Source organism: Vreelandella janggokensis, assembly GCF_031451615.1.
GTDB classification, from domain to species: Bacteria; Pseudomonadota; Gammaproteobacteria; order Pseudomonadales; family Halomonadaceae; genus Vreelandella; species Vreelandella janggokensis.
In genome coordinates this window covers 1-227,664 of sequence record NZ_JARWAJ010000003.1, presented here as the reverse complement: position 1 = coordinate 227,664, position 227,664 = coordinate 1, and the positions used below count along the sequence as shown (strand labels likewise).

At 57.4% G+C, this 227,664-nt stretch carries 214 protein-coding genes, 3 tRNA genes, 4 pseudogenes and 2 riboswitches (1 of these 223 only partly in view); of the genes and pseudogenes, 132 read left to right on the top strand and 89 right to left on the bottom strand.

All coding sequences use genetic code 11. The annotated features are described in order from the left end of the window. On the top strand, positions 1-207 hold the final stretch of the coding sequence (locus QC816_RS10660; RefSeq protein ID WP_085920217.1) for an alpha/beta hydrolase. It extends 462 nt beyond the left edge of the window; 207 of the gene's 669 nt are visible here — the last part of the coding sequence; its start codon lies off the left edge, out of view; it ends in the stop codon at positions 205-207. Positions 208-255: 48 nt separating this feature from the next. Then, complete coding sequence (locus tag QC816_RS10655) at positions 256-1,260, top strand: YihY/virulence factor BrkB family protein (protein WP_085920218.1); 1,005 nt, start codon at positions 256-258, stop codon at positions 1,258-1,260. Positions 1,261-1,315: 55 nt separating this feature from the next. Here the strand turns inward: QC816_RS10655 and QC816_RS10650 are convergent, their stop codons facing one another. Next, complete coding sequence (locus QC816_RS10650) at positions 1,316-2,725, bottom strand: PhoH family protein (RefSeq protein ID WP_085920219.1); 1,410 nt, start codon at positions 2,723-2,725, stop codon at positions 1,316-1,318. Positions 2,726-3,041: 316 nt separating this feature from the next. Between QC816_RS10650 and ybaK the strand changes: the two genes are divergently transcribed. After that, a complete protein-coding gene (ybaK, locus tag QC816_RS10645; protein WP_309782403.1) occupies positions 3,042-3,512 on the top strand; it encodes a Cys-tRNA(Pro) deacylase in 471 nt (156 codons plus the stop codon). Between the two features lie 127 nt (positions 3,513-3,639). On the opposite strand, the gene QC816_RS10640 is transcribed toward ybaK, so the two are convergent. Further along, positions 3,640-3,843 carry a hypothetical protein gene (locus tag QC816_RS10640; RefSeq protein WP_309782076.1) on the bottom strand — a complete coding sequence of 68 codons (204 nt, stop codon included), beginning with the start codon at positions 3,841-3,843 and terminating at the stop codon, positions 3,640-3,642. A 594-nt stretch (positions 3,844-4,437) separates the two neighbouring features. Between QC816_RS10640 and QC816_RS10635 the strand changes: the two genes are divergently transcribed. From QC816_RS10635 to QC816_RS10595, 9 genes are all read left to right on the top strand, one after another. After that, positions 4,438-5,676, top strand: coding sequence for an urea ABC transporter substrate-binding protein (locus tag QC816_RS10635; protein WP_309782075.1), 1,239 nt, complete (start codon positions 4,438-4,440; stop codon positions 5,674-5,676). An 11-nt stretch (positions 5,677-5,687) separates the two neighbouring features. Beyond that, positions 5,688-6,557, top strand: a complete 870-nt coding sequence (locus QC816_RS10630; RefSeq protein WP_309782074.1) for an ABC transporter permease subunit — start codon at positions 5,688-5,690, stop codon at positions 6,555-6,557. Next, a complete protein-coding gene (locus QC816_RS10625; RefSeq protein ID WP_309782073.1) occupies positions 6,554-7,579 on the top strand; it encodes an ABC transporter permease subunit in 1,026 nt (341 codons plus the stop codon). The genes QC816_RS10630 and QC816_RS10625 overlap by 4 nt, the downstream gene beginning before the upstream one ends. Beyond that, positions 7,576-8,301, top strand: a complete 726-nt coding sequence (locus QC816_RS10620) for an ATP-binding cassette domain-containing protein (RefSeq protein ID WP_309782070.1) — start codon at positions 7,576-7,578, stop codon at positions 8,299-8,301. Before QC816_RS10625 ends, QC816_RS10620 begins: the two co-directional genes overlap by 4 nt. Next, a complete protein-coding gene (locus tag QC816_RS10615; protein WP_309782068.1) occupies positions 8,294-8,992 on the top strand; it encodes an ABC transporter ATP-binding protein in 699 nt (232 codons plus the stop codon). The genes QC816_RS10620 and QC816_RS10615 overlap by 8 nt, the downstream gene beginning before the upstream one ends. A gap of 10 nt (positions 8,993-9,002) precedes the next feature. After that, positions 9,003-10,529, top strand: coding sequence for an amidase (locus QC816_RS10610; RefSeq protein WP_309782066.1), 1,527 nt, complete (start codon positions 9,003-9,005; stop codon positions 10,527-10,529). Next, the gene (locus tag QC816_RS10605; protein ID WP_309782065.1) at positions 10,519-11,640 is read left to right on the top strand and encodes a transporter substrate-binding domain-containing protein; all 1,122 of its coding nucleotides are present in this window, start codon (positions 10,519-10,521) and stop codon (positions 11,638-11,640) included. The genes QC816_RS10610 and QC816_RS10605 overlap by 11 nt, the downstream gene beginning before the upstream one ends. A gap of 15 nt (positions 11,641-11,655) precedes the next feature. Continuing rightward, the gene (locus QC816_RS10600) at positions 11,656-12,237 is read left to right on the top strand and encodes an ANTAR domain-containing response regulator (protein WP_309782064.1); all 582 of its coding nucleotides are present in this window, start codon (positions 11,656-11,658) and stop codon (positions 12,235-12,237) included. Between the two features lie 261 nt (positions 12,238-12,498). Then, entirely contained in the window at positions 12,499-14,097 is a 1,599-nt protein-coding gene (locus QC816_RS10595; protein WP_309782063.1) for a sigma 54-interacting transcriptional regulator, read from the top strand. Between the two features lie 197 nt (positions 14,098-14,294). On the opposite strand, the gene QC816_RS10590 is transcribed toward QC816_RS10595, so the two are convergent. Further along, positions 14,295-15,416: an iron-containing alcohol dehydrogenase gene (locus QC816_RS10590; protein WP_309782062.1), complete on the bottom strand. Its 1,122-nt coding sequence runs from the start codon at positions 15,414-15,416 to the stop codon at positions 14,295-14,297. A 381-nt stretch (positions 15,417-15,797) separates the two neighbouring features. Here QC816_RS10590 and QC816_RS10585 point away from each other — a divergent pair. From QC816_RS10585 to QC816_RS10575, 3 genes and pseudogenes are all read left to right on the top strand, one after another. Further along, a pseudogene (locus tag QC816_RS10585) lies at positions 15,798-15,938 on the top strand (IS1380 family transposase); the annotation flags it as partial. Positions 15,939-16,077: 139 nt separating this feature from the next. Continuing rightward, a complete protein-coding gene (gene dbpA, locus QC816_RS10580; protein WP_309782061.1) occupies positions 16,078-17,475 on the top strand; it encodes an ATP-dependent RNA helicase DbpA in 1,398 nt (465 codons plus the stop codon). Between the two features lie 45 nt (positions 17,476-17,520). Continuing rightward, complete coding sequence (locus QC816_RS10575; protein ID WP_264824416.1) at positions 17,521-18,399, top strand: PA4780 family RIO1-like protein kinase; 879 nt, start codon at positions 17,521-17,523, stop codon at positions 18,397-18,399. Positions 18,400-18,465: 66 nt separating this feature from the next. On the opposite strand, the pseudogene QC816_RS10570 reads toward QC816_RS10575, so the two are convergent. Both QC816_RS10570 and QC816_RS10565 read right to left on the bottom strand, forming a co-directional pair. Further along, positions 18,466-18,927 (bottom strand): annotated as a pseudogene (locus QC816_RS10570) (transketolase-like TK C-terminal-containing protein); the annotation flags it as partial. Between the two features lie 92 nt (positions 18,928-19,019). Beyond that, on the bottom strand, positions 19,020-19,496 hold the full coding sequence (locus tag QC816_RS10565) for a 6,7-dimethyl-8-ribityllumazine synthase (RefSeq protein ID WP_268901038.1): 477 nt from the start codon (positions 19,494-19,496) through the stop codon (positions 19,020-19,022). Between the two features lie 97 nt (positions 19,497-19,593). Next, positions 19,594-19,764, bottom strand: a riboswitch (FMN riboswitch). 400 nt (positions 19,765-20,164) lie between these two features. Between QC816_RS10565 and QC816_RS10560 the strand changes: the two genes are divergently transcribed. Continuing rightward, entirely contained in the window at positions 20,165-22,054 is a 1,890-nt protein-coding gene (locus QC816_RS10560) for an ABC transporter ATP-binding protein (RefSeq protein WP_309782060.1), read from the top strand. Positions 22,055-22,085: 31 nt separating this feature from the next. Then, the gene (locus tag QC816_RS10555) at positions 22,086-23,093 is read left to right on the top strand and encodes a zinc-dependent alcohol dehydrogenase family protein (RefSeq protein WP_085917873.1); all 1,008 of its coding nucleotides are present in this window, start codon (positions 22,086-22,088) and stop codon (positions 23,091-23,093) included. Between the two features lie 98 nt (positions 23,094-23,191). Here the strand turns inward: QC816_RS10555 and QC816_RS10550 are convergent, their stop codons facing one another. Continuing rightward, positions 23,192-23,923, bottom strand: coding sequence for a YebC/PmpR family DNA-binding transcriptional regulator (locus QC816_RS10550; RefSeq protein WP_085917872.1), 732 nt, complete (start codon positions 23,921-23,923; stop codon positions 23,192-23,194). A gap of 196 nt (positions 23,924-24,119) precedes the next feature. Between QC816_RS10550 and QC816_RS10545 the strand changes: the two genes are divergently transcribed. Both QC816_RS10545 and QC816_RS10540 read left to right on the top strand, forming a co-directional pair. Further along, positions 24,120-24,737: a LysE family translocator gene (locus tag QC816_RS10545; RefSeq protein WP_085917871.1), complete on the top strand. Its 618-nt coding sequence runs from the start codon at positions 24,120-24,122 to the stop codon at positions 24,735-24,737. A gap of 87 nt (positions 24,738-24,824) precedes the next feature. Then, entirely contained in the window at positions 24,825-25,310 is a 486-nt protein-coding gene (locus QC816_RS10540; protein WP_085917870.1) for a glutathione peroxidase, read from the top strand. Here QC816_RS10540 and QC816_RS10535 read toward each other — a convergent pair. Further along, entirely contained in the window at positions 25,307-25,690 is a 384-nt protein-coding gene (locus QC816_RS10535; RefSeq protein ID WP_085917906.1) for a DUF7079 family protein, read from the bottom strand. The genes QC816_RS10540 and QC816_RS10535 overlap by 4 nt on opposite strands. A gap of 144 nt (positions 25,691-25,834) precedes the next feature. Between QC816_RS10535 and fabV the strand changes: the two genes are divergently transcribed. Both fabV and QC816_RS10525 read left to right on the top strand, forming a co-directional pair. Then, positions 25,835-27,040, top strand: coding sequence for an enoyl-ACP reductase FabV (fabV, locus tag QC816_RS10530; protein WP_085917869.1), 1,206 nt, complete (start codon positions 25,835-25,837; stop codon positions 27,038-27,040). A 171-nt stretch (positions 27,041-27,211) separates the two neighbouring features. Further along, complete coding sequence (locus QC816_RS10525) at positions 27,212-28,189, top strand: GlxA family transcriptional regulator (RefSeq protein ID WP_176243635.1); 978 nt, start codon at positions 27,212-27,214, stop codon at positions 28,187-28,189. A gap of 19 nt (positions 28,190-28,208) precedes the next feature. Here QC816_RS10525 and QC816_RS10520 read toward each other — a convergent pair whose 3' ends face one another. From QC816_RS10520 to QC816_RS10510, 3 genes are all read right to left on the bottom strand, one after another. Next, positions 28,209-29,003 (bottom strand): SDR family NAD(P)-dependent oxidoreductase, encoded by a 795-nt coding sequence (locus QC816_RS10520; protein ID WP_085917868.1) that lies wholly within the window; start codon positions 29,001-29,003, stop codon positions 28,209-28,211. A 176-nt stretch (positions 29,004-29,179) separates the two neighbouring features. Further along, positions 29,180-29,500 carry an antibiotic biosynthesis monooxygenase family protein gene (locus QC816_RS10515; RefSeq protein ID WP_309782059.1) on the bottom strand — a complete coding sequence of 107 codons (321 nt, stop codon included), beginning with the start codon at positions 29,498-29,500 and terminating at the stop codon, positions 29,180-29,182. Positions 29,501-29,591: 91 nt separating this feature from the next. Then, positions 29,592-30,716, bottom strand: coding sequence for a C45 family autoproteolytic acyltransferase/hydrolase (locus tag QC816_RS10510; RefSeq protein WP_309782058.1), 1,125 nt, complete (start codon positions 30,714-30,716; stop codon positions 29,592-29,594). A gap of 291 nt (positions 30,717-31,007) precedes the next feature. Between QC816_RS10510 and QC816_RS10505 the strand changes: the two genes are divergently transcribed. The 6 genes from QC816_RS10505 (at position 31,008) to QC816_RS10480 (ending at position 37,756) form a co-directional block, all read left to right on the top strand. Next, positions 31,008-32,222, top strand: a complete 1,215-nt coding sequence (locus tag QC816_RS10505; RefSeq protein WP_085917865.1) for an aspartate aminotransferase family protein — start codon at positions 31,008-31,010, stop codon at positions 32,220-32,222. Between the two features lie 47 nt (positions 32,223-32,269). Beyond that, entirely contained in the window at positions 32,270-33,334 is a 1,065-nt protein-coding gene (locus QC816_RS10500) for an arginine N-succinyltransferase (RefSeq protein WP_199284808.1), read from the top strand. Then, on the top strand, positions 33,334-34,365 hold the full coding sequence (gene astA, locus QC816_RS10495) for an arginine N-succinyltransferase (protein WP_085917863.1): 1,032 nt from the start codon (positions 33,334-33,336) through the stop codon (positions 34,363-34,365). The genes QC816_RS10500 and astA overlap by 1 nt, the downstream gene beginning before the upstream one ends. Positions 34,366-34,389: 24 nt before the next feature. Beyond that, positions 34,390-35,862, top strand: coding sequence for a succinylglutamate-semialdehyde dehydrogenase (gene astD, locus QC816_RS10490; RefSeq protein ID WP_199284809.1), 1,473 nt, complete (start codon positions 34,390-34,392; stop codon positions 35,860-35,862). Next, a complete protein-coding gene (gene astB, locus QC816_RS10485; protein WP_309782057.1) occupies positions 35,859-37,226 on the top strand; it encodes an N-succinylarginine dihydrolase in 1,368 nt (455 codons plus the stop codon). The genes astD and astB overlap by 4 nt, the downstream gene beginning before the upstream one ends. Before the next feature lie 104 nt (positions 37,227-37,330). Then, positions 37,331-37,756, top strand: a complete 426-nt coding sequence (locus tag QC816_RS10480; protein ID WP_085917860.1) for a GNAT family N-acetyltransferase — start codon at positions 37,331-37,333, stop codon at positions 37,754-37,756. 99 nt (positions 37,757-37,855) lie between these two features. Here QC816_RS10480 and QC816_RS10475 read toward each other — a convergent pair whose 3' ends face one another. Then, complete coding sequence (locus tag QC816_RS10475) at positions 37,856-38,785, bottom strand: DMT family transporter (RefSeq protein ID WP_085917859.1); 930 nt, start codon at positions 38,783-38,785, stop codon at positions 37,856-37,858. Between the two features lie 98 nt (positions 38,786-38,883). On the opposite strand from QC816_RS10475, the gene QC816_RS10470 reads away from it, so the two are divergent. Beyond that, entirely contained in the window at positions 38,884-39,369 is a 486-nt protein-coding gene (locus QC816_RS10470) for a MarR family winged helix-turn-helix transcriptional regulator (protein ID WP_309782056.1), read from the top strand. A gap of 106 nt (positions 39,370-39,475) precedes the next feature. Next, a complete protein-coding gene (gene bluB, locus QC816_RS10465; protein ID WP_085917857.1) occupies positions 39,476-40,150 on the top strand; it encodes a 5,6-dimethylbenzimidazole synthase in 675 nt (224 codons plus the stop codon). An 11-nt stretch (positions 40,151-40,161) separates the two neighbouring features. On the opposite strand, the gene QC816_RS10460 is transcribed toward bluB, so the two are convergent. Continuing rightward, complete coding sequence (locus QC816_RS10460; protein WP_268901026.1) at positions 40,162-41,682, bottom strand: sensor domain-containing diguanylate cyclase; 1,521 nt, start codon at positions 41,680-41,682, stop codon at positions 40,162-40,164. Between the two features lie 282 nt (positions 41,683-41,964). Here QC816_RS10460 and QC816_RS10455 point away from each other — a divergent pair, with 282 nt between their 5' ends. Beyond that, positions 41,965-42,438, top strand: a complete 474-nt coding sequence (locus tag QC816_RS10455; protein WP_309782055.1) for a GNAT family N-acetyltransferase — start codon at positions 41,965-41,967, stop codon at positions 42,436-42,438. Between the two features lie 32 nt (positions 42,439-42,470). Here QC816_RS10455 and QC816_RS10450 read toward each other — a convergent pair whose 3' ends face one another. The 11 genes from QC816_RS10450 to tmpA all read right to left on the bottom strand — a co-directional run bounded on the left by QC816_RS10450 (position 42,471) and on the right by tmpA (position 53,355). Continuing rightward, the gene (locus tag QC816_RS10450) at positions 42,471-43,940 is read right to left on the bottom strand and encodes an aldehyde dehydrogenase family protein (protein WP_309782054.1); all 1,470 of its coding nucleotides are present in this window, start codon (positions 43,938-43,940) and stop codon (positions 42,471-42,473) included. A gap of 14 nt (positions 43,941-43,954) precedes the next feature. Further along, positions 43,955-44,680 (bottom strand): ABC transporter permease, encoded by a 726-nt coding sequence (locus QC816_RS10445; RefSeq protein WP_309782053.1) that lies wholly within the window; start codon positions 44,678-44,680, stop codon positions 43,955-43,957. Between the two features lies 1 nt (position 44,681). Then, a complete protein-coding gene (locus QC816_RS10440) occupies positions 44,682-45,389 on the bottom strand; it encodes an ABC transporter permease (RefSeq protein WP_309782052.1) in 708 nt (235 codons plus the stop codon). Between the two features lie 79 nt (positions 45,390-45,468). After that, entirely contained in the window at positions 45,469-46,242 is a 774-nt protein-coding gene (locus QC816_RS10435) for a transporter substrate-binding domain-containing protein (RefSeq protein ID WP_309782051.1), read from the bottom strand. A gap of 61 nt (positions 46,243-46,303) precedes the next feature. Continuing rightward, on the bottom strand, positions 46,304-47,095 hold the full coding sequence (locus QC816_RS10430) for an ABC transporter ATP-binding protein (RefSeq protein WP_309782050.1): 792 nt from the start codon (positions 47,093-47,095) through the stop codon (positions 46,304-46,306). After that, positions 47,092-48,303 carry a pyridoxal phosphate-dependent aminotransferase gene (locus QC816_RS10425; protein ID WP_309782049.1) on the bottom strand — a complete coding sequence of 404 codons (1,212 nt, stop codon included), beginning with the start codon at positions 48,301-48,303 and terminating at the stop codon, positions 47,092-47,094. The genes QC816_RS10430 and QC816_RS10425 overlap by 4 nt, the downstream gene beginning before the upstream one ends. Positions 48,304-48,325: 22 nt before the next feature. Next, entirely contained in the window at positions 48,326-49,060 is a 735-nt protein-coding gene (locus tag QC816_RS10420; protein ID WP_309782048.1) for a class II aldolase/adducin family protein, read from the bottom strand. Beyond that, positions 49,057-49,998: an ABC transporter substrate-binding protein gene (locus QC816_RS10415; RefSeq protein WP_309782047.1), complete on the bottom strand. Its 942-nt coding sequence runs from the start codon at positions 49,996-49,998 to the stop codon at positions 49,057-49,059. The genes QC816_RS10420 and QC816_RS10415 overlap by 4 nt, the downstream gene beginning before the upstream one ends. Positions 49,999-50,051: 53 nt before the next feature. Further along, the gene (locus QC816_RS10410; RefSeq protein WP_309782046.1) at positions 50,052-51,647 is read right to left on the bottom strand and encodes a 5-guanidino-2-oxopentanoate decarboxylase; all 1,596 of its coding nucleotides are present in this window, start codon (positions 51,645-51,647) and stop codon (positions 50,052-50,054) included. After that, positions 51,644-52,231 (bottom strand): HD domain-containing protein, encoded by a 588-nt coding sequence (locus QC816_RS10405; protein ID WP_309782045.1) that lies wholly within the window; start codon positions 52,229-52,231, stop codon positions 51,644-51,646. The genes QC816_RS10410 and QC816_RS10405 overlap by 4 nt, the downstream gene beginning before the upstream one ends. Beyond that, the gene (gene tmpA / locus QC816_RS10400; protein ID WP_309782044.1) at positions 52,228-53,355 is read right to left on the bottom strand and encodes a 2-trimethylaminoethylphosphonate dioxygenase; all 1,128 of its coding nucleotides are present in this window, start codon (positions 53,353-53,355) and stop codon (positions 52,228-52,230) included. The genes QC816_RS10405 and tmpA overlap by 4 nt, the downstream gene beginning before the upstream one ends. Before the next feature lie 137 nt (positions 53,356-53,492). Between tmpA and QC816_RS10395 the strand changes: the two genes are divergently transcribed. Next, positions 53,493-54,515 carry a GlxA family transcriptional regulator gene (locus QC816_RS10395; protein WP_309782040.1) on the top strand — a complete coding sequence of 341 codons (1,023 nt, stop codon included), beginning with the start codon at positions 53,493-53,495 and terminating at the stop codon, positions 54,513-54,515. Here QC816_RS10395 and QC816_RS10390 read toward each other — a convergent pair. Continuing rightward, positions 54,512-55,747 carry a TauD/TfdA family dioxygenase gene (locus tag QC816_RS10390; protein WP_309782401.1) on the bottom strand — a complete coding sequence of 412 codons (1,236 nt, stop codon included), beginning with the start codon at positions 55,745-55,747 and terminating at the stop codon, positions 54,512-54,514. The two genes, QC816_RS10395 and QC816_RS10390, sit on opposite strands and share 4 nt — an antisense overlap. Positions 55,748-55,868: 121 nt before the next feature. Further along, entirely contained in the window at positions 55,869-56,861 is a 993-nt protein-coding gene (locus tag QC816_RS10385; protein ID WP_309782039.1) for a GlxA family transcriptional regulator, read from the bottom strand. A gap of 335 nt (positions 56,862-57,196) precedes the next feature. On the opposite strand from QC816_RS10385, the gene QC816_RS10380 reads away from it, so the two are divergent. Further along, positions 57,197-58,519 carry a DUF2252 domain-containing protein gene (locus QC816_RS10380; protein WP_309782035.1) on the top strand — a complete coding sequence of 441 codons (1,323 nt, stop codon included), beginning with the start codon at positions 57,197-57,199 and terminating at the stop codon, positions 58,517-58,519. A 33-nt stretch (positions 58,520-58,552) separates the two neighbouring features. Here the strand turns inward: QC816_RS10380 and QC816_RS10375 are convergent, their stop codons facing one another. Then, positions 58,553-60,352, bottom strand: a complete 1,800-nt coding sequence (locus QC816_RS10375) for a GGDEF domain-containing protein (protein ID WP_309782033.1) — start codon at positions 60,350-60,352, stop codon at positions 58,553-58,555. 340 nt (positions 60,353-60,692) lie between these two features. On the opposite strand from QC816_RS10375, the gene QC816_RS10370 reads away from it, so the two are divergent. Next, positions 60,693-61,409 (top strand): trimeric intracellular cation channel family protein, encoded by a 717-nt coding sequence (locus tag QC816_RS10370; RefSeq protein ID WP_309782031.1) that lies wholly within the window; start codon positions 60,693-60,695, stop codon positions 61,407-61,409. Here QC816_RS10370 and QC816_RS10365 read toward each other — a convergent pair. Beyond that, positions 61,406-64,372, bottom strand: coding sequence for a translocation/assembly module TamB domain-containing protein (locus tag QC816_RS10365; RefSeq protein ID WP_309782030.1), 2,967 nt, complete (start codon positions 64,370-64,372; stop codon positions 61,406-61,408). The two genes, QC816_RS10370 and QC816_RS10365, sit on opposite strands and share 4 nt — an antisense overlap. 107 nt (positions 64,373-64,479) lie before the next feature. On the opposite strand from QC816_RS10365, the gene QC816_RS10360 reads away from it, so the two are divergent. The 5 genes from QC816_RS10360 to QC816_RS10340 all read left to right on the top strand — a co-directional run bounded on the left by QC816_RS10360 (position 64,480) and on the right by QC816_RS10340 (position 69,922). Further along, positions 64,480-65,193, top strand: coding sequence for a DUF3581 family protein (locus QC816_RS10360; protein WP_085917904.1), 714 nt, complete (start codon positions 64,480-64,482; stop codon positions 65,191-65,193). Between the two features lie 167 nt (positions 65,194-65,360). Then, a complete protein-coding gene (locus tag QC816_RS10355) occupies positions 65,361-66,344 on the top strand; it encodes a TRAP transporter substrate-binding protein (protein ID WP_085917850.1) in 984 nt (327 codons plus the stop codon). Positions 66,345-66,393: 49 nt separating this feature from the next. Beyond that, positions 66,394-66,957 carry a TRAP transporter small permease gene (locus QC816_RS10350; protein WP_309782025.1) on the top strand — a complete coding sequence of 188 codons (564 nt, stop codon included), beginning with the start codon at positions 66,394-66,396 and terminating at the stop codon, positions 66,955-66,957. Positions 66,958-66,973: 16 nt separating this feature from the next. Then, on the top strand, positions 66,974-68,239 hold the full coding sequence (locus tag QC816_RS10345; RefSeq protein ID WP_309782023.1) for a TRAP transporter large permease: 1,266 nt from the start codon (positions 66,974-66,976) through the stop codon (positions 68,237-68,239). Positions 68,240-68,422: 183 nt separating this feature from the next. Beyond that, on the top strand, positions 68,423-69,922 hold the full coding sequence (locus QC816_RS10340) for a CoA-acylating methylmalonate-semialdehyde dehydrogenase (RefSeq protein WP_199284819.1): 1,500 nt from the start codon (positions 68,423-68,425) through the stop codon (positions 69,920-69,922). Between the two features lie 62 nt (positions 69,923-69,984). Here the strand turns inward: QC816_RS10340 and QC816_RS10335 are convergent, their stop codons facing one another. Next, complete coding sequence (locus tag QC816_RS10335; protein ID WP_085917846.1) at positions 69,985-70,677, bottom strand: hypothetical protein; 693 nt, start codon at positions 70,675-70,677, stop codon at positions 69,985-69,987. A 213-nt stretch (positions 70,678-70,890) separates the two neighbouring features. After that, a riboswitch (TPP riboswitch) is annotated at positions 70,891-70,993 on the top strand. Between QC816_RS10335 and QC816_RS10330 the strand changes: the two genes are divergently transcribed. The 5 genes from QC816_RS10330 (at position 70,983) to QC816_RS10310 (ending at position 77,211) form a co-directional block, all read left to right on the top strand. Continuing rightward, positions 70,983-72,377 carry a sodium:solute symporter family transporter gene (locus QC816_RS10330; RefSeq protein WP_264827158.1) on the top strand — a complete coding sequence of 465 codons (1,395 nt, stop codon included), beginning with the start codon at positions 70,983-70,985 and terminating at the stop codon, positions 72,375-72,377. It overlaps the preceding riboswitch by 11 nt. A 47-nt stretch (positions 72,378-72,424) precedes the next feature. Then, the gene (locus QC816_RS10325; protein WP_199284821.1) at positions 72,425-73,840 is read left to right on the top strand and encodes a diguanylate cyclase domain-containing protein; all 1,416 of its coding nucleotides are present in this window, start codon (positions 72,425-72,427) and stop codon (positions 73,838-73,840) included. A gap of 43 nt (positions 73,841-73,883) precedes the next feature. Next, entirely contained in the window at positions 73,884-74,852 is a 969-nt protein-coding gene (locus QC816_RS10320) for a magnesium transporter CorA family protein (protein ID WP_085917843.1), read from the top strand. A gap of 94 nt (positions 74,853-74,946) precedes the next feature. After that, on the top strand, positions 74,947-76,119 hold the full coding sequence (locus QC816_RS10315) for an alcohol dehydrogenase catalytic domain-containing protein (protein WP_233337366.1): 1,173 nt from the start codon (positions 74,947-74,949) through the stop codon (positions 76,117-76,119). An 18-nt stretch (positions 76,120-76,137) separates the two neighbouring features. Next, the gene (locus QC816_RS10310) at positions 76,138-77,211 is read left to right on the top strand and encodes a proline racemase family protein (protein WP_309782015.1); all 1,074 of its coding nucleotides are present in this window, start codon (positions 76,138-76,140) and stop codon (positions 77,209-77,211) included. Here the strand turns inward: QC816_RS10310 and QC816_RS10305 are convergent. Next, positions 77,172-77,384, bottom strand: a complete 213-nt coding sequence (locus QC816_RS10305; protein WP_199284823.1) for a DUF1289 domain-containing protein — start codon at positions 77,382-77,384, stop codon at positions 77,172-77,174. The two genes, QC816_RS10310 and QC816_RS10305, sit on opposite strands and share 40 nt — an antisense overlap. 128 nt (positions 77,385-77,512) lie before the next feature. On the opposite strand from QC816_RS10305, the gene QC816_RS10300 reads away from it, so the two are divergent. From QC816_RS10300 to QC816_RS10280, 5 genes are all read left to right on the top strand, one after another. Beyond that, the gene (locus tag QC816_RS10300; RefSeq protein ID WP_309782014.1) at positions 77,513-78,124 is read left to right on the top strand and encodes a flavin reductase family protein; all 612 of its coding nucleotides are present in this window, start codon (positions 77,513-77,515) and stop codon (positions 78,122-78,124) included. Between the two features lie 300 nt (positions 78,125-78,424). Beyond that, positions 78,425-79,579, top strand: coding sequence for an ABC transporter substrate-binding protein (locus tag QC816_RS10295; RefSeq protein ID WP_085917839.1), 1,155 nt, complete (start codon positions 78,425-78,427; stop codon positions 79,577-79,579). A gap of 55 nt (positions 79,580-79,634) precedes the next feature. Continuing rightward, positions 79,635-81,749, top strand: coding sequence for a methyl-accepting chemotaxis protein (locus QC816_RS10290; RefSeq protein ID WP_264827153.1), 2,115 nt, complete (start codon positions 79,635-79,637; stop codon positions 81,747-81,749). Between the two features lie 192 nt (positions 81,750-81,941). Then, positions 81,942-82,511 (top strand): DJ-1/PfpI family protein, encoded by a 570-nt coding sequence (locus QC816_RS10285; protein ID WP_085917837.1) that lies wholly within the window; start codon positions 81,942-81,944, stop codon positions 82,509-82,511. A gap of 101 nt (positions 82,512-82,612) precedes the next feature. Continuing rightward, entirely contained in the window at positions 82,613-82,975 is a 363-nt protein-coding gene (locus QC816_RS10280; RefSeq protein ID WP_309782005.1) for a ribbon-helix-helix domain-containing protein, read from the top strand. Between the two features lie 4 nt (positions 82,976-82,979). On the opposite strand, the gene QC816_RS10275 is transcribed toward QC816_RS10280, so the two are convergent. Then, the gene (locus tag QC816_RS10275) at positions 82,980-83,747 is read right to left on the bottom strand and encodes a DUF1499 domain-containing protein (RefSeq protein WP_199284825.1); all 768 of its coding nucleotides are present in this window, start codon (positions 83,745-83,747) and stop codon (positions 82,980-82,982) included. A 105-nt stretch (positions 83,748-83,852) separates the two neighbouring features. On the opposite strand from QC816_RS10275, the gene QC816_RS10270 reads away from it, so the two are divergent. After that, complete coding sequence (locus QC816_RS10270) at positions 83,853-84,209, top strand: hypothetical protein (RefSeq protein ID WP_233337367.1); 357 nt, start codon at positions 83,853-83,855, stop codon at positions 84,207-84,209. 27 nt (positions 84,210-84,236) lie between these two features. Here the strand turns inward: QC816_RS10270 and QC816_RS10265 are convergent, their stop codons facing one another. Then, a complete protein-coding gene (locus QC816_RS10265) occupies positions 84,237-84,449 on the bottom strand; it encodes a DUF3820 family protein (RefSeq protein WP_085917834.1) in 213 nt (70 codons plus the stop codon). 182 nt (positions 84,450-84,631) lie between these two features. Between QC816_RS10265 and QC816_RS10260 the strand changes: the two genes are divergently transcribed. After that, positions 84,632-85,057, top strand: coding sequence for a VOC family protein (locus QC816_RS10260; protein WP_066321605.1), 426 nt, complete (start codon positions 84,632-84,634; stop codon positions 85,055-85,057). Between the two features lie 24 nt (positions 85,058-85,081). Here QC816_RS10260 and QC816_RS10255 read toward each other — a convergent pair whose 3' ends face one another. After that, positions 85,082-86,002, bottom strand: a complete 921-nt coding sequence (locus tag QC816_RS10255; RefSeq protein ID WP_199284826.1) for an AraC family transcriptional regulator — start codon at positions 86,000-86,002, stop codon at positions 85,082-85,084. 197 nt (positions 86,003-86,199) lie between these two features. Between QC816_RS10255 and QC816_RS10250 the strand changes: the two genes are divergently transcribed. Further along, positions 86,200-87,246, top strand: coding sequence for an NAD(P)-dependent alcohol dehydrogenase (locus QC816_RS10250; RefSeq protein WP_085917832.1), 1,047 nt, complete (start codon positions 86,200-86,202; stop codon positions 87,244-87,246). Positions 87,247-87,422: 176 nt separating this feature from the next. After that, on the top strand, positions 87,423-89,111 hold the full coding sequence (locus tag QC816_RS10245) for a methyl-accepting chemotaxis protein (protein WP_309781996.1): 1,689 nt from the start codon (positions 87,423-87,425) through the stop codon (positions 89,109-89,111). Positions 89,112-89,159: 48 nt separating this feature from the next. Here QC816_RS10245 and QC816_RS10240 read toward each other — a convergent pair whose 3' ends face one another. Beyond that, the gene (locus QC816_RS10240) at positions 89,160-89,927 is read right to left on the bottom strand and encodes a class I SAM-dependent methyltransferase (protein ID WP_085917830.1); all 768 of its coding nucleotides are present in this window, start codon (positions 89,925-89,927) and stop codon (positions 89,160-89,162) included. A 241-nt stretch (positions 89,928-90,168) separates the two neighbouring features. Here QC816_RS10240 and QC816_RS10235 point away from each other — a divergent pair, with 241 nt between their 5' ends. Both QC816_RS10235 and QC816_RS10230 read left to right on the top strand, forming a co-directional pair. Next, entirely contained in the window at positions 90,169-91,119 is a 951-nt protein-coding gene (locus QC816_RS10235; RefSeq protein ID WP_085917829.1) for a formate/nitrite transporter family protein, read from the top strand. A gap of 138 nt (positions 91,120-91,257) precedes the next feature. Then, positions 91,258-91,887: a hypothetical protein gene (locus QC816_RS10230; RefSeq protein ID WP_085917828.1), complete on the top strand. Its 630-nt coding sequence runs from the start codon at positions 91,258-91,260 to the stop codon at positions 91,885-91,887. On the opposite strand, the gene QC816_RS10225 is transcribed toward QC816_RS10230, so the two are convergent. After that, on the bottom strand, positions 91,880-92,422 hold the full coding sequence (locus tag QC816_RS10225) for a PadR family transcriptional regulator (protein ID WP_309781989.1): 543 nt from the start codon (positions 92,420-92,422) through the stop codon (positions 91,880-91,882). The genes QC816_RS10230 and QC816_RS10225 overlap by 8 nt on opposite strands. A 121-nt stretch (positions 92,423-92,543) precedes the next feature. On the opposite strand from QC816_RS10225, the gene QC816_RS10220 reads away from it, so the two are divergent. Continuing rightward, complete coding sequence (locus tag QC816_RS10220; RefSeq protein ID WP_309781987.1) at positions 92,544-92,915, top strand: DUF2306 domain-containing protein; 372 nt, start codon at positions 92,544-92,546, stop codon at positions 92,913-92,915. 135 nt (positions 92,916-93,050) lie between these two features. Here the strand turns inward: QC816_RS10220 and QC816_RS10215 are convergent, their stop codons facing one another. The 3 genes from QC816_RS10215 to QC816_RS10205 form a co-directional block, all read right to left on the bottom strand. Continuing rightward, positions 93,051-93,986: a glycerophosphodiester phosphodiesterase gene (locus QC816_RS10215; protein ID WP_309781985.1), complete on the bottom strand. Its 936-nt coding sequence runs from the start codon at positions 93,984-93,986 to the stop codon at positions 93,051-93,053. A 131-nt stretch (positions 93,987-94,117) separates the two neighbouring features. Continuing rightward, positions 94,118-95,977 (bottom strand): Lnb N-terminal periplasmic domain-containing protein, encoded by a 1,860-nt coding sequence (locus QC816_RS10210; protein ID WP_309781983.1) that lies wholly within the window; start codon positions 95,975-95,977, stop codon positions 94,118-94,120. A 60-nt stretch (positions 95,978-96,037) separates the two neighbouring features. Beyond that, a complete protein-coding gene (locus QC816_RS10205; protein WP_309781981.1) occupies positions 96,038-96,541 on the bottom strand; it encodes a DUF3015 family protein in 504 nt (167 codons plus the stop codon). A gap of 315 nt (positions 96,542-96,856) precedes the next feature. On the opposite strand from QC816_RS10205, the gene QC816_RS10200 reads away from it, so the two are divergent. Next, positions 96,857-98,461: a PQQ-dependent sugar dehydrogenase gene (locus QC816_RS10200; protein WP_309781979.1), complete on the top strand. Its 1,605-nt coding sequence runs from the start codon at positions 96,857-96,859 to the stop codon at positions 98,459-98,461. A gap of 99 nt (positions 98,462-98,560) precedes the next feature. Here the strand turns inward: QC816_RS10200 and QC816_RS10195 are convergent, their stop codons facing one another. The 7 genes from QC816_RS10195 to QC816_RS10165 all read right to left on the bottom strand — a co-directional run bounded on the left by QC816_RS10195 (position 98,561) and on the right by QC816_RS10165 (position 105,173). Further along, entirely contained in the window at positions 98,561-99,367 is an 807-nt protein-coding gene (locus tag QC816_RS10195; RefSeq protein WP_309781976.1) for a phosphoenolpyruvate hydrolase family protein, read from the bottom strand. Positions 99,368-99,399: 32 nt separating this feature from the next. Further along, positions 99,400-100,611 (bottom strand): Tm-1-like ATP-binding domain-containing protein, encoded by a 1,212-nt coding sequence (locus tag QC816_RS10190; RefSeq protein ID WP_309781975.1) that lies wholly within the window; start codon positions 100,609-100,611, stop codon positions 99,400-99,402. Between the two features lie 10 nt (positions 100,612-100,621). Further along, positions 100,622-101,056, bottom strand: a complete 435-nt coding sequence (locus QC816_RS10185; protein ID WP_309781974.1) for an SRPBCC family protein — start codon at positions 101,054-101,056, stop codon at positions 100,622-100,624. A gap of 67 nt (positions 101,057-101,123) precedes the next feature. Beyond that, positions 101,124-101,951 carry a phosphoenolpyruvate hydrolase family protein gene (locus tag QC816_RS10180; protein WP_309781973.1) on the bottom strand — a complete coding sequence of 276 codons (828 nt, stop codon included), beginning with the start codon at positions 101,949-101,951 and terminating at the stop codon, positions 101,124-101,126. Positions 101,952-101,961: 10 nt separating this feature from the next. After that, entirely contained in the window at positions 101,962-102,969 is a 1,008-nt protein-coding gene (locus QC816_RS10175; protein ID WP_309781972.1) for a branched-chain amino acid ABC transporter permease, read from the bottom strand. A gap of 2 nt (positions 102,970-102,971) precedes the next feature. Continuing rightward, positions 102,972-103,859 carry a branched-chain amino acid ABC transporter permease gene (locus QC816_RS10170; protein ID WP_422823739.1) on the bottom strand — a complete coding sequence of 296 codons (888 nt, stop codon included), beginning with the start codon at positions 103,857-103,859 and terminating at the stop codon, positions 102,972-102,974. Between the two features lie 81 nt (positions 103,860-103,940). Further along, a complete protein-coding gene (locus QC816_RS10165) occupies positions 103,941-105,173 on the bottom strand; it encodes an ABC transporter substrate-binding protein (RefSeq protein WP_309781971.1) in 1,233 nt (410 codons plus the stop codon). A 107-nt stretch (positions 105,174-105,280) separates the two neighbouring features. Between QC816_RS10165 and QC816_RS10160 the strand changes: the two genes are divergently transcribed. Further along, positions 105,281-106,126, top strand: coding sequence for a helix-turn-helix transcriptional regulator (locus QC816_RS10160; protein WP_309781969.1), 846 nt, complete (start codon positions 105,281-105,283; stop codon positions 106,124-106,126). A gap of 3 nt (positions 106,127-106,129) precedes the next feature. On the opposite strand, the gene QC816_RS10155 is transcribed toward QC816_RS10160, so the two are convergent. Both QC816_RS10155 and QC816_RS10150 read right to left on the bottom strand, forming a co-directional pair. Further along, the gene (locus QC816_RS10155) at positions 106,130-106,858 is read right to left on the bottom strand and encodes an ABC transporter ATP-binding protein (protein ID WP_309781966.1); all 729 of its coding nucleotides are present in this window, start codon (positions 106,856-106,858) and stop codon (positions 106,130-106,132) included. After that, positions 106,851-107,606, bottom strand: a complete 756-nt coding sequence (locus QC816_RS10150) for an ABC transporter ATP-binding protein (protein ID WP_309781964.1) — start codon at positions 107,604-107,606, stop codon at positions 106,851-106,853. Before QC816_RS10150 ends, QC816_RS10155 begins: the two co-directional genes overlap by 8 nt. Before the next feature lie 325 nt (positions 107,607-107,931). Between QC816_RS10150 and QC816_RS10145 the strand changes: the two genes are divergently transcribed. After that, positions 107,932-108,558: an SDR family oxidoreductase gene (locus tag QC816_RS10145; RefSeq protein ID WP_309781963.1), complete on the top strand. Its 627-nt coding sequence runs from the start codon at positions 107,932-107,934 to the stop codon at positions 108,556-108,558. 25 nt (positions 108,559-108,583) lie between these two features. Here QC816_RS10145 and QC816_RS10140 read toward each other — a convergent pair whose 3' ends face one another. Further along, on the bottom strand, positions 108,584-109,567 hold the full coding sequence (locus QC816_RS10140; RefSeq protein WP_264827817.1) for an aldo/keto reductase: 984 nt from the start codon (positions 109,565-109,567) through the stop codon (positions 108,584-108,586). A gap of 62 nt (positions 109,568-109,629) precedes the next feature. On the opposite strand from QC816_RS10140, the gene QC816_RS10135 reads away from it, so the two are divergent. The 4 genes from QC816_RS10135 to brnA all read left to right on the top strand — a co-directional run bounded on the left by QC816_RS10135 (position 109,630) and on the right by brnA (position 111,191). Further along, positions 109,630-110,571 carry a LysR family transcriptional regulator gene (locus QC816_RS10135; RefSeq protein WP_309781960.1) on the top strand — a complete coding sequence of 314 codons (942 nt, stop codon included), beginning with the start codon at positions 109,630-109,632 and terminating at the stop codon, positions 110,569-110,571. 105 nt (positions 110,572-110,676) lie between these two features. Beyond that, positions 110,677-110,802: a BrnT family toxin gene (locus QC816_RS10130; RefSeq protein WP_254902988.1), complete on the top strand. Its 126-nt coding sequence runs from the start codon at positions 110,677-110,679 to the stop codon at positions 110,800-110,802. Continuing rightward, positions 110,747-110,941 (top strand): BrnT family toxin, encoded by a 195-nt coding sequence (locus tag QC816_RS18305; protein WP_309781959.1) that lies wholly within the window; start codon positions 110,747-110,749, stop codon positions 110,939-110,941. Before QC816_RS10130 ends, QC816_RS18305 begins: the two co-directional genes overlap by 56 nt. After that, the gene (gene brnA / locus QC816_RS10120; protein ID WP_085920353.1) at positions 110,931-111,191 is read left to right on the top strand and encodes a type II toxin-antitoxin system BrnA family antitoxin; all 261 of its coding nucleotides are present in this window, start codon (positions 110,931-110,933) and stop codon (positions 111,189-111,191) included. The genes QC816_RS18305 and brnA overlap by 11 nt, the downstream gene beginning before the upstream one ends. Positions 111,192-111,202: 11 nt before the next feature. Here brnA and QC816_RS10115 read toward each other — a convergent pair whose 3' ends face one another. Beyond that, complete coding sequence (locus QC816_RS10115) at positions 111,203-112,108, bottom strand: LysR family transcriptional regulator (protein ID WP_309781958.1); 906 nt, start codon at positions 112,106-112,108, stop codon at positions 111,203-111,205. 106 nt (positions 112,109-112,214) lie between these two features. Here QC816_RS10115 and trpB point away from each other — a divergent pair, with 106 nt between their 5' ends. Then, complete coding sequence (gene trpB, locus QC816_RS10110; RefSeq protein ID WP_309781956.1) at positions 112,215-113,444, top strand: tryptophan synthase subunit beta; 1,230 nt, start codon at positions 112,215-112,217, stop codon at positions 113,442-113,444. A gap of 44 nt (positions 113,445-113,488) precedes the next feature. Then, a complete protein-coding gene (gene trpA / locus QC816_RS10105) occupies positions 113,489-114,307 on the top strand; it encodes a tryptophan synthase subunit alpha (RefSeq protein ID WP_309782397.1) in 819 nt (272 codons plus the stop codon). A gap of 118 nt (positions 114,308-114,425) precedes the next feature. Here the strand turns inward: trpA and QC816_RS10100 are convergent, their stop codons facing one another. Together QC816_RS10100 and QC816_RS10095 are read right to left on the bottom strand one after the other, a co-directional pair. Beyond that, the gene (locus QC816_RS10100; RefSeq protein WP_085920356.1) at positions 114,426-115,031 is read right to left on the bottom strand and encodes a LysE family translocator; all 606 of its coding nucleotides are present in this window, start codon (positions 115,029-115,031) and stop codon (positions 114,426-114,428) included. 25 nt (positions 115,032-115,056) lie between these two features. Further along, a complete protein-coding gene (locus QC816_RS10095) occupies positions 115,057-115,887 on the bottom strand; it encodes an AraC family transcriptional regulator (protein ID WP_268901000.1) in 831 nt (276 codons plus the stop codon). 139 nt (positions 115,888-116,026) lie between these two features. Between QC816_RS10095 and QC816_RS10090 the strand changes: the two genes are divergently transcribed. The 8 genes from QC816_RS10090 (at position 116,027) to QC816_RS10055 (ending at position 121,302) form a co-directional block, all read left to right on the top strand. Next, a complete protein-coding gene (locus QC816_RS10090) occupies positions 116,027-117,073 on the top strand; it encodes a DUF3541 domain-containing protein (protein ID WP_309781953.1) in 1,047 nt (348 codons plus the stop codon). Between the two features lie 51 nt (positions 117,074-117,124). After that, positions 117,125-117,445: a hypothetical protein gene (locus QC816_RS10085; RefSeq protein WP_309781951.1), complete on the top strand. Its 321-nt coding sequence runs from the start codon at positions 117,125-117,127 to the stop codon at positions 117,443-117,445. Between the two features lie 13 nt (positions 117,446-117,458). Then, entirely contained in the window at positions 117,459-118,352 is an 894-nt protein-coding gene (locus tag QC816_RS10080; RefSeq protein ID WP_199284860.1) for a dihydrodipicolinate synthase family protein, read from the top strand. A 74-nt stretch (positions 118,353-118,426) separates the two neighbouring features. Next, positions 118,427-118,897, top strand: coding sequence for a nucleotidyltransferase (locus tag QC816_RS10075; protein WP_309781948.1), 471 nt, complete (start codon positions 118,427-118,429; stop codon positions 118,895-118,897). Between the two features lie 37 nt (positions 118,898-118,934). Next, positions 118,935-119,366 (top strand): GNAT family N-acetyltransferase, encoded by a 432-nt coding sequence (locus QC816_RS10070; protein WP_264827801.1) that lies wholly within the window; start codon positions 118,935-118,937, stop codon positions 119,364-119,366. A gap of 352 nt (positions 119,367-119,718) precedes the next feature. Next, positions 119,719-120,135 (top strand): GFA family protein, encoded by a 417-nt coding sequence (locus tag QC816_RS10065; RefSeq protein ID WP_309781944.1) that lies wholly within the window; start codon positions 119,719-119,721, stop codon positions 120,133-120,135. 109 nt (positions 120,136-120,244) lie between these two features. Next, the gene (locus QC816_RS10060) at positions 120,245-120,523 is read left to right on the top strand and encodes a type II toxin-antitoxin system RelE/ParE family toxin (protein WP_309782396.1); all 279 of its coding nucleotides are present in this window, start codon (positions 120,245-120,247) and stop codon (positions 120,521-120,523) included. Positions 120,524-120,750: 227 nt separating this feature from the next. After that, positions 120,751-121,302: a GNAT family N-acetyltransferase gene (locus tag QC816_RS10055; RefSeq protein WP_309781943.1), complete on the top strand. Its 552-nt coding sequence runs from the start codon at positions 120,751-120,753 to the stop codon at positions 121,300-121,302. Positions 121,303-121,648: 346 nt separating this feature from the next. Here the strand turns inward: QC816_RS10055 and QC816_RS10050 are convergent, their stop codons facing one another. The 6 genes from QC816_RS10050 to QC816_RS10025 form a co-directional block, all read right to left on the bottom strand. Next, the gene (locus QC816_RS10050) at positions 121,649-122,710 is read right to left on the bottom strand and encodes a tartrate dehydrogenase (RefSeq protein ID WP_309781941.1); all 1,062 of its coding nucleotides are present in this window, start codon (positions 122,708-122,710) and stop codon (positions 121,649-121,651) included. A gap of 77 nt (positions 122,711-122,787) precedes the next feature. Beyond that, positions 122,788-123,954 (bottom strand): mandelate racemase/muconate lactonizing enzyme family protein, encoded by a 1,167-nt coding sequence (locus QC816_RS10045; RefSeq protein ID WP_309781939.1) that lies wholly within the window; start codon positions 123,952-123,954, stop codon positions 122,788-122,790. 12 nt (positions 123,955-123,966) lie between these two features. After that, complete coding sequence (locus QC816_RS10040) at positions 123,967-124,422, bottom strand: tripartite tricarboxylate transporter TctB family protein (protein WP_066321644.1); 456 nt, start codon at positions 124,420-124,422, stop codon at positions 123,967-123,969. Next, complete coding sequence (locus QC816_RS10035) at positions 124,419-125,957, bottom strand: tripartite tricarboxylate transporter permease (protein WP_085920365.1); 1,539 nt, start codon at positions 125,955-125,957, stop codon at positions 124,419-124,421. The genes QC816_RS10040 and QC816_RS10035 overlap by 4 nt, the downstream gene beginning before the upstream one ends. An 85-nt stretch (positions 125,958-126,042) precedes the next feature. Beyond that, positions 126,043-126,993, bottom strand: a complete 951-nt coding sequence (locus QC816_RS10030) for a Bug family tripartite tricarboxylate transporter substrate binding protein (protein WP_066321646.1) — start codon at positions 126,991-126,993, stop codon at positions 126,043-126,045. Positions 126,994-127,188: 195 nt separating this feature from the next. Then, positions 127,189-127,926: a FadR/GntR family transcriptional regulator gene (locus QC816_RS10025; protein ID WP_085920367.1), complete on the bottom strand. Its 738-nt coding sequence runs from the start codon at positions 127,924-127,926 to the stop codon at positions 127,189-127,191. Between the two features lie 406 nt (positions 127,927-128,332). Here QC816_RS10025 and QC816_RS10020 point away from each other — a divergent pair, with 406 nt between their 5' ends. From QC816_RS10020 to QC816_RS09995, 6 genes are all read left to right on the top strand, one after another. Next, complete coding sequence (locus QC816_RS10020) at positions 128,333-129,406, top strand: DUF2235 domain-containing protein (RefSeq protein ID WP_309781933.1); 1,074 nt, start codon at positions 128,333-128,335, stop codon at positions 129,404-129,406. Between the two features lie 96 nt (positions 129,407-129,502). Next, a complete protein-coding gene (locus QC816_RS10015) occupies positions 129,503-129,838 on the top strand; it encodes a zinc ribbon domain-containing protein YjdM (protein WP_264827788.1) in 336 nt (111 codons plus the stop codon). Positions 129,839-129,955: 117 nt separating this feature from the next. Beyond that, positions 129,956-130,279 carry a DUF427 domain-containing protein gene (locus tag QC816_RS10010; RefSeq protein ID WP_309781929.1) on the top strand — a complete coding sequence of 108 codons (324 nt, stop codon included), beginning with the start codon at positions 129,956-129,958 and terminating at the stop codon, positions 130,277-130,279. A 307-nt stretch (positions 130,280-130,586) separates the two neighbouring features. Next, on the top strand, positions 130,587-132,374 hold the full coding sequence (locus tag QC816_RS10005; protein WP_309781928.1) for a DEAD/DEAH box helicase: 1,788 nt from the start codon (positions 130,587-130,589) through the stop codon (positions 132,372-132,374). Between the two features lie 373 nt (positions 132,375-132,747). After that, on the top strand, positions 132,748-133,320 hold the full coding sequence (locus QC816_RS10000) for a hypothetical protein (RefSeq protein WP_309781927.1): 573 nt from the start codon (positions 132,748-132,750) through the stop codon (positions 133,318-133,320). A gap of 78 nt (positions 133,321-133,398) precedes the next feature. Then, positions 133,399-133,875 carry a DUF6650 family protein gene (locus QC816_RS09995; RefSeq protein ID WP_309781926.1) on the top strand — a complete coding sequence of 159 codons (477 nt, stop codon included), beginning with the start codon at positions 133,399-133,401 and terminating at the stop codon, positions 133,873-133,875. Between the two features lie 147 nt (positions 133,876-134,022). Here QC816_RS09995 and QC816_RS09990 read toward each other — a convergent pair. Then, positions 134,023-134,442 (bottom strand): annotated as a pseudogene (locus QC816_RS09990) (ATP-binding domain-containing protein); the annotation flags it as partial. Positions 134,443-134,529: 87 nt separating this feature from the next. Continuing rightward, positions 134,530-135,420, bottom strand: coding sequence for a LysR family transcriptional regulator (locus QC816_RS09985; protein WP_309781924.1), 891 nt, complete (start codon positions 135,418-135,420; stop codon positions 134,530-134,532). A gap of 142 nt (positions 135,421-135,562) precedes the next feature. Between QC816_RS09985 and QC816_RS09980 the strand changes: the two are divergent. Together QC816_RS09980 and QC816_RS09975 are read left to right on the top strand one after the other, a co-directional pair. Then, positions 135,563-136,429, top strand: a pseudogene (locus QC816_RS09980) (SDR family NAD(P)-dependent oxidoreductase). Further along, a complete protein-coding gene (locus QC816_RS09975) occupies positions 136,426-137,340 on the top strand; it encodes an SMP-30/gluconolactonase/LRE family protein (protein ID WP_309781922.1) in 915 nt (304 codons plus the stop codon). The pseudogene QC816_RS09980 and the gene QC816_RS09975 overlap by 4 nt, the downstream one beginning before the upstream one ends. Here the strand turns inward: QC816_RS09975 and QC816_RS09970 are convergent. Next, entirely contained in the window at positions 137,337-138,260 is a 924-nt protein-coding gene (locus QC816_RS09970; protein WP_309781920.1) for a LysR family transcriptional regulator, read from the bottom strand. The two genes, QC816_RS09975 and QC816_RS09970, sit on opposite strands and share 4 nt — an antisense overlap. A 134-nt stretch (positions 138,261-138,394) precedes the next feature. Here QC816_RS09970 and QC816_RS09965 point away from each other — a divergent pair, with 134 nt between their 5' ends. The 5 genes from QC816_RS09965 to QC816_RS09945 all read left to right on the top strand — a co-directional run bounded on the left by QC816_RS09965 (position 138,395) and on the right by QC816_RS09945 (position 144,539). Further along, positions 138,395-139,282: a DMT family transporter gene (locus QC816_RS09965; RefSeq protein WP_309781918.1), complete on the top strand. Its 888-nt coding sequence runs from the start codon at positions 138,395-138,397 to the stop codon at positions 139,280-139,282. Between the two features lie 204 nt (positions 139,283-139,486). Then, positions 139,487-139,822 (top strand): DUF427 domain-containing protein, encoded by a 336-nt coding sequence (locus QC816_RS09960; protein WP_309781917.1) that lies wholly within the window; start codon positions 139,487-139,489, stop codon positions 139,820-139,822. Between the two features lie 189 nt (positions 139,823-140,011). Further along, a complete protein-coding gene (locus tag QC816_RS09955) occupies positions 140,012-141,445 on the top strand; it encodes an ABC-three component system protein (protein ID WP_309781915.1) in 1,434 nt (477 codons plus the stop codon). Further along, entirely contained in the window at positions 141,445-142,158 is a 714-nt protein-coding gene (locus tag QC816_RS09950) for an ABC-three component system middle component 1 (protein ID WP_309781912.1), read from the top strand. The genes QC816_RS09955 and QC816_RS09950 overlap by 1 nt, the downstream gene beginning before the upstream one ends. Next, positions 142,155-144,539 (top strand): ATP-binding protein, encoded by a 2,385-nt coding sequence (locus tag QC816_RS09945; protein WP_309781910.1) that lies wholly within the window; start codon positions 142,155-142,157, stop codon positions 144,537-144,539. Before QC816_RS09950 ends, QC816_RS09945 begins: the two co-directional genes overlap by 4 nt. Before the next feature lie 302 nt (positions 144,540-144,841). Here QC816_RS09945 and recD read toward each other — a convergent pair whose 3' ends face one another. The 4 genes from recD to recC are packed head-to-tail and all read right to left on the bottom strand — an operon-like array spanning position 144,842 to position 154,837. Next, a complete protein-coding gene (gene recD, locus QC816_RS09940; protein ID WP_309781907.1) occupies positions 144,842-147,184 on the bottom strand; it encodes an exodeoxyribonuclease V subunit alpha in 2,343 nt (780 codons plus the stop codon). Continuing rightward, a complete protein-coding gene (recB, locus tag QC816_RS09935) occupies positions 147,181-150,849 on the bottom strand; it encodes an exodeoxyribonuclease V subunit beta (protein WP_309781904.1) in 3,669 nt (1,222 codons plus the stop codon). The genes recD and recB overlap by 4 nt, the downstream gene beginning before the upstream one ends. 37 nt (positions 150,850-150,886) lie before the next feature. Next, a complete protein-coding gene (locus QC816_RS09930) occupies positions 150,887-151,195 on the bottom strand; it encodes a nucleotidyltransferase domain-containing protein (protein ID WP_309781903.1) in 309 nt (102 codons plus the stop codon). Positions 151,196-151,249: 54 nt separating this feature from the next. Then, on the bottom strand, positions 151,250-154,837 hold the full coding sequence (gene recC / locus QC816_RS09925) for an exodeoxyribonuclease V subunit gamma (RefSeq protein WP_309781902.1): 3,588 nt from the start codon (positions 154,835-154,837) through the stop codon (positions 151,250-151,252). A 151-nt stretch (positions 154,838-154,988) separates the two neighbouring features. Between recC and QC816_RS09920 the strand changes: the two genes are divergently transcribed. From QC816_RS09920 to chrA, 3 genes are all read left to right on the top strand, one after another. After that, positions 154,989-155,417, top strand: coding sequence for a hypothetical protein (locus QC816_RS09920; protein ID WP_027338149.1), 429 nt, complete (start codon positions 154,989-154,991; stop codon positions 155,415-155,417). A gap of 206 nt (positions 155,418-155,623) precedes the next feature. Next, positions 155,624-157,309, top strand: coding sequence for a dihydroxy-acid dehydratase (gene ilvD / locus QC816_RS09915; protein WP_309781901.1), 1,686 nt, complete (start codon positions 155,624-155,626; stop codon positions 157,307-157,309). A gap of 74 nt (positions 157,310-157,383) precedes the next feature. Further along, on the top strand, positions 157,384-158,580 hold the full coding sequence (gene chrA / locus QC816_RS09910; protein ID WP_309781899.1) for a chromate efflux transporter: 1,197 nt from the start codon (positions 157,384-157,386) through the stop codon (positions 158,578-158,580). A 96-nt stretch (positions 158,581-158,676) separates the two neighbouring features. On the opposite strand, the gene QC816_RS09905 is transcribed toward chrA, so the two are convergent. Beyond that, entirely contained in the window at positions 158,677-158,949 is a 273-nt protein-coding gene (locus QC816_RS09905; RefSeq protein ID WP_085919848.1) for an XRE family transcriptional regulator, read from the bottom strand. 210 nt (positions 158,950-159,159) lie between these two features. Between QC816_RS09905 and purE the strand changes: the two genes are divergently transcribed. The 4 genes from purE to QC816_RS09885 all read left to right on the top strand — a co-directional run bounded on the left by purE (position 159,160) and on the right by QC816_RS09885 (position 163,986). Next, complete coding sequence (purE, locus tag QC816_RS09900; protein ID WP_085919847.1) at positions 159,160-159,675, top strand: 5-(carboxyamino)imidazole ribonucleotide mutase; 516 nt, start codon at positions 159,160-159,162, stop codon at positions 159,673-159,675. An 11-nt stretch (positions 159,676-159,686) separates the two neighbouring features. Further along, positions 159,687-160,826: a 5-(carboxyamino)imidazole ribonucleotide synthase gene (locus tag QC816_RS09895; RefSeq protein ID WP_309781897.1), complete on the top strand. Its 1,140-nt coding sequence runs from the start codon at positions 159,687-159,689 to the stop codon at positions 160,824-160,826. 157 nt (positions 160,827-160,983) lie between these two features. Then, the gene (locus QC816_RS09890) at positions 160,984-162,594 is read left to right on the top strand and encodes a diguanylate cyclase domain-containing protein (RefSeq protein ID WP_309781895.1); all 1,611 of its coding nucleotides are present in this window, start codon (positions 160,984-160,986) and stop codon (positions 162,592-162,594) included. A gap of 150 nt (positions 162,595-162,744) precedes the next feature. Then, a complete protein-coding gene (locus tag QC816_RS09885) occupies positions 162,745-163,986 on the top strand; it encodes a diguanylate cyclase domain-containing protein (protein ID WP_309781892.1) in 1,242 nt (413 codons plus the stop codon). Here the strand turns inward: QC816_RS09885 and QC816_RS09880 are convergent. The 7 genes from QC816_RS09880 to QC816_RS09850 all read right to left on the bottom strand — a co-directional run bounded on the left by QC816_RS09880 (position 163,979) and on the right by QC816_RS09850 (position 169,945). After that, complete coding sequence (locus QC816_RS09880) at positions 163,979-164,758, bottom strand: TraX family protein (protein WP_268900965.1); 780 nt, start codon at positions 164,756-164,758, stop codon at positions 163,979-163,981. The two genes, QC816_RS09885 and QC816_RS09880, sit on opposite strands and share 8 nt — an antisense overlap. 225 nt (positions 164,759-164,983) lie before the next feature. After that, on the bottom strand, positions 164,984-165,751 hold the full coding sequence (locus QC816_RS09875) for a transporter substrate-binding domain-containing protein (RefSeq protein ID WP_085919842.1): 768 nt from the start codon (positions 165,749-165,751) through the stop codon (positions 164,984-164,986). A 110-nt stretch (positions 165,752-165,861) separates the two neighbouring features. Beyond that, positions 165,862-166,593 carry an ABC transporter permease gene (locus tag QC816_RS09870; protein ID WP_085919841.1) on the bottom strand — a complete coding sequence of 244 codons (732 nt, stop codon included), beginning with the start codon at positions 166,591-166,593 and terminating at the stop codon, positions 165,862-165,864. Next, positions 166,593-167,297 carry an ABC transporter permease gene (locus tag QC816_RS09865; RefSeq protein WP_085919840.1) on the bottom strand — a complete coding sequence of 235 codons (705 nt, stop codon included), beginning with the start codon at positions 167,295-167,297 and terminating at the stop codon, positions 166,593-166,595. The genes QC816_RS09870 and QC816_RS09865 overlap by 1 nt, the downstream gene beginning before the upstream one ends. Before the next feature lie 15 nt (positions 167,298-167,312). Beyond that, positions 167,313-168,083 carry an ABC transporter ATP-binding protein gene (locus tag QC816_RS09860; RefSeq protein ID WP_085919839.1) on the bottom strand — a complete coding sequence of 257 codons (771 nt, stop codon included), beginning with the start codon at positions 168,081-168,083 and terminating at the stop codon, positions 167,313-167,315. A 187-nt stretch (positions 168,084-168,270) separates the two neighbouring features. Beyond that, on the bottom strand, positions 168,271-169,263 hold the full coding sequence (locus tag QC816_RS09855; RefSeq protein WP_309781888.1) for a succinylglutamate desuccinylase: 993 nt from the start codon (positions 169,261-169,263) through the stop codon (positions 168,271-168,273). 241 nt (positions 169,264-169,504) lie between these two features. Beyond that, the gene (locus QC816_RS09850; protein ID WP_309781886.1) at positions 169,505-169,945 is read right to left on the bottom strand and encodes a hemerythrin domain-containing protein; all 441 of its coding nucleotides are present in this window, start codon (positions 169,943-169,945) and stop codon (positions 169,505-169,507) included. Between the two features lie 183 nt (positions 169,946-170,128). On the opposite strand from QC816_RS09850, the gene wrbA reads away from it, so the two are divergent. After that, on the top strand, positions 170,129-170,728 hold the full coding sequence (gene wrbA, locus QC816_RS09845; protein ID WP_309781884.1) for an NAD(P)H:quinone oxidoreductase: 600 nt from the start codon (positions 170,129-170,131) through the stop codon (positions 170,726-170,728). 73 nt (positions 170,729-170,801) lie between these two features. On the opposite strand, the gene QC816_RS09840 is transcribed toward wrbA, so the two are convergent. Together QC816_RS09840 and QC816_RS09835 are read right to left on the bottom strand one after the other, a co-directional pair. Then, positions 170,802-171,830: an SMP-30/gluconolactonase/LRE family protein gene (locus QC816_RS09840; protein WP_309781883.1), complete on the bottom strand. Its 1,029-nt coding sequence runs from the start codon at positions 171,828-171,830 to the stop codon at positions 170,802-170,804. Positions 171,831-172,012: 182 nt separating this feature from the next. After that, positions 172,013-173,089 (bottom strand): tartrate dehydrogenase, encoded by a 1,077-nt coding sequence (locus QC816_RS09835; RefSeq protein WP_309781882.1) that lies wholly within the window; start codon positions 173,087-173,089, stop codon positions 172,013-172,015. Positions 173,090-173,260: 171 nt separating this feature from the next. On the opposite strand from QC816_RS09835, the gene QC816_RS09830 reads away from it, so the two are divergent. Beyond that, positions 173,261-174,181, top strand: coding sequence for a LysR family transcriptional regulator (locus QC816_RS09830; protein WP_264827241.1), 921 nt, complete (start codon positions 173,261-173,263; stop codon positions 174,179-174,181). Here QC816_RS09830 and QC816_RS09825 read toward each other — a convergent pair. Next, positions 174,178-174,729, bottom strand: a complete 552-nt coding sequence (locus QC816_RS09825) for a lipocalin family protein (RefSeq protein ID WP_199284893.1) — start codon at positions 174,727-174,729, stop codon at positions 174,178-174,180. The genes QC816_RS09830 and QC816_RS09825 overlap by 4 nt on opposite strands. Before the next feature lie 92 nt (positions 174,730-174,821). Between QC816_RS09825 and QC816_RS09820 the strand changes: the two genes are divergently transcribed. Continuing rightward, positions 174,822-175,250: a secondary thiamine-phosphate synthase enzyme YjbQ gene (locus QC816_RS09820; protein ID WP_085919831.1), complete on the top strand. Its 429-nt coding sequence runs from the start codon at positions 174,822-174,824 to the stop codon at positions 175,248-175,250. A 172-nt stretch (positions 175,251-175,422) separates the two neighbouring features. Here QC816_RS09820 and QC816_RS09815 read toward each other — a convergent pair whose 3' ends face one another. After that, positions 175,423-176,361, bottom strand: a complete 939-nt coding sequence (locus QC816_RS09815; protein ID WP_309781875.1) for an ABC transporter substrate-binding protein — start codon at positions 176,359-176,361, stop codon at positions 175,423-175,425. A 97-nt stretch (positions 176,362-176,458) separates the two neighbouring features. After that, the gene (locus tag QC816_RS09810) at positions 176,459-177,631 is read right to left on the bottom strand and encodes a TauD/TfdA family dioxygenase (RefSeq protein WP_309781872.1); all 1,173 of its coding nucleotides are present in this window, start codon (positions 177,629-177,631) and stop codon (positions 176,459-176,461) included. A gap of 115 nt (positions 177,632-177,746) precedes the next feature. Here QC816_RS09810 and QC816_RS09805 point away from each other — a divergent pair, with 115 nt between their 5' ends. Next, positions 177,747-178,610, top strand: coding sequence for a LysR substrate-binding domain-containing protein (locus tag QC816_RS09805; RefSeq protein WP_085919829.1), 864 nt, complete (start codon positions 177,747-177,749; stop codon positions 178,608-178,610). Positions 178,611-178,625: 15 nt separating this feature from the next. Beyond that, a complete protein-coding gene (locus tag QC816_RS09800) occupies positions 178,626-178,925 on the top strand; it encodes an MGMT family protein (RefSeq protein ID WP_085919828.1) in 300 nt (99 codons plus the stop codon). Positions 178,926-178,929: 4 nt separating this feature from the next. Here QC816_RS09800 and QC816_RS09795 read toward each other — a convergent pair whose 3' ends face one another. Both QC816_RS09795 and QC816_RS09790 read right to left on the bottom strand, forming a co-directional pair. Then, complete coding sequence (locus QC816_RS09795) at positions 178,930-180,498, bottom strand: bifunctional GNAT family N-acetyltransferase/carbon-nitrogen hydrolase family protein (protein ID WP_085919827.1); 1,569 nt, start codon at positions 180,496-180,498, stop codon at positions 178,930-178,932. Positions 180,499-180,540: 42 nt separating this feature from the next. After that, positions 180,541-181,476 (bottom strand): DMT family transporter, encoded by a 936-nt coding sequence (locus QC816_RS09790; RefSeq protein WP_309781869.1) that lies wholly within the window; start codon positions 181,474-181,476, stop codon positions 180,541-180,543. Between the two features lie 238 nt (positions 181,477-181,714). On the opposite strand from QC816_RS09790, the gene QC816_RS09785 reads away from it, so the two are divergent. The 5 genes from QC816_RS09785 (at position 181,715) to QC816_RS09765 (ending at position 189,980) form a co-directional block, all read left to right on the top strand. Continuing rightward, positions 181,715-183,736 (top strand): FAD-dependent oxidoreductase, encoded by a 2,022-nt coding sequence (locus QC816_RS09785; RefSeq protein WP_309781868.1) that lies wholly within the window; start codon positions 181,715-181,717, stop codon positions 183,734-183,736. Positions 183,737-183,875: 139 nt separating this feature from the next. Next, complete coding sequence (locus QC816_RS09780) at positions 183,876-184,919, top strand: threonine aldolase family protein (protein WP_085919823.1); 1,044 nt, start codon at positions 183,876-183,878, stop codon at positions 184,917-184,919. Positions 184,920-185,155: 236 nt separating this feature from the next. Continuing rightward, positions 185,156-187,078 (top strand): PrkA family serine protein kinase, encoded by a 1,923-nt coding sequence (locus tag QC816_RS09775; protein WP_085919822.1) that lies wholly within the window; start codon positions 185,156-185,158, stop codon positions 187,076-187,078. Positions 187,079-187,103: 25 nt separating this feature from the next. Further along, positions 187,104-188,393, top strand: coding sequence for a YeaH/YhbH family protein (locus QC816_RS09770; RefSeq protein WP_309781865.1), 1,290 nt, complete (start codon positions 187,104-187,106; stop codon positions 188,391-188,393). Between the two features lie 21 nt (positions 188,394-188,414). Beyond that, positions 188,415-189,980 (top strand): SpoVR family protein, encoded by a 1,566-nt coding sequence (locus QC816_RS09765; protein ID WP_309781863.1) that lies wholly within the window; start codon positions 188,415-188,417, stop codon positions 189,978-189,980. Between the two features lie 57 nt (positions 189,981-190,037). Here the strand turns inward: QC816_RS09765 and QC816_RS09760 are convergent, their stop codons facing one another. Further along, a complete protein-coding gene (locus tag QC816_RS09760; protein WP_264827253.1) occupies positions 190,038-190,352 on the bottom strand; it encodes a high-potential iron-sulfur protein in 315 nt (104 codons plus the stop codon). A gap of 264 nt (positions 190,353-190,616) precedes the next feature. Between QC816_RS09760 and QC816_RS09755 the strand changes: the two genes are divergently transcribed. Together QC816_RS09755 and QC816_RS09750 are read left to right on the top strand one after the other, a co-directional pair. Further along, on the top strand, positions 190,617-190,892 hold the full coding sequence (locus QC816_RS09755; protein ID WP_027338179.1) for an Lrp/AsnC family transcriptional regulator: 276 nt from the start codon (positions 190,617-190,619) through the stop codon (positions 190,890-190,892). 67 nt (positions 190,893-190,959) lie between these two features. Further along, positions 190,960-191,805 (top strand): DNA/RNA non-specific endonuclease, encoded by an 846-nt coding sequence (locus QC816_RS09750; RefSeq protein WP_085919857.1) that lies wholly within the window; start codon positions 190,960-190,962, stop codon positions 191,803-191,805. A 40-nt stretch (positions 191,806-191,845) separates the two neighbouring features. Here QC816_RS09750 and QC816_RS09745 read toward each other — a convergent pair. From QC816_RS09745 to QC816_RS09735, 3 genes are all read right to left on the bottom strand, one after another. Continuing rightward, positions 191,846-191,932: transfer RNA gene (locus QC816_RS09745), tRNA-Leu, on the bottom strand. A 33-nt stretch (positions 191,933-191,965) separates the two neighbouring features. After that, a tRNA-Leu gene (locus QC816_RS09740) sits at positions 191,966-192,052 on the bottom strand. 57 nt (positions 192,053-192,109) lie between these two features. Beyond that, positions 192,110-192,196, bottom strand: a tRNA-Leu gene (locus QC816_RS09735). A gap of 245 nt (positions 192,197-192,441) precedes the next feature. On the opposite strand from QC816_RS09735, the gene rnr reads away from it, so the two are divergent. From rnr to QC816_RS09690, 9 genes are all read left to right on the top strand, one after another. After that, positions 192,442-194,859, top strand: a complete 2,418-nt coding sequence (gene rnr, locus QC816_RS09730; RefSeq protein ID WP_264827256.1) for a ribonuclease R — start codon at positions 192,442-192,444, stop codon at positions 194,857-194,859. A 2-nt stretch (positions 194,860-194,861) separates the two neighbouring features. Next, a complete protein-coding gene (gene rlmB / locus QC816_RS09725) occupies positions 194,862-195,647 on the top strand; it encodes a 23S rRNA (guanosine(2251)-2'-O)-methyltransferase RlmB (protein ID WP_085919817.1) in 786 nt (261 codons plus the stop codon). Positions 195,648-195,861: 214 nt separating this feature from the next. Next, positions 195,862-196,251 carry a 30S ribosomal protein S6 gene (gene rpsF / locus QC816_RS09720; protein ID WP_066321716.1) on the top strand — a complete coding sequence of 130 codons (390 nt, stop codon included), beginning with the start codon at positions 195,862-195,864 and terminating at the stop codon, positions 196,249-196,251. A 36-nt stretch (positions 196,252-196,287) separates the two neighbouring features. Then, positions 196,288-196,515 (top strand): 30S ribosomal protein S18, encoded by a 228-nt coding sequence (rpsR, locus tag QC816_RS09715; RefSeq protein ID WP_085919816.1) that lies wholly within the window; start codon positions 196,288-196,290, stop codon positions 196,513-196,515. Positions 196,516-196,527: 12 nt separating this feature from the next. Next, positions 196,528-197,379 carry a hypothetical protein gene (locus tag QC816_RS09710; RefSeq protein ID WP_085919815.1) on the top strand — a complete coding sequence of 284 codons (852 nt, stop codon included), beginning with the start codon at positions 196,528-196,530 and terminating at the stop codon, positions 197,377-197,379. 15 nt (positions 197,380-197,394) lie between these two features. Then, positions 197,395-197,841, top strand: coding sequence for a 50S ribosomal protein L9 (gene rplI, locus QC816_RS09705; RefSeq protein ID WP_085919814.1), 447 nt, complete (start codon positions 197,395-197,397; stop codon positions 197,839-197,841). A gap of 177 nt (positions 197,842-198,018) precedes the next feature. Beyond that, entirely contained in the window at positions 198,019-200,658 is a 2,640-nt protein-coding gene (locus QC816_RS09700; protein WP_264827257.1) for a replicative DNA helicase, read from the top strand. A 64-nt stretch (positions 200,659-200,722) separates the two neighbouring features. After that, positions 200,723-201,016, top strand: a complete 294-nt coding sequence (locus QC816_RS09695; protein WP_066321721.1) for a hypothetical protein — start codon at positions 200,723-200,725, stop codon at positions 201,014-201,016. A 127-nt stretch (positions 201,017-201,143) separates the two neighbouring features. Then, on the top strand, positions 201,144-201,446 hold the full coding sequence (locus tag QC816_RS09690) for a DUF6482 family protein (RefSeq protein ID WP_085919812.1): 303 nt from the start codon (positions 201,144-201,146) through the stop codon (positions 201,444-201,446). Between the two features lie 16 nt (positions 201,447-201,462). Here QC816_RS09690 and QC816_RS09685 read toward each other — a convergent pair whose 3' ends face one another. Next, positions 201,463-201,864, bottom strand: coding sequence for a thiol-disulfide oxidoreductase DCC family protein (locus tag QC816_RS09685; RefSeq protein ID WP_309781854.1), 402 nt, complete (start codon positions 201,862-201,864; stop codon positions 201,463-201,465). After that, on the bottom strand, positions 201,861-203,441 hold the full coding sequence (locus QC816_RS09680; protein WP_309781853.1) for a cryptochrome/photolyase family protein: 1,581 nt from the start codon (positions 203,439-203,441) through the stop codon (positions 201,861-201,863). The genes QC816_RS09685 and QC816_RS09680 overlap by 4 nt, the downstream gene beginning before the upstream one ends. A gap of 111 nt (positions 203,442-203,552) precedes the next feature. Here QC816_RS09680 and hemH point away from each other — a divergent pair, with 111 nt between their 5' ends. From hemH to rloA3, 6 genes are all read left to right on the top strand, one after another. Next, positions 203,553-204,623 (top strand): ferrochelatase, encoded by a 1,071-nt coding sequence (hemH, locus tag QC816_RS09675; RefSeq protein WP_264827260.1) that lies wholly within the window; start codon positions 203,553-203,555, stop codon positions 204,621-204,623. A gap of 180 nt (positions 204,624-204,803) precedes the next feature. Beyond that, complete coding sequence (locus QC816_RS18300; RefSeq protein WP_085919801.1) at positions 204,804-204,962, top strand: DUF2256 domain-containing protein; 159 nt, start codon at positions 204,804-204,806, stop codon at positions 204,960-204,962. Positions 204,963-204,964: 2 nt separating this feature from the next. Next, complete coding sequence (locus QC816_RS09670; RefSeq protein ID WP_309781850.1) at positions 204,965-206,383, top strand: DASH family cryptochrome; 1,419 nt, start codon at positions 204,965-204,967, stop codon at positions 206,381-206,383. 30 nt (positions 206,384-206,413) lie between these two features. Further along, positions 206,414-206,845: a DUF3429 domain-containing protein gene (locus QC816_RS09665; protein WP_199284906.1), complete on the top strand. Its 432-nt coding sequence runs from the start codon at positions 206,414-206,416 to the stop codon at positions 206,843-206,845. Positions 206,846-206,914: 69 nt separating this feature from the next. Continuing rightward, complete coding sequence (locus tag QC816_RS09660; protein ID WP_233337376.1) at positions 206,915-208,186, top strand: lytic murein transglycosylase; 1,272 nt, start codon at positions 206,915-206,917, stop codon at positions 208,184-208,186. 36 nt (positions 208,187-208,222) lie between these two features. After that, positions 208,223-208,789 carry a retropepsin-like aspartic peptidase RloA3 gene (gene rloA3 / locus QC816_RS09655; protein ID WP_085919797.1) on the top strand — a complete coding sequence of 189 codons (567 nt, stop codon included), beginning with the start codon at positions 208,223-208,225 and terminating at the stop codon, positions 208,787-208,789. 3 nt (positions 208,790-208,792) lie between these two features. Here the strand turns inward: rloA3 and QC816_RS09650 are convergent, their stop codons facing one another. Continuing rightward, complete coding sequence (locus tag QC816_RS09650) at positions 208,793-209,506, bottom strand: 16S rRNA (uracil(1498)-N(3))-methyltransferase (RefSeq protein ID WP_085919796.1); 714 nt, start codon at positions 209,504-209,506, stop codon at positions 208,793-208,795. Positions 209,507-209,675: 169 nt separating this feature from the next. Between QC816_RS09650 and phaR the strand changes: the two genes are divergently transcribed. The 6 genes from phaR (at position 209,676) to coq7 (ending at position 214,030) form a co-directional block, all read left to right on the top strand. After that, positions 209,676-210,200 (top strand): polyhydroxyalkanoate synthesis repressor PhaR, encoded by a 525-nt coding sequence (phaR, locus tag QC816_RS09645; protein ID WP_085919795.1) that lies wholly within the window; start codon positions 209,676-209,678, stop codon positions 210,198-210,200. Between the two features lie 72 nt (positions 210,201-210,272). Beyond that, on the top strand, positions 210,273-211,559 hold the full coding sequence (purD, locus tag QC816_RS09640) for a phosphoribosylamine--glycine ligase (protein ID WP_309781845.1): 1,287 nt from the start codon (positions 210,273-210,275) through the stop codon (positions 211,557-211,559). 78 nt (positions 211,560-211,637) lie between these two features. Continuing rightward, on the top strand, positions 211,638-212,078 hold the full coding sequence (locus QC816_RS09635) for an acyl-CoA thioesterase (protein ID WP_085919793.1): 441 nt from the start codon (positions 211,638-211,640) through the stop codon (positions 212,076-212,078). 3 nt (positions 212,079-212,081) lie between these two features. Beyond that, on the top strand, positions 212,082-212,954 hold the full coding sequence (locus tag QC816_RS09630) for a phosphoribulokinase (RefSeq protein ID WP_085919792.1): 873 nt from the start codon (positions 212,082-212,084) through the stop codon (positions 212,952-212,954). A gap of 56 nt (positions 212,955-213,010) precedes the next feature. Further along, positions 213,011-213,352 (top strand): histidine triad nucleotide-binding protein, encoded by a 342-nt coding sequence (locus QC816_RS09625; protein WP_085919791.1) that lies wholly within the window; start codon positions 213,011-213,013, stop codon positions 213,350-213,352. Between the two features lie 39 nt (positions 213,353-213,391). Next, a complete protein-coding gene (gene coq7, locus QC816_RS09620; protein ID WP_309781841.1) occupies positions 213,392-214,030 on the top strand; it encodes a 2-polyprenyl-3-methyl-6-methoxy-1,4-benzoquinone monooxygenase in 639 nt (212 codons plus the stop codon). Positions 214,031-214,228: 198 nt separating this feature from the next. Here coq7 and ettA read toward each other — a convergent pair whose 3' ends face one another. The 4 genes from ettA to QC816_RS09600 all read right to left on the bottom strand — a co-directional run bounded on the left by ettA (position 214,229) and on the right by QC816_RS09600 (position 218,319). Then, on the bottom strand, positions 214,229-215,890 hold the full coding sequence (gene ettA, locus QC816_RS09615; RefSeq protein WP_199284911.1) for an energy-dependent translational throttle protein EttA: 1,662 nt from the start codon (positions 215,888-215,890) through the stop codon (positions 214,229-214,231). A gap of 178 nt (positions 215,891-216,068) precedes the next feature. Further along, entirely contained in the window at positions 216,069-216,284 is a 216-nt protein-coding gene (locus QC816_RS09610; protein ID WP_085919788.1) for a PA3496 family putative envelope integrity protein, read from the bottom strand. A gap of 140 nt (positions 216,285-216,424) precedes the next feature. Beyond that, complete coding sequence (locus tag QC816_RS09605) at positions 216,425-216,871, bottom strand: PAS domain S-box protein (protein ID WP_085919787.1); 447 nt, start codon at positions 216,869-216,871, stop codon at positions 216,425-216,427. 134 nt (positions 216,872-217,005) lie between these two features. After that, positions 217,006-218,319 (bottom strand): MFS transporter, encoded by a 1,314-nt coding sequence (locus QC816_RS09600; RefSeq protein WP_309781837.1) that lies wholly within the window; start codon positions 218,317-218,319, stop codon positions 217,006-217,008. 221 nt (positions 218,320-218,540) lie between these two features. On the opposite strand from QC816_RS09600, the gene QC816_RS09595 reads away from it, so the two are divergent. The 7 genes from QC816_RS09595 to QC816_RS09565 form a co-directional block, all read left to right on the top strand. Further along, positions 218,541-218,810, top strand: coding sequence for an Rdx family protein (locus QC816_RS09595; protein ID WP_085919785.1), 270 nt, complete (start codon positions 218,541-218,543; stop codon positions 218,808-218,810). Beyond that, entirely contained in the window at positions 218,807-219,676 is an 870-nt protein-coding gene (locus QC816_RS09590) for a DMT family transporter (RefSeq protein WP_309781836.1), read from the top strand. The genes QC816_RS09595 and QC816_RS09590 overlap by 4 nt, the downstream gene beginning before the upstream one ends. Positions 219,677-220,074: 398 nt before the next feature. Beyond that, entirely contained in the window at positions 220,075-221,916 is a 1,842-nt protein-coding gene (locus tag QC816_RS09585) for a TolC family outer membrane protein (RefSeq protein WP_309781835.1), read from the top strand. A gap of 119 nt (positions 221,917-222,035) precedes the next feature. Further along, positions 222,036-224,204 (top strand): type I secretion system permease/ATPase, encoded by a 2,169-nt coding sequence (locus tag QC816_RS09580; protein ID WP_309781834.1) that lies wholly within the window; start codon positions 222,036-222,038, stop codon positions 224,202-224,204. Further along, on the top strand, positions 224,204-225,631 hold the full coding sequence (locus QC816_RS09575) for an HlyD family type I secretion periplasmic adaptor subunit (RefSeq protein WP_199284917.1): 1,428 nt from the start codon (positions 224,204-224,206) through the stop codon (positions 225,629-225,631). Before QC816_RS09580 ends, QC816_RS09575 begins: the two co-directional genes overlap by 1 nt. Further along, entirely contained in the window at positions 225,631-226,278 is a 648-nt protein-coding gene (locus QC816_RS09570; RefSeq protein WP_309781833.1) for a response regulator transcription factor, read from the top strand. The genes QC816_RS09575 and QC816_RS09570 overlap by 1 nt, the downstream gene beginning before the upstream one ends. 236 nt (positions 226,279-226,514) lie before the next feature. Continuing rightward, positions 226,515-227,664: retention module-containing protein (locus QC816_RS09565; RefSeq protein ID WP_309781832.1), on the top strand; the 1,150-nt coding region annotated here is incomplete at its 3' end.

Genomic DNA, 227,664 nt, shown 5'->3' with positions numbered 1-227,664 from the left:
GCCGAAGCCAATCGACAGATTCCCATTGAGGTTCAGCATGGCAGCTTTGACCCCATCGTGCCGGAAAGCTTGGGCAAAAGCGGCGCTGACCGCTTAACGAGTCTGGGCTATGCCGTCAATTACCGGCAGTACTCCATGGCCCACTCGCTTTGCCCTCAGCAGGTAAGCGATATTGGGCGCTGGCTTTTACAGCGCCTGAGCAGCTAATTAAAACATTGACGCTGTGCTGGTAAGCGTTATTTCAGGAGTAGGCGCATGTTTCGACCCTCGCGTGGCCGCCAAGCCGAACTCCCCAACGAAATTCCCAAGCCAGGCTGGCACGACATCGTCTGGCGTGTTTTGCGCTCGGCACGTCGTGACCGCATCATGCTGCTGGCAGCGGGTGTTGCCTTCTACGCGCTGCTTGCGTTGTTTCCGACCATTGCGGCGGTTATCTCTCTATGGGGGCTGTTTTCCGATCCGAATGAAGCAAGCCAGCAACTCTACAACCTCATCCGTTTGATGCCCCCCGAGGCGGCACAACTGATCGACAACCAGGCTCAGGAGGTGGTGGATAGCGTTGGGTCGAGTAATGAAATGGCGGCGCTGGTGAGCCTGTTGATTGCCATGTATATCGCCTCCAAGGGGGTCAGTGGCCTGATCGTGGGGCTGAACGTGGTGTATGGCGAACAGGAGCAACGCAGCGTTTGGCGTTTGGCTTTGCTGGTTACCACCATGACGCTCGGCATGATTGGCATGACGCTTCTGACGCTGGGATTCATAGGCCTGGTGCCGATGCTGGTCGATGCATTGGCGGTTGTTACCCCTCTGGACCGGATTATTGATTTTATGCGCTGGCCAGCCTTGCTGGTGATGATGAGTGCTGTCATCGCGCTGCTTTATCGCTTTGCGCCCTACCGGCGTGCCGCAAAATGGGAGTGGCTGAGTGTCGGCACCATGGTGGCAACGCTGCTTTGGCTGTTGGGGTCGGGCGGACTGTCGCTTTACGTGCGCTACTTTTCCAACTTCAGCGAGCTATACGGCTCCCTGGGGGCTGTAGTGGTACTGATGCTGTGGTTTTTACTCTCGGCGTTTGTGGTATTGCTGGGTGCCGAAATCAACTGCGAGCTGGAGCGTCAGACCCGCCAGGACACGACCATTGGTCAGGAACGCCCGCTGGGACAGCGCGAGGCCTACGCCGCCGACACCCTGGGGCGTCAGCATCCGTGGCACGAAAAGGACGACACCAAGATGCCGGGGGATAATAACCGCCACGACTAATCTGATGCGCTCCGCCTCCTGCCTTAGGGCAGGAGGCGGGCTTGGTTTTAAAGCGTTACAGGAGTTCTTCGGCGGCCAGGGCCAGGCGGGAACGCTCGACGCTTTTCAGCGTGATATGCCCGGCATGGGGCCAGTCGCGGAATCGCTCTACCACGGCGGCCATGCCGCAGGTATTGGCGGTCAGGTAAGGGGTGTCGATCTGTCCTACATTGCCCAAGCAGACTATTTTGGTATTGCGCCCGGCCCGGGTGACCAGCGATTTTAGCTGCTTGGGCGTGAAGTTCTGCGCCTCGTCGATGATCAGAAAGGTGTCGTTGAGGGTACGCCCGCGCATGAAGCTGGGCGCGCGTATTTGTACCCGAGAGCCGATCAGCTGCCGTGTGGCGCCGTTGTCCCAGGTGGACTCGCCTTCATCGTTACGTAACAGGTTATCCATGTTGTCGTGGAAGGCGCCCATCCACGGCGACATTTTCTCCTCCTCGGTGCCGGGTAGAAAGCCGATATCCTCGCCCATGGGAATCGGCGCGCGGGTAAACACAATGCGTTCGAACTGCTTTTGATCCAGGGTCTGCTGGAAGGCGGCGGCTAGTGTCATGTAGGTTTTGCCGGTACCCGCGTTACCGGCGATGGTGACCAGGTCGATCTCCGGATCCATCAGCAGGTTGAGGGTGAAGTTTTGCCGACTGTCGTGGGCGTGAACTCCCCAAACGCCCGCATGGTGACGGTAGTTGGTGAGCAGTTGCAGCCGTGCCGAGGTAGGCCCCAGCTCGCGGATGATCGCCTCGAACTCAGCACCGTTTTCGCTATCCGACACCAGCATACCCACGTGCCAGTGACGCGGCATGTCGCCACTTAGTTGGTAGAAGGTGTGATGGTCGATGCGTTCGACGGTCACCTCCACGTTAAGCGCTTCCCAAAGCGAGGCGCCGTGCGGGCCTGCAGAGGTGTATACCTGGGCGCCTTCGATCATCGCGTCGCTGTCGTCGAACGCACGATCATTCAGGTAATCCTCGACGGGCACTTTCAACGCTGCTGCCTTGACGCGCAGGTTGATATCTTTGGTGATCAGGATCACCGAGGCATCGGGGCGTTCTTCGCGCAGCCGACAGGTTTCGGCGAGGATACGGTTATCGGGGCTGTCGTCCAGGGAGTCAAAGGGTTTGAGGTCGCGGTAGCAAAGAAAATGCAGCTTGCCGGACTCCCCGGTGATACGTGGAATCGGGATGCCGCTTTGAATTTCGTCGAAGGTGACCTGGCTGGTGAGGTCTGAAAGCGTACGGCTGATCTGGCGTGCTGTACGGGCGATTTCGCGGATACCGTTTTTGTGCTTGTCCAACTCCTCCAGGACGGTCATGGGGATAACGACATCGTGCTCGTCAAAGTGGTAGAGCGCGGCGGGGTCATGAATCAGGACATTGGTGTCCAACACGTAAAGCCTGGTTGCTTTCTTATCGAGTCGTACCATCGTGGCATTCACTCCGTGGTTGACGGCAACGTCGACACTGGCAGGTGCGTCTTACGTCCTAATGACACTTGCCTGTGTCGTTAAGATGGCGTGTCCTGGTACCTCCTTATTTAGCGCTTTTTAATAGCTTGGAAGGCATTGGTGTTTTTTGCCAATAAATCTCTTTCAACGAACGATGTCAACGCGAAGCGAGCGCTCTGAGGCTGGCATCTATTATGCTATCGTCTATGACGGCGCTTGGAGCGCAAACTCGCCCGTTGCCGCGTATCAATCCGACGACTTAAACGAAGAACACTGTGTTGGCGATGAGGTTTCCATGACACCCGCGATTAATAGCGCAAAACGCGCAGGCATTGCCTTTCAAGTTCACGAATACACTCACGAGCCGACGGCCGAATCCTACGGTATGGAAGCAGCGGAGAAGCTCGGCATTGCGGCTGAGCAGGTATTTAAAACGCTGGTCGTGAAATTGGACAGCAAGCAGCTGGCGGTGGGGATTGTGCCCGTCACAGGGCAACTGAACCTGAAGCAGGTTGCCAAAGCCGCCGGGGCCAAAAAAGCCGCCATGGCGCAACCCAATGAAGTGGAACGCACAACGGGTTATGTGCTGGGGGGTGTCAGCCCGCTGGGGCAGAAAAAGCGTCTGGCTACCTTTATCGACTGCTCTGCCGACGCGTTCGCCACGATTTATGTCAGCGCTGGAAGGCGCGGGCTTGAAATCGAGCTGGCGCCTGGAGATTTAGCGTCATTGGCTGGTGCTAAATATTTTTCAATTGCAGTCGCTTAACGAGCTTGAGATATCTCTTTGCAAGCATTAAATAAATTGAGGTGTCGGTCTCAGTCACGCCGCTGTAAATTGACAGCCACTGTCTTACGGTTGACCGGCATCTCGTTAGCTCGCCGCAGGTCTAGGGCTAGTATCTGGTTGCCTGAGCGTCCTTTACGTCGGTGATAAGCCTTACCACGAGAGCTGAACGAGAATGGCTTGCGTCAATTCCCAGTTCACGAGGCGCTGCTGCAACGCCAACGCCAACGGCGATTGCTATCGCTTCTTGCAGGTAGGTATCTGAGTAACGGGTATAGAATTTTTCTTCATTGATGTCATCGATCATTGCCATGATGTACCTGATTGTTGCGTATTACATTCTTGGGGTGTCTGCTGCCAATGGTCAGGATCAATCATGCCGGGATAGACTACGCAGGCAAAGAGAAAGCCCCTTATCTGACTCACACCTACCTTTTTGCATCATTATGATTCAAAAAGGTAGGTGTGAGTCACATTTAAGGCACCTCTGAAGGGGGTTAATAATAATTACGCTCAGTTTTTAAACATAAGTTATTGTTAATAAAAAAACAAAATAATGTTGGCATCATTGTTCCATGACATTAATGGGCCGCTCTGTTGATGCAATATGCTCCTTTAGCATAATTGCCTAAAGCTGAGCAGTGCTTGATAATTAAACAGCCTCTACACGCATTAAGCGGCTGACAGCTTCGCAAGGGCGCGAACTGTTGACTCCGAGGCTCCTCCAGTTTTTCACCGGTCGACAGCGTTGTCGGCATGGATGCGGCTTCCTCTTGCTCCGCCATCCACTCTGCATTTTCCCCTATCGTGGCATTCAACCCGTGCTTTTGAGCGCGCCGAATTCGGCGTGCTCGGCTGTGTGTGCATTGTGCTTGGGGGGACGCTTTCATTAATCGAGGACATTCCCATGACCATTAACCGTCGCACTTTCCTGCGCAATAGCGCGCTCTCAGTAGCCGCTCTCTCGTCCGCGCAAATACCGTTCCGTTCGGCCCTGGCGGATACTCAGGCGATCAATATTGCTGCGCTTTACGACCTTTCCGGAGGGCTTGATATATATGGCAAGCCAGTGGTGGACGCGATCACCTTAGCGACTGAGGAGATCAATGCGTCTGGCGGGTTGCTGGGGCGGCCGCTCGACTTAACTACCTACGATACCCAGTCGAACATGCAGCTTTACGCACAGTACGCACAGCAGGCAGCACTGCGCGACCGCGCTTCGGTTGTGCATGCAGGTATCACGTCAGCCTCGCGCGAAGTAGTGCGCCCAGTGCTTAGCCGTTATCAAACTCTGTATTTCTACAACAATCAGTACGAAGGGGGCGTCTGTGATCGTAATGTCTTTTGTCCGGGAGTAACGCCAAGCCAGACGGTGGAAAAACTGGTACCCCACGCCATGCAGCAGTGGGGAAAGCGCGTCTACATACTCGCGGCCGACTACAATTACGGTCGTATCGTTTCGGACTGGGTGCGCAAGTATGTGACCGCTCAAGACGGCGAAACGCTCGAAGTTGAGTTCTTCCCACTGGACACCACGAACTTTGGCGCCGCTATCGCTCGTATCCAAACCGCCCAGCCTGACTTTGTCTGGTCGGCATTAGTGGGCGGAGCACACATGTCGTTTTATCGCCAGTGGCACGCCGCGGGCCTCAGTGGCGAGATCCCTATTGCATCGACTACCTTCGCTGGCGGCAATGAGCACATTGTTTTGAGCCCAGAAGAGGCGAACGGTATTCGTATTTGCCAGAACTACGTTCAAGAGCTTCCCAACCCAATCAATAAAGCGTTCGTCGAGCGCTTTCACGCCCGCTTTGGCGAAGACTACCCCTACATCACCGAGCTTGCGATGGGAGCCTGGCAGGGCATGCACTTATGGGCGGAGGGGGTTCGCCGAGCCAACAGCACCGAACGTTTGGACGTCATTGAAGCACTCGAGTCGGGGATAGAGCTCGATATGCCGAGCGGCCCTATATCCATCGATCCAGCTACCCACCATGCCATTCTGGATGTACATATCGCGGAGGTCCGCGACGGCCGGCTAGAACTGGTCGAAAGCTTTCCTCAACAGGCCCCTGTTGACACTGCTGAGGTATGCGATTTGATCACAAATCCAAATGATAACCAGCAATACACCATCGATATTTAAGGAGCTGGCTTATGGATTGGTTCATCCTGTTTGTACTTGAAGTACTGACTGCCATCGCCACGTTAGCGCTGATCAGTGTGGGGCTGGCGGTGGTCTTCGGCATGATGAAGATTATCAACTTGGCCCATGGCGAGTTCATGATGCTGGGCGGCTACGTGACCATTTTGGCCACCAATCAACTAGGTGTTTCTGTATGGTTCGCCATGCTGGTGCTGGCACCACTAATGGTGGGAGCGTTTGGGATTCTCGTTGAGCGGCTAGTGGTTCGCCATCTCTATGGGCGGATGATCGATACCATGCTAGCCACTTGGGGACTGAGTCTTGCCCTGGTAGGCATAGTGACGATGCTATTCGGTAACACAACAGTGGGCATCTCCTCACCACTGGGGAGCGTGGCTATCGGGGATTACCGTATCAGCGCTTACAATCTCTTTTTAATCGGGTTTGCCACGATGGTGCTGGGTGGATTGTGGCTGCTAATGCGCCTTACCCACTTCGGTCTTTGCGCTCGAGCTACCATGCAAAATGCCAACATGGCCGCGTCGCTGGGGGCTAATCCGTCGCGAATCTACAGCCTGACCTTTGGTTTGGGCGCGGCGCTAGCGGGGCTCGGCGGAGCCGTACTGGCACCGCTAAGCGGCGTGATTCCTACCCTTGGGGCAAGCTATATAGCCGAGGCTTTCATAACCGTTATTAGCGGTGGCACCGCCGTCATCGCCGGCACGCTATCCGCATCGGTACTGCTTGGCAGTATTAGTCAAACAGTGGCGTTTATCGCTACCCCTATCTTTGGAAAAGTGGCGCTTTTATTGGCTGCCATCGTATTAATTCGTCTACTGCCACAAGGTATTACCGGGCGCTTTTTTAGGAGATCATCATGATCGCACTCTCCAAAACCGACTACGGTGCTCTGGCAGCTTGCGCCGTGGCAGCTGTCGTTATTGCTCTGCTACCGCAGTGGATCAACCTCTTTTCGCTGCTCTCCTTGACCGTTTATCTCGTCATGGCATTGCTAGCTCTAAGCTTGGCTTTCATCTGGGGATTTGGCGGAATCCTTTGTTTCGGACAAGCAGCCTTTTTCGGCTTGGGTGCCTATGCCTACGCAGTGGGGGCAATCAACCTCGCCGATAGCAGTTGGGCGGTGCTTTTAGCGGTTGCCGTACCGGCATTATTTGCTGCTTTACTCGGTTACTTCATGTTTTACGGAGGCATTAGCGATGTCTATGTCGGGGTAATCACACTTGCCGTTACGCTGATTCTTTTTAACTTGCTCAATGCAAGCTCCGGCAGCGAGTACCGTATCGGAGAAGCCGCGCTGGGTGGTTTTAACGGTATTCCCGCCATTCCAACCCTTAATGTACCGCTTTTGCCTGACATGATACTCAGTCCCGAAGCTCTTTTTATCGTTGCCGGACTATGCTTGGTGGCCGTTTACGCGGGTCTAAGGCTAACTTTAGGCAGCCGCTTCGGTAAAACCGTTATAGCTATTCGCGAAAACGAGCAGCGTGCCGCACTACTAGGCTATGACGTGCGCTTGCATAAGCTACTGGTCTTCAGCATTGGGGGTGCCATAGCGGGTCTTGCTGGCTGTCTCTACGCCAATTGGGGGGCTTTTATTAGCCCTGGGGTGTTTGGGCTTGCACAGTCTGCGCAAATCATCATCTGGGTAATCGTCGGTGGTCGGGGTACGTTGTTGGGGCCGATTCTTGGCTGTATAGCTTTGCAGTGGCTGGTCAATCATCTTGGAACACAAGGGTTCATTGATAGTGGTTTGGTAATGGGACTGGTGTTGATGGCGTTTGTCATGCTGCTGCCCAAAGGGTTTCTACCCGCGTTGCAAGCGCTCACGAGGCGAATGACTAAGCGTAGTAAAGCCGAACTCCAAAAGGAGGGGACACCATGAGCAGTGCGCTTTTACAGACCCACGCGCTGGGCGTCAGCTTCGGCGGCGTGCAGGCGGTACGTAGTGTCGACTTTAACCTCGAAGAGGGGGAACTTAGGTGTCTGATAGGTCCAAACGGAGCCGGTAAAAGCACCTTTTTCAAACTAATCAGCGGCCAGCTTCGCCCTACCCGGGGCGATGTATATTTCCGTGGCCAGCCAATTGCAGGCCTTACGACTCACCACATTGCTCGGCTTGGTATTGGCATTAAGCCGCAGACGCCAAGCGTATTCGACGGGCTCGACGTGCTGGAAAATTTACGTTTGGCGGCGACATGCCGCGAAGGTCGTCACTCGGCACGCCAGCTTGCTATTGAGGTATTGGGCCGCATTGATTTAGAAAATCATGCTCATCGTCTGGTGGGGGATTTGTCTCATGGCCAGCGCCAGTGGGTTGAACTGGGCATGATACTCGCCTCGCGTCCAAGGCTTGTATTGCTCGACGAACCCGCCGCAGGCATGACTCAGGCCGAAACCAACATAACTGCTGCGTTGATTCGCGATATCAATGCTGAGGCAAGTGTCATCGTGGTTGAGCATGACATGGACTTTATTCGACGTATCGCCAATACCATCACGGTTTTCCATCAAGGTGGCATTCTTGCAGAAGGAAGCTTCGAACAAGTGACCCAAGATGCCCAAGTCCGTGATGCTTATCTGGGACGGGAGGTCGTCAATGCTTGAACTTAGCCATTTAAGCGCCGGCTACGGCCGGCTGAAAGTGCTTAACGATCTAAATTTTACTGTCGAAGAGAATAGCTGCGTCGGGATTCTGGGCCGTAATGGTACCGGCAAAACGACTCTTCTACGGGCGCTGGCGGGTGAGATTTCGCTTCAGAGCGGACATATCCTTCTCGACGGCAAGGAACCGGGACCCCGTGCGCATCAGCGCGCCCGAGCCGGTATCGGTTACGTCCCCCAGGGGCGGCAAATATTCCCCCAGCTTACCGTAGCGGAAAATTTACGTATGGGGTGTGTCAAGCAGTTTGCCGAGGCTAGCACAACAGTTGATGAAATGCTGGAGTTGTTCCCTCGCCTGAAAAGGCTGCTTGATCAGCCCGGCGGCGCCCTCTCCGGCGGCGAGCAACAACTGTTGTCACTGGCCCGCTGTCTCTGTGGACGTCCAAGTCTGATTCTACTGGATGAGCCCACTGAAGGGATCCAGCCCTCAATCTGCGACGAGATTATCGACACTCTCAAACTGTTACGCGAGCGAAAAGGGTTGACGGTCGTACTGGTTGAGCAAGATATCGAGTTTTTGACCGCACTATCGGATCGTATTTTAGTGCTGGACAAGGGCACATTGATTGAGGAAATCGACCCACGTCAGAGCACGTCACAGGACATCGCCGAGCGACTGGTCGGCTTTCACTAAGGAGATTTAAATGCCCATTCCACGCCCCACGTCGCAAGCTCTGACACAGAGCAGCCGCCGGCTTGGCATGACGCTGGACGACACGACCTTGAGTGAGTACGACACGCTGCTTCAAGCGGTCTGGGACGAGTACGATCGGCTCGACGAACTTACCGAACCACTGCCCGAAGTGGTCTATCCACGCACCTCAGGCGTTTTTCTTACTGCCGACGAAAACCCTTACAACGCTTGGTATGTTAAAACGCACATCGAAGGTAAACCGAGCGGGCCGCTGGCGAATCGTCGCGTAGTGCTAAAGGATAACGTATGCCTGGCGGGTGTGCCGATGATGAACGGTGCGGACAGCTTGCAGGGTTATGTTCCAGAACTAGACGCTACTGTCGCGACTCGCATTCTCGACGCTGGCGGCCGAATTCTTGGCAAGGCGCACTGTGAATATTTCTGTGTCTCGGGTGGCAGCCACACCAACGCTACCGGTCCAGTGCGTAACCCACGCATGCCAACGCACTCTGCTGGAGGCTCCTCTTCCGGATGCGCAGCACTTTTGGCTTCCGGAGAAGTGGATATGGCCATTGGTACCGACCAGGGAGGCTCCGTCCGTATTCCAGCGGCCTATTCCGGCATATACGGCATGAAGGCCACGTGGGGGCTCGTTCCTTACACCGGCATCATGCCGATCGAGATGACGCTGGATCATGCAGGAATAATGAGCGCTACACTTAGTGACAATGCGATATTGCTCGAAGCGGTAGCCGGCCCAGACGGTCTCGATCCGCGCCAGCAGGCCACTCCCCGTTTCGGGGGTTACGTCGAGGCGCTGGGCCAAAGCTGTGTCGGGCTGCGTATCGGTGTTGTGGCTGAGGGGTTCGAACATACCAATTCGCACCCGGGAGTGGACGCTACGGTTCGTCATGCAGCCGACCTGATGGCCAATTTGGGGGCAGTAGTAGAGACAGTTTCGATTCCTCTGCATAGTTATGGTCATGCCATCTGGACACCGATTGCGGTAGAAGGTACGACGGCACTGCTAGAAGGATACAACTACGGAACCAATTGGAAAGGCCTCTATGTCCCCAGCCTGATGCGCGCTCAGCGGGGCTGGCGCGAGCAGTCTCAGTATTTCCCCCACGATGTCAAAACCTGCCTGCTGGCCGGCGATTACGCCCGCCAAACCGGTAGCGGACGCTACTATGCCCGTGCACGTAATCTCGCTCGCAGCCTGCGGGGTGCCTACGATGACATGCTTGAGCGCTTTGATCTCTTGTTGATGCCCACCGTTCCACTGGTCGCGCCGCGGCTACCGTCGCACGATGCCGAACCCGAAACTTGGGTCGGCAGAGCATTGGAAATGAACGCCAACACTGCACCTTTTGATGTGACTGGCCATCCGGCTCTTTCCCTACCCTGCGGAGTGGTCGATGGGTTGCCCGTGGGCATGATGCTTATTGGCCGCGATTACGATGAGGCGACGCTGTATCGTGCAGGGTACGCTTTTGAGCAAAGCCATGACTGGCAGAGCCTTCATTATGGCTGCTGATGGATACCGGATCGGGCTGCTTTTCTCCCAGCTCAGCCTGACCGCCGATGTTGAGACAAGCCAAGCTAACGCTACTCAGTTAGCAATCGAAGAGGTCAATGCTGCGGGAGGCATAAACGGCGTGCCTCTGGAGCCGGTGACCTTAGAGATAGGTTTTAAACCAGATGATTACCGCCGCGCTGCAGAAAGCCTGTGCGATGTCGAGCGAGTCAGGGCCTTGTTTGGCACCCACATGTCGAGTACCCGAAAAGCAGTCCTGCCGGTATTGGAAAGTCGGCGTAAACCGCTTTTTTATCCAACTCTCTACGAAGGCTTTGAGTTTTCCCCGTGGTGTTTCTACACTGGCGCAGCACCCAACCAAAACTCCCTGCAGCTTGCTCGCCACGTACTGGCTCATTACGGCAAGCGTGTATTGTTTGTTGGTGGTCGCTACGTCTATCCCTACGAGTCTAATCGGATCATGCGTGATCTTTTCGAACAGGCCGGTGGCGAAGTGGTCGCGGAGTTCCATTTACCTTTTCTGGCCAGTGATGACGCATTTGATCAAGTGATGCACCGGGTGCGCGAGAGCGCCCCGGACGCTATCTACTCCACCATGGTCGGTTGCGATACGCCACAGCTTTACCGCGCCTACCGGAAGGCTGGCTTCGACCCTGCCCGCACCCCAATCGTTAGCTTGGCCACTAATGAGGCTGACGTGGCCCACCTGACGCCAGAGCAGGCTGAAGGACATCTCTGCGCCGCCCCATGGTTCGATACGCTCGACACTGCCAATAGCCGACAATTCGTCACTCGCTATCGGGCACGGTTTGGCGAGCAGGCGGCAATTACCGCTGGCGCCGAAGCCGCCTATTTTCAACTGCATCTGTACGCCAATGCGGTTCGCCATGGCCCGGACGACTCACTAGAAGCGCTGCGTCAGATGCTGTTTAGCATTTCCTTCGAAGCGCCTCAAGGCAAGGTTGCCATCGATACCGAGACCCAGCACACTTGGCTTTGGCCACGCGTTGCACGCTTAAACGCCCAAGCGCACTTCGAGATTATCCAACAAAGCACCGAGGCGGTTCGGCCCGACCCATGGATGGTCGAACATCAGCTTGGCTGTTTTTGAGCAGGAGGTGCTTGCATGACAACTGCGCCCTCGCTACTGCAGGAGCTCAAAGGGCTGCGCGTAATGGTCGTTCACCCTCGTGATGGCGAAGCAAAATTAGTAATTGGCCATTTGCGTCGTATTGGCTGCCAAGTGGAGATTTGCTGGCCTGTGCCGCCGGAGCTTGAAAGAGCGCCGGACGTCTTACTGCTATCCATTGAGGCAGACCAGCGCGACGCCATTCAAAAACTAACGAATAGCCTTGGCGAACAGGCGCCGCCCATTATCGCTATTGTCGGCTACGAAAATCCCTCCATGCTACAGCTGGTGCTCGAAACTCGTCCGGCAGCGGTCATCGAGCGGCCGCTACACCCTTTTGGGCTGCTCACTCAGTTAATGATGGCACGCGCCGCTTATCGACAACGTCGTGAAGAACGTATTGCAATGCAACAGCAGGAGGCGCGGCGCGCCACTATCGCGCTGGCTAAAGCTCTGTTGATGGTACGAGAAAATCTGGACGAAAAAGCAGCGCATCGGCGTTTGCAGCGCGAGGCGATGTCGCGTCGAGACACCATGGAAGCGGTCGCTGAGCGACTGATTCGTACCTTGCATCACTGAGGAAAACGGTCAGCCAATACAAGGTTGCAGGACTATAGCTATTGGAAGTTACTAAGTAAATCGTGAATAGGTTCTCATGCGAAGTGGGTAACACCTTCGTGAGTAGGTTGGACGAGGGATTGTTATTGGAAGCTGATCCCGAGCCAATAGTGTCTTTGCGCAAATAACGGACTCAGCCTCTATAGTGGCTAAAGCTCTATTCGGTTGAGAGTCAGAGTCCTCCGTGAAGGCGGTGGGCGTGGTCTATCAAGGGGAGCTGTTATGCAACGTATTGAAGAGTGCCTTTCGATGGAAGCCGCGCTGCCGTTATTTGATTTGCACGGCGCGGATGCGGTGGAGGTATTTGATACCCAGGGCCAGGTGATTGGGGTTTTAACCCGAACCGATATTGAAAAGGCACAGCAAAATGTGGCGTTAGACCAATTGGTGGGCGAGTGTATGCGCTATCGCATTACGGGTATTACCCCCCGAGAGGAAGCTCAAAGCGTTGATGCTTGTGGTTTTGATCAGGAACCGTTGCGTTCGCTGCTGGATGCTTTGCACGACGGGGTCTATATAACCGATGCCAACGGCGTTACGGTCACGATCAATAAGGCCTATGAGCGTATCACCGGTATTTCACGGGCGGAGGTGGTGGGCTTTCATATGGCCGACCTGGTGAAAGCGGGTTTTATCTCTAAATCGGCCTCGTTGGAGGTTATCCACACGCACCGTCCGATCACGCTTGTTCAGACTATTCACGATAGCCGCAAAATCGTGGTCACCGGTACACCCATGTTCACAGCCGATGGCTCGATAGCATATGTGGTTACCAATGTGCGTGATATTACCGAACTGCTTCTGGCGAAACGTGCCCAAGAGCAGTTAGAGCAGATCCAGCACATGCGTGAAGCTTACAAAGTACCAGAGGTAATGGCACTGAGTTCTCCTGGGGTTATCACCAGTCAACAAACAGAGACTTGTTTTAAAATGGCTAGGCGAGTGGCTAAATCGTCGGCGAAGATACTTATTCAAGGCGAGACCGGTACTGGTAAAACGTTGCTGGCACGCTATATCCATCGAGAGAGTGACCGTGCGGATGGGCCATTTATGGAGCTTAACTGTACAGCGTTTCCCGAAGGGCTGCTGGAGGCGGAGCTGTTTGGTTATACAGCTGGCGCTTTTACCGGTGCCGCCCCTAAAGGCAAACAAGGATTACTAGATGTGGCTCATGGCGGCACGCTTTTTTTGGATGAAATCGGTGATCTGCCGCTGGCTTTACAGGTAAAACTCCTCAAGGTGGTGGAAGAAAATCGTTATTTACCAGTGGGGGGGACGTCGTTTCGTCAAACCAATGTGCGTTTGATTACCGCGACCCACCAGGATTTACATGAGAGGGTCCAAAAGGGCACATTTCGCGAGGATCTGTTTTATCGTATCAGCGTCGTGCCGCTCTGGCTGCCGCCGTTGCGCCAGCGGCGAGATGAGGTGATTCCATTACTTAATTATTACCTTGATTACTTTAACCAGTTACACGGGCTGCAGCGGCGCTGGAATTTGGAGGCACTGGAATTGCTTTCTAGCTACTCGTGGCCTGGCAATATTCGTGAGCTGATCAATTTAACCGAGCGTTTGGCGGTCACGGTTGCAGAGAATGAGATCACCGTCACATCGTTACCGAGCGAGCTGTTCCCAAGTAGCTTGTTTAGCGTAGAGCCCTTCAGTGGCGATCTACGCCAGCAAGTTATGCAGTTTGAGCAGCAATTAATCCGACAAGCCCTTACTCACCATGGAACCACTCGAGCCGCTGCCGCTGCATTGGGTGTAGACCAGTCGACGCTGGTCAAAAAACAGCGCCGCTGGCGTAGTTCAGCAAACTAATGGTTGATTGCTCAAGTAGGGAGCAAGCTTATAACTCCCCGCATTTTTAAACAAAACGCGTATATCAACGGCAAGCGGCAACCGTTCATATCGATGAGGCCGCCACTCAGGTCGGCGGCAAGCGTTACTGGCTGCACTGTCTAAGTTTATGCGACAGGATGAGACGTATCATGAGCCGTGTCTCAAACAGCTATAAATTAATAAGCGGCACGATAAATCGCCTCAATATCCGACTGGGTTAAAACGCGCGGGTTATTGCGCAGCAAGCGTTCGACGTTAATCGCCTCTGCGGCCAACTCTGGGATGGCAGACTCGGGAATATCAAACGAACGCAAACCGGAAGGAATCGCCATATCGGTGCATAGTTTATGCATACGCTTAATCACGGCATCAGCCACTGCATCATCGGAAAGCCCTGCAACAGGTTCCTCAAATGCTACCGCAATGCCACGAAAGCGCTTCAGGCACGCCAGTTTGTTCCACTCCATCACGAAGGGTAGCAACAGTGCATTGGTCACCCCATGGGCCAAGTAGTAGCGTCCACCTAACGGGTATGCTAGAGCATGGACGGCCCCTACGCCAGCATTACCAAATGCCAACCCTGCCAGTAGGCTGCCGGTCGCCATATCCTCACGGGCTTGCAGATGGTTTGGGTTGGCAAATGCCTTGGGAAGCGCATAAATAATCATGTTCATTGCCTTCACCGCCAATGCATCGGTAATTGGCGTGGCAAAGTTTGAAAGGTAGGCTTCCACCGCATGCACCAGTGCATCCACTCCACTGGCAGCCGTTACGGAGCGCGGGCAGCTGAGTGTTAACTCTGGCGCTACAATGGCGACATCCGAGAGTAGGCAGTCGCTTACAATACCCTTCTTCATCTGCTGGGATTTATCAGACAGAATAGCGATATTGGTAACTTCAGAGCCCGTCCCTGCGGTGGTGGGCATAGCGATTAAAGGCACCTCGCGTTGGTCAACTTTATTCTCACCAAACAACTCTTCAAGAGGGCCATCGTAGTGCGCATATACCGCAACACACTTAGCGATATCCATCGCACTGCCGCCACCTAAGGCGATAACGCCATCGTAATGGCCAGCATTAAAGGCGTGTGTACAGATTTCAACTATCTCAACTTCAGGCTCAGGCGTTACTTGATCAAATACCTCATAGGTTACATTGAGCGATACGAGCTGCTCAGTGATGAGCTCCAGGATGCCTGAAGCTACAACACCGCTGTCGGTAACGATTAATGGGCGCTGGATACCTAGCGATTGAACGGATGTTTGCAACTGCTGCGCAGCACCATGGCCGGTAATCAACTTGCCGGCACTTTTAAAGCTGCTTACTTGCTTAAGACTGCTTAAGGGCATTTGGTATTTCCTATTGGCGTGTTTTTGGTTGTATTGCCAGTGCCACTAATGCGATAGCGATTTCACTAGCCATCAGATATCTAGCAAAGGTCGTGCCAAGTAAAGGAAATGCAAGTGGTTGTTTTTTAAAAATAAAAAAATGATTAAAAAAAGAGATGCAATCGATGGGAGAAAAAAGTCATCAAAAATTATAGATTGATGATTATTGGCATCAGCTGGCTGGCAGAGCTTTTTCCGTTTTCCAAAAAGCAATTTATAAAATATGCAACTCTAAAAGAGTAGCTAAAGAGATTGCTCAATAAAGTCTCAGATTTGTTTGCGCAAAGCCCGCCCCTCGTTCAGGCTCAGCCATTTCAAGCCATACTTTCGCGGCTACTGGAGTGCCTCGGACGCAGCGACAAAGTTACGGCGGTACACGAAGGCTTGTTACGGCTAGCGGTATGGCGTATCACGTCGCTAGAAAATGGCAAATGACCTGATGAGTTGACACCGGACACCGGTGGCCTACCGTTGAGATTCATGACCCTTAAGTGGCGCTTTCTGGTATGGTGCGAGGCATTAAGGCCGCTCATGCTTAGCGGGGTATTTTCGCCCCTTCAGGAATTTTTCTGTGTCCGACACTTCTTTTGCTTCTCTGGCGCTGCCCAGCGCACTCGCCAGTAATCTCGACTCGCTGGGCTATCACCACATGACGCCGGTTCAGGCACAAAGCCTGCCGCCCATGCTGGCCGGCCGCGATGTCATGGCCCAGGCCAAAACCGGCTCGGGTAAAACCGCCGCCTTTGGACTGGCATTGCTGGCCGAGCTGCGCGTCGAGGCGTTCGCCGTTCAGGGGCTGGTGCTGTGCCCCACCCGGGAGCTTGCTGATCAGGTGGCGGAGGAACTACGCCGACTGGCCCGGGCAATGCCAAACGTGAAAATCCTCACACTTTGCGGGGGCGCGCCGCTGGGGCCACAGCTTTCGTCGTTGGACCACGGTGCGCATATCGTGGTCGGCACACCGGGGCGCATTGACGAGCACTTGCGTAAAGGCTCTCTGACGCTTGGCTCGCTAACGACTCTGGTGCTGGATGAAGCTGACCGCATGCTGGATATGGGCTTTCAGGAAACGATCGACGCCATCATTGCCGACACCCCGGCCGACCGCCAGACGCTGCTGTTTAGCGCCACCTTCCCCGATGAGCAGACATCCGGCGGACTGGCGGCGATGACACGCGGCGTGATGCAGGACCCGATGACGGTCAAGGTGGCCGAGGTTCATGACGCCGCCACCATCGACCAGCATTTCTATCAAGTCGCAAGTGAAGACGCCCGCTTTGCCGCACTCAAACAGCTGCTGTTGGTTAACCGGCCGACCACCAGCGTGGTGTTCTGCAATACCAAGCGCGAGACTCAGGCGGTGGCCGACCAACTGGTAGATGCCGGTTTTAGTGCGGTCGCGCTGCACGGTGATCTGGAGCAGAAAGACCGCGACCGACTGCTTGTCTTGTTTGCCAATCAAAGCGCGTCTATTTTGGTAGCCACCGACGTGGCAGCCCGTGGATTGGATATTGCCCAATTGGATGCGGTGTTCAACTACCAGATCGCCCGTGAGCTGGATGTCCACGTCCACCGCGTGGGTCGCACCGGGCGGGCTGGGGCGAGCGGCATTGCCTGTACCCTGGTAACCCCCAAGGAAACCTACCGGCTGGAAAAGCTGGCCGACGTGTTGGGTGAAACCCTGACCACCGAGCCGCTGCCCAAGGTGACCAATGCTATGCCGTTCGAGCCACCCATGGCCACCCTGCAACTGGCTGGCGGCAAGAAAGACAAGTTGCGTCCCGGCGATATTTTGGGTGCACTGACCAGTGAAGGCGGCTTGCGCGGTGACCAGGTAGGCAAGATAAAAGTGCTTGCTCGCAGCGCCTACGTGGCGGTTGTACGGGACCGGGTTCAGCAGGCCCAGGCAAAGCTTGAGCGTGATAAGTTGAAAGGGCGAGCCTTTCGCGTCCGTCGCATTCGCCATTAAGTGTCTATTTGAGCGTGAACTAAAAAGGAGCCAACGCAGCGACCCATGAAAATTCCTAAACGATTACAGCCCTTGGTCGATGACGGCATGATCGACGAAGTACTGATGCAATTGATGAGCGGTAAGGAAGCCCAGGTTTATGTGGTGCGCTGCGGCGAAGAAGAGCGCTGTGCCAAGGTCTTCAAGGAAGCCAAGCAGCGTAGCTTCAAGCAGGCGGCCCAGTACCAGGAAGGACGTAAAGAGCGTAATACCCGCCGCGCCAGAGCGATGTCCAAGAAAACCCGTTACGGACAGAAAGAGCAGGAGCAGGCCTGGCTTAATGCAGAAGTCGATGCGCTTTACCGGCTTGCCGGTGCAGGTGTGCGGGTGCCCGAGCCCCATGGCTTTGTGGATGGCGTCCTGCTGATGGAAATGATCACCGACGCCGACGGCAACGTGGCCCCACGCCTCGATGAAGTCACCTTGACGCCTGAGCAGGCAGAGGCCTACTACGCGAAGGTGATTCAGGACGTGGTACGCATGCTGTGCGCCGGTTTGATTCACGGCGATCTGTCGGAGTTCAACGTGCTGGTAGATGCCCATGGTCCGGTGATTATCGACCTTCCCCAGGCCGTGGATGCCGCCGGTAATAATAGCGCCGCGGCGATGCTATATCGCGATGTGGATAACATGCGCAACTATTTCGGCCAGTACGCCCCCGCGCTTCTCGATACCCATTATGGTAAAGAAATGTGGGCGCTGTACGAATCCGGCGAGCTGCACCCCGACAGCAAGCTAACCGGTCATTTCGACTTTGATACCCATATCGCCGACGTGGATGAACTGATGGAAGTCATCGACGACGCCAAAGAGGAAGAAGCCGAGCGACAGGCGCGCATGCGCGACGATGGCGATGATGATGGCGAGATTCCACAGCCTTACTGATCCCGCAATGAATAGGCTCCTCTGGCCTTGTGCCAGCGCGAGGCGCTTTTGCAATGCGATCAAGGCCTAGCCGAGTAGCTCATTGGCCTGTTTGACGACGTTTTCGACGGTAAAACCGAAATGCTTGAACAGGTCGCCCGCCGGGGCCGATTCGCCGTAGGTGGTCATGCCGATCACCCGGCCATCCAGGCCCACGTACTTGTACCAGTAGTCCGCATGCCCGGCTTCGATGGCGATACGCTTGGTGACCGCCTTGGGCAGTACGCTTTCACGGTATTCGGCATCCTGGCCGTTAAAACGGTAGGCCGAGGGCATGGACACCACACGGACGGCCTTGCCCTGCTGCTCGAGCTCGGCGGCGGCGTCCATCGCCAACGACACTTCTGAACCGGTGGCAATCAGAATCAGCTCGGGCGTTACGGGCGTGCCTTCACTGTCCTTGAGAACAGGGTCTTTAAGCACGTACGCCCCGTTTTGAATCGACGCCAGCTGTGCCTTGGTGCGCGGCTGATGGGTCAGGTTCAGGCGCAATCCGAGTAAGTAAACGCAATATGCATCGTCGGCATTGAATATCGAGCGATCATGAGACCGCTCGACATCTCAACCGTGCCCCATTGAAGCTAGCTTAGCTCATGAATTCTGCGGTGATTGCTCAGAGTCATCGCTAAAGCTTCTGCCGCTTCCTTGCCTTTGGCTCGGAAATGGCCATGGAAAAAATCATGGTGTGTGCTGTGCTCATGGAAATGGTGGGGTGTCAGGACAACGGAAAGGATCGGAATTTCGGTTTCCAGTTGCGCTTGCATCATGCCTTCGATGACCGCTTGAGCAACGAATTCGTGTCGATAGATGCCGCCATCAATGACAAAGCCTGCCCCCACAATGGCGCTATAACGGCCAGTTTTGGCGAGTAGTTTAGCCTGAAGCGGGATTTCGTAAGCCCCTGCAACTTGGAATATCTCTACTTGGTCAGCGGAAAAGCCATGCTCGCTGGCAAGTTGAGCAATGAATGCCTCTCTGGCTTGAGTGACTATATCGTGATGCCAAGACGCTTCGATAAAGGCAACGCGAACTGATGAGGAGTGTTGGGTCTGATTCATGGTCATCCTATGGGGATTGTTTACCAGAACCAGGGCATGAGGCATCCAATAGCACAGTACCCGTATGCGTTGAAACGCATCGGGTAATATCACTAGGAAACCTTCTCTTTTATCCGGACTATGACCGTCGGCTCCGGAGTCTCACCGAATCTGCTGTCCTCAGCCGTTAGGTTACCCCCTTTGGCGGAGCGCTCGTGGGCTTGTCCGCATCAAGATATGATACGGCATCACCACCGGTGGGGACTTGCACCCCGCCCTGAGAAAGTTCGCCATTAACGGCGGAAAGCATTATACGCTGACTGCCTGGAGTGTGTAGAGGCAGCCTTAAAAATTAATTTAAGGCTGAGGGCAGACCCATTGGACGTTTATAGAGATCGACAGGCCCTGGACGCTTCCCGACATCCCAAGCCGATGCCATCAGTGGTAAGCTGGCGGACGCTTAGCAGGTTAATGATTGAGACGGTGGCAACTTTTTTTGAGCTAAGCGGCTTAAAACGTGCCAGAAGGCTTGGCTCCATGATGGCCAATCTGCTGGCCTCCTCCAGAGGGACTCATGTGGCAGTACCTGACGCTATGCGTAATTTTTTAAGCGGTTCTTTTGGTGCTGGCCGTTCTGGCAATGTTTGCCGAACTAATTCATCGACTGACAAGTAACATAAGGACTCGCCATGCTCTCGCGTATGCTCGCGCCATTGTTTCGTTACTTTGAAACGCGCGTTGATCCCTATCCCGAAGGCAACGTGACGACGCCTCCCAAGGGACTGGCGGCGTTCATATGGCATTTTTCCCGCCCGGTTTGGCCGCTGTTGCTACTGATGTCGCTGTTCACCGGCCTGGTCTCTGCCGCCGAGGTGGTGTTTTTTAGCTACATGGGCGAGCTGGTGGATTGGCTCGGCAACGTGGAGCGGGAGAACTTCTGGGCCGAGCATGGTCTGTGGCTTTCCGGAGTAGGGATTCTTGTGCTGATTGGCCTGCCGCTGTTGGTCTTGGCGCAGTCATTGGTGACGCACCAGAGTATCTTCGGCAACTACCCGATGATTGGCCGCTGGCTATCGCATCGGCACATGCTCAGCCAGAGCCTGGCGTTTTATCAGGACGAGTTTGCCGGGCGGGTTTCGCAGAAAGTCATGCAGACGGCGCTGGCGATTCGCGAAACCGTCACCAAGGTAATGGACCTGCTGGTCTATGCCATTGTGTACTTCACCGGTGCGGCGATTTTACTGGGCCGTGCTGATCCTTGGCTGCTGCTGCCGCTGGGGCTCTGGCTGGCAGGCTATCTGGCAATCATGTGGTTTTTCGTGCCGCGCCTGAGGGATGTTTCCATGGCCCAGGCGGATGCCCGAGCCCAGATGACCGGGCGCGTGGTGGATAGCTATAGCAATATTCAGACCATCAAGCTGTTTGCCGACACCCAGCGTGAACAGGACTACGCCAAGGATGCCATGGAAGGTTTCATGGGCACCGTGCACCGTCAAATGCGCCTGGTCACCATCATGAGCGTGTGCCTGACACTGCTGAATACGGCACTGCTGGTGGGCACAGCGGGGATGGCGATCAGTGCCTGGTACCTGGACGCGATCTCATTGGGCGTGCTCGCCATTGCCATCGCGCTGGTCATGCGGATTCGTTTCATGTCGGACTGGATTTTATGGGAGGTCGCCGGTCTATTTGAAAATATCGGTACGGTGCAGGACGGCATGAACACCATCGCCCAGGAGCCTACCGTTCGTGATACACCCAATGCCCAGGCGCTAAGCGTTCCTCATGGAGCGATTGCTTTCGAGGCGCTGCGCTTCGGCTATGAACAAGCCAAGGGCGAGAACAGAACCGTGTTCGACGGCTTGAGTCTGAATATTGCCCCGGGTGAGAAGATTGGCCTGATCGGCCGCTCCGGGGCGGGTAAGTCGACCCTCGCCAACCTGCTGCTGCGTTTTTACGACCTTCAGGGCGGGCGCATTGTTATTGATGGGCAAGACATCGCCGGGGTTACGCAAACCTCGCTGCGCCACCAGATCGGCATGGTGACCCAGGACACGTCGTTACTGCACCGTTCGCTGCGCGATAACATCCGCTACGGCAGCCCCCATGCCAATGATGACGACGTCTGGGAGGCGGTATGCCGTGCCCATGCGGATACCTTTATCAATGATCTGGTCGACCCGAAAGGGCGGCGTGGGCTGGACGCCCATGTAGGCGAGCGGGGCGTCAAGCTGTCCGGCGGCCAGCGACAGCGCATTGCGATTGCCCGGGTGCTGCTCAAGAATGCCCCGATTCTGGTGCTCGATGAGGCCACCTCGGCGCTGGACTCCGAGGTGGAAGCCGCCATTCAGGAGCAGCTTGATACCCTCATGGAAGGTAAAACGGTGATTGCGATTGCTCATCGGCTGTCCACCATTGCGATGCTCGACCGACTTATCGTGGTCGATGAGGGGCGGATTGTCGAAAGTGGCACTCATGCCCAGTTATTGGAAAAGAATGGCATTTATGCGCGTCTCTGGCGTCGGCAATCGGGTGGGTTCATCGGCCTTGATGTCGATGCTGTTAGCCCCAATGGTTAATGTACCGACCATTCTGTCCAAAGAGGTGTTCATGCAAGCGATTCAACTCAATCAGCCCGGCGGTCTCGACAAGCTAACGGTAGTGGATCAAGCCGAGCCCGGCGAGCCGGGGAAAGGTGAAATTCGTGTGCGCTTGCACGCCAGTTCGCTGAACTTTCACGACTACGCCGTGGTAGCCGGGATGATCCCCACCGAGGAGGGGCGTATCCCCATGTCGGATGGCGCCGGGGTTGTCGACGCCGTCGGTGAAGGCGTGAGCGAGTTTTCCGTGGGCGACCCGGTGGTGTCGACGTTCTTCCCCGGCTGGTTGGAGGGCCCGGCGCGGGTCGGCGACTTCCGTACCACTCCCGGCGATGGCATCGATGGCTATGCGCGCGAGCAGGTTATCGCGCCTGCCACCTCGTTCACCTATCAGCCGGCTGAATACAGTCACGCCGAATCAGCTACCCTGACCACCGCTGGCCTCACCGCCTGGCGCGCATTAGTCGTCGACGGTGGCCTGAAAGCTGGCGATACGGTGCTGGTGCTGGGTACCGGTGGCGTTTCCATCTTTGCGCTGCAATTTGCCAAGATGATGGGCGCACGGGTCATCGCCACATCGTCCTCCAACGAAAAGCTCGCGCGCCTGCGTGAGATGGGGGCGGAGCACACCATCAACTACAAAGAGACGCCCGAGTGGGGGAAAGCCGTCAAGGCGCTGACCGAAGGCGAAGGCGTTGATCATGTGGTGGAAGTAGGTGGCTCAGGCACGTTGCCGCAGTCGATCGATGCGGTCAAGATCGGCGGTCATATCGCACTGATCGGCATATTGACCGGCCGTGAAGGGGAAATTCCCACCGCCAAGTTGATGGCCAAGCAGGCCACCCTGAAAGGGTTGATCGTGGGCAGCCGCCGCGACCAGATAGAAATGATTCGTGCCATCGAAGCCAATGGCATGCGGCCGATTATCGACCGTGAATTCCCGTTGACCAAAATCGCCGATGCCTTCCGTCATCAAGAATCCGGCGAACACTTCGGCAAAATCTGCCTGACATTCTAGTCGAGCGATAACCCCCAAGACCTTGCGATCAGGCCTTAGTGCCTGGTCTTGCCTTGCACCAGCGCCGCCCTCACGGGCGGCGCTGGTGCGTTAAGCGTTTACTCGTCGTCTGAGGGCAGCTCAGCGCTATGGTAGACGTTTTGTACGTCGTCCAGATCGTTCAGCATGCCGAGCAGTTTTTCGAACATGGCCACATCGTCGCCTTCGACCGGCGTGGTGGTTTGCGGCAGAAACTGAATTTCATCGGCCTCAAACTCGATGTCGCCGAAGGTGTCCAGCAGCGCCTGCTTGGCCTTGGCGTAGTCGGTATGCGGTGCAAACACGGTGATGCGGCCGTCTTCATGTTCGATGTCGGTGACGTCGACATCTGCCTCCATCAGTGTTTCCAGCACGGCTTCCTCGTCGCTACCGGCAAACGCGAAAATCGCGCAGTGGTCGAACATATGGCTGACGCTGCCGGGGGTGCCGATTTTGCTCTTGGTCTTGGTAAAGCAACCGCGAACGTCGCCGAAGGTGCGGTTGGGGTTGTCGGTCAAGCACTCGACAATCACCATGGCATTTCCTGGGCCGAAGCCCTCGTAGCGCGCCGCTGAAAAGTCTTCGCCGCCCGCCCCGCTGGCTTTATCCAGCGCCTTGTCAATCACGTGAGAAGGTACCTGGTCCTTCTTGGCACGCTCCATCAGCCCGCGTAGCGCCAGGTTGCTATGGGGATCGGTGCCGCCCGACTTGGCGCAAACGTAAATCTCGCGACCGTACTTACTGTAGACCTTCGTCTTGGCATCGGCCGTTTTGGCCATGGATTCTTTACGGTTCTGAAAAGCCCTACCCATGTTGACGTCCTGTAATTAGTGATTCTCCCTGCTGATCAGGGGTGTCATCAAAAAAGCCAAAGTTTACCCAACAGAATATCATGCTAACAGCCTTATTTGCTCAAGCGCAGACGTCGTCTGGATGGTTTTGACGTACACTGTGCGGGTCGCCATTGGCTGGCGGCAAAAGGAATAATCAACGATCAAGGAGAATCACATGCCATTCTCGCTATGGTTGTCGCTGGCGGCGGTATGCGCCATGGGCGCCATGTCACCGGGACCCAGTCTGGCGCTGGTGCTGCGCCATACCTTGGGTGGGGGAAGACTGGTGGGTGTGACAGCGGCGTTATGCCATGCCGGTGGCGTTGGGCTTTATGCACTGCTTACCGTGCTGGGTCTGGGCGCGCTGATTGTGCAGTGGCCGGCCCTCTTCCAGTTGATTACCTGGGTAGGGGCTGCATATCTTGCCTGGCTGGGCATTAAAGCGCTGCGTGCCGGTAGCGCCGGGGCGATGCAGCAACAGGCAATGGTCACGTCCGGCGCTAGGGCCGCCAGAGAGGGCGTCTTGGTGGCGCTTGGCAATCCCAAGCTGATTCTTTTCTTCGTTGCGCTGCTCAGCCAGTTTGTCACGCCCGATATGAGCCTGGTCGCTAAAGCGCTCATCGTGGTGACGGCCATGGTCATTGACGGGGGGTGGTACGTGCTGGTGGCCGTTGCCCTGTCGCATTCAAGCGTGCTGCCCTGGCTTCAGCACCGTGCCCATTGGATCAACCGGGTGACCGGGGTATTGCTGCTGGCATTGGCGCTTCGCGTGGTGGCCGGTCCGCTGGTCTAGATCGGCATTGGCTGGCTCGAGGAACTGGTGCGTTGGGCATAGAAATGGCATGGTAAGTGGCGAGGCGTTCCAGGGGGAAAGCGGCAGATGACACTTTACGATCAGGATTGTTATAACCACATGGGGCAGCCGTTTAATCTGCGGGCGTTGCAGGGGCAGGTGTTGCTGATCGTCAACGTCGCCAGCCGCTGTGGCTATACCCCGCAACTCAAAGAGTTGGAAACGCTTTACCAACGCTATCGAGATCGCGGCTTCACGGTACTGGGGTTTCCCTGCGACCAGTTTGGCAAACAGTCCCCGGAAAGCGCTGAGGCCTTTTGTACTTTTGGCGAGCAGCAATACGGCGTCACATTTCCGCTTATGGAAAAAGTGCGGGTTAACGGCGGGGACGCTCACCCGCTGTTCGTCCTGTTAAAGCGTGAGGCGCCCGGCATGTTGGGCACAACAATGATCAAATGGAATTTTACAAAATTCCTGGTCGGGCGTGATGGCAAGGTCATTGCGCGCTTTGGTCCCCGGGATCATGGCCGCTCGTTACGGCTACGCCTGGAACGCGCGCTCGACGAGATTTAAGTCTCGCCGCGGGCGACCATCACCCGGTTCATCAGCTCGTTCCAACGGTGGCGAACCATCATGGTCGTCAGGCCTGAAAAAAGCGCCCAACTCTTGCGTCGCCAGCCTGTTAAACGCAGGTTGTGGCTGACCAGTTGCTGCATCAGCTTGCGATCATTGAACTCACGCCATTCGCTGGCAATGGACAGTTGGTGGCGGGCCATCACCGGCGCCATCTCCAAGCGGAACATCCATTCAAGCTCTTTGAAGGTCATCTCAAAGCGCTGAACGACCTCAACCATCTGGGCGTAATCGCGTTCACTTGGCTCGCGGTCCAGCCATAACGGGGCCAGTGCCAACCACAAATCGCCACGTTCATCGACTAGCTGCTGTGCGTTCATTAACAAAGCCTCACGGGCGGTCAGGGATAAAACAATATCCTGACGTGAAAGGTCCATAAGCTCAATAGCGGACAGCGCCGCCTGAGACCGCTAGAATAGTGCCACTGATGAGCTAAACACGTTATTTTGAAAGCGAGGTTCCCTTTGATTATTAAACCCAAAGTACGCGGCTTTATTTGCACGACCACCCACCCGGTTGGCTGCGAGCAAAACGTTCGCGAGCAGATTGAAGCTACCCGCGCACGCGGTTTGGACAAGAGCGCCGGCCCTAAAAAAGTGCTGGTGATCGGGGCTTCCAGCGGCTACGGCCTGGCGGCGCGCATTACCGCGGCGTTTGGCTACGGGGCGGATACCCTGGGCGTGTTCTTTGAAAAGCCGGCGACAGAGAAAAAGCCTGGCACAGCGGGTTGGTACAACAGCGCAGCGTTTGACAAATTTGCCAAGCAGGAAGGCCTTTACAGCAAGTCGATCAACGGCGATGCGTTCTCCCACGAAGCGCGCCAGAAAGCCATTGAACTGATCAAGCAGGACATGGGCGAAGTCGATCTGGTGGTCTATTCGCTGGCATCGCCGGTGCGCAAACTGCCGGATAGCGGTGAACTCAAGCGCTCAAGCCTCAAGCCGATTGGCGAAACCTACCGCGCCACCGCGATCGACACCAACAAGGACGCCATCATCGAAGCCGAGGTGGAGCCCGCGACCCAGCAGGAGATCGACGATACCATCACCGTGATGGGTGGCGAAGATTGGGAACTGTGGATGGATGCGCTGGACCAGGCCGGTGTGCTCGCCAAGGGCGCGCGCAGTGTGGCGTTCAGCTATATCGGCACTGAGATCACCTGGCCGATCTACTGGCACGGCGCGCTGGGCAAGGCCAAGGAAGACCTGGACCGTGCCGCCGCGGCAATCGATACCCGGCTGAAAGAGACCGGTGGGGGTGCCAATGTGGCGGTACTCAAGTCGGTGGTCACCCAGGCCAGCGCGGCGATCCCGGTGATGCCGCTGTATATCGCCATGGTGTATCGCATCATGAAAGAGCAGGGCGTCCACGAGGGCACGATCGATCAGCTTAACCGCTTGTTCGGCGAGCGGCTCTACGCCCCGCAAGACGGTGAGATGGCCACTGATGACGTCGGCCGTCTGCGCCTGGATGACTGGGAGTTGCGTGACGATATCCAGAAGGCCTGCCAGGACCTGTGGTCGGAGGTCACCACCGAGAACCTGTTCGAGATCACCGACTACGCGGGCTACAAGCACGACTTCCTGAAACTGTTTGGCTTCGAGCGTGATGATGTAGATTACGACGCCGATGTTGACCCGATGGTCGACTTTGATGTTGTCAATCTATAAACCGGTCAGCGCTAATTGGTGTTGCGACCGCTAAGTGTTACAGAAACGTCGGGCCTGGGAGCTCGGCGTTTTTGCATTTATACGTCATGTTTTGTTTACCACGACGTAGCCACTGCCTTTACCCAGGCAATTGGTTAAGATGTCGGTTTGTTTTCGTCACGGCGGTTTTCCATGCAGCATAACCCAGTCAACTCCCCCAATGCCGCGTCACGACGGCGGGTAGCGTTTGTGCTGCTGCCGGGGTTTTCGATGCTGGCGCATGCTGCCGCGCTGGAACCTTTGCAAATGGCCAACCAGCTCAGCGGGCAGATGCTTTATCAAACCGTCACGCTGAGTATGGATGACGAATCCGTCCGCAGCGGTGCGCAGCTTTCCGTGCTGGCGCAGCATACCTTGGCAAGCACGCCTGGGCCGCTTGATTTATTGCTGGTCTGCGCCCCTACGCCGCTGCCTTATGCACTGCCCGCCAAGCTCAATGAATGGCTGCGGGGATACGTGGGGCGCGGCGTGATGTTGGGAGGGCTGGCCGGTGGCACCGAGGTGCTGGCGCGCTGCGGGCTGCTGGAAGGTTACCGCGCCACGCTGCCCTGGCAGCGGTTCGACGCCTTTTCCCAGGCCTATCCGCAAGTCACGCTTTCCCAGCAGCTGTTTGAGATTGACCGCGACCGGCTTTCCTGTGCAGGTGGCACCGCGGCGATGGACATGATGCTGACGCTTATCGGTCAGCATCACGGCGCTCGCCTGGCCGAGCAGGTTTCGGAACAGTTCGTTTGCGACCGGATTCGCCTGGCGGACGAGCGCCAGCATGTGCCGCTGCGTAGCCGTCTGGGTCACGCGCCGCAAAGCCTGGTGGATGCCGTGACGCTGATGGAAGCCAATATCGAGGAACCGCTCTCTACCCTGGAACTTGCCGAGCATCTGGGAATATCCCGGCGCCAGTTGGAGCGGTTGTTCAAAAAATACCTGCAGGCGGTGCCCAGCCGCTACTACCTGGACCTGCGTCTTCAGGAAGCCCGCAAACAGCTACGGGAAAGCGACCTGGCGGTAGGCGATATTGCCTTTGCCACCGGCTTTTCTTCCGGGGCACATTTTTCTACCGCCTACCGACACCATTTCGGCATGACGCCGAGGGAAGAGCGCCTGAATTAAAGGGATTAGGTTAGATGGATCAGGTTAATGTATCCACGATGCCACCTTCCACGCGCAGGGCGGCGCCGGTGGTGGCGCTGGCTTGGGTGGAGGCTGCATAAACACTCATGCTGGCGACCTCTTCGGGTGTCGCCAGGCGCTGAATGATGGAAGAGGGACGATTCTCCTGCACAAAGCGCGCTTCCACCTCCTGCTGAGAAATGCCTTCTTTTTCTGCCATTTCACGAATCATATTGAGCACCCCTTCAGAGCGGGTTGGCCCCGGCAGAATGGCATTGACGGTCACCTGTGTGCCGCTCAATACCTTGGCAAGCCCCCGCGATACCGACAGCAATGCTGATTTGGTCATGCCGTAATGGACCATTTCGCTGGGGATGTTGATGCCCGATTCACTGGACAGGAACTGGATGCGGCCCCAGTTGCGCTCACGCATTCCCTGGGCGTAATGGCGTGAAAGGCGCACGGCGCTCATGATATTAACGTCGAAGAACTGCTGCCAAGTGGCGTCGTCGACCTCAAAAAAGTCCTGTGGGCCGAAGATGCCGACGTTGTTGATCAGGATGTCGGTGCTGGGCTGTTGTTCGATCAGCGTCTGGCAGCCTTCAGCGGTGCCCAGGTCGGCGGCCACGCCCGTCGCCTTGGCGTTGGGAACGTCTTTCTTGATGGCCGCGATGGCCTCGTCAATACGTGCCTGGGTGCGCCCGGTGATGACGACATCGGCACCTGCATTGGCCAAACCCTGGGCAATCGCAAAGCCGATACCTGCGGTCGAGCCGGTAATAATGGCGTGCTTGCCGTTAAGATCAATCTGCATGGGGTGTGCTCCTCTCTTACTGAGTATCAGTACCTCGCTACACAACGGGTAACTTTATAGCTTGCTAATGAGTGTGGTGCTCTTTTAGGTTTCTTCAAGGGGGAGGTATTCAATTGATCAGGCTTTCAGTCGCTTGCTGAGCACTGAGCCAGTAAAAGGGGCCTTGCGACCCTCCTTTATGACTCGGCATCCGGCGGCATCACCACCCACTCCGGTTCCTCGAATTCGCCGATCAGGCGGATCTCGCAGCAGGGGGCCGCACGGCGGATGATCTCCTTGATCTCCGGGTTGGGCTGGGCTTCCATGGCGTCGCGGCTGGACTTGCTGTCCCAGTGGGCAATGGCGATGAGGGTGCTGGGGTCGCCAATCTTGCGATGCAGCTCGGTGCCGCGTGCCCCTGTCGCCTGCTGGATGAGCTGGCTGGCGCGGACCCAGGCGTCGGCGTAGTCCTCGGCGCGGTAGCCGTCGCGGATATGCACTTCAAAGATATATTTCATGGCGCTTCTCCCTGTTGCTGCTGCTGAAACTTTCGATCCTGGGCCAGTGTATCCCGCCCACCCGTCCCCAACTGCTTCTTTTCCTGCGCCGCTAGTCGAGCGCAATGCTCAGCGTCTGCCGGGCCTTGCAGGGGTAGCCGTGGCGCAGGTGCAGGGTGCGCTCGTCGAGGTTCATCACCACCGCGAACAGAGTCTCCATGCGCTCGGCCTCGGGCAGGTCGATGTCAGTGTGCTTGCAGATCGACATGGGCGCATTGTGGTGGTCGCTCAGTACGTCGAACAGCGTGCTGACGCTGGCCTCGGGCGGTGGGTCGAGCAACTCATCGAGGCGGCGCAGGCGCACATGGGAGTCGGGCTTGGGGAAGTCGGCGACACAGGCGGTGGTGGCCGCGGCGTAGAGGTGGTTGGTATGGGTCACCCGCCCGTCGCGGGCCTCGAGTACCCCCGGTGGCCCGGGCTGTACCTCGAAACCGGCGGCCTGGCCTGCAGCGCTGGCGACCAGAAAGTGTGCCGGTGAGGCGACGCGGTCTTCCGCGACGATGCGCTGGGCGCTGGCGAAACCGTCGCTTTCGAGAAGCTTGCGCAGGGCGACGTGGATCGGCAGGCCGTCGCCGCAGGTCTGCGAGCGGATGGCGTTGAGACACACGCCGAGGCCGTGGGCGTTGAGGCCTATCTTGGCCAGCATCCCCGCCTCGCCGACGCTGACCAGCGGCGGAGCGTCGTCGCCCTCTATGTGCAGTACCACCACGTTATCGAGCTGGTCGAGGCGCCAGTCCCAGTTCTGGGCCAGCCACTGCCGACCCTGCTGGTAGAGCGAGAAGGCGGAACAGCCGCCGCTGGCTTGGGTTAGCGAGATCTCACTGCGGCAGTTGAGGGTGAGGATGTCGTCGCGCTGCAGGTCGGCGCCCTCGGCAATGCCCTCGAGCTCATCCAGGATCGCCGGAAAGCCGCGTTCGATAGCCGGTATAAAGCGTCGCGCCGCCTGTCGGGCTGCAGCCCAGTCGAGGCCTGCAAAGTCTTGAAACAGCCGGTCATAGACCTCAATGCTGCGCTGAATCTGTGCGGCGTGGCGCTGGCCATGGGCCACGCCAATGGCATGGCGGCTACCACGCAGTTGGGTTACGTTGAGCATGCGGAGTGCTCCTCGGGCGGATTTACTCAAGCCTACCGCGAACAGCGTTGAAGTGCAGGTGGGTGCTTGGATACGCAGGCTCACGGATTTGCTCGCCCTTGATGGCCGACACTGCGCGCCGATGCCTGGATTCCGCGCCTTATTCAATGTTTGAGGAAAGGGCGCGGCTGACAGCTACCGAAGGGCATCAGGCGTTCCCAAACGACTAAATACGTCACTGATACCGTGAGGTGAGAAGGATGGATATAGAGTGTTAAAAAAGGGGGCGCGTTAAATGCTGCTTTTCATAATTTGCCGTCCCATTGCTGAAAGCAGTTACCCTATTCGGCCCCTTATACTGTTTTCATTCCCTTACCCCACTGGAGGTAGCGTCCCATGAGCCACACCCCAAACCGTCAGGATTTCGATCACTATATGGCGCCCAATTACGCTCCGCAGCAGGTCATCCCGGTGCGAGGAGAAGGCAGCCGCTTGTGGGACCAGCAGGGGCGTGAATATATCGATTTTGCCGGGGGCATCGCGGTCAATTCCCTGGGGCACTGCCATCCGGTACTGGTCGATGCGCTAAAGGATCAGGGTGAAAAGCTGTGGCACCTTTCCAATGTGTTTACCAACGAGCCAGCGCTGAACCTGGCCAAGGCGCTGGTCGATCGGACCTTCGCCGATAAGGTCTTCCTGTGCTCCTCCGGCGGTGAAGCCAATGAGGCCGCGTTGAAGCTGGCTCGCCGCTGGGCTGTGGATAACCACGGTGAGCATAAAGATAAAATCATCTCGTTTTATCAGTCGTTCCATGGGCGCACTTTTTTCACCGTGAGCGTGGGGGGGCAGCCCAAGTATTCACAGGGGTTTGGTCCGGTGCCCGGTGGTATCCTGCATGCCGACTACAATGATCTGGAAAGTGTGCGCAAGCTGGTAGGCGACGACACCTGCGCGATCATGGTCGAGCCCATGCAGGGCGAGGGCGGCATCGTGCCCGGCACGCAGGACTTCCTCCAGGGGCTGCGCGATCTGTGCGATGAGCACAATGCGCTGTTGATCTTTGATGAAGTGCAAACCGGCGTGGGCCGCAGCGGCGAACTCTACGCGTATAAAAATTACGGTATTACCCCGGATATTCTCACCAGCGCCAAATCCCTGGGCGGTGGTTTCCCTGTGGGGGCAATGCTGGCGACTGATGCGGTGGCAAAATCATTGGTCATCGGTACCCACGGCTCCACCTACGGCGGCAACGCGCTGGCATCTGCCGTTGCCCTGGCGGCGGTCGAGTTTATCGATACTCCCGAGGTACTTGAAGGTGTCAAAAAGCGTCATGACCTGTTTCGCGAGCACCTTGAAACCATCAATCGCAAGTACGGCGTGTTTAAAGAGATTCGCGGTATGGGCCTGCTGATGGGCGCCCAAATGTCCGATGCCTATGAAGGACGTGCCAAAGATATCCTTCCACTGGCGATTGAAGAGGGCTTGATGGCGCTGATTGCCGGGCCCAATGTGCTGCGCATGGCGCCTTCCCTGGTCATTCCGGAAGCGGACATCGCCGAGGGCATGGCCCGCCTGGAACGTGCGATTGAACGGTTAGTTGCCGCCACATGAGTGAAGCCGTAGCAACCCCCGTCTCAAATGCTGAGGGAGCGTTGAGGATGCTGGTAATTCGACCGGTGAAAATGGACGACCTGGCGGCGCTGGAACAGCTAGCCGAGCACGCAGTACCCAGGCTCACCAATCTACCCGCCAACCGCGAGCGTCTTGAAGAGCGGATTGTGCGCTCCGAGGCGGCCTTCAGCGGCGAGGTGGAGTTCCCCGGCAACGAGCACTATACGTTCGTGCTGGCGGACGACGCCAGTGGCGAAGTGCTGGGCACGGCGACCATTCGCGCTCAGGCAGGCGCTAATGAGGCCTATTACACCTATCGCCAGGAAACGCTGATTCACGCCTCCCAGCAGCTCAACGTTCGCCGGGAAGTGCAAACCCTGGCGCTTTCCCATGAAGTTTCGGATGCCACCCTGCTGTGTGCCTTTTCGCTTAATCCGCGCTACAAGGGCACCAGTGCCGAAAGCTTGCTTCGCCGTGCACGGCTGATGTTTATCGCCCAGTACCCTGAGCGCTTTTCGCGCATTCTGGCGGTGGCATTCCCAGGCTATCTGGATACGCGCAGCGAGTCGCCATTCTGGGAGAGCGTGGGGCGGCACTTTTTCGCCCGCAGCTTCCAGGAGATGAATCATATTGCCGGGGTGCGCTCGAAAAGCTTTATCGCCGAAGTTATGCCCCAGTTTCCCCTCTACCTGCCCCTGCTAACGCCCCAGGCGCGGGCAGCGATTGGCCGTGAACACCCGGCCCATGAAGAGGCCCTGGAAGAAATGCTGGCGGAGGGCTTTGTGCGCTCGCGCCATGTGGATATTTTCGACGCCGGGCCGATTGTCAAAACCGAACGTGAGCGCCTGGAAACCTTCCGCTCGGCAGCGTGGCACCCGGTCCGGGTTCGTCCTGAACACGCGCTTCCTGACGCGGAACCGGCGATGATTGCCAACCAGAAACTGGGGGGCTTCCGCTGCATTGTGGCACGCTATGCGCTGTCGCCTACCGGTCAGTTGATGCTGTCGCCCGAGCATGCCGAACGCTTGGGCGTGGAAGAGGGCCGCGCGGTGCTCGCCGCGCCGTTAACCTTGCCCAGCGCGGTAGATGCGCTTGATGAAGGAGAAATGTAATGCGCATTCGACCCATTGCCCGGGATGATCTTGATGGGCTCCAGGCGCTTGCGCAGCAGGCCGGTGTGGGGTTTACCTCGTTGCCGGATAATCGCGAGTTCCTGGCTGGCAAGATTGAAGCTGCTGCCCGCGCTTTTGAAGAGCGCACCCCAGTGGATGACCGGCTTTATTTCTTCGTTCTGGAAGACGAAGACAACGGCGAACTCGCGGGTTGTTGCGCGATTGAGGGCCAGGTCGGTCGCGAAGTGCCGTTCTACAATTACCGGCTGGGCACGCTGGCGCATTCCTCTGTACAGCTGGACTTGCACCGCACCATCGACACGCTGTTTTTAAGCTCCGACCATACCGGCGATGCCGAAGTGTGCTCGCTGTTTCTGCGCCCGGAATACCGCGGCGAAGCCAACAAGCATTTGCGCAACGGCGCGTTGCTCTCCAAGGCGCGCTGGCTGTTTATCGCCCAGTTCCGCGACCGTTTCCCCGATAAAGTGTTGGCGGAAATGCGTGGCGTTTTTGATGAGCACAACACCAGCCCCTTCTGGGAAAGTCTGGGCAAACACTTTTTTCCCATGGATTTCAATGAGGCCGATCGCCTGACCGGTCTTGGGCAAAAGAGTTTTATCGGCGAGCTGATGCCCAAGTTCCCGATCTATACCACCTTTATGTCAGAAGACGCGCGTGCCTGCATTGGGCAGGTGCATCGGCATACCCGCCCGGCCATGGAAATGCTTAGAAAAGAGGGGCTTCGTTGGGAGGGGTATATCGATATTTTCGACGGTGGCCCCACGGTGGAAGCCTACATTGACGATGTACGCGCCATCCGCAACTCACGGCTCTGCCAAGTGGAGGTGGCCAACAGCGCGCCGCAGGAGAGCCTCAGCCGCTGGCTTGCCGCGACCACCGATATGCTCAGCTTTACCGCGAGCTGGATAGGCCGTGCCCCCACTGAAGACAATACTATCGTGCTGAGTGAAGCCGAAGCACAGCGTTTGAGTGTCACTACCGGTGATCATTTACGGCTACTCGAGACCTAGGCGACGTTTACAGGAGAGTTTTATATGCACGCCCAACAGCAGCAACTGATCAACGGCGCCTGGGTAGCTGGCGAAGCAGCCACTTTGACGAAGGTTGACCCGGTTTCCGGGGCACTGCTTTGGCAAGGGGCGGAAGCCTCCGGTGAGCAGGTCGCCTCAGCCGTCAGCGCCGCACGTAGCGCCTTTCCCGACTGGGCGCGCACGCCGTTTGCCGACCGCCAGGCGCTGGTCGAGCGTTTTGTCGAGGTGCTGACCGCCCGCCGCGAAGCGCTGGCTGTCGCCATTGCCTCCGAGACCGGCAAGCCGCTCTGGGAAGCGCGCACCGAAGCGGGCGCGATGATCGGTAAAGTGGCGCTTTCACTCAAGGCTTACCATGAGCGCACCGGCGAACGGGAAAAAGACGTCGGTAGCGCCAAAGCCGTGCTGCGCCATCGCCCCCACGGCGTGATGGCGGTGTTCGGTCCCTACAATTTCCCGGGTCATCTGCCCAACGGCCATATGGTGCCCGCTCTGTTGGCGGGAAACTGTGTCGTCTTCAAGCCCAGCGACCAGACGCCGCTGACCGCTGATTTGACCCTGCAGTGCTGGCTGGAAGCCGGTCTGCCCGCAGGCGTCATCAACCTGGTGCAGGGCGGTGTGCCGGTTGGTCAGGCGTTGGCAGCTAACCCTGATATTGATGGCCTGCTGTTTACCGGTAGCGCCAAGGTGGGCGGCATGCTCCACCAGCAGTTTGCCGGTCAACTGGATAAAATCCTCGCGCTGGAGCTTGGCGGTAACAATCCGCTGGTGGTGAAAGACGTGGAAGATGAGCGCGCCGCGGTGCTGAGCATTCTGCAGTCGGCGTTTCTCTCCGGCGGCCAGCGCTGTACCTGCGCGCGGCGCTTGATGGTGCCTAAGGGCGAGGTCGGTGACAGGCTGATCGACGCGCTGTCAGACGCTATCGCCAAGCTGCACGTGGCGGGCCAGTTCGAAGAAGAACCTGCGCCGTTTTTCGGGGGCTTGGTCAGCGTGGCGGCCGCGGATGGCCTGCTCAAGGCCCAGGATGAGCTGGAGTCCATGGGTGGCACGGTGATCAATCGTATGCAGCGTCTACAGGACAACACCAGCCTGCTCAGCCCCGCGCTGATCGACGTGACCGGCTTGGACGTGCCCGACGAGGAGCACTTCGGCCCGCTGCTGAAAATCCACCGCTATGGCGACTGGGATGAAGCGGTACAACTTGCCAACAATACCCGTTACGGGCTTTCCGCCGGGTTAATTGGCGGCGATCAAGCCGACTGGGACGACTTCCTGCTGCGCATTCGCGCCGGGATCGTCAACTGGAACCGCCAGACCACCGGTGCGTCCGGTGACGCGCCCTTCGGTGGCGTAGGGGATAGTGGCAACCACCGCCCCAGCGCCTACTATGCGGCGGATTACTGCGCCTACCCGGTGGCTTCCATGGAAGCCGACAGCCTGGAAATGCCCGACACCTTGCCGCCGGGGGTCAGCTTATGAACACGGCGACCATCAGCAACGTCCAGGAAGTCAATTTCGATGGCCTGGTTGGCCCGACCCATAACTATTCGGGCCTGGCCGTGGGTAACGTGGCCTCGATGAGCCACGGCGGCCTGGTGTCCAGCCCCAAAGAGGGCGCGCTGCAGGGGCTCTTGAAGATGAAGTCGCTGATGGACGCGGGCTATGCCCAGGGCGTTCTGCCACCCCAGCAGCGGCCGGATATCGGTGCGCTGCGCGATCTGGGCTTTAGCGGCAGCAACCGTGAGGTATTGGCCTGTGCTGCCAAAGAGGCGCCGCAGCTGCTCCGCGCGGTCTGCTCCGCGTCCAGTATGTGGACCGCCAACGCGGGTACCATCACGCCCAGCATGGATGCACCGGACAGTCGGGTACATTTTACGCCGGCCAACCTGCAGTCTAGCTTCCACCGCTACCTGGAGCCGCAAACGACGGGGCGTGTGCTGCAAGCGATCTTCCGCGACGAACGGCATTTCGCGCACCACCCGGTGCTGCCCGCCACCCCGGCCTTTTCCGATGAGGGTGCGGCCAATCACACCCGCCTATGCGGTGAGTACGGCGAACCCGGCGTGCACCTGTTTGTGTATGGCCGCCAGGCGTTTGGTGACGTGCGAAGCGGCGAGCGCGAACCCAAGCGTTATCCTGCCCGGCAAACCCTGGAAGCCAGCCAGGCGGTGGCCCGTCAGCACGGATTGACGGCGTCGCAAACCGTATTTGCCCAACAGCATCCGGACGCCATCGACGCAGGTGTGTTCCATAACGATGTCATCGCCGTGGGCAACGGCCCCGTGCTGCTCTATCACGAAATGGCCTTCCTGGATGAAGAGGGCACACTCGATGAACTTCGCTCCAAAATGGCCACGCCATTAATTCCCGTGCGGGTACCCGTAGAGGCGGTGAGTATGGAAGATGCGGTCGCGTCTTATCTGTTCAACTCACAACTGCTCTCCAATCCGGATGGCACCATGACCCTGGTGGTGCCCGGCGAATGCCAGGAGCGCGAGGCGGTATGGCGTACCATCCAGGACTACCTGTTGGCGGGGAATAATCCGATCAGTGAGGTGATGGTCAAGGACGTCAAGCAGAGCATGCGCAACGGCGGCGGCCCTGCCTGCCTGCGCCTGCGTGTGGCTCTTTCCGAGGCAGAACGAACTGCGCTTACCGGCCGCGTACTGCTCACCGATGCGCTTTACGATGATCTGACCGCTTGGGTAAATCGCCACTACCGCGACCGCCTCGCCCCGGATGATTTGGCCGACCCGCAGCTCGCGGAAGAATCTCTGGTCGCGCTGGATGAGCTTACCCAATTGCTCAAGATCGGGCCTGTTTACCCGTTTCAGTTGGGGTAAGGGCTTAAGCTAAGCTAGCAACCAAAACGCCAAGGCCATGCCTTGGCGTTTTGCATACGATAAGTCCAAGATATCTCAGGTAACTGACGCCTAGAGATTCGCATATGGAAGCCATTATTCGTCGAACCGACGACAAAGCGTTCGCGGAAAACATCATTCGTCAGAACATGTCTGCCTACTATAAGCACCTGGATATGCACTGGGATCCTGACTTGTTCGATAAAAACTGGGACGAGTTTGATAGCTATGCGTTAGTCGTAAACGCTTGCCCAGTTGGTTTGTTATGCTTAAATCGTGAGGCAGGTGCTTACTATATTCGAGAACTGCAAATTGATCAGAAATGGCAGCGACAGGGCCTGGGTACCGCAGCAATCCGATACGCAATGGCAATCGCCCAACAAGCGAACGTTGACTTACTTAGACTACGCGTATTTTCTATCAACCCGGCAACTGCTTTATACGAGCGTATGGGGTTTCGCATTCTCAAAACCGAAGGCGGAACTCACTATATGGAGCGGAGCATTTTCTAATTTGTTCAAGTGGCTCGGATTTGACGATTAAAGGCGCGTGCCGGCATCGCCAGCAGCGCTCAATATTGCAACCTTCATGATATGTCTCTCTTGGGTAACTTAGTTAAGTTGCTTGGCTTTGCCAATGTTGAGCAGGGCAATTCCCCCACCAATCAGCAGGGCGCCTGGTAGCAGGCCTTCGGGGGTGGTTTCTCCCTGCAGCAGAATGGCGACGGGTACACCCACCACGGCGCCGACGGAACCCAGTAGGCTTAGAAACACTGGCCCGCCACTTTTCTGTAGCAGGAAAAGCAGCAAGAACTGGCCTGCGAAGACGACCGCTTGAACGGCAATCAGTATGATCGGCAGGGAGCGGCCTGTCGGAACTTGCAGCGAGAAGTCCGGCAGAAAACCCACGCTGAGTAGAATGATGGCGGCGGCGATGAGCATCCCCGGCGCCAGCGCATCGCTGGATACACCTTCTGGCCAGCGCAAGGTTCTGTAAAGATTACCGATGGCTAGCAGCACCGGGCCGATTAAAGCGAGGAGAATCCAGAGGTAATCGGCATCAGGCGCAGAAAGCTTATGAAAGGCCAGGGTGATGGCCCCTGCCAGAGCTGATACGACCCCGGCCGCACGCAGCACCTGGAACCGCTCCATGTTTAACGCTAGTGCGCCGAGGTAGGTGAGTAGCGGTGGCAAGGTGATGATCAATGCCACGAAACCAGCACCCACATGGGGGATGGCAGTGAAGAAGAGTAGGTTGGCACCCGCTACGCCGAGCAGTCCTGACATGGCGTAATACTTGACGGTGCGACGGTTAACGGGCGGTAGATTACGGCGGAAGGCGGCAAGAACCAACAAAATGAGTGCCGCCCCTGAAATCGACCAGAACAGAAACGCGAGCGCTGATAGCTGAATATCACCGGCTAGTTTCGCCAAATTGGTCGACAGACCCAGCAAAGCGCCACCGGCTAACAGGTATACCAGTGGGGCAAGCCAAGCGCTTTTGCATGGGGGGGTTGTGCGGGCAGTGCTTGATAGCGTCATTGGCGAAGCTCTCATTCGTACCGTTTTTGAAAGTATCTTGATATCAAGATATGTGCGATTAATCTTGACGTCAAGCTAGTCAGGCGCAAAATACGCTTATGGATCATGTAGACAACATTCTCAAACAGTGGCGGCAGGAGAGGCCCGACCTCGACGTTGTGCCGATGGGTACCATCGGGCGGGTCAAGCGGCTGAACCACACTTTCATGCGTGCAATGGAGAAGACCTGGGCGGAATACGGCCTGACGGATGCCAGTTTTGACGTTCTGGCGACCCTTCGCAGAGAGGGGGAACCCTACGCGCTATCGCCGGGTGATTTGATGGCATCCACGATGGTGACGTCGGGCACCATGACCCACCGTATCAACCTGCTGGAAAAGGCGGGTTTGATTGAGCGGGTTAAAAACCCCGACGATGGCCGTGGTTTTCTCATTTCTCTTTCCCAGCGTGGGTTTGATTTGATCGACGAAGCCGTGGCCGCCCATGTGGAAACCCAAACGCAGCTGGTGAGTGGCCTGAGTAAAGAGCAACGAGAGCAACTGGATGACCTGCTCAGGCAGTTCCTGGCGGTGTTTGAGTCATAGAGAGGCGTTTTACGTCAAACAAACCCGCTGCGATGGCGGTTGGCTTGACCTCGTGTAGACTCTTAACTGTCTTTAAAACCGACCAGCCAAAGACCCGAGCAGCTTAATGACCACCTCGAATAACGCTTTTTCCGATGCTGAGCGGCGCGGGCTCTACCGCGCCATCTTTGAACGGCGCGATGTGCGCTCTCAGTTTCTGCCTGACCGGATCCCCCCTGACGTGCTGACCCGCCTGTTGGAGGCCGCGCACCATGCGCCTTCCGTTGGCTTTATGCAGCCATGGGATTTCATCGTGATAGAAAGTCGCGACGTCAGGGAAACGGTGCTGGCAATGTTTGAGCAGGAGAACCAGAAGGCCGCCGAGCGCTTTGAAGGCGAGCGTAAAGCGCATTATCGAAGCCTTAAGCTGCAAGGGATTATGGAAAGTCCAATTAATCTCTGTATCACCTGTGACCGAAGCCGGGGCGGCCCCCATGTGCTAGGGCGCAATAGCATTGTGGAAACCGACCTGTTTAGCACTTGTTTGGCGGTGCAAAACCTCTGGCTGGCAGCGCGGGCGGAAGGGATTGGCGTTGGTTGGGTGAGTATTCTCGACCAGGAACAGCTGAGCACGGCGTTAAGCCTGCCTGAGCATGTTTACCCGCTGGCGTATCTCTGTCTTGGCTACGTGAGCGAGTTTTTAGACCAGCCTGAGCTTGAAGCCAAAGGCTGGCGCTCTCGCCTGCCATTAAGTGAACTTGTGCATGGAGATAAGTGGGGGCAGCCGCTGAACAGTGGTTAATGAGAAAACCTCTATATGGAGGGCCTCCTTGTTGCTCCAGGCCCACCTGTATTGGGTTTGCGGCGCAGGCTTTTGTCTTCGTACATGCGCTCATCTGCCAGAGCAAATACCTGCTGGGCAGGCGCTTCGCTGGAGCTTGCGCATCCCAAGCTTACATGAAGCGCCAGTTCTTCGCGTTCGCCGTTGGCAGTGTCGATGGTACAGCGCTGGTCGGGAAGGTGTTCCCGGATCAGACTGGCCATACGCTTGGCTGCTGCCAGGTCGGCAGAGGGAAACAGAATGACGAACTCATCGCCACCGTAGCGTGCCAGTACGTCACTGTCCCGGCAGTGACGTTGCAGATACCTGGCAACGCTGGCAATCAGTTGGTCGCCTGCGACATGCCCATGATGGTCGTTCACTTCCTTGAGTCTATCGACATCCAACATCAGCACAGCAAAATCCAGGTTTGGCGTCTGGGCCTTGCTCTGGATACTCATCTGCAGCGCCGATTCCAGAAATCCTCGGTTATAAAGGCCGGTGAGCCCGTCACGCTCAGCGGTTTTCTTCAGTTCCAAATGCAGCAATTTATTTTCGGTAGCGGCCGCCAACTGGTCGGCAAAGAGGGAGAGTATTTGCTCCAAGCCATCGTCCCGGTTGGGAGCTTTCACGAACAGCCAACCTTCGTACATGCTTAAACGGGCTCCCATGGGCATTATATAGAGGTTCTCACCTTCTTCTGTTTGTGGCAGTTTGACCGGATGTTCTCTTTGCTCATGAACGCTGGCCAATAAGCGCTTCAGGCGTTGTTCATCTTTTGGGCTTAGCCCCGCAACAGCCGCGTAGCGTGTTATTTCAGAGCGTTGCGGTTCCTGGAGAAAAACGGCAAAGCCGTAGCCGGGAAAGTGAGTATGTAGGTGGTTTAAAGAGTCATTCAGCAGGGAGTGGATATTGATCGCGCGATTGGCGACTGCTCCGAGATCCAACAGGGCGTGAAAAACCCGGTTCTGAAACTTAATCTCGCCAATGCTACGGCCAATCTGACGATTCTGACTGTACGTGACGCGACCAATGGTTAGAAAATAGACCACTGCTCCCGCCCACTGGTAGATGTCTAAGTTGTTACTCACATAGGGTCGAAAAGTAAACCCTGTCAAGGCACTTCCAATCAGGGCCGCGACGATAAAAAGTAGGGCTGAAACCATCATCTTCCTAAGTCCGCCGACCACTAAATTGTTCATCAGGCAGGCAAGCCCGATGGTAATGGTGGCTAACGCATAAAAATCCAGCACGCTGCACCAAAAACCAAACAGCAGGCTGTCGAAGAGGAGATTCCTGAACTCGGCACGCTTCGAATTCTGAGCGTTTGCCGCAAGCGCGTAGGCGACGCCGGGCCACAGCAGCAGCAACATCCCTGGCAGAATAAGCGTCCAGCCGCTGCCTTCTACGACAGCGATCCATACGGTTAGCCCGAAGGTATGGCAAAAGGCAAAAACTCGTGGGGCAATTGTTGCCAATGCAAGACGATGTGTACGTCTTAATAAAGGTTGCATTCGTGAGCTGTATCCAACGTCATTTGATTAACAGACTAGCACCTAAGAGGTTGATCAGCCTTAATCTAGCGTTAGGCCAATAGCATGGTGAGCCTACCTTTTGATCCTGGGTTTTAGGCCGTGTCAGAGCGTATCAATTGGATGTGATGAAGCCTGACTTCATCTGATGATCTTGCCGTCAAAATCTCTGACCAGCGGCGGGTTGAGAAGTGTCGGCGCTGGTCAGCCTTCCCATAAATCGCTAATGTATTCGTTTGTGCTAAACAAGGTAGAGCGCCATTTATGCAAAGCGATATCGCCCTTCAGCGACTGAGTGCTGACGATCCAAATGCTGAAATCGTCGCGGGCTGGACATTTGCAACCTGGGGGCATTTACACCCTGGCCTCACCCCAGAACAGGCTATTGAACGTTTAAAAGCCGAATGTGGTCAGGCTGGGGTGCCTTCCATCTTTGTCGCCATGCAAGGCGAAACCCCGGTAGGAACCGCCAGCCTGATTGCCGATGACATGAGCATCCGCCGTGAACTTGCCCCCTGGCTGGCCTCAGTATTTGTCGTGCCCGAGTGGCGGGGGCGGGGTATTGCGTCTGCATTGGTGCGCCGGGTAGAAGCAGAGGCCGTTGAGAACGGCATCGAGCACTTCTATCTCTACACCCCTGATCAGCAGTCGCTCTATCGGCATTTGGGGTGGCAAGATGTAGAAAGCCTTGAGTACCGGGGCGAAACCGTCACGGTGATGTCACGGCAGTTGACCTAACCATGGTCAGGGAAAACCGCTGTGTTGATATCTCAATGCTTTATGGGACGCGTGATGCGCTTGAGCTCAAGGTAAGCGTTCAAACCCGAATCGCCCAGTTCGCGGCCTATTCCACTGCGCTTCATACCCCCCCAGCTTCCCTGAGGCGGCGCTACCTGATCGCTATTGCACCAGACGTTGCCCGCTTCTAAGCGCCGGGCGATAGACGCCGCATGGTCGGGTTCATCGGCCACCACCGTAGCGGCCAAACCGAAGTCGCTGTCGTTGGCCAGCGCAATGGCCTCGTCGTCGTTAGCCACGCGACGTGCGCAGAGCAGCGGGCCAAAGATTTCCTCCCGCCACAGGCGACTGGTGGTGGGCACCTCACGGTAGAGGCGCGGCGCCACGAAGAATCCTCGCTCCGGCAGGGCGAGAGCGGGCGTCTCGCTAATCAACCCTTCCTCATTGGCTATGGCCATATAGCCTTGTACCCGTTCTCGTTGGCTGGCGTTGACCAGCGGTCCCATATCGGTTCCCTGCGTCATGGGGGCGCCCAAATGTAGCTCTGCCATGGCGGCGTCAATGGCTGAATAGAGGTCGTCCGCCAGGCGCTCATGAACCAGTAGCCGACTGGTAGCCGAGCACATCTGGCCAGCGTTGTAGCAAATACCGGCCATCACCAGATCCCGAGCAAGTCCGAGATCGGCATCCTCGGTGACCAGAATCGGTGACTTGCCGCCCAGTTCCAGCGAGACCGGCCTGACACCCTGAGCAGCGGCGCTCATCACTGCTTCGCCCACCGCGTTGCTGCCGGTGAAGGATAACTTGTCGATGCCGGGATGGCGGCTCAACGGAGCGCCGATTCCCTCGCCGTCGCCCAGCAGTAGATTAAGGACGCCCGGTGGCAGGCCTGCCTCCATAACGATCTCCGCCAGTACTCGTTCGGGCAGGGGTGTAATCTCGGAGGGTTTGAACACTACCGTGCAGCCAGCGGCTAGCGCTGGCGCCAGTTTCCAGGCACTACTGACCAACGGAAAGTTCCATGGGGTGATCAGTCCCACGATACCGATGGCATCCCAGTAGTGGCGCGCTTCCAGGTCGCGCTGACCCGCCTCTTCAACGGTTCCCTGGCGTTGTCCCAGAGCCACGGTGACCTTGGCGTAGTACCGGTAACAGGCAATAGCGTCGTCCAGGTCTTGGTAGGCCTCCGCCAGAGGTTTGCCGTTGTTGCGGGTGGAGAGTTCGGCGAGGGGGTGGCGACGGGTTTCTAGCCCCGACGCAATGGCCTCCAGATACTCGCCGCGAGTTGCCTCCGGTGTGGCTCGCCAGCCGGGCAGGGCGCGCTGGGCGGCTATCACGGCGAGATCGACGTCAGCGGGATCACCGCAGGTTACCTCGGCCAGGAGGGATTCGTGATAGGGGTCGAGCACCGGGCGGTACTTATTGCCTCGGCTAGGCACCCAGACATTGTCGATAAACTGTTCGCTCAGGGTGACGTTGGAAGCGTTCATGGAGGCAGGCATTGCGTGTTTCCTGTTCAGCGAATGGGCAGCCAGCGGTGTCGCGTTGGCCGCATCCCGGGAAAGTTGAGCTCTACAAGACGTAACGCCAGGGTCAGCACAACGGTGGTGGCCAGATAAATACCGGCGATCAGCAGCAGAGGTTCGTAGACCAGGAAGGTCTCGTCGCGGATGATATTAGCCGCTTGTAAAAGATCCATCAGGGCGATAGTGGAAACCAACGGAACCGACTTGAGCAGCAGGATCATCTCGCCGGTAAGCGTGGGTAGACAGAGCTGAATGGCGCGTGGCAGCCACAGCCGGGTAAGCACCTGAAAACCGCTGAGGCCGAAGGCTCGGCCAGCCTCTAGTTCGCCCTGCGGGACGCTCTGCATCGCGCCGCGGATGACTTCGCCGGAGTAGGCGCCCACGCTGAGAATGAAGGTCACTGCAGCAAAGAAGAAGGGGTCGCGAAGCAGCGGCCAGAAGAAGCTGTCGCGAATGCCTGGAACGCCCTCCAGCAGGCGCCCTACGCCATAGTAGAAGAAGAACAGCTGTACCAGCAGCGGGGTACCGCGCATGACAGTGGTAAAAGCCCAGGTCAGCCACGCCAGGGGACGAGGCCCGCGGATGCGCGCCAGCGCCACCCCTACCGCTAACAACAGGCCGCCCACCGCGGAGACCAGCAGTAGCCACAGGGTATTGATAAACCCCTCCCACAGGTAGCCCTGATAGAAAGGATCGCTCAGCCAGGAAAAATCCATATCAGGCCTCCGTGGGTTGGCCGCGCCGAACATAACGCTCAAGGCGCGCGAACAGTGCTGTGGAGCTAAGCGTCATTAGCAGGTAAATAACCCCGGCGGCAGCATAGAAAAGGAAGTAGGCGCGGCTACTGGCGGCGGCTTGCTGGATAGTGAAAAACAGTTCGTTGAAGCCGATCACACTGATCAGTGCGGTGTCCTTGATCAAGATCAGCCACAGATTCGACATGCCTGGCAGGGCGTTGGGCAGCATGCCGGGGAGCACAATGCGATGGAAGCGGGCCCAGCGTGAGAAACCAAAGGCGCTAGCGGCCTCCAACTGACCACGGGGAATGGCCAGGATGGCGCCGCGGAATACCTCGGTCATATAGGCGCCCTGGACGAAGGCCAGTACGCCCACAGCGGTGGCGAAGCCGGTGATCTGCATAGCACCCGCCATGCCGATATACGCCAGCAGGGCATCCAGCGCCTGGGCACCCGCATAGTAGAGCAGGAGGATCAACAGCAGTTCGGGCACCGCCCGGATCAAGGTGGAATAGGCGGTGGCCAGACCACGTAAGGGCGCCCAAGGGCTGAGCTTTGCACCGGCGCCCAGCAGCCCCAACAGTAGTCCGATGGCGTAGGCCAGCACGGCGATCTGAACCGTGGTCAGCGCGCCGCTAAGAATGGGGCCGGCCCAGTCGGCGAGCCCCTCCGGTGTCATGGCAGTCATGGTCGACTATTTCCTCGGTGACATAAGGAATCCCCGATACCTATGGCATCGGGGGGAGGCAATAACGGTCAGTTGTCGCTCAATCGTAGACGCAGACATCGGTGCCCAGGTACTGCTCGGAAAGACTGGCGCAGGTGCCTTCTTCAATCACCGTCGCGATGGCAGTATTAAGGCTCTCGCGCAGCTCGTCATCCGCTTGACGCAGGCCGATGCCGATGCCTTCACCATACGCTTCATGGCGGGGAGCGGTGGCCTTGATCTCGAAGCCTTCCGCCTCGTCACGATCAAGGAACTGCAGCATGGCAATCTCATCCGCCAGAATGACATCCAGGCGTCCTGAAAGAAGGTCGTTATTGACCTGCTCAGCCTGATCGTAGAGGCGGACATCAACGCCGCTGTCGCGCAGTTCACGGCGGGCGTAAGTGGCGTTGGTGGTGGCGCCCTGCACCCCCATTACCAAACCGTCCAGACCCTCGGGAATAGCGAGCGTGGTATCGCTTGATGCCACATAAGCGCCTGGTGTGAAGTAGTAGGGGCGAGTGAAGTCGATGACTTGCTGACGCTTCTCGGTGATCGACATTGAGTTCATGATCATGTCGATGCGCCCGGCATTGAGCGAGGGAATAATGCCGCTCCAGCCAGTCGGCTTGATTTCACAGTCGCGCCCCATGGCGTCACAAAAGGCGTGGGCCAACTCCACCTCAAAGCCCGTCCAGTCACCACTGGCGGCCTTGTAGGTGAAAGGTGGATAGGGTTCACCGGAGATACCCACTTTCAGGGGCTCGGCGGCCTGGGCAGTGTGGCCAAAGGAAAGCGCAGTCACGGCGGTAATCATCATCATGGGGAATTTCATGGTCTTCTCCTGTTAGGTCAGTTCTTCTGATGGTGGTTATTGTTATGGCGATATGGCGTGGTCAAGCCGCAGGTGCCATGAACTGGCGGCAGCGGGGATCATCAAAGACCTCTTCCGGCGTGCCTTCGGCGGCGATATGCCCCTGGTCGAGGTAGACCAACTGGTCGGAGACCTCTCGGGCAAAGTGCATCTCGTGAGTAACCATCAGCATGGTGCGACCCTCGTCGGCAAGGCCGCGAATAACACCCAGTACCTCGTTGACGCGCTCAGGATCCAGCGCTGAGGTAGGTTCATCGAATAGCAACAGCCGGGGTTCCATGGCCAGTGCCCGAGCAATAGCCACCCGCTGCTGCTGCCCGCCGGAAAGAAAGGCGGGGTAAGCGTCACGCCGATCGGCCATGCCGACTCGCTCTAAATAGTGTTCTCCCAAAGCGGTGGCCCGCTTGCGCGAGAGCCCCTTGACCCGCATGGGAGCTTCAATGACGTTGCCCAAAACGGTTAAGTGGGGCCAAAGATTGAATTGCTGGAAAACCATCGCCACCTTGGCGCGCAACCGTTGCAGTTGGCGCCGATCTAGACCGGTAATGCCGCCCTGGGGATTGCGGGTGAAACGAATCGCCTCATCCGCAATCGCCAGTTCGCCCTGGTCGGGTCTTTCCAACAGGTTCATGCAACGCAGTAAAGTGCTCTTGCCGGAGCCGCTGGCGCCGATAATAGACGTGACGCTCCCCTCAGGCACTTCAAGAGAAATACCCTTGAGCACCTCAAGGTCGCCAAAATGCTTGTGGAGTTGGTTAGCCACCACCGCCGGTGCGGCGTGGGGACGAGATGCAGGCTGAAATGATGATGTCATAGGCAATCGGCCTCCTTAGCCGGAGTAGGTGATAGCTCAGCCCGGGCGCGCTCGGCACAAGCCGCCAAGCGTAGGCTGGCGGCGGTGAGGTGCTCGGCATCAACGGTCAGGCTGAGCCTCACAAAGCCCGCTGCTGAAGGCCCAAACGCTTCGCCGGAGAGTACCGAAATGCCCTCTTCGTCGAGCAGGCGATCAGCAAAACTTTGCGATGAGAGGCCTGTGGCACGAATATCCACCATCAGAAACATTCCCGCTGGTGGACGGATCGCGGTCACCGCAGTGCTTTCGGCGAGCGCCCCGCAAACAGCGTCGCGGCGCGCCCGGTAGGCCTCACGCATGGCGAGCAACTCGGCGGGCGGTGTCTGAAGGGCATCGCAGGCAGCGTCCTGAATAAAGTCCGGGCAGCCATAGAGCATGCATAGCGCCAAGTGGGTGAGGTGCTCGATCAGCGCTTCGGGGCCCAGTACCCAACCCAAGCGCCAGCCGGTCATGGCGTGGGACTTGGAGAGGCTGCTGACGATCACGCTGCGCTTGGTCATGCCCTCTAGCGTGGCAGGGCAGAAATGTTGGCCCTCAAAAATCAACTCGGCGTAGACCTCGTCGGTGATCAACCATAGATCGTGGCGTCGACATAGTGCCGCGATGACTTCCCAGGTATCGGCGTCGATCAACTGGCCAGTGGGGTTGTGGGGGCTGTTGAGCAGGATCGCCCGGGTTTGAGGTGTGATGGCAGCCTCCAGAGCGACCGGGTCGAGGCTGAAGTCTGCCTCGCTGGAAAGCGGAACCTGGACCAGTTCTGCGCCGGTGGCACGTAGCACGGCTTCGTAGGTGACATAGCTGGGTTCGGGCACCAGTACTTCGTCGCCGGGATCCAGCAAGCACTGGGCGGCGGCATACAGGCCGCACTGTGCACCGGCCATGACAATCACGTTGTCCGGGCCTACATCAAGGCCCTGTTGGCGATAGCCGTCGGCGATCGCTTGGCGCAGCGCCAACTTGCCCTGGACATCGGAATAGTGGGTAGCACCACCACGTAAGCTAGCCACCGCGCGCTCAACAATCGGTGTCGGGGTGGCAAAATCCGGGTCGCCTACCGAGAGCAAGGTGATGTCGTCCCCGGCGGCCTGGCGGGCCAGGGCGCGGTAGTGGATGTCCCAGGCCGCAGCACCCTCGCCGGCGATACGGTCGGTCAGTCGTGAATAGTGCATAGGGCTCTCGTTCTGATGTTGGTTAGCAGGAATCGCCAGCGTCATCCAGCCGACGTCGTTCAGCTTGCCAAGCCCGGTCGCTTCCCGCGTGGCTTGTTGCCCAGGCTTCGTACTGCTTTGCTACGTGTTCAGCCATGGTCGGCGACACCAGACGCAACGGCTGGCCGGTGGCCTGAGCCGCCAGCTGTGCCTGGCAACTACGCTCCAGGTTGCGCATGCGCAGGAAGGCGTCACCTACGCTTGCGCCACAGGTCAGTAAACCGTGCTGACGCAGGATCATGGCCGAATGTTTCCCGAGGTCGTCAGCCAGACGTTGGCGTTCATCGAGTGCCAGCGCAATGCCTTCGAAGTCGTGGTAGGCCAACCGATCGTAGAATTCCAGCGACCACTGGTTGAGCGGCAGGAGGCCCTCCTCAAGACAGGAGAGCGCAACGCCAGCCACGGTATGTGTGTGCAGTACACAGTTAACGTCGGGTCGGGCGGCATGGAGAGTGCTGTGTATGGTAAAGCCTGCCGGGTTGATGCCCAGCCCCGTAGGATCGTCGAGCACCTTGCCGTCCGCGTCTACCGTCACCAGGCTGTCGGCGCGCACCTCTGAGAAACGCAGGCCGTAAGCGTTGAGCAAAAAACGCTCGCCGGTAAGGCGCGCTGAGATATGCGTATCGATGCCGTCGTCCATGTCGTCCAGGGCGATCAGTCGATAAGCAGCGGCCAGGTCCCGGCGAATTTCACACTCCTGTAACGTATTATCACTCATAGCGTGGCTTCCACGGCGGCTTGGGCATCCTTGCTACCGTCGTAGGTGGTTACGCCCTCGAGGAAATGGGCGACATGCTCAGGGTGTTGCTCAATCCACGCTTTGGCAACGGTATCGAGATCACGCTCCTCCAGGCTGAAGGCGCTGATGAATTCGCTTTGCTCGTCGGCGGTGAAGGTGAACTGATCGAGCAATCGAGTCAGGTTGGGGTTGGCCTCGGCGTAACGTTTAGCGACGATGGTTTTAACGTCACTGCGGCCGTTATCATCGCCATACACACCCGCTGGATCGTCCAGGATGTGCACGCCGTACTCGGGTATCATCCAATGGGGCGTCCAGCCGTAAAACAGAATCCAGCGGTCCTCGTCTACGGCGGCTGCGACCTCGCTGAGCATGCCCGGCGTGGAAGATGGCATCCCTTCCCAGTCGCCAAGGCCATAGGTGTCAGCATCGATGGCGCTCTCGAGCATATCGGTAACCGTTGAGCCGCTCTCGATGCTGTAGATGCGGTGCCCGAAACGCTCGGCTATCTCAGGATCAGCCAGCTCTTCAGCGCTGGTCACGCCGGCCTCATGGACATAGCCGGGTACCGCGAAACCCATGCGAGCGCCGGTAACGTTGTTGCCCAGGTCGACGATGCTGCCCGCTTCATTGGCCGCGTCATAGCTTTCCTGCTGAGCCGGTAGCCATCCGGCCAGGAAAGCATCAGCCTCGTCGCTCTGCAGGCTCTGATAGCCCACTGTGGAGCTGACTTCCAGTGCCTCAACTTGATACCCCAGCGGCCCAGCTAACTGGGAGAGGATTTCTGATTTGACAGTGACGCCCGGCCATGGAGGAACGACTAGGCGCAGCTCATTGCTGGCATCCTGTGCCGCCTGAGCACTTAGCGGCAGTATGCCGATCAGTGTCATGGTGGTTAAAAGGGCTGTTTTGCGCATGTCAGGATCCTTGTGTGTCGATTAATCGATCTATTATTCATTGCTTTTGCTATTTACAAAGTGTTCATCCAGGCCGTGGCATCCACCTCAATGAGTAGCGGTGAGTTGTCATCTCTCAACTTTTCGAGTGCCTTACCCAGGGCTGCGGGGTCGCCCACTGCGCGATAGCGGCAGCTGAACGCACTAGCCAGGTCGGCAAAGTCCGGCGCCGTCAAGTCGACGCCCAACTGCGGTACCGCGTGCATGGCCATGTAGCGGCGAATTTCGTCATAGCCCTGGTTGTTCCAGATCAGCACCGCTACCGGGTAGGGCAGGTCACGGGCAGTGCCCAGTTCACCGAGAACAAACTGCACACCGCCGTCGCCCACTAGTGCGACCACGGGTTGATCTGGGCAGGCAAGGGCGGCACCGAGGGCAGCAGGAAGGCCATAGCCCAAGGTGCCGTAGCCAGTTGCCGAGTTGAACCAGCAGCGGGGCGCGGGCAAGGAAGCCAGAAAGTTGCCGGCATACACCGGGCCGGTGGAATCGCCAACCAGAATGGCATCGGAAAGAGTAGCCTGCAGAGTGGCGTAGAGCGGCACATAGGGGACCAGTTCGGGGTCTTCGTGCAGGGCTAGCGCCTGACGAGTCGTGGTGGCGCGCCCATCGGTCTTGCGGCGATGGGGCAGCGCCTGCAGTAGCGCGGCCATTGTCTCGCCAGCATCGGCGACCATGGCCAGGTCTGCTCGCTGGTTGCGGCCCAGTTGCTGAGGGTCGATGTCTACTCGAATGAGCCGTCCATTAAGGTGGAAGCCGTCATCAAATACCAGGTCGTAGTCGGTTTCGCCCAGCTCAGTACCCAGCGCCAGAATGACGTCGGCATCGGCCGCCAGGGCACGTGCGGCGGGTAGGCTCATGGTGGCCCCTAGATCAAGCGGGTGATCCAGCCCCAGCACGCCCTTGGCGTTGATCGTCGTTAGCGCCGGGGCCTGCAGCCGATCAACTAAGGCGCGGGCGGCCTCGGGGGCCGCCACGCAGCCGCCACCCAGCAGCAACAGTGGGCGCTCGGCCTGGCTTAACCACTCGGCGGCGCGAGCAATGGCGGCGGGCGCCGGGGCTGGGGGGAACACCTCGATCGGACGCGGCAGGTTATCGGCAACCGGTGCGTCAAACAGGTCGATAGGAATCTCGATGTGCACCGGCCCTGGTCGTGCACCGCGAAAGATGGCAAAAGCTCGGGCCATGATCTCCGGCAGGGCGGCCGGGTCGTGCAAGGTGTGGCTAAAGACACTGACGCCTGCCAGGGTTTGTTGCTGGTTAGGCAGCTCATGGAGCCGCCCCTGACCACGCCCAAGCGTGTTGCGGCTGTTAACGCTGGAGATCACCAGCATGGGCACCGAGTCAGCCAGTGCCTGGCCCATGGCCGTGGCGATGTTGGTCATGCCGGGGCCAGTGATGATAAAGCAAGCGGCGGGACGACCACTGGCGCGAGCGTAGCCGTCGGCCATAAAGCCCGCGCCCTGCTCATGACGTGGTGTGACATGACGGATTGAGCTCGCACCCAAGGCACGGTAGAGCTCGATCGTGTGTACCCCGGGGATACCAAAGACAGTATCCACGTCATAGGCCTCCAGAGTCCGCAGCAGCAACTGCGCGCAGGTCTGGCTCATGGCATCGCCCCATCTGGAAGCGGCTCGGGGAGTCCACCGTGGGGCACTCGTCCCAGTATTCTCTCTACCATGGGGACGAAGTGTTCCAGGGGCAGGGTGTCATATTCGGGGTCAAAGCTGGCCTGATCCCAGTGGTCGCAGAAGCGGACGGTACGCTCATAGGCCGGGTGGTCGCGATATTGCTCTCGGGCGTGGGGATCCTGGCCGAAGAAGTGCCGGTAGTGATACCCCTGAAAGAGTTCGTGATGGCGAATCATCCAGGCGTTGAGTGGATCGACGAAGGGCTCAAGGATGGCCGCGGCAACCTCGGCGTGGTTCGCGGGGGTCAGGTCATCACCGATATCGTGAAGCAGTGCGCAGACGACCATTTCCTCGTCGGCACCATCGCGCAATGCCCGGGTGGCGGTCTGCAGGCAGTGCTCGTAGCGATCCACCGGATAGCCGTGGTGATCGCCAGCCAAATTGTGCAGGTGGGCGAGTACCCGGCGCGGGGTATCGGAGAGATAGTCACGGAAGCGGGCATCAATCAGCGCCCAATCATCGCGCTGAGCTTCGCCGAAGTAGCGAAATCGAGCTTGTTTCATGCGGGTTCTCCTTGGACCTTTGGAGTGGCAAGCCGCTGATGGAGTACGCGGCGACGGCTGGCGGTGCTATCGCGATCGACATAACCTTGGCGCATATGGCGCACCCCGCCAGCGAGCTGAAAGGCGCTGCGGCCATGCAGTAGACGGTAGTTATCGATAATCAGCATCTGGCCCGGGTCGAGCTTAAGGTGCAGGGTCAGTTCGTCGCCGGTGATTAATTGATAGAAGGCTTTGCGGGCGGCGTAGTATGCCTCCAACTCTTCTGCAGGCAGCGCTGGGATGTTTTCGGTACGGTTGGAGTAGCGCACCCGGGCGGGCTCGCCTCGGCTGTCCAGTTCGATCAGCGGGCCCTCGCTCTCCAGATAGGTATCGGCATCGCAATAGCGAAAGCTGGGCGTTACCCGAGTGAGGCAGGCGTAGGCGTTTGGATCCCGCTGGCGCAGCAGGTGCGCCGCCATAAAGCCATCGGCCAGGGTGCTGTCGCCACCCTCGGCGGCATTGGCCAGGCAGTGCAGCCAAATATAGCCGGGAATGGGGTCCCGGTAAGGATTGTCGGTGTGGGGCTCCAGGCCACGCTGAGTCATGGTCAGGTCGTAGGCGTTGGCCACCGATTTGACGTCAGCGATGCCACCCCAGTTAGTGCGTCTTAGCGGGCCAATGCGATCAATGAGCGGCTGCATGCCGTCATTGTCAGTGGGAACCCCCGAGACGACGACAAAGCCGTTGCGATGTAGTGCATCAAGCATATCCAGCAGCGCCGAATCGTCTTCAAGGGCGGTAGCAAAGTCTGCTTTTGGTTGTGGCGCCTCGGCGGCATCCCAGAGTTGCCGGGGTGAATCACTGGCCTGCTCGCTGAGTAGTTCGGTCAGTGTGAAAGAGGTGAGGTGCCCGTCGCTGAACGTCAGCGTCAGTAGGCCGTCAGCCACATCGACCGTCTCAATCGTCAGGTCCAGCGGTAGCTCGGCTGCTTCGACCAAGCGTTGTCCGGTATAGGGATCTCGGGTGGCATCATCGGGACTGCGTTCGCGTAACCAGAGGGGGACATAGTCACGATGATGGCCGTCAGCCTCAATCCGTAGGCGACGGCCCTGTGCTTGAAGGTTGACGGTGACGGATTGGGACATGGGGACTACTCTCCGCAAATGATCGGTTACTGACGACTGTGTTGGCTAGGCGCATCATTGCTTTGCCGATAGCCACCCTACCGCTGTTTTGGGTAATCAACTTGATAAAATTAGCCTTTTGTTGAATAATTTTAGCCATGAAAGACAGCATCCCTGAGGGCTGGCCCTATCCACGCCCGGATTCGCCGCCGCTACTAGACTCTGTCCAGGCCGAGCAAACGCTCAATGTGTGGTTGTTACCCAAGTTTTCCATGCTGACCCTTTTCTGCCTCTTGGAACCGCTACGGGTCGCCAATCGATTTGGGCGTAATCTCTTTGCCTGGCGTTTACTGTCCTCGGATGGGGAAGCCGTGGTCGCAAGTAATGGGGTTCGCATTGATGTTGATGGGCGGCTTGATGAGGTTGATCAAAACGCCCACCTAATGGTGGTCTCCTCCTACGAGCCAGAGGTCACGACCACGTCGCACGAGCGGTCGATATTAAGGCAAGTAGCAGCACATGGCGGCTGGCTCGGCGGGCTGGATACTGCCCCGTTCATTCTGGCGCGGGCGGGGGTGCTGGAAGGACACCGGATCGCAATGCACTGGGAGTGTATCCCGGCTTTTCGACAGGAATTTCCTGACCTCACCATTAGTGATGCGCGCTATGAATTTGGTCACGGGCGTTTGACCGGTTCAGGAGGTGTGGCCAGCATCGATATGATGCTGACCTGGGTGGAGAGCTCCTATGGGCCCGCACTAGCCGATGCCGTGGGACGGCAAATCGTGCATCAGCGAGGTAATACTGATAGCGCATCTATGGCACATAGCCGTCAATTGGCACATCTACCACGGACAGTGGTTCGAGCACTGGCGGTTATGGAAGCTCATTTATCACAAGTCATACCCATTCCCGATATTTGTCGCATGATCGGGCAGTCACAACGGCAATTGACACGACTCTTCATGGCCCATTTTGGCGAAACCCCGAAGCAGTGTTACCTGGGTATGCGGCTCGACGAAGCACAACGTATTTTGGCCGATAGCCGTTGCCGTGTGACCGAGGCGTCACTGGCGACCGGGTTCACTCAGCCAGCCCATTTCGCGCGTGCTTATCGCCAGCGTTTCGGGGAGTCGCCCAGCACCACGGCTGAACGTGGCAGCCTGTCGGCCGGTAACTAGTCAGCTGCTGCGATACGCTTTTGTCGCTTGGTGCGTTGCACGATGCGATAACGCGAGCGGACTTCGTCGCGTTCCAGATAGCAACCTTGCAGCCAGCGTTGGCCACTGCTGCCTTCAAAGGCATCACGCGCATGCAATAACCTGCGGTTATCGAAGATGACCAAGTCACCGGGATGGTAGGTGAATCGCATCGCGAAGCTGGGGTCACGCAAGCGACGCTGTAGTGCCATTAACGCCTCATAGGCTGGTTCGACTTGGTTGAAATCTGTCTGCAGAGGTCCCCTAAGGAAGTCGGCGATGCGGACTTCGAGCAGCTCACCATGCGCATCGCAGCGAATCACTGGCTCATGCCATACATAATCGGTGGTCTGGGCCGTATTGGCGAAGCACCATCGAACTTGGCGCAAGGTGTCGAAGACCTGAGGATCTTCATCGCGTAATGCCTCAGCAATGGCAAAGCCATCCATCATCACTGCCTGGCCATCCGTAACGCTGTTTTCCAGGCAGTGCAGCAGTTGGAGTCCCGGCTGGTATTCGCGTGTCGGTAGATCTACATGCGGTGGTAGCGCAATTGATGTATAGGCGTTTGAATCCGGGTTGGGTTTGGCCTTTACATCGAAGAGTTCACCGAAATTCGTCGGCCGGATAGGACCAATTCGCCGGGCGATGCTGGACAGCGTGCCGGGTTCAGTGGGCAGATTTTGTAGCCTGACGAGACCTTGACCCAAAAGGCTGTCCAGTGCCGGTTCCAACAGGGCAGTGTCGACGGGGCTGCCTGATGGGTGATCAAGCCAGCCGGTGGCATCGAACGTATCAGGTGCCTGCTTATCGCTACCACGCCATGTTTTTACGGTCACCAGCGGTGCATCCTGGGTATGGCCGTTGGAATAGTCGTGGGCTCGCAACCAACCGGGATGAAAGCGCAGTTGCCGCTGTTCCGGTGCAAAGATCAGGCAGACGGCGCCACTCTCCTCAAGCACAGCGCTGGCGAGCGTTGGCCAAGCGTTCAGGCTTGAAAGATCAAGTATGCGCTCACGGGTGGCGGGATTAATCGTTGAATCATCGGCAGCATTTTCGCGCAGCCAGACGCTGTGATAGCGGCTGAATCGTCCGTCCTGCCAGTAGACATGCAATTCTCTTGGTTGATGTTCAATTGATTCAATCGAGACATCGACAGGCCAGGCATCATAATCCGGCGTTAATGGCAATGAATCGTGGGTGTCGATGGGCATGGCTGGCTCTCCGTAATGAGGGTTGGCATTCGCTTTTGATGCCTGCCACATTGCCAGCAGGATGACGGCACTGGTGCGCACAATACGTCACGGGCTGTGCTTTATACGCCTTTTTAAGGCCTCAGCGTTCTACCGGAGCAACGTTCGGGCTGTCGGGGTGACGAACGTCACTGGGTGTGTAACCGTAATGTTGTCGGAAAGTGCGAGAAAAGCTCGATGCGGAATTGAAGCCGCAGGCGAGCGCGATTTCGATGATGTCACGCTGAGTTTCGCGCAGCAGTTGATGGGATCGCTCGAGCCGCAAAGCAAGATAGTAACGGCGAGGGCTACTACCCAACTCTTGCTCGAATAACCTTTGAAGCTGGCGCAGTGAGATATTTACCTGTTCGGAGATATCGGCAATTGTTATGGGGTGTTCGAGATTTGCCTCCATCAAGGCGACGGCTCGTAATAGCGCGGGTTTACGCGAGCCAAGTCGGCCGGATAGCTCGAAACGCTGGCGGTCCTCAGGGTGACGGATATGCGCATGAATGAGCTGTTCCGACACCTGCTGAGCAAGCGTATCGCCATGACGCCTTGCGATCAGGTCCAGCGACATATCCATGGCGGCCGTGCCTCCCGCACAGGAAAAACCGGACTTGCTGACTTCAAAGAGTGATTCGACGGCATGAAGGTGCGGATACGACTCGCGGAACACCGGTAGGCTCTCCCAGTGCAAGGTGATCGTCTGGTCGTCCAGCAGTCCGGCGTGTGCCAGTACAATCGCACCGGTGTCCATGCTTCCAAGCACGCAGCCTCGCAGTGCCTGGCGGTGCAGCCACTGCGTTAACTGACGAGAAATCGATTTCTCGGGCTCGAAGCTGGCACAGACAGCCAGGCTGGAAATGTCGGGATAGGGGGTGAGGCCTTCATCGGCCATCAGGGTCATGCTATTGCTGGCTGTCACAGGAGCCCCCGATTCACTAATCACGCGCCACTGGAACAGTTCGTGCCCGGCAATGCGATTGGCAATGCGGAGCGGTTCTACGGCTGAGAAAAAAGCCACCATGGCAAAACGGGGGAGCAGCAGAAAACCGATACGCTCAGGGGATTGTCCTTGGTACTGCAGTCGCATGCGGTGAAGTTCCTTGCTGCTGATCAGTGGTGAGCGTTGGTCTTACAAGCTAGATGTTCTTGCCTTGGCCTTTACGATGCCGATGAGGGCATTGCAGACAGTAGCTTGGATAGATGTGGGATAGCATATACCTGCTTGTAGACAGTCAACAATGGCTTGCTGAACAGGCGTTTGGTTGATGAGCAGGGCGTTTTTCGCGATCAAGCGTTGCGTATTGCCGCCCGTGGCTGCACCCACCTGAATAGGCAAGGTATTAAGGACGGTGACTTAATCTCTTAACGTTTGTCGCCTATGCTTAGGGTGAATAGCATTTACGCACCGACAAAGGCATCGCGATGAGTCATGCACTAACGGGACACAATCGCCCTCAGCAAGTGATTGAAGCCATCCAGCAGGTCAACGCACCGCTGGCCGCGGCGACCCGCCAAGCCAAATACGCCAAGATGGCGGCGTCGCCGTATCGTTTCTTTCGGGGTACCAATCATTTGTATTGGCAAGACGTATGGCACGACTGGCGCTTTGCGTTATTTGGGGGTTGGCCCAATACCCAGACCTGGCTGCAAGGTGACGCCCATGTCTACAACTTTGGTGCCTACGGTCATCATGATGACCAAGTGCGCTACGGTATGGACGATTTTGACGATGCGCTGATCGGCGACTACCAGTATGACTTGTGGCGGCTGGCCATCAGCGTGGTATTGGATGGCCGTGAAAATGTTGAACTTAGCCCCAAGGCCATTGATAAAGCGCTAAACAAGCTATTGGAAAGTTACTATCACACCTTGGCAGATCACACCGATGATGTGCGCATAGAGGCGGTGACGCTGGATAGCGCAAAAGGGCAGTTGAAACCTTTCATGAGCAAGGTGGCGGATAAGCAAAGCCGTGCGCGGATGCTGGAAAAGTGGACCACCCTCGACGACCAGCATGGCCGTCGGTTTGCGGAACGCCCCGGAAAACTAGCCAACTTGCCAGCAGACCTGGCCAGCCAGTTGCGTCGGCTGATCGAGCAGGAATACCAGCAAACGCTTCAGGATCCGGTAAAAGAGAGCGATCCCCGTCATTTCCGCGTAAAAGACACGGCTCGCCGGTTAGATGCGGGCACCGGTTCGCTGGGGGTGGAGCGCTACTATGTGTTGATTGAAGGGGGCGCTGATCATGAACACGACGACATCATTCTGGATGTTAAAGAGCAGGTGACCCCGGAAGCGTATCGCTTTATGGACAAGCCCCAAAAGCAAGTATGGCGGAGGCTATTCCCCAATGAAGGTATTCGCCATGCGGCAGCATTTCATGCCATTGCGGAACACCCGGATGCCTATCTGGGTTGGCTCACCATGAATGAAAAGGTATTTTCGGTCCGTGAGCGCTCTCCCTTCAAGAAGGACTTCCCCACCCACAAGCTGTCCGGTGGCAAGCCATATCGCAAGCTCGCGCAGCAGTGGGGGCAGATCCTCGCCCGGGAACACCTGCGCGGTGCGCAAGCGCTGAATAACGGGGATCACCGGCCGTTTGCCATGGCGGTTTGTCAGCGGCTTAAAGGGCGTGAAGAAAAGTTTGTGGATGTCGTGTCGACCCTGGCGATGGCTTACGCTGACTGCGTCGAGCAGGACTACAGCGTGTTTATTGATCACTTCCTGGCGACCGATTCCCCTTAGATTGGGCAGCCGCCTGGATGGCGGTGACGATGATTACTGTGTTTGCCGCCTGCCGATTATAAAGCCATGTTCCTCGAATGACTCGGACCATACCACGCAGCGGTTACGGCCGCTGCGTTTGGCATGATAAAGCGCTTCATCAGCGAGTCGAAGAAGCTTATGCGGGTCATGAGTGTGGTCGGGGTAGGTGGCGATGCCGCAAGACAGTGTGATCCGTCTGAGTGTGGTTCCCTGGTGGTCGCAAGCGCATTGGGCAATTGAGGCTAACAGCGTATTGGCGCTGGACTCGGCTGTTTTGGCAGAGGTATCCGGGAGGAGCGCGACAAATTCTTCGCCCCCAATTCGGCAGACTATGCCCAGATCCACGAAGTGTTGAGTGAGTAAAGAGGCCATTTTGACCAGAACCGCATCGCCTGCATCGTGGCCAAAGTAATCGTTGATGTCCTTGAAATGATCAATATCCAGCATTAAAAGCGAGACTTTTGTGCCATGTTGTTGAGCACGGCGGCATTCGTGATCGAATACCGTATTGAAATGGCGCCGGTTGTGAAGGCCGGTCAGGGGGTCTTCAAACGAGAGTCCTTCTAACTCGCGAACCAACTGCCCAAGTTCTTCTGTCCGTGCAGCCACCTGCTGCTCAAGGGTTTCGTTGGCCATTGCCAGTTGTTGCTGGGTGCGTCGGTAGTGCCACAAAAAAATGGCCGCAATAGCCAAGGAGAAAACCAGACTGCCATAGCTCAATGGCACTGTTCGCCAGGCCACAAAGCCATGAGCGACGGCCATGTCGGCGAGTAGCAATGGAGCAAAAAAGGTGAAGCTCAGTACCAGCAAGCGCTGTTCAAGATTGAGTCGGCGAAAGCGAAAGAGGGCGAGCAACAGCATAATAGGCAAGGTGATGGCCAGCAGAACATCAAACACCGGGAAGGTGATCGAGAGGCTGATAATGCCTAACTGCACCAGGCCCATGGCCATCACCAGGTAAACCAGGTGTAAGGCCCAGAGTCGTTTGATCCAGCGTTTGGCCGTTCCCTCAAGCCAATGGCTGAGTAGCATCCCCAGTGCGATCGGGAGGGTGTAGTAGCTGCCTGCTCTAAGCATATCCCAAGCCAAGGGACCATCGGCGATCAACTGGCGGGCGGGTGCCTCGGCAAGCAGCATCAGCCCAGAGGCGTAGGCGAACAGTGCGGTGGCCAGGAAACCACGTCTTTCAGGCCCAATAAGGGCGAAAATAGTGGCCAGAATGGCAAGTACCAATACCAGCGCACTGACACCAAGGTCCTGGGCCGACTCATGGATGACGTGTTTGAGCACATCAATACGCTCCATTACCTGTACTTCGCCCCAAAGACCAATACTGGTGTAGTAGGAATATAGGCGGAAGGCCAGTGGCTCGCCTGCAGTGTCTTCAGGCAGGTCGATCATGTGCCAAGGCCAGCCGGCAAAATCCCCTCGCCCCTGGTCGTCAAATTCCCCGTACTGATAAATCAGCTCATCACCGAGGTAGGCTTGGCCAATGAGATTGATACTGGTGATATAAAGGACGGGGTCGTTCCAATCGCCCTCAGGCAATGTCGTGCGTAACCAAAGGTGCTGATGGCCCTCGCGACCCGGTGGGTTAGAGGGAGACACCGTTGATAGCCAGTCGGCGGATTCATCATCTAGCCACTCGGGCTCGCCGTTAGCATCCCGGGGGGAGTCGCCCCAGCGGTATTCCCAGTCCATTAGCGGCTGAGGTGGAGCTGCCGCTTTGACGCCATTAGAGAGTGTCGCCAGCACAATGAGTGAGACGATCAGCAGAATAAAATGGCGTATGGCGAACCCACGGGGCAGCATGGCGAACGTCCTCGTTTTTTATAGCGGTCATTCTGCTGATTCAAGGCAACAACAATACTCACGACCTATGGTTGATGCAGCGTGATACGAGAGCTTAAGCGCTTTAGCCCATTTTAACCAAAAAGGACGCCAAGGCGATGCTGTTTCTTCAACGATCCCTCGGTGGGGTGATGTCAAAAAATACAAACGCAGATGCCAGTCAAGGTTCTTTCTTAAAGTGGTTGCGAAAACTCTTTAATTTACAGGATGTTGCCCCGCCGGGATTTTATGCCCGTGTTCGAGTCAGCAAGGTAAGTGCTATTCTGCCTGCTTTAAAGTGGCGGAAATAAAGGAGAGCCACGTGTCGGGTATTGTTGTCTGGCTGGATATGGTGGGGGTGATCGTTTTTGCCTTGTCTGGCGTCGTCCTGGCATGTCGTTCGCGCATGGACCCGTTTGGCATGCTGGTGCTGGCCGCCGTCACGGGGATTGGCGGCGGCACGCTGCGCGACCTGGTGCTGGGCGTCAGGCCGGTTTTTTGGGTGGCCGATCCAACGTACCTGTGGGTCATTTTTGCCACCGTGGGCGTCTCGCTGGTGGGGTTTCACTATATCCACCGCCTTTCACGCGGCTTTTTACCGATTGCGGACGCCTTTGGTCTGGCCTTGTTTACGGTGATTGGCGCCCACAAAGCGCTGTTGCTGGGGACATCCGGTGTTGTCGCCGTGTTGATGGGAATGATGACGGGGGTGGCCGGCGGCATGATCCGCGATGTGCTGGCCCAGCGGGTGCCGATGGTGCTACGCGAAGAAATCTACGCCACGGCGGCGATGGCGGGAGGCACGGTTTACGTACTACTGGACGCCCTTCAAGCGCCGCTTATCCTGACCATCGCCGCCTCGCTAAGCGTGACCCTTGGGTTGCGAATCGCGGCGATTCACTGGCATCTGGCGCTGCCGGTATTTGCCTGGGTAAGCGTAGCGCCCAAAACCGACGATGACGCGACGGTACCACTTTCCACGTCGCAAAAAGCCAAAGAGCGGGTCAGGATGATTCGCCGTGAGCGCAACCGTCGTTAAGGTTTGGGAAAACGCGTTGCCTCCCGCCAGCGCTCAAACCAGCGCCTGGGTTGAAATACTTTCAGGTCAGGCTCGCTGTCGATCAACTCTACGCCTGTTCCCAGGGCACCAATGCGGGCATATAGTGCGCCATTGGCCTGTTTCTCAGCCAGGGTGACGTCGGCCAGCAGTAGAAGAGGCCCGCCGGTAAGCGTCAGGTCGTAAAGGCGAATATGCTCGCCGTCGATGTGCAGCTTCGCATCACCGTTGATATCACGCACGTTCAAGAGTCGGCCCAGCCAACCGCTTTCACGGGCGCGCGCCAAGAAGAGTCGGGCGAGTAAGCCGGTATCACGCATGCCAAGGCGGAGGTCACTGGTGAGATTGATTGGGTCGCGCCACTCGAGCAGTGCGTTATCCAGGCTCAGTTGCACCCACCACCCGGCATCCTGAGTTCCATCTGCGCTGTGACGAAACACGTTTTCCAGACGCAGAAACGAGTCATCTGCGTTAAAACGCCGTGCGTCCAGGTCACCTTCGTCAAGTTGCAGATGCAGCTCAACATCGCCCTTGAGACGCTGGTCAAGCAGCGCCAGGTCGGCACCAAAGGCGCGCAGGTTGATCTCGCCCTCGGCGGTCAGTCCTTCCAGCAGCCATTCGCTGGTCAGGCTCGCCTGACCGCCTAATAGACGGATACCCGCCTCTTCGGGTAGATAGCGGTTATAGCGGGTGAAGTCGGGTACCTGAGTAATGGGCAGCGCGATACGCGTGGTGAAGTAGGCAGGCTCTGGCGATGCCAGCACCTCACTAAAACGGTCGGTCTGCGTCGTGAGAGCGAAGTGGCGCCCTTCAAGGTGAGGTTGGTCGTCATCCTGGCGCGTGAGTGTAAAGTGCGGTATGCCCAGCGAAAGCTGGGCGTGCTCGGCGCTATCCAACTGAGCCGTCAACTCGCCGCGCCCGGTGGCGAGATAGTCTAAAAAGCCCACCTCAAGCTGGTTGGCGTTGACCCTGAGGCGAGTTGGGGCCAGCAGGCGGTCATCACGGAAAGCGCCCTCAGCGAATAGCTGGCCGTTGCCCGCAAGCCTTAACCCGTGAGCACTGGGCAGGAAGGCATTCAAAAAACCTAGCCGCTGCACACTGCCCTCCAGAGCAAATTCCCCGCTGACCCGATTTGCGTCATTAGTTTCGGCGCGCTGGAAGCGGCCTTCTCTGAGTAACAGGGTGCTCTGTAGCTGCTCTGTGGAAGCGTCCGTATCCGCGACTTGCCAACGCAAACGTGATCCGCTGATATCCAGTGCGGTGCCGTCGAGCGCTGCCTGACGAATCACCAGGGTGAGCTGGGCATTGCTTTCCAGCGTGCCTTTCTGTTCGCCGTGCTGCCATCGGGTGGTGAGTTGCTCACCGGCTAAATGGATATCGCCATGCATCTGCTGGGTGGTGATATCAAGCTGGCCTCGGCTGGTGGCCTGGCCATTGAGCAGCTGTAGCGGGGCAGGATCGGGCAAGACCGCGCTCAGGTAGGGTTGCAGTACGCTGATGTCCGGCAGGCGTGCGGATTGCCAGGTAAGCCGGGCGGTAGCGTCTTCTCGCGCTTGCACAGGATCAATCGGGCTGCGCGTGTTCAGGGTGATGGTGGCGTCCGTCAGCAGCGTTCGCTCATGGTGGCGCAGGGTTGCGCCGATGAACGTAAGCGTCGCCTCGATAGCCTCTTCGGGGGTTAGCTGGGCCGTCAGCGAGCCGCTTCCTTGAGCATTGATATCCAGCAGTTGAGCCGACAGTTCTGGTGCCTGAATCGACAACGAGGCACGGTAAGGTCGGGCGTCACGAAGCGTTACACTGGCTTCGATTTGCCCGTTTCCGTCAAGGCGAATACCCTGGCCGTCAAAGGTGCCTGCCAGGTACCGGTCAAGCATGTCCAGCCGGTTGACCTGGCCTTGTAGTTCAAGCGTGGCGCCCGTCGGCAGATCCAGCCGGTCCAGGCGCTGGTTGGGAATGCGGGCAGCAAGGCGGAGCTGGGTATCGTCGGCATAGGGCTGGCTGTCAGCCAGGACCACATCGTTTAACTGAGTGGAAAAGGTGAGCGCATCGCCTTCTACTGCCAGGCGCACGTGCCCTTCGCCGACAGCGGTATGCAGCGACGGTGATGAATCAGGGGTTATCCAGCGCGGTGAGTCGCTTGAATGGGGCGTCAGGCGTTGCTCATCCATTGACAGACGCAGGACAGAGGCTGTCAATGTGAGCAGGCTGCCGGGCTGTAACGTGCCAGCGTCAAGCGCAAGCTCGCCTTTCAACGCACCGTTACCGTCAAGCGTCAGCCAGGGCAGCGCTTGCAGGTAAGGCATGAAAACGTCCCAGGCATCGGCTTGAGCATCGATTGTCAACTGCGCTGAAAGGGCGCCAAGCAAACTGGCAATAAGCTCATGGCGTGGGATGTTTGCGGTGGATACGCTTTTCAGAGTGGCATTGGCGTCTAACTGGATATCTCGGGCCAGGGTGGCCTGGTCGCTTGGCCGCATCAAGCGCCCATGGTGGATATCCAACGACAGATGGGGCACGGCCAAGGCGTCACGACTGAACTGAGTGTCCTTGATCTTGAGCTGGCCCTCGGCTTCCAGCGCCATATCGCCAACGGTCAGGCGGCGAAGCCCGCTTGCCTCCAGCGCTTTGATATGCAGCTCGCCGCGCAGCAAACCGAGCAAGGACAACGAAAGGGTGGCTTGCCGGGCGTCAACGGTGACGGGCATTCGATCATCTTCAAGCGCGAGGTAGAGATTCTCGACCTCCCAGCGCCCAGGGTGCAGGCTCTGGGCAGTTGACCAGCGCACCTCGACGCCTTCGATTCTGGAAATCTGCTGCGGCAGCCACTGGCTGTTGAGCAACCAGGTACTGCCGATGAGCCAGACAAGCACCACCGTCAAAGCACTCAAGAGTGTGACAACCAGGATGCGGGATAGACGTTTTGAGCGGTGACGCGGGTTTGGCATACGGCTTCCTTGCAGATGACTCCTGCTGATCGACGTTTTATGGCATTATGCGCGTCGTAAGCCCGCCATCGACTTTTGATTTCAACGCTAAGCAGACAGCCAACGCCATGTTCAAGGAATTTTACACGCAGCGCGGAGAGTATGTGGTGATCTCCGCTGAGCAGGCCAGCCACTTCGCCAAGGGCGTCGCGGGGGACTACAACCCGATCCATAATCCGGATGCGCGGCGTTTCTGTGTGCCAGGGGACCTTCTTTTTGCGCTGGTGTTGGCAAAATTTGGTTTGTCACGGCACATGACGTTTCGTTTTACCAGCATGGTGGGCGCGGATACACCACTGTTGTTCAGCGAAGCTGAAAATGGCGAGCTTCACGTATGCGGTGAAGACGGTAAACATTATTTACAGGTTACCCGACGGGGGGAGTGGACCAACGATGCCTCGGTAGTAGAAGCGTTTGCCCGCTGCTACGTAGCGTTTTCGGGCAAGAATTTTCCCCACTACCTCAAGCCGCTCATGGAACAGCACGGGGTCATGTTCAACCCCAAGCGTCCATTGGTGATCTACGACAGCATGGGGTTTTCGCTGGAGCGTCTGAACGCTGTATCGCCGGGATTGACGCTCAGCGACTCGTCGCTGGATGTGCAGGGCAAGCGTGCCGATGCGTTACTCGAATTTGCCATTCAATCAGCGGGCGAGCCGGTTGGGGTAGGCTCCAAGAAGTTGGTCGTCAGCGGGCTATGCCCCTATGACGCCGATGAAATGGCGGCGATTGTGGAAGAGTTCTATCGGCTCAAGGCTGCCTATCTCGCATCAGTCGAGTAAGCAGGCAAGCCGGGTACGACGTTAGTGGCGATGGCTGCCCTCAACGCTTGGGGTAGGGTATTCTTGGCTTCTCATCATAATGCCGTGCCACGCGCAGGTTCCATGCAACAAGTACTGGGCAACAAGTACCGGGCAACAGGCACGACGCAAATTACAAGAGGCGCTACATGAACCATCGTAAACTGCTGACCCTTGCCATTACCGCGACTACGCTGGCGGCAGCGTCACTCAGCACTCAGGCACGCGACTTTCGTTTAGGACTGATTACCCCCGCCCAGCATCTCTGGTCGACCGAAGCGGAAGCCTTTGCCGACACCTTGCATGAGCGTTCTGATGGCGAGCATAGCGTATCGGTATTCCCTGCCCAGCAACTGGGTAACGAAGCGCAGATGGTGCAGCAGTTGCAAAGCGGTGCGCTGGACATGGCTTTCCTGACCATTGCCGAAATCTCCAATCGGATTCCCGACTTTGGCGCGCTTTATGCGCCTTATCTGGTTGATGACGTCAACCACGCTGCTCGCTTGCTGCGTTCAGACGCTGCTGGCGAGCTGCTGGACCTGATGCCGGAAGGTGTCGGTCTGGTCGGCGTTGGTTACGGTATGGTGGGCATGCGTCAGGTGCTCAGCCGTGACCCTATCGAGAGTGCTGATGACCTGGAAGGCCTGCGCCTGCGGATTACCCCATTTGAGCCAATCCGTGATTTCTATACGGCAACCGGTGCGGCCCCAGCGCCCATGCCGTTGCTGGAAGTGTACGATGCCCTGGCCAACGGTCAGGTAGATGCCATCGACATGGATTTCGACTCCATCCTGATTCTAAAATTCTACGAGCAGGCCGATAACCTGCTGATCTCCAATCACATGATGTTCCCCATGGTGGGGGTGGTGTCCGGGCGTGTATGGCGGGAGCTATCCGAAGAAGACCGTGAACTGATCGACACGACCATGGCCGAGCATCTGGAGAATGTACTGGTAGGCTTTGAGCAAAAAGACGCCGCTCAGGAAGAAGAGATCCGTGCGCTGGATATCAATATCGTCGAAGCGGATGCTGAGTTTTTCGCCGAGGCGATTGCCGAGTGGGAAGATATCTGGGCACCCAAGGCGCCGATGCTGGAAACCCTGCGCGAGGAAGCCGATCGCCTGCGCGAGTAAACCGCCGACAAGCCAACCACTCGACCACTGACGAGGACCATCCACGATCATGTTGCAACGCCTTTCCTCGGGGCTTGCCCGCTTTGAAGAAACCGCCGCTGCCGCTCTGGCCGCGGCGGTGACGTGTTTGATCCTGATCAATATTGCCTTTCGTGTACTGGGTAACCCGCTTTATTGGATAAGTGAGTTATCCATTTACGCGATGATCTGGATGACGTTCCTGATTGCTGGCGCAGTATTCAAGCGTCGACAGGGAGTGGCGGTGACTCTGCTGAGCGATGTGCTGCCCCGCGCCGGGCGAAAACTGATCGTCCTCTGGGTGGATGCCATGGTGCTGGTGTTTGCCCTGCTGCTCGTTTGGCTTTGCTGGCGCTGGTATCAGCCCTTCATGCTCGCCCAACTAGGCTTCGACACCGGCGCGTTTCAGGGGCAGACCTTCAACTTCATATACGCCGAGAGCACCTCAACGCTGGGCGTGAAGAAGTTCTGGGTTTGGTTGATCGTGCCGTGGTTTGCGCTATCGCTCTCCCTGCATGGGCTGGCCAACGTCTGGCAGTCCGTCACCCAGTGGCGCCGCCCTGACGACGAACCGACGGTCGAGACCTTACGATGATGTGGGTGGAGCGCTTATGACGATTGCCGTGTTTGTACTGCTACTGATCAGTGCCGTGCCGATTGCCCTGGTGCTCGCACTGACAGCGATGGTGTATATCTATGTGTCGGGCAATAGCGTGCTGTTCGACTCTTACCCGCAGCAATTATTCAGCGCCATCGAGAGCTATGGGCTGCTGGCGATCCCGCTATTCATGCTGGCTGGAGAGCTGATGAACGAAGGCGGTCTCACCCGACGTTTGATCGCCCTGGCACGAATTCTGGTGGGCGGTTTCCGTGGAGGCCTGGCATATATCAACCTGGTCGCCAACATGATGATGGCGGCCATTATCGGCTCGGCGGCGTCGCAAATCGCTATCATGTCCCGCGCCATGGTGCCCGCCATGGAAGAGGAAGGCTACGATACGCCGTACAGCGCGGCGATTACCGCGGCAGGTGGTCTGCTGTCGCCGATCATCCCGCCCTCGATGCTGTTTGTGCTGTTCGGAGTAATGGCCCAGGTACCTATCGCCGAGATGTTTATTGCCGGGTTGTTGCCGGGGTTACTGCTGGGAGCAAGTTTCTTTATCGTGATCGCGCTGGTCGGCTTGGTGCAGCAATACCCCAAAGGCCAGTGGCCCAGTCGCCGTCAGGCGGTGCACGATGCGCTTTGGGGGCTGCCAGCAATGCTGATTCCGGTGATTATTATCGGCGGCATTCTGTGGGGCATTGCCACACCCACCGAGTCGGCGGCGTTGGCCTCGCTTGCGGCCTTGATCATGGGGCGTTTTGTGTATGGCGAACTACGTCTGGTTCAAATGCCCCAAGTGCTCAAACGCACGGCGGTCAATGCCGGTTTGGTCATCATGCTGATTGCCGCCGCTGGGGTATTTGGCTGGGTGGTGATCTACGAACAGTTGCCACAGATGGCGGCCGAGTGGATCGCAGCCCTTACTGCCAATCCCTTCATTTTCCTGCTCATGGTGATTGGCGCACTGTTGCTGGTGGGCATGGTCATCGACGGTATCGCCGCGCTGATTCTGGTGGTGCCGATCCTGATGCCGATAGCCGAGACGCAATTTGCCATCAGCCCTTATCAGTTTGGCGTCGTGGTATGTCTGACCTTGGTATTGGGGCTGTTAACGCCCCCTGTTGGTGCCGGACTGTTTATCGCTTCTTCGATGACCGGCGCACCTCCGCTGAAAATCTTCCGTGCACTGCTGCCGTTTTTGCTGGCAACCCTGGTCACGCTGGTGCTGCTCGCATGGCTGCCGTGGCTGACCAACGGGCTGATCCAGCGATAACAAACCGCTGCAAAACGATGTTCCTGGTGCTGTTTCGCTGGTACGTGTTCTGCTGGCGCATTGCCAGCAGCACGTCGTGATGGAAAGGCTAATTGACGCCGCGTGCGAGATTCTGTTTACTCGTGCAATAACGCGTTTACGTTTACGTCAACTTTCTAACACAATGACAACAGGAGCAACGCCATGCCCATTCGCGATATCCCCATGTTTATCGATGGTCAGCCCGTCATGTCCCAGAGCCAGGAATGGCGTGATGTGGTGAATCCCGCTACCCAGGAAGTCGTCGCTCGCGTGCCTTTCTGCACCGCCGACGAAGTCGAGCGCGCCATTGCCAGCGCTGAAATGGCCTTCAAGGAGTGGCGCAAGGTACCGCTGGGTAAACGTATGCGCATCATGCTCAAGCTACAGGCGCTGATTCGCGAGCACACCCCAGAGTTGGCGGCGTTGATTACAGAAGAGCACGGCAAAACCCTGCCGGATGCTGAAGGCGAGGTCGGGCGCGGACTGGAGGTGGTCGAGCATGCCTGCTCCATTACCTCACTCCAGTTGGGGGAACTGGCCAATAATGCCGCCAACGAGGTCGATGTCTACACCATGCACCATCCGCTGGGTGTCGGGGCGGGCATTACTGCTTTCAACTTCCCGATCATGCTGCCCTGTTTCATGTTCCCGCTGGCCATTGCGACCGGTAATACCTTCGTGCTGAAACCCTCGGAGCAGGATCCCAGCTCGACCATGCGCCTGGTGGAGCTTGCCCATGAAGCGGGCATTCCGGCGGGCGTATTGAATGTGGTTCACGGCGGCCCCGAGGTGGCGAACCAGATCGCCGATCATCAGGCGATCAAGGCGCTGTCGTTCATTGGCTCATCCCACGTAGGCTCGCTGCTGTATAACCGCGCCGCCGCGGCGGGTAAACGCATGCAGGCGATGATGGGCGCCAAGAACCACTGCGTGGTCATGCCCGATGCCAATCGCAGTCAGGCGATCGACAGCCTGCTGGGCTCTGCCTTTGGGGCGGCCGGGCAGCGTTGCATGGCCAACTCGGTGGTGGTCCTGGTGGGGGAAGCCCGTGAATGGCTCGACGATATTGTGGAAGGCGCTCGTGGCATGAAAGTCGGGCCTGGCACCCAGCGTGACGCTGACCTGGGCCCGCTGGTATCCCCTCAGGCCAAGGAGCGCGTCGAGCGTTTGATTGGCGCAGGTGAAAAAGAGGGCGCCAGATTAATGGTCGACGGGCGAGGCTGCTCGGTTGATGGCTATCCGGAAGGTAATTTTGTCGGGCCGACGTTATTTGCCGACGTGACGGCAGACATGTCCATCTACCGGGAAGAGATCTTTGGCCCGGTACTCTGCGTGGTCAGCGTGGCAACCCTGGATGATGCCATCGCGTTCATCAATGCCAACCCCAACGGCAACGGCACCTCGATCTTTACCAACTCCGGCTGGGTAGCGCGGCGCTTTGAAAACGATATCGATGTGGGGCAGATCGGCATCAACGTACCGATCCCGGTGCCGGTGGCCTATTTCAGCTTTACCGGCTCGCGGGGCTCGAAGCTTGGTGACCTGGGTCCCAACGGCAAGCAGGCGATTGCTTTCTGGACGCAGACCAAGACCGTGACAGCACGCTGGTTTGAGCCGGAAAACGTCTCCAGCGGTATCAATAGCACCATCTCACTTGGCTGATGTCACTCGCCAAACGATATTTCCCTCGGCCTGAATGGGCCGAGGGAACGTCAATGCGAGGACTAAAAATCCTGGAACAGCGGTAAACTCTCCTCCAGCAGCCGTTCAATCGGATCAAGCTGACTCTCGTGCAGCACCAGCATTGAAGGCTCGCTGGCAAAATGCTTGCCGGTTGGCACCAGCAGTGCAAACTCGCCTTCTTCAAGATGAAATTCGTGAATCTCGCGCAGCCCTTGGGCGGTATAGCACTGGGTGCAGCGGTACGCTTCGTCCTCGCCGTATACCAGGCGGTGGTACATCTTGAACAGCGTATAAAGTGCCAAACCGCCTTCAAAAGCAGGCCAGCGGGCCGGAATAGTGCGCGTTTCTTCATCCAGCGTTTGCCCGTCTGCCTCGGCATTGGCGATCGCATCGTCTAGCGGACTGGCCAGCAGGTCATCGCGGGCGGCCGGAAGGGCGACGTTGTCTTTTGAAGCCTGAGTAAAGGTGCTGACTGCGCGTTTAAAATCAGCCACGTTGTGAATGGCGTAGTCGGCATGCTGCAAGTCATCCGGCTCGAAACCGCCGTTCTCCCAGCCATGGATGACTCTCAACGTCATCAAACCACGCTCCATGGGGCGTGCCAACAGCAAGTAAAGCGCAATATGCAGATGTAACTGTCGCTCATCCGTATCGTTTTCAAACGCATTGTAAGGGTCAGCAAACAAGGCGTGGAGCCTGCCCGGCGTATGTTCCTTGGCTTCTGTATAGCGCATTAGAGATTTCCCGTTGAGCGAACCGTGTCGCTCTGGGCGCACGGTTTCTATAACGTTATTAGAGCACCTACGGAGTATGGCGAGCGATGACGCGGATTGAAAGCCCTCGGCCGTGTGAAGCACCGAGTGCTTGCGCGTTATGGCATGCGCGCGCCACTTTACGTTGGTGCGATTCTCGTTGAGAATAATACCTGTTCATAACGATCTTTCACACACTGTCGCCAGGGGGGCCTCGAAGAGGCTGAGAGTGCGCTTGCGCTGACCCTGGAACCTGATCCGGATGATACCGGCGGAGGAAGTGCGACATGCCCTACCTGACTTCAGCTGCGCTTGCCGCGGCACTTGGCGTTTTCATCATCCTAGGCCTGCGGGCTCGCTGGGCCGGTGGCACGGTCGATGATTACATTACGGCCCGCAATTCCCAGTCCGGAGCGACCCTCGGACTGTCGTTTCTTGCCTCCGGGATGGGGGCATGGATTCTGTTTGCCCCGCCGGAAATCGGCGCCTTTGTTGGCCCCGTGGCGCTTGCGGGTTATGCCATCGGTTCGGCATTGCCATTTATCGTATTGGGCCTTTATGGGCCGGCCATCCGCCGCGCACTGCCCGAAGGCAGAAGCATCGCCGAGTTTGCCCAGGCATGCTATGGCACCAGCGTGCGGCGCTGGGTGTCACTGGTGTCAGTGGCCTATATGGCCTGCTTTCTCGCTGCAGAGCTGACGGCGATTGGTGCGATTACCGCATTACTTTCCGATGTGCCGCCCGCTTTGGTTGTCCTCGGTGTCGCTTTGAGCACGCTTGCCTATACCGTGCTCGGCGGGCTGAGGGCGAGCCTTGCCACCGACCGGTGGCAGGCCTGGCTGTTGATCGCTCTGCTGCTTATCGTCAGCAGTGTTGCCTTCACCTATTTACCCGCCATGCCAGACGTATCGTCGATGCCGAGTGCCCCATTGGGCGACGCGCTGAGTGTAGCGGTGACACTGGTCATTGCTGTTACCGCGGCAAACCTTTTCCACCAGGGTTACTGGCAGCGAGTGTGGGCCGCGCAGGATTCACGCAGTCTGGGCCAGGGGGCCTGGCTGGGGGGTGGCATGACCGTCGCTGTGGTGATGGTCATCGGCGGCCTGGGGATGCTTGCCGCGATGAGTGGCGTTGCGCTAGGTGAGCCGCCAATCCCGTTTTTTGCTCTGCTGGGAAATGCGCCGTCGTGGCTCGCCATGCTGGCCCTGGTGCTGGCGGTGACACTGGTGGCGTCCAGTGTCGATACGCTACAGAACGCGATTGCCTCGCTGATAGTCTCCCAGCATGAGCAGCAGGGCAGGTCGCTGACCACGGCGCGCTGGTGGACCGTTGTGCTGATGGTGCCGGTGGTGATCATCGCCCTTCAGGGGCTTTCCGTATTGCGGCTATTCCTGATCGCCGACTTGCTGTGTGCCGCGATTGTCGTACCGGTATTGCTGGGGCTATGGAAGCGGATGTCCACCGCGGCTGCGATTGGCGGCGGTATTGCAGGGCTTTTAGGCGCCGTGTTACCCGGCTGGCTGGCCAGTGGTAGCCTTGCAGCGGGTCTCATGGCGGCGACTTTCCCTGCTGGTATTCCCACGCTGGGTCCTTTCCTCGGTGCGTTATGTGCTTCTACACTGGTAAGTGTTAGCTGGGCGAAAGTGGTTGGTCATCGGGCATCTTGGGCAAAGCATGGCTGATCACGTTATGATGGTTGGTTATCGTCTACCGTCATGGGCCACAGTCAATGAACTACCCTATTCTTCCCGACGAAGAGGCTCGGCTGGCGGCGCTTTACGAATTGGCGCTGCTGGACACGCCGGAAGAACCCGCATTCGACCGGGTGACGCGTCTGGTCACCCAATTACTGAATGTACCGACCTCGACCGTCACGCTGATTGACGCCAAGCGGCAATGGATAAAATCTCGTGTGGGAACTGAGCTTCGTGAAACATCACGTAGCGTGGCTTTCTGCGCCCATACCATTGCGGAATCTGCGCCGCTGATTGTTGAAGATACCCGAGAAGATCCGCGTTTTGCCGATAATCCGCTGGTGACCGTGCCAGGCGGAGTGCGTTTTTACGCGGGTATTCCGCTGCGCACATCAAAGGGGTTGGCGTTGGGGTCGCTGTGTGCCGTGGACACAAGGCCACGTCGGCTTAGCGACGCCGAGATCAACGCGCTTAAAGACCTTGGATCGATTGTTACTGATGAAATTCACCTGCGTGAGCGGTTCCTGTTTGAAAAGCAGCGCCGGGAAGCATCCCAGTCATCTCTCGAAGCGCTGCACCTGGATCTTGAAAACCAGATTGAGCGGCGCACCCGAGAGCTGAACCTGGTGATCGAGTCGGCCTATGATGCCTATATCAGCATTGACGATAACGACCTTGTGCTGGACTGGAATCGAGCCGCGACGACGATGTTTGGCTGGACGCGCAGGGAAGCACTGGCGCGCTCCATCGAGCATTTGATCTTTCCTGATGGCATGCCGGAAGGCGACCAGCAGACGCCCGTCACCTACTACGCGGCACGTCGTGACGGCAGCTCATTGCCGGTGGAAATGCGCATCAAGTCGCTCGATATAGAGGGACGCAGGCAGCGCAGCCTGTTTCTCCACGATGTTACCGAGCGCATACAGCTCGAGCGCCTGCGCGATCTTGAAGCCCGTGAAGACGCACTTACCCAACTGCCCAACAGGCGGGCCCTGGATGAGCGGTTGCCAGAGGCGATGGCGCGCACCCGGCGCCAGCAAACGGCTCTTGCGGTGCTGTTCATGGATCTCGATGGGTTCAAGGCCGTCAATGATCTGCATGGCCATGCAGCCGGTGACGAACTGCTGCGTGAAATCGCCAAACGTCTAAGCGCCGCCGTGCGTGAAACCGACTACGTAGCCCGCTGGGCCGGAGATGAGTTTGTCGTGCTGCTGGAAAACATCGCCCTCGATGCCGCCGAGCGGCTTGCCCGGCAGTTGATTGATACCCTCGAGCAGCCCGTACAGCTGCAGGAGGCGGAGGTGCATGTCAGCGCCAGCATTGGCGTGGCGCTCTATAAGCCAGACGTAAGTGAAACGGCACTGGAACTGCTCAAACGCGCCGACGTTGCCATGTATAACGCCAAACATGCCGGTAAAGCACAGGCCTGTATGGCTGACGCGCCCGCATGAAGGTGTCTGCCAAAACGTCATCAGTTAACCATCAGGGACGATCATGATTCGGACGCTGTTAACGACCCCCGAAGGTGAAGTACACGAAGGCGACGCAAAGCTGATCGACCTGTGGCGACAAACCCCGGGCAGTCATATCTGGGTGGATATGCAAGGCGAAAGCCAAGCCGTCGAGCAGCGCTTTTTGGAAGACTTTGAATGCCACCCGATGGCCATTCAGGATGCGCATAAAGAGCGCCATCCACCCAAAATCGAAGAGTTCGATCACCACACACTGATCATTTACCGCGGTATCTCCTCGTTTGATGCCCAGTTGAACTTCGTGCCCCAGCAAGTGAGCTTTTTTGTAGGTGAGCGCTTCCTGGTCACCCTTCACCCGGGCGAAGCGTTAAGCATCAAGCGTCTGTTCAATGAGCAGGGCAGTGCACTACTGGCTCACTCCCCAGAGCATGTGGCACTGCGGGTGATGTACCTGTCGGCCGGGTATTACATCGACAGCCTGCTGGAATTCGAAGTGGCGCTCAGCGATCTGGAAGATGAACTGCTGGATAACGGCAATGACGTATTGATGCGGCGTATAACCGCCTACCGCTCGCGGCTGGTGAAAATGCGTCGAATCTTCAGCTACCACAAGGGGATTACCCAGGAACTGACCGCCTACGACTATGCCCACCTGCCGCGTGATAAAAGCGACACCCTCCACGCGATTACTGACGTAGAAGAGCGCTTTGAGCGGCTCTATACGCTCACGCAAATGTATTACGACATCTGCGGCGATCTGGTCGATGGCTACATTTCGATTTCATCGCACCAGCTCAACATCACCATGCGCGTGCTGACGGTGATTACCGCTATCTTTGTACCACTCACCTTTATTGCCGGTATCTACGGCATGAATTTCGAGTATATGCCCGAGCTTGGCTATCGCTACGGCTATTTCTTTGTCTGGGGGGTAATGCTGGGTATCGGTGGGATGCTGATCTGGCTGTTCAAGCGCAAGCACTGGTTTTGACATCCAGCGTGGCCTGATGGAGACGACACAAAAGTTTGTTATGGTCATTATCAGGCACAACATCTTTATCTCTTAGTCGAGAGGAGCCCAGCGAATGGCAGACGCAAATGCTAGTTCAACGCCGCCGACAACCATGGCGGCCATGCTGCTAACCGGGCATGGCGGTATCGAGAAGCTTGAGTACCGTCAGGATGTGGCGACCCCCAAACCCCAGGCAGGCCAGGTCCTGGTGCAGGTCACGGCGACGGCTAAGAACAATACCGATCGTAAGGCCCGCGAGGGACTGTACCCTACCAAGGATAAGGGCGACGTGACCTCGTTTGCCATGGGCGGTGAGCCCACGCTGACGTTCCCACGCATTCAGGGCGCCGATGTGGCGGGCCGTGTCGTGGCGGTGGGCGAGGGCGTTGATGCTTCGCGGATCGGTGAGCGGGGGCTTCTGGATTTCAATCTGTATGCCGATGATCGCCGTGATATCAACCTGACCCCGGATTACTATGGCCACGGGGCCGATGGTGGCTATGCCGAGTACATCGCCGTACCGTCTGACCAGTTTCACCACGTGCCCAACCCGGCGCTGCACGATGCCGAGCTTGCTGCCATGGGGATGTGTTCCTACCAGACGGCCTACCACATGATGACATCCGCCGGGATCGGCGCCGGAGAGCGTGTGCTGGTCACCGGCGCAAGCGGCGGGGTGGGCACGGCGCTGATTCAGCTTTGCCGGGTAGTCGGCGCGATTCCCTACGCCGTCAGTCAACCCGATAAAGCCGATGCACTTCTCGCCCTGGGGGCCGAGGCGGTGATCGACCGCGGCGATTTACCCACCTTTGTCGATCGCGTGCTGGCTACCACCGACGGCCAGCCCATCGATGCGGTGATGGACCTGGTTGGCGGTGAGATGACCAACCTGTTCATCGATACCATGATTGTCGACATGCAGCACCGTAAACGTTACCCGCGGCTTTCCATCGCCGGGGCCAGCGGCGGCAATCTCAGCGAGGTCATGTGGACGCGCATCTACCTCTACCAGGTGCAGATCTTTGGGGTCTCTCACGGCACGCGGGAAGAGGCCGAACAGCTCATTGCCTGGATTCGTAGCGGCGAGTTGAAGCCGGTGTTGCATGCGGCCTTCAAACTGTCCGAACTCCATGACGCCGAGCGCTATTTCGTCAATCGTGGCAGTAACTATCTCGGCAAGATCGTGATTGTCCCGGATAGCCAATGGGAGTCCCATGGCGCTCCATTTGCCCTTAACGCTTCCTAACTGCAAAGAGTCCGGCGAATGAATACTCAACATACCATCCAGTTAATGGACACCCACGCGGGAGGCGATGTCAGCCGTATTGTAACGGGGGGTATTGATCACCTTCCGGGCAATAGCGTCCGCGAGCAGATGGAGTATCTGCGCGATGATGCCGACGGCCTGCGTCGGCTGTTGCTTGAAGAGCCCTACGGCATTCCCGAGATGTCCGTAGACCTGCTGGTGCCACCCAGCGACCCGGAAGCCGTCGCCGGTTATATCATCATGGAAGTCATGGGCTATCCGATCTATTCGGGGTCCAACACCTTGTGCACCGCCACGGCAGTGCTGGAAAGCGGTATCGTACCCAAGCAGGAAGGCATCCAGCGCTTCAAGCTCGAAGCCCCCGCCGGCCTGGTGCAGGTAGAGGCCAAGGTACATGACGGGGTCGTAGAGTCGGTCACCTGTGGCGGTCTACCGAGCTATATCGACACCTACCGTGAGACGATCGACGTGCCCGGCATCGGCCCCGTGACCTACTCGGTTGCCTATAGCGGTGGCTTTTATGCGCTGGTGGATGCGGCTGAATTAGGCTTCAAGTTGATCCTGGAAGAAGAGTCGGCGTTGGCGCTTTGCGCGCATAAAATCGTGGAAGCCATCAAGGCTGAGCGCGGTTTTTCCCACTACACCCTGGGGGATGTCGGACCGCTGCCGTTCCTGCACTTCATGGGGCCTGAAGAACAGGTCGCCGAAGGTTATGTGCGTTCCCGCTCAACGACCTACGTGCATCCCGGCGTTATTTGCCGCAGCACCACCGGTACGGGAACGTCCGCGCGGCTGGCGTTGATGCATTACGAAGGACGACTCAGGCAAGGTGACAAGCTGGAAACCGTGTCACTGCGCGATACAGGCTTTATCGGCACCTTCATCGATACCCACCAGGAAGGCGCTTATCAGGTGGTGGAGAACACCATTACCGGGCGCAGTTACGTGCTGGCGCACTCGGATATCGTGATCAACTGCGATGATCCCCTGGTTAACTGCGGTGAGCTGCATCACATCCTGAGCGATCGCCATCACCCGCCACGCGCTGAATTACCGTCAGAGACGACATAGCCTTCGGCCTCAATACGTTGCCACACCGGGGCCTTGTCGGCCTCGGTCATCTGCCCCCAGCAAGCGATTTCATCCAGACGTCGCCCGCAACCTTCACAAAGTGATTGGGTCGGTTCTATGCGGCAGATCTGACGACAGGGGGAGAGCGGACGGTCAGGGAGGGATGAAGTCACAGGTATCGTAAACCTCTTGGAGATAACAAAACGGCGGCTAATACTGACATGCCAAGGGTAACATGTCTTTGCGTATTAGCTGGGTGTGGTAGCGTGATGACTCCTTTTGTCTGCGATGAGGAAACGCCATGCATTATTTGCTCGACGAAACGCCGCTTGAAGTGGGCACTCTGTATCGGCTGCTATCCGGCTCGGTTTGCCCTCGCCCGATTGCCTGGGTAGCGACCCAGGACCGCCAGGGCAATGCCAATCTTGCCCCTTTTTCGTTCTTCAATGTCGTCAGCGTCGATCCGCCCGTGCTGGGGTTCTCGCCGTTACAGAACGGCCAGGGCCGCAGCAAGGATACCGTGCGTAACCTGGAAGAGAATCCCGAGTGTGTGGTGCATGTCGGTAGCGAAGCATTGGTCGACGCGCTCAATACCACCAGCGCAAGCCTGCCACCCGGCGAGGATGAATTCACCCTGGCAGGACTTGAAAAAGCCGCCATGCCCGGTGTGTCGGTCCCCCGCATTGCCAACGCGCCGGTTGCGTTCGGTTGCCGACTGCGCGACATCATTCGCTTTGGTGACCAGCCCATGTCAGGCAATCTGGTGCTTGCCAACGTGATCTCCCTGCATCTTGACGACGATGTCTGGGACGGTCGACACGTCAGCCTGGAAATACTCAACCCTGTGGGTCGACTGGCAGGTAGTGACTATGTTCGCACCACCGACCGTTTCGCGCTGCAACGCCCCCGCTAAGCTGGCAACGAATGAATCAGACCCTGCTTAACAAACGTTTGTTTACATACTTCACTACAATGTTTACTTAGAAATTAAGGATAATTGTCCTTTAGTCCTATATTCTGCGGCCGATAGAACTGTTGGGGGGTGATCACGCAGTGGTTATGCGTGGTGACCTCTACAGCGCTATAACACTGTTTTAAAAATGTTTTTAAACGTGTTCTTAAAAGTGTTCTTAAAAAAAGTGCTGAGACAGCCGTGCCTGGCAATCAAGCTGTACTCGGCAATAAAGCGGGCAAGCAGATAAAGGAGGGGGCAATGCGACGATTTTGGATAGCGTTACTGGCGAGTGTGGTGTCGATTTCGACAGCCCACGCGGAACTCAAGTTTGCCATTGTAGCACCCGACAGCGGGCCGGCCGCATCGCTCGGGCAGGGCATGAAAAAAGGTATCGACACCTACTTCGCTGAAGTCAACGCGTCCGGAGGCGTCAATGGCGAAACGCTGACGCTTGCCGCCTTTGATGACCGGTATGACCCGCTCAGCGCTGCTCGTCATACCCGCGAAGTCGTCCAGGACGAGGATGTCCTGGCAGCGATCGGTAATGTGGGCACTCCCACCGCTACCGTCACCATACCGATTTACAACGAAGCCGAGACGCTGCTGTTCGGCGCTTTTACCGGCGCGGGAGTGCTACGCAAATCGCCTCCCGACCGTTATGTCATCAACTACCGCGCAAGCTATGTGCAGGAAACCGCCGCCATGGTGGATGGCCTGATAGAGGCAGGCATCGAGCCGCAAGAGATTGCCTTTTTTACCCAAAACGACAGCTTTGGTGACGCGGGCTATAACGGAGCCAAGCAAGCGCTTGAGGCGCAGGGCTTTACCGGCACCGATAACCTGGCCCATGGCCGCTTTTCTCGCGGTACCCGCAATGTCCATCAGGGGCTGGCCACCATTCTGCAAGCTGCTGAAACGCCCAAGGCGGTGATTATCGTGGGTACCTATGGCCCCGCCGCCGACTTTATTCGCGAAGCCCGCCAGGATATGCCCGACGCCGTATTCCTCAATGTGTCCTTCGTCGGCAGCCAGGCGCTGTTGAACGAGCTGGGTGACCAGGCAGACGGCGTGATCGTGACTCAGGTTGTACCGCCACTGGATTCTGATCTGCCGGCGGTCGACGAATATCGCCAGGCGCTTGATGCGTATGCCGATGGCAGTGAACCCGACTTTGTTTCCCTGGAAGGTTATCTGGCGGCAAAACTGTTTGTGGAAGGGGTTAAGGCGGCAGGTGATTCGCCGGATCGAGAAGCCATTGTTGACGGCCTGCTTGGTCTTGGCGAGATCGATATCGGCCTTGAGGAGCCGCTGCATCTGGGGCCTGACGATCACCAGGCCAGTGACAGTGTCTGGCCGACGATTATTACCGATGGCCAATTCGAGTTAGTCGAGTGGTCAACGCTGCTGCGCTAACGCTCATACCCGCCGCTGTTACGTCATTTACCCTGATACGAGCGAAGCTAGTCTAATGAAAAAAACACTCAGTTTACGTGCCATGTTGATAGGCCTGTTTCTGGCCGCCGTTATCGGTGCCGTTGTACTGGCCGTCACCGGCTGGGCAACCAATCAGCGCTTGATCGACTCACAGCGTTACATCACCAATGATGTGATGCCATTGCAGAATGCCAGTCGCGAAATGGTGTCGACGATGGGCGCTTTTGGCCAGCGTCATGCCGATCTGCTGGCGGCTGAAAGCGCAGCTGACATGGCTGACATTACCCCGCGGGAGACGCTTGATGAGCGTTTCAGCCAGGCGCGCAATGACTTGGCTGCCGACGATGCCGAAACCCAGTCAAGCCAGTTGGCCGCTCTTGATGAGCACTACCAGACCCTGCTGGAGAGCGATACTTCACTGCAAAACGTTCGTCAGGAAGAGCTTGCCCTGCAAGCACAGATGGATGAAAAGCTCGCCGAGATGCAGGCGCTGATCGGCGAGGTCATGAACAGTGCTGGCGATATTGCCGGACGCACCGCGCTGGTTCAGGTGCGTGAACAACGTGCGCTTGAAGACCGCCTGAATGCCTGGCGCCAGGACGGAATGACAACATTGCCTACCGGTCTGCTGGATAACCTGTTCAGCAATGAAGCCGATGTCACCCGGCTAAGCAGTGAAGTGCGCATTGCTGTGGCGATGCTCGCCGATTTGGGGCGACGCTTGATGCAGGTCGAAAGTGAAGATGAACTGGTCAATCTGCGTTACAACCAAATTGGTCAGCAAATTGGTTTGGCCCGCCAGTCGTTGGCAGGTATTACCCGTTCGCCAAGCACCGATACCGAGCAGATGGAACTGGTGAACGGGCTGGATGACATTATTGTCGAGCTGGAAAGCTTGATGATCAGTGACGACAGTTCGGTTTATGCCTTACGCCAGCAGCAGTTGGACCGCCAGGCACAGGTCCAGAACGAGCTGAATAACGTCAGCCAGGCAATGGCGCAAATGGGCGACGCCTTGACCGACGTGGAAGCTTACGCGGTAGAGCAGGCCGACACTGCCGCTGCGCAGGCCGAAGCGCTGGCCAATGCAGGCCGTACGCTATTGATCGTTGTGACGCTTGTGGTCATTACGCTGCTGGCAATTTTCGGCTGGCGTACCATGGTACGGGTACTGGGGCCGCTGACGACCATGCGTCGACAGATGGAAAATATCAGCGGTGCTGCCGGTGAAAACGCTGATCTTTCCATGCGCCTGGATCTGCAGCGTAACGACGAAGTCGGGCAAACGGCCCAGGCCTTCAACCGCATGATGGATACCTTTGAAGGGATGGTGGCGCAAATTCGCCAAAGCGCCGAGGCGATTGCCGCGAGTAGCCGACAGATTGCCTCGGGTAACGAAAACCTTTCCCAGCGTACCGATCAACAGGCGGCTTCGCTGGCGGAAACCGCCTCCAGCCTTGAGCAGATCACCGCGACGGTCAAGCAGACCGCCGATTATGCGGATCATGCCAAAGGCGCGAGCACCAGCGTTGACCAGCGCGCCCGTTCTGCTGGCGATGTCGCTCAACGGACCACCGAGGCGATGGGTAACATTCGCGAATCCAGCGAAAAAATCACCAGCATTATCAAGGCGATTGACGATATTGCCTTTCAGACCAACCTGCTGGCGCTGAATGCATCGGTGGAAGCGGCGCGGGCGGGCGAGCAGGGCCGCGGTTTTGCCGTGGTGGCCCAGGAAGTCCGCAAGCTGGCAGGGCGAAGCGCTGAGGAAGCGGCACAAATTCGCCATCTGGTCGACGACAGCGTGGCCAAGGTCAGCGAAGGGGAGCACTTGGTCAACGCGTCCAGTACCCACCTCCAGGAAATCGTCGATAGCCTGGGTGAAGTCACGCGCTACGTGACGGAAATCGCTCAGGCGACCCATGAGCAGTCGTCCGGCATCGAGCAGATCAATCAGGCGATTGCCCAGTTGGATCAGGTGACCCACCAGAATGCCCGCCTGGTGCAGGAGGCTTCAACCGAAAGCCAGACGCTCGACGAGCGAGCCGGCGACATGAACCTGCTGGTAAGCCGATTCCGGGTTGGTGAAGACGCCGGTCAACGGCATTTATCACTGCCGGAGCAAAAGGCCGCGCCTCGCCTTAGCTAACGCGTACGTTCTACCCACCGTCATCACAGTATGTGGAGATGGTGGGTAGTGTAGTAATGGCCTACTACCCGTCTTTTACCCACCCTTGCTACGCTCAATACACACGCGACTCCGCGTGGTAACGCTATCTTGAGCAATGCGGTTGTTGATTAATGATTGATAACCTCGTTGCTGATAACAAGGAGACTTGAGATGAGCAGCAAGCGCATTTTAATGATTACCGGCGACTTCACCGAGGATTATGAAACCATGGTGCCGTTCCAGGCGCTAATGGCGGTGGGCCACCAGGTAGATGCGGTATGCCCCGACAAAAAAGCGGGGGATAGCGTGGCGACGGCGATCCATGATTTCGAAGGCGACCAGACCTACACCGAAAAACCCGGCCACCGATTCGCGCTCAACGCGACCTTCGCCGATATCGATCCGGCGGATTACGATGCCTTGGTGGTGCCCGGTGGTCGTGCGCCGGAGTATCTTCGCCTGAACAAGCAAGTGCTCACCATGGTGCAGCACTTTTTCGAGGCCGATAAACCGGTAGCAGCGATCTGCCACGGTGCGCAGCTGCTAGCGGCTGCCAAGGTGCTGGACGGCAGGCAGTGCTCCGCTTATCCGGCTTGTCAGCCCGAGGTAGAGCTTGCCGGGGGGCGCTTCGCCAACCTGGAGGTGACCGATGCAGTAACCGACGGCAATCTGGTGACCGCGCCCGCATGGCCTGCACACCCTGCCTGGCTGGCCCAGTTCATGGCGGTACTGGATCGCTGACATCATCGCCGCCCAATGATCATCCTACGCCCAGGTTATCTGGGCGTAGTCCTGTATGGCGGCTATGCTGGAAACATGAATCACGGTGAAGAGACGGTGTGATGTGCAAACTGTTTATCGATGCAGACCCCTCGCTTTGGCAAAGTGCCAGCCACTCACTGCGCATTGACGGCATGGTGACCAGCGTACGTCTGGAGAATTATTTCTGGCAGATACTCGGTGAAATTGCCCGGCGTGACGGTATGAACACGGCGCAAATGATCACGCGGCTGTATCACGAATCCATAGCCGCCGGGCATGATGCGGGCAACTTCACGTCGTTTTTGCGCGTATGTGCGCTACGCTACCAGGCCTTACAGTTAAGCGGGGATATACCGCAAAATATGGAGGTGCCGATTGCGTCGCTGGATGCCGAGCAGATGGTTTGTCGCGACACTATTCCACAGGCAAAGCAGGTCCACTGACGCTCTATTCAAATCGCTCACCCAGTCGATCAAGGAAGGTTTCAATGCGTAATGCGTTGGTACCGACATCGCTTGCGCCCAGCCGCGACGCCGAGCGCATATCCACTCGTACGCCGTTTTCCTGCTCGGTCAGGCGAATCACCACGTCATCCTTGAAGCCAAACCAGGGGGTGGTGGCCGTTGCCTCAATGGTATTATCAGTCATCGTTTCAATCTGCCAGCCAGCGGCTTCCACTTCTGCCTGAGCCGCGCCAAGAACGCTCGGCGCTGGTGCCGATACTACGAGAGGTTCCACCTCAGGGTAAGCTTCCTGTTGTTGGCGGGCGGTTTCTTCACCGGGATAATCAACGGCGTTGGGCGCGGCGTCTCTGGCATCGCGCAAGGCATCAAAGGCCGGTGGGTTCTGCGTGTCGGTGGTAATATCATGAATCATCGGTGCCTGCTGAGCACGCTGCCAATGCTGCCACGGCAAATAAAGCAGCGCGACGGTGCCCGAAAAGACGACAATCGCCACGACACCCGCGCCAAAGCGGCGGGTCATCGCGCCGGCGATCAGCAGTAGTAGGCTCAGCGCCCCGGCAGCAGCGGCCACGTACACACCATAGCGCAGCAGGCTGAAGGCATCACCGAGTGCGATGAGCTCCCAACGGTAAGCGGGGCCTGCCAGGCCCATCAGTATGGCGGCCCCGAGCAGAGCAAGCACGCTCAGCCATGCCAATAGGGTAGGCCATTTGCCCCCTTTCGGGTGCTGAGCGCTTGATTGTGTTGCCATGCCTTTCTCCCAGCGTTCAAAGCGTTAATATATTCAGGATATCTTCAGCATAACCAGCTATTGATCGGTATGCCTGTTTTCCCGACCAGAGAGCCTCTGACCACGATGACCCAGCACGATACCTACACCACGATGGCAAAACAGGTGCGCACATTGCTGGCAAACGCACCTCGCGATGCATTGCCCATGACCTATCAGCAGGTGGCGAACGCGCTAGGGCTTACGCCACCCCGTACTATCCAGCGCGTTGCTCAGGCGCTCGAGCAACTCATGGAAGAGGATGTGGCCGCCGGTCAGCCAATGGTCGCGGCATTAGTCGTCAGTCGCCAAGGTGCCGGTCTTCCCGCCGCTGGCTTTTTTGATCAGGCGGTGGCTCTGGGGCGTTTCCCTGCCGACGCCCGCCAACATGAAGCGTTATATATCGCTGAGCGTGACAGGGCGCTTGAATCTCGACATGCTTGAATTTCGAAACGACCCGCTGCAACCACGCTATCCTTTGCGCAGTGGGTCGAGTAGGCCGCTCAGGCCGTTATGGTCGATCTCATGCATTAAATGTAGCAGTTGACCGATTTCGCCGGTTGGAAAACCCTCCCGCGCAAACCAGTTCAGGTAGGGCCCGGGCAAGTCGGCAATAAGCCAGCCTTCATATTTGCCGAAGGGCATTTTACGTGTCACCAGCTTTTCCAAGTCTTCTGGGTTCACCTGTTGATTCCTATAACGCTTGATGGAAGCACCTTTTATCGTTTCAAAACGCTATTATCAACGCGTAATGGATTTTATTTTGGTACGGCGCGCTCTAGGATAAGGCAATTCAGCCTGGCTGGCGCAAGGCGTTAGCCAACCCAAAAGTGGTATGAACACAACTCACCTTTCAGGAGATAACCATGAGCCTTTCCCCGTTTCATCTGGCGATTCCCGTCTACGACCTGAATGCCGCGCGGGCGTTTTATAACGATGTGTTTGGTTTGTCTGAGGGTCGCTCAAGCGATCACTGGGTCGACTTCAACTTCTTTGGTCACCAGTTGGTGATCCATGAACACCCCAAAACGCCAGGCCAGGAAGAGGTCCATACCAATCCGGTCGATGGCCACAATGTGCCGGTGCCGCATTTTGGTGTGGTGCTTGGCTGGGATGAATGGGAAGCCTTGGCAGAACGCCTCAAGGCCCGTGATACCGACTTCGTGATTGAGCCTTATGTGCGTTTCAAGGGCGAAGTGGGCGAGCAGGCCACCATGTTCCTGCTCGACCCGTGTGGCAACGCGCTGGAGTTCAAGGCCTTCAAGGACATGAGCCAGCTATTCGCCAAATAGCCCTTTTTTCGAGATAACACAGTCTCAAGAGCGCATGGCCTGCTCCTGGCGACGATGCTGCAACGGCGCGTCGCCAAAATAACGCTTATAGTCGCGGCTGAATTGCGGCACGCTACGGTAGCCCACCGCCTGTGCCGCCTGGCTGACGTTATGGTCGTCCTGAAGCAACAGCTGTTGGGCCTTGATCAACCGGAGTTGCTTGATGTACTGGGTCGGCGATGCGCGAGTAATTTGTTTGAAGTGCTGATGAAACGTCGAGGGACTCATACTCGCCTGCCGGGCCAGCTGATCAACGCTGTAATCATTGGCAAAATCGCGATGCAGCAACGACAGCACTTGAACGATGCGTGCGTAATGTCCGTGGCCGCGCACCAATGCCTTGAGCGCCTGCCCCTGCTCTCCTTTCAGCGCCTCAAATACCACATCGCGTATCCGTGCGGTGCCCATTGTGTTGAGCTCTGAAGGCTCATGAAGGGCATGCACCAGACGTAATACGGCCGCCTGCATGCCTGGTGTCATGGCCACCGATGCCATGGGCAGCGTGGTCTGGCTGTGGCTGGGTGCATCGCCCATGGTGGTGACCATCTCGCTGAGCAGGGCTGGCTCCAATTGAATGGAAACCCCCAGCAAGGGCGCTTCAGGCGAGCCGTAGGTTTCACACTCGAACGGCAATGGCAGGGTTTGTACCAGGTACTGGCCCGGGTCGTAATGAATTTCCCTGTCTCCCAGGTAGCCGATCTTACGGCCCTGGGCGATGATAATCAGACTAGGCTGGTAAAGCAGGGGCGTTCGCGGTTGGTGGCGGTCAAGGCTGAGGAGCGATACCCCGCTTAGCGCGGTAGGCGTCATGCCTTGCTGATAAACCAGTGGGGTAATCAATTCGGCCAGCTCGCTGATGACCGGTGTCTCCTCGCCGTCGTCAGGGTTGGCTACGTCGATCGGCATGTCGGCCTCATGATAAAGTTTTGTTGATAGGATAATTATGACAGTTTTCTAAGGATCTTTTGTTATTTTATAGCAATTATATGGAGGATCATGCAAAAGTTTCGTAGATTCACTCATCGCTAAAAGCGGTCTTGAGGTCGATACTGGGAGCCAGTCCCTAGTTTTCAGGGAATCATCCGAACAAGGAGCTTTATTTGATGAGCGAAGCAAAAGCCTACGCCGCCTTTTCTGCAGAAAAACCGCTAGCCCCGTTTACCTTTGACCGTCGCGAACCCCGCCCAGACGATGTCGCCATTGATATCATGTACTGCGGCGTTTGCCATAGTGACCTGCATTTCGCCAAGAATGACTGGGGAATGACCCAGTACCCGATTGTGCCCGGTCACGAAATCGTCGGCCGCGTTACATCTGTTGGCGACAAGGTAAGCCGCTTCAAAGAAGGCGATATTGTCGGTGTTGGTTGTATGGTGGATTCCTGCCGTACCTGCTCGGCCTGCCAGGATGGCGTGGAACAGTATTGCCTGAACGGGTTTACCATGACTTACGGTAGCGAGGACCGTCAGGATGGCACCATGACCCAGGGCGGTTACTCCAACAAGATCGTGGTCAGCGATCACTTTGTGATGAAAATGCCCGATGGCATTGACCTGGCGTCTGCGGCGCCGATCTTATGCGCCGGTATCACTACCTATTCGCCGCTCAAGCATCACGGTGTGGGTGAAGGCCACAAGGTGGGCGTCATCGGCATGGGCGGCCTGGGCCATATGGGCGTCAAACTGGCCAAAGCGCTGGGCGCTGAAGTCACCGTGTTTACCCGCTCGGACGCCAAGGTAGAAGAAGCCAAGCGCAACGGTGCGGATCATGTTGTGGTTTCCAGCGACCAGGCACAGATGGACGCCGTGGCAGAGACCTTCGATTTCATGCTCGACACCGTGCCGGTCCAGCACGATATCAACCCATATCTGGCGTCTCTCAAGTACGACGGCACACACATCATTGTGGGTCTGTTGGAGCCCATTGAGCCGGCCATTGAAGGTTTCAATCTGGTCTTCAAACGCCGCGTGGTCGCCGGGTCGCTGATTGGCGGCATTGCGGAAACCGAGGAAGTGCTGCAGCTGTGTGCCGACCAGGGGATTACCTGCGATGTTGAAATGCTGGATATCAACAACATCAATGAAGGTTTTGAGCGCATGGAAAAAGGCGATGTTCGCTACCGTTTTGTCATCGACATGGCAACCATCTAACGCATTGCCGTTAGTCCAACGCTAGCTTACGTGACTGCCCGGTGATGAGCTTTCTGCCCATCACCGGGCTTTTTTGTGAGACTAACGTCTAAATTTTCCTAATGTGACTTCATTTTCGGCGTTGCCTGCCGATAGGCCTTGATACCTATTCTTAAAAACCCCAAGGGATCAACAGGATGAAGCACCTCTCGATTAAATGGAGCCTGACCGCCGCGCTGGTTATCTTACTGCTGATGATTGGGCTGATTGGCGGGCTGGGCTTCTATTCGAACACCACCAGCGAAAATGCGTTGAACGAGCTGGCCATCAACAACGGAGAGTTGGCCAACGCCGCCAACCGCACCCAGGTCAACGCATTGCGTGCCCAGATTTTTCTCGATCGCTATGCCAGCTTCAGCATGCAAGGGAACCCGGAAAAAGGCCAGGAGAGCCAGGCGATGGCCCAGGCCGCCATTGAGGCCGCCGACGAGCGTTTCGAGCAGTTCCGACAGGTTGAGCTTGCCGAGGATGATCCTCGCAATGAGTACGTTGACGAGATGGTATCGACCTACGATGCGTTCGTGACCGAGGGCATTAAACCTCTGCTGGAGGCAGCACCGTTCCAAGTCCAGCGCAGCCAGGAAGAGTTAAGCGAGCTGGGTATCGCCTTTGACGATGCCATGCAGGCGTTTACCCATTATGCCAATCAGCGCAGCGACGAAATGCTGGTCGAGGTTTCTTCGCTGAACCGTATCGTCGGCATTATCGCCATTGTCCTGTTGGTCGCGGCCGTACTGGCGACGCTGATCATGCGCATGGTGATTGTTCGCGGACTGGTCACGCCGCTGCGAGAGGCGGTGGAGCACTTCGAGCGTATCGCCAGCGGCGACTTGACTGCCGACATCGAGGACCGGGGACGTAACGAGGTAGGCCAGCTTTATAAAGGGTTGGCCTATATGCAGACCAAGCTTAAATCGCTGGTGGTCTCGCTGCGCGAAAGCAGCGATAGCGTATTCAGCGGTACTGGGGATATTTCCGCAGGCAGCCAGGACCTTTCCGCACGTACGGAACAGCAGGCTTCCGCACTTCAGCAAACCGCCTCCAGCATGGAGCAAATGGCCACCGCGGTGAGCCGCAATACCGAAACCGCCCAAGAGGCAGATCAGCTGTCGGTGTCGGCTTCGCAGTCAGCGGAAAGTGGCGGCAAGGAAGTGGCCCATACGGTGCAACTGATGCGTGATATTGCCACCAGTGCCGAGCGCGTTAACGACATCATTGGCGTGATCGACTCAATTGCCTTTCAAACCAATATTCTTGCATTGAACGCTTCGGTAGAAGCGGCGCGGGCTGGCGAACAGGGGCGCGGGTTTGCCGTGGTTGCCAGCGAAGTGCGCCAGTTGGCAAGCCGCAGTGCCGAATCGGCTAAAGAGATCCGCCAACTGATCGAGGCCACCACCGGCCAGATTCATCAGGGTGCGCAACAGGCCGAGAGAAGCGGTGAAACGATCAATGACACCGTGGACTCCATCCGCCAAGTCACCACCCTGGTAAGCGAAATCTCCACCGCCACGCGGGAACAGAACAACGGCATCGAACAGATAAACGCCGCCTTGACTGAAATGGACTCGGTGACCCAGCAAAACGCCGCGCTGGTGCAGCAAACCAATGTGGCCGCTTCCTCGCTGGAAGGTCAGGCAAAACAGCTTGCCGCCCTGATGGCCACCTTCCGCCTGGAAGAGGGCGGTGCTGCGCTGTCCAGCGCTGATACTCGCAAGCCGGATGTCTCGCAGCAGAACGCCACACTGGCGGCGCCGGGTTCAGAACCCCCACGCAGCAAGCAGCCAGCGACGGCGCAGCAGGATAACGATGATTGGGACGAGTTCTAGCAAGATGTAAGGCCCGGCCCCGCCTCAAGCGAAGCGGGGACGGGCGGGTCAGACTCGAGCAGATACCCTTAAACGGACATAGTCGGCGGTCCAGTTGCCCTGTGCATCGCGCAGGCTGTGGCCCAATAGAAGTTGGGTGTTGTCGATCACTGATTCACGCAAATCATCTTCCAAACCATGGAAGAACGGATTGGCGAAGGTGTTCAGCCAGCCGGTCATGCCGGCGGGAAGTCGCGTTGGGCGAGGGATAAGCTCAATCGACTCGACCTTGAAGCCGACGGTTTCCAGCAGGTGGCGATAATCTTCCGCCGTTGGGAAATACCAGGGGTGGCGGCCACGCGCGCTGATACCGCGGAACTGCAGGGCGCCAATCAACGCAGTGCAAATGGCAGCGACGTTGCCATGCCCGCCAAACTCGGCGACAAAACGCCCGCCCGGTTTCAGGGCGCGTTTGATACTGGCCAGTACCGCTTGAGGGTCGAGCATCCAGTGCAGCGCTGCGTTGCTGAAAACCGCGTCGAACTCCTGATCGAACGGCATCTGGTAGGCGTCCATGACCCGCGCGTTCAGCCCGCGCTCCTGGGCGGCACTGACCATGTCTTGCGAGGCATCGATTCCCACCACCTCAGCCCCGCTCTTGGCGATGCGCTCGGTTAGTACGCCATCGCCGCAACCCAGGTCCAAAATCCGTTCACCCTGCTTGGGGGCAAGCAATGCAAGCACTTCGTTGCCCATGTCGGGGACAAAGTTGGCATGCTGGGCATATCCTTCAGGGTTCCAGGATTGCCGAGTCGACTGGCGTGATGTATCGGTCATAAATGCATCCAAGCGTGGTGTTCCGTTAAAACCATTGACTAAGTATAGCGTGACATCGGGGTTGGTGCGTTGTGCGCAAGGCGTTTTACTGCAACCCAAGCGTTGGTTTTTGTATCTGAAGGGACCTGAGTAGGTAAGGTCGCTCCGGAAGCATTTGGCTATCCAATTCTCAGGGTTACCGCTAGGCTAGTAGCCTGTTGTTTTGTTGGAATTTTGGATTGTTGGCAGAGGACGCAAGGTTATGAACCAGGAAGTGCATCACGCAGAAGATGATTTTGAAGGTGGCCTGGATGCGGAGGCGGCCGGTGAGCAAGAGACCGACGACACCATCGAGCGTTCAAAGCGAAACACTGAGAATGCCGAGCAGCAAGAGGCCAAAGAACTTCCTTCTCAGGCTGCCGCCGTTCACCAGCGGTTGCGCATGGATGGCCAAAAGGAGCTGGCGCGCGGCTCGATGGCACTGCTGCTGTCGGCGGTGGCCGCGGGCATCTCGATGAGCTTTTCCATGGTGGCACGGGGTGTCATGCACGCCAAACTGCCGGATAGTGATGTGGGGTTTCTGATCGAGTGCCTGGGTTACACCATCGGCTTTATTGCCGTGATCCTGGCCCGCCAGCAGCTGTTTACGGAAAATACCGTGACGGCGGTATTGCCCATTATGAGCAACCCGACACGGAAAAATTTTGCTTTCCTGGGGCGTCTCTGGAGTGTGGTGCTCGTCGGTAACTTATTGGGCGCGGCACTTTCTGCTGCCACGTTTCTGTATATGCCAATGTTTGACGCGGCCACTCATGAGTCGTTTACCGCGATTGGCGAGCACATGATGGAAAACTCGCCCTACGAGATGTTTGCCAAGGCCATTCTCGCCGGCTGGATGATTGCCACGCTGGTGTGGCTGATTCCCGCGGCCGGGCAAGCCAAGGTGTGGGTCATCATCATTATTACTTACGTCATGGCGATCGGCGAGTTCACCCACATCGTGGTGGGTGCGAGCGAAGGGTTTTACCTGTTGCTGATCGGTAATATCAGTTGGAGCGAGCTGGTGTTCCAGTTTGGCCTGCCCACGCTGGCGGGTAACGTGATCGGGGGTACCTTTATTTTTGCGTTGATCAGCCACGCACAAATTCGCGGCGACAAGGATCTTTCCGTGAAGGCCAAGCCGGACGACGCCAACGGTGGATCACGCGATTAGCGTTGACAGCCTGCCCGCGGGGATCAACTTCGCCGGTATGCCCAAACGCTAGTTGGGGGCAGCAGGCATGCTCAGGTGAATTGGCTATACTCGGTTGTGAAGACCCCGCATAACAACAACGTGGCTCAGGAGGATCCAATGACCCTACAGCGTGCCTACTGCCTGCTGGCAGCCTTTTATAGCCTGTTATTGGTAATCGGCATTATTGCCATATTGATGGGTGGCGGTACGCTGCTCGCGGCGGTGTATCTGGTCGTCGGTTTTTTTGCCGTGCTGGGGCTTTGGGGAATAAGCCTTCAGCGCAGCGTGATGAACCCGCGTATGTGGCGACCGCTGGCGGTTGCACTGGCCGTGGGTGCGGTCGTGCAATTTGTGGTGATGCTGCAAATGTCGGTGTCAGGTGTCACCCTGACATGGGTATTGACCAGCAGCATCTTTGCCATTCTGCTGGCGATTATGCTCTATCACTACGGTAACCGCGACCAGCCGCTGTGGGCCACGGAAGACGAGAGAAGTGATGCAAACCGATTACGGGTCATGCTCCAGCAGCAAACAGCGCTCACTGCGGTTCACCGCGAAGGCGAGCGCGAAAACCATGCCAACGTGTTCAAGGTAGGTAACGAGTACGAGGCCAATATCACCCGCCACTCGCCGGAAGGTCAGGAAGCTTTCAGCGAACGCTTCCGCCATCCCGAGTCGTTGGTGTTCTTCCTGGAAAAATTTGCCAGTATATCGATCAACGATTTTCAAAGACCCACCGCTAACTGATTGCCTCGCGATCTTCCTCGAGCACTTCATCGATCCAGGCCAGCCAGGTCTGGGTCAAGCGTTTGCCCAGGCGCAACGTGTGCCAGGGGGCGCGCTCGTGCGGGTGAAGTGAGTCGGGAGAGGAAAACCACGCCGACTCAATAGCCTGGTAGCTATCCATCCGTTCCTCCAAGGTGTTGCGCAGCGAAGTCAGTTCCGCATGGCGGGCGTCGGCCGGCCAGCGTTCCCAGACAAAGAATTTGGCAAACAACGGCGACCTCACGGGTTGGGGCCCCAGTGGGCTGGCCAGCCACGATTCCAGAAATGCAATTCCTTCCGAGGTAATGTGGTAAACCTTGCGATCCGGCTTGTCGTATTGGGCCACGGTCTGACAGCTCAACAGTTGCTCTCGATGCATTTTGTCCAGCTCACGGTAAATCTGCTGGTGGCTGGCCTGCCAGACATGAGCGAGTCCTGTCCTGAAACGCTGTAGAACGTCGTACCCAGTACCCGGTTCGCGTTGTAGTGTGATAAGCAGTACGGCTCGTAATGACATGGATGGCCTCGTTGCATTTATGCATATTGTTGCATATTGAGCGCGTCGCTACTATGCTTCTTGATATGCAACAAGTTGCATTTAATGTCAGGGCGTTCAGGATCAGAGGCGCGAGAGGAATGTGGTGTTAACGTTACATCTGTGGGCATCGTTTACAGGACTTGGTGTAGGCGTAATCGTATTGCTAAGGCATAAAGGCGACTGGCTGCACAAAACCTTGGGCATAGCGTGGGTATCTGCAATGGTGGCATCGGCGCTCAGCTCCTTTTGGCTGGGGGGTGGGGTGTTTCCCATGATCGGTCATTGGGGCCCTATCCACCTGTTATCGTTGTGGATGCTGGTAGCCATATCGCTAGCGCTTCTGGCGATCCTGCAGGGCCGTGTCCGAGATCACAAACGATGGATGCTTGGCGCTTATGTCGGCTTGTTAGGCGCCTTTATCGGCACATTGATGCCTGGGCGGTGGGTCTCGGCTCAGTTGGGCATCTGGTGACAAGGAGTAGTGAATGTTTCTAGGATTGAGTGCTTTTCCGCTCACCCCCATGAACGAGCACAGGCCCGATGAAGACGCGTTCCGCTAGAAAAAACACCCGGCCGTGGCCGGGTGTGATAGTGCGTGAAACAGTGGTTACTCGACGAGTTCGAGCAGGCGGTCAGGATAGTTGGTGAACAGACCGTTGACGCCCATGTCCATCAGACGCTCCATTTCCTCGGTTTCGTTGATGGTATAGACGTGCACCGGCAGGCCGTTTTCCTGGGCTTGCTGGACAAAGTCGGCGTCAATGACCTCCTGGCCGTCATAGAGGTAGTTCGTGCCGATGCCCACGGCGTAGTCGGCAACTGCCTGGAAGTCTTCATCGGTAATCTCGGCGGGGCCCGGTGTTACGCCTGTCCACTCCACCAGTGTCGAATCGTCTTCTTCGCTGGGGTAGTACCACACCAGCTGGATCAGCGGTACGTCGTCGTTAAGTTCCTGCACTTTCAACAGGCTGTCCTGCTCGAAGGACTGAACAAGGACGCGACCGTTCTCGATCATGTCGTATTCTTCCAGCTTTTCCACCAGCGCTTCTTCCAGGCCCGGGTTCAACTGGGGCGACTTTGTTTCGATGTAGTAGCGGGCATCGTGACCAAAGTGTTCGAACAGCTCATCCAGGGTGAGCATCTGCGCCCCTGCAAAGTCATCGCTGGCGCTATCGGGGTTTGCCTCGTTGAACCAGGTGCCGGTATCCAGCGCCTTCAGCTCTTCCAGGGTGTAGTCGTTGATCGCGCCTTCGCCATCGCTGGTGCGGTCGATGGCGTCATCATGAAACACCACCACTTCACCGTCGGACGAAAGCTGGGCGTCCAACTCCAGGTAATCAACCCCCCACTCATGGGCCAGTTCGTAGGCCGCCATGGTGCTCTCCGGCGCATGGCCGCTGGCGCCCCGGTGGGCGATGACTTGAAACGATTGCAGATCTTTTAGCTGCTGCTCCAGCGGTGATGTGTCTGCTATCGCCTGGGTGGCGGCAGCACCAGCGAAAAGACCCAATGACATGGCGACAATCAGAGGACGACGTTGCATAGGAATTCCTTAAATTGAATGTTTGATCAATAACCCTACACGGATTCACGAATGAAAGCCAAACGGCGAGTCTCATCGGAATACGCGTAATGATGATGGCGCTGCATCATTGGGTTGGTGCGAATCGTTCGCTAGAAGTAACGGGAAAACCCAAGGCTCGCCTCGGTAGCCGATTGGTCTCGCTGCAGTTCAAACCGGATATCCCACGCGGTGGATAGCGCCACCCGATGTTGTAGTTGCCACTCCGTCCGCTGGCGGTCGTCGTAACCAACGTTTCGCCGATGGGTCAGCTGCAAGTGGGTGCGCTGGCGTGGCGACCAGCTACTGACCACGCCCGCTTTGATCATGGGTACCGCTACCCCTTCGTAATGCCGTTGGGTGCGCAACTGGGCACCTGCCAGGACGTACGGCAGGTGAGAACCTAGCGACCATGACTTACCTCCCAGCACATTGGCCACGCCATCGAAGCAGCGTCGGCAGCTTAAGCGATTCCGCTGGATCCCCGCCGATATCTGCCAGGCGGTTTGTGGCAGGGTAGGCAATGTAATAGCGTTGGTGTGCAGGTTGGTAATGTTAAAAAGGTCGAAACGCTGTAATGATACCCCTTGTTCGTCGGCGTTGATTTCGACGTTGGCAATTTCAACCGCCGAATTGGGCATGCGCGCCCGATTGGTATCCAGTAGATCGTACTGAAGTGGTCGAAATCTAAGGCGAAACGCATTGCCCGAGTGGCTGTTATGGACACCGCTGACATTCACCAAGGCAGGTGGCGCTACTTCATGTATGGCAGGTGGTTTGGGGTGGTTCGTCTGCGTATCCCCTTGGGGGAGGCGCAATCGCGCCTGCAGCAGTTGTCGCTCGATTTCCGGTAGCTGCTCGGTATCGCCGGTTTGGCGGAGAAAAGAAGCGTGGCTGAGCAGCGTATCCAGAACGTCGCTTCGTTGAGCAGCAGGCAGCTGGGTAAATTCGGCCGCCAGCATCTGCAGGTTATCTTCCTCGGGCCATACGGCGTTCGCCGCCTCTTGTTGACGCGCGCTTAGTGCCGTGAACTGGCGTTGGGTCGTGAGCCGTCGCGATGGGATGTGGCGCGTGTCGGCGAGCAAAGGCTGGCCGTGATGTTCTGCGCGACTCAAGGTTCTTAACAGGTCTTCAGGGGCCACCCATGGAGAAATACCCGGCGTCAGGTCCTCATCGATAACCAGCTCAAGTGTGCGGGCAATGCGTGACGCGCAGTTCTGGGATAAAAACAGATACTCGTAATCTTGACCTACAATTTCAAAAAGGTGCGCTGTTAAAAGCGACGCTTCCTGATCCGTCAGGCGTAACTGGTAATGCCATAAATCACGCATTTCCCGTTCGGAATAAAGCGTGGCATTGCGATAGAAGGACGCATTGGAAAATGTCGCGTTGTAGCCGCCAAAAAGGCCCTTGGCCATGTAGGTCAGCATGCCGTCATCGCTTGGCACATCCGCGCCGAAGTTCAGGCTGGTATCCAGCAGGTGTTGTGGATTCGACGACGCGCCAACGCTCTGTCCGGAAGCCGAGTGAAGCATGATGTGACCAAAAAACGAGGCGGGATTGCCGAGATAGCCCGTCGCAAACATCAGGCCCAGACCGGCGCCCTGATGCGTTGATTGCCATTCGTTGAATTCAGGGCAGTCAGCACCTGGCCACTGCTCACCTGTTTTTTCTGAGAGCCACATGGCCCGCGCAGGAAATTGGCAGCGGGCATGTTTCCCCGGTGCGCGGGAAGGCGAGCGCAAGGCGGCAAGCGTTGCTTCCAGTTCGGCACGAGGATCGTAGCGGCCATTTTCAGCTAGGAAAAAGGCGTCATCGATCACGGCGCTGCGCGGCGGAGAAAAAGGCGTCTGGCGGTCAAAATGCAGTAGCGAGCGCCATTGGGGGTGTTGCGAAAGGGTCGTTTCTTCTGCGTGTAACAGGGTGCTAGACAGTGAGCATAGCAACAGGGTCGTCAGCCAAAGCCGCCGCATGCGCGAAGTATCCTTTAGGGAAGCGGAGTGGGCTGGCAGAAAGCCAGCCCACATGAGGCATTAGCTGGCTGAACAGTTCGCAGCCGCTTGATTCAGGCTGTTGTAGAAACGGTAAGCCTTGTCTTCATGGCTCATGGAAGAGTAGCTGGCGTCAGCGCTGACGGTGCTCAGGTCGTTTCGCAGCTGGGAAACGCTTGCTGAGTTGCTGGCATCACAGCCCACGAGTCCGAGGGCAGCCGTCAGGTGCTCGCCTTCGCCCATGGCCGCTTCCATGGCCAACTGGTCGTAGGTTTCATCGATAAACTGAGCCACCTTGACTTCTTCGCTTTCGCAGGTCTCGGGAGAGATTGTGGCTGACGTGACGGCGGTGGTGCCCGAGTCCCAAATCACATTCGAGATGGCAGCCGCTGTGGTGTTGTCGTCAAAAATAGCGGCGCCGATACCGCAATGTTGCCACGGATTGATATCACCCTGATGATCGTTGGCGAAAGTGGTGGTGCTCAAGGTAAGTACGGCGGTAGCGCCTAACAGTGCAACAGCCGCTGTCATAGAACGTTTCAGCATGGTATTCCCTAATGATTTATTTTGTCGGTTGGAGTTTTTATATCGAGAGGTCCGACAAGCCTCAAGATTCGTCAATACGCTAGAGGTGAGCTATGTATAAAGTCTTCTTAATGTTACCAGTTTTGTCATGCTTTTTTTGTAAGCCAAAACCTACAGCCATGTAAGATATGGCTTACATGACACTTCGCGTGCACGTCATGCGATGTTCTGAAATGGCACCGTCAAGTCAAGAAAAGCCATTTGAATAAAACAGCTTGTCAACGCAATACTGAAGCGACTACTCCCATGCGAATTGCCGACCACAAGAGACTTCCAATGACCCACCAACTCCGCTGGGCACTGACCGGAATCTATTTTGTAATCGCCCTGCTGGTAGGCGTGGTCCTGGGTAGCGTGGTGCAAACCCAGCTCAACCTGGCAGCGATACAGTCGATGGGCGTGGCAATACCGCCAGCCGTAAGAATCAACACCACATGGCAGGATCTGCTCAGTTTTGCGCCGCTTTACGCACTGTTGTTTGGCGTGGGTCTCGTTGCTTCCCAGTCCTTGGCCTTGCTGCTGTCCCGTCAACTGGGCGGTCGGTATTCAATACCGCTGTGTGGGGTCGCCGGGATTGTCGGGCTCTGGGCCACGTTGTGGCTGGTTAATACCCTGGCCCCACCGCCCACCTTGATTGCCGCAACGCGTGGTGCTGGCGGGCTTGTTGCCATGCTGGCGACCGCGGGAGTGGCCGGTACCGTGTTCGCGGGGCTGCGTCGACGTGTCCAAGATGCCAATCGCCCGCGCGGTTTTTCCGGTTTCGCGGTGTTGGTCGCTGTCGGTGGTTTGGCCACGGTATTGCCTGGGATTAGCCAACCGGCCCAGGCGAAGGCCGACCTGCCGTATCATATTGAAACGCTTGCCGACGATTTAGCGCACCCTTGGTCGCTGGCCTTTCTGCCCGACGGGCGGATGCTGGTCACCGAGCGCCCGGGCCGACTCCGGCTGCTGAGCAATGAAGGGGAAACACTGGTGGAATCGCTGGGCGGCGTGCCGGAGGTATTTGCCGCTGGGCAAGCAGGGCTGTTTGATGTGGCGCTTTCACCGCAGTTTGAAGACGACCGGCAGGTGTATCTCAGCTACGCCTGCGGCACTGCACAGGCCAACCACACCTGTCTGGCCCGGGCCACACTGGCAGAGAACAGCCTGGAAAACGTCAGCGAGATATTTCGTGCTCAACCCGCCAAGCAGGGCGCTGCCCACTTCGGCGGGCGCATCGCCTGGCTACCGGATGGCACCCTGATACTGACCCTGGGCGATGGCTTTGATTACCGCGAGGAGGCACAGAATCTGGGCAATCATATCGGCAGCCTTGTGCGGCTAAACCCGGATGGCAGCGTGCCCCAGGACAACCCCTTTGTGTACTACGGTGAGGCTCGCCCGGAAATCTACAGTCTTGGGCACCGCAACGTACAAGGGTTGGTGTTCGACAACCAACAACAGCGGCTTATCGCCCACGAACACGGCCCGCGGGGCGGTGACGAGATCAATATCATCGAAGCAGGTGCTAACTACGGCTGGCCAATCGCCACGGGTGGGCTGGATTACACCGGCGCACGGGTGACGCCGTTCGAAGACTACCCAGGTACCGAACCACCGACGCTTGAATGGACGCCCTCGATTGCACCTTCCGGCATGGCGCTCTACAGCGGTGAGCTGTTTCCTGAATGGCAGGGCGACTTGCTGGTCGGCGCACTGGTCAATAAAGAAGTGCGCCGCGTCCGATTATCTGATGACGGCTCAAGTGCCAAAGACGTAGAAGGGCTGTTCGGCGAGCTGGAAGAGCGCATTCGCGATGTGCGCCAAGGGCCGGAAGGCGCGATCTACCTGCTCACCGACAGCCCGCAGGGCAGGTTGCTGCGGGTGATGCCTCAAACCTAGACAGAGAGGCTAAAGTAACGGGCCCCTCCCGTTTGCTCGGAGGTAGCAGGGGCATTACCAGCCGACCGTGGCGGTTATTGTGGTTACAGCACATGGCGATCAGCCCCGGCGAACGTTCTTGAAGGCTTTGGTCTGTTCGGTCAGGGCGCGCTCGGTGGGCAGTCGTTCCATGCTCGAGGCACCGTAGAAACCGTGACACTCCGGGCAGTGCGCCAGGACGTACTCGGCATCCTGGGGGTCGGCAATCGGGCCGCCATGGCACAGCACGAGAATATCGTCACGCATGGCTCTGGCCGCTGCTGCCCATTCGTTGATGGCCTCCACGCAGTCGTCGAGGCTCATTGCGGTTTCGGCGCCGATGCTGCCCCCGGTGGTCAGGCCCATATGGCAGACGATGATGTCGGCGCCGGCTTCGGTCATGGCCCGGGCATCCTCGGCGTTGAACACATAGGGAGTGGTCAGCAACCCCACCTCACGCGCCTGGCGGATCATTTCCACCTCCAGGGCATAGCTCATGCCGGTCTCTTCCAGGTTGGCGCGAAAGTTGCCGTCAATCAGGCCCACGGTGGGGAAGTTCTGTACCCCGGCAAAGCCCATTGCCTTGAGCTCGGTCAGAAACGGCTCCATGAAGACGAACGGATCGGTACCACAGACGCCCGCCAGTACGGGCGTTTTCTGAGCGACCGGCAGCACCTCCCGCGCCATTTCCTTGACGATCTCATTGGCATTGCCGTAAGGCATGATACCGGCCAGCGAGCCGCGCCCCGCCATGCGATAACGTCCCGAGTTATAGATGACAATCAGGTCGATGCCTCCGGCTTCTTCACATTTGGCTGAAAGGCCGGTGCCTGCGCCGCCACCCACGATGGGTTCGCCCCGCGCCACCATGGCCTGAAAGTGGGTCATCAAGTCTTGTCTGTTCCAGTGGTTCAATGTGCCTACCTCGTTTCTATATGCATGATATCCCGGAAGTGCTCGACCAGGGCGGCGGCGAACTCGGGGTCGTTGATATTGAAGGGGGAGCGGATCAGTTGCCGCTCGGAGGTCTGCTTGACCGTTTGTTCGAGCGCCTCGAACAGGGCGGCGTCGGCGTCAGGGTCGTAAAAGCACTGACCCGGCACATCCAGCGCCGAAACGCCGCCTTCGGGCAGCAGGAAGCGCACTGGCCCGCGGCTTTGATTGAGCTTCTCGCCGATCCAGCGCCCCATGCGGGCATTTTCCTCAGCGGTGGTACGCATCAGGGTGATCTGCGGATTATGTTCATAGAGAAGGCGCTGGCGATAACGCTCGGGGACAGACTCGCGTCCAGCGAAGTTGACCATGTCCAATGCCCCGCAAGAACCGACGTAGGGCAGTGCCGACTGGGCAAGAATATCCAGACGCTGCTCACCGGCACTGAACACGCCGCCCATGAACAGATCGCATATTTCGGTCGTGGTGACGTCCAGGAGACCGGTGATCATGCCGCTGTTGGCGAGCTTCTCCAGTGAGCGTCCCCCGGTCCCGGTAGCGTGGAACACCAGGCAGTCATAGTCAGCCTCGAGGGCGGCGCTGAGCTGGTTGACGCACTCGGTGGTGACGCCAAACATGCTTAGGCCAATGGCCGGCTTGTCGTTGGCAACCTCGGGGACTTGATGCAGCAGCATCCCGGCCAGGGCGTGGGCGGCATTGCCGAGCACCCGCCGCGAAATACGGTTAAGGCCGGCCACGTCGGTGACTGAGTAGAGCATGGCGATGTCGCTGGGACCGACGTAAGGAGCGACATTGCCGGAGGCGATGGTCGAGACCAGCAGCTTGGGCACGCCGATGTCCAGCTCACGCAGCGCTGGTGCAATCAGGGCAGTACCGCCAGAGCCACCGATCCCCAGCACTCCGCCAAGGTTTTGGCGTCGCGGCAGCCAGTGGCGCAGTGCCTCGGCCATGCCCGCCACCGCGCGGCCACGGTCATCGACAAACACTGCGGCAGCGCCTTCGGGATGGCAAGCGGCGACCTCGGCGGCATGTACGTCGGCGGCCCCCTGGTCGTCACCCTGGGTCCCGACGTCGACGATACAGCTCGAGACACCAGCGTCGGCCAGCCGCTCGCGTAGGTAACTCAGTTCGGCAGCCTTGGTGTCGCAAGTGCCGATCAGGTAGGCAATGGGTTGCATGAGTGACTCCTTAGCGACCGACCTCAGCTGCGCCTTCGAAGGCCAGCCGGAAGGTATCACCGACACGCTGAACCACGTCATCGTGGTTGGCGTCATCGACCTCGAACTCTGCCCACCACTCGCCGAAGCATTGGCCGCTGGTGGTGATCGGCTTCAAGCGCATTTCCGAGACATAGCCGCGCACCGGCAACGCCGGGGCGTCGAGGATGCGGTAGCAACACAGGTGCTCGCGATCAGAGAGGGAGAGCAACTCCTCGCGGATCGCGTTGCCGTCGTGGTCGTGGAAGTGGCGCACGCAGCCCACCTGGTCGGCGGGCTTGCCGTCTTCGATGTAACTCTTGGCGAAGAAGGGGTGGTAGTTGGGCAAACCGTTGAAATCGCGCAGCACGCGCCAGGCTTGCTCCAGGCTGATCGGCATTACGGCGCTGACGTATACTCTTGTCATTGTTATCTCCTGCGAGTGACGGTGTTAATGAGGTAGCCGTCATGGGCTAGTCGTTATCAGGTAGTCGTCATGAGATGGCCTTGAACTGGCGGATCTGGTCGGTGAGGGCGATTTCGGTGGGCAGGCGCTCCATGCTCGAGGCACCGTAAAAACCGTTGCAGTGTTGGCTTTTGCGCATCACGTAGGCCGCATCCTCGGGGGTGGCAATGGGCCCGCCGTGACACAGTACCAGCACGTCCTCGCGCACCGCGCGGGCCGCCGCTGCCCATTCGTCGATCAGTTGCACCGACTCGTCCAGGGACTTGCCCGAGGTGGCGCCAATGGTGCCGCCCACGGTGACGCCCATGTGCGCCACGATGATATCGGCACCCACTTCGGTCATTGCCACCGCCTCCTCAGCAGAGAACACATAGGGCGTGGTCAGCATGTCCATTTCATGAGCCAGGCGGATCATCTCTACCTCGTCGGCGTAGGTAATCCCGGTCTCTTCCAGGCTGATGCGGAAGGTACCGTCGATCAGCCCCACGGTGGGAAAGTTCTGCACGCCAGAGAAGCCCAGGTCCTTTAGCTCACGCAGCAGCTTGGGCATGATCACGAAAGGATCGGTGCCGTTGACCCCTGCCAGCACCGGCGTGTGCTTGACCACGGGTAATACCTCCAGGGCCATTTCCTGGACGATCTGGTTGGCATTGCCATAGGCCAGCAGGCCTGCCGATGAGGCACGGCCCGCCATGCGGTAGCGACCGGAGTTGTAGATCACGATCAGGTCGATACCACCGGCCTCTTCACATTTGGCCGATATGCCGGTACCTGCACCGCCGCCGATAATCGGCTGGCCTTTTGCCACCATCTCGCGGAAGTGAGCCATGAGGTTGGATCTATCGAGTTGAGCCATGCTGGCCTCCTTATTCTTTTAGGGTTGCGTGTTGTTCAGTCGTTGGATTGGTACGGGCGGCAGTGCTGGAAGATGGGGGCGGCGACTTTCGCTGTATCAGCAAGGCGAGTTGCCCCACCACCCCCTGGCGGAACAGCAGTACACAGGCCATGAATACCAGGCCAATGATCACCGTAACCCAGGCACCGAATGGGTCCAGGAAGTGATTGAGTGACGACACGATGGCAGCCCCCACCGCGGGGCCGAACACCGTATTCATGCCGCCCAGCAGGGTCATCAGGATGACGTCGCCGGAGGTATGCCAGTGCACGTCGTAAAGCGCGGCGAGTTGGAAGATGATGGCCTTCAGTGCACCGGCGATGCCCGAAAGCCCCGCCGAAAGGCTGAAGACCAGCACCTTGTAGCGCGCCACTGGGTAACCCATCGAGATAGCGCGCGGCTCGTGTTCACGAATAGCCCGCATGACGTTGCCGAAGGGCGAATTGACGGTCCGCCAGACCAGCCACAGTCCCGCACCGACAATGCCCAGCACCACATAGTAGAGGGTGGTGTCGTTATTGAGGTCGAAGATGCCCAGGAAGGTGCCGCGTGGAATTCGCTGCAGGCCATCTTCGGCGCCGGTGAAAGGGGCCTGGAGAAAAAAGAAGTACACCAGTTGCGACATCGCGAGGGTGATCATCGCCAGGTAAATGCCGCTGCGACGGATCGCCAGGGCACCAATGACCGCGCCGAGCAGTGCCGCCGCCAGGCCGCCCGCCAGAATGCCGAGCTCGGTGGGTACACCGTAAACCTTGACCAAGTGGCCGGTCACATAGGCGCCACTACCAAAGAAGGCCGCATGGCCGAAGGAGAGAATGCCGGTATGACCCAGCAGCAGGTTGAAGGCACAGGCGAACAGCACGAAGCACAGTGTCTTCATTACGAACACCGAGTACACCCACTGGGGGAAGAACGGCACCGCCAGCAGCGCCAACAGCACGACGATCAAAAGCGGCCAGGCCAGAGAGCGAAGGTTCATGGCTAGCCCTCCTCTCGGCCGAAAAGGCCAGCCGGGCGCAGCAACAGCACCAGGACCATGACCAGAAACACGATGGTCGAGGAGAACTCGGAGTAGAATACCCGGGTAAAGCCTTCCACCACCCCAAGCCCCAGGCCGGTCACGATGGCCCCCATGATAGAGCCCAGCCCCCCGATGACCACCACCGCAAAAATGATGATCACCAGGCTCGAGCCCATTGCCGGATTGACGTGAAAGATCGGCGCGGCGAGTACGCCTGCGAAAGCCGCGAGCCCGACGCCGACGCCATAGGTCAGGGTCACCAGCCGCGGCACGTTAATACCGAAGGCCTGGGTCAGCTCGGCGCGCTCGGTGGCGGCGCGCAGGCTCGCGCCCAGAGAGGTGCGTTCAATCACAAACCAGGTCACCAGACAGACCACCATGGCCGCGAAGATGACGAAGCCGCGATAGATCGGCAGGTACATGAAGCCCAGGTTGACCGTGCCGCGCAGCAATTCCGGGGTAGCGAAGGGCTGGCCCGAGGAGCCAAAGGCAACGCGAAAACCGCCTTCCAGGACCAGTACCAGGCTGAACGTCAGCAACAGCCCGTAGATCGGGTCGAGGCCATACAGCCGACGTAGAAACAGCCATTCGAACAGCATGCCGAACAGCGCCACTGCTAACGGGGCCACCAGCAAGGTGGTCCAGTAGTTGGCGCCAAGGTGCTGCGCCAACAGAAAGGCGGCGAAGGCCCCCAGCATGAAGAAGGCACCGTGGGCAAAATTGACGATCTTGAGCACACCGAAGATGATCGCCAGGCCAAGGCTCATGACGGCATAAAAAGAACCGTTGACGATTCCCAGCATGAGCTGTCCCATCAGTGCCTGAATAGGTACACCTAAGATATCCATAATTGACCACTCAAAAGAAAACGAAGGGGTTAGCCCAGGATCACCACCACTGCCCGGGCCATCCCCGGGCAGTGTCAGTAATCACTCGTCGTTATCAAGCAGGTGGCAGGTGCTTTCTTCCAGCGGCTGGAATGCCTCTTCACCAGGGATGGTAGTGACCCGTCTCAGGTAGTCATAGTCGTATTCCGATTCCTCGGGCGATTTGACTTCCCAAAGGTACTGGTCGTGCACCATGCGGCCATTAGGGCGGATATAACCGTCCTTGGCGAAGAAGTCATTGATCTTGAGCTCGCGCATCTTCTCGGAAACGGCGTCAGGATCATCGGTACCGGCGGCTTCCACAGAGTTGAGATAATGCATGGTGGAGGAGTAGTTGCCGGCCTGGGCCATGTTGGGCATGCGACCGGTGCGCTCGTAGAAGCGCTCGGAAAACTCACGCGTTTCCTCGTTGGCATCCCAGTAGAAGGCGTTGGTGAGCATCAGGCCCTGGGCGGTTTCCAGGCCGAGGCTTTCGATGTCGTCGTACCACAGCAGCAGAGCAGCGGGGCTCTGGTCAGGTGTGACACCAAACTCGGCCAGGGCATTGATGGCATTAATGGCATCGGCGCCGGTGGAGGCAATGCCGATGATCTCGGCGCCCGAGGCCTGGGCCTGAAGGGCGTAGGAGGAGAAGTCAGTCGTATCCAGTGGGTGGCGGGCCGCCCCCACGACTTGCCCCCCGGCTTCGCGCACGACCTCGGAAACCTGTTCTTCAAGACCGATGCCGAAGGCGAAATCGACAGTCAGGAAGAACCAGGTATCGCCGCCATTCTCGACGATGGATTTACCGGTGCCATGGGCCAGCGAGTGAGCATCGTAGGTGTAGTGGGTGACATAGGGCGAGCAGTACTCGTTGGTCAGCCCGATATTGGAAGACGAGTTGACAATGGCATGGCGCTGGCGCTCTTCAGCGACCGCTGCCACGGCCAGGGCAACCCCGGAGTTGGCGAGGTCGTTGATCATGTCGACCCCTTCATTGTCGTACCATTCGCGGGCGCGGCTGGCACCGGTGTCGGCGCGGTTGCGGTGATCGCCGTAGGTGACTTCAATCGGCACGCCGCCGACCTCGCCACCGAAGTCTTCGACCGCCATGCGGACTGCCTCGACCGCGGCTTCACCGGAAAGGTCGGTATAGATACCTGACATATCGGTGAGCACGCCAATTCGCACTGCATCGTCGGAAAAACCGTTGCTCGCCATGGCACTGGTCGCGCTGCCCATAGCCAGCACGATGGACGACAGGGCAAAGGTTTTTAAAGGGGTCTTGGCTGACATGTTAATCTCCTATGCTCGTTCTGAGCTGTTGTTATAGTTGGCGTTGCAATGTCTTTTTCTGTTATGTCTTGCTGTTACCAGTAAGGTCTATAAAGAGTGATTGCGCCATGGCCTCAGAACACGACTGCCTATCTGAAACCCACATTGTGGGCGAAGACACCCAACAATGGATCGTCCGCGTGGACGACTGCCAGGCATTGCGCGAACGACATATTTCCCACGTGGGCGTGGGCGATGCCGCCGTTCCCTACCGCATCGTGCGCACGCGGCTAAGCGGCGCCTATATTCACGGCTCTCTGGGTGGGGAGGGGCGCATGCTGCTCGATGGCGGATGGTGCACCATGCGCCGCAACATGACGTCCTTTGCCCCGGCGCATGGCCTGCACGCCTTTCATGCCGTGCCTGGCAGTCGCTGGCAGTACTGTTGGGTGCGCTATCTGCCCAGTGCCCCACGCTCGGTGGTCGGCACCATCGCGCCGATCATGCAGCACTTCGACCCTGAGCCGATGAAGCACGCCATCCTCGGGCTCTATAGCGAGGTGTTTCATGGTCAGGGCGATGCCGCCAGCTGTGCCATGTGGGGGGATACCATCGAGCGTTATATCTCGCGATTCGCGGATCCCTGGCGTCGCGATACCCGCATCGTGGCGGTGTTCGACGCCGTGACCCCAACCCTGGAAAAGCCCTGGACCATCGAGGAGATGGCCGAGATTGCCCACGTCAGCAGCGAGCATCTGCGCCGAATCAGCCGCAAGGTATTTGGCCGCAGCCCCATGCAGCAGCTAACCCAGCTTCGCATGCAGCACGCTGCCCATCTGTTGGCCACCAGCAGCCTCCCGGTGGAAGAGATCGCGGTACGCGTCGGCTACCAGAGCCCGTTTGCTTTCTCCAAGACCTTCAAGCGCATGAAAGGTGTCTCGCCGTCGCACTTCCGCCATCACTCGCAGGAGTGACGCCTAGACACCCAGGCGGACCAGCAGGGCGTCGGTGTTCTCCTCGATGCTCTGGCGGTCATAGCGGGTGTCCACTTGGCCGTGGTCGATAAGGTAGTGTTGATCAGCCACCGACATCGCAAAGCGCAGGTTCTGCTCCACCAGCAGGATCGTATAGCCCTGCGCCTTGAGGTGGACAAGGGTGTCGCCGATCTGCTCGACGATCGCCGGAGCGAGCCCTTCGGTAGGCTCATCGAGCAGCAGCAATCGGGCGCCTGTGCGCAAAATACGGCCGATGGCTAGCATCTGCTGTTCCCCGCCAGACAACTTGGAGCCAGGGCTGTGGAGCCGTTCGCGCAGGTTGGGAAACAAGTCGAGAATCTGCTCGGTGGTGAGGCCGCTGTCATTGATACGCCGCGGCAGTTCCAGATTTTCACGCACGTTCAGGGTGGCATAGATGCCGCGGTCCTCAGGGCAGAAGGCAATCCCCTGACGGGCGATCTGGAAGGGGCGTCGGTTGATGGTCTCGACCCCCTGCAGGCAGATACTTCCCTGACGCTTGGGCACGGTTCCCATGATCGACTTCAGGATCGTGGATTTGCCCGCGCCGTTGCGCCCCAGCAGCGTGACGACCTGGCCTTCAGGCACCTCGAGATCGATACCGTGCAGCACATGGCTTTCGCCGTACCAGGCACGTAAGTCACGAATACTCAGCATCGGTGCTTGTTGTGTGTCAAACGCTGCCTCAGCCATGGGTGGCACCTCCGATGTAGGACTCGATCACGCGAGGGTCTTGCGACACCGTGTCGTAGTCGCCCTCCACCAATACCTCCCCACGGGCAAGGACGGTGATGCGGTCGCATAGCTTAGCCACGACCCCAAGGTTATGCTCCACCATCAACACGGTGCGCCCCTTGGCCACGCGGCGGATTAACTCAGCCGTCCGGCTGACATCTTCGGTGCCCATTCCCGCCAGGGGCTCGTCAAGCAGCATCACCTGTGGATCCAGAGCCAGCGTGGTGGCCAGTTCCAGGGCGCGTTTGCGACCGTAGGGAAGCTCCGCGGCGAGTGTGTCGACGGCATCGCTCAGCCCGACGTCGTCGAGTAGCGCTTCTGCCCGCTGGCGCTGGTGATCCAGGCGGCGACGGGAAGCCCAGAAATCGTAGGACTCACCGCGCTGGCGCTGCAGCGCCAACTTGACGTTTTCAAGCGTCGTCAGTTGGCCAAAGACCGCCGATATCTGAAACGATCGCACCAGCCCGAGGCGAGCGATCTGGTCAGGCTTGAGGGACGTGATATCGCGCCCCTTGAACAGAATGCGCCCACTGGTGGGGCGCAGAAACTTGGTCAGCAGATTGAAACAAGTGGTCTTGCCCGCACCATTGGCGCCAATCATGGCGTGAATGGTGCCTGGCATCACTTGCAGGGAAATGTCATTGACCGCCTTGAAGCCTTTGAAGCTTTTGGTCAAGCCGGTCGTCTCGATGATGGCCTCTGGCATCGCAGGCGTCTCCATTATTATCGTTATAGGCGCGTATTGGCTGTCGGGCTGTATCGCCCGACCCTTAAGTTATGGTGTATTTACGCACGAATTGCCATGACCGTAGCGCACGATAAGCTATCTGAAATCCACATCACTGACCTGAGATTGCTTGGCATGGCACCTGGCTGGTGTTACCGGTGATAGTGTGCCCAGCGCGGCGGTGGCCAGCGCGATTATTGATGGGACGGCACGCCTTACGCTGAGGCGGTTCGAAGGAGCAGGGGTTGAATGTCGTCTTTTTTGCCAGCACCTAACCTATATAGGCAACTCACAAGGAGACGTTATGACGGCGTTAGTGATTGGCGCGAACGGACAGATTGGCAAACAGTTCTGCGAGCTGGCCCAAAAAGCGGGCACGCCCATCAAGGCGATGATTCGCAGCGAAGAGCAGGTGCCATGGTTCAATGACAGAGGTATCGATACCGTCATTGCCGACCTGGAAGACGACTTTTCGCATGCCTTTGAAGGCTGTGACCAAGTGGTCTTCACCGCTGGTTCAGGACCGCACACCGGGCCGGACAAGACCCTGTTGATCGATCTTTACGGGGCCATTCGTGCTGCCGATATCGCCAAGCAGAAAGGTATTTCCCGCTACCTGATGATCAGCGCGATACGGGCCGAAAACCCCATGGAAGCGCCTGAGAAGTTGCGCCCCTACATGGCCGCAAAATTCGCCGCCGATGCCCATCTGCGCAACAGCGGCGTACCCTACGTGATTCTTAAACCCGGACGTTTGACGGATGACGCCGCCAGCCAGCAGTTCGCAAGCTCAATCGACGAGGCCGGCGACAATCAAATCTCCCGCGCCAATGTCGCGCATGCGTTGCACTACGCGCTGCAAAGCAGTGTTATCAACAAGGAGTTCGCGTTGCTGGACGGCAAGCGGTCGATCGACGAAATTATCAAGTAGACGTTCTCAATGAGCCACCAGCCGTTCAGGCGTTAACCCCCTTCATGCCTTCCGGCGTATAGCGCTCACCGGTTACCGGAAGGCGCTCGGTGGCCGCTTCAAGCCGTTGCTGCTCATCGGCGGTCAGGGTGATGGACGCGGCAGCCGCATTCTCTTCAAGGTAGCGCAGACGCTTGGTGCCGGGAATCGGCACAATGTTATCGCCTTTGGATAACAGCCAAGCCAGCGAAAGCTGCGCCGGGGTGCAGCCTTTATGGGTGGCCATTTCACCAATCACGTCGGCGATTCGGCGGTTGGCATGCATGGCCTGTTCAGAGAAGCGCGGCAGGTTAGGACGAAAATCACCTTCGCCGAAGTCGGCATTCGCCTGAAGTTTTCCCGTCAAAAAGCCACGGCCCAGCGGTGAGTAGGGCACAAAGCCGATGCCGAGTTCCTGGCAGGTGGGCAATACTGCTTGTTCAACGTCCCGCGTCCAGAGCGAATACTCGGTTTGCACGGCGGTGACGGGATGTACCGCATGGGCTCGACGAAGGGTCTCTGCGCTAACCTCGCAGAGGCCAATGTGGGCAATTTTTCCCTCTTTCACCAGTTGCGCCAAGCCCTCCATGGTCTCTTCAATTGGCGTGTCGGGGTTAACGCGGTGGACGTAGTAGAGATCGATCTGCTCGATACCCAGCCGCCGCAGTGATGCCTCGCAGGCTTGTTGGGCATAGTGGGCGCTGCTGTTCAGGCTACGTTGATATTCTCCAGGGTTGCGCACAATGCCAAACTTGGTGGCGATACGGACCTTAGGCTTTTGACTGGCGAGAAAGCGGCCAATCAACGCCTCGTTATGATGCGGCCCGTACATATCCGCCGTGTCGAAAAAGTCGATACCTAGTTCTACCGCCCGCGCTAATACCCGAAGCGACTCGCTGTCGTCCCGAGGGCCGTAAAACTCGCTCATCCCCATGCAGCCTAAGCCGATAGCGGAAACGGTTAGATCGCTGCCCAGCGTTCGTTGTTGCATGCTATGTCTCCAGAAGTGACGCGTTCTTGAGTGGCGCCGTAGCAGCGTGGCACTATCCGGTAATGAAAAAAATTAACGAATTCGATAAACAAATTTCTGATTATGAAAAACACATGCCGCGTGGTTGGGTATGGGACGACACACGCACCTTTCTGGCAGTGGCGCGCCACGGCACGCTGAGTGGTGCCGCCGCCGAGCTGAACCTGGGCATCGCCACGCTCTCCCGGCGTATCGAACGGCTGGAAAACGCTTTAAAGCTGCCACTGTTTGTACGCCATCAATCGGGCTATCAGCTTACCGAGGAGGGCGCGGGGCTAATCGAGAAAGCCGAAGCCTTGGAGGCAGCAGCGGCGGCGTTTACCAGCGGGGTTTCCAACACTGCGCAACTGAGCGGCAGAGTGCGTTTGGCGACCGCTGAAAACCTGGCCACGGCGCTGATTCTGCCCGCATTGCCACAATTTCATGCGCAGTACCCCAGCATCACGCTTGAGTTGGTGACCGATATCACCACCGTCAACCTGCACCGTCGCGACGCCGATTTAGCCCTTAGAATGGTCAAGCCCGAGCGGGGCAATGTCACCCTTCGACGCTTGGGTATGCTGGGGTTCGGACTTTACGCGAGCCCCGGCTATACAGCGCAGCGCAAGGCTCATGATGACGCGGGCGATTATGACACGGATGCCTTTATCACCTGGGGGGATACGCAAGCGCACTTGCCCGCTGCCCAGTGGGTTGAACGGATGCTACGAGGTCGCGAACCTGCATTGACCACGACGTCGCTTGCGACCCAGCTAGCGGCGGCCAAAGCGGGGCTGGGGATCGCGGTGCTGCCGCACTTTCTGGCGCTGGAGGCTGAGCTCGTCTGCCTCGAGTCCGATATCGGCGTGGATCAGCCCATTTACCTGGTCATCCAGACGGATCTTACCCAATCAGCCCGTATCCGGGCCGTGGCGGATTTTCTGGCGGAACGGGTAGCCAGTAACAGCGAGCGCTTGAGTGGGTGAGTAGAGGTAAAAAGGCGGCATAAAGCTGTCTCGGCATGCTTGTTGAGCAGCAAGGAAGTGTTGGGCTACCTTGTGGTTTGAGTAAAAAAGGAATAATTTATACTCATGAGCGACTTTGAGTATGATGATGACAAAAGCGTAGCCAATCGGATAAAGCATGGAATTGACTTTCTAGATGCTCAGGCGCTTTGGAATGATCCTGATTTGCTGGAAATTCAAGCCAAATCATGATGATGAGCCGCGTTTTCTGATGATAGGGCTGATTGGTGATAAACACTGGTCTGCCGTCATCACCTACCGAAATGAAAAAATTCGACTCATTTCGGTAAGGCGCTCGCGAAAAAGAGAGGTAGAACTCTATGAAAGCTAACGACTTTGATCAAAAATTTGACCAGGATAGCGAAGACATCGTTGACGATCTTGATTTATCTACGGCACACCATGTTAATCAAGATCCGAAGCGAATCAATGTCGACTTCCCCGCTTGGGTGGTTGAGTCCCTGGATCGTGAAGCCGCCCGTATCGGCGTTACGCGTCAATCTATTATCAAAGTTTGGCTGGTTGAACGGTTGAAAGCCGAAGCGAGTCACAAGCTTCCGGACAACACGCAGCCTCACTAACGCCTTCGCATTTATCTCCCAAGCTCCCCCTTAAGCCATTCCGCCAGCGGCTCGCTTCGGCGGGGGTGGGTGAGTAAGTCCGCCTGAGCGGGCAGCCACAGGCAGAGCCGGGCGGGGGTTTCGATGCTGCCCCAGGGGGCGACCAGTCGGCCGCTCTTCAGGTCGTCTTCCACCAATAGCGTGGGGGCAATCGCCACGCCCAACCCCGCCACGGCCGCTTCCATCAGGTAGTAAAGGTGCTCAAATCCCTGGCCTTTACGTAGCGCCGCTTCAAGTTGTGACTGCTCAAGCCCATGTGCACTGGCCCACTGCGGCCAGGCCTGAGGGCGCGAGGCGGTGTATAGCAGCGTGTTGTCGAATAGCGTTGCCGGGTTGGCTGGGTCGCACTGCGCGGCCAGTGGCGGGCTCGCCACCGCGCATATCTGCTCCGGGATAAGCTCGACGACGTCCACCTCGGCGGGCCAGGGCGGCTCGGAAAACGCAAGGCTCGCGCTGGCGTCCGTCTGCTTTTCAGGATGCTCACTTTCGCTAACCACCACTTTCAGCTTGAGGTCAGGCAGGTCACGGTGAAGGCGGTCCAGCCGGGGAATCAGCCAGCGGGCCAGCAGGCTGCCGGGGCAGGCGAGGGTGAAGGGCGCATCCTCCACATCACGTTTGAGCGCGGCGCAACTATCGCGCAGTTGGGCAAAAGCATCGCTCAGGCCGCTTTGTAGCTTCTCGCCGTGGGGCGTCAGCACAATGCCGCGGCCCGCTTTGGTAAACAGCGCCACGCCAAAATGGTCATCCAGGCTTCTTAATTGGCGGCTGACGGCGCCGTGGGTCACGCTCAACTCCTCGGCAGCGGCGGTCACGCTGCCCAGCCGGGCAGTGGCCTCGAAGGCGCGCAAGGCGCTAAGCGGTGGCAGGCTATTGTGCATTGATGTGTGACTCCAGCTCACAGGTTGATGACATCTTATCGATTTTTCTCCCCGCCTGCTTGCGCTACTTTCATTGCATTGTTCGATAACGCATTCAGAGGTCGTGATGAATCAACCTGTAGACATATCCCAGAGCCTGCCCGATGCCAACGGCCTGTTTGGCAACTTTGGCGGCCGCTTTGTCGCCGAAACCCTGATGCCGCTGATTCTGGAGCTGCAAGACGAATACACCACCGCCAAAAACGACCCCGAATTTCAGCGTCAGCTGGACTACTTTCAGGGCGATTACGTAGGGCGGCCCAGCCCGCTCTATTTCGCCGAACGGCTGACCGAGCACTTTGGCGGAGCGAGCATTTATCTCAAGCGTGAAGAGCTCAACCACACCGGCGCGCACAAGATCAACAACTGCATCGGCCAGGTGCTGCTGGCCAAGCAGATGGGCAAGAAGCGCATCATCGCCGAAACCGGCGCAGGGATGCACGGCGTCGCCACTGCCACCGTAGCGGCGCGTTTTGGTTTGCCCTGCGTCATCTACATGGGCACGACGGACATCGAACGCCAGCAGACCAACGTCTTCCGCATGAAGCTGCTGGGCGCGGAAATCGTCCCCGTCACTTCCGGCACCGGCACGCTCAAGGACGCCATGAACGAAGCGCTGCGTGACTGGGTCACCAATGTGGACGACACCTTCTACATCATTGGCACCGTGGCCGGGCCGCACCCGTACCCCGCCATGGTGCGTGACTTCCAGGCCGTCATCGGCCATGAAACCCGCGCCCAGATGCTGGAAAAGGAAGGCCGTCTGCCGGATTCACTCGTTGCCTGCGTGGGCGGCGGCTCAAATGCCATTGGGCTGTTCTACCCGTTCCTGGATGACCCGGACGTTCACATGGTCGGTGTGGAAGCGGGCGGCAAGGGCGTCAAAAGCGGCCTGCACGCTGCCAGCCTGAACGGCGGCACCCCTGGGGTCCTGCACGGCAACCGCACCTACCTGCTGCAAGACGAAGACGGCCAGATTACCGATGCCCACTCGATTTCCGCCGGGCTGGACTACCCCGGTATCGGGCCCGAGCACGCCTGGTTACACGAGCAGAAGCGGGTCGAGTACGTCTCGGCCACCGATGACGAGGCGCTGGAGGCATTCCAGATCTGCTGCCGCAAGGAAGGCATTATTCCCGCCCTGGAAACCGCCCATGCGTTGGCAGAAGTCGCCAAACGCGCGCCCCAGCTTCCCCGCGAGCACTTGATGGTGATCAACCTGAGCGGCCGTGGCGACAAGGACATGACGAGCGTCGCCCATCACCTTGGCGATAAATTCGGAGTGAAAAACGTATGAGCGCTATCCAGGAAAACGCGATGAACGCTACCGTGAGTCAGACCATGCGCAACCCAACACGTCTTGACCGCTGCTTCAGTACACTCAAGCAGCAAAACCGTCCGGCACTGATCAGCTACCTGACCGCCGGTGACCCGGATGCCGTCACCTCGCGTCGCCTGCTGCACGGGCTGCCTGCCGCCGGGGTGGATATTATCGAGCTGGGCATGCCGTTCAGCGACCCCATGGCCGATGGTCCCGCCATTCAAAAAGCAGCCCAGCGCGCCCTGAACAACGGCCAGACCCAGGCCAAAACGCTGGACATGGTACGCACCTTCCGCGAACAGGACAGCACCACGCCGATTGTGCTCATGGGTTACTACAATCCCATTTACCGCTACGGCGTTGAGCGCTTCTTGACCGATGCCGCCCGTGCCGGGGTAGACGGTCTGATCGTGGTGGATCTGCCCCCCGAGCACGACGAAGAACTCTGCCAGCCTGCGTTTCGGCACGGCATCGACTTTATCCGTCTGGCCACCCCAACCACCGATGCCAAACGCCTGCCCCGAGTGTTGGCGAACGCCTCCGGGTTTATCTACTACGTCTCCGTGGCGGGCGTGACCGGCGGCAGTGCCCCCACACCGGAACGGCTGGAAGCCTCAGTTTCGCGCCTGCGGGAAGATACCGAACTGCCCATCGCCGTCGGCTTCGGTATCCGCACCGCCGAGCAGGCGGCAACCATTGGCCGCTATAGCGATGCGGTGGTGGTGGGCTCCGCACTGGTCGACTGCATCGAACACGCCACGACGCCTGATGAAGCCGTGGAGCGGGTACATGGGTTGGTCAGTGAACTGGCGGAAAGCGTCAGGGCCTGCCGGAGGTAGACAGAAGCGGAAACGACGCTGTGGGGCCGGAAACTCATGGCTATTAAATAAAAAGCGAATAGGGGTTATAAGGTGATTGGCGGTTGGACCATGTCATCGCTGTCGAAGTGTTAAACGCTCAGGACACAAGCGGCCTCCACACATGTTCGGCACCAATCGACAGCGCCACGGCGACCAATAGCCCCGCCATCAGCCAGTTGAAGCCCTTCACGACCCGCGTGCTTTTAATACGCTCACCCACCAGGCTACCGATGACCACGTAGCTACCTGGGGCGCCCGCCGCCATGGCGGACAGCCCCAGCGCCCAGATCACCAGGCTGACGCCCTGAATGCCCGCCGCCGGAAACTGAAGGGTGGCTATGGGCAGGGTCGCGACGATGGCCTTCGGGTTGAGCAGCTGCATCACCAGCCCATCGCGAAAGTTCAGCAGGCGCGGTGCATGATCAGGCTCGTCCAAATCCGCGCTGGCGCGGGCAATCTTGACGGCCAAGTAAACAATATAGCTACAGCCCAGCGCACTCACCAGGATCAGGGCGTTACCGCTGATCCAGGCAGCGCCCGCCCAGCCCAACACCAGCAGGTACACAAGCATGGCCGTTCCCACGCCCAGGCAAAACCCCACCGACTGTCTGGCCTGGCCATTGATACCTACATTCAGGCCGAGCAGATTCACAGGCCCAGGGGTGTACATGACGCCCAGGGCATAGGCGACGATTGCTAACATGTTGGAACCTCTAAGTGGGGTTTGGCTAACGCGTGATATCGCGCTGGTATTGGTGGGGCGTCATGCCGTAGATGCGCTTGAAGCGGCGATTGAAATGGCTAAGGTCGGCAAACCCAAACCGCAACGCCACCTCATTCAGCGGCGCCCCCTGATCCAGCGCTGCACGGGCCGCATTGATCCGGCAATTAATCACGTACTGGTGAGGCGTCATGCCGTAGTGCTGCCGAAACAGCCGCAAAAAGTGGTACTTGGATAAATGCGCAGCCTGGCTGATGTCGTCAAGCGACATATCGGTTTCCAGGTGGGCGTGGATATACGCCCTGGCAAGGTCCAGCAGGGCATCCGGCCGTTGCGTGACGCGGCTGGGTTGAACGCGGCCGCCTAGCTGAACGGTTCGCTCTACCACCTGATAAAGCGCATTCTCCTGGTCAATGCAGCTACCGGCCTGGGTACTTACCAAACGGGCCAGCTCGATAATGGCATGGCGCAGGGGCGCATCCTGAATCAGCGTTTGGTCGGAACGGAAGCCTGTGGCGCTTTCGCGGCCAAGTACCTCGGCGAACAGCGGCGTCACCTGTTCCGGGTGGGCATACACCATCAGGTAGTCCAGCGCTTGTGCGCCGCCCGAATGCCCGTCGTGAACTTCCTCCGGGTTGAACAGAATCACGTTGCCCGGCGGGCTGCGGTGAAACTGCCCACCGCTGAAAAAGTCCTGACGCCCGGCCAGCGTAACGCCAAAGGCATACTCCTCATGGGCATGCGGGTCGTAGCTGAAATCCTCAATCGCCGCCTTCAGCACCGTCAGTGTCGGCACGTGATGACTCTTGAAGAACTCAAACCGGCTAGCGTTGCTCATGCCGACCTCCCCTGATGAAACCCAACACCTCGAAACACACCCCTAGCTTATGCCGACAATGTCACTGATGCTTGTACATAATTGCTCATCGACTGTGCAATGATGGGCTATCGCTAGCGAACACCACCAAGGAGTTGGTATGAGAAAACTCTTTTCATTGATGATGGTGCTGTTGTTGACCGGCTGCACCGTCATGGCGCCGCAAGTGGAACGTGACGCACAGCGTGACGCCGGTCTGGCCATCCAGGAAGTCTACGAACAGGCGCTGCCGACGCTGTCCGAGGACAAGCAGCGCCACTTTGCCCAGCGGCTCTACCGCCTGACGGGCGAGCAGCGCTGGCGGCCCCTCAATCGTGCCTACGGCGAGCGTCTAATGGTGCGACTCGAGGAAGACATCGCCGGCCTGGCTGAGCCTGGGTACGCGGCTACCCGCAGCCGGGCGATCGTTGCCGACTACTCCCAGCGCACGGCCAAGCAGCGCGCTCGACGTGCCATGCTGGGGGAGTGGGGGGAAATCGCCTTTGCCCGGTCTCTGCTGTTCCGGCTTGTCCAGGCCGAGTACCACGACCTGCTGCCAGCCATTGAGGACCACCAACGGGCGCTGGACTACCAGGCAGAGGTCGACTGGGCGGCCTTCCTGACCGACCCCTCGGTGATCGAGGTCTATGCTGCTCAGGTGGCCAACTATACGTACTTCCTTCACCAGCTCGGCGTGATGGATCTGCGCCGGGAGGTGGAGGCAGCCTTCCGGCGCCACTACCCCCCCGAGCGAGTCGCCGAGCTCGACGACGCCGAGTACCGTAACTGGCTCTATGGCCTGACCCACTTCGTCATCGCTGACAGCCGCTACTACCAGCGGAAGGCGGACCCGGAAGTGCACGCTTGGGTGCTGGAAGCGCTGGAGCGGGAGGCAGCCGGTATCATGACCCGGGCCACGGCCGACATCCAGGCCGAAGTGGCACTGGCCTTCCAGCTAGCCGGTCGCGACGACCACCCGCTGGTGGGCCGGGTGCGCGAGGCGCTGGTGGCGGCGGTGGACCCGGCCAGCGGCATCATTCCCTCGCCCTCGGGGGAAAAGGGACTGGCGGGGGGGGAACATCGCAACGTTCTGGCGATCATGGTGTTACGCTGGCCGGGCCATCTGTATCCCGGCCCCGACCTCTCGGACGGAGTGGGCCAGCGCTGAAAAGCCCTGACGGGCAGCATGGTGCCAACGTCATACGCTTGAGGAATTTACATGGGAAAGCTCTTTTCACTGATTGTACTGGTAGCGCTGGGTTACGCTGGCTTGTACGTCTATTACGGCGTGGCCGTACAACAGGAAGTTGAACAGCAACTGGAAGATCGCGGGCTCTCGTCCATCAACGTCGAGGATGTGACGTACGGGCTGACGGCGCCGATCAGCACCTCAGCCAATATCGCCATTACCCTTACGTATCAGGGCGCTCAGGCGACCGTGGATATGGCCGTTCAGGGGCACCCGGTGTTCTCTGACGAAGTCAGTGTCGAATTTGACGGCCTCCAGGCGCTGCGCCTGGGGATCAGCTTTGGGCAGTAAAGGAGCCTTCATCATGTTGACCGGCCTGAGCGCATTTCCGCTAACCCCCATGAACGAGCAGGGCATTAACGAGCATGAGTTTGCTCGCCTGGTGGCGCGCCTGGCGGAAGCCGAGGTGGACTCCATCGGTGTGCTGGGCTCGACGGGCAGTTACGCCTATTTGAACAGTGACGAGCGTGCCCGCGTGGTCAAACTGAGCGTGGAAAGGGCCGCCAGGGTGCCCGTCATTGCCGGTATTGGCGCGCTACGCACCCGCGATGTGCTGATCAATGCCGAACATGCCCAGCAAGCAGGCGCAAGTGGCGTGCTGCTGGCGCCGGTGTCGTATCAAAAGCTCACCGATGAGGAAGTGTTCAGCCTGTACGAAACGGTCTGCCGCTCGCTGAGCGTGCCGCTCTGCGTTTACGACAATCCCGGCACCACGAACTTTCACTTCAGCGACGAACTGCACGGGCGCATCGCCCAACTGCCCCAGGTGCGCTCGATCAAGATACCGCCGGTGCAGAACGATCTGGCCGCTGCCAAGGCACGCGTTGCAGAGCTGCGCGGGGTAATCCCTTCTGATGTGACCATCGGCATCAGCGGCGACCCGGCTGCTACCAACGGGTTACTTGCCGGGTGCGATGCCTGGTACTCGGTGATCGGCGGGCTCTACCCGGACATCGCACTGGCGCTCACCCGCGCCGCCCAGGCAGGCGATACCGAGCAAGCGATGGCCCGCTCCCAGGCACTCGAGCCGCTATGGGCGCTCTACCGTGACTACGGCGGCAGCCTACGGGTTACCGCCACCATCGCCGAACTCACCGGTGACGTCAGCCAACCCTGCCTGCCTCAGCCGCTGAACACGCTGCAAGGCGAAGCCCGTGAAAGAGTCAAAGCCGTTGTTGAAACGCTTGCGTTAAGCTGAGGCCACCAGTTTATGGAAGGCCTTGACTCGGCCTGCATTGAACCCGCTGCAACGCCCCATTGAAAGGAGCCGTCATGCATCATTTAGCCGCCCAATGGATAGTGAGACTACTCAAGGATAGGAATATTCCTTTTCAAATCTGCGGAGGTCTCGCCGCAAGGGGCTATGGTGCTGATCGAGCGCTGAATGATATTGATCTGTTTGTTCCCGACGCGCACTTCGCGACGGTGGTGCAGGCAGGGCAGGCCTACCTATCCAAGCCCGCCGCACACCGCTGCGAGGAGGGCTGGGATTTAACCTACGTACAGTTCAAGTATGAGGGCATCAAGGTGGAAGTTGGCAACGCCAAAGGCGCGCACATTATAGATGCCGCCAGACAGTCCTGGGTACCGCTTGACGTAGATTTTGATCGTTATGAAACCGTCAATTTATTGGGCCTTGCGCTTCCCCTGATGTTGAAGGAAGACTTGATTCACTATAAATCGAAGCTCGCTAGACCAGTTGATATCGATGATGTTCGCGCTATGTGTGAGAGTGCATGTTAACGCCCGAAACTAACCGTCACCCGTGAGAGCCACAGACATGCACTACCGCACCATGACCATCGACGACTATGACGCCACCATCGACCTATGGAGCGGAAGCGAGGGCGTGCGGCTGCGCGATGCGGATTCCCGAGCGGGCATTGAGAAGTACCTGCGGCGCAACCCCGGCCTGAGCTTTGTGGCAGAAGTGGAAGGGCAACTGGTGGGCACGATCATGGCGGGCCACGACGGCAAGCGCGGCTATGTCCAGCATTTATCGGTGGCGGATTCCCAGCGCCGCAAAGGCATCGCCACGCAGTTGGTAAGCCTTTGCCTGGAAGCGCTCAAGCATGAGGGCATTCTGAAGTCGCATCTGATGATCCTTCCCGAGAACGAAACGGCCAAACAGTTCTGGGCTAGCCAGGGCTGGATCTGTCGGTCGGATATTCAGCTGTACTCGTTTGTGAATGGGGATAACCCGAACGTTTAGCCGTTGTTACACCACGTATTTCTCGCTGGGCGAAAACCAGGACATTGCCTGGAGCTACGTGGTGAAGCCGATTGAAGGGATTGAGGCGACGGCGGATAGGGTGGCGTTCGGCGGGGGGGAGCGCGCGCATGACGCCGTTAACCCTGAGTGGCAGTGCCGTGAAATGCCACAAGCGCGCGACGTTTGGATATGCGGCCTGAAGGTGATTAATATCCCAAATAAGCATAGGCTTGGGAGAGTTTGGCAGGCTGCAGTTGCTGGAAAAAGTGCCAGCACGTTCATTCAATCATAGAACGCGCCGTCTAATACGCTGTTAAGTGGACTTCACCTCTAGGCCACGGAAGAGATTCTAATGACTGATCATTTTGGTTCTTGTCTGTGTGGCACAGTGAGTTTTCAGGTAAAAGGTGATTTCGATAGCTTCTACCTGTGCCATTGCCGACATTGCCAAAAAGACACAGGGTCGGCTCATGCGGCAAATCTATTCTCACATTCCGCGAAATTGGTCTGGCAATCGGGTTCGGAGGCTGTCGTTTCCTTTACGCTTCCAGGTACTCGTCATAACAAGAGCTTTTGTAAGTTGTGTGGTTCAGCATTGCCAAATACCCAGGTCGCGGGTTTGCTTGTTGTTCCGGCAGGGTGTCTGGACTCTCAGATAACGATGTTGCCTACGGCGCATATCTTCTCATCCGGCAAGGCTGTTTGGGATGAGCGGTTAGAGGAAGTGCCCAAGTTTGAGGGGCTGCCAACGTGGACCGCCATCAAATAAGCAGTGCATTAAATTCGTGACGGTCCGATGGGCCTCCATCGAACGCCGTTTATGCCGTCATTTTCAGGCTATGTTGACAAGTGTCCCGTGACGCAATACGTTTTTCCTCATTATCAAACCCTTCGCTGACAAACGAACCCAAGAACTCTCCAAGGGCAAGTCAAAGAAATTTCCTGCGGATGTTGCACCGAGAGCCGCTAGAAAACTTGAATACGTGGATCTGGCCGTACAGCGTGAGGATTTGAAAGTGCCGCCCGGCAATCGCCTTCACCCACTTTCCGGAAACAGGCAGGGGCAGCACGCAATCTCAATCAATGATCAGTGGCGTATCTGTTTTCGTTTTGAAGACGGCGATGCTTATGGAGTCGAAGTGTGTGACTACCACTGAGTGAGGTGATAACTATGGCTTTACCGTTTCGGGGTTGGCTGAATGCGCAGCGATCTGTTGATCTTTGGAAGGCAGCTCAGTCGATCAAGGAAGAAGTGGATCGAATCAAGCCGCTACATGCTGCATAACCAGGCCATGCACCGGATGCCAAAACCTCCGCTTTCCTCTGGTTTTGCCACCGGTAATGGCGGGCGTTCTGTGTATCAAGTAGTGCAGTTTTCAAGGCCATGTGGAAGGAGGGAGTTAAGGTGGGTATAAGGGCTGCTGTGGAGCAGGATCTACCGAGAATCGTCGAAATTTATAACGCCGCAATTCCGACTCGGCGTTCGACGGCTGATACCGAAACAGTCACCATAAATTCGCGCCTTGAGTGGTTTCGCAAACACAATCCAGACCGTAGGCCTCTTCTCGTTTACGAGCAAGGCGACGAGGTTGTGGCGTGGATCAGTTTCGAAGACTTTTACGGCAGGCCGGCATACCAACATACGGCAGAACTAAGCATTTACGTTGCGCCAGAGCACCAGGGCAGGCTTATGGGTAAGAAGATGTTGCAGGCAGCGGAAGAGTTGGCGCCTCGGCTGGGCATACAGATTCTGGTCGGTTATGTCTTCGCTCACAATTCACCGAGCATTCGACTGCTGCAGGCATTCGGGTATCAAGAGTGGGGGCGGCTTCCGAATGTCGCGCAGATGGATGGCAAAGAGTATAACCTTTGCATCCTGGGTAAGCGTCTTGAGCACCAAGCCAGTACCGAACAAAGCGCTCCCGCCAACTGCTGAAAGCGGCGGCTGAGCGATGCGTTAATCAGAACTCCCGCCAGGGTCCGCTCCTGGCCGATTCCTGTCTATGTCGGGGATGTTTACCTGACAGATGCAACCATTCCCATCAGAGCTAAATACTGTTTTTTCGTAAGAAAAAATGTCTTCCGCTTCACCTTGCCAGGGTAAGACAGATGGAAGGTCACTTTTGCTTCTTTGAATCCGTCATGCGATCTAAGGTGCTGTATGTCGTCGATAAAAATGAAGTATAAGAGGCACAGTTAAGCAGGACTCACGAATTTTCGTTAAGTTGCTTCAAGAACGCCATTCTTGAAGCAACGGCTAGCTTGAAGCAACGGCTATGTACTTATTGTTGTTCGATGTCGGAGCAGATGGCTCGGGTCATATCCTGCGTGGTCGCAGTACCCCCAAGATCCATTGTCTGTTGGCCTGAGGCGGTTAATCGCTCTATAGCCGCCATCAGTCTCTCAGCTGCCGTCAACTCCCCTAGGTGCTCCAGCATCATGGCAGCTGTCCAGAAGGCACCCACGGGGTTGGCAATGCCTTTTCCAGCAATATCAAATGCTGACCCATGAATCGGCTCAAACATGGAGGGAAACGCTCTCTCAGGATTAAGGTTGGCAGTGGGGGCAATGCCCAAGCTGCCTGAAAGAGCGGCGGCCAGGTCCGACAAGATATCGGCATGGAGGTTAGTCGCCACAATAACATCCATGGTCTCGGGTTTTAGTACCATACGGGTAGTGGCTGCATCGACAAGTTCCCTATCAATCGTCACGTCAGGAAAGTCTTTCGCAACCTCGAAAAACACTTCATCCCACAGCACCATGCCGTATCGCTGGGCGTTGGACTTGGTGACCAATGTGAGTTTTTTCCGCGGGCGGCTTTGGGCGAGTTGAAAAGCGAAACGGTGAATGCGTTCTATCCCTTTTCGAGTAAATATCGCCACCTCCGTGCCGACCTCCTCGGGATGCCCACGATGCGAACGACCACCGTTGCCCGCATATTCACCTTCGCTATTTTCGCGAACGATCACCCAATCGATTGTTTCAGCACCTTTTAAGCGGCTATTCACACCAGGGAGTACACGGGCAGGGCGTACATTGGCATATTGGTCAAAGCCCTGGCAGATAGCGAGCCGAAGGTCCCAAAGCGATATATGGTCGGGAACCTCCTGGCTGCCTACCGCACCGAAGTAGATAGCATCAAATGTCGAAAGCTTTTCGAGTCCGCCCTCCGGGATGTATTCGCCCGTCTCGAGGTAGCGCTTAGAACTCCAATCGAAATCTTCGAATTCAAACTGAAAATCGTCACTTTTCTGCGATAACGTTTCCAGTACCTGCTTACCCGCTTCAATAACTTCAAGGCCTATTCCATCACCCGGTATAACAGCGACACGGTGATTGCGCATATCGTAAGCTCCTGCTTTTATAAAAAGCGTTGTTGTAACTTGTTGTGGCTGAGCGGCCAGGGCGTTATCAGTACCGCTCAGCGGAGATGCTTATCGAAGACGTTCATGAGCTCTCGTTTGTCCTCGAAACCAATGCCGGGCATCGCCGGGATAGCAACATATCCACTTTCGATGGGTGTCGAGTCGGCGAAGCCGCCGAACGGCGCAAAAACCCTCGGGTAGGACTCATTTCCTCCCAGCTTGAGGCCGGACGCGATGTTGAGAGCGAACTGGTGGCCACCGTGCGGAATACATTGTCTCGATGACCAGCCGTGTTGCTTCAGCACCTCGAGCATGCGCAGGTATTCCACCAGCCCGTAGCTGAGGACGGGATCCATCTGCAGAATGTCGCGATCAGCGCGCATGCCGCCGTAACGCAGCAGGTTGCGAGCATCCTGATGAGAAAACAAGTTCTCGCCGGTGGCCATGGGGGGCGCATAGTGCTCACCCAGTTGCTGCTGCAAGGCGTAGTCGAGGGGGTCTCCCGCCTCCTCGTACCAACGAACCCCATAGGGGGCCAGGCCCTCCGCGAAGGCCAGCGCGGTCTTGAGATCGAAGCGGCCATTGGCATCAACGGCAAGGCGTGAAGCGTCACCGACAACGTCGATTGCCGCCTCGACCCGTTCGAGGTCTTCGGCCAAGGGCACCCCGCCGATCTTCATCTTGGTACAGGTATAGCCAAGGTCGAGATAATCGCGCATCTCGTCTTTAAGGGCACTGACCTGCTTACCGGGATAGTAGTAACCGCCTGCCGCGTAGACCGATACGTTCGCATCGGCTGTCCCATCGCCATGACGCTCGGCCAGAAGCTGTGCCAGGGACTTGTTCTCCGTCTTGGCAACGATGTCCCACACCGCCATGTCGATGATGCCCACCGCCACCGAACGCTCACCGTGCCCACCGGGCTTCTCATTGGCCATCAATACGTTCCAGACCCGGAAGGGGTCGAGATTGGCCCCGCTGTCATCGACCAGGGCCCTGGGGTCGGCTTCACGCAGGCGAGGCAGAAAGCGCTCGCGCAACAGGCCACTCTGCGCATAGCGGCCATTGGAATTGAAACCGTAGCCCACTACCTGACGGCCATCGACCCAGACATCGGTATAGATCGCCAGGACCGATACATCCATCTTCGCGAAGGAGATATAGGCGTTGGCAATGTCCGAGGCGATTGACACCCGCGCCTCACGAATATCGGTGATTTTCATGCATCACTCCTACTAAAAGAACAGACCCGTCGGCAGGCGCACATTGAGCACCTCCGTGAAGGTCAGGTAAAAGACGCCGACTAGCACCACGATGATGGGGCTCCACTTCAGCATGCGCTGCCAGCTAACCACCGTCTCGACCCTGGCGAGGTACCAGGTAAGCGCGAAGAAGGCGATCAGCGTCGTGAGCAGAAACCCCAGCAGGTCGACCAGGCCCCACCAGAGAAAGAAGCCGATGATCACCGTGACCAGGCGCAGTGGGCTGCCGGTGATCTCGACTTGGCGGCCACTCGGCTTGACGAAGCCCTTGACGATCAGGGCGACCGAAATGAGAGTGAGGATCAGCAGGACGGCACGCGGAAAAATGATGCTCAGTCGGCCGATATCCGCCCGCGGGAACCACAGCGCGGCACCAAAAGTCAGGCCTAGAGCGCCTGCGGCGATGTCGGTATTGAGGCGCACGATCATGACGAGCCTCCGCTATCCTCTTCGACCTTGTCCAAAAGCCCCTTGCGGGCCAGCCACATGGGCACCAGTGCCGTGGCGGCGCCCAGCAGCACCATGCCGGCCAACACCATGGAAAGCGGATTGCTCACCAGCCGCAGCCAGGGAATCGGGTCGACGACCGCCGCCATCAACGTCTGCACATAGCCCTGTTCGGCAATGCCACCCAGGATCAGGCCAAGCACGATGGGGGCCGCCTGGATGCCGATCAGTCGCAAGAAGTAGCCAGCCGTGCCCAGGATGAGCATGATGCCTACATCCAGCATGCTATTGCGCAATGCGAATGTCCCAAGGATGGTCACCATGGCGATGCTCGGCACCAGGAAATAATAAGGCGTGCGAATGACCACACGATGGATCAGGCGCCCGCCCAGCAGCCCCACCGGCAACAGCATCAGCGCCGATAACCCCATGGAAAGGATGAAGCCGTTGGTCAACACCCCAGACTCGGTGAACAGGTCGAGGCCCGGTCGCAGCCCATGCATCAGCAACACCCCGAGAATGATGGCATCGGGAGGCGCCCCGGGAATGCCCAACGTCAGCAGCGGCACCATGCTGCCAGCGACCATCACGTTGTTGCTCGACTCCGAGGCCACCACGCCATCGATGTTGCCCTTGCCGAAACTCTTGGGGTCCTTGGAGAAACGCCGTGCCTCGTTGTAGGCCACCAGGCTGGTGACGTTTCCTCCGGCCCCCGGAATGATCGCGATAATCTGCCCGATCAGGCAGGAGCGGATCAGGTTGACGGGCTTGATGAAGATATGCCGGGCGATCCTGGCGATGGAAACCTCCTTCTTGCGCAGCTCGCCACCGCCGGGCAATGCCCCGCGCCCCTCAGCCGCCATGGTCAACAGTTCGGGGACCACGAACAGCCCGATCAATGCGACGATCAGCTCGATGCCACCTTGTAACGGCGGATAGCCAAAGGTGAAACGGCTCTCTCCCCCGACCGGCGACACCCCGATCGTGCTAAGCAGAATGCCAATACAACCCGCCAATAACCCTTTCAAGAGCGAGTCGCTGGACAGGCTGGCGACCAGCGTCAGCCCTAACATCGCCACCCAGAACATTTCTGAGGGGCCGAAAGCAACCGCCAGCCGGGCAAGCGGCGGCGCGAGAATCAATAGAAAGATGACCCCGATGATGCCGCCCACCACTGAGGCAATGGTCGCTGCCGCCAGGGCCTCATAGGCTCTGCCCTGACGTGCCATGGGGTAGCCGTCGAACGTGGTGGCAATGGACGATGGGGTACCGGGCGTATTGATCAGGATGGCCGTAAAAGCACCGCCATAGATAGACCCCATGTAGACCGCCCCCAGCGCGATCAACCCCTGCAGAGCTTCCATTGAGAACGTGAAGGGGAGGAGCATGGCAAGCGCCATCGTGGCCGTCAGTCCTGGCATGGACCCAATGAAGAGTCCCGCCGAGACGCCCAGCAGTACTGTGAAGATACTTTCAAAGGTAAGGAGGGAGGTCAGCGCCTCCAGTAACATCTCCATGAGTCACCCTCCCAGTGGCCACGCGTGTGGCCATCATGGTTCAAGAAAAAGGGGCCCACTCAGGAGCCCCACGGAGGGAAAGGTGTTACTCGGCCTCTTCGAGGATGGGGCCGTAGGCTTCACGCAGCATGGCCATGACCTCGTCAACTTCATCACCGGTGATGTATTCCATCACGAAGCCCAGCGGCTCCTGTTTCTCGGTGATCTGCCGGTTGGCCTCTGCGAAGGCTTCTTCGAGGGTTGCAACCACCTCGTCAGGGGTGTCCTTGGGCACCGCAACGCCGCGATAAGCACCGCCCACGATGTCGTAGCCCTGCTCCTTGAAGGTGGGGGCATCAGGCAGCGCCTTGACGCGCTCTTCGGCGGCCACGGCCAGAACCTTGACGCTATCGGCCATCTCGGTGCCCAGCATGGTGTAGTTAAAGATGCCGGCGACATGGCCACCTTCCAGTGCCCCCTTCAATGGCCCGGTTCCCGAGAAGGGAATGTAGGTCAGATCGATATCGGCTGCTTTCTCGAAGCGCAGCATGTCCAGGTGGTTAGCGCTGTAGGTACCACTGCCGCCCAAGGTAATCGCCTCTGGATTCTCCTTGGCGTCCTCGACGAGATCTTCCAGCGTATCGTAAGGGCTATCGTCGGAGACGATCAGCGCATTGGGAGTTGAGTGGAAGAAGGTGACGATTCTCCAGTCGTCGGTCTCGTAACCGGCGTCATTGCGCTGGATCGGCTGGCCGATGATATGCGGAATATTGACCCCGATGATCTCGTAGCCGTCAGGCTCAGCGCTGTTCTGGAATTCGCTCCAGGCCACTGCACCCCCGCCGCCCGGCCGGTGAGTCACGTTGACCGACACGCCAAGCTCCTCTTCCAGGATCGGTTCTTGGAAACGCGCCGTCACATCGGATTCACCGCCTGGATCGAAGGGAATGATGTAGGTGATGTCTTCTTCCGGGTACTCAGCCTGGGCCATTCCGGCAAGGCCCATGGTGGCGATTGCCGTTACGGACATCGCGAGCGTCTTGTAGGTAAATGTCATAAAGTGGTGCTCCGAAGTAGTTGTATTATTTTATCTACGTTTCTTCGTCGTTATGGGCAGTGACGCGAATCAGAGCCGTGGTGTTTGTTTTTATATTTCTCGGCCTGCGTCCTACGGGGTCGTTACACTCCCTCATTCGCCAGGGTGAACGACCTTACAGTTCAAGCTAGTCGAGTTGTAAAAGTTGTCAAATCCCTATCCTTCGAAGACGCGCCGACGCGAACTGCTCAAGTGATGCTGCATACAAAAAGCGGCACGTTCAGGGTCTTCCGCAAGGATGGCGTCGTGGATATCACGGTGTTCGACCTGTACTTCGGGGACATGGCGCTCTGGGCGTCGCAAGCCCAGGCCGCGGGCCATGTTTTGGCCATACGTGATGGCGGGCTTAAGCGACAGCAGGGTATCGGAGAAAAACCGGTTATGCGTGGCGTGAGCGATGGATAGATGAAAGTTGAAATCGGCATCCACGCCCAGTTCATTGTCGCGGATACGCTGCTCTAGCAATGCCAGCGCTTGAGCCAGTGCCACACGTTCTTCGTCTGTTGCCTTGATGGCCGCGAGTCGTGCGGCCTCGGTTTCCACGGCGATTCGGAACTCAAAACAGCGTTGGATATCGGCCAGGCTTTCCAGCGGAGCGAACTCAAGCATGGCACGCTCGGGGCGCCGCTGGACGAAACTTCCCGCCCCACGTTGTGAGCGAACTAATTCATCATCGCGCAGCCTGGCCAACGCTTCGCGCACGATTGGACGCGACACACCGTAATAGGACGCCAACTGTTCTTCTGATGGAAGCCGCTCACCCTCACCGAATTCACGCTGAATAATTCGGTCGACGATATCGCCGTAAACCCGGTCGCTAAGCTTCTGGCCCTTGCCGTCTGGCATCTCCCTGGAAGGGGGCGCTGGCGAGACTTTTTCCATGGATGGAGGCATGCACTTTCCCCAAAACTGTTGGTCATCACTGTTTATTCACTGCCAGCATACGCCAGCAAAGTGTTGTGCCTCCATCTTCAGCGCGGTTCAATCGTTACCTGAAGAACCCGGCAACGAACGATAGCGGGTTCGGTCTCCCTGAAAGCCACGCATGGATGCCCAGGCCGATTGGCTTTGGCGCTGAGACATCGGCCGATCAGTGGAATATGGGGATCGGATGCCATGTAAAGCGAGATAAAAAGATCGCCCGCATCGAGGGCGCTTTTGCAGATTGGCTATCAACAGGTGACAGAAAGCATTTTCGACTACAGTTAGTTACATAATGTTGAGGCCGCCGAATGCGCTATGCCCAGGGGTATATAGCGCATCCGCTGCTCCTCCGTCATCGGTCATGAGCACTGTTCAAGTGCGCATCATCATGGGGAACACCATGACAAAACAAAAACTGATCCTGCTCTTTGATGGCACCTGGAACGACCCAGAAGACCAGACGAATGTTTATCGTCTTACACGGCTCATCCACGATTATGATGGTGATGTAAGGCAACGGTTCTATTACGACCCTGGTGTGGGTACCTCCAGGTTTCGGCGCATCAGCGGCGGTGCCTTCGGTTTCGGGCTGAGCAAACATTTACGGAAAGGCTATGACTGGCTTTGCAGGCGTTACCAGGAGGGCGATGAGATATGGATATTCGGGTTCAGCCGTGGTGCCTACACGGCCAGAAGCCTGGTGGGGCTGATACGAAAATGTGGATTGGTGCACGTGGTCACGCCAGGGTTGCTCGGCAAGGCCGAAAGCATTTATCGGGACAAAAATCTGCACCCGGATGCTGACGCTTGCAAGGATTTCAAGAAACGCTACAGCCGCCAGCCGAGGATTCATTTCATTGGCATATGGGATACCGTTGGCGCGCTGGGCGTGCCCGGCACCAACCTGTTTAAAAGCCAATACGATTGGCACGATACGGAGCTTTCCAGCATTGTCGACCACGCTTACCAAGCGGTGGCGCTGGACGAGCACCGGGAGACCTACAACGTCTCGCTCTGGACCAGCAAGGATGGCAAGCCAAAAGCCGATAACCGCGACGTAGAGCAGCGCTGGTTTATCGGCGCCCACGCCAATGTCGGCGGCGGGTATGGCCCCGACGACACGCTGCCGGACATACCGCTGAACTGGATGCTGGGCAAGGCGGAAAAGGCGGGCCTGAAAGTGAATCCATTCGACGTTGCCGAGGATGCCTGGAAGGCCGCGCCAAGAGATTCTTTCGCCGAGTTTCTGTGGGGGATTTACGGCAAATTCAAACGCATCGGAAACGCAGAAGATGGCCGATTCTACCGGAAATATTCGCAAGGGATGCAGGGGAAACCGGCGGTCAATATCTCAATCGATGACAGCGTCTGGAAGCGCTGGGCTGATACAGCCTGCGATTACCGGCCACGCACCTTGACCGATGCCAAACTGACCCCACCGGAGCAATAGGCAGGGCAGGCAAGCTTCATTGGTGTGACTCCATTCGCCAAGTCTGCCAGGGCGCAGTATGATAGGCCGCTAATCAAACCACAGAAGCCATTACTTATGTCCTGCCCGCCTTGCCCCCGTTGCCAGTCCGAGTTTGTCTACCAGGATCAAAGCCTGTTCATTTGCCCCGAGTGTGCCCATGAATGGAACCCCGAAGAGGCCGCCGCTGAAGACGCGGTCACCGTCAAGGATGCCAACGGCACCCTGCTGGCAGAAGGCGACAAGGTCACGCTGGTGAAAGACCTCAAAGTAAAAAGCAGCTCCCTCGTGCTCAAAATTGGCACCAAAGCCGTGATCAAACGGCTCAAGGAAGGCAAAGACCACCAACTGGACTGCAAAGTCGACGGCGCGGGCGACATGATGGTCACCGCCCAGTTCGTGAAGAAGGCTTGAACCCTACCACCAATCCATCCGCTACCGACTAAAAGCTAAGCTGCGAGGGTGTGTTTAACCTAAGTTAACTGCTAGGCTAATTTTACTAGAGCGAAAATCGCCGCAGGGAACAACTTAATGCCACATGCCCCACGCATCGAGCTCCACCCCGTTAACCAGCGCGTGCAGTTGCATATGGATGGCAAGCTGATCGCCGACTCCACCCAAGCCCTCGAACTCCGCGAAACCGGCTACCCGCCACGCCACTACTTCCCGCGTGAAGAAGTGCGGATGGATTTGCTGACCACCTCAGAAACGACGACCTATTGCCCCTTTAAAGGCAATACGGTGTATTTCTCGCTGGGCGATCAACAAAATATTGCCTGGAGCTACGAGCAGCCGATTGAAGGAATGGAAGCGATAGCGGGTAGGGTGGCGTTTGGTGGGGAAGAGAACGAATGACGTCTTTCGAACCTGAGCGGACGTGCTGGGAAATGCAGTAGGGGCGCGAATTTTGGTTATACAGCCTAATGGAAATTAATATCACAATAAATCATAGATTTGGGAGAATCTAGAAGGCTGCATTTTTCGGAAAAAAGTGTTGGCACGTTCATTCAATCATAGAACGCGCCGTTTAATACTCTGTTATGCGGCACCAGCTATAGCGCGTATTCCGAACGCTCGCTGGTTAAACTGATCTCATTACGTAAAAATCGATGGTTTTTCAGCTAGAAGTAGACTAAAGAGAATTTTTCTTAAGGAGATTTAAGTGACATTTACAGAGCCGTTCGAAATTGAGCAAAATCAAAATCTGAGAGCCCCGCAAAGAGAGGGTTGGTTATCAATTCGCGACCATTATCAGGATAATATTGACGCCGAGCGGTTTGTGGGCATTGTCCTACCGGTTGGGTGCGGGAAGTCAGGGCTAATATCTGTAACACCTTATGCAACTCAAGCTCACAGAGTGTTGGTAATTGCTCCTGGTACTCGAATCCGTGACCAGCTTGGTGCGGACATGAAATCAAGTAGCGCTACCAACTTCTATGAAAAGTGCTCGGTACTACCTGAAGATGCCGAGTATCCAGAAACAGTAGTCGTCGCAAGCGGCACAGTAAACCACGATGATATAGAAAACGCAGACATAGTGGTATCCAATATCCAGCAAATAGCTGGTGAAGAAAATAGATGGCTTGGCGAGCTTGCAGATAACTTTTTTGATCTAATTCTAGTCGATGAAGGTCATCACAACACAGCGGCCTCGTGGCGTCAGGTTTTTAACCGATTCCCCAATGCACGAGTAATTAATTTCAGTGCAACTCCAACGCGGTCAGACGGGCAGCTCATGGAAGGCCATGTCATATACTCATTTCCTGTAACTCGAGCAATACAGGCCGGTTATGTAAAACGACTATCCGCAAAAATGCTTCGCCCATCCGAACTGACTTATATTGATAGTGGCAATGGTGAAGAACGTACAATCGGGTTGCGTGAAGTAATTGATCTTGGTCAACAGGATGCAGAGTTCCGTCGCGGTATTGTGATGTCAGAAAACACATTATCTTCAATAGTAGACTGCTCTATAGGTGAGTTAAGGCGGCTCAGAGAAGAAACCGGCGAGCAGCGACTGAAAATCATTGCCTCGGCATTAAATATTGATCACTGTATACAAATCACAGAGGCGTTTAGAGCAAGGGGCTTGAAGGCAGGCTATGTGCATTCGCGCGAGGGGGCGGATGTGAATCAGAGAGTTTTCCAGAAGTTGGAAAATCATGAGCTTGATGTGATCGTTCAGGCTAGGATGCTTGGCGAAGGCTTTGACCATAGATTTTTAGCAGTCGCAATGGTCGGCAGCATATTCGCAAACCTATCGCCTTTTGTTCAGTTCGTGGGGCGAATAATGCGTGTCGTTGAGCAAAACTCTCCAGATAATCCAGTCAACCGTGGAGTAGTGGTGTTCCATGCCGGAGCAAACGTAGCTCAGCGCTGGAATGACTTTAGAGATTTTAGCACTGCAGACCAAGCTTATTTTGCCGACTTATTGCCAGAAGCAGACAACGTAGATTTCGATCCAAATGGAGCCACCGAAAGAGAACCGACGGGGGCGGGGGGGCTATCCCCTGTTGATATCGTATCTGAATCTGATGTATCTGCAGCCGAAATGGATCCTATTGGCAATCCAGAAGTAGCCGACCTTCTTCAACAGCTTGTAGACAAAGGCATCACTCCAGACCAAGCCGCGGCGGGAATCCGCAGAATTCGACCTACCCGGCAAGACCAACGCATTGCACGCCGTAGCGCCTTGAACGAGAGAATTCAAAATGAGACCGGTGGATTGTTGGGGCGGTGCGGAGTAAATCCTGGTGGGCGCAATCTAGACCCCCGGCATCAAAGCACAAACTTTCAATGGGTGGTTGCTGAACTCAACCGCAGAGTGAATGCTACCGTGGACCAAGAAGGCTCAAATCGCGAGAACTTCACTCTCACCCAGCTGGAAACCGCTCATGAGGCTCTGAATGGGCATGTAGCCTCTATCGAAGAGGAAATACATAATGGGTAGACCAAAATCGCTTGTCAAAAACGTTTACATTTCTGAAGCAAGAAGGGCTCACTCCTGCAAGTCAAATACGAATCATAGAATAAAAAATGGTGAGCAAAGACTTACTGTAAAGGAAGGGCAAAGTGAGAGAAATTATTGTATGGACTGCGGTAAGCGGTTTATAGACTTGGCAATAGAGGATTTAAAAAGAATCCGATCAGATAACTGGCCGGAGTAACGTCAAGAGTGTTGGTCCGTTTTTCGGAAAGTAAAGAGTGACGCCTAACCAGGCCAAGCACAGCGGCAGCTTTTCCGTTGCGGCTTCGCCTACACTACAAAGCTGCGCGTGTTGGCAACGTTATACATATAAAGAAGCGAGAAGGATTAAAGGAAAGTGTTAAAAATACAAATCGAACTATATATCCCAAGTCCCAATGTTTCATTTGAAACATTTATTGGCGAGTACATCACCATTCGTAGAGGAATCCTCCACTCGCTAATAGATGTCCTTACGCATGACGTCCCGGAATTATCAACAGCATCGAATACTCAATTAAGAAAAATTGCCAACAAACACTTGGTGTTCAAAATGAATACCGTAAGAAAAGGGTCATGGGAGCTTGTGGCGATTAGCGTTCCAATAATTTATTATATTGGAAGGATTATCGAGAAAGTATCTATCAGCACCTTGTCTAAAAATAAAAATTATGAAGAATTTCAAAAGTTAATTAATCAGTGGCTTGATCAGCTTATTCTTGACAAACTTTTGGGCAAGTTAAGAAAGAAGCTGGATGGGAAGGAGAAATATGAAAGGGTTTTGATCGAGCGTAAAAAAGATGACCCATTTAATGAGTTGGTTAAAGTAAGGGTTGAGCTAAAGAAAAAGAAGAAGACATATATTCTTGAAGATGAAGAAGCAAAGGAGTACTTAAAATGCTTGTTTGAAGAAAAGGAAAAAGATGCATAACAAAGGGCTCCAAGGGACGCTCCGCTTCGCTACGCGCCCCTGAACCCAAGTGTTATGTGTAATCACAAGGAGTGAATTTTGAAGTTTGAGCGAATCTATAAAAACATCACCGGTCTTAGCTGCCCTATATTTGGTATTCAGTGGAATGCGCCGGCGATAGAGTCTGATGAAGCGAAAAACGTAATACTATTTCTCGAGGATAAACGTGTTCTTTTTAACCCAAGTCACATGGAAGACGCAGGGCATTGCGCTCTGAGCGTCATTGAAATCAGGACTGAATTAACAAAACATTTGCAGGCGCTACCAAGTGGTTCCAACTTGGCAAGTGCACTCAAGCGAATGCGAAGGGCTTGCCAAGCGTTTAGCAATAACTTGGGCCATCCAAAATTTTCCAGCTTTGACCCGGCGGTGCAGACCTCAATGCTTGAAAGAGAGCTTATCAAGTTGCGAGAAAAGTTCGGGGTTCCTGTGGCAGAGGTGGCGGTCGCTTACGGATTGGACGTTGATGATGGATTGGCAAGTATCATCCCCTTCAACAACGCCGAAAACACATAACCATGCAAGTCACGGCGACGTCTACTACATTGCGGCTTCGCCTCCATTTCCTAGCCGCGCGTGCTTAGCGGCGTTATATCAGTGGCACCTAAAAGGCCGCTCTTGGCCGAAAATCGTCACCTCCAGCACCGGTAAGGTCGGCCTTGATTACAACCTTCCCATCTCAATCATCCGCATAACTTCCCTCTTCAAAGCATCATTCAATATACTGCGTTTGGCTTCGATCAGTGTTAGCCATTCTCGGGCACGGTTGATGCCGATGTAGACCAGTTCGTGGGTGAGGATGGGCGTGGGTGGAAGCAGCAGGGCGGTGTGTAGGAACTCCGAGCCCTGGGATTTGTGTATCGTCATCGCGAATACGGTTCCTACCGCGTGCAGGTGGGAGGGCAGTCCTCAGTTGATGGGTTTTTCTGGGTCGCTGGCTGGGAATACGACGCTGAGTAATGATTTACCCGGCGTACGCAGGTTCGGCACTGCTAGGGTAATGCTATTGCCGCCGTTCATAAGTTTCAGGCCGCAGTCATTTTGCGTCACCGACGTCACCAGCACCTGGCGGCCTTCGCACCAGCTTATTCAATGCGGCGTGATCATTGATTACCTTGGCGTTAGCTCTAGTCAGCTAATGCTGCCAATGCCTTGTGGGGGAAGGTGCTGTCATTCAGCGGTACGAATGAAAGCCTCCGCTGAAGGAGGTAAATGACGGTAGCCCAAGGTGAGATTGAATTGAGCTTCAGAACCCGGTAACGAGCGATAGCTGATTCGGTCTCCCTGAAAGCCACTCATGCTTTCGGGAACAATAGACACGCCGCCTCCGACTGCTACCAGGGACAGCACGGCATGCATCCCGTATGCTTCTTGCGTCACCCTGGGTACAAAGCCTGCATTGGCGCAAAGTCGGATAACCTGCAGGTGAAAGCCGCGCCCCTCCGCCATCGGCCATAGAATGAACGGTTCGTCAGAGAGGTCCGCAAGCGTTAACGTTGGCCGCCTGCAGAGCGGATGATCTTTCGGTAAGGCCATGCACAAGCGGTCACTATCGAAGTGTGTTTGCTCGATATCTTCAGCATTCACAAGCGGTGGGATCAAAACGCCCACGTCCAGTGTTCCGTCGCGCAACGCACCAATCTGTGCAGCAGTCGTTGCCTCACGTAGCTCAAGACGAACCTCTGGATGGCTTGTCCGAAATTCACGAATGACATCAGGTAGCCGTCCATAAAGCGAACTTCCCACATAGCCTAAACGCACCAAGCCTGTTCTGCCTGCTGCGACATCTTGCGTTGCGGTAATGGCTTGTTCTGCTCGTCGAAGCGTTTCGTAGGCTTCCTCAAGGAACGTCTTACCCGCAGGAGTCAAGCCAAGCACACGGTGGCCACGTTCGATCAAGGTGACATTGATATCATCCTCCAGCTTGCGGATCGCGCTGGTAAGAGGGGGCTGCGACATATTCAATCGCGCAGCCGCACGATGAAAGTGTAATTCTTCTGCCACTGCCACAAATTGCTCCATTGCGCGCAAGGTGATACGAGCTTTGATTCCTGAGGTCATGCGGCAACTCCAGATATGCCATCCGTCATTCAATACTTTAATGATATTTTGAATATATCAAGTCCCCCTATTATTCGTATTTTATGTATTGTATTGCCCGTTTCATACTTTCACTCGTGTTTCAGAAAAAACGGAGTGTGAAATGGTGAATTTTGAAGGGCAGGTGGTACTTATCACTGGATCCGGTCGTGGGCTGGGGTTTGCATATGCCCAATGCGTTGCACGACTCGGTGCTACCGTTCTGATCCAGGATAACGGTGCCGGTTCTGATGGTAAGGGCGCGGACCCACAGGTTGCCCAGCGTGCAGCAGAGCAGCTCAGGCGGGAAGGTCTGGATGCAAGCGCCGTATCAGCAGACATTGGTACGCGTGAAGGCTGCCATGCTTTAGTACACAGTGCTCTGACAATCAACGGACGGTTGGATGCTCTGATTCATAATGCAGGTTGAGTAGCGTACGAAAACATTGACGCTATAGAGGAAAGCGCCTTTGACCACATGATGGCCATCGCCGCGAAGGCACCTCTTTGGCTCGCACAGGCAGCTTGGCCTGCGATGAAAGCAGCGGGCCATGGCCGCATCGTCATGACCACGTCTTGCCGGGCGCTCTACCCACAGTATGTTCAGAACGGGCTCGCTTCCTACGCGGCTGCCAAGATGGCGGTGGTGGGAATCATGAATGTGCTTGCAGCCGAAGGCAAAAAGGATGGGATTATCGTCAATGCGGTTTCGCCCGTTGCCAAGACACGCATGTGGGGAATAGAGGGTGAACCGGATGAACTGCGTCCTACCGATGTCGCGCCAGGCGTGGCGTATCTTGCATCTTCGGAATGCGCCGAAAGTGGCTGGATACTGCGTGCCGCGAACGGGCAGTTTCATGCCACCAGGGCGATGGAAGCCGAGAACGTGGACTATCCGCGTGACCTGCGTGCAGTAAGTGTCTCAATAGCAGATGAGATGGCGGCGAACTGGCCGCTGATCGCTCTTCCTAGCGTGGAGCCTCGCTCATGAATGAGGTAGTCGTGGCATTATCAATCCATGCCGTGCTTGGAGAGTCGCCTGTTTGGAGCGGATCCATCGCTCGGCTTTTATGGGTAGATACCCTGGGAGCCTCGCTCAATATATTCGACCCAATAACGGGCCAAAATGTCGCGCATGCGATGCCCAGCCCGTTGGGCTTTGTCGCTGAGACACCGGCTGGCCAGTGGATCATTGGTACCGGTTGCCATGTTGAGCTAGTCGGTAGGTCAGGTGAGAGGCAGCGAATAGCGACCGCGCCGCATGACCAAGAAGGATATCGGTTCAATGATGCTAGCCTCGACCCTTCAGGACGCCTGTGGGTGGGCTTGATGAATGAGGAGCTAAAAGAAGGCTCGGGCTATCTCTACCGACTTGATCCTGATGGCGCGTGGCACACTGTCGATTCGGGATTCACGCTCATTAATGGAATTGACTGGAGTCGTGATAGGAGCACTCTCTATGTGACAGACTCTCGGCAAGGTGTCATCTACGCCTATGATCACGACCCCTTATCTGGTGAGGTTAAAAACCGGCGATCCCTCATCCTTATCAGCCCCAATAAAGGCAAGCCTGATGGGCTGACGGTAGATAGGGAGGGATTCCTGCTCAGTGTTCTGTTTGATGGCGCTGCTATCGCCCGGATATCTCCAGAAGGATATATCGCTAGTACGATTGCGCTTCCTGTTCCACGCCCTACGAGCTGTGCCTTTGATGATACTGGTCAACATCTCTTCGTTACCTCGGCACGATTTGGTTTGTCCAGAAGCGAGCTAAAAAGGGCGCCCGCATCGGGGGCACTGTTGCGGGTTGATTACAAGCGGATATTGGAAAGACAGTCACAGCTTTCAAGCGCAACGCTTATGAAACAGGGGAATTGCCCTCTACCTGAGGTTCCAGATTAACGATATTCACTAACCTTTTGAGACTTCATCGCCGACGAAAGCGTAAGGAAGTCCGCCAGTTGCTTGGTGGCACGCTTTTGTGATGCCTGAACCATCAAGAGTTCCACCTTCGGTAACTCCGGAAATCCCTCCTGTTTGCCTAGAATAATGTGGTCTTCCGCAAGCGCACTGGCAGGAAGAACACCTATGCCTAGGCCTGCAGATACAGCGGCACGAACATTTTCATAGGAGGCGCTGGTATAAGCGCTATAGCCGTATTTATGGTGCCGATCCAGGACAGTTAGCGCCGCGTTACGGTAGCAACACCCATTAGGGAAGATAACCAGCGGTATATCAGACATGCTTTCAAAATCATGCCGTTGCGCAGCCACCCAATGGAGAGGTTCTCGCCGCAGCAAATTGCACTGCCAGCTTTGGTCGCTTGGCGTGAAGCCCCCCACACACTTAAAGATGGCGAGATCAAGGCCGCTGTTATCGAGCTGGTGGAGCAGTTGCGAGGAGAGCGCAGAGACAACTTCCAGGCGCAGATTGCGGTTTAGCTCGGCACACCGGGAAATAGCGCCATGTAGATCCACCACCTTGAAATCATCGGGAACACCAATCAGCAAGCGCCCGGCGATTTCGGGTTGTTGCATGGCACTCACCGCCTCAGACGTACGGGCCAGTATCTCATTGACGGCGGGAAGAAAACGCTCACCGTCTGCCGTCAAGCCAAGGATGTGACCTTGGCGACGCTCAAGTAATTTGCAACCCAGTATTTCCTCTAGCCGCTTCAGACTTTGTGTGACCGCCGACTGACTACGGTACAGCTGAAGCCCCGCCTGCTGAAAACCATTGCCTTCGGCCAACAGTACAAAAGCGCGTAGGTGCTCCAGAGTGACTCGTCTATCACCTAAGGGGGATGGCTGGCAGTTAAACACGCTTCACCTCTGTACTTAATATCAGTTGATATAATTATGCATGTCTAATAATTAATTTCCACTGTGCTTATCTCCCATCCATCATCAGGTTGAAGGTAGTGGTGACAAGCAAGCTGGAGATTTAGGGGGGCTGCATGAACAATCTCGCATTAACCGGATTGGTGGTCATTTTCAGTATCGTCTGGAGTTCGGCATTTATTGCCGGTGCCATTGCGCTGACTGATTTTGACCCCTTTACGTTGCTCACAATCCGGTTCTTATTGAGTGCGTTGCTGATGCTGCCCATTTGCCTTAGCTACGGTGGCTTCCGGTTATCAACTCATGGTGATCGCATCGCTATCAGGCGCGGATTGCTACTCGGTGTGCTTAACAACGCCCTTTACTTGGGGTTGAGTTTTGCCGCCTTGCAGACGGTTCGCCCCCAGGTAGTTATCGTGATCGTCAGTTGCGCACCGTTGGCAACCAGTTTGCTAGCGGCATGGTGGGGCGTAGAACCCCTTTCCCCAATGAAGTTACTCGGCGCGGCGCTGGGTTTAGTGGGAGTGGTGGTCATCTCAGGCGTTGCTAGTGGAATGCCGGTTGATGTGTGGGGAATCCTCATGGCTGCCGGGGGCATGCTTGCCTTTGCGAGTGGCACTGTCTTCTTCCGTGGCCAGGGCGCTGGCCTTCCCGTCTTGCAGGCCAATTTCTGGCAATCCATAGCGGGCGCAGTCGCGCTTCTACCAATGGCAATGGCGTTCGGCCAGCCGCTTGGCGTGCCTTCTACCGCTACGATGATAGCGATTGCACATCTTGTACTCGTCGTGACGATCGGCGGAATGAGTCTCTGGCTAGTACTGATCCGCATTAGCGGTGCCTCGACGGCATCGAGCTATCACCTTCTTAATCCATTCTTCGGCGTACTACTCGCTTATCTAATACTAGGGGAGCCGTTGCGCATGGCGGATTTCATTGGGGCAGCGTTGATTGTATTCGGCCTGCTCATGACCACTCAGGCAAGCTGGAGGGTAAAGCAGATCTAACTACCAAGACTGGCCCTTGGGCTAAGCGCCACCATGCCTGGTAAAGAAAGGGCACTAGCAGGGCGGTTATGTGGAATAGAGGGTGGTATGGGCATGACGCAAATTACGACCGCATCCTAAAGTTTCATGAACCTAGCATGGGCTTCAACGAACTTTGCTGCTAGGCTAATTTTACTAGAGCTAAAAAGCCGCAGGGAAAACCTAATGCCACAGGCGCCTCGCATTGAGCTCCACCTCGTTAGCCAACGCGTGCAGGTGCATGTGGATGGCAAGCTGCTTGCCGATTCCACACAAGCCCTCGAACTCCGCGAAACCGGGTACCCGCCACGTCATTATATCCCACGAGAAGACGTGCGGATGGATTTGCTTACCTCCTCAGAAACGACGACCTATTGCCCGTTTAAAGGCAATACAGTGTATTTCTCGTTGGGTGACAATAAAGACATTGCGTGGAGCTATGAGCAGCCGATTGAGGGAATGGAAGCGATAGCGGGTAGGCTTTCCCAGTTTGATATTATTTATTTGAAATACGCTTATTAAGTTGAAGGTTTTTTCTAGGATTAAATCCGCTATATTTTCTAAGATTAAATCTTTTAGGATGTTAAACTAATGCAAGCACATAATTCTATGTTGTTTAATCTCAGTTTTAGTTGTGGTGCTCATGATTTTTTTTGTAAGCAATAAAGCTAAATAGTGCTCTTTGAGTTGATATTGAGAATGGAGTATTGAATGGCTTTTGATGCATCGCCTTCTTGGAGTGGTTTTAACTATCAAGGTAAGGTAGCACTCTACTATGCCTTAAAGTTAATCAATGAAGAGCCCACAGGCGAAGATTTTTGTAATATTAGTCTGATGCTTGAGGATATAGAAGATTTCGAGATTTTTCGCAATGGAAATCGTGTTTCTCTTCATCAGGTTAAGGCTTACAGTACAAGCACTTATAGCAAATATTCTAATGCTTTATTAGCAATAACGATTGAGCTTTTTAAAAATCCAAAGGCTATAGGTAAGATCCACACTTGGAAAGAAATTAACCCGAAGCCAAAGTTTAAAAAAATTGATGAGTCAATTAAAGATGATTTGTGTTCTATTTTAGATGAATATCGTGAGGCAAATCCTAAAATAGGAAGCACCCTCTTAGAAAAGGCAGTATCTGAAGACGCCAAAAAACCTAAGGTTTCGGCTATATTAAAAGCTGCTTTTCCGAGGCACACTGAAGCACAGTTATATGAGGACTTAAATTCAATTTACCTAGAAGAGAGCAATGCGATATCTCGCTTAGATGTCTATTTATATGAAGATAATAATAGGTATTGTGATCTTGATGTTATTAATTCAAAAATTAAGTCAGAGCTTGTAAAAGCCCTTGTGAATCGCAACATTTATGGTGGTGAAGATCACCTTGAAAAGAAATTCCATTATTTTTTAGGCATGATGGATGCATATATTATCCAACGGCACAAAAATATAGGAAGTAACGAAAAAATTGTTATAGCTTTTGATAAACTTGTTGAAGTTATTGAAAGCGATCACGAAGACATCGGAAAAGACTATCTAGCTTACAAGTTCAAAGATAGTTTTGCCCATATGATAGATCAGTACATGGAGGATCCAGAGGATTACAAAGAGCCTGAAGGTGACCAGCCATGCAATCTGAAAGAAGTCAGGAAAATTTTACTAAGCCTTAGCCCTCAAGAGCTGTGGGCTCATTATAGAGTTTTCTGTCCTCATATTGTCCTTAATCATGAAAATAATACTGATAATGCCTTTAATGCTGATACACAAGGTACACGGTATGTGCTGATTAATATTCTTCATGAAATAAATTTCAAACGTGTTTCGCATGACGCTTCTAATTATAAACTGGTGTATCGTACGGCTAGTGCCCCACACAAAAAGTATTTGCCAACGACAATAGCAAATATAGCTAGTCCTAATCAGATTGAAAAAAGTATCACTCGTAATCCAAATATGAGCGAACTTTTATTCGAGATCGAAAACCTTATATACAAAGGTGAAAAATCTCATACGTTTTCTCCCAATTGTATGTTACATACAGAAGCACCTAGAGCAGCAGATGAAGATTCGCGTTCTAAAAGAACAGAAGCCTTAAACAATATAACACTTGTTCCCATAATGTCAGCTAAAGGTGAGCTAATATAATGATTGATGTCTTGAATAATATTGTTTCTAGCAATGGTTATAAATTAGTAGATGCTGACTTTTCGCTTGATATAGCTGTAATCTACCTTTTCTGCCCGATAGACAAAAGTAAGCGGGAGGAATACTTTGTAACCATGCAGTTTAATAATCAGTGCGACGAAACTGCAGAAAAATTACTAGAAGTAAAAGCAGAGGAGCTTTTTGAAAAAATAAGCCACTCAAAAAAAGTAGATATTTCGTTTGAGAAAAATTGCACAATGCTTATTTGTCAGGATGAGGATAAAATTAGTAGAGAAATAATACTAGCGCTTGAGGAAGATCAGTATAATTTTAAGAAGAATGTTATTGCATATTCACAACAAGAGCTTGATAGCGCAAAGAACTATCTTGATAAAAATAAAATTAGTGAAATCACCAGTGGCGTTATTAATGAAATAATTAATTCTAATGACGGTAAGTTATTTTTAGAATTTAAATATCAGCATAAGAGTAAGAGAGATTATTATTCTCTCATGTTGAAGATTGTTCTAAAGCTTCCATTTATTACCTACAGACCACAAGATCAACAACTTGTAAATTTAAGCCATGAAATAGAGAGCTCTCTCACCTCAGAACAATATTTAATCTACGATCAGTTGGTGAATTCAGATATGGAATGGAAAGATGAAGATTTTTATCAGAAAGTTGAGAAAGTTTGGGGAGGTTTAGGATGATAAGCCTAAGCAAAATCACTTTTAATAACTTTAAAGTGTTTGGTGGAAAACCATATACTATAGTTTTTGAAGATAATCGATTGGTTTTGCTTGATGGGCCGAACGGTTATGGAAAGACATCTGTTTTTGATGCTATTGAACTAGGGGTAACAGGAAATATTGATCGACTTATATCCCTAGAAAGCCGTCAGTATCCCGCAGATGTTGTCGTAGCTCATCAGGGCGCCGGCAGTGTAGACATAATATTAGAATTTAAAGATGCTAACTCCAATGTGAAAATTTTTCAGCGTAAGCTGAAAGATAAAATTCCTAATAACGCGAAGAAGATATCCAAATTTTCAGAGCTTTGGGAACTTAATGAGATCGTGGATGGAGTGTCATTATCTTCCGATCAGCACAAGTTAAACGAGCACTTTGGTTGCAAAGACTTTGCTCGGGACTTTCTTCTTTTTCATTATGTGCAGCAAGAAGAAACGTCGAGATTTTTGAAGACCAAAAATGAAACTCAGCGTGCTGAAGAACTCTCCCAGCTTTTTGGAAATACGCGCGAAGCTGATGAGAAGCTAACAAAACTTATCGAAATTCATAAAGAAATAACTACTAATAAAAAGAAGGTTAAAGCTAGAACTGAAGAGATAAATCGGCTGTATAACCCCGATCAAGATATTTTTATAAGTGCTGGAGATGATGAACTACACGATTATTGTCTTCCATGGCTAGCCGAGGTCAATAAAAGCCCCTTTTGGGATGAACCCAAAATTACAGGATTGAGTCATGAGAGACTCAATAGCTCATTGGAAGAAATTGGCCACATTAAGGATTTTCTTCAATATCAAAGCTTTTTCTTTAGAAGTCGACGCTTTGATAGTGCTATTCATCAGCGAGAAATACTTGAGCTATACGTTGGTTACTCAAATTTTATTGATTATTATGATTTTTACGCGAGACGGAGCGTAGAATATGAGAAAATAAAAAGTTCTCATTTAGTGCTAGCTAGTGGGGATTTAAAGAAAATTGTAAATATCAATATCTTTGGTGATGTTTTTCAATTGTTGGGGCTTGGTAGTAGCTTAGACTTTGAGTCAGCACTTCAGTCTCTTGTAGAAGAAGAGAAAAAAACGAGTGGTTTAAATTCTATATACTCCGAGCTTATTAAACACCACGACTCCATATCCGAGGGGCTTAAGAAAATACCAAGTGAGGCTTCATGTCTGCTATGCGGACAGGACTATGAGTCCCATGACGCATTATCGCATGCGATAGCTAAGCATGGTCATTTACTTCGCTCAGAACTATCGGAGCAAGATAAAATCTTGGTGACCACTAGAGATACTTTCAATAACTCACACCTCATCCCCTTAGCCGATGCGTGTGCCGCATACCTGGAGAAAACACTAGCTCCAGCTCAAGAAGATTTGCTTTATCTTTCTAAAGCACTAAAAATGAAAGATCGCTTTGAAAAACTCCAGCTTTGGCTAAAGTTTGAAAATATTGAGTATGAAGACTTACTCGCTACTTCCTTTCCCTCTGAAGGTGGGCGTCATAACATTTCAGTGGCTACCGATTCTCTTTGCGAACGAATTCGTTCAGCAATTGGTGAAGCTCCAGATGGCTATTATGAGGCTAATGGCTCCAATACATTCGATAGAATATATAGGGATTACTTCAAAAGTAAATATGACAAGCTAGATCTAGTGAGCATTGACCAGCTTGATAAGAAAGAGAGTTACATAAAAAATCTCTATTTTAGTTCCCTGCTAGAGGTGTCCGAAGAGCTCGTCAAACTTTCAAGGAAAAGTGAACTATTAGAGCGCGCTGAGGGTGATGTATTTAAGCTTATTCAAATTGTGAAAAGTAAGATTAAGCAGTATAGAAAGAAACTGATCACTGATATTGAGATCCCTTTCTATATTTATTCTGGAAAAATCCTTCAGTCCCATCAGGCTGGGCTCGGCCACGGAATCTTTATCAAAGATCCTACAGGCGATGACGAATTGAAGAATGTTAGATTGGTTTCGAATTGGGAAAGTGATCATGACATTCTCAATACCATGAGTTCTGGTCAGATATCTGCAGTAGTCATCGCTTTGACTTTAGCTCTACATAAGGTTTATGCCAATAGGTTTTCTAGCATTCTAATTGATGATCCTGTACAGACCATGGATGATATTAATATGTCTTCATTAGTTGAGGTTCTAAGAAATGACTTCTGTGAGAATCAAATTATTTTATCCACACATGAAGATAAGGTGGCTAGGTACTTTACTTACAAGTATTTGAAGCATGGTGAGAACGTGAAAATTATCAATTTGATGCAACGGAAAGAATATGTGCCTAGTAACAAATTTTTATATAGGATGAGTCATAGTGAAGTGAAATAAATTAAATGTTGATAATTATTATTAACAGGCCTTGCGTCTTAGGTTCATGGCGAGAAAGTTTGTAGCTGGTGAATGTAGCCTTCTTTATTTTACGAAATGTGAGTAAATGTGTCGAAAGACGTTGTTGAGAAATGCATAAAGGCTCATGTATGAATTAGTCATCGACCGTTTGTACAGTGATGTTAAGTGCCTGACACATCTCTAACCACTGCCTCATTCACCATCCTGCTCTTGGACTAAAATGCTTTTAGCAATTCGCGAGAGCGGGTGATGCTGTGAGTTTATACGAAGGTTTTAATAGCTTAATTGCTTAGTGTTACTCCCTTGGTTTCCAATCCACTCACCCTCATAACCTCCCTAGTCACCGCGTCATTCAAAATCCCCCGTTTGGCTTCGATCAGCGTCAGCCATTCGCGGGCGCGGGTGATGCCGGTGTAGACCAGCTCGCGGGTGAGGATTGGGTTGGATGTGGGTGGTAGCAGCAGGGCGGTGTGCAGGAATTCCGAGCCCTGGGATTTGTGTACCGTCATCGCGAACACGGTTTCTACCGCGTGCAGGCGGGAAGGCAGCACCCAGTTGATGGGTTTTTCCGGGTCGCTGGTGGGGAAGGCGACGCGGAGTAATGATTTACCCGGCGTGCGCGGGTCCGGCACCGCCAGGGTAATACCGATATCGCCGTTCATCAGTTTCAGGCCGTAGTCGTTCTGGGTCACCAGCACCGGGCGGCCTTCATACCAGCCTTTTTCTAGCATGTGGTCGCTGCCGAACAGCAGTTTTTCGCTGCGCAACGTTTTGGCGATGCGCAGGTTCAGGCCTTCTACCCCCCAGGGGCCTTTGCGTAGAGCGCATAGCAGCTGAAAGTGGCTGTAGGCGCTGAGTACCGCGCTGGCCCAGTCGTTATACGCCTCTTTATCTTCCTCAAACGCCAGCCCCTGCGGGCGCTGCGCTTTTAGCATGTTCAGATAATGGCGGTAGCCAGTGGGCGGGGCGATGGGCGCGCCTTCGTGGTCGGTGCGGCCTTCGCCTGCGTTCGGAAACGCATCGGGGCTGCCGTGAATCACCAGCTTATCCAGCGCGGTGTCTTCCTCGCGGCTTTCGGCGTTACTGCCCAGCACCAGGTGGTGCAGGTCTGGGTAGCCGTGGCGCAGTACGTCATGCACCGCCTGGTGCTTTTCCCGTTCGCTTTGGGTGTGGCTTGGCTGGTTGATCGCCTGGGCCAGTTGGCCGATGCCGCTGGCGGCGTTGAAGCGGTGGCTGACCCGCAGCATGGTAATCGCCTGGTCGAGGGGCAGGCCGTTGGGGGCTTTGTAGTGCTCGGGCAGCGGCTGGCCGGTGGCGTTTTCCAGCCACTGGGCGGTTTCCGGGGTGTAGTGTGCAGCCTCGGCGCGTCGGCACAGGTCGCCGAGCACGGCACCGGCTTCCACCGAGGCCAGCTGGTCTTTATCGCCCAGCAGCACCAGCTGCGCCTGGGCGGGCAGGGCGCTGAGCACGGCGGTCATCATTTCGATATCTACCATCGAGGCTTCGTCGATCACCAGCACGTCCAACGCCAGCGGGTTGGCGGCGTTGTGGCGGAAGTGGCGGGTGTCGGGGCGTGCGCCTAACAATCGGTGAAGCGTGGTCACCTCGGTGGGGATCGAGGATTTTAGCTGCTCAGTGACGGCGTCATCGCACAAGTCGGCCAACGCTTCGATTGGCAGCAGGCTTACCTGCCCGGCGATGGATTCATTCAGCCGGGCGGCGGCTTTGCCGGTGGGCGCGGCCAGGCGAATGCGCAGCGGTTGCGTGGGTGATTGGGCCAGCTGCAGGGTTTGCAGCAGGGCGAGCAGGCGTACCACGGTGGTGGTTTTGCCGGTGCCGGGGCCGCCGGTAATCACCCCGAAGCGGTTGCGGGCGGCTAGGGCGCAGGCGGTTTTTTGCCAGTCTAGGGTGGTGGTTTTTTTGAATAGAACATTTAGGGCGTTGGGGAGTAGATCGGGATGGTTCCGAACGGTATTTGGCTCGGTGCCTGAATCAATCGCCGATGTGTCGGACCACCAATGACTCGGGCTCCTACAGGTGCTATCGGGCTCATCGCCATCCTTCTTGGTGAGTCGGTTGGCGATTTCCTGGTGCAGGGTTTGCTCGTATTGCCAGTAGCGGCGCAAGTAGAGGCGGGTGGTGTGTTCGCTGTCGCTACGCACTAGCGGGGTGTTGCCGGGGCCTTGGCTGATCAGCGTGGGGTGCTCAAGCGCGGCTTGCCAGTCGGTAAGGGTGAGCGTTGCCAGCACGTCGCTGGGCAGCGGCGGCGGGTCGGTTAAGTCGTCGCCTTCCGGGGGGAGCGAAAGCGCGAAGTCCGGGGCGTTGAGCGTGGCCTTGAGATCCAGGCACACGTGGCCGCGGCCGAGCTGGTGGCTGGCCAGCGCTGCGCCTAGCAATAGCAGCGGCGGAGCGACCGGCGCTTCCGTGGCGAGGAAGCGCACCAGGGCGCGGTCCAGGTCCCGCAGCCAGCCTCGGGCGACCCAGCGCTCGCATAGCGCCGTTAGCTCCACCGTATCGCTTAGCGCTGGGTGAGCGTTCACTTGCGCTGGAGTGCCTGGCTGTTCGGCTTCGGGGGCGTCACCGAACAGGTCGGGCGTGTGGTGGTCGTGTGGTGAGCCGCTCATGCGGTGGCCTCCTGTGCCGTACCTGTAAATAGGCCATCCAGTGCTTCGATCAATGCCACGGGGGCGGCTTCGGTATACACGCCGCGCCCTGGACTGCGGCTGCCGCGCAGAAAGACCGTCATCGAGCCGCCCAGGTGCTGGTGTGGGTCGTAGTGGGGCAGGCGCGCCTTGAGCAGTCGGTGCATCGCCAGCAGGTAAAGCGCGGCCTGCAGGTCGTAGCGCTTGGCGAGCAGCGCGTGACGCAGGGCGTCCGGTTCGTAGGCGCTGTCGTCGGGCCCCAGGTAGTTGGATTTCCAATCGAGCACGTAAAAGCGCCCCTGGTGCTCAAAGGCCAGATCAATAAAGCCCTTGAGCATGCCGTTCAGGGTGTCGGCATCCAGCGCGGGTCGCTCGTATCCCGGCAGTAAGTGCTTGCTAACCAGCGCGTCGATTGCCTGGGTATTCACCTGTTTGGCGGCCAGCCAGAACTCCAGCTCGACCTGGTAACTGCCAAGCTCGGTGAGCGCCACACTCTGCTGAGAGGCCAGCGGCAGCGGGGTGGTGAGCAGTGCGGTCAGCCAGCCGGCAAGCGGCTCCTGCCACTGCTGCCAGCCGCGTAGCTGCACCCGCCGCCAAAGCATATCGTCGAGGCTTTCAGCGTCGCTCGCGGCGGCGTCGAAGCCTTGCCTGCCCGCCCATTCCAGCAGCCCGTGCAGGAAGGTGCCGGGGCCGGGGCCTCTCGGGAATTTATGCAGATGAAACGCTTCCGGCTGGCTGAGATCCTGGGGTTCGTCCAGCACCTCGAACGCCGTGGCTTCCTGGGCGGTGGTGGGTTCCAGCGGTGTGGTGACCGGGGCGGTCAGCGTGCCGGAAAGCCGCAGCGCCGAGTAGCTGGCAATCCACCAGTGTTCTTTGGCTGGGCGCAGCGGCGTGCGGGCGTGGCCTAGCGCGGCGGTGTCCTTGGGGGGCGTTAGCCGCTGGGCGGTGGGCGCGGGCGGTTCGTCAACGTGGATATCGCTGCCTGCGGCCAGGTTGGCGAGTTTTTCGCTGAGCGCTTCCGTCGCCATGGCTTCGCCGCCGTTGATCAGGTGGCCGATGGCGCTGTCCTCAATGCCCTTGAGCGGGGCGAGACCCAGCCAAGTGGCGTGACGGGCGCGAGTCAGCGCGACGTAGAGCTTGCGCAGGTCTTCGCCCAGGCGTTCGCGGTCGGCGGTGGCAAGCGTGGCCTCGTCGGCGTCCAGGCTGAGTTGCAGGTTGCCGTGGGCGTCATGCCAGCGCAGCGGTACGTCGCCGGTTTTTACTGGCCGGTGGTTGGCGATAAACGGCAGAAACACCAGCGGGTACTCGAGCCCCTTGGATTTGTGGATGGTCACCACCTTGACCAGATCGGCGTCGCTTTCCAGGCGCAGCTTGTGGCTGTCGCCGTGGCTGTCCGGGTCGGCGATGGCGTCATACAGAAAGCGGATCAGCGCGTGTTCGCCGTCCAGCTCCTGGCTGGCCTGCTGGAGCAGTTCGCCCAGATGCAGCAGGTCGGTTAGCAAGCGCTCACCGTCCTCGAACTCCGCCAGCAGGCGGGCGGGAATGTCGAAATCCACCATCATGCGGCGCACCAGCGGCAGCACGCCCTGGCGCTGCCACAGCCGGTGGTAGAGGCTGAACTGCTCCACGCGTTCTTCCCAGGCCAGCTCGCTTTGCTGCAGGTGGTCCAGGTCGGCGAGCGTCAGGCCCAGTACCGGGGTGGCTAATGCTGCACGCAGGTGGGCTTCGGCCTGGCGGGAGCTGGCCAGCGGCTCGGCGCAGGCACGCAGCCAGCGTTCTACCTGGGCGGCCATGGGCGAGCTGAAGACCTTGTCGTGGTCGGAAAGGTAGACGCTTTTGACCCCACGGCTGGCCAGCGCTAGACGAATCGCGCGGGCTTCCTGCAGGCCGTTGACCAGCACCGCCATGTCGGATGGCTTGAGCGGTGTAAGCGCGTCGCCGTCTTGAAAGCCGCTTTTTGCCTGCTGGCCTGCCTCGAGCAGTTCCGTTATGTACGAGGCGCAGCGCTCGGCCATTTCGGTCTGGTAGGCGGTCTTGGAGAGCGGTTCGTCGCTTTCAAGTGGCCACAGCGTCATCGCGGGCAGCGGTTGGCCTTGGTGTACCAGCTGTTCGTCGCGGCCTTTGGCGGTCACGGGCTGGAAGGGCAGCGGATTATCGCCGCCTTCTTCGCGGAACAGAAACGCCCCGGCGGGCTGCCGGTCGGCGTAAGTAAAACAGTGGTTGACGGCCTCGACCATGGCGCGGCTGGAACGGAAGTTGGTGCCCAGCGTGACGTGGCGGCCGGCGGTATCCTGGCGGGCCTGCAGGTAGGTGAAGATATCCGCGCCGCGAAACGCGTAGATGGCCTGCTTGGGGTCGCCGATCAGCAGGATGGCGGCGTCGCGACGGGGCTTGGCGACCTCGAATACCGCGTTGAAGATGCGGTACTGAATGGGGTCGGTGTCCTGGAACTCGTCGATCAGCGCCACGGGGAACTGGCGCAGAATCTGCGCGGCCAGGGCTTGGCGGTTGGGGCCTTGCAGGGCGCGGTCCAGGTGGGTGAGAAGGTCGTTGGGGCCCATTTCGGCGCGGCGTTCCTGCTCGCGTTCCAGGCGCACCTTGCACCATTGCACGGCGTGAATCAGCAGGTCGTTGCGCGGTTCCGGCAGGGCCTTGAGCGCTTCGGGCAGCTCGGCCAGCGCTTCCCAGGCCGCCGGGCAGGGCGGCGCGCCGTCTTTCCAGATCTCGGCCATGCCGTCCGGGGTGAGGCGTTTCCAGGCGGCGGGCGTCAGCGCGGGGCGTTCCAGGTCGCTTTCGCTCCATTCGCGCAGCGCGCCCAGCCAGTTGGCGCGGCTTTTGGCGTTGAAGCTTTGGCCTTTGAAGGCCTTGCGCTTGGCGGCGTCTTCAAGGGCGGGGCCGAGTTCATCCAGCCAGGCGGGCCAGGGGGCTTTCAGGGTGCTCAGCGTTGCCTGGCGTTCGGCCTCGGCGGTGCTCAGGGTCTCCGCCGGGTCGGGGCGCTGGCTGCCGAGGGCCTCGCTTTCGGGCAGCAGCCGGGCGACCTGGGCGTGCAGTTCGCCGGGGGATTTCCAGTAGCGGGTAATGTGGCCGAGTGCCTCCGCATCCAGCGGGTAGTAGAAGGTGCGCCAGTAGTCGCGTACGACTTCCTGTTCCAGTTCGTGCTGGTCGTTTTCCAGGTCGAGGGAGAACAGGCTGCCGCTGTCGAAGGCGTGTTCGCGCAGCATGCGGTAGCACCAGCTGTGGATGGTGGAGACGGCGGCTTCATCCATCCATTCGGCGGCCAGTTCCAGGCGGCGGGCGCAGGCGGGCCAGGTGGCCGGGTCGTATTGGTCGCGGAGCTGGAGGAGCAGTGAATCAGCTCCCTCGTCGGCGGTGTCAACCCGAAACACCCCGGCGGCTTCTACCAGCCGGTTGCGGATGCGTTCGCGCAGTTCCTGGGTGGCGGCGTTGGTGAAGGTGACCACGAGGATTTCCGGCGGCGTGAGCGGGCGCACAAAGGCGGTGTCGTCGTCGCTGTGTTGGCCGCCCAGTACCAGGCGCACGTAAAGCAGCGCGATGGTGAAAGTTTTGCCGGTGCCCGCGCTGGCTTCTATTAGCCTGCTGCCGTGGAGGGGGAGACGTAATGGATCGAGTGGTGCGGGCTGGCTCATAAGAAGATACTGTCAAACTCGGTGGAGAAATCTTGGCTCATGCTGCTTCCTCACCATCAATTGGCGTCGACTGACCCAAGGCTATCGCCTGGAAGGGTGTTGGCTCATCCGTCGATACGTAGGTCACGATATCCACAGGGAGTTGTAGCCGCTCCTCCAGCGCCATTTTGAGCTCGGCTGAGGCAAGCAGAGGAATCGCTGTCCTGGAGATCAGCAGAAGGTCGATATCACCGCCTCGCTTTGTGTCGTCCAGACGCGAGCCAAATACGTGGACGTTGACGGAAGGCCCAATGAACTCACGGACACCAGAGACGATTGTGGAGCGCTGTGATTGAGTGAGTCGCATGGAGGCCTCTCCTTTCCTTTGAGCCTGTTGTTAAAGTCTAGCACTGTATCGAGTCTAACCCTTTACCGCATAAAACAGCGGGGCGTAGAGCGCCTCGGTGAGCGTAGCAAAACGGTGGCCGTGTTGGGTTTGGTCGTTGAACAGCCGTTCGAAGCGCGGCCACTGGTGGCCGAGGTAGGCGCTTTGGGCGACTTCGCCGGTCTGGAAGCGGCCGCCGTCATAGGCGCCTTCGGCGGCGGCGTAGGCGTCGCTTTCCCGGCCTTTTTCTTCGGCGATCTCCGGCGTGCCTAGCTTGGTCAACCAGGCAAAGGCGGCCTGGGGGGCCAGTGGCAGCGGGGCTTCAAGGCCTGCTTGCCAGGCGTTCATCTGGGTGTCCATGTGGGCGCGGGCGGTGTCGGCGGCGATGGGGTCCAGCGTGATGTTGCCCGCCTTGGAAAGTAGCTGGGTGGTCATCGGGCCGCTGAGGTTGCCCGCCAGATGGGCGACCCAGGGGCGCAGCAGATGGGTCCAGCGGTACTGGCCGCGCCCGCTGCCCTGGCTGATCAGGCTGCTGCTGAGCAGCAGCAGGCGGCAGCGGTCGCCGGCCTCGTTCTGGCGCAGTTCGTTCAGCCAGTCTTCCAGCACGATGCCGTCAGCGCTTTCTACGCGAACCGGCTCCGGCGCGGGTAAGGCGATGGGCCACTGGTCCAGTGCGTCCTGGTAGGCGCTGAACAGGTCGTCCATGGGCTCGGCCAGGGCGTTGCGCATGCGCTCGCCAAAGGCCCCCATGGCGAGCACACCCTGGCCCTGGAAGCGTTCAAGCTGGGCGTCGAGGGCTTCCAGGCGTGGCTCGCCGTTGTCCACCGCGTGGCGCTGGGCGGCGATGAGCCGGTCCTGCAGCTGCCAGTTCTGCAGACCGTCCAGGGCGAAGGGTTCGGCGTCCAGCTCGGCAATGGCTTCCTGCTCGAAATACACCCCTAGCCGGGTATTGAAGAACGTCCGCACCGGTTCGCGCAGAAAGCCGCCCAGTTGGCCGAGATTAAGGCTGGAGGGCGCGTTTTCCGGCTTGGGTAACGGCGCTTTGGCGGCCTGGGGGGCACGCGGCGCGTGCTCATCTCGCCATACATGGGCCCCACGCCATTCATGAACATAGGTAAACAGTCGCCCAGCGTCGTCGCCATCCTGGAAATACGCGCGGCTGAACGGTTGCAGCGGGTGTTCGGTGGTCAGTGCGTCGAGCAGCGGGGCGCCGTGTTCAAAGTGCCAGCCAGCAGCCAGGTGGTCGCGCAGCTGGCCGACCAGCACCGAGGGCGGCAGCGGCGTGTTGTCGATCTGGCTGCGACCGACCCAGCTGATGTAGAGCTGGTCCCGGGCGGAGAGCAGCGCTTCGAGAAACAGGTAGCGGTCGTCTTCCCGGCGTGAGCGGTCGCCGGGGCGGTAGTCGCTGCCCATCAGGTCAAAGTCCAGCGGCGGCTGGGAGCGGGGGTATTCGCCGTCGTTCATGCCCAGCAGGCACACGCGCTTGAAGGGGATGGCGCGCATGGGCATCAGCGTGGCGAAGTTCACCGCCCCGGCCAGAAAGCGCTGGGAAAGGCTGTGCTCGTCGATCTGCGCCAGCCAGTGTTCGCGCACCATGGAAAGCGGCAGCGGGTCCGCCAGCTGGGCTTCGCGGCTGCTTTCGAGGATTTGCTGCAGGCCGTTTTCCAGCTTGGTAAGCATCACGCTTTCCTGGGCGTCGTCGGTCAGGAAGAAGGTTTCCAGCAGGGTGCGCAGCCGCTCGACCCAACTGGCGGCATCGGTGGGCTGGCGAAAGGTCTCCCAGGTGGCTTCGAGCTTTTCCAGCAGCGTCGCCAAGGGGCCAGCAAGGCCCGCTTCCAGCCCGCCGATGTCGTCGAACGGCTCGATGCCCTGCCAGGCATTACCTTCACCTACCGTATACCCCAGCAGCAGGCGGCGCAGGCCAAAGGCCCAGGTGTTCTGGCTGAGCCCGCCGGGCAGTTCCAGGGTTTCGCGCTGTTTGGCGTTGAGCCCCCAGCGAATCCCCGCACCTTCCATCCAGCGCTCCAGCACCGGCAGGTCGCGTTCTTCCAGCCCGAAGCGCTGGCGCAGGGCGGGCACGTCGAGCAGGTCCAGCAGGTCGCTGACGGACAGGCGCAGCTCCGGCAGGCGCAGCAGCTTTTCCAGCGCGATCATCATCGGCAGTCGATGGCGGCTGGCCTGGTCGGAAAGCGTGTAGGGGATGAAGCGCGGGTCGTCGCCTTGAAGCTGGCCGAATACCGCGTCGATGTGCGGCGCGTAGCGGTCGATATCCGGCACCATGACGATGATGTCCCGCGGGCGCAGGTCGGGGTCGGCGCTGAACGCGGCGAGCAGCTGGTCGTGGAGAATCTCGACCTCCCGCTGGGGGCCGTGGGCGATATGAAACACCAGGGAGTCATCCGCCGGGTCGAGGGCGGGCCAGTGGGTCTGGGTTTCGGCCACCGGGCGCAACTCGCGGATGTCGTCCTGCAACTGGCTGAGCAGGCAGCCGCGCTCGCCGGAGAACGGCTCGAACATGTCGATGCGCAGCGCCTGCTGCTCGAACAGGGTCTGGTAGTCGCCGGTGTCGTCGTGCTCGTCCAGCAGGCGCAGGTAGTCGCGGCCCTGCTTGCCCCAGGCGGCAAGCAGCGGCTGGGCGTGCAGGTGCAGGGCATCGTCGGCGTCGCCGGTGCCCAGTACGTCCAGCGCTTCGGGCATGCCGGTCTTGCGCCGCTGGCGGTAGCGGCTGGCGCGCAGCAGGTCCTTGTGCTCGATGATATCCGCCCAGTAGAACTGGCAGGGGTTGTGCACGCAGAGCACCACCTGGCAGCAGCGCGAGAGCGCCGCCAGGGCTTCCAGCGTCTGCTGGGGCAGCGACGAGATGCCGAAAATGATCAGCCGCCGGGGCAGGCCCGGCGGGCAGGTCTGGCCGTCCAATTGCTCGGTGGCCTTCAAAAAGCGCCGATGCACCTGGGCGCGGCTGCTGTCGAGGCCCGCATCGCCCTGGGTGGCGGCCACGTCGTCGCGCAGAATGCGCCACAGGGCGGGCTGCCAGCGCTGGTGGTCTTCCAGCGGGCGGGACTCGCCCCGGGCGGTGATCAGCACGTCGTCGCCGTTGGCCCAGGCGTCCAGCCAGTCGGCGCGGTAGACCTGATACTGGTCGAACAGGTCCGCCAGCCGCTCGGCCAGCTGGTAGTGCTTGCGCTGGTCGCGGTCGACTTCCAGAAACTGCGCCAGCGGGGCAAACACGTCCTGCTCGGCCAGGGTGGGCAGCAGACGTAACAGCCGCCAGACCAGGCGCGATTTATCGAACGGCGAGGTTTCTGGCACGGCGTCTTCGTTGTTCGATACGTGAGTCAGCACCGTGCGGTAGGCCTGCCACAGGAACCGCGCGGGCAGCATCACGTCCAGCGCCGCGGCAATCCCCGCGCCACCGTTGTGCGGGTCTTCCGCCAGCGCCAGCTTCAGCCACTGCCCGATGCCGTTGCTCTGCACCAGAATGGTTTCGTTCTCCAGCGGCCCCAGCGGGTGCAGGCGCATCCATTCCACCGCCAGCCCGCGCAAATCTTCCAGGCGATTGCCATGCACCACCATGAATCCTGGCGTTAACGGCGATGTATCGAGGAGCGACGGATTGGCAGACATGCGGCGGTGTTCCTTCACGGCAGTGGTGGGAGCTAAGCGTATGGTGCCATAAGTGGTTGTCCAAAGCTCAATGCGTTAGCATCTTGGTTTTTAACTGCTATGATGAATATATGTTGTTTTTTGGTTGCATAAGCGCAGCAGGAGGCTTGTCATGGCGACGGCAATAGAAGAATCACATAGCGAACCGATGGGCTATCAAGCACCAGACTCCTTCGCGCGATTTCTTGCTGACTTGAAAGGCGTCGCTCGAGAAGAGCGCCAGCCGCTCATCAATCCTAAGCTGTTTGCCAGCGCGCTGAGCATGGATATTCAAACGTTGGCCAGTCACGCGCACGTGCATCGCACGACTATCTCCAGGGCGCAGGGCGCGGAGAAGCTCCAACGCTTTCTGCGTGATGCACTTCGGGTATTAGGTGCGGCGGCTGATATTAATGGCGACTTCCACGATGCGTTGTTTTGGTTCCGAAATGAGCCTATCGGTGCCTTTGATTATAAAACGCCTGAGCAATTGGTGAGCGAAGGCCGCGCCGATGACCTTCTTCGGTATGTTAAAGCGTTACAAGCTGGCGTGGTGGGATGATTGTACTGCCTGCGCTCAATACTCAGGTCTAAACGAAAGTGATTAATTAGAAGCCTACGATCCGCGCGGTGATCTGCCTCATGATGCTCGCTCCTGGCAATAATGGGCATAGGATAATGAACTTATGTCCTTTTTAGCCTTGCGCGAAAGTGATGGCATCGCCAAGCTATGCCGATACCGTGAACAAAGCTGAGAGATCTATCCCCATGACCGAGTCATCACAAAATTCCCGCCGTCATTCTTCCTCTGTGGTCGATGGCCCAGGTAAAGCCGCCAGCCGCGCCATGCTGCGCGCGGTGGGTTTTAACGACGACGATTTCAAAAAGCCCCAGGTCGGCGTTGCCTCGACCTGGAGCATGGTGACCCCCTGCAACAGCCACATTGGCGAGCTGGCCGAACATGCCCGTGACGGCGCGGACGCGGCGGGTGGCAAGGGTGTGATCTTCAACACCATCACCATTTCCGATGGCATCGCCAATGGTACCGAGGGCATGAAGTACTCGCTGGTGTCCCGCGAGGTGATCGCCGATTCCATCGAGACCGTGGCGGGCTGCGAAGGCTTTGACGGCCTGGTGGCGATTGGCGGCTGCGACAAGAACATGCCTGGCTGTGTGATGGGCCTGGCGCGGCTCAATCGCCCCAGCGTGTTTGTTTATGGCGGCACCATCATGCCCGGCGAAGGGCATACCGATATCGTGTCGGTCTTCGAGGCCATGGGCGCGCACTCCCGCGGCGATATCGACCTGATCGAACTCAAGAACATCGAGGAAACGGCGATTCCCGGCCCGGGTTCCTGCGGCGGCATGTACACCGCCAACACCATGGCCTCGGCGATTGAAGCCCTGGGCATGAGCCTGCCAGGCAGCTCGGCACAGAACGCCATCTCCCGCGACAAGCGCGACGACTGCGAAGCGGCGGGCGAAGCCGTGCTGGCGCTGCTGGCCAACGACATCAAACCTTCCGATATCATGACCCGCGAGGCATTTGAAAACGCCGTGACCGTGGTCATTGCCCTGGGCGGCTCGACCAACGCCGTGCTTCACCTGGTGGCCATGGCGCGCACCATTGGCGTCGAACTGTCGCTCAAGGACTTCACCGAGATCGGCAAGCGCGTGCCGGTCGTGGCTGACCTGCGCCCCAGCGGCCACTACATGATGAGCGAGCTGGTGGCGATTGGCGGTATTCAGCCGCTGATGAAGATCCTGCTCGACGCAGGCCTGCTGCACGGCGACTGCCTGACAGTCACCGGCAAGACGCTGGCCGAGAACCTCGCCGACGTTGAACCGTACCCGCTGGACCAGAAAATCATCGCCCCGCTGGGTAACCCCATCAAGGCCGAAAGCCATCTGCGTATTCTCCACGGCAACCTGGCCCCGGAAGGCGCGGTGGCCAAGATTACCGGCAAGGAAGGCACGCGGTTCAGCGGTTCGGCACGAGTGTTCGGTTCTGAAGAGGAAGCCCAGGCGCGCATCAACGATGGCACGGTGGTCGCCGGTGACGTGATAGTGATTCGCTACGAAGGCCCCAAGGGCGGCCCCGGCATGCGCGAAATGCTCACGCCGACGTCGGCCATCATGGGCCGTGGGCTGGGCAGCGACGTGGCGTTGATTACCGACGGCCGCTTCTCCGGCGGCAGCCACGGCTTCGTCGTGGGCCACGTGTCCCCCGAGGCGTTCGAGGGCGGCCCGCTGGCACTGGTGGAAGACGGCGACACCATCACCATCGACGCGGTGGCCGACACCATTGAAGTGGCGGTTTCCGACGACGAATTGATTCGCCGCCGTGCCGCCTGGCGTCAGCCGACACCGCGTTACCGCCGTGGCGTGCTGGCCAAGTACGCGCGACTGGTCAGTTCCGCCAGCACTGGCGCGGTCACCGACAACGAAGAGTAAGTCTAGCGCTGTCATCTGCATGTCAAACGCCAGGGATAACCTGGCGTTTTTATTGGCGTAAAGGAAACGTTTCAATGGCGACGCAAGGGAACTCCAAGACGTCACGCGTCAGCGAAGTCTTTAAGGCGTTTCTGCTGCTCGGGCTCACCTCCTTTGGCGGGCCGGTGGCGCATCTGGGTTACTTCCGCACCGAGTTTGTCGCGCGCCGGAAGTGGCTGACGGAAAGCGCCTACGCGGATCTGGTGGCGCTGTGTCAGTTTCTACCTGGCCCGGCCAGCAGCCAGGTGGGCTTTGCCCTGGGGCTGATGCGGGCGGGCCCCTGGGGCGCTGCCATGGCATGGCTGGCGTTTACCCTGCCGTCGGCCATTGTGTTGGTGCTGTTCGCCTTTGGCGCTGCGGTGCTGGAGGGGCCGATTGCCAGCGGCATTATTCACGGCTTGAAGGTCGTCGCCGTGGCCATTGTTGCCCATGCGGTGTGGGGCATGGCACGCAATCTATGCCCGGATCCTACCCGCGCGGGTATCGCCCTGGCCGCCGTATTTGCCGTGGTGGCCATCAGCGGGCCGTTGGGGCAGGTAAGTGCCATTGTGCTGGGTGGCGTCGCCGGGCTGTTGCTATGCCGGGGCGTGGCCGCGGCTGCTGAAAGTGATCCGCTGCATTTCCCGGTGTCGCGCCTGGTCGGCATCATCGCCCTCGTGCTGTTCGGCGGGCTGCTGGTGTTACTGCCCCTGCTGGCCGGCATGGCGATCTGGCTGGATATCACCGATGCCTTTTACCGTTCAGGCGCGCTGGTGTTCGGCGGTGGTCACGTGGTGTTGCCGCTGCTTGAAGCCGAGGTGGTGCAGTCGGGCTGGCTTTCCGCCGACGCGTTCTTGACCGGTTACGGTGCGGCCCAGGCGATTCCGGGGCCACTGTTTACCTTTTCGGCTTACCTGGGCGCGCTGATACCGTCAGGCGGTAGCTTGCTGACCGCGACGCTTGCGTTGCTGGCGATTTTCCTGCCGGGGTTCTTGCTGTTGGTGGGGGTACTGCCGTTCTGGAACCGCTTTCGTCAGTGGCAGTGGGCTCAGGCGCTGATGCGCGGTGCCAATGCAGCGGTAGTCGGTATTCTGGGGGCGGCGCTCTATGATCCGGTATGGACGAGTGCGATTGTTGGCGCTCCCGAGTTTGCGCTGGCGCTCACCGGCTTTCTGCTGTTGAGTGTGTGGAAGCTGCCTGCCTGGGCGGTCGTGATCGTGGTGGCATTCGGCGGCGTGCTGATTGGGCCCTGAGGCCGTTGCATGAAGCGGATACAAAAACGGCCGCTTCAAGGGCGGCCGATATAGCGAGAGAAAAACATCCAATAGGAGGCGTAGAGGATCTGTTCGCTATGGCGCCTCCACTTCCAGCGTGCGACGCAAAACGTGAAGTTCATCCACGTTAAGGTGCTCAAGCTTTCCAGCGAGCAGGTCGCTGACCTTCTGAACGGGTAGCCCCGCTCGGCGGGCGATTTCACGGCTTCCCATGTCTGATACCGCAATCAGACGCGTGATAATGCGCATCAAGCGCGTACGTCTTTCGAGTTCCCTGACATCGAGGTCAGGGCTGCTTCGCGGAGGGTCGTGCAGATCCGCGTGTGCAATTGAGCGTGCCGTACTCATGAGGCTCCATCAGTCTGAAGTGACAAGGACACAATGCCGCCAACCGGGGGGCATTTCAATACCTTTTTTGATGAAAATTTCATGGCGCGGAAGGCCCCCCGCAAGGGGCTTGGCTCTGGTAGACTAACCCCTTATTTTTTCGTCTGTCCTCTCGTGTGAGGCACGGTATATTGAGCGTATGGATAAGGCCACGGGCCTAGGAGTGATGGCATGTCGTCGAACAGCGCACCCAAAGTGGGTGTGATTATGGGGTCAAAATCGGACTGGCCGGTCATGGAACACGCTGTTTCCATGCTGGAGCGTTTGGGCGTGGCTTATGAAACCCGCGTCGTGTCGGCGCACCGCACGCCTGATCTGCTGTTCGACTATGCCAAGGGGGCTGCCGAGCGGGGCCTGCAGGTGATTGTGGCGGGCGCTGGCGGTGCTGCCCATCTGCCGGGCATGGTGGCCTCGCAAACACCGCTGCCGGTGCTGGGCGTGCCGGTGGAATCCAAGTCGCTGAAAGGGCTGGACTCATTGCTATCCATTGCCCAGATGCCGGGTGGCATTGCGGTCGGCACCCTGGCGATTGGTAAAGCGGGCGCGACCAATGCCGGCTTGCTGGCGGCACAAATTGTGGGTTTGCAGGATGCCGACGTGCGCAATGCGGTGGAAGCGTTCCGCGCCGAACAGACCCAGAAAGTGCTCGATAACCCGGACCCACGTCCCGACCCGGAAGCCGAATAAGGAGGCCTGCGATGCAGTCTGTCATTGCCCATAACATCGGCATTTTGGGTGCCGGTCAGCTAGGCCGCATGCTGGCCCTGGCGGGCTACCCGCTGGGTAATCGTTTCACCTTCCTGGATACCACCGGTAACCCCAGCGCCGGCATTGGCGAGGTCATCGTCGACCCTGACAATCAGCACCTGGCGGCGTTTCTTGAAAAGGTCGATGTGGTGACCTACGAATTCGAACACCTGCCGGTTCAGCTGGTGCGCGATATTGAGCAGCACAAGCCGGTCTATCCCGGCAGCCGCGCCATTGAAGTATGCCAGAACCGCGTGGAAGAGAAGGCGCTGTTCGACCGTTTGGGGATTCCCACGCCCGCCTATCGTATTGTCGAGAGTGCCGAGCACCTTGAAGCCGCCGCCCGTGAACTGGGCTGCCCGGTAGTGGCGAAGTCCGTCACCGAAGGTTACGACGGTAAAGGCCAGGCGGTACTCAAACAGCCTGAGCAGGCGGCTGACGCCTGGCGTGAGATCGGCCACCGCCAACTGATTGTCGAAGCCTTTGTCGACTTCGTGCGTGAAGTGTCGATCATTGCGGTGCGCGGCCGCGATGGCGAGGTGGTGTTCTACCCCATGGCGGAAAACCAGCATGTGGATGGCATTCTGCGCTACTCGGTCGCGCCGCTGCCGGACATCGACGAAAGCGTTCAGCAAACCGCAGACCGCTATATTCGATCGCTGCTGGATGAACTGGATTACGTGGGCGTGCTGGCGCTGGAGCTGTTCCAGACCCGCGATGGCAGCCTGCTGGCCAATGAAATGGCGCCGCGGGTTCATAATTCGGGCCACTGGACCATGAACGGTGCGGTGACCAGCCAGTTTGAAAACCACCTGCGAGCGGTACAGGGGCTACCCTTGGGCAGTCCCCAGGCGATTGCACCGACCTGCATGGTCAACGTCATCGGTCAGGAGGGCGACAGTGCGGCACTGTTGGCGTTGTCTAACACCCACCTGCACCGTTACGACAAGACCGAGCGGGCCGGGCGCAAGCTGGCGCATCTCAATATCGTGGCGGACACCCACGCCGAACTGCTTGAAAAAGTGCGTACCTGTCAGGCGCTGTTGCCGGGGGCGCCGCCTGTCGCGTGGAGTTTTGAATCAACCCTGTAAGCCTAATCGCCGCCTTTCAAGGCGGCTTTTTTATGCGCAAACGCGCCAATCGCTGACTTCAGTCGCAAAGCATTAAAAAATCGGCTAAAAAGGGCCAGACGGATTCATCAATAAGACTGGCTGAAAAGTCAGCTTGGCACCTTGCAAGGGACTTTGTATGCCTCACCCTGTTAATACGGCTAACGCGTCGGGTCTGCGAAGTCGTTTCAAGCGTGACCACCATGCCACGCTGAAAAGCCTGCGCAGCGAAAAAGTACGCCTGTTATATGAAAACTTGTGGTCGCCTGTGCTGGCCAGCGTGCTGGGTGGCATATTGCTGGTGGCTGCGCTCTGGCCGGTGGTGGCGCACTGGAAGCTAATCGGCTGGCTGGCACTGTTAGTGATGGTCTCAGGCTTGCGTCTTGGCCTGGCCTACCGCTTTCAACGCTTACCGGCCTTGGAGCAGCGGCGCCAGCGCTGGCTGCGATGGTTCAGCATCGGCGCCATCTCGGCGGGTAGCGTATGGGGCCTGGGCAGCTTTGCACTGTTCACCGGCGATCACCCTGGCCAGGTGGCGGCGCTTTCGATTGTGGTCGCCGGTATCTCAGCGGGCGGGGTGACGACGCTTTCAGCTATCTGGTGGGTGGCGCTTGGGTTTGTTCTGCCCATCATGCTGCCATTGATGGTGCAGTTTTTTCTGCTTGGGTCGTCGCTTTCGTTACTGATCGGCTCGATGCTGACGCTATTTCTGGGGTTGATCGTCGTGACAAGCCGCCGTTTGAGCCGCATCATCCACGATAATATTTCGCTGCGCGTCAACATGGCGGCGCGCGAGGCGCAGTTGATGGAAAGCGAGGACCGCTACCGGTCGATTTTTGATCAGTCGCCGCTTGGCGTGCTGCACTTTGACGATCAGGGCACCATTACCGACTGTAACGGCAAGCTACTGGAGATTCTTGGCGTTGAGCGTGGTCAGCTAATGGGTTACTGCATGCTGGCCCCAGGTGCGGATAAAGCGGTTGCCCGGGCGGTCAGCGACGCCTTGAACCAGGGCACCGGTTACTATGAGGGGACTTATCAACTCCCCAAAGCCTCTGTAGGGACGCCGCTGCGCGCCTTTTTCAACGGGGTGCATAGTACTCGCCAGGAGATGGTCGGTGGGGTGGCCATGATCGAAGATTTCAGCGAGCGCAAGCAGCATGAGGCGATTATTTACCGCCAGGCCTACTACGATGCGCTGACCGATCTGCCCAATCGGCGCATGTTCATCGAGCGCCTGGAAACCCTTTGCGGCGATGATCAGTACGCCAGCGGTCTGCTGCTGTTCATGGATCTGGACCGTTTCAAGCTGATTAACGATACCCTGGGTCACGCTGCCGGTGACGATTTGCTGATTCAGGTGGCGCGCCGACTGGAAGGCTGTCTCCATAAGGGCGACATGGCCGCACGGCTGAGCGGCGACGAGTTCGTGCTGCTGGCGTTGACCCCTACCACCACGCCCAAGGCCCTGGAAGACTGGACTGAAGACTATATGCAGGCCGTCCAGTTATCCCTGTCAGCGCCTTATCGGTTGGAAAGCCATTCGGTGGACGTGACCCCGAGCATGGGATACACCTGCTTCCAGGCCAGTGGCTGTGACCATGGTGAACTGCTGAAGGAAGCCGACCTGGCCATGTACCAGGCCAAGACGGAAGGGCGCGCGCAGCGCCGCCGCTACCAGCCATGGATGCGGGAGGAAGCGCAAAAACTGGCCAGTGCCGGGATGCCTGCTGAAAACTCGGCTAGCTGAACTGGCCGCAGAGTTCAAACGCAAGCTTTTGTCGCCAGGTTCCCGTAAATCGGCTAAAAAAAGAGATCGAGTCGCCGATTAATAAAAAAGGCTCGAACGCCTGAGCTCAGGTGATATGTGTGGGCAATGCTATGAAGGGGATGTTTTTAAATGCCACAGTCCTTGAGTGCGGCGATCCTGTCGGGTCTACGGCGCCGGTTTGAGCGTGAAGATCCTGATAAGGCCTGTAGCCTGATCAGTGAAAAAGTGCGCATCCTCTACAGCAATTTATGGCAGCCCGTGTATGCCGGTATTCTAGGGGCGCTTCTTTTGGTCAGCATCATGTGGGAGGTCGTCGCTCCTGCTGTTTTAATCGGCTGGCTAGTCGCCATTATTGCTATCTCTCTGATTCGCTTGCGGCTGGCTTTCTTGTTTCTGCAGTCCGACGCGTCATCACAAGCGCAACCGAAATGGATATTCTGGTTTGCGTTCACTGTCTTTGTGGCGGGGTGCGTTTGGGGAACAGCCGGTTTTCTCATGTTTGTCCCCGAGCGACCTGAATACATCGCGGCGCTGGCGATTATCCTGTCGGGTGTGGCAGCCGGTTGCGTGACCATGATTTCGGCGATTTGGTGGATAGTACTCTTGTTCATCTTGCCGATTGGTCTGCCTCTGCAATGGATGTTCGTGACATCCGTGGTGCCTACCCACACCATGATGGGCATCATAATGACGGTGTTTTTAGGGCTGCTGATTGTCACCAGTCGACGCCTGGGGTTGATCATTCACGACAATATTTCACTGCGGGTCAGCATGGCTGCCCGCGAAGCGACGATCTACCGCCAGGCCTACTATGATGCACTGACCGACCTGCCCAACCGGCGCATGTTCATGGAGCGGCTTGAGACGCTTTGCACCGATGAAAAGTCCGCCAGTGGCCTGCTGCTGTTCATGGATCTGGACCGTTTCAAACTGATCAACGATACGCTTGGCCACGCTGCCGGTGACGACTTGCTGATTCAGGTAGCGCGCCGCCTGGAGGGGTGTCTACACGCAGGCGACATGGCCGCTCGACTCAGCGGTGATGAGTTCGTGCTGTTGGCGTTGACCAATACCGCTACATCAAAGGCGCTGGACGACTGGTCTGAAGCGTATATGCAGGCGGTACAGCATGCGCTTTCGGGCGCATATAAGCTGGATACCCACTGGGTAGATGTGACGCCAAGTATTGGTTACACCTGTTTTCAAGCTTGTGGTTGTCAGCATGACGAGTTATTGAAACAAGCCGACCTGGCCATGTACCAAGCCAAAATGGGAGGCCGCGCCCAGCGTCGACGCTATCAGCCGTGGATGCTGGATGAAGCGAAAAAACGGGCCCGGTTCCGTTCCTCGGCTGACGATTCGACTAGCTGAACTGGCCACTGATCAGGAGCCATAGCGCGATCAGGGCGAAATGACCAGGGTACCAGGCCAGCCATAAGCGCCTGGGCATGGTCCACTGAAGGGTGGGTATGCGCTGTGCGACGCCTGCTGCTAGCACCAGAACGACAATACAGGTGCCTACCGTAAACGACTTGGCCATATCGGAAGCATTCATCTGGCCTGCTATCCATAAGACCGGAAAAGCCGCCAGTCCTGCCCATAGTCGCGCTGAAAAATGACGCTCGGCGTCGTTCAGCGCCTGCATGGCAAACATCAGCAAGGGAATCAAAAGCAATCCGTAGTGGCTATATTCGACCCAAAAGCCGAGTAGATACCATAGGGTGACCCCTGCCGCTGCACCGCCCAGCAGCCAGCCAAAGTGAATGCTTTCCTGCTGATAGTGCTGCCACCCCAGCCGTACCAGTGACCCCAGCGCGAGGCCGGTAGCCAGCGTAAAGCAGATGTTGAGGATGAAGGCGTCGGATTCACGCGGCATCAGCATGTAAGGCAGTTGCGCGATCATCCCGATAATCAGCATGCGCCGGGCGTAACGCATCGGGTTACGCGTATTGAAAAGGCCGTGCCAGGCGACCATCGCGGCAAACAGCGGGAAGGCAATACGGCCCACGGATGACCCCACCCACTCAAGGCCCCAGCCCTCGGGTATGACATAGCGCGTCACATGGTCCATCGTCATGGTGAACAGAGCGAGCCACTGTGCCCAGCCTGTCCAGTGCGATGAGGGTTTTGCTGAAACCGCCATAGTACCTCCCTGTGAATGACGCTAAGTGGGGCTTATCAATGGATAATGCTACTAATGCAAAGACCGAGAGATAGAGCGTCGGTTCACTTAAGGCTCAATGAATCTTGGTCGGGGAGGCTAGAAAGGTCAGGCGGTGATGGAGATAGGTAAGGCGGTCGTGGAGATAGGTTAGCAGTCGATAAGACAGAAGAAGTCCCTCCCCATAAGGCTGGGGAGGGGGATTGCTTACTCTGCGTCGAAGTAACGCGCGTAGATTTCGTCGTAGGTGCCGTTGTCACGAAGGGTTTCAAGGGCTTCGTTGAACTGCTCGGCAAGTGCTTCATCGCGCTGGCGGAAGGCAATACCGAAACCGTCGCCGAAGTATTCTTTCGGCTCGGTCAGCATGTCGCCGACAACGATGTAGTCGCCTTCTTCACTTTCCAGCAGGGTAGATTTGCCCACCGGGAAGTCGAGGAACAGGATATCCAGACGCTCGGATTCCATGTCCAGCACCATGTCATCGGCGGTTGCATAGCGGTTGATGTCCGCCACATCGCCATACATGTCGGTGACGTAGTTGTCCTGCAGGGTGCCGCGCTGTACACCGATGGTCATGCCGGTGAGCGTCTCTTCGTTGACGGCGTCAAACTCGACGCCTGCAGGGGCAAACCAGGCAGACGGCGGCGTGATGTAGGGGTCTGAGAACAGCACCTGTTCGCGACGATCATCGTTGATGGTCATGGATGACATGATGGCATCGTATTTACGTGACAGCAGGCCAGGAATGATGCCGTCCCAGCCTTGAACAACCCATTCGCAGCTAACGCCGATTTCTTCGCAAAGGGCGTTGCCCAGATCAATATCGAAGCCAGTGAGGTCACCGTCAGGGGTGCGGTATTCCATTGGCTCGTAGGGAACATCCACGCCGATGCGAACTTCTTCGTAATCCTGCGCCTGGGCACTGGATGCAGCCATCGCCAGGCCAAGTAGAGAAAGTGTTAGGACTTTTTTCATTATGAGTCTCCTGATGGACGTAATTCACCAAGTGGTGAGGAACATAACCTTCGTCAGCTTAGCGCCGACAACAATGTTTTGTCGACGTATGAACTAACGTTTGTTTCACACTACCCGGTTTGGGGTTGTAGATGGGCCAGCAGTTTTTTCTCCAGATGGCGGAAGAAATACAGAATCGCAAAGGTGAGGCACAGATAAATGGCCGCGACGAATAAAAAGGCATCGAAGGGCGCGTAGTAACGGGCATAGACAAAGCGCGCCGCACCGGTCAGGTCCATGATGGTGACCACGCTGGCGATCGCGCTGGCGTGGAGCATGAAAATCACTTCATTGCCATAGGCGGGCAGGGCGCGCCGGAAGGCACTGGGAATGATGATCCGACGCATGGTCAAGCCGGGGGACATGCCGTAAGCCCGCGCGGCCTCGATTTCGCCTTTCGAGGTGGACTTGATGGCACCGCGAAAGATTTCGGTCGTGTAGGCGGCGGTATTAAGCGTGAAGGCAATCAATGCCGGTACAAAAGGGTCTTCCAGAATGAGCCACAGCCAGGTCTCCTGGATGCCGTCAACGAAGACCACACCGTAGTAGATCAGGTAGAGCTGGATGAGTAGCGGGGTGCCGCGAAAGACGTAGGTGTAGGCAAAGATTGGCCATTTGATCCAGGCATGCCTGGAACCGCGACCAATGGCGAGCGGCACCGCCGCAATAAGCCCGATAATCAGCGAGAGGAAAACGAGCTGAACGGTGGTCGTCAGGCCTTCGCCGTAGTGGGCCAGCGTTTGCAGGGTGAAAATGCTGTTATCGGCGAGCTGGGTTTCCAGCCAGGTAAGTAGGGATTCCATTAGTCTGCCTCCCCGTACCCGATGTCATAGCGCTTTTGCAGGCGGATAAATATCCACTCCGAGACGCTGGCGATCAACAGGTAAATGAGCGCCACCACAATCATGAAGGTGAACGGCTCGCGGGTGGCCTTGGAGGCCTCGGACGCCACGCGGACCATGTCGGAAAGACCGATGACCGAGACCAGCGCGGTGGTCTTTAGCAATACCATCCAATTGTTGGACAGGCCTGGCAGGGCGTGGCGCATCATTTGCGGGAAGCGGATGCGCCGGAATACCAGTGAATTGCTCATGCCGTAAGCCTTGCCGGCTTCGATTTGGCCGTGATCCACCGCCATGAAGGCGCCGCGAAAGGTTTCGCCCATGTAGGCGCCGAAAATCAGCCCGATGGTCACGACGCCCGCGACAAACTCATTGATATTAATGAAAATATCGATATCAAATTGATAGTACAGCCAGTCGGTGATCATGTTGACGCCGATTTGCCCGCCGAAGAACAGCAGCATCATCAGCACCAGGTCGGGAACGCCGCGGATAACGGTGGTGTAAAGCGTCGCGGTACGGTGGGCCAGCCAGCTGCGCGACATCTTCGCGCTGGCGGTGATAAGCCCGAGTACCACGGCGAGAAGCAGCGATAACAGGGCTAGCTGAAGCGTTACGCCGGCGCCTTCCAGCAAGCGCGGGCCGTAACCATGAAGATCAAGCATAGTGAGCCTCGCGTATCAGTATTTGGGCGCCAGGAACTGCTGCAGGCGCGGAGATTGAGGGTTGCCGATCAGTTCTTCAGGCGGCCCCGCTTCTTCCACCATGCCTTCGTGGAGGTAAATCACCTGGCTGGAGACGTCCCGGGCAAAGCCCATCTCATGGGTGACCACCACCATGGTGCGGCCTTCTTCGGCCAGGCCATGCATGACGTTGAGGACATCGCCCACCAGTTCAGGGTCCAGCGCCGAGGTGGGTTCATCGAACAGCATGACCTCCGGGTCCATGGCCAGCGCGCGGGCAATGGCGCCACGCTGCTGCTGGCCACCCGACATCTGCGCTGGGTAGGCATTCGCACGGGCCGTCAGGCCGACCCTTTCAAGAAGTGCATGGGCGTGCTCGATGGCTTCTTTCTTGGGTTTGCCCAGTACATGGATCGGCGCCTCGATGATGTTTTCGAGCAGCGTCATGTGTGCCCACAAATTAAAGCTTTGAAACACCATCGACAGCTTGGCGCGCATCTGCACCACCTGCTTCCAGTCGGCGGGCTCGCGGCCACGGCGGGTGTTCTTGAAGCGGATTTCTTCGCCGTGCACGTAAAGGTCGCCTTCGTCAGGCTGTTCAAGCAGGTTCATGCAGCGCAAAAAGGTACTTTTACCCGACCCTGATGCCCCAATGAGGGTGATGACATCCCCTTTATGGGCCTGTAGGGAAAGGCCTTTCAGAACTTCCGTATCGCCGAAGCGTTTTTTTATATTACGCACTTCAAGAGGAATAGGCGTAGCGGCCATGTGCTTGGCTCCAATACTGGGTTGCCGCGGCAACAGTGAATGTTGGTGGCGGCTGGCGCGAAAAAAGGGGCGATTCTATCAGGCTAAACGGCCGATGCACGTTCTCCTGGTGTTTTTAATGGCTCAACGTTAGTCGTAGACAACGTCAAGCAGGTGATCATCGCCAGTGGATTGTTGTTGTCATCCCTTAAGCATTTGTGGGTGGTGCGCAGGGAACCACCAAGAGCGCGGCGCGCGCGCCAATTTCAACGTTGGCATTGGGAAATACCACGTGGAGCGGGGTATCGCCCACCCGATATTCACCGGTTTGGCTGTCGTTGGCTAAGCAGGTTCCAGGCGCAAAATGGGTGAAATTGGGGGTGTCATCGTCGAAGCACAGCGTGAAATGGTCGCCGTGGCGCATCAACTCATGCCGTACGCGGAAAAACGTCACCGCTTCAATGTCACTTTCCGCCGGCGTAGTGCCTTCGCTGAGCCGACCCAGCAGGGCCTGCATCGGCGTAAGCGACGCCATGTCGTTCTGCCCGAAAGGCGCTACCCGGCCCAGCTCGAAGGTAAATGATTGAGCGCCGTGATAATGCTTGCTGTAGTGGGAGAATGTCCAGCTATGTTGGTGCTGGTGCAACACGGCCTGCATATCGGCAGCGGCCAGCCACTGCCACTGTTCGCTGTGTGTGTCGCTATCCCCATAGGGCTCCACGACAAAACGCGGGTAGAGGCTAGCGCGAATCGCCGTGTGGAGATCGTAGTGGAGCTTGGGTAATGCAGCGTTGTCGCTGAAAAAGTCATCAACCTCGGCCATCAACTGGCGCGCCCGGTCCGGCTCGTCGCCGCTGGCAGAGAGCCCGCGCTCGAAGAGTCGATTGAGGTTGGTGTGGATAAAGCGCTGCTGGGCCTTGAGAGCAGGAATATTGCCAAGAATCACCAGCACCGGGGCGCCGAGCGTTAGCGTTCCGGCTTCCAGTTCGCTCAGCCAGGCACCTAACAGTTCGACGGGGGCGGTTTCGTTGCCGTGAATGGCGGCTGAAAAGATACAGGCGTGCGCATCGGGCCGTTGACGGTGCGGCGTCAGGCGCAGAACGCCGGGCGCGCTGATGTCGAAGCGACCACTGGCAAAACTGCCTTTGCGGGGCGTATCGCGCTGCTCGTCGAGGGTCCAGTCCAGCCACTCGCCTAGCATGCTGGCACCTCGTGACGGGTAACAGCGCCAGAGAGAGAACTTCGCCGGGTAACGTTGTGTTGTGTCATTGGCAGTGCAACAAGCTGATAAACGTGGCCTACCTTTACCATCTTCCGCTTGACCGGCAACCCTGGGCGTCGTTCGAATGAAAAAGCGCGGTGGCATCGTGAAAGATTGCCGATAAAAAACGCCCGGGAGCCACTTGCTGTGCAACTCGGGCGTTATCGATCCTGCTCGATGGTCAAGCCGAACGCTGGCGCTGCATTTCTTCGTTGTATTCTTCGGCAAGCGCGGTTTTCTGCGGGTCTTCAAGGCCTCGTCCGGCGAGCTGAAAGACCTCGTGTTCTTCTTCATCCAGGTGATGGGTGACCAGGTGCTGGAGTTTCTTGGCGTGGGTCAGCCAACTGGTTGCGCTGAAATCGGTGTCGTCGAGCAGCTCGATCATTTCGTCGATTTCGTGGTGCTCAGCCACGCTGTGGCGCGCTTTTTCCTGGGTCAGGTCAACGTCCATCATGGGGATGTAAAGCGCGCGCTCTTCGGCATTGGCGTGAAATTTCAATTCCGCGCGAACCTGCTGATAGAGCTGCTTCCTTTCATCGCTGTCGCCATGGGTTTCCACCAGGCGCGCCAGGAGGTCGCGCTGAATATCATGGTCTTTACGTAACGCTTCGAAAATTGTCATTCCTTTCTCCATGGATGCAGGGATGAAGTAAAAGCTAGTCAGCGAACGACGAAAGCGCAAATGGCAGAGCATCGATGAAATCGATGCTCGCGGTCGAAAACATTCGCTTTTTTCTACGCGCTACTGCGTTATGTTGTGTTTATCAACTCAGACATCATCAATCGCAGCGCAAAGGAGTGAGCAATGACGAAAGTACTGGTGCTTTACTATTCCATGTATGGTCACATCGATACGCTGGCGGCGGCCGTTGCCGAGGGTGCCAGGAGCGTCGATGGCGTGGAGGTTACCGTCAAGCGCGTGCCGGAAACCATGCCGGAAGAGGCCTTCAAGAATGCCGGTGGCAAGCAGGATTTCACGACGCCTGAAGCAACGCCACAGGAGCTTGCCGATTACGACGCCATCATCTTTGGCACCCCCACGCGCTTTGGCAACATGGCCGGTCAGATGCGTACCTTCTTCGACCAGACTGGTGGGCTCTGGGCAAATGGCGCGCTGCGCGGCAAGGTGGCCAGCGTGTTTACCTCTACCGGCACCGGCGGCGGCGATGAAATGACCATCACGTCTACCTGGACCACATTGGCCCATCACGGCATGGTGATCGTGCCGATTGGCTATGGTATCGAAGAGCAGTTCGATATTTCCAAGGTAAGTGGCGGTACGCCCTACGGTGCTGCCACCATCGCCGGTGGTGATGGTTCTCGCCAGCCGGATGAGCGCGAACTGAAAATTGCCCGCTTCCAGGGTGAGCATGTCGCAGGCATCGCGGCCAAACTGGCCAGCTAATCGCTTGCAGCTGTGACACAACAAAGCCTCGTCGGCATCATCCGGCGAGGCTTTTTTCTTTTCAGGTATCTGGCTAGGCGCCGCGTGTCGCCGTGTAAATGGTGTAGACGGACTGGCTGGCGGTCATGAATAGCCGGTTGCGATCCTGACCCGCAAAACACACGTTCGAGCAGACTTCGGGCAGCAAGACACGTCCGAGCAGGGTGCCTTCCGGTGAGAAGACCACGACGCCGTCGATGCCTTCTCCACCATTGGCACTTGACCAGATGTTGCCATCCACATCGCACGTCATGCCGTCAAAAATCGTGTCTTCGCTGGTCACGATGACTTGCCGGTCGCTGACGCTGCGGCCGTCTTCGCCAAGCGTCCAGCGGATGATGCGCGCGGGCTCGTCGAAATGGGTAGGCGCGCTGTCGCTGGCGTAGAATCCCTCTCCATCCGGTGTCATGACGATACCGTTTGGCTTATGAATGTCATCGGTCAGCATGATGGGTTCATCGAGGCTGTCATCAACGTAATAGATCGCCGTGTCGAGCTCCAGGTCGCGTTTTTTCCCTTCATAGTCGAAGTGAGCACCATAGCCGGGATCAGTGAAAATCACGCCTCCTGACGGTAGGGCAATGACATCATTGGGGGCGTTGAGTGGCTTGCCTTGATAGCGCTCGGCAAGCACCGTGGTGCTGCCATCCCACTCGTAGCGCAGAACGCGTGAGGGATAGTGTTCACAGGCGATTAGCCGACCCTGATGATCGAAGGTGTTGCCGTTGGAGTGCCCGACATTGTCCCTGAGAACGCTGACCTGCCCCGTGGCTTCGTCCCAACGCATCTGCTTGGCACGGGGTATATCGCTGAACACCACATAGCGACCGATGGCGTTCCAGGCGGGTCCCTCTGCCCAAAGCCCTCCGCTCCAGTGTCGCTCCAGAGGGCTATTGAAGATCATGTAATCACTGAAGCGTTGATCCTCGACCTGCCAGGCGTCGATGGGATATCGCTCCGGGGTAGGGCCTGGAGAGGACTGCCACGCAAAAAGCTGAGGTGATGTACCGACCGCGGCCAGGGTGGCCGTTGCCGAAAGAAACTGACGGCGTCCGAGTTTCATAGCATTGTCCTGATTGTTGTTTGAAAACTTGTTATGAGCGAGTGAAGCAGGCTTCACTCGCTCTCAGGAAAATGTAGAACATAAAGAGTTGGAAGTCATACATTGGCTGCCCGGTTGGGCTTGTTCGGGCAGCCAGTCGCAACGTCAGTGTCGGCCTATGCTAATGAGTGATCAAGACGACGTCAGGGCGCGGCAATTCGCTCGGCAATGGCCTTGCCCAGGCTTTCCGTGCTGCCTTGTCCGCCGATATCGCGGGTGAGCGCTTGGCTATTGCCGTCACTCAGTACGGCTTCAATGGCCGTGACCATTGCTTCCCCGGCTTCTTGATAACCCAGGTGTTCGAGCATCATGGCGCCGGACCAGATCTGGCCGATGGGATTGGCGATGCCCTTGCCGGCAATATCCGGTGCGCTGCCGTGAACCGGCTCAAACAGACTGGGGAAGTTGCCTTCCGGGTTGATGTTGGCCGAGGGCGCAATGCCGATAGTGCCGGTACAGGCGGGGCCTAAATCGGAAAGGATATCGCCGAACAGGTTGCTGCCCACCACCACGTCGAACCAGTCCGGGTGCAGCACAAAGTTGGCAGTCAGGATATCGATATGGAATTTATCCACGGCGATCTCTGGATAGCTGTTGGCCATTTCCGCCACGCGCTCATCCCAGTAGGGCATGGTGATCGAGATGCCGTTGGACTTGGTGGCTGAGGTCAGCTTTTTACGCGGGCGGGTCTGCGCCAGGTCAAAGGCGTACTTGAGGACCCGGTCAATGCCGGTGCGGCTCATCACCGTTTCCTGAAGGACGATTTCGCGCTCGGTGCCCTCAAACATTTTGCCGCCGATGCTCGAGTACTCGCCCTCGGTGTTTTCGCGCACGACGTAAAAATCGATATCGCCGGGCTCGCGGCCTGCCAACGGACTTTTGATGCCGGGCATCAGCTTGCACGGGCGCAGGTTGATGTACTGATCAAAGCGGCGACGGAACTGCAACAGCGAGCCCCACAGGGAAATATGGTCGGGCACCTTGTCGGGCCAGCCCACCGCGCCATAAAACAAGGCGTCGAAGCCTTTCAGCTGCTCGAACCAGTCATCCGGCAACATGCTTCCGTGTTCCAGATAGTAGTCGCAGCTGCCGAACTCAAAGGTGGTGAACTCCAGCGGGATGTTAAAACGCTTGGCGGCAGCTTCCAGCGCACGGATGCCTTCGGGCATGACTTCGGTGCCAATGCCGTCGCCGGCAATCACTGCAATACGGTGGGCCATGGTGACTCCTGTTTAGGTAGGCGCAATGAGCTATTTACTAGAGCTATTTACTATGAGCTATGCACAATGAACGATGCGGTAGCGTGTCGTTGTAAGGTGAGTGTAGTCCCTATAGCAAAGAAGATAATTAGTCTATGATGCAAGCTATTGTTGCCTTGAGGTAAAGAATCAGTGACTCCCCTGGATGATTTGGCATTTTTTCAGCAGTTGGCGCGGGCCGGTAGTTTGACCGCTACTGCGCGGGAGTTGGGTCTCTCGCTCTCGGCGGTCAGCAAGCGGTTAAAACAGCTGGAAGCCCGGCTGGGCGTGATGCTGGCGGCGCGAACCACGCGGCGCCTGACACTGACGGCTGAGGGTGAGCACTATCTGGCCCGAGGGGGACTGATTCTTGAAGAGCTCGACGAGCTGGAAAATGGCCTCGGGGATTCGTTCAGCCAGGCACTTGGTGGTCGATTGCGGGTAAACGCCACCTTTGGTTTTGGCAGGCGACATGTCGCGCCGTTGCTGTCCGGCTTTTGTGTCGAGAACCCGGCGATTGAAAGCTGGCTGGAATTGACCAATTTCCCGCTGAATCTAAGCGACCACGGTTTTGATGTGGGGGTGCGCATCGGCGAGCCGCCGGACTCCCGCCTGGTGGCCAGGCGAATCCTGGTCAATCGTCGCGTGCTTTGCGCATCGCCCGGCTACCTCGAACGGATGCCTGCGTTAACCACGCCTGCCGATCTGGCGCAGCATAGCTGCCTGGTCATCCGTGAAAACGACAGTGATTTTCCAGTGTGGAGATTCGAGCGCTGCGGCTCGCCAGCCCATGTTCAATCGGTAAAAGTCAGCGGTCGACTTGCCAGTAACGACGGCGAGGTGGTGACCCGCCTGGCGCTCGAAGGTCATGGGGTGATGCTGCGTTCCTGGTGGGATGTCAACGAGCACCTTGCCAGTGGCGCGCTGGTGCCGTTGTTACCCGGCTGGCAAGGCGTGCGTGCGGATTTCTACGCGCTATTTGAGCATCGTCGTCATATACCCAGGCGCATCAGTGCCTTTATCGATTACCTTCAGGAAGAAATGGCCATGCGCGTGCCTGCCATGCCGCTTTAGCGCTCGGGGCATATTTCTCCATGGGCGACATCAATCAGTTCGTCGGTTGGAAAATCCAGCTCGGCCGCCCGCTCGCGCAGGCGGTTTTCCAGCTCGCTGTCCATGTCCGGCGTCCGCGAAAGAATCCAAAGGTAATCACGGTTGGGGCCTGATACCAGCGCCCACTGGTAGTCATCATCCAGCGCCAGAATGTTGTAACCACCGTAGAAGGGGCCAAAGAAACTGACTTTCAGTCGTCCGATATCGTCATCGTCGATAAAGTAAGCGCGCCCTTCGGCTTCATCCCAGGCCTGTTCCTCCGGGTTGTAGCCGCGGTTGATCACTCGGACGCCGTCATCCTCGCGAAGGCTGTAAGTCGCCGTCACGCATTGAAGTCCTTCCTCAAAGGAATGATCCAGCCGGGCGATTTCATACCACTGGCCCAGGTAGCGGTCCAGCTCAAAGCCGGTAACGGGCTGAGTACCGTCGGGAATGCCGGTACAACCGGCAATGGCAGCACTGCCAAGGACGACCTTCCATGGTTTTAACACCTTCCATGGTTTTAACATTGTCTGCTCCTGAGGTGACGGGTGGTTGCTAATTCGGGCGTCGCCCATAACAATGAATAGCGTGACTCACTCATTATGTTAAGGCGATGGTTATGTGGCATCAGGATGAAATTCACCTAACCGAGCGGCCACGGGGCTTTCATCTTATCACCCACGAGCTGGTCGAGGCGCTACCCTGGCTGGCGGAATGTGAGATGGGCGTTTTGCACCTGCAGCTACTGCATACCTCGGCCTCGCTGACGCTCAATGAAAATAGCGACCCGGATGTTCGCCATGATATGGACGCCTTCATGCGTCGCCTGGTGCCGGAGGGGTTGGATTATTTCCGCCATACGCTGGAAGGCCCGGATGACATGCCTGCCCATGTCATGGCAAGCCTGTTGGGAACTCAATTGACACTGGCGGTGCGTGATAGCCGCTTGGTGCTGGGCACATGGCAGGGGGTTTGGCTCGGCGAACATCGCGAGCAGGGCGGCCAGCGACGCGTCATGGCGACACTTACGGGGAAAGCTGACCCCTGATCAGTCGCCTTCTACAAAGACTCAATAACGGGGTGCTGGGGCAGGTTGAAGCGAGGGGCTTTTTCCAGGGCCGGGAAATACTCCCGGCGACTCCGGCATCCCCGCCCTCAATGGCGGTCATATGGAAAACCAGATGGAAAAGTAGCTCCCTCGACAACGTTAACGGCGCTTGTTACTCGTTAAGCTGGCTCTCGATAACCGGCCAGGCGGGGGCGCCGTCGGTGGTGGTCACGTCGGCGAGCATGGCTTCCACCCGTTCGGCGTTTTCGTTGATCCACTGCTCGGCGACACCGTCCAGTTCACGCTCTTCCTGGCCGAACTGCTGGATCATCCAGCTCTGTTCTTCGGCGCTGAAGGTGAACTGTTCAAAGAACGTCACGACATTGGGGTTGGCGTCGGCGTAGCCGGAACGCATCAGCGTGAGCACTTCGCTTTCACCATTGTTCTCGCCGAACAGGTCTTTCTCGTCGTCGAGATAGCGCATCGGTAACTCAAGGTTCATCCAGTGCGGTGTCCAGCCAACCCATACGATGGGCTCTTCACGAGAGATCGAATCGCGGGCGGCGGAGAGCATCGCGACTTCGCTGGTGTCGACCAATTGCCAGTCGCCGAGTCCCCAGGTGTCGTTATCAATGGCGTTGTTGAGGATTTCGCTGGCCGCTGAACCGGCACCAAAGCCATGAATCTCGCCATTCAGCTGGTCACGGTAATCATCCAGATCGGCGAAGCTTTGCAGGCCGTCTTCATAAAGGTATTCCGGCACGGCCAGGGTCATTTGCGCGCCATCGACGTTGTTGGTCACATCGACCAGTACACCGGACTCCTTGCGCGGGTTGAACATCTCACGCTGAGCCGGCAGCCAGGCACCCAGGAAGGCATCGATATCGCCGCTTTCAATACCCTGGTAAATCACCTGCAGGCCGATTTCCTGGGTCGTGGTCTCGTAGCCTAGCGGGTTGAGCAGCTGCTCGGCGATGGCAGTCTTGACGGTAATGCCTGGCCAGGCAGGCACGCCAAAGTCGAGGGTCTGGTCATCGGCGTGGGCTGCTGAAGCAAACAGCGCTGCACTGGCAAAGGCAATGCCCGAGGCTAGAGGTTTCAGATGTGTCATACGATCTCCTTGCTTGGTTTATTGTCAATGCATGCTCGTCATGTGCTTCTCATGCATCTTTTCATGCGCTTTCACACGCGCTACTTCATGCACTGTTTCATGCAGCACGCGCCAGAACACGAAGCTTGGAAGCGAGCATGTCACGGTCTAGATAGGTGCCCTGCAAGTGACGTGCGCCGCTGTTGGGGTCGAATTCGCGCCGTCCATGGAGGACACGGCGGTTATCGAACGCCACCATCTGGCCGGGGAGTAGGGTGAACTCGATCTGGTGCGCCTCGCTGTGAAACAACTGCCATAGAACGCGGTAGGCGCGGTACCAGGCGGCCATCTTGGGCGCCGGCAGGTGCAGCGTGTCGCGAATCCAGTTGTTGAGGCGCATTTCGATGAGGTTGCCGTCAGCATCGAGTTTGATGACCGGCTCACGCACTGAAATGTCGTGCGTGTCGTCCTGAAAGCGAAAATCGATCGCGGTTTCGCTCAGAATCTTCAGGGCTTCCGGATCCTGCTGGCGTAATGCGTTGACCACCCGTGCGCCATCGGCAAACAGTGATTGACCGCCACTCGCCTCGTTCTGCAGGCAGTAGAGCAGTTGAATATCCGGTGGCTGACGCCAGTTGGGCAGGTCGATGTGCAGCGGCAGGCCGACGGCGGTATAGGCGGCATTGTTGGGGTTGGGCTTTGAGCGGACATCAAAGCGCGAGCCAAAGTTGGTGGCCCGCTGGGGGCCGATACGCTCCGCCAGGCGGCTGACTTCTTCTTCAACCAGCGGGCCTTCAGTGATCAGCGCCAGACCATCGCGCAACATGGCCGTCAGCCAGGCTTTTTCGCCGTCGGGCGTCAGGAAATCGGCATGGGGGATGCGCTCAGGGGTGAACTGATCCCGCCAGGGGGTCAGCGATGGAACGGCCGTGGGGATCTCGGCTTCCGGGCGGCGCTGGTAAAGCCATCCGCTGTGGAAGGCACTTTCGTGGCCATCCTGCCAGGTCAGGTAGAGATGTCCGCCCGCAAGTTCGATTGCTGGCGTTTCACTGATATCCTCAAGCGGCAGGTACAAGCGCTCGCGGGTTTGCGGGTGCCGACAGGCAGGGCAGGCGCAATGGTCGCGCAGCCAAAGTAGCGGTAGCATGGTGTGCTGGCCATCCTGCCATGTAAGGCGGATGCCTTCATCGGTGGGCACTGCCTCAGTTAGTGATGGACCGTCCTGGTAGGGGGCTAATTCGCCCATTTGCGGCGCTTGGTATTGCTCTTCAGCGAAAACGGCACTGTTCATCACTTCCTCCCGGCATTGACTAAATAACGCCCATCTAGGATGCGCAGTCGCATTGGCAGTGACAAACGATTAATCTGACCCCTGAGACCCCGTTCAGCTTATAGGTTGCTTTCCCATGAGTGCATTGCCGCCGTTACTATGGCTACAGGCTTTTGAATCCGCCGCCCGAACGCTCAGCTTTACCGCTGCCGGTAACGAGCTGGGGGTGACCCAGGCGGCGATCAGTCAACGCATTCGACTGCTGGAGGATCGTCTGGGGCAGAAGCTGTTCGTCAGGCATGCCCGAAGCCTGACCCTTACGCCCGCCGGGCAGGCCTGGCTGCCGAGTATTCACGATGCCTTCGCGCGGATCAGCGAGGGCACCTCGGAAGTGTTTGGCATGACCCTCGAGCAGCCGGTCACTCTGCGCGCCACACCGGTCATTCAGCAGGTGTGGCTGGCGCCGAGGCTGATTCAGCTGCATCACCGGCATCCCAAGCTATCGCTGCGTCTGGTTAGCGCCATCTGGCCCGATGATTTTGGCCCGGAGGGCGCCGATATCGAAATTCGCTATGGGCGGGGGGACTGGAGCGGCGTCGAGATGTACCCGCTCGGCGACGAGCAGCTATTGCCCGTCTGTACCCCCGCTATCGCTGCAACGCTCGGCGCGCCGAGCGACCTGGCCGGGCACACCCTGCTCCACGCAGTGGGTTTTGGGGTTGGCTGGCCTGGCTGGTTGCAGACGGCGGGGGTGTCACATGTGGAGGCACAGTGCCACGCGCTGACCTGCGATAATCAGGTCATGACGCTGGCGCTGGCAAGCCAGGGAGGCGGTGTTGCGCTGACGCATCGTCGCCTGCTTGAGCAGCGCGATGATCTCGTGGCACCGTTTTCGGTCAGCGTGCCAAGTGAGGAGCGTTTCTGGCTCGTAAGGCCCAGCCGTCGTATCGTGAGCGAAGACGCTGAAACGGTATGGCAGTGGTTGATAAAAGCGATTTAGCAGGAGAGTCAAACGATGCCCCGGCCCGAACTACTCGAACAGATCTATACCATTGTCGATCAGATACCGGCGGGGCGGGTCACGACCTACGGGCGGATTGCGGCAATGACCGAAGGGGCGACCCCACGCATGGTGGGGTCTGCCATGCGCCACTTGCCGGACGGTCACCAGTTGCCCTGGCACCGGGTCATTGCCGCATCGTTGAAACTGGCCGACCACGGCGGCGCGGCCCGCCAGCATCAAAAACTACGCGATGAAGGCGTCGCGTTTGATGCCAAGGGGCGCGTCCCTGCGCACCTTGTCTGGCCTGATTGAACGCCTAATCGTCGAGATTGGCACCTGACTTCCAGGACCAGTCGCGCCAGCGAAGGTCGAAGAGATCCTTGCGGCGGTCTTTCAGGTTGGTCACCGAGCCTTCGGCGCGCACCACGGTCAGGCGAGTCAGGTCCAGGTCCGAGAAGAAGATCATCTCGGTATTGGGCGTGGTTTCCGCCAGCACCGCGTCGTGGGGGAAGGCAAAGTCGGACGGCGAGAACACCGCCGACTGTGCGTACTGGATGTCCAGGTTCTCGATCGACGGCAGGTTGCCGACGCTGCCGCACAGCACCACGTAGCACTCGTTTTCGATGGCGCGCGCTTGGGCGCAATGGCGCACCCGCAGGTAGCCGTTCTTGGTGTCGGTCCAGAAAGGCACAAACAGAATGTCCATATCTTGGTCAGCCAGCAGGCGGCCCAGTTCAGGGAACTCCACGTCGTAGCAGATCAGAATGCCTACACGGCCTGCGTCGGTATCGAACACCTGCAGATCGTCACCGCCTTCGATGACCCAGTCGCGTCGCTCCTGGGGCGTGATATGCAGTTTCGACTGCTTCTCGATGCTGCCATCGCGGTGGAGCAGGTAGGTGATGTTATATAGCCGGTCATCCTCGCCGGCCTCGATCATCGAGCCGCCGATAATATTGATGTTGTAGGACACCGCCATCCGCGACAGCTCGGCGACAAAACGCTCGGTAAAGCCCGCCAGAAAGCGAATCGCGCCCATCTGGTCCTGCTGGGCTTCACGGTCCTGCAGCCCCATCAGCGGCGCGTTGAACAGCTCGGGGAAGACAGCAAAGTCACTTTGGTAATCCGACAGCGCGTCCACAAAGTACTCGATCTGCTGTAGTGCGGCTTCCACGGAAGAGAACTCGCGCATCTGCCATTGCACTGCCCCCACACGCACTTGTGTCGGGCGGGTATCCAGCACGCTTTCCGCGGGCTCGAAGAGAATGTTGTTCCACTCAAGCAGCGTGGCGTAGCCCCGGGACTGCTCGTCTTCCGGCAGGTATTTGCGCAGCAGGCGCTTGACCTGGAAGTCGTTAGCCAACTGGAACGACAGAATCGGATCGTAAATCTCTTTACGCGATACTTTGTCGATGTACTGGGCCGGGGACAACTCATCGGAATGCTGGTGGTATTCGGGAATTCGCCCACCCGCCAGAATGGCACGCAGGTTATGCGAACGGCACAGTTCCTTGCGCGCCTCGTAAAGGCGGCGGCCCAGGCGGTAGCCGCGATAGTCGGGATGAATCAGCACATCCAGGCCGTACATGGCATCGCCATCCTGATCATTGCGGATGATTTCACGATGGCCGATCAGGTCGTCGTACTTGTGCGGGTTGGAAAACTCGTCGTAATCCACCTGAACGGTCAGCGCCACGCCAACCAGGATTCCGTCGTCTTCGATAGCGATCTGGCCATCAGGAAACTCCTGGATCAGTTTATCGATCGTAAGCTTCGGCCAGGCACCCCCGATATCGTGATACACCGCATCCATCAATGACTTCAGCTGTTCATAGTCATCGCTCGTCAGGTTGCGGAGATTAAGGTGCAGTTCTTCTAGGGACATATTGAAGGATTCCCAGCAGTCAAAATGAGTTGCCCTATTGTATCATTGCTCGGCGCTGCTCGTTTTATCCTGTGATAGCTTATTCCTTGATGTTCTGGAAGCGGCCAAGGGCTGGGTCAACGTTTGCGCCATGATGACGCCCGCCAGTATCAGCAGGCCACCGATAAAGTGGAAGCCCGCCACCTGCTCGCCCAGAAACGCCATGGCGATGAGGGCGCTGAAAAGTGGCATCAGGTTGATGAAAATACTCGCCTGGCTGGCGCCTATTTGGCGGACGGCACGCATCCATAAAAAGGTGGTGATGATCGATGCGGGAATACCCGCGTAGAGGATGAGTCCAATGTTTTGGCTATCCACCGGCGTCATTGGCCCCATCAAGTAAGGTGGCAGCAGTAACAGCACGGCAAAGCACACCTGGGCGTAAAGCATGACCCAGGGTGGCAACTTCATCGACCAGCGCTTGAGCATGACGCCGTAAAGCGCATAGCAGGTGGCGGCTACCACCATCAATGCGTCACCATAGACGACCTCCAGCTGTAGCAGCGAAAGCGGGTTGCCGCGACCCAGCAGGACGGTCACGCCGATAAACGCCAGGATCCCGCCTGCCACACCTCCACGTGTCGGCGGCTCGCGTAGAATCAATGCGCTCAACAGAACGGTCAGCAGTGGCACCATTGCCGCCAGTATGCCCATGTTGGTGGCGCTGGTGGTTTCCGCGGCGACATAGGCCAAGCCTTGCCAAAGGCCCATGCCCAGAAGCCCCAACAAAGCCAGTTTTGGCCAGTGGCGGCGGATTTCCTCACGGTGGCGTATGGCAGCGGGCAGCACAAAAGGCGTCATCACCACCAGTGCCAGCAGCCAGCGCAAAAACGCGATGCTGCTCGGTGCAATGGCGCCCACGGTGAGCTGGTTGATGGTCATGTTGCCCGACCAGATCAGCACAGTGGTCAGCGGCGCTAAAAAATACATCAATGGCATAGCACATTCCCTTAAAACAGTCCCTTATCGTTAGCCGGGTAATGTGACGCCCTTTTGCTGAGTGGGCAAGGCCCTTTCACCTGAGCCTATCACCAGAACCTGTCATCAGAGCCTACCATCAGGCCTTGCCAGCAAGACTTGTTATCAGGGCTTGTTATCAGGACCGGGGCTGTACGTGACGGGCAGGATGTCATACGCTTGTTTGAATAATCATCAAATAACCCTCTGGAGAACCGTGATGACTCGTGCGCCTGCCTATCCGCATCTTTTCCGTCCGATCAGACTGGGGCTTTTAACGCTGCCAAATCGGGTATTGATGGGCTCCATGCACACCAACCTGGAAGAAGCGCCCAATGGCTTTGAGCGCTTGGCCGCGTTTTACGCCGAGCGTGCGCGTGCCGGGGTTGGCCTGATCGTGACCGGGGGCATTGCCCCCAATGCCGAGGGCGCGGTATTTCAGGGGGCGAATGCGCTGACCGAAACATCGCAGTTGGCGGAGCACCGTCATGTCGTCGACGCCGTTCATGCGGAGGGAGGGCATCTCTGCATGCAGATTCTGCATGCCGGCCGCTATGCGTACTCCCCTGAACTGGTCGCGCCATCGGCGATCCAGGCCCCGATCAATCCCTTTACACCGCGCGCGCTGACCAGCGATGAGGTCGAGCAGCAAATTGCCGACTACGTGCGCTGTGCCAATCTCGCCCAGCAGGCGGGCTACGATGGCGTTGAGGTGATGGGCTCCGAGGGCTATCTGATCAACCAGTTTATCTGCCAGCGCACCAATCAGCGCGACGACGAATGGGGCGGTGACTTTGAGCGGCGGATCCGCTTTCCCATCGAAATCGTCAAACGCATCCGCGCCGCCGTGGGTGAGCGGTGCCTGGTGATTTTCCGCCTGTCGATGATTGACCTGGTGGAGGAGGGCAGCTCCTGGGAAGAAGTCGTTGCCCTGGGAAAAGCCATTGAAGCTGCCGGTGCCGACGTGATCAATACCGGCATTGGCTGGCACGAGGCCCGGGTGCCGACCATTGTCACCAGCGTTCCCCGGGCGGCGTTCAGCGAAGTGACCAGGCGAATGAAGGGGGCGCTTTCGATTCCGCTGATCACCACCAATCGCATCAACATGCCGGAGGTGGCAGAGCGGGTGCTCGCCGAAGGGCATGCGGACATGGTTTCGATGGCGCGGCCGTTTCTTGCCGACCCGGAATGGGTACGCAAGGCCGAAGCGGGGCTGGCCGACGAGATCAACACCTGTATCGCCTGCAATCAGGCCTGCCTGGATCACACCTTTGCGGGCAAGCTGACCTCCTGCCTGGTGAATCCTCGCGCCTGCCATGAAACCGAACTGACGCTTGAGCCTGCCCGTACGGCGAAGCGGGTCGCGGTGGTCGGCGGCGGCCCGGCGGGCCTGGCGACAGCCGTGGAGGCGGCTCGCCGCGGCCATGCCGTCGTGCTGTTTGAACGTCGTGGCGAGCTCGGCGGGCAGTTCAATTACGCCCGCAAGATCCCCGGCAAAGAGGAGTTCAACGAAACGCTGCGCTACTACCGCGTGATGCTGGAAAAGCATGCCGTGGAGGTTCGCTTGAACACCGACGCCACGGTCGACGCGTTAGCGGACTTCGATGACGTGGTGATTGCCACCGGCGTCATGCCCCGTGAACTGACGCTGCCCGGTGCCGACCATCCCAAGGTGCTGAGCTATGCTGAAGCGATTGAACGCCCTGAGCGCGTTGGCTCAACCGTCGCGGTGATTGGGGCGGGCGGTATCGGCTTTGATGTGTCCGAGCTGTTGGCGCATCAGGCGCATCCGACGCTCGATCTGGCTGCATGGTGTGACGAATGGGGGGTGGATCTGGCGATGGACGCAAGGGGGGGCTTGAAAGCACCCGCGCCGCCCGCGTCGCGAAGGGAGATCGTCATGCTCCAGCGTAAAACTTCCAAGCCGGGCAAATACCTGGGCAAGACCACCGGTTGGGTGCATCGCGCGTCGCTTAAACAGCGCGGCGTCAAAACCCTCACCGGCTGTGAGTACCTCAAGATCGATGACGACGGTCTACACATCCGCCAAGAAGGGCAGAACCAGGTGCTCGACGTGGCTTCCATCGTGGTCTGTGCTGGCCAGGAATCGGTGCGCGATTTGATCGTGCCGCTGGAGCAGTCGGGGCGCCGCGTGCACGTGATCGGCGGCGCCGATGAAGCTGCTGAGCTTGATGCCAAACGCGCTATTGATCAGGGCACCCGCCTGGCGGCTTCCTTATAACGTTGAAATGGCGATAGACTGTTTACCCCACCCGTTAGCCAACCTGGCGGGTGACGACGATGCAGGTGGCACCCAGCCTGCGTCGTTTGACTGTCAGATAAAGGTCTATCCACAAGGACTCGCCACAAGGACTATCGCCATGACCTCGGAGTGTACCCCACGATTTTTGGCCAGTGATAATACCTCCGGTATTTGCCCGGAAGCCATGGAGTATCTGCTGGAAGCCAATCAAGCCGATGATCTAGCCTACGGCAACGACCGCTGGACAGCCCGTGCCGCCGATCGTTTTCGCGACATGTTCGACTTCGACTGTGACGTCTTTTTTGTCTTCAACGGTACCGCTGCCAATTCACTGGCCCTCTCCGCGATGGGGCGTAGCTACCACAGTGTGATCTGCCACGAGCTGGCCCACATTGAAACCGACGAATGCGGTGGCCCCGAGTTCTTTTCCAACGGTGCCAAGCTGCTGACGTCGCCGGGTGCCAACGGCAAGTTGACCCCGGAAGGCATTGAAGCGCTGGTCACCAAGCGCAGCGATATTCACTACCCAAAACCCAAGGTCATTTCGCTGACCCAGGCCACTGAAGTCGGCACGGTCTATTCCCGGGAGGAGCTTCTGGCCATTCGCGCCATGGCGGATAAGTACGACCTGCGCCTGCATATGGACGGCGCCCGCTTTGCCAACGCTTGCGCCAGTCTGGACGCCACCCCGGCCGAGCTGACCTGGCAGGTGGGTGTCGATGCGCTGTGTTTCTCGGGTACCAAAAACGGCTTAGCGTTCGGTGAGGCGATTTTGTTCTTCAATCGGGAGCTGGCCGAAGATTTCTCCTACCGCTGCAAACAGGCAGGCCAACTGGCGTCCAAAATGCGTTTTGTTTCCGCGCCCTGGCTGGGGTTGCTGGAAAGCGGTGCCTGGTTGACCAATGCCCAGCACGCCAATGCCATGGCGCGCTACCTGTCTGACGGCCTGCAGGCGTTGCCCGGCGTGTCGCTGATGTTTCCGACGCAGGCCAACAGCGTCTTCGTTGAATTGCCGCCCCGTGCCATCGAAGCGTTGAAAGCCAGAGACTGGACCTTCTATACCTTCATTGGCGCCGGCGGGGCACGGTTTGTCTGCGCCTGGAACACCACCGTTGAATTACTCGACCAGTTGCTGAACGATATCCAGGAAGTGCTTGAATAGATCCATACCCGTTAACGGATTCCCTGGCGCCGCCTTTCTGGCGGCGCTGTGCGTTGGGCCTGTCAACGCAACTAATCTTCCCCTCTTATGCTCATAATATTAACGCCGCAGCGTTGAAGTTTGAGTCATCACATTTTGCTAATGCTGACTATGCTGATAAGCGACACCTCGTTCGGCATATCGCACCGATGTTGATTGGCTGGCGACTGCCTGGGGATGGGCTACAGGAGAGTTCCATGAGCATCTTTGATCACGTTCAAGACCGTTTTGCCCGCGTTCAGCAAGAAGACATGAGCCTTGAGGAGTACCTGGCGCTTTGTCGCCGCGACTCCAAGGCCTACGCCAGCGCGGCCGAGCGCCTGCTGGAAGCCATTGGTGAGCCTGAGGTCATCGACACCGCCAAGGACTCGCGTCTCTCGCGCATTTTTTCCAATAAAGTCATTCGGCGCTATCCCGCGTTCGCCGAGTTCCACGGTATGGAAGAAGCCATCGAACAGATCGTGGCTTACTTTCGACATGCGGCCCAGGGGCTTGAAGAGCGTAAACAGATTCTCTACCTGCTGGGGCCGGTGGGCGGGGGTAAATCGTCGCTGGCGGAGCGCCTCAAACTGTTGATGGAACGGATTCCTTTTTATGCCATTAAAGGCTCGCCGGTGTACGAATCACCGCTTGGCCTGTTTTCGCCGGAAGAAGACGGCGAGCTGCTCGAAAAAGAGTACGGCATTCCTCAACGCTACCTTAAAAGCGTGATGTCGCCCTGGGCGGCCAAGCGTTTGAAAGAATATGGTGGCGATATTTCCCAGTTCCGGGTCGTGCGATTATACCCGTCACGGCTTAACCAGATCGCCATCTCCAAAACCGAACCCGGTGATGAGAACAACCAGGATATTTCGTCCCTGGTCGGCAAGGTCGACATTCGCCAGCTGGAGCTTTATTCCCAGGATGATCCGGATGCCTACAGCTTTTCCGGTGGCCTGTGCCGTGCCAACCAGGGGTTGATGGAATTCGTCGAGATGTTCAAGGCACCCATCAAGGTGCTGCACCCGCTGCTGACCGCCACCCAGGAAGGCAACTACAACCCCACCGAGGGCATGGGCGCGATCCCCTTCGACGGTGTGATCCTGGCCCACTCCAACGAATCCGAGTGGCAGGCATTCCGCAATAACCGCAACAACGAGGCGTTTCTTGACCGGGTGTATATCGTCAAGGTGCCTTACTGTCTGCGGGTAACCGAAGAAATCAAGATTTACCAGAAACTGCTCGAAGACTCGTCGCTTAACGCCGCGCCCTGCGCGCCTGATACGCTACGCATGCTGGCGCAATTCTCGGTGCTTTCGCGGTTGAAAGTGCCCGAAAACTCAAGCATCTACTCGAAGATGCGCGTCTACGATGGCGAAAATCTCAAGGATACCGACCCGCGAGCCAAGTCGATTCAGGAATATCGCGACGCCGCCGGGGTGGATGAAGGTATGCAGGGGCTATCAACCCGCTTTGCCTTCAAGATTCTCTCCAAGGTGTTCAACTTTGATGGCACGGAAACGGCGGCCAACCCCGTGCATTTGCTTTACGTGCTGGAACAGGCACTCGAGCGCGAACAGCTGCCGTCGGAAGTCTTCGAACGCTACATCGGCTTTATCAAGGAGTTTCTGGCCCCGCGCTACGTCGAGTTTATCGGCAAGGAAATCCAGACCGCTTACCTGGAGTCCTACAGCGAGTACGGGCAGAATATTTTTGACCGCTATGTCACCTATGCAGACTTCTGGATTCAGGATCAGGAATACCGCGACCCTGATACCGGTGAGCTGTTCGACCGTCAGGCGCTCAACGAAGACCTGGAAAAAATCGAGAAACCGGCGGGTATCTCCAATCCCAAGGACTTCCGCCATGAAGTGGTCAATTTCGTGCTGCGTGCCCGCGCGCAAAATAACGGCATGAACCCCAGCTGGCAGTCTTATGAAAAGCTCAAAGGCGTGATCGAACACAAGATGTTCGCCAACACCGAAGAACTGCTGCCGGTGATCTCCTTCAATGCCAAGGCGTCGAAGTCGGATCAGAAAAAGCACGAAGACTTTGTCGCGCGAATGGTGGATCGTGGCTACACCGAAAAACAGGTGCGGCTACTCTCCGAGTGGTACCTGCGCGTACGCAAGTCCCAGTAGCGGATGCGCTTAAAAAGGAGGTCATATGACCTACTTCATCGATCGCAGGCCCAATGCCAAGCACAAGAGTGCGGTCAATCGGCAACGCTTTCTGGAGCGCTATCGCAAGCATATCAAGCGTTCCGTGGAAGAAGCCGTCAACCGCCGCTCGATCACCGACATGGAGCGGGGCGAGAAGGTATCGATCCCCACCAAGGATATCTCCGAGCCGGTGTTTCAGCACGGACCGGGCGGGGCGCGTGAAATCGTCTCGCCTGGCAACAAGGAGTTTCTGGCGGGCGATAAAATCCATCGTCCGCCCGGACAGGGCGGCGGCAGCGGCTCCGGTGAAGGCAACGCTTCCAATCAGGGGGAAGGCACCGATGAATTTGCCTTCACCCTGAGTCGTGAAGAGTTTCTGGAATTTGTCTTTGATGGGCTGGAACTGCCTCACCTTCAACGAAAGCCGCTCAAGTCGCTGCAGGAAATCAAGATGGTGCGCGCAGGCCTGGCGAGGGACGGGGTGCCTTCGCGCATCAGTATTACCCGCTCGATGCGTGAAGCCTATGCCCGGCGTATCGCCATGCGCGCGCCTATTAAGCGCGCCCTGCGAGAAGCTCAGCAGGCACTCGAGGCCGAGGAGCGTAAAGACCCGGTGCTGCGTAACCCCGCTCGCATCGCTGAACTGAAAGCCGAGATCGAGCGCCTGGAAAAACGCATCGAAGCGGTGCCGTTCATCGACACCTACGACCTGCGCTATCACCAGCTGGCCGCTCAGCCACAGCCCTCAAGCCAGGCGGTGATGTTCTGTGTCATGGATGTTTCCGGTTCGATGACCCAGAACCACAAGGACATCGCCAAGCGGTTTTTCCTGCTGCTGTATCTGTTTCTGGAAAAACACTATGAGAAAGTCGAGCTTGTGTTTGTCCGCCACCACACCGCCGCCCGGGAAGTCAGCGAAGAGGAGTTCTTCTACTCGAGGGAAACCGGCGGCACCATCGTGTCCAGTGCGCTTACTCTGGTCAAGAAGATCATCGACAAGCGGTACCCGGCAGAGCAGTGGAATCTGTATGTCGCACAGGCCTCCGACGGCGACAACTGGGATGATGATTCAAACGTGTGCCGCGACTTACTGGTCAAGCAGCTGATGCCGCAGCTCCAGTACTATGCCTATGTGGAAATCACCCCCCACGACCATCAGTCGCTCTGGCAGGAATATGAGGCCGTAGCCGCTCGTTTCCCCGAACAATTTGCCATGCGCCAGATAGTCGAGGCTGGGGATATTTACCCCGTCTTCCGTGAACTGTTCAAGCGTCGCTTGAGTCAGCAGCACTGACTGACCGTTGAGGAGTGAGCCATGAATGCCACCCGCAAGCCGATTGCGACCGGTTCTGACTGGAACTTCAACGTGCTCGAGCGTTTTGACGCCGAGCTTGCCCGGCTCGCCGACGAATACCGGCTGGATACCTATCCCAACCAGATTGAAGTGATCACCACCGAGCAGATGATGGATGCCTATGCCAGCGTCGGCATGCCGGTAGGCTATCACCACTGGTCGTTCGGCAAGCAGTTTCTGGCCGTCGAACAGGCCTACAAGCGCGGCCAGATGGGGCTTGCCTATGAGCTGGTCATCAACTCCAACCCCTGCATCGCCTACCTGATGGAAGAAAATACCCTGATGATGCAGGTGCTGGTCATGGCGCATGCCTGCTACGGGCATAACTCCTTCTTCAAGGGCAACTACCTGTTTCGCACCTGGACCGATGCGGAGTCCATCGTCGATTATCTGGTGTTTGCCCGTCAGTACATCGCCCGGTGCGAGGAGCGCCATGGTGTTCAGGCAGTTGAGCAGTTGTTGGATGCCTGCCATGCGCTGCAAAACTATGGAGTGGACCGTTACAAGCGCCCGTCGCCGATTTCGGCGGAAGAAGAAGCCAAGCGTCAGGACGAACGCGAGGCCTACCTGCAAACCCAGGTGAACCTGCTGTGGCGCACGATCCCCGACAGTCCGGAAGGCGTCGAGCCGCTGCCCGGCAGTTTATCACCTGAAGAAGACGACCCGCTTGGGCTGCATAGCGGCGGCCGTTATCCCTCCGAACCCCAGGAGAACCTGCTCTACTTTGTCGAGAAGAACGCGCCACTGCTGGCCCCATGGCAGCGCGAAATCGTGCGTATTGTGCGTAAACTGGCGCAGTATTTTTATCCCCAGCGGCAAACCCAGGTAATGAACGAAGGCTGGGCGTGCTTCTGGCACTATACCTTGATGAATCGCCTTTACGACGATGGCAATGTCGATGAAGGGGTGATGCTCGAGTTTTTACAGTCCCATGCGGCGGTGATCAACCAGCCCGGGTTTGATAGCCCTTACTACAGCGGCATCAACCCCTATGCCCTGGGCTTCGCCATTTTTATGGATATCAAGCGCATCTGCGAAGCGCCCACTGACGAGGATCGTCGGTGGTTTCCGGATATGGCGGGCTCGCCCTGGCGCGAAACGGTTGAATTTGCGATGCGTAACTTCAAGGATGAATCATTTATCCATCAGTTTTTGTCGCCCAAGGTGATGCGCGATCACAAGTTGTTTCTGGTGGTCGACGACGATCAGGAGGAAATGCTGGAGGTGGCGGCCATTCACAACGAACAGGGCTACCGGCGAGTGCGTGATGCGCTGGCGACGCAATATGCACTATCGGTGCGCGAGCCCAATATTCAGGTCGTGGAAGCGGCCATTCGGGGTGACCGTTCACTCACACTGCACCACGTGCAAGACAGCCGTCGCCCGTTGGCACGCAGCGTATATCCGGTGATTCGGCATTTGCAGAAGCTATGGGGGTTCCCCGTCCACTTGATCTCCATGGAAGAGGGGCGCGTCACGCGTCGTTACCGCTGGCCGGTGGAAGAAAGCGCTCAAAGCGAAGAGTGACGTCAAGCCAACATGACTGGATGGCAGAGGCGCATGGCGTCTCTGCCATTTTGGTTGTTAGCCCTGTGCAACCCAGGACTGGCACCAGCCCCCTGGCTCAACGCTGTTTTCCGGGAAAAGTTGGCAGCCCTGATTATCGGCGGAGTAGAACATGCAGTTGTCGCACCGCTGGCCCTCTTCGTAGGCCGGGTGATCGCTGGCATCCGCTGCATCCTCCACGTAGCTCAATGCCTGGGCATTGCTTGCCGAAGGGTCCAGGCGTGGCAATGTTTGTGCAAAGGCGGTTTTGGACAGGATACCCGCGCCCAGCGGCAGGGCAGCAAGGCTGAGTATGCTGGATCGCATGAAGGCACGTCGGCTTTGGTTAGCCATGGTTGCTCCTAGTCGTCATTGACTGACGTATTGTCACGGTGTCTGTTATTGACGGTGCTTTTTTTATAAAGCGCTGAATATAATCAGCGCCTATCTGGATGCTAGCGGAACTCGTCGTGGAGTGCGAATCACCTGAACAAGGCAGCGACAATCGGTCACGCTGAGAGAACGACTATTTCTAGCACCACTACGCCCACTGCCAGGGCCCTGTTATACTCGTCCCCTATCAGACCATATCCAACACCCACAGTTCATGAGGGCGCGATGCAAAACGCAGTCATCCTAATCAATACCGAGAAAGGTCAGGTCAAGGCCGTCGCTGAGCGCCTGGCGGACGTCGACGGTATCAGCGAAGTGTATTCGACCTGCGGTCGCTACGATCTGGTGGCTATCGCACGGACTCGCGACTTCGAGAGCCTGGCTGACCTGGTCACCGAACGACTCAATGCCGTAGAAGGCATCAGCGACACGGAAACGCTCAACGCCATGCAGGTACACTCGCGTCACGATCTGGAAACCATGTTTTCACTGGGTTGGTAACGCGCCCTGTTTGATCAGGGGCTGAATCTAGCGGGTCAGGGGAGTTGTGGGATTGGGTAAGTTACGCTTGGGTTGGCGTCGGCAGGCCAGACGAATAGGGATTCTCGTGCTGTTTGTGGTGCTGGGCGGCGTGCTCTGGCAATACCAGGAGCGCCAGCATCAAGATATGTACACTTGGCAGGGCGTACCAACCTGGGAGGCGCTGAGTCTGACTTCATTCCACCGGGTGCTGCGCAACGACGGTTACCTGGTCGGCTGGTCGGACGTTCGCGTCAACCCGCTCTGGGTCAGTTATCAGGTCGCCGCCGTGGACGATACGCGTATAGGATCGCGCCCGGACTTCCGTCCCGACTGGCGGACATTATGGCCGGTGGGGACTGACAGCTATTCCGGCAGCGGCTACGACCGCGGCCACCTGGCTCCCAACTATGCCATCGCCGCCGTTCACGGCCGTAGCGCACAGCTCGACACCTTCTACATGAGCAACATGACCCCCCAACGGCCTAATCTGAACCGCCGATTATGGCAGCGTTTGGAAGAAGCGGTCATGGATCATTTCGCGCCGCGTTTTGATCGCTTGCAAATCATTACCGGCCCCGTCTTTCCTGACAAGTTAATGGATAATGTCTTCAATCGTGTGGGTCTGGTCGAAGTGCCCGAGGCGTTCTACAAGATCATTGTGGCGCCCCACGATGAAGCACCGCTGGCGCTTGCCTTCATCATGCCCCAGGACGTGCGCGGCAACGAGCCGCTGGACGACTACCTGGTCAGCATCGATGACATCGAAGCGCGTACCGGCCTGGATTTTTTCCATGAGCTGAATGATAACGTCGAGAGTGTTCTGGAAAGCGAAATCCGTACCGACGGCTGGGCACTGGAAGAAGTGGCGAAAAAGCCGGGGCGTTATCAATAAGGGGTAATTTTGGCGTTCAAATGATGCGAGGACTATTAAATGGTGCCCAGGAGAGGACTTGAACCTCCACGACCATACGGTCACTAGCACCTGAAGCTAGCGCGTCTACCAATTCCGCCACCTGGGCGCATCATATTGTCACTTGCGGGCTGTGTTCGATTGGTGCCCAGGAGAGGACTTGAACCTCCACGACCATACGGTCACTAGCACCTGAAGCTAGCGCGTCTACCAATTCCGCCACCTGGGCGAACACAACGTTTCAACACCAATCAGCCTTGTGGAAAGGGGATAACACAAGTTTGATTGGTGCCCAGAAGAGGACTTGAACCTCCACGACCATACGGTCACTAGCACCTGAAGCTAGCGCGTCTACCAATTCCGCCATCTGGGCAAGTGGCGCGTATGATACCCGTGTATTGGCTAAATGCAAGCATTAGACAGAGGTTTTTGACGTCTAAATACGAGAATCGTTGCCAAGGTGGTTGGGTGATGGGCGTCACAGCGCTATAATGCGCCTATGACCAAACAAAATATGAAATTTTTCAGCCGAGTGAACGCTGAAAGCCCCCATCCGCGGCATGCAATGCACGCGCTTTTTTTACGCCTCCCGCCAACGCAAGCAAGGATGTTGATCGCATGAAGTACTGGACATTGAATGATGATCCGCACGCCGAGCGCGAGGCGCATAAGTACGATAATCCCGCGCCGAGCCGTGAGTATCTACTGGCGGCGCTGGAACAGCACGGTAAACCGGTTACCCACGAAGACATGAGCCAACTGCTGGGGCTGGAAGACGAAGACCACCATGAGGCAGTGCGCCGTCGGCTGGCTGCCATGGAACGCGACGGCCAGGTGCTGCGCGACCGTCGAGGGGCCTATGCGCTGATCAACAAGCTCGACCTTATCAAGGGCAAGGTGCTTGGCCATCGTGACGGCTTCGGTTTTCTATTGCGCGACGACGGCAAGAAGCCGGACCTGGTATTGCCGCCGCGCCAGATGCGTCGTGTGTTCCACGGTGACCATGTGCTGGTGAGAATCAGTGGCCGTGACCGCCGTGGTCGCGACGAAGCCACCATTGCCGATGTCATCTCCCGCAATACGCAGACCATTGTGGGTGTTTACCGCAGCAATACCCCGGAATTCGGCATATTGATTCCCGAAAATCCGCGCATTACCCAGGAAGTGATTATCCCCCACAGCGCCTGCAGCGGTGCTAAAGACGGGCAGGTCATTTCAGCCAAGATCGTCAAGCAGCCTGAAACCCGGGTACAGCCAGTGGGCGAGGTGATTGAAGTACTCGGCGAGCGCATGGACCCGGGGATGGAAATCGATATCGCCATTCGCAGCTATGAGATTCCTGCCGAATTCCCGCCGGAAGTGCTGGATCAGACAAGCGGGATATCGGCAGAGGTGCTTGAAGACGATAAGCAGAACCGGGTCGACCTGCGTGACACGCCACTGGTCACCATCGATGATGAATCTGCCAAGGATTTCGACGATGCGGTCTGTGCCTGGAAGACCAAGTCGGGCAGTTGGAAGCTGCTGGTGGCTATCGCAGACGTTTCGCACTATGTTCGCCCCGGCTCGCCGCTTGACGACGAAGCTCGCAAACGGGGCAACTCGGTTTACTTCCCGGGTCAGGTGGTTCCCATGCTGCCTGAGCTGCTTTCCAATGGTCTGTGCTCGCTAAATCCGCACGTTGATCGTCTGGTGATGGTTTGCGAGATGAATATCTCGAAAACCGGCGCCATCAGCCGCTACCGTTTTTACGAAGCGGTGATGAACTCGCATGCACGCCTTACCTATAACAAGGTGGCCGCGATACTGGACAAGGAAAGCGAAGAAGGCAAGGCGCTACGCGATGAGCACTCGAAGCTCGTCAAGCCACTGGAAAACCTGCATGAGCTCTACCAGCTGCTGCGCGAAGCCCGGGAAGAACGCGGCGCGATCGACTTTGATACCACCGAAACGGCGATCATCTTCAACGACGAGCGCAAGATCGAGAAGATCGTCCCGCGCAGCCGTAACGATGCGCACAAGATCATCGAAGAGTGCATGCTGGCGGCCAACGTCGCCACTGCACGCTTCCTGGATAAGCACGACCTGCCCGCGCTGTACCGTATTCACGAACGGCCGACGCCGGAAAGGCTCGATAAACTACGCCTCTTCCTGAACGAGCTGGGGCTCTCCCTGGGCGGTGGCGATATGCCAACGCCACAGGACTACCAGGCGTTGCGTGAGACGATTACCGGCCGTTCCGACTTCGATATCATCCAGACGGTCATGCTGCGCTCGATGAATCAGGCGGTGTATTCGCCGCAGAACGAAGGGCACTTCGGCTTGGCCTATCAGGCCTATGCGCACTTTACTTCGCCGATTCGCCGCTATCCCGACCTGCTGGTCCATCGGGCGATTCGGTCGGTAATTCGCGGGCCGCGCCAGACCAATACTGTGCTACGGGTCGAAGGTGCCCCGGTCGAGCCGCCGAGCAAGTGGTGCCCATACACCTTCGAGCAGATGCTCGAGCTGGGTGAACACTGCTCCATGACCGAGCGCCGCGCCGACGACGCCACCCGCGACGTGGAAAGCTGGCTCAAGTGCGAGTTCATGTCCGACAAGCTGGGCGAAACCTTCGACGGTACCATTGCCTCGGTCACCCAGTTCGGCCTGTTCGTCCGCCTCGATGCGTTCTATGTGGAAGGGTTGGTGCACGTCACCTCGCTGCCATCGGACTACTATCACTACGAAGCGGAAAAACACCGTCTGAAAGGCGAGCGCACCGGCACGACCTATCGCCTGGGCGATGGTTTGAGCGTTCAGGTGGCCCGCGTGGACATGGATGACCGCAAGATCGATTTTGCTCTGGCCGACGAGAAGCCGCGCCCGCGCCGCCAGCCGCGTAAAAAGCCGTCCACCGAAGGGGGCAAAGCGACTGGCAAGGGCGACAATGAAAAGTCGGGCAAGGATAAGCCTGGCAAGGATAAACCCGATACGCGTCGTGGACCTCGACGCACGCGCAAAGGCCCTCGCAAGCCATCACCGAACAAGGGTTGAGCATGAAATCGCCAGCCTCACAGAAGCGCCCGAACACGCCGAATGGCCTCGACCAGGTGTACGGCGTTCACGCCTTGCAGAGCCTGCTCGAGCGCGGTGAAGCGCCGAGGGAAATCTGGGTGCAGCAAGGCGCTGGCAACCGGCTAAGTGAACTGCTGAGTCAGGCGGGCGGCCAGGGGGCTCGTATTATCGAGCACCCTCGAACGGTGCTGGACCAGCTGACCCAGGGGGCTTCGCATCAAGGCGTGGTGGCCTTTTGTCCGCCGCTGACACCCGAAAGTGAAGAATCACTGTGGCTCAAGCTGCGCGCATGGCCGTCGAGCGCGCCGCCTTTGCTACTGGTGCTGGATGGTGTGACCGATGTTCATAACTTCGGTGCTTGTCTGCGCAGTGCTGATGCTGCCGGGGCGCACGGCGTGATCGTTGCGAAAGACAAGGCTGCACCCTTGAACGCGACCGTGCGTAAAGTGGCCTGCGGCGCCGCCGAGGTCGTGCCGGTTTATCAGGTCACCAACCTGGCCCGGACGATGGCGAAGCTCAAGGATTCAGGTGTGTGGATTACCGGCACCGCCGGTGAAGCCGACGCCAGCGTTTACGACATCGACATGTCGGGCCCGACTGCACTGGTCATGGGGGCAGAAGGCAAGGGCATGCGCCGTTTGACCCGTGAGGCGTGCGATAACCTTGCCAAGCTGCCCATGGCCGGCCAGGTGTCGAGTCTGAATGTGTCCGTTGCCGCCGGTATCTGTTTATTTGAAGCGGTACGCCAGCGTCAGCTTGCAAGTTAACCCGCTCACCACTAAAATGCATGCGCCCGTTTGTCTGGCAAACGGGCGCTCGTTCTTATGAACGTTTGCTACGTACGGTTATTAAATCGTTGTTCTGCTTGATGCCAATGCCATTGATTCATCAATGGACGTGGCACTTCAGTTAACTCCTTGCTTCTATGTCGCGCTGCCTAGTGCTTGCGCATAAGAAGCTGCCAAACCGCAAGGAGATCCCATGCGTCATTACGAAATCGTGTTTATGGTCCACCCGGATCAAAGCGAGCAGGTCCCCGCCATGGTCGAGCGCTACACCAGCCTCGTTACCGAAAGCGGCGGCACTGTGCATCGCCTTGAAGATTGGGGCCGTCGTCACCTAGCTTACCCGATCAACAAGATCCACAAAGCCCATTACGTGCTGATGAACGTTGAATGCACCGGTGAGACGCTCGACGAAATCGAGAATATCTTCCGCTTCAACGATGCCATCATTCGCAGCCTGGTTGTGCGCTGTAAAGAAGCCGTGACCGAAGCATCGCCGATGATGAAGCCGGCAGAAGAGAAGCGTCCGCGTCGCGAAGAAAAACCGCGCGCTGAAGCTGAAGAATCTGAATCCGAATCTGCCTGATAGCATTCACTCCACGTAACCTAAGGAGCTTATTCCATGGCACGTTTTTTCCGTCGCCGTAAGTTTTGCCGCTTCACTGCCGAAGGCGTCAAGCAGATCGACTATAAAGATCTCGACACGCTGAAGGCTTACGTCACCGAAACCGGTAAAATTGTTCCAAGCCGCATTACCGGCACCAAGGCCCGCTACCAGCGTCAGCTGGCAACGGCTATCAAGCGTTCGCGCTACCTGGCGCTGCTGCCCTATTCCGACAGCCACCAGTAAGCGCTTAACGTGATGCTAGCACTGGCGCGATGGCTAATGCGTGGTACGCCCTACGCCGCAGGCGGGGCAGCGTTGGCCACCTTCGTGCCCTGGCTGTTTTGGCTGGGTGCCGCTATCAGCGCACTGGTAACGCTTCGCCGCGGTTTCGCGCAAGCCTTGCCTGTCACCATCGCGGCGGCACTGCCAGCCGGGATGTGGTGGGTGCAGGGCGATGTGATACCGCTGGCCAGTATCTTGCTGGTGACGTTGATGGCCGTTGTTCTGCGCGAGCGGATGCGCTGGAGTGAAGCCCTTATTCTCGGCGCGATTGCCGCCGCCGTGATGGTTCAATTGGGGATCTTCAGCCCGCCGGCGGGTACCGAGCAAATGCTCGAGCAGTTACGCCAAAGCTCGCAGGAAGTTGATCGGATGCTCAACGAGTTTGCCGATCAGGGCTATGATACCCAGCAGCTAGCCGGGCTCGTCGTCGGTGGTGTCACCGGGTTTGTGGTGTTGCTTGCCGCGATTGCCTGTCTGGCACTGGCGCGTAGCTGGCAAGCAGGGCTTTATAACCCGGGTGGTTTCCGTGAAGAGTTTCATGGGCTGCGTTTAGCACCCAAGGAACTGATCGTGCTGATTGCCTTGAGCGTTATCAGCATGGTGCTGGGCATCTCCGCGTTGGCGATGCTGGCCTGGATACCGCTGCTAGTGGCTGGCATTGCATTAGTGCATGGTATTGTTGGATTAAAGGGGATGAACGGGCTGTGGCTGGTAGCGTTCTATGTGCTGCTGATCACGACCTGGCCCACGATTCTCATTGTGCTGCTGTTGGGGCTGATAGATACATTCGCGAACATTCGCGCACGCCTTGCCCGCAGCAATTGACTAGAGGTTTACGAGATGGAAGTCATTCTGCTCGACAAAATTGGTAAGCTGGGCGGCCTAGGTGACAAAGTCACCGTAAAGCCTGGTTATGGTCGTAACTACCTGGTGCCTTACGGCCTGGCAGTACCGGCAACAAAAGATAACGTTGAGGCGTTCGAAGCCCAGCGTGCTGAGCTCGAAGCCCAAGCGGCCGAGCGCAAGGCAGAAGCTGAAGCACGCGCTGAACAGCTCAACGACATCGAACTGTCGTTGGTCTCTAAAGCGGGTGAAGAAGGCAAGCTGTTCGGCTCAATTGGTCCTCGTGACCTGGCAGACGCCATTTCGTCTGCAGGCATCGAAGTTTCCAAAAGCGAAGTACGTATGCCGCTGGGTCCGATTCGCCAGACCGGCGAATACGACATCGCGCTTCACTTGCACGCTGAAGTGGATGCCGCAGTACGCGTCGTCGTCGTCGCAGAGTAAGTACTGCAAGACGAGCAACGTCTTAAAGGGCGCGGGGATTTCCCCGCGCCCTTTATTATTGGTAGACAGTCAGTATTTGTAGACAGTCGAGCGTGACGCTAACGGTAGTGATTGCGATCATCGGCGGCTAAGATATAGCGTTTATTGACGACGCCGTCGTGTTTAAAGGAGCTCGTTATGCAGGACCAGCCACCCGCTGACAAGGAAACGGCAGCCCTCAAGCTACCACCCCACTCGCTAGAGGCAGAGCAGTCAGTACTGGGCGGGCTGATGCTGGATAATCAGGCCTGGGATGGTATTTCCGACCGCCTGGTGGCCGACGATTTCTATCGCTACGAGCATCGCCTGGTGTTCAACGTGATGATCCATCTGGCTGAGTCCGGTCAGCCGATGGACGTCGTGACGCTCTCCGAAGCACTTGAAGACCGCGATCAACTGGATACCGTGGGCGGGCTGGCCTTTCTGGCGGAGCTGGCCAGAAACACCCCCTCGGCAAGCAACATCCGCGCCTATTCAGATATCGTCCGCGAGCGGGCCACGCTGCGCAAGCTGATCCGAGCGGCCAACCAGATCGCTGAAGGTGCCTTTGCCCCCCAGGGGCGTCCGGCCGATGAGTTGCTTAACGAAGCCGAGCGGCTGGTCTTCCAGATTGCCGAAGAGCGCCCCAAAACCGGCGGCCCGATTGGCATGAGCGACCTGTTGACCAAAGCGGTTGACCGCATCGACGAGCTGTTCAATCTCAAAGGCCAGATGACCGGCTTATCGTCCGGCTTTCGCGATCTCGATGACATGACATCCGGGCTGCAACCGTCCGACCTGGTGATCATCGCCGGAAGGCCCTCGATGGGCAAAACGACCTTCGCTATGAATTTGGTCGAGCACGCCGTCATTTCCAGCGATAAACCGGTGATGGTGTTTTCCATGGAGATGCCAGCGGAATCGCTGATGCTGCGGATGTTGTCTTCACTGGGGCGCATCGATCAGACCCGCGTGCGTACCGGGCAACTGGAAGACGAAGATTGGCCGCGACTGACCTCAGCGGTAAACCTGCTGAAAGACAAGCAGCTGTTTATCGATGATACGGCGGCGCTATCGCCCAATGAAATGCGTTCGCGAATTCGCCGTGTCGTGCGCGAGCACGGCAACATGGCGATGATCATGATCGACTATCTGCAGTTGATGCAGATCAGTGGTTTCTCCGAAAACCGCACCGGCGAGATTTCGGAAATTTCGCGTTCACTGAAGGGGTTGGCAAAAGAGTTCAACTGTCCAGTCGTTGCCCTTTCGCAGTTGAACCGTTCCCTCGAGCAGCGCCCCAACAAGCGTCCGGTCATGTCGGATCTGAGGGAATGTGTGACAGGTGACACCTTAGTGACCCTGGAGACGGGTGAACGGGCACCCATTCGCGAGCTTGTAGGCCAAACGCCAAACGTTATCTCGATGGCGGAAAGTGGAAAACTCCAGCCAGCGAAAACGGACTTGATATGGTCAGTTGGTGTCAAGCCTGTCTTTGAAGTAACGCTTGCGAGCGGTCGGAGAGTCCGTTGCACCGGCGAGCATCGCCTTAAGGCGCTGTGGGGCTGGAAAACGGTTGCCAGCCTGGAAACCGGGGATCGGCTTGCTATTTCACGTCAACTAGCTGAACCAGATAGTCCCAGTGTCTGGGATGAGCATGCCATCATCTTAATGGCACACCTGCTCGGTGATGGTAGTTATGTGAAAGGCCAGCCACTGCGTTATACAACGGCCAGTGAAGCGAACAGCGAAGCAGTAACCCAGGCCGCAACACAATTTGGCTCAACGGTAACGCGCCACACTGGCAGGGGAAATTGGCATCAATTAGTGATCGCCGGCAATGGAAACCGCTGGCATGCGAGTGGCGTTGGGGCGTGGTTGAAGTCACTGGGGGTATTTGGTCAGCGCTCTGCTGATAAACATATTCCCCGGGAGCTTTTTAAGCTTTCCAACGACCAGATTGCCCTTTTTCTGCGGCACCTTTGGGCAACAGACGGCAGTATTACGACCGATGCCAATCAGCGAACACGCATATACTTTTCCACTGTTAGCCGCCGACTGATTGACGATGTTGCCGCCTTGCTGCTGCGTTTTGGCATTGTGGCCCGCATTAGGCGCGTCGTGTCTGGTGAAGGCGGTGGATGGTACACCGCCGACATCTCAAGCGTTGAGCAGCAACGTCGCTATGCTGAATATATCGGGGCGTTTGGCCATCAGAAAGACGCCATGGACAATTGGCTTGCCTCTGCCGTGGCTAATAGCAATACCAACATCGATACACTTCCTCAGGAAGTATTTGAGTACGTTAAACAAGCAATGGGCGCTAAAGGTATCAGTCAGCGCAAAATGGCATCGATGCGAAATACCGCACATGGAGGAAGCGCTCACTTCAGCTATTCTCCCTCTCGTAAGACGCTTAGCCACTATGCTGACCTTTTAGAGAACCAGGCGCTGAAACAAATCGCGACCAGTGATTTATTTTGGGACAAGGTCGTCGAGGTTCGTGCTTGTGGAGAAGAAGAGGTCTTTGATCTGACGGTACCGGGTAATGCTTGTTGGTTAGCCAATGATATTGTTAGCCATAACTCGGGCGCTATCGAACAGGATGCCGACGTTATCGCCTTTGTTTACCGCGATGAGGTCTATAATCCAGACAATCCGGATAATCAGGGTATCGCCGAGCTGATTATCGGTAAGCAGCGTAACGGTCCCATCGGCACCGTGCACATGGCCTTTATCGGCCGCTATACACGCTTTGAAGATTTGGCGCCGGATAGCTACGGGGAAGCTTTCGGTGATTAACTTGAGACCGGGAGTCAGGTTCGTATAATGCCCGGCCAATCAGCAAACAGAACGGGAGCACAGCATGGCAGGTGGTTTTCGGCGCGGTAATCGTCAGCGTCTACCCAAGTTAGAAGCGCGCGGGGAGTTGCAGTCGCTTGAACGCGAAGGGCCGTTCAAGGAGTGGCTGGGCATGCCTGACCTTTACCGCTACTACATCGAGGTCGACGGCGAAAAATACAGCTACCAGACGGAAGACTCGGAGTTGCCGGTAAAAGTGGGCGATAAAGTGGTGTTTCGTTACAAGCAGACCAAGGCGGGCAACTGGATCGATCGCAATTCGCTGGGCAAGGCCATCGACCCCTCCGAATACCAATAGCAAAGGCGGATGGTCAGGAACTCTCCTGGGGCTTCATCGTCTTAGCTAGAACGTGACACTGCAACAAAAATGCCATTATGTTTCGGCATGCTGTGCCACTGAAACGCTAATAACCCAGGAGGGAACCATGGAAATGACGTCACTCAAGGCGTTCGTTGCCCAACATGACAATTTTGAAATACGCGTCATCAGCCACGCGGGCAGCCGCTTTTATCAAGTGGAGCTGGAAGACGTTGAAGGTGAGCGCCACATGCTGACCCAGCGGGGCAAGCCGATGATGTTTCGGGCGCTGGATGATATCTACCTGGAGCTGAAACGCGCCGATATTCACCGCGCCTATCTGGTTCAGCACGTCGCCCACGACGAAATGATTGGCCGTGATGCCCACTATAGCGCCCCGTTAAGTTCGCGTGTGCCGCTGGTTTTTTAAACCTTGTGCATGAGCATTATGAGGATCCGTTAGACCGTTTTTCCCACCATTGGCCCAGTCGCACCCGGCGGCGGGCAAACCACCGATAGCCCCAGTTGAGGGCGCCTTTCAATCCCGGCAGGCACGATAGCCAAACCAGCCGCCGGTATCCCAGAACGGCATACAGGGCGCGGCTTGCTTCCATGCCGATGTACCAGTTGCCCTGGCTGTCTTTTACGTGAAGCAACCCCATCATGGCGTCGAACTCACCCCGATCGTGGGTGGCGTTGAATGCATCGCTCTGAATGTCCACCAGCCGAATGCGGTCCTGGTGTTGGTGACGGGAAAGCCAGTTGACCTCCACGCGGCAAAAAGGGCAGTTACCATCGTGGTAAAGCGTCGCAGGCGCACTGGCGTCAAGCGGGCTGAATCGACTCATGAGGTGGTCTCCTTTGTATAGCCAGCGGTATGGTGGGGCTGCCCGTAACCCGTCGAGGTTTCAAGCTGATCGAGAAATTGCTGTGCCTGTTGATGAATGGCTGATCGCTTGTCAGGTGCCATGCGATCAAGCGAGCCATAAATCAATTTCATGCGCGGATTCTGCTGTAACGAGCCGCGGTGTTGCTCGAGGAAATGCCAGTACAGACTATTGAAGGGGCAGGCCTTCTCACCCGTGACCTGGTTGGGTGAGTAACGGCAGTGTTGGCAATGGTCTGACATCTTGTTGATGTATTTGCCTGACGCGCAGTAGGGCTTCGACCCCATCTGGCCGCCGTCGGCGTGCAGCACCATGCCCAGCGTATTGGGCAGCTCCACCCATTCGCAGGCATCGATGTATACCGCCAGATACCAGTCGCACAATGCCTCCGGCTTGACCCCGCATAGCAGAGCGAAATTGCCGGTCACCATCAGACGCTGGATATGGTGCGCATAGCCGTTATCCATGGTCATTTCCACTGCTCGCTTCAAGCAGTGCATATCGGTCTTGGCGTCCCAATAGAAGGCAGGCAGATCACGCTCGAAACCTAACGAATTGCGGCGCTTGTAGTCGGGCATCTGCGTCCAGTAAAGCCCCCGTACATACTCGCGCCAGCCAAGTATCTGGCGAATAAAGCCCTCAACGGCGTTGATAGGTGCTTGCTCATCGAGATAACGCTGCTCTGCCGCCTGGCAGACCTCCTGGGGGGAGAGCAGGCCGATATTGAGCGCGGCCGACAGGCGCGAGTGAAACAGGAAGTTGGAGCTTTCACTGATCGCATCCTGATAGCGGCCAAAATCACTCAGGCAGTGGTCAAGGAAATGGCGCAAATCCACGAGCGCCTGGCGGCGTGTTACCGGCCAGTTGAACGTCGCCAGATCGCCCATATGGTCGGGGAAATGGCGCTTGACCGCATCGAAGGCGGCCTGGGTCATCTTTTCGTAGTGATGCCTGGGTGGCGTCGGAAACGCCAAGTTGCCCTTGATTGGCTCGCGGTTATCATGATCAAAATTCCACTGACCGCCCATCGGCTCATTGTCTTCCATCAACAGCCCCGTGCGTTTGCGCTGCTCACGATAGAAGTACTCCAGACGAAGCTGCTTGCGCCCCTCAGCCCACTGGCTGAAGTCATCGGGTGTCGTGAAAAAACGATCATCCTCGTGAAGCCGCCAAGGCAATTCTGCGGTTTGACGGTTCAGCATGGCTTCATAAAGCCGCCATTCGCCGGGGCGCGTCACGCGTATCTCATCGCAGCCGTAAAGCTGGGCCAGGCGCTCCGCTTCCCCGATCAACGAGTGGCAGTTGTCAGCATCATCCAGATTGCTGTAGTGGACCTCGAAGCCCTGTTGGCGCAGCTGGTAGGCAAAGTGGCGCATGGCGGCGAAGAACAGACCAAGCTTATGGCTGTGATGGGGAACGTAGCTCGCTTCGTCGGCCACTTCGCAAAGGGCGACGACGGCATTGTCAGGCGCCTGACGCAGCGTCACCAGAGAAGACGACAGCTGGTCGCCAAGCACGAGGAGTAAAGGCTTAGACATAAATTGACCTAACTATGTACAAATAATGTTAATAGTATAACTTTATGCCGCCGGTTTGCAGAAAAGTGGTAGGATTTATTTTTCAAGGTGCTGTCAGCAGGAGTGAATATCATGACCGAGCAAGTCGCAAAGGATCAGCCGGGCGAAGGTCGCCTAATGCATGCCCCCAGCGACCATCCCCCTGTGCCCCGCGCGAAGGTGGGCGTGGTATTGGCAAACCTGGGTACGCCGGATGCCACCGACTACTGGTCGATGCGTCGTTACCTGAGCGAGTTCCTGTCTGATAAGCGGGTGGTCGATTACGCCAACTGGAAGTGGCAGCCGTTGCTACAGCTGATCATCCTGACCAAGCGGCCGTTTTCATCCGGCAACGCCTATAAAAGCATCTGGAACAACGAGCTGAACGAAAGCCCGCTATTGACCACCACCCGGGCGCAAACGCAGAAAATGACCGAACGTTTGAAGGCGCTCTACGGCGACGATGTGGAAGTCGATTTCTGCATGCGCTACGGCAACCCTTCGACCGAAAGCGTGCTGAATCGACTGAAGGAAAAAGGCTGCGAAAAAATCGTCTTCTTCCCGCTTTACCCCCAGTACGGCTCGCCCACCACGGCGACGGCCAACGACCAGGCGTTTCGCACCCTGATGAAAATGAAATGGCAGCCGTCCATCCGCACCGTACCCGCTTATTTCGATCATCCGGCCTATACGGATGCGCTGGCTAACTCGGTGCGGGAAGCCTACGAAGGGTTGACGTCCCGGCCGACCAAGCTGGTCGCCAGTTATCATGGTGTGCCCGAGCGTTATCTACTCGAAGGCGACCCCTACCATTGCCAATGCCAGAAAACCACGCGCCTGCTGCGCGAAAAGCTGGGGTTCAGCAAGGAAGAAGTCGACACCGCCTTCCAGTCGCAGTTCGGCCCCGAAAAGTGGGTGGGCCCCCAGACCGTTGATCACGTAGCAGAATTGGCCAAACAGGGACACAAGCACATCGCCATCCTGTCGCCTGCGTTTTCGTCGGACTGCGTCGAGACTCTGGAGGAAATCAAAGAAGAGATTCACGACAGCTTCATGGAAGCGGGGGGAGAGACCTTCAGTTATATTCCCTGCCTGAACGACCGGGATGACCACATCGATGCGCTAGTGGCAGTGGTCAACAATGAATTGTCGGGGTGGTTGTAAGCGAACACGTGATCTCTGATATTTGTTTCTTTTTGTCATAGGCCACCTTCGGGTGGCTTTTTTATGTCTGTAGTCACCAACGGATGTCGTATAGAGGTGGAAAATATATGTACAATAGTTGTACTGTATAAGATATGATGTCTACGTTTAAAGTACGCCTCCTAACAGGCGAAAATCGAGATGACACATCAACACCATTTACCGGAAAAAGTTTGCGTTCACTGCCAGCGCCCATTTACTTGGAGAAAGAAATGGGCGCGATGCTGGGATGAGGTCCGCTATTGCAGCAAACGCTGTCAGCGCGAAGCCCGGATAGCAAAACGCGCTGAGGAGAACTGAGCATGAACAGCACGATCGATATCGTCTGGCTGCACGACGACCTCAGAGTGACAGATAACCCACTGCTGCGCCTGGACGATCTGCCGGATCATCTCGTCTGCCTTTATGTGCTTGATGAAGCGTGGCTGACGCCCTTGTTTGATGACGCCGATGTACTGCGAATTGGTCCGGCGAGGCTACGCTTCCTATGGCAGTGCCTGATGGAACTACGCGGCGAGCTCTTGCAGCGGGGCAGCGATCTTCTGGTGCGAATCGGCGATCCTGTCGAGGAGGTTGTAACGCTGGCTGAACAGCTCCAGGCGCGTAAAGTCAGAGTTGCCGAGCACGTTGGCGTAGAAGAGCAGCAGCACATCCAGGCGGTCAGCGATCGGCTTTCGCCGACAACCGTGGTTGAGCGTCATGAGTCGGGTCGGTTGATCGACGAACAGGCCCTGCCGTTCGATCTATCTCAACTGCCTGAGAGCTTCTCGGCTTTTCGGCGCCAGGTCGAGAAGCACTGTGTCATTCCCCCCAGCCTGGCGGCACCGGTTACCTTGCCTGCCTGGCCCGACGCGCCGCGTGGCTTTCCGCCGCTGAGCAAAGTCTGTGCCGTCAGTGCGGGTTGGCAACCGGATGAACGCCAAGGGCTCGATTTTGTGGGAGGAGAGGCGGCTGGCCGCGCACGCCTGCACCAGTATATCTGGCAGCAACATGGTCCGGCGACCTATAAGAAAACCCGCAACGGGCTTTTAGGGGCTAATTTTTCTACGCGTTTTTCACCCTGGCTGGCCCATGGTTGCATATCGCCGCGCCAGGTGCAGGATGAGGTCAAAGCCTGGGAATCACTGCACGGGAGTAATGAATCCAGCTACTGGATTGGTTTCGAGCTGCTGTGGCGAGAATATTTTTTACGCGCGGCGCAACTGGAAGGCGAGTCGCTATTCGGTCAGGCGCAGTTGCCTGCCACCAACGCAGACTTCGATGCCTGGCGCAATGCCACGACAGGGGTGCCGTTTATCGATGCCGCGATGCTGGAACTGAGGAGCACGGGGTGGATTTCCAATCGTGTTCGCCAGAACGTGGCCAGCTTCCTGGTCAAGGATATGGGCGTGGATTGGCGACTGGGTGCCGCCTGGTTTGAGCACTGCCTGCTGGACTACGATGTGGCAAGCAATTGGGGGAACTGGCGCTATATTGCCGGGGTGGGTCGTGATCCGCGTCAGGACCGCTACTTCAACGTATTGAAGCAGGCAGGCCACTATGACCCTAAAGGGTTTTATGTGGCGCACTGGTTGCCTGAACTGGAGAATTTGCCCAATGGTCTGGCTCGGCATCAGCCATGGCGAGCCGCCGCTGAACGTTTCCCGGCACCTCGCGTGGCCCCCGAGGCCTGGCAACGCTGGTTGATCGATGAAGGGCAACTGGAAGCAACGGACGAGTAATGGTTGGACGAGTAACTGATGAGAGTATCCATGGAAGATCGCCGTACCGCCTGGTTGTTGGGGCTGGCAGGCTTGTTGCCGTTCCTTTTGACGCTCTGGTTGGCAGGGTGGGGGCCAGTCGCCTGGCAAGAAACCGCAGTTCGAGCGTTCTTGTATTACAGCGCGGTGATCCTGTCGTTTCTGGGTGGCACGCACTGGGGAGCGGCGCTGCAAAACCCGCAACCGGGTCATAACCATCGGCTGCTGATCGCCATGGCGCCGAGCCTGATTGCCTGGCCTGCGTTACTGTTCAGTCCACTGTGGGGGCTGGTCGTGCTGGGTGTCGGCTTTATGTTTGTTTGGGGGTATGATCTCAGCCGCAATGGGCGCTTTGGTTGGCCAAGCTGGTACTGGCAGCTGCGCACGCTATTAACCGTGATCGTCGTACTTGCCCACGTCGTCTTGTTGACTCGCCTGTGGTGATCAGGCTCTAGTAACCTAAAGCGTTCTGCGCCATCATCGGAGGCTGCCAAGGACTGCCTTAAGGAAGCCATGATGTTGTATAAAATGACGTTGTATAAAAAGCTGACAATTGCCTCGGTCAGCGCCACGTTCGGGATGACGGCCGTATTGCTTTTGAGCCCTCCGGTACTTGCGAACCAGCAACTGATGACCGAGGTGGATGCCCAGGTTGCGGAAGACATACAGCACGAGAGCTTTAGCCAATGGCGCGACGCCTTCCGTCGCTACGCCAAGGATCAGGGCATCAGCGAAGCGACGCTACGTGAGGCTTTCGATCAGGTCCGCTACCGCGAACGGATCATAGAGCTGGATCGCTACCAACCCGAATTCGTGCGCCCCATCTGGGAATACCTTGATACGGCGGTTTCCAGCACCCGCATCAACAACGGGCAGGATCGGCTTGCAGAACATCGGCGTACGGCAGAGCAAATGGAACAACGCTACGGTGTTCCCGCCGAAATTATTGTCGCCATCTGGGGTATCGAAAGTAATTACGGTAGCAACTTCGGTGATTTCTCCACCCTCGAAGCATTGGCGACGCTGGCCTTTGATGGCCGTCGCCAGCAATTCGCCCGCGAGGAGTTACTGGCTGCCTTACGGATAATCCAGCAAGGCGATATTGCCGCTGAGCAAATGCGTGGCTCCTGGGCGGGTGCCATGGGACATACTCAGTTCATCCCCACCAGTTTTGAAGCCTATGCCGTCGACGGTGACGGCGATAACCGCCGCGACATCTGGAAGAGTATTCCTGACGTCATGGCGTCAACGGCCAACTACCTGGACCGTGCGGGCTGGCAGCCTGGCCAGCCCTGGGGCGTTGAGGTCAATCTGCCGGCTGACTACGACTACGCCCAGACTGGCCGTCGTGACAGTCAGGCCTGGGCAGAGCAGGGTGTGGAAGCCGTGAGCGGCGAACTCCCGCGTTTTGATAGTGCCGACGTCATTGTGCCTGCCGGGGCCGACGGGCCGGCATTTTTAGTAGGGCCCAATTTCCGCGCCATTCTGCGTTACAACAATGCCACCAGCTACGCGCTGGCGGTGGCAACGCTGAGCGATGCCATTGCCGGGCGGGATGGCATTCAGCAAGGCTGGCCGCGTGAAGAGGCACCTTTGACAAGGGATGATGTCCAAGCGCTTCAGCGCTACCTCAACCAGGCCGGTTACGACGTTGGCGGCGCCGATGGCATTATGGGACCCAACACCCGCCAGGGCCTGCGTGCCTTTCAGCGGGCCGAGGGATTGACCCCGGATGGCTTTGCGACACAATCATTGCTCGAGCGGCTGCGCCAGCGGGTTGAGTAGCTCTTCTTCCAAAGGATATCAGGACAGGAAATGATGATGCCCAAGGCAGTAACGACATTGTTGAGTAGTTTCGCCATTGTCACGGCACTGGCTAGCAGTCAGGCAGTGGCCGATGACGACAAGGTATTTGGCTGGGTGGAAAAGGCAACGCTGCAGCCCTGGGGAACCGAAGTCAAAGCTAAACTCGACAGTGGTGCATTGACCTCGTCGCTGGACGCTCGTGACATCGAGATGTTTGAAAAGGACGATGAAGACTGGGTGCGTTTTCGTCTCAAGCTTGAAGACCAGGAAAGTGGTGAGGTATTTAGCGACGAGTTAGAGCGCCCACTCTATCGCGAGTTGAGAGTTCGCGGTGCTGGTGGTGTAGACGAGCGCCCCGTGGTACTGCTCAACGTGTGCATGGGCGACACCGTCTACGAAGAGCAGTTCAGCCTGCGTAACCGGGAAGACATGAATTACCCGCTATTACTGGGGCGGCGCACCATCAGCCACCTCGGTTTGCTCGATGTGCGTGAAACCTTCATGCAAGAGCCCGACTGCGGCGATGATGCAGAGGTAGTGGCCCATGATCCCGACGAAGATGACGCCAGCGACGAAACCTGATCCCTAAAAAAGCCGTGACAACAAAGCCGTCACGGCGGTCTCCACTCGCAGAATACGCGGGCCAAGATGCATGCCTTCGCAGCCCGCGTTCACCAGTTGCTCCACTTCCCAGTCGATAAAGCCGCCTTCGGGGCCGATAAACAGCACCGTTTCCCTGTTGATGCCCCTTGGGCAGGGGAGCGCCATGCCGGGGTGGGCGACCAGGCCATGTCCTTCGCTGAGCAGCGTGGGCAAGTGGTCACTGAGAAAAGCCCGAAAGCCTTTGACCAGCGTCACGCTGGGCATCACGGTATCGCGCGCCTGCTCAAGGCCGAGTACCAGATGCTGGTGTATCTTCTCGGGGCGCAGTTCGGGGGATTGCCAATAGCTTTTTTCGACCCGTTTGGTGTGCAGCAGCGTCAAGCGCTTTACGCCAAGCGCTGTCACGTGCTCCAGGGTGCGTGCCAGCATGCGCGGACGCGGTAACGCCAGCACCAGGTGCACGGGCAGGGCGGGCGGTGGCGCCTCGTCAAGGTGCTCCCAGCGCAATGTCGCCTGATCGGGCCCCATCGCGGTCAACTCGGCCTTGCCGATCAGCCCGTTCGAGCAGCCAACGGTGAGCGTATCCCCTGGCTTGGCGCGGTGTACCTCGCGCAGGTGTGTCAAGCGGCGTTGGTCGCGCAGCAGGGCTTCGCCGTTCTGGGCCACATCGTGAGGTTCGAGTAAAATCAGGTTCATGGCAGTGGTCGATTGTTGAGTGCTTGGAAAGGTAGAGAAAGGCCCGTCTGTGACATCCTGGCCGACGCTACGCCTATTGAATATCGCTACATGGCTTGCATGGCCGCCAAGTGCAGGCACAATAACAGCAACGGGAAGCAAAGCCCTATCGCGTTTAAGGAGAATCGCCGTGCGCGTCATTCGTAAATATGCCAATCGCAGATTGTATGATACCCAACAAAGCCGTTACGTGACGCTGGAGGATCTGCGCCGTCTGATTCTCGAGGAGGAGCCGTTTCGGGTCGAGGATGCCAAAAGCGGTGAAGACCTTACGCGGACGATCCTGCTGTCGATTATCATCGAGCAGGAAAGTGCCGACAGTGATGCCGAGGTGTTCTCCAACGACCTGCTGGCGCAGTTGATTCGTGTCTATGACATGTCCTCACCGCTACCGCTGGCGCGTTATCTGGAGCAGGGCACCCAGATCATGATGGAGCAGCAAAAACGCATGCAAAGCCAGTGGCAGCAGGCCATTCGCCATACGCCCATGGAATTCATGCGTGAGCTGGCCGAGGAAAACATGCGCTTCTGGCAGAAGACCATGAACCAGGCGCCGCCCACCGGCAAAAATGACAGCGACGATATGGGCCGGAACGACAACGCGCATGACGATAAAGCTCATGATAAAAAGAGCAACGACGACAAGTCATCGTAAGCGCCAGCGACGCGCGGGCAAGCTGTGGCATAATACCGCTATTAATCTGCTCTTCCGCAAAGAAGGATATCCATGAAGGTTTTGATGATAGGCGGCGGTGGTCGTGAACACGCGTTGGCATGGAAACTGGCCCAATCGCCGCGCGTCTCGCAGGTGTTTGTTGCCCCGGGTAATGCAGGCACCGCCGGTGAGGAAAAACTGACCAACGTCGCCATCGAAGCAAGCGATATTTCCGCACTGGTGGCGTTTGCACGCCAGGAAGACGTGGCGTTGACGGTGGTGGGGCCGGAAGCACCGCTAGTCGAAGGCGTGGTGGATCGCTTTCAGGCGGCGGATCTGACCATCTTTGGCCCCACCCAGGCAGCCGCCCAGTTGGAAGGCTCGAAGTCGTTCACCAAAGACTTCCTGGCGCGTCATGCGATTCCCACGGCCGACTATCAAACCTTCACGGCCGTTGAGCCAGCGCTTGAATACCTGACCAAGGTGGGCGCGCCCATTGTCATCAAGGCCGACGGCCTGGCAGCTGGTAAAGGCGTTATCGTCGCCATGACCCATGCGGAAGCCGAAGCCGCGATTCGTGACATGCTGGAAGCCAATGCTTTTGGTGATGCGGGTGCACGGGTAGTGATCGAAGAGTTTCTGGACGGTGAAGAAGCCAGCTTCATCGTCATGGTCGATGGAGAAAACGTGGTGCCCATGGCGACCAGCCAGGACCACAAACGCGCCTGCGACGGTGATAGCGGACCCAATACCGGCGGCATGGGTGCCTACTCACCGGCGCCCGTGGTCACGCCGGATGTCGATGAGCGCATCATGCAGCAGGTGATTCTGCCGACCGTCAAGGGAATGGCCGCCGAAGGTCATGCCTACAACGGCTTTCTCTACGCCGGCCTGATGATCGACGCCCAGGGTAACCCCAAGGTGATCGAATACAATTGCCGCTTTGGCGACCCGGAAACCCAGCCCATCATGCTGCGCTTGACCTCGGACTTTGCCGCGCTGTGCCTTGCCGGTGCACAAGGCAAGCTGGCCGGTCAGCGCTGCGAGTGGGACGCGCGTGCGGCGGTGGGGGTCGTACTGGCCGCCGGCGGTTACCCGGGCAGCTATCGCAAGGGCGATGTGATTCACGGTATTGCCAATGCCGAGCGCCATGGCTGCAAGGTGTTTCATGCGGGGACTCAACACAACGACCAGGGTGATGTTCTGACGGCAGGTGGCCGCGTACTGTGCGTTACCGCCCTTGGGGATAGCGTCTCCCAGGCGCAACAGAAGGCGTATCAAGGCGTGGACGAGATTCATTGGGAAGGCGTCATCTGCCGCCGTGATATCGCGCACCGTGCGATAGCCCGGGAAAGTTGACGCTTCGCCCGAAGGTTGACGCTTTTATAGTCGCAGGGGCATTCTGCCTCGCTTGCCGATCACAACAAGGATAACTGGATGGAACGGGTTCAGCTCGATTTTCCCGACGCAGCGATCATTCATCGCCATTCACTCAGCGTCCGTGTCACGGATATGAACTATGGTCGTCACCTTGGTCACGATGCGCTTGTATCGCTGCTCCATGAGGCGCGCATCCAGGCGTTTGCCGCCCTCGATCTGCCAGAATGGGACATGCAAGGCTACCCCAGTGTGGTTGCCGATCTGGCGGTGCAATACCAAAGCGAAGCGCGCTGGCCGGACGCCCTGGTGGTTGAAACCGCTGTACCACCCCCCGAGGGCAAGGCATTAACGGTCTATCAGCGTATCGCCCACGCCGAGAGTGGCAAGACAGTGGCGACTGCGCGTATCAATCAACTGCTGATTGACATGGCGTCGGGTCGCCCGGTGACGATCCCTGACGCGGTTGTGCAAGCATTAGCGCAAGCAAGAGGCACCTGATCGATGTCCCGTGAATACCCCATTATTGCCATCACCGGCTCGTCCGGTGCCGGCACCACCACCGTGCGGCGTAGCTTTGAGCGCATGTTCCTGCGTGAAGATGTGCACGCTGCCATGGTGGACGGTGACGCCTTCCATCGCTACACCCGCGATGAACTGCATCGCATGTTCCGCGAAGAGCCTGAGCGCAAGAATGAGCTTTCGCATTTTGCCGTCGAAGCCAACCTGCTGGATCGCCTCGAAGGCATGTTTATCGAATACGGCGAGCATGGCACGGGGACTTTCAGGCACTATATCCACGCCGAGGATAAACAAAAGATCGAGGCGGGCCACAAGGTAGGTACCTTCACAGAGTGGCAGTCGCTACCCTGCGGAACCGATCTGCTGTTTTACGAAGGTCTGCACGGTGGCCTGGTCACGGAAGAATACGATATCGCACGCCACGTTGACCTGCTGGTGGGCGTGGCCCCCACGATGAACCTGGAATGGATCCAGAAAATCGATCGTGACACCAAGATGCGTGGCTATTCCCAGGAAGCGGTTATCGACACCATTCTGGGCCGTATGGATGACTACGTGCGCTATATCCAGCCCCAGCTGTCGCGCACCCATATCAATTTTCAGCGCGTGCCCACGGTGGATACATCAAACCCCTTTGAGGTGCAGGATATACCGACGGATGCGGAATCCTTTGTGGTCATCCGTTTCCGCGACCCTTCCACGGTGGACTTTCCCTGGCTGCTGGCGATGATCAAGGATTCCTTCATGACCCGGCCCCACACCCTGGTGGTGCCCGGCGCCAGAATGTCGCTGGCCATGGAGCTTATCCTGGCACCGTTGGTGCGCCACTTGTTGTCACAGCGGCGTTTTCGTTAGGCTCGCAGGTAGTCATTCTGCCTGCGTCGCCAGCTTACGCTCATTGAGGAGCTTTTATGGACTGTCTGTTTTGCAAGATCATCAACCGTGAAATCCCTGCGGATATTGTCTATGAAGACGAGCACGTGCTGGCGTTCAACGACATCAATCCCCAGGCACCCACGCACCAGTTGATTATTCCCAAGAAGCACATTGCCACGCTCAATGATATTCATGCCGATGACCTGGCGACTGTCGGTCGGTTGCAATATACCGCGGCGAAGCTCGCCCAGGAGCAGGGCTTTGCCGACGATGGCTACCGCGTCGTCATGAACTGTAACGAAATGGGTGGCCAAACGGTCTATCATATCCACATGCACCTGCTCGGCGGGCGTCAGTTTACCTGGCCCGCCGGGTAAGTTGCTGTACTTTTACGACCCACGGCCAAGGAGCGAGCCATGAGGCGTCGATGCCCCCGTTCTGACCAATGGATCTATCAGTTTGATCGTGCGCTGCGCACGCTGGCGCCGCCCACGGCGCGCACAAAATCACCTGTGCCGGTATCATCTGGCGATAAGACCCTGACAGCCTTCGAGGCACACCACGTGGCAGGCATGATGCGCGTCAATCACAGTGGAGAGGTATGCCTGCAAGGGCTTTACCAGGGACAGCGGTTGTTTACGCAACGGCCGGATGCCAGTGCGCAAATGCAGCAATCAGCGACCAATGATCTTGGCCATCTGGCCCTGTTTAGCCAGCGGCTGCGGCAACTGGATAGCCGTACAAGCCTGCTTGCCCCGTGTTTCTATATAGCCTCGCTCAGTATTGGCGCGACCACGGGTGTACTGAGTGAGCGCCTTGGCCTAGGGCTGCTGGCCGCCAGCGAAACGCAAGCCGCTAGGCGGTTCAGTGATCAGCAGTCACGCCTGCCGGAGGCTGATCAGACGTCACGTACCCTGCTTCGCAAAGTGGCCGTGGAGAAAAACCACCATGCCCAACTGGCGCTGGAAGCGGGCGGTGTCAACCTGCCTGCGCCGGTGCAGTGGCTGATGCGCGGCGTCTTCAAGGCGGTCAGTAAAACGACGTATCACGGCTAATAGCCTGCAGATATCCATAAACAGCCACGCATAAAAAAAGCCCCGCCAAGGTGGGGCTCAATTTACTAAAAAAGACTCAACTTATCTTGCGCAAGGTCCGAATCAACCCGTAGCGGGGGTTATTCGCCATGGATGGCGAATGTAGCGCCCATGGAGGGGTTTACAGCGCCCCCGCCAAGGGTTGTTCGGACCAGGCTATTAAGCATCGATGCGCTTGTACTTCATCCGCTTGGGCGTGTCGTTGCCCACACGTTTCTTATGATCTTCTTCGTAGTCGGTGTAGTTACCGTCAAAGAAGACCACTTCCGAATCGCCCTCAAACGCCAGAATATGCGTCGCAATCCGGTCGAGGAACCAGCGGTCGTGGGAGATCACCATGGCACAACCCGGGAAGGCCAGTAGTGCTTCCTCCAGCGCGCGCAATGTCTCGATATCCAGATCGTTGGAGGGTTCGTCGAGCAGCAGCACGTTGGCACCCTGCTTGAGCGTTTGCGCGAGCTGCAAACGACCCCGCTCACCACCGGACAACTCATCCAGACGTTTCTGCTGGTCGTTGCCCTTGAAGTTGAAGCGACCCACGTACGCCCGTGAAGCGACCTCGTAACCATTGATGTTGAGGATATCCTGGCCATCGGAGACGGCCTGCCAGACGGTCTGCTTGTCGTCCAGGGCATCGCGGAGCTGCTCGACATAAGCGATATCCACGGTCTCGCCAAGCACTACCTCGCCGGCATCGGGCTGTTCCTGGCCGGTAATCAGCTTGAATAGGGTCGACTTACCGGCGCCGTTACCGCCCACAATGCCGACGATGGCACCGGGGGGAACCGAGAACGAAAGATCCTGATAAAGCAGCTTGTCGTCGAAGCGTTTTGCCACATCATGAAACTCGATGACCTTATCCCCCAGGCGCGGGCCGGGTGGAATATAGATCTCATTGGTTTCATTACGCTTCTGGAAATCACCGGACTGCATTTCCTCGAAGCGGTTAAGGCGTGCCTTGCTTTTCGCCTGGCGGCCCTTCGAGTTCGAGCGTACCCACTCAAGCTCCTGCTTGATGGCTTTCTGGCGAGAAGCCTCCTGCTTGGCTTCCTGACCCAGGCGCTGTTCTTTCTGCTCAAGCCACTGCGAGTAGTTGCCCTCGAACGGAATACCCTGGCCGCGGTCCAGCTCAAGAATCCAGCCCGCCACGTTGTCGAGGAAGTAGCGGTCGTGGGTAATGGCGACCACGGTGCCGTTGTAGTCGTGCAGAAAACGTTCCAGCCAGGCGACTGATTCGGCATCCAGGTGGTTGGTCGGTTCGTCGAGCAGCAGCATGTCGGGGCTTGAGAGCAGCAGACGACACAGTGCCACACGGCGGCGCTCACCGCCGGACAGGTTGCCGACCTGAGCTTCCCAGGGGGGGAGGCGCAGCGCTTCAGCGGCGACGTCTAGCTTGCGCTCGATGTTATGGGCGTCGGCCGCTTCGATAATGTTTTCCAGGCGTGCCTGCTCGCTCGCCAGGGCATCAAAGTCGGCGTCAGGCTCAGCGTAGGCAGCGTAAACGCCATCGAGTTTTTCCTGGGCTTCCTTGATAGCGCCCAGGGCTTCTTCGACGGTCTCGCGGACATTCTTGCTGTCGTCGAGCTCCGGCTCCTGAGGCAGATAACCGACGTTGATTCCCGGCATCGGACGGGCTTCACCTTCAAACTCATTATCGACACCGGCCATGATGCGCAGCAGTGTGGATTTACCCGCGCCATTCAAGCCCAGTACGCCAATCTTGGCGCCCGGGAAAAACGACAGCGAAATATCTTTAAGAATTTGCTTTTTGGGCGGCACGATCTTGCCAACCCGGTTCATGGTGAAAACGTATTGCGCCATGGAAATCCGTATAGTTGATGAAAAAAATGCCAGCGTCACCGCTGAGCGATAGGCAGATGATAGAGCCCCACGTGACGAAAGGCCAGCCAAGGAGGGCTGACCGTCCAGGTGCGGTCAGGTTGATACCTGGTGCCGCAGCGGGGAAGTCATCAGGAATGTTCCTGATGACTCTGCATCATTACTCTTCTTCGTCCCAGCCGTCATCGATCGCACGCTTGAGGCGGCGTTCTTCAAGCCAGGCCTCAACCTGGCGTCTGGCGCGCAGACTATCGGCTTTGTTGCTCGGCCGAGAACGGCTGTAGTGTTCGTCATTGACGGCGTCAGAGGAATCGAACTCATCCGCTTCACCGTCTTCAGGAGAGAAAGTTTCACGACTCAAGGGATTACGGCTCATGACTGGCCCTCCAACCCAAGCCGGCGTGCCGGCGTCATTATGGCTTCCTTGTTGGCAGAGCAACAGAAAGCGCCAAGCGCTTCAGCAAGCGCCTTGCCGCTATATAACGCCGGTTACGTTGAAGATCAAGCCTTGTCGTTTTATTTTTCTGTTTTTGTATCTGCCTGCTTGGCCTGGAGTGCGGCGAGTGCCTGTTGCGCTTCCACCCGTTCGGTCACATCTTTCTGTACGCCGATGTAGTACATCAGGTTATCGGCTTCGTCGAAAACCGGCGTGATCGACAGCTCATTCCAGAACATGGTGCCGTCTTTACGATAGTTGCGCAGCACCTCCCGCGAGGGCTTGCCTGCATTCAGCGCTTCACGAATCGCGTTGAGAGGATCTTGATCGCGATCCTCATTCTGCAAAAAACGGCAGTCCCGATATAAAATTTCATCGGCGCTGTAACCGGTGAGGCGCTCAAAGCCTTTGTTGACATAAATCAGGATGTTTTCGTCACCTTCCTGTTCAGCAACCACAATGCCGTCTTCGGAGGCGTCAACCATGCGTTCGAGCAACGCGGGGCTGATCATGGGAGATCGTTTCATCAAGGGGTCCTGTTGCAGCTCCAAACCTATCGTGGCGTATTGTCACGTAATTTTTATGATAGCAAAAGGCCGCATAACGGCTGCCACCGACTTACCATCATGGCGAGCGTTGCCCTGCTTTGCAATCCTGAACGTCACTCAACCTGCGGTAATCGCAGGGCACTGAACATCGCCGCCAGGGCGGTGGCGGACAAAACGAGCAACAAGGCGCTACTGCCCAGCCACTGTGCCAACAGGCCGACCACCCCGCCCACCAGCAGCATCAGTACCCCCGTCAGGGTGTTCGAGAGTGCCACATAAAGGGCGCGGTTATCCTGGCTTGCCATGTCGACCAGGTAGGTTTTGCGACCCAAACGCACCCCATGATGAACAATCACCAGCGCCGCATAGACCAGTGCGTAGGGCCATATACGCTCGGAAACGACGATCGGCAGCCACGCAATGCCTGCGCCCAGCAAACAGCATAAGGTTGTCCCGATCGCGGCATCTCGCATTACGCTTCGACTGGAGTGGTCGGCCCGCTTGCCCCACACGGGGCTTGCCACCATGGCGGCCAGGCCGGATACCACAACCAGAAGCCCCAGGCTGCTTAGCTCGCTGCCGCTTTGTTGTTGACCCAGCAGCGCCAGATAGGGAAGGGCCAGGGCACTGGAAAGCAGCAACGCCCGGCACAGGTTGAAGTGTAAAAACGTGCGGTCTTGCTTGAGTAACGAAAGTCCCTGCTTGATGCTATCCCAGGCATTTTCGCCACCTTCAACAGCGCCAGGCGTTTCCTCGATACGGGCGGCGCAGATCCCGTTGACGGCCCAGCCAAGAGCCGCAATGCCTAGCAGCGCCGCAAGTGTCACCTTGCCCAGGGAGTCATCCAGAAGCATCAATACGCCCCCGGCTGCCAGAGTGGCTGCCCCGGCAACACTGCCACTCCAGCCCATCAGGGTGCCACGGCGGCGTTTGGCAATGGTCTTGCCCATGACATCCTTGGTGGCGATGGACGAAAGGCCCCGGGCCAGCGACAGCATGACCAGTGCCATCAAGACCAGGCTGCCTCCCAGGCTGCCACTGCTCCACAACGCCAACGCTGCCAGCACGACTGCCGCCAGCGCCTGCAAGGCAGCACCGGCCACCCACACCCATTTGCGTTGCGGCTTGAGGCGAATGAAGCCGGCCACAAAAATCTGCGGCAACAGTGCCCCGGACTCACGAATAGGCACCAATAGCCCGACCATCCATACCGGCGCACCGATGATGCCCATTAGCCAGGGCAATACCAGTCGTGCACTGGATAGCTCATCCGCCAGCTTATTGCCGAGTGATGCCCATAAATGCAGCATGAAGTTACGCGGTTGCTCATGGCAGGCGCTATCGGGAATGTCATCGCACATCCGGCTGTCCTCGTCGCCGGTCAGCCACTCGTAAATGCGCGATTCTGAGAGGTCATGTCTAGCCATCTAGGCTCCTTGGCAGTCGTCGTCCCGGGCGGCTCGTTTTGACGAGCCGTGTTATTCAGTACACTCTTGCTGGGCAATACCCCTGTCTAGTACACGTACTCAATATACGCGGTGGTTAACGCCTCCAGATTAGTTAATGCCCGCAGATTATTACGCAGTTTATTACGCAGTTTATTAATAGTACTCATGGATAATGGCGAGTGTCGCCAAGGAGCTCAAGGATGTCGCGTATTCAAATCCGCTATTGCACGCAATGCCAATGGCTGCTACGCAGCGGGTGGTATGCGCAGGAGCTGCTTTCCACCTTTGGCGAAACGTTGCAAGAAGTAGCGCTTTGCCCTAGTCACGGCGGCACCTTCGAAATATGGTGCGACGGCGTACTGCTGTGGGAGCGCAAACGTGATGACGGTTTCCCGGATATCAAAACCCTCAAGCAGCGGGTGCGAGACCACGTCGAACCCGCCCGTGACCTGGGCCATACCGACCGATGAATCAGGACCGCCAAGCAATTCTCTATGGGTTGGGGGCAGTTGCCCTCTGGTCCACCGTCGCCACCGCCTTCAAGGTTGCCTTGGCCTGGATGTCGCCCCTGGAACTGATGTGGCTGGCGGCGTTGGTCTCCTGGCTGCTGATGGGCGTGCTGGTGGTGTACCAGGGTAACGCCAGAATAGCGCTCAACACCGGCTGGAAAACCGCTGCCTGGGCCGGGTTGATGAACCCGGTCGCCTATTACCTGGTGCTGTTTGCCGCCTATGATCGACTTCCCGGCCAGGAAGCCATGGCGCTCAATTACACCTGGGCGTTGGCCATGGCGTTTCTGGCGGTACCGCTGCTGGGACACCGCCTGACCGTCAAGGATGTCACCGCCGGACTGGTCGCCTACGCAGGCGTCTGGGTGATCGCCACCCGCGGCAATGTGTTCGATGTCCACTTTGCCGACCCGCTTGGCGTCGCCTTTGCGCTAGCGTCCACGCTGCTGTGGGCGCTTTACTGGCTGCTCAATGCCCGCGATAAACGCCAGCCGTTGGTGGGGCAGTGGCAAAACTTCACCGTCGGGTTGCCGGTATTGACGCTATTGCTGGTATGGGGGCCAGGGTTTCAGTGGCATGGCGGTCCGGCGTTGGTGGCCGGTATTTATGTCGGTCTGTTTGAGATGGGTATCGCATTTATCTTTTGGCAGCTTGCGGTTCACAAGGTGTCACGCACCGCCAAGGTCTCAAACCTGATATTTCTTTCCCCGCCTGTCTCGCTTTTGTTACTATTTGTAGTCGTTGGTGAGTCGATTTATCCTTCAACCTTGGTGGGTCTGGTGCTTATTCTGGCAGGGTTAGGCTGGCAACAAACGCGCAAATCATAGGGTTAAGCCTCTTTTATCAGTCTTGTAAACCAATGCTTTGGATTTTGGTTTACATATTCCTGTCTGCTTAATAAGAAATTTATTGGATTTGGCTTTGTATGGAATGTAATTTTGATTTACGATAATTTACATTAATATTTCTGACGTAACCGATGTGTTATAAGCTATAAAGAGCAAATAGGTCATCAGAGTGCTTAAGCTCTTATGACGAGTAATGTGGAAACGCAAGGCTCTAGAGCTTAGCACCACCAGGGTATGGAAACCGGGAATGGATGCGCCACCTGAACATCGAGAGTGTTAGGTGAGTCCCGCGATAAAAAAATAACGTATCGATTGCTATCGGTGATTGCGGTGGCTTTGCTGCAGTCGCTGTCTCATATTTCATGAGGGGACCACAGATGAAAAAACTCAGCTGCACTAACGGGCTTTACCAACGGTTTGGCTTGACACGTATCATTCAGGCGGCCGCTTTCGGCACCAGCCTGACACTCCTTCCGCTCGGTCAGGCGATGGCACAATCGCTTCCATCCGAGATGGCCATTCCGGGTTCATCCAATTTGCAAGAGACTGTCCAGCAGGCGATCACCCAGAATCCCGAAGTCAACGCGGCGTTCCGCGCCTTCAATGCGGCGGGTTACGATAGGGATGAAGCCTGGGGCGGTTATCTGCCAAGCGTGGACGCCACCGCTGGCGTGGGCCGCGAGTCCGTCGAGGGTGATGGCCGAGGTAGTTATGACACTGACTACGTTCAGCTCGAGTTGACCCAAATGGTCTACGACGGTTTTGCGACGGCCGGACGGGTAGAGCAACTGGACCGCGCGGAGCTGGTACGTTACTACGAGTTCTTGGGTGCTAGTGAAAACGTCGCTCTGGAAGCGACCAGGGCTTACGCCGATGTGCTGCGTTATCGTGAGCTGGTGCGCCTGGCCCAGGATAATTATCGCCAGCACATGCGGGTCTACGATCAGATCGAAGAGCGTGCGCTGTCCGGCGCAGGCCGCGGTGTTGATCTTGAGCAGATTACCGGTCGTGTCGCCCTGGCCGAATCCAACCTGCTGACCGAAGCCTCAAATCTGCATGATGTCTCGGCGCGCTATAACCGCATCGTCGGCGACCTGCCGGTGGAAAACCTGGCCCCCGCGCCTGCATTAGAAGACGAGCTACCCAGCTCGGTGCAAGAGGCGGTCAACCTTGCCTTTGAAGGCAACCCCGACTTCCACGCCGCCATTGAAGACATTGCGGCGTCTCGGGCGGAGCAGGACATTGCAGAAGCCGGCTTTCATCCGCGGTTGGATATCGTTGGGCGCACCGGCAGCAACAACGATGACTCGTCAGCATTCGGTCGTCGTGACCAGAGCAGCATCGAACTGGTGGCCAGCATGAACCTTTACCGGGGTGGCTCGGATCTGGCCTCATTCCGGGCAGCGAGTGAACGCATCGAGGAAGCCGTTGAAAATCGCGAGCTGGCTTGCCGCAACGTTCGTCAAACGACCCAGATCGCCTACGGGGACACCCAGCGGCTGCGCGAGCAGATGCAGTACCTGAATCAGCATCGCCAGTCCATTGACCGGGTTCGCGGCGCTTATCAGCAGCAGTTCGATATCGGCGAGCGCACCCTGCTCGACGTGTTGGACAGCGAAAACGAGTTCTTCGAGGCCAGCCGAGCCTACGTGAACGCTCAGTATGATGTTGCCATTGCCGACGCCGAGACGCTGGCTTCAATGGGGCACCTGATGCGCACCCTGGATGTATCACGCGCCGACATGCCGAGCCTTTCAGACCTGGATAGCGATGGCGTCCAGATTGACGCCGAGGCTATCTGCCCGACTCAAGCGCCTGCCAACTATACGCTGGAGGATCTGGTAGGTAGTACCGGTAATGATACGTCTTCGAGTGTTAGTACAGTGCGCTCGTTTGATGGGGATCGCGCCATTGATTCGCTTTCGGTCGCTGACGTTTCGGGCAATCCCTCGGAGCGTCCTTCAGCGTTCACGGACGAGATCGTTGACACCACCCCTGCGAATGCAAGCTCATTTCTTCAGGTAGCGGCCCTCAGTAGCCAGTCATCGGCCGCTGAGCTGCAAAGAGAACTTGAAGGTCAGTTGAACATGCCAACTCGCGTGGTTGACGGTGGTGGTCTTTACCGTGTTCAGGTAGGCACCACTCCTGATGCAGTATCAGGCTTTCGCCGCCAGTTGAGCGATATGGGGTATGATGAAGCGTTTCCTGTCAGCAGTTAAGTAAGAGGATGGCGCTGTAGGTTGTTTCGCGTTCTTTCAGTTTTCGTTACACAAGAACGCGAGACAGCATCGCTGGGCGCACTAATCTAAGCAGGTCGCATTTATGATTTGGGGTATGTGTGTCTAACGAAAAAGACGTAGCATCAGACGAACCATCTACTCGAACCGATACAGATGAGCTTCTTGAATGCTTGATCGCTGTGGCATCCATTCATCACCACGATGCCACACGAGAAGCGCTGACTGCCGGTCTCCCACTAGAGGAAGGCAGGCTGACGCCCGGCGTGTTGGGGCGTGCAGCGGCGCGCGCTGACCTGACGGCTCGGCTGGTCAAATCACGCCTGTCGCAGCTGAACCCCGCCCTGTTTCCAGCGATTCTGCTCCTGGAATCGGGGCGCGCCTGTGTGCTGCTCAACCTGGACATTAAAAATGGCCAGGCGGAAGTCATTTTCCCCGAGCTGGGCGAGGCAAGCTCCATTGTCAGCCTGGTCGGCCTTCAGGACGCCTACAGCGGCCAGGCGGCCTATGTCAGGCCCAAGTTCCGCTTTGATGCGCGTGGCCCCGAGGTCAAGAAGCAGCGCTCGCGGCACTGGTTCTGGGGCGTTATCCGCGAAAACCGCAAGCTTTACCGCGATGTATTGATCGGCTCGGCGGTGATCAACCTGTTTGCTGTGGCCATGCCCCTGTTCGTGATGAACGTTTACGACCGGGTAGTCCCCAACGCGGCCACCGAGACGCTCTGGGTGCTGGCCGTCGGCATCTTTATCGTGCTGTGTTTCGACCTGGCGCTACGCCTGATGCGCAATGCCTTTGTCGACCTGGCCGCCAGCCGTGCCGATGTGAAACTGACCTCAAGCATCATGTCACGGGTGCTCGGCATGCGCATGGAATCCAAGCCAGCGTCAACAGGCTCCTTTACCGCCACGCTGCAATCCTTTGAATCCGTGCGGGCGTTTATCGGCTCTGCCACCATCGTGGCGCTCGTGGATCTGCCTTTTGTCATTCTGTTTGCCTCGATTATCGCGCTGATTGGGGTGCCGCTGGTGATTCCCATCGTGGTCGGCGCGGTGTTCGTTTTCCTTTATGCACTGGCCGCGCAGAGTAAGCTGCACGAGCTCTCTGAAACCACCTGGCGCATCGGCGCCCAGCGCAATGCCACCCTGGTGGAGTCCGTCGGCAACCTGGAAACCGTCAAGGCGCTGCGCAGCGAAAGCCGTTTACAGGGCATGTGGGAACGGGCGTCGGCGTTTCTTTCCCGTACGGCGGCCCAGTTGCGCCTGGTCAGCTCGTCCGTCACCAGTGTGGCGCTATGGACACAGCATACGGTGGCGGTGGCGATCATCATTATCGGTGTCTACATGATCATCGAAGGTGATTTGACCCAGGGCGGGCTGATCGCCGCTTACCTGCTATCTTCCCGGGCAATGGCGCCAATCAGTCAGGCGGCGGGGTTGATGGCCCAATACCACCAGTCATCCACGGCGCTCGAGTCACTCAACGAGGTGATGGACAAGCCCACCGAGCGCGTTGAGGGCAAGGCCTATATCAACCGCCCCGTGGTGCACGGCGATATCAAATTCGACGGCGTCAGCCTGAGCTACCCGGAGGCAGAGCGTAGCGCGCTCAACGACGTGAGCTTCCGGCTCAAGCCGGGTGAGAAGGTCGCCCTGATCGGTCGTATCGGTTCGGGCAAATCAACCCTCAGCAAGCTGTTGCTGGCGCTTTACCAGCCCACTGGCGGTGCCATCTTCCTGGATGATGTCGACATACGCCAGTTCGACCCCATGCAACTGCGGCGGCACATCGGCTACGTGCCCCAGGATATCGCGCTGTTTTTCGGTACCCTGCGCGAGAACATCGTCGCCGGAGCAGGCAGCGAGGGCGTTGATGACGAGGCACTGCTCGAGGCTGTCCGATTGAGCGGCCTTGAGTCACTGGTCAAGTCACATCCTCACGGGCTTGATCTGCCGGTCGGCGAGAGCGGCAATATGCTCTCCGGTGGTCAGCGTCAATCGGTCGCCATTGCGCGTGCACTGGTGAACAGCCCGAGCGTGCTGCTGCTCGACGAACCCACCAGCGCGATGGACCACGCCAGCGAAGAGGTGCTGAAGAAAAACCTGACGCGTTTCAGTCAAGAAAAAACCATGGTGATCGTTACCCACCGCACCTCGCTGCTTTCGCTTGTCGACCGCATTATCGTGATGGACGCGGGCAAAGTGGTTGCCGATGGCCCGCGCGAGCAAGTCGTCGAAGCCTTGCGTAAAGGCCAGGTTGGGAGGGCGAGCTAATGGCGAAAAAACGTAAATCCGCCGAACAGCAGGGCTTTGAAGCGCTGGGCCGGTTCAGTGAGAAGGGCGGCAAACCCTTTCGCCCGTTCATGGACCGGTTGTTTTCCAAGCGTGTCACGTCAGCCCATATAAATCGGGACTGGGCCAGTGATGCCGACTGGGCGCGCATGCAACAGGACCCCCTCCGCGCACGCGGATTTCTCTACGGCATCGTGCTGGCCATCATCGCGCTGCTTGTCTGGGCTTCTTTTGCGGAAATTGACGAAGTCACCCGTGGCCAGGGCCGCGTCATTCCCGCCCAACAGCTGCAGCGCGTCCAGTCATTTGACGGCGGCGTGGTCGAGGAAATCCTTGTCCAGGAAGGCGAGATGGTCGAAGCGGGCGAGGTCATCATGCGCATCGACCCCACTCGCTTTGTCTCCGATTTTCGTGAGAACCGGGTGCAGGCCCAGGCGCTAAAAGCCCGAGCCGAGCGGCTGCGTGCCCTGGTGACGGACACTGACTTCTCGCCAGGCGAGGAGCTGCTGGAAAAAGCGCCACTCGCCGTTTCGCAAGAGCGTGAAGCCTATCAAAGTAGCCTATACGAATTACGCCAGCAGGAAGCCGTTATTCGCGACCGCATCCGGCAACGTGAAGCCGAGCTGCGCGAGGCAAAACTACGGCGCGATACCGCCAGCCGGGAGTTGCAAATGGCCAGTGAGGAGCTTCAGCTCACGCGGCCTCTGCTATCCTCCGGCGCCGTATCGGAAGTCGAAGTGCTGCGTCTGGAGCGCGAAGTTTCCCGTAACCGCGGCGAGCGCGATCAGGCCAATGCCGCCATTGAGCGGCTCGAAGCCGCCGTTGAGGAAAGTGAGTCGCAGTTGCGTGAACTGGGCGCTGAACGGCGTAGCCAGTGGCGCAACGACCTCTCCGATACGCTGAGTGAAATTGCGGCGTTGGATGAAGGCAGTTCGGGCCTGGAGAATCGCGTGCAGCTTGCCGATATTCGCTCGCCGGTGAAAGGGGTCGTGCAAACCCTGCACATCACGACCATCGGTGGCGTCGCCCAAGCCGGGCAGGAAGTCGTCGATATTATTCCTACCGATGACCGGCTATTGGTCGAAGCGCGCATTGCACCGCAGGACATCGCTTTCCTCACCCCTGGGCAGGAGGCAACCGTCAAACTGACGGCCTACGACTATTCCCAGTATGGCGGTTTAAAGGCCGAGCTCGAAAACATCAGTGCTGACACGATTACCGATGACGATGACAACACCTTTTATCGCGTAAAGGTACGTACCGAACAGGGTGAGATCAATAACGAAGACATGGACATCATTCCCGGCATGACGGCCCAGGTGGATATCATGACCGGCAAGCGTACGGTGATGGAGTTTCTCCTGAAACCTGTCCTGCGTGCGTGGAATAATTCATTAGGGGAACGCTGATGAACCACCTTTTTGTCACACAAGACCAGGCGTTGATGCCCCGCTGGCAAGCCGCCTTTGCCGAGGCTGAGTGCGTTACTGTTGAGCAGGCCGAGGCGCGGGCGGATGCTGACACCCTGGTGTGGTTATTAAAAGAAGAGCATGTCAATGAAGAGTCTTCTCTCGTGCGCCGCCTGTCCCAGCGTGCCACCGTTGTGGTGCTGTCAATGATGCCGGAAAACGGCGCGGCGATGGAGGCGCTTCAACAAGGCGCAAGAGGCTACGCCCACGCGCTGAGCCCCGCCGATTCGCTAAAGCAAATCGCCACGGTGGTAATGAACCAGGGTATCTGGGTACCGGCCGATCTCATGGCCCAGGTCATGGGGAGTACCTGGCGGCTACTCAATGGTGACGAACAGGTTCAATCATCGGTGCTGGAAGTGCTGACCCAGCGCGAGCGTGAAGTGGCGTTGGCCGTGGCCAAGGGAGCCAGCAATAAAGTGGTGGCCCGAGAACTCGATATAACGGAAAGAACCGTCAAAGCCCACTTGACCGCCATCTTCGCCAAGCTCGATATCCATGACCGATTACAGCTGATCATCAAGCTGACCGGAAAAGGCGCATCAGCAAAGGCAAACGAGATCCTGCGTTACTCCACATCAAAGTAGTCAGCCAGTAGCAAGCGGCTATAACCTCTTTGGCAGATAGCAATCTGTCAGCCTTGACGCCCAGTTATCTAGACCTTTTCAATGCCGCTTGGGCGCTTTAAAGCGCCCAAGTCTGTTTGAAAGACCTACCGAAATAGTCCCTATCCTGTACCACAGTCCAATACTAAGCTTTCCCAGTCTGGCCTAGTGTGACTATCAATATAAAACCTTATTTCTGTTGTTAGAGGATGACTCCTATGAGCATTGCAACCGTTGTTACCATTACCGGTCAGGCCTGGGCACGCGATCCTGACGGTAACCTGCGCGAACTGGCTATCGGTGATGTTCTTCAGGAAGGCGAAACGCTCGTCACCTCTACCAACGGCAGCGTGCAGCTTGATTTTGCCGACGGCCTGCCACCGACATTGATCGGCGGCGACGAAGAAGTCGCGATCACCAATGACGTGGATGCCGAAAACGCCCCCACCGAAGAAGAAACCGTCGCCCAAGACAGCGAGATAGAAACGTTGCTGTCTGTATTGGAAGAAGAAGACGGCGACATCCTTGAACTCCTTGAAGCAACCGCCGCAGGCGGTGGTGCTGCCGGTGGTGGCGGCGGCGGTGGCGCCGACTTCGTCCAGCTCGCGCGCATCGAAGAGTCTGTTCAAGGACTTCAGTATGATTACGCCGTTGGTGCTGATGAAGGCCCTGAGACGATCGAATTTGCAGCAGCGCCAGCCGACGCTGATGACGAGATCGAAGGTAACCCGACGGCGGGTCCGGCAAGTATCACGCTTGATGAAAGTCAGCTGGTATTTGGCGAGCAGCCGCCATTGAACGGCGATTTTCCGCCAATCAACGACGACTTCCCGGATGGTTTACCAGGTCAGCCACCTAGTGGCTTCACCCCCGGTTTCAACAGCGTAACAGCCACCGGCAGTATCGACTTTAGCTTTGGGCCGCTGGGCGCTGGTAGCATCGGCTTTGCCGGGATGGATGGGCAGACGCTAAGCATCGGCCAGGAAAGCTTTAACCTGGACTGGGATGCCGCTAGCAACACCCTCACGGCCTCCAATGAACGTGTTCAGAGCAACAATCCTGACGAACCGTTCCTGTTCCAAATTCAGATTGACCCTCAAACCGGTGAGTTCACTCTCACCTTGGCCAATAATCTGCTGCATGAAGAAGGTACCGAAGAAGCGCTTGCTAGTCTCGTCTATACCGTTACGGATGCAGGTGGTAACACTGCTTCGAATAATCTTGATATCACTATCGTTGATGACGTCCCAACGGCTGAGCAAGGCGACGGCGTTGAGGTACCCGCCTTCGAACTCAACGAATCCGATGCCCTCAATGACGATGGCGTTCGCACCCAGACCCAAGAGTTGGCCGGTGCCTTTGGCAGCG

Bases quoted from the DNA above. Each gene is read 5' to 3' on its own strand.
- QC816_RS10655 (WP_085920218.1), top strand. From the start codon at position 256: ATGTTTCGACCCTCGCGTGGCCGCCAAGCCGAACTCCCCAACGAAATT.
- QC816_RS10650 (WP_085920219.1), bottom strand. From the start codon at position 2,725: ATGGTACGACTCGATAAGAAAGCAACCAGGCTTTACGTGTTGGACACC.
- ybaK (WP_309782403.1), top strand. From the start codon at position 3,042: ATGACACCCGCGATTAATAGCGCAAAACGCGCAGGCATTGCCTTTCAA.
- QC816_RS10640 (WP_309782076.1), bottom strand. From the start codon at position 3,843: ATGGCAATGATCGATGACATCAATGAAGAAAAATTCTATACCCGTTAC.
- QC816_RS10635 (WP_309782075.1), top strand. From the start codon at position 4,438: ATGACCATTAACCGTCGCACTTTCCTGCGCAATAGCGCGCTCTCAGTA.
- QC816_RS10630 (WP_309782074.1), top strand. From the start codon at position 5,688: ATGGATTGGTTCATCCTGTTTGTACTTGAAGTACTGACTGCCATCGCC.
- QC816_RS10625 (WP_309782073.1), top strand. From the start codon at position 6,554: ATGATCGCACTCTCCAAAACCGACTACGGTGCTCTGGCAGCTTGCGCC.
- QC816_RS10620 (WP_309782070.1), top strand. From the start codon at position 7,576: ATGAGCAGTGCGCTTTTACAGACCCACGCGCTGGGCGTCAGCTTCGGC.
- QC816_RS10615 (WP_309782068.1), top strand. From the start codon at position 8,294: ATGCTTGAACTTAGCCATTTAAGCGCCGGCTACGGCCGGCTGAAAGTG.
- QC816_RS10610 (WP_309782066.1), top strand. From the start codon at position 9,003: ATGCCCATTCCACGCCCCACGTCGCAAGCTCTGACACAGAGCAGCCGC.
- QC816_RS10605 (WP_309782065.1), top strand. From the start codon at position 10,519: ATGGCTGCTGATGGATACCGGATCGGGCTGCTTTTCTCCCAGCTCAGC.
- QC816_RS10600 (WP_309782064.1), top strand. From the start codon at position 11,656: ATGACAACTGCGCCCTCGCTACTGCAGGAGCTCAAAGGGCTGCGCGTA.
- QC816_RS10595 (WP_309782063.1), top strand. From the start codon at position 12,499: ATGCAACGTATTGAAGAGTGCCTTTCGATGGAAGCCGCGCTGCCGTTA.
- QC816_RS10575 (WP_264824416.1), top strand. From the start codon at position 17,521: ATGAAAATTCCTAAACGATTACAGCCCTTGGTCGATGACGGCATGATC.
- QC816_RS10565 (WP_268901038.1), bottom strand. From the start codon at position 19,496: ATGAATCAGACCCAACACTCCTCATCAGTTCGCGTTGCCTTTATCGAA.
- QC816_RS10560 (WP_309782060.1), top strand. From the start codon at position 20,165: ATGCTCTCGCGTATGCTCGCGCCATTGTTTCGTTACTTTGAAACGCGC.
- QC816_RS10555 (WP_085917873.1), top strand. From the start codon at position 22,086: ATGCAAGCGATTCAACTCAATCAGCCCGGCGGTCTCGACAAGCTAACG.
- QC816_RS10550 (WP_085917872.1), bottom strand. From the start codon at position 23,923: ATGGGTAGGGCTTTTCAGAACCGTAAAGAATCCATGGCCAAAACGGCC.
- QC816_RS10545 (WP_085917871.1), top strand. From the start codon at position 24,120: ATGCCATTCTCGCTATGGTTGTCGCTGGCGGCGGTATGCGCCATGGGC.
- QC816_RS10540 (WP_085917870.1), top strand. From the start codon at position 24,825: ATGACACTTTACGATCAGGATTGTTATAACCACATGGGGCAGCCGTTT.
- QC816_RS10535 (WP_085917906.1), bottom strand. From the start codon at position 25,690: ATGAACGCACAGCAGCTAGTCGATGAACGTGGCGATTTGTGGTTGGCA.
- QC816_RS10525 (WP_176243635.1), top strand. From the start codon at position 27,212: ATGCAGCATAACCCAGTCAACTCCCCCAATGCCGCGTCACGACGGCGG.
- QC816_RS10520 (WP_085917868.1), bottom strand. From the start codon at position 29,003: ATGCAGATTGATCTTAACGGCAAGCACGCCATTATTACCGGCTCGACC.
- QC816_RS10515 (WP_309782059.1), bottom strand. From the start codon at position 29,500: ATGAAATATATCTTTGAAGTGCATATCCGCGACGGCTACCGCGCCGAG.
- QC816_RS10505 (WP_085917865.1), top strand. From the start codon at position 31,008: ATGAGCCACACCCCAAACCGTCAGGATTTCGATCACTATATGGCGCCC.
- QC816_RS10500 (WP_199284808.1), top strand. From the start codon at position 32,270: ATGCTGGTAATTCGACCGGTGAAAATGGACGACCTGGCGGCGCTGGAA.
- astA (WP_085917863.1), top strand. From the start codon at position 33,334: ATGCGCATTCGACCCATTGCCCGGGATGATCTTGATGGGCTCCAGGCG.
- astD (WP_199284809.1), top strand. From the start codon at position 34,390: ATGCACGCCCAACAGCAGCAACTGATCAACGGCGCCTGGGTAGCTGGC.
- astB (WP_309782057.1), top strand. From the start codon at position 35,859: ATGAACACGGCGACCATCAGCAACGTCCAGGAAGTCAATTTCGATGGC.
- QC816_RS10480 (WP_085917860.1), top strand. From the start codon at position 37,331: ATGGAAGCCATTATTCGTCGAACCGACGACAAAGCGTTCGCGGAAAAC.
- QC816_RS10475 (WP_085917859.1), bottom strand. From the start codon at position 38,785: ATGACGCTATCAAGCACTGCCCGCACAACCCCCCCATGCAAAAGCGCT.
- QC816_RS10470 (WP_309782056.1), top strand. From the start codon at position 38,884: ATGGATCATGTAGACAACATTCTCAAACAGTGGCGGCAGGAGAGGCCC.
- bluB (WP_085917857.1), top strand. From the start codon at position 39,476: ATGACCACCTCGAATAACGCTTTTTCCGATGCTGAGCGGCGCGGGCTC.
- QC816_RS10460 (WP_268901026.1), bottom strand. From the start codon at position 41,682: ATGCAACCTTTATTAAGACGTACACATCGTCTTGCATTGGCAACAATT.
- QC816_RS10455 (WP_309782055.1), top strand. From the start codon at position 41,965: ATGCAAAGCGATATCGCCCTTCAGCGACTGAGTGCTGACGATCCAAAT.
- QC816_RS10450 (WP_309782054.1), bottom strand. From the start codon at position 43,940: ATGCCTGCCTCCATGAACGCTTCCAACGTCACCCTGAGCGAACAGTTT.
- QC816_RS10445 (WP_309782053.1), bottom strand. From the start codon at position 44,680: ATGGATTTTTCCTGGCTGAGCGATCCTTTCTATCAGGGCTACCTGTGG.
- QC816_RS10440 (WP_309782052.1), bottom strand. From the start codon at position 45,389: ATGACTGCCATGACACCGGAGGGGCTCGCCGACTGGGCCGGCCCCATT.
- QC816_RS10435 (WP_309782051.1), bottom strand. From the start codon at position 46,242: ATGAAATTCCCCATGATGATGATTACCGCCGTGACTGCGCTTTCCTTT.
- QC816_RS10430 (WP_309782050.1), bottom strand. From the start codon at position 47,095: ATGACATCATCATTTCAGCCTGCATCTCGTCCCCACGCCGCACCGGCG.
- QC816_RS10425 (WP_309782049.1), bottom strand. From the start codon at position 48,303: ATGCACTATTCACGACTGACCGACCGTATCGCCGGCGAGGGTGCTGCG.
- QC816_RS10420 (WP_309782048.1), bottom strand. From the start codon at position 49,060: ATGAGTGATAATACGTTACAGGAGTGTGAAATTCGCCGGGACCTGGCC.
- QC816_RS10415 (WP_309782047.1), bottom strand. From the start codon at position 49,998: ATGCGCAAAACAGCCCTTTTAACCACCATGACACTGATCGGCATACTG.
- QC816_RS10410 (WP_309782046.1), bottom strand. From the start codon at position 51,647: ATGAGCCAGACCTGCGCGCAGTTGCTGCTGCGGACTCTGGAGGCCTAT.
- QC816_RS10405 (WP_309782045.1), bottom strand. From the start codon at position 52,231: ATGAAACAAGCTCGATTTCGCTACTTCGGCGAAGCTCAGCGCGATGAT.
- tmpA (WP_309782044.1), bottom strand. From the start codon at position 53,355: ATGTCCCAATCCGTCACCGTCAACCTTCAAGCACAGGGCCGTCGCCTA.
- QC816_RS10395 (WP_309782040.1), top strand. From the start codon at position 53,493: ATGAAAGACAGCATCCCTGAGGGCTGGCCCTATCCACGCCCGGATTCG.
- QC816_RS10390 (WP_309782401.1), bottom strand. From the start codon at position 55,747: ATGCCCATCGACACCCACGATTCATTGCCATTAACGCCGGATTATGAT.
- QC816_RS10385 (WP_309782039.1), bottom strand. From the start codon at position 56,861: ATGCGACTGCAGTACCAAGGACAATCCCCTGAGCGTATCGGTTTTCTG.
- QC816_RS10380 (WP_309782035.1), top strand. From the start codon at position 57,197: ATGAGTCATGCACTAACGGGACACAATCGCCCTCAGCAAGTGATTGAA.
- QC816_RS10375 (WP_309782033.1), bottom strand. From the start codon at position 60,352: ATGCTGCCCCGTGGGTTCGCCATACGCCATTTTATTCTGCTGATCGTC.
- QC816_RS10365 (WP_309782030.1), bottom strand. From the start codon at position 64,372: ATGCCAAACCCGCGTCACCGCTCAAAACGTCTATCCCGCATCCTGGTT.
- QC816_RS10360 (WP_085917904.1), top strand. From the start codon at position 64,480: ATGTTCAAGGAATTTTACACGCAGCGCGGAGAGTATGTGGTGATCTCC.
- QC816_RS10355 (WP_085917850.1), top strand. From the start codon at position 65,361: ATGAACCATCGTAAACTGCTGACCCTTGCCATTACCGCGACTACGCTG.
- QC816_RS10350 (WP_309782025.1), top strand. From the start codon at position 66,394: ATGTTGCAACGCCTTTCCTCGGGGCTTGCCCGCTTTGAAGAAACCGCC.
- QC816_RS10345 (WP_309782023.1), top strand. From the start codon at position 66,974: ATGACGATTGCCGTGTTTGTACTGCTACTGATCAGTGCCGTGCCGATT.
- QC816_RS10340 (WP_199284819.1), top strand. From the start codon at position 68,423: ATGCCCATTCGCGATATCCCCATGTTTATCGATGGTCAGCCCGTCATG.
- QC816_RS10335 (WP_085917846.1), bottom strand. From the start codon at position 70,677: ATGCGCTATACAGAAGCCAAGGAACATACGCCGGGCAGGCTCCACGCC.
- QC816_RS10330 (WP_264827158.1), top strand. From the start codon at position 70,983: ATGCCCTACCTGACTTCAGCTGCGCTTGCCGCGGCACTTGGCGTTTTC.
- QC816_RS10325 (WP_199284821.1), top strand. From the start codon at position 72,425: ATGAACTACCCTATTCTTCCCGACGAAGAGGCTCGGCTGGCGGCGCTT.
- QC816_RS10320 (WP_085917843.1), top strand. From the start codon at position 73,884: ATGATTCGGACGCTGTTAACGACCCCCGAAGGTGAAGTACACGAAGGC.
- QC816_RS10315 (WP_233337366.1), top strand. From the start codon at position 74,947: ATGGCAGACGCAAATGCTAGTTCAACGCCGCCGACAACCATGGCGGCC.
- QC816_RS10310 (WP_309782015.1), top strand. From the start codon at position 76,138: ATGAATACTCAACATACCATCCAGTTAATGGACACCCACGCGGGAGGC.
- QC816_RS10300 (WP_309782014.1), top strand. From the start codon at position 77,513: ATGCATTATTTGCTCGACGAAACGCCGCTTGAAGTGGGCACTCTGTAT.
- QC816_RS10295 (WP_085917839.1), top strand. From the start codon at position 78,425: ATGCGACGATTTTGGATAGCGTTACTGGCGAGTGTGGTGTCGATTTCG.
- QC816_RS10290 (WP_264827153.1), top strand. From the start codon at position 79,635: ATGAAAAAAACACTCAGTTTACGTGCCATGTTGATAGGCCTGTTTCTG.
- QC816_RS10285 (WP_085917837.1), top strand. From the start codon at position 81,942: ATGAGCAGCAAGCGCATTTTAATGATTACCGGCGACTTCACCGAGGAT.
- QC816_RS10280 (WP_309782005.1), top strand. From the start codon at position 82,613: ATGTGCAAACTGTTTATCGATGCAGACCCCTCGCTTTGGCAAAGTGCC.
- QC816_RS10275 (WP_199284825.1), bottom strand. From the start codon at position 83,747: ATGGCAACACAATCAAGCGCTCAGCACCCGAAAGGGGGCAAATGGCCT.
- QC816_RS10270 (WP_233337367.1), top strand. From the start codon at position 83,853: ATGACCCAGCACGATACCTACACCACGATGGCAAAACAGGTGCGCACA.
- QC816_RS10260 (WP_066321605.1), top strand. From the start codon at position 84,632: ATGAGCCTTTCCCCGTTTCATCTGGCGATTCCCGTCTACGACCTGAAT.
- QC816_RS10255 (WP_199284826.1), bottom strand. From the start codon at position 86,002: ATGCCGATCGACGTAGCCAACCCTGACGACGGCGAGGAGACACCGGTC.
- QC816_RS10250 (WP_085917832.1), top strand. From the start codon at position 86,200: ATGAGCGAAGCAAAAGCCTACGCCGCCTTTTCTGCAGAAAAACCGCTA.
- QC816_RS10245 (WP_309781996.1), top strand. From the start codon at position 87,423: ATGAAGCACCTCTCGATTAAATGGAGCCTGACCGCCGCGCTGGTTATC.
- QC816_RS10240 (WP_085917830.1), bottom strand. From the start codon at position 89,927: ATGACCGATACATCACGCCAGTCGACTCGGCAATCCTGGAACCCTGAA.
- QC816_RS10235 (WP_085917829.1), top strand. From the start codon at position 90,169: ATGAACCAGGAAGTGCATCACGCAGAAGATGATTTTGAAGGTGGCCTG.
- QC816_RS10230 (WP_085917828.1), top strand. From the start codon at position 91,258: ATGACCCTACAGCGTGCCTACTGCCTGCTGGCAGCCTTTTATAGCCTG.
- QC816_RS10225 (WP_309781989.1), bottom strand. From the start codon at position 92,422: ATGTCATTACGAGCCGTACTGCTTATCACACTACAACGCGAACCGGGT.
- QC816_RS10215 (WP_309781985.1), bottom strand. From the start codon at position 93,986: ATGCAACGTCGTCCTCTGATTGTCGCCATGTCATTGGGTCTTTTCGCT.
- QC816_RS10210 (WP_309781983.1), bottom strand. From the start codon at position 95,977: ATGCGGCGGCTTTGGCTGACGACCCTGTTGCTATGCTCACTGTCTAGC.
- QC816_RS10205 (WP_309781981.1), bottom strand. From the start codon at position 96,541: ATGCTGAAACGTTCTATGACAGCGGCTGTTGCACTGTTAGGCGCTACC.
- QC816_RS10200 (WP_309781979.1), top strand. From the start codon at position 96,857: ATGACCCACCAACTCCGCTGGGCACTGACCGGAATCTATTTTGTAATC.
- QC816_RS10195 (WP_309781976.1), bottom strand. From the start codon at position 99,367: ATGACCCACTTTCAGGCCATGGTGGCGCGGGGCGAACCCATCGTGGGT.
- QC816_RS10190 (WP_309781975.1), bottom strand. From the start codon at position 100,611: ATGCAACCCATTGCCTACCTGATCGGCACTTGCGACACCAAGGCTGCC.
- QC816_RS10185 (WP_309781974.1), bottom strand. From the start codon at position 101,056: ATGACAAGAGTATACGTCAGCGCCGTAATGCCGATCAGCCTGGAGCAA.
- QC816_RS10180 (WP_309781973.1), bottom strand. From the start codon at position 101,951: ATGGCTCAACTCGATAGATCCAACCTCATGGCTCACTTCCGCGAGATG.
- QC816_RS10175 (WP_309781972.1), bottom strand. From the start codon at position 102,969: ATGAACCTTCGCTCTCTGGCCTGGCCGCTTTTGATCGTCGTGCTGTTG.
- QC816_RS10170 (WP_422823739.1), bottom strand. From the start codon at position 103,859: ATGGATATCTTAGGTGTACCTATTCAGGCACTGATGGGACAGCTCATG.
- QC816_RS10165 (WP_309781971.1), bottom strand. From the start codon at position 105,173: ATGTCAGCCAAGACCCCTTTAAAAACCTTTGCCCTGTCGTCCATCGTG.
- QC816_RS10160 (WP_309781969.1), top strand. From the start codon at position 105,281: ATGGCCTCAGAACACGACTGCCTATCTGAAACCCACATTGTGGGCGAA.
- QC816_RS10155 (WP_309781966.1), bottom strand. From the start codon at position 106,858: ATGGCTGAGGCAGCGTTTGACACACAACAAGCACCGATGCTGAGTATT.
- QC816_RS10150 (WP_309781964.1), bottom strand. From the start codon at position 107,606: ATGCCAGAGGCCATCATCGAGACGACCGGCTTGACCAAAAGCTTCAAA.
- QC816_RS10145 (WP_309781963.1), top strand. From the start codon at position 107,932: ATGACGGCGTTAGTGATTGGCGCGAACGGACAGATTGGCAAACAGTTC.
- QC816_RS10140 (WP_264827817.1), bottom strand. From the start codon at position 109,567: ATGCAACAACGAACGCTGGGCAGCGATCTAACCGTTTCCGCTATCGGC.
- QC816_RS10135 (WP_309781960.1), top strand. From the start codon at position 109,630: ATGAAAAAAATTAACGAATTCGATAAACAAATTTCTGATTATGAAAAA.
- QC816_RS10130 (WP_254902988.1), top strand. From the start codon at position 110,677: ATGAGCGACTTTGAGTATGATGATGACAAAAGCGTAGCCAATCGGATA.
- QC816_RS18305 (WP_309781959.1), top strand. From the start codon at position 110,747: ATGCTCAGGCGCTTTGGAATGATCCTGATTTGCTGGAAATTCAAGCCA.
- brnA (WP_085920353.1), top strand. From the start codon at position 110,931: ATGAAAGCTAACGACTTTGATCAAAAATTTGACCAGGATAGCGAAGAC.
- QC816_RS10115 (WP_309781958.1), bottom strand. From the start codon at position 112,108: ATGCACAATAGCCTGCCACCGCTTAGCGCCTTGCGCGCCTTCGAGGCC.
- trpB (WP_309781956.1), top strand. From the start codon at position 112,215: ATGAATCAACCTGTAGACATATCCCAGAGCCTGCCCGATGCCAACGGC.
- trpA (WP_309782397.1), top strand. From the start codon at position 113,489: ATGCGCAACCCAACACGTCTTGACCGCTGCTTCAGTACACTCAAGCAG.
- QC816_RS10100 (WP_085920356.1), bottom strand. From the start codon at position 115,031: ATGTTAGCAATCGTCGCCTATGCCCTGGGCGTCATGTACACCCCTGGG.
- QC816_RS10095 (WP_268901000.1), bottom strand. From the start codon at position 115,887: ATGAGCAACGCTAGCCGGTTTGAGTTCTTCAAGAGTCATCACGTGCCG.
- QC816_RS10090 (WP_309781953.1), top strand. From the start codon at position 116,027: ATGAGAAAACTCTTTTCATTGATGATGGTGCTGTTGTTGACCGGCTGC.
- QC816_RS10085 (WP_309781951.1), top strand. From the start codon at position 117,125: ATGGGAAAGCTCTTTTCACTGATTGTACTGGTAGCGCTGGGTTACGCT.
- QC816_RS10080 (WP_199284860.1), top strand. From the start codon at position 117,459: ATGTTGACCGGCCTGAGCGCATTTCCGCTAACCCCCATGAACGAGCAG.
- QC816_RS10075 (WP_309781948.1), top strand. From the start codon at position 118,427: ATGCATCATTTAGCCGCCCAATGGATAGTGAGACTACTCAAGGATAGG.
- QC816_RS10070 (WP_264827801.1), top strand. From the start codon at position 118,935: ATGCACTACCGCACCATGACCATCGACGACTATGACGCCACCATCGAC.
- QC816_RS10065 (WP_309781944.1), top strand. From the start codon at position 119,719: ATGACTGATCATTTTGGTTCTTGTCTGTGTGGCACAGTGAGTTTTCAG.
- QC816_RS10055 (WP_309781943.1), top strand. From the start codon at position 120,751: ATGTGGAAGGAGGGAGTTAAGGTGGGTATAAGGGCTGCTGTGGAGCAG.
- QC816_RS10050 (WP_309781941.1), bottom strand. From the start codon at position 122,710: ATGCGCAATCACCGTGTCGCTGTTATACCGGGTGATGGAATAGGCCTT.
- QC816_RS10045 (WP_309781939.1), bottom strand. From the start codon at position 123,954: ATGAAAATCACCGATATTCGTGAGGCGCGGGTGTCAATCGCCTCGGAC.
- QC816_RS10040 (WP_066321644.1), bottom strand. From the start codon at position 124,422: ATGATCGTGCGCCTCAATACCGACATCGCCGCAGGCGCTCTAGGCCTG.
- QC816_RS10035 (WP_085920365.1), bottom strand. From the start codon at position 125,957: ATGGAGATGTTACTGGAGGCGCTGACCTCCCTCCTTACCTTTGAAAGT.
- QC816_RS10030 (WP_066321646.1), bottom strand. From the start codon at position 126,993: ATGACATTTACCTACAAGACGCTCGCGATGTCCGTAACGGCAATCGCC.
- QC816_RS10025 (WP_085920367.1), bottom strand. From the start codon at position 127,926: ATGCCTCCATCCATGGAAAAAGTCTCGCCAGCGCCCCCTTCCAGGGAG.
- QC816_RS10015 (WP_264827788.1), top strand. From the start codon at position 129,503: ATGTCCTGCCCGCCTTGCCCCCGTTGCCAGTCCGAGTTTGTCTACCAG.
- QC816_RS10010 (WP_309781929.1), top strand. From the start codon at position 129,956: ATGCCACATGCCCCACGCATCGAGCTCCACCCCGTTAACCAGCGCGTG.
- QC816_RS09985 (WP_309781924.1), bottom strand. From the start codon at position 135,420: ATGACCTCAGGAATCAAAGCTCGTATCACCTTGCGCGCAATGGAGCAA.
- QC816_RS09975 (WP_309781922.1), top strand. From the start codon at position 136,426: ATGAATGAGGTAGTCGTGGCATTATCAATCCATGCCGTGCTTGGAGAG.
- QC816_RS09965 (WP_309781918.1), top strand. From the start codon at position 138,395: ATGAACAATCTCGCATTAACCGGATTGGTGGTCATTTTCAGTATCGTC.
- QC816_RS09960 (WP_309781917.1), top strand. From the start codon at position 139,487: ATGCCACAGGCGCCTCGCATTGAGCTCCACCTCGTTAGCCAACGCGTG.
- QC816_RS09955 (WP_309781915.1), top strand. From the start codon at position 140,012: ATGGCTTTTGATGCATCGCCTTCTTGGAGTGGTTTTAACTATCAAGGT.
- QC816_RS09950 (WP_309781912.1), top strand. From the start codon at position 141,445: ATGATTGATGTCTTGAATAATATTGTTTCTAGCAATGGTTATAAATTA.
- QC816_RS09945 (WP_309781910.1), top strand. From the start codon at position 142,155: ATGATAAGCCTAAGCAAAATCACTTTTAATAACTTTAAAGTGTTTGGT.
- recD (WP_309781907.1), bottom strand. From the start codon at position 147,184: ATGAGCGGCTCACCACACGACCACCACACGCCCGACCTGTTCGGTGAC.
- recB (WP_309781904.1), bottom strand. From the start codon at position 150,849: ATGAGCCAGCCCGCACCACTCGATCCATTACGTCTCCCCCTCCACGGC.
- QC816_RS09930 (WP_309781903.1), bottom strand. From the start codon at position 151,195: ATGCGACTCACTCAATCACAGCGCTCCACAATCGTCTCTGGTGTCCGT.
- recC (WP_309781902.1), bottom strand. From the start codon at position 154,837: ATGTCTGCCAATCCGTCGCTCCTCGATACATCGCCGTTAACGCCAGGA.
- QC816_RS09920 (WP_027338149.1), top strand. From the start codon at position 154,989: ATGGCGACGGCAATAGAAGAATCACATAGCGAACCGATGGGCTATCAA.
- ilvD (WP_309781901.1), top strand. From the start codon at position 155,624: ATGACCGAGTCATCACAAAATTCCCGCCGTCATTCTTCCTCTGTGGTC.
- chrA (WP_309781899.1), top strand. From the start codon at position 157,384: ATGGCGACGCAAGGGAACTCCAAGACGTCACGCGTCAGCGAAGTCTTT.
- QC816_RS09905 (WP_085919848.1), bottom strand. From the start codon at position 158,949: ATGAGTACGGCACGCTCAATTGCACACGCGGATCTGCACGACCCTCCG.
- purE (WP_085919847.1), top strand. From the start codon at position 159,160: ATGTCGTCGAACAGCGCACCCAAAGTGGGTGTGATTATGGGGTCAAAA.
- QC816_RS09895 (WP_309781897.1), top strand. From the start codon at position 159,687: ATGCAGTCTGTCATTGCCCATAACATCGGCATTTTGGGTGCCGGTCAG.
- QC816_RS09890 (WP_309781895.1), top strand. From the start codon at position 160,984: ATGCCTCACCCTGTTAATACGGCTAACGCGTCGGGTCTGCGAAGTCGT.
- QC816_RS09885 (WP_309781892.1), top strand. From the start codon at position 162,745: ATGCCACAGTCCTTGAGTGCGGCGATCCTGTCGGGTCTACGGCGCCGG.
- QC816_RS09880 (WP_268900965.1), bottom strand. From the start codon at position 164,758: ATGGCGGTTTCAGCAAAACCCTCATCGCACTGGACAGGCTGGGCACAG.
- QC816_RS09875 (WP_085919842.1), bottom strand. From the start codon at position 165,751: ATGAAAAAAGTCCTAACACTTTCTCTACTTGGCCTGGCGATGGCTGCA.
- QC816_RS09870 (WP_085919841.1), bottom strand. From the start codon at position 166,593: ATGGAATCCCTACTTACCTGGCTGGAAACCCAGCTCGCCGATAACAGC.
- QC816_RS09865 (WP_085919840.1), bottom strand. From the start codon at position 167,297: ATGCTTGATCTTCATGGTTACGGCCCGCGCTTGCTGGAAGGCGCCGGC.
- QC816_RS09860 (WP_085919839.1), bottom strand. From the start codon at position 168,083: ATGGCCGCTACGCCTATTCCTCTTGAAGTGCGTAATATAAAAAAACGC.
- QC816_RS09855 (WP_309781888.1), bottom strand. From the start codon at position 169,263: ATGCTAGGCGAGTGGCTGGACTGGACCCTCGACGAGCAGCGCGATACG.
- QC816_RS09850 (WP_309781886.1), bottom strand. From the start codon at position 169,945: ATGACAATTTTCGAAGCGTTACGTAAAGACCATGATATTCAGCGCGAC.
- wrbA (WP_309781884.1), top strand. From the start codon at position 170,129: ATGACGAAAGTACTGGTGCTTTACTATTCCATGTATGGTCACATCGAT.
- QC816_RS09840 (WP_309781883.1), bottom strand. From the start codon at position 171,830: ATGAAACTCGGACGCCGTCAGTTTCTTTCGGCAACGGCCACCCTGGCC.
- QC816_RS09835 (WP_309781882.1), bottom strand. From the start codon at position 173,089: ATGGCCCACCGTATTGCAGTGATTGCCGGCGACGGCATTGGCACCGAA.
- QC816_RS09825 (WP_199284893.1), bottom strand. From the start codon at position 174,729: ATGTTAAAACCATGGAAGGTGTTAAAACCATGGAAGGTCGTCCTTGGC.
- QC816_RS09820 (WP_085919831.1), top strand. From the start codon at position 174,822: ATGTGGCATCAGGATGAAATTCACCTAACCGAGCGGCCACGGGGCTTT.
- QC816_RS09815 (WP_309781875.1), bottom strand. From the start codon at position 176,361: ATGACACATCTGAAACCTCTAGCCTCGGGCATTGCCTTTGCCAGTGCA.
- QC816_RS09810 (WP_309781872.1), bottom strand. From the start codon at position 177,631: ATGAACAGTGCCGTTTTCGCTGAAGAGCAATACCAAGCGCCGCAAATG.
- QC816_RS09805 (WP_085919829.1), top strand. From the start codon at position 177,747: ATGAGTGCATTGCCGCCGTTACTATGGCTACAGGCTTTTGAATCCGCC.
- QC816_RS09800 (WP_085919828.1), top strand. From the start codon at position 178,626: ATGCCCCGGCCCGAACTACTCGAACAGATCTATACCATTGTCGATCAG.
- QC816_RS09795 (WP_085919827.1), bottom strand. From the start codon at position 180,498: ATGTCCCTAGAAGAACTGCACCTTAATCTCCGCAACCTGACGAGCGAT.
- QC816_RS09790 (WP_309781869.1), bottom strand. From the start codon at position 181,476: ATGCCATTGATGTATTTTTTAGCGCCGCTGACCACTGTGCTGATCTGG.
- QC816_RS09785 (WP_309781868.1), top strand. From the start codon at position 181,715: ATGACTCGTGCGCCTGCCTATCCGCATCTTTTCCGTCCGATCAGACTG.
- QC816_RS09780 (WP_085919823.1), top strand. From the start codon at position 183,876: ATGACCTCGGAGTGTACCCCACGATTTTTGGCCAGTGATAATACCTCC.
- QC816_RS09775 (WP_085919822.1), top strand. From the start codon at position 185,156: ATGAGCATCTTTGATCACGTTCAAGACCGTTTTGCCCGCGTTCAGCAA.
- QC816_RS09770 (WP_309781865.1), top strand. From the start codon at position 187,104: ATGACCTACTTCATCGATCGCAGGCCCAATGCCAAGCACAAGAGTGCG.
- QC816_RS09765 (WP_309781863.1), top strand. From the start codon at position 188,415: ATGAATGCCACCCGCAAGCCGATTGCGACCGGTTCTGACTGGAACTTC.
- QC816_RS09760 (WP_264827253.1), bottom strand. From the start codon at position 190,352: ATGGCTAACCAAAGCCGACGTGCCTTCATGCGATCCAGCATACTCAGC.
- QC816_RS09755 (WP_027338179.1), top strand. From the start codon at position 190,617: ATGCAAAACGCAGTCATCCTAATCAATACCGAGAAAGGTCAGGTCAAG.
- rnr (WP_264827256.1), top strand. From the start codon at position 192,442: ATGAAGTACTGGACATTGAATGATGATCCGCACGCCGAGCGCGAGGCG.
- rlmB (WP_085919817.1), top strand. From the start codon at position 194,862: ATGAAATCGCCAGCCTCACAGAAGCGCCCGAACACGCCGAATGGCCTC.
- rpsF (WP_066321716.1), top strand. From the start codon at position 195,862: ATGCGTCATTACGAAATCGTGTTTATGGTCCACCCGGATCAAAGCGAG.
- rpsR (WP_085919816.1), top strand. From the start codon at position 196,288: ATGGCACGTTTTTTCCGTCGCCGTAAGTTTTGCCGCTTCACTGCCGAA.
- QC816_RS09710 (WP_085919815.1), top strand. From the start codon at position 196,528: ATGCTAGCACTGGCGCGATGGCTAATGCGTGGTACGCCCTACGCCGCA.
- rplI (WP_085919814.1), top strand. From the start codon at position 197,395: ATGGAAGTCATTCTGCTCGACAAAATTGGTAAGCTGGGCGGCCTAGGT.
- QC816_RS09700 (WP_264827257.1), top strand. From the start codon at position 198,019: ATGCAGGACCAGCCACCCGCTGACAAGGAAACGGCAGCCCTCAAGCTA.
- QC816_RS09695 (WP_066321721.1), top strand. From the start codon at position 200,723: ATGGCAGGTGGTTTTCGGCGCGGTAATCGTCAGCGTCTACCCAAGTTA.
- QC816_RS09690 (WP_085919812.1), top strand. From the start codon at position 201,144: ATGGAAATGACGTCACTCAAGGCGTTCGTTGCCCAACATGACAATTTT.
- QC816_RS09685 (WP_309781854.1), bottom strand. From the start codon at position 201,864: ATGAGTCGATTCAGCCCGCTTGACGCCAGTGCGCCTGCGACGCTTTAC.
- QC816_RS09680 (WP_309781853.1), bottom strand. From the start codon at position 203,441: ATGTCTAAGCCTTTACTCCTCGTGCTTGGCGACCAGCTGTCGTCTTCT.
- hemH (WP_264827260.1), top strand. From the start codon at position 203,553: ATGACCGAGCAAGTCGCAAAGGATCAGCCGGGCGAAGGTCGCCTAATG.
- QC816_RS18300 (WP_085919801.1), top strand. From the start codon at position 204,804: ATGACACATCAACACCATTTACCGGAAAAAGTTTGCGTTCACTGCCAG.
- QC816_RS09670 (WP_309781850.1), top strand. From the start codon at position 204,965: ATGAACAGCACGATCGATATCGTCTGGCTGCACGACGACCTCAGAGTG.
- QC816_RS09665 (WP_199284906.1), top strand. From the start codon at position 206,414: ATGGAAGATCGCCGTACCGCCTGGTTGTTGGGGCTGGCAGGCTTGTTG.
- QC816_RS09660 (WP_233337376.1), top strand. From the start codon at position 206,915: ATGATGTTGTATAAAATGACGTTGTATAAAAAGCTGACAATTGCCTCG.
- rloA3 (WP_085919797.1), top strand. From the start codon at position 208,223: ATGCCCAAGGCAGTAACGACATTGTTGAGTAGTTTCGCCATTGTCACG.
- QC816_RS09650 (WP_085919796.1), bottom strand. From the start codon at position 209,506: ATGAACCTGATTTTACTCGAACCTCACGATGTGGCCCAGAACGGCGAA.
- purD (WP_309781845.1), top strand. From the start codon at position 210,273: ATGAAGGTTTTGATGATAGGCGGCGGTGGTCGTGAACACGCGTTGGCA.
- QC816_RS09635 (WP_085919793.1), top strand. From the start codon at position 211,638: ATGGAACGGGTTCAGCTCGATTTTCCCGACGCAGCGATCATTCATCGC.
- QC816_RS09630 (WP_085919792.1), top strand. From the start codon at position 212,082: ATGTCCCGTGAATACCCCATTATTGCCATCACCGGCTCGTCCGGTGCC.
- QC816_RS09625 (WP_085919791.1), top strand. From the start codon at position 213,011: ATGGACTGTCTGTTTTGCAAGATCATCAACCGTGAAATCCCTGCGGAT.
- coq7 (WP_309781841.1), top strand. From the start codon at position 213,392: ATGAGGCGTCGATGCCCCCGTTCTGACCAATGGATCTATCAGTTTGAT.
- ettA (WP_199284911.1), bottom strand. From the start codon at position 215,890: ATGGCGCAATACGTTTTCACCATGAACCGGGTTGGCAAGATCGTGCCG.
- QC816_RS09610 (WP_085919788.1), bottom strand. From the start codon at position 216,284: ATGAGCCGTAATCCCTTGAGTCGTGAAACTTTCTCTCCTGAAGACGGT.
- QC816_RS09605 (WP_085919787.1), bottom strand. From the start codon at position 216,871: ATGAAACGATCTCCCATGATCAGCCCCGCGTTGCTCGAACGCATGGTT.
- QC816_RS09600 (WP_309781837.1), bottom strand. From the start codon at position 218,319: ATGGCTAGACATGACCTCTCAGAATCGCGCATTTACGAGTGGCTGACC.
- QC816_RS09595 (WP_085919785.1), top strand. From the start codon at position 218,541: ATGTCGCGTATTCAAATCCGCTATTGCACGCAATGCCAATGGCTGCTA.
- QC816_RS09590 (WP_309781836.1), top strand. From the start codon at position 218,807: ATGAATCAGGACCGCCAAGCAATTCTCTATGGGTTGGGGGCAGTTGCC.
- QC816_RS09585 (WP_309781835.1), top strand. From the start codon at position 220,075: ATGAAAAAACTCAGCTGCACTAACGGGCTTTACCAACGGTTTGGCTTG.
- QC816_RS09575 (WP_199284917.1), top strand. From the start codon at position 224,204: ATGGCGAAAAAACGTAAATCCGCCGAACAGCAGGGCTTTGAAGCGCTG.
- QC816_RS09570 (WP_309781833.1), top strand. From the start codon at position 225,631: ATGAACCACCTTTTTGTCACACAAGACCAGGCGTTGATGCCCCGCTGG.